This is a genomic window from Maribacter corallii (genome assembly GCF_047345415.1).
In the GTDB taxonomy this organism is placed as follows: domain Bacteria; phylum Bacteroidota; class Bacteroidia; order Flavobacteriales; family Flavobacteriaceae; genus Maribacter_C.
This window is the reverse complement of the sequence record NZ_JBLFEP010000003.1, coordinates 633,180-809,515: the sequence shown is the minus strand read 5'-3', so window position 1 is coordinate 809,515 and position 176,336 is coordinate 633,180. Positions and strand designations below refer to the sequence as shown.

General features: G+C 42.6%; 158 protein-coding genes (1 of these 158 only partly in view). 79 read left to right on the top strand and 79 right to left on the bottom strand.

The features are described from left to right. Nucleotides 1-607: T9SS type A sorting domain-containing protein (locus ACKWCA_RS13480; RefSeq protein WP_413978734.1), on the top strand; the 607-nt coding region annotated here is incomplete at its 5' end. Between the two features lie 197 nt (nt 608-804). Beyond that, the gene (locus tag ACKWCA_RS13475) at nt 805-2,709 is read left to right on the top strand and encodes a spondin domain-containing protein (RefSeq protein WP_413978733.1); all 1,905 of its coding nucleotides are present in this window, start codon (nt 805-807) and stop codon (nt 2,707-2,709) included. Nucleotides 2,710-2,788: 79 nt separating this feature from the next. Here the strand turns inward: ACKWCA_RS13475 and ACKWCA_RS13470 are convergent, their stop codons facing one another. Beyond that, a complete protein-coding gene (locus ACKWCA_RS13470; RefSeq protein WP_413978732.1) occupies nt 2,789-3,268 on the bottom strand; it encodes a hypothetical protein in 480 nt (159 codons plus the stop codon). A gap of 180 nt (nt 3,269-3,448) precedes the next feature. After that, the gene (locus tag ACKWCA_RS13465) at nt 3,449-3,886 is read right to left on the bottom strand and encodes a hypothetical protein (protein WP_413978731.1); all 438 of its coding nucleotides are present in this window, start codon (nt 3,884-3,886) and stop codon (nt 3,449-3,451) included. 133 nt (nt 3,887-4,019) lie between these two features. On the opposite strand from ACKWCA_RS13465, the gene ACKWCA_RS13460 reads away from it, so the two are divergent. The 4 genes from ACKWCA_RS13460 to ACKWCA_RS13445 all read left to right on the top strand — a co-directional run bounded on the left by ACKWCA_RS13460 (nt 4,020) and on the right by ACKWCA_RS13445 (nt 7,776). After that, nucleotides 4,020-4,808 carry a tRNA pseudouridine synthase A gene (locus ACKWCA_RS13460; protein ID WP_413978730.1) on the top strand — a complete coding sequence of 263 codons (789 nt, stop codon included), beginning with the start codon at nt 4,020-4,022 and terminating at the stop codon, nt 4,806-4,808. 41 nt (nt 4,809-4,849) lie between these two features. Then, nucleotides 4,850-5,935 (top strand): magnesium/cobalt transporter CorA, encoded by a 1,086-nt coding sequence (gene corA / locus ACKWCA_RS13455; protein WP_413978729.1) that lies wholly within the window; start codon nt 4,850-4,852, stop codon nt 5,933-5,935. Between the two features lie 178 nt (nt 5,936-6,113). After that, on the top strand, nt 6,114-6,989 hold the full coding sequence (locus ACKWCA_RS13450; RefSeq protein WP_413978728.1) for an alpha/beta hydrolase: 876 nt from the start codon (nt 6,114-6,116) through the stop codon (nt 6,987-6,989). Next, the gene (locus ACKWCA_RS13445) at nt 6,976-7,776 is read left to right on the top strand and encodes an alpha/beta hydrolase (protein WP_413978727.1); all 801 of its coding nucleotides are present in this window, start codon (nt 6,976-6,978) and stop codon (nt 7,774-7,776) included. The genes ACKWCA_RS13450 and ACKWCA_RS13445 overlap by 14 nt, the downstream gene beginning before the upstream one ends. A gap of 5 nt (nt 7,777-7,781) precedes the next feature. On the opposite strand, the gene cysM is transcribed toward ACKWCA_RS13445, so the two are convergent. Beyond that, on the bottom strand, nt 7,782-8,666 hold the full coding sequence (gene cysM, locus ACKWCA_RS13440; protein WP_413978726.1) for a cysteine synthase CysM: 885 nt from the start codon (nt 8,664-8,666) through the stop codon (nt 7,782-7,784). After that, entirely contained in the window at nt 8,656-9,450 is a 795-nt protein-coding gene (epsC, locus tag ACKWCA_RS13435; protein ID WP_413978725.1) for a serine O-acetyltransferase EpsC, read from the bottom strand. Before epsC ends, cysM begins: the two co-directional genes overlap by 11 nt. A gap of 137 nt (nt 9,451-9,587) precedes the next feature. On the opposite strand from epsC, the gene ACKWCA_RS13430 reads away from it, so the two are divergent. From ACKWCA_RS13430 to ACKWCA_RS13420, 3 genes are read left to right on the top strand one after another with little or no spacing between them, the layout of a single operon-like run. Beyond that, the gene (locus tag ACKWCA_RS13430; RefSeq protein WP_413978724.1) at nt 9,588-10,274 is read left to right on the top strand and encodes a DUF2461 domain-containing protein; all 687 of its coding nucleotides are present in this window, start codon (nt 9,588-9,590) and stop codon (nt 10,272-10,274) included. Between the two features lie 51 nt (nt 10,275-10,325). Beyond that, on the top strand, nt 10,326-11,465 hold the full coding sequence (locus ACKWCA_RS13425) for an ATP-grasp domain-containing protein (RefSeq protein WP_413978723.1): 1,140 nt from the start codon (nt 10,326-10,328) through the stop codon (nt 11,463-11,465). A 22-nt stretch (nt 11,466-11,487) separates the two neighbouring features. Continuing rightward, entirely contained in the window at nt 11,488-12,609 is a 1,122-nt protein-coding gene (locus tag ACKWCA_RS13420) for an ATP-grasp domain-containing protein (protein ID WP_413978722.1), read from the top strand. A gap of 33 nt (nt 12,610-12,642) precedes the next feature. Here the strand turns inward: ACKWCA_RS13420 and ACKWCA_RS13415 are convergent, their stop codons facing one another. From ACKWCA_RS13415 to ACKWCA_RS13405, 3 genes are read right to left on the bottom strand one after another with little or no spacing between them, the layout of a single operon-like run. Continuing rightward, nucleotides 12,643-13,734, bottom strand: coding sequence for a KamA family radical SAM protein (locus ACKWCA_RS13415; RefSeq protein ID WP_413978721.1), 1,092 nt, complete (start codon nt 13,732-13,734; stop codon nt 12,643-12,645). 54 nt (nt 13,735-13,788) lie between these two features. Then, entirely contained in the window at nt 13,789-14,541 is a 753-nt protein-coding gene (locus ACKWCA_RS13410; protein WP_413978720.1) for a TauD/TfdA family dioxygenase, read from the bottom strand. Nucleotides 14,542-14,568: 27 nt separating this feature from the next. Further along, nucleotides 14,569-14,976: a glyoxalase gene (locus tag ACKWCA_RS13405; RefSeq protein ID WP_413978719.1), complete on the bottom strand. Its 408-nt coding sequence runs from the start codon at nt 14,974-14,976 to the stop codon at nt 14,569-14,571. Nucleotides 14,977-15,196: 220 nt separating this feature from the next. On the opposite strand from ACKWCA_RS13405, the gene ACKWCA_RS13400 reads away from it, so the two are divergent. Both ACKWCA_RS13400 and ACKWCA_RS13395 read left to right on the top strand, forming a co-directional pair. Further along, nucleotides 15,197-16,093 (top strand): DUF72 domain-containing protein, encoded by an 897-nt coding sequence (locus ACKWCA_RS13400; protein WP_413978718.1) that lies wholly within the window; start codon nt 15,197-15,199, stop codon nt 16,091-16,093. A 40-nt stretch (nt 16,094-16,133) separates the two neighbouring features. Continuing rightward, nucleotides 16,134-16,529, top strand: coding sequence for an acyl-CoA thioesterase (locus ACKWCA_RS13395; protein ID WP_413978717.1), 396 nt, complete (start codon nt 16,134-16,136; stop codon nt 16,527-16,529). A gap of 1 nt (nt 16,530) precedes the next feature. Here ACKWCA_RS13395 and ACKWCA_RS13390 read toward each other — a convergent pair whose 3' ends face one another. Further along, nucleotides 16,531-17,811, bottom strand: a complete 1,281-nt coding sequence (locus ACKWCA_RS13390) for a dipeptidase (protein WP_413978716.1) — start codon at nt 17,809-17,811, stop codon at nt 16,531-16,533. A 206-nt stretch (nt 17,812-18,017) separates the two neighbouring features. Here ACKWCA_RS13390 and ACKWCA_RS13385 point away from each other — a divergent pair, with 206 nt between their 5' ends. Genes ACKWCA_RS13385 through ACKWCA_RS13360 form a run of 6 tightly spaced genes read left to right on the top strand, consistent with a single transcriptional unit; the run spans nt 18,018 to nt 28,321 of the window. Then, nucleotides 18,018-19,796: an ATP-binding protein gene (locus ACKWCA_RS13385; RefSeq protein ID WP_413978715.1), complete on the top strand. Its 1,779-nt coding sequence runs from the start codon at nt 18,018-18,020 to the stop codon at nt 19,794-19,796. After that, a complete protein-coding gene (locus ACKWCA_RS13380; RefSeq protein WP_413978714.1) occupies nt 19,797-20,168 on the top strand; it encodes a response regulator transcription factor in 372 nt (123 codons plus the stop codon). It begins immediately after the preceding gene. A 1-nt stretch (nt 20,169) separates the two neighbouring features. Further along, entirely contained in the window at nt 20,170-23,184 is a 3,015-nt protein-coding gene (locus ACKWCA_RS13375) for a HEAT repeat domain-containing protein (protein WP_413978713.1), read from the top strand. Further along, nucleotides 23,177-24,607 (top strand): glycosyltransferase family 2 protein, encoded by a 1,431-nt coding sequence (locus ACKWCA_RS13370; RefSeq protein ID WP_413978712.1) that lies wholly within the window; start codon nt 23,177-23,179, stop codon nt 24,605-24,607. The genes ACKWCA_RS13375 and ACKWCA_RS13370 overlap by 8 nt, the downstream gene beginning before the upstream one ends. A 10-nt stretch (nt 24,608-24,617) precedes the next feature. Beyond that, on the top strand, nt 24,618-26,966 hold the full coding sequence (locus ACKWCA_RS13365; RefSeq protein ID WP_413978711.1) for a sulfatase-like hydrolase/transferase: 2,349 nt from the start codon (nt 24,618-24,620) through the stop codon (nt 26,964-26,966). Continuing rightward, nucleotides 26,966-28,321, top strand: coding sequence for a YaiO family outer membrane beta-barrel protein (locus ACKWCA_RS13360; protein ID WP_413978710.1), 1,356 nt, complete (start codon nt 26,966-26,968; stop codon nt 28,319-28,321). Before ACKWCA_RS13365 ends, ACKWCA_RS13360 begins: the two co-directional genes overlap by 1 nt. Before the next feature lie 509 nt (nt 28,322-28,830). On the opposite strand, the gene ACKWCA_RS13355 is transcribed toward ACKWCA_RS13360, so the two are convergent. Continuing rightward, entirely contained in the window at nt 28,831-29,694 is an 864-nt protein-coding gene (locus ACKWCA_RS13355; protein WP_413978709.1) for a sigma-70 family RNA polymerase sigma factor, read from the bottom strand. Nucleotides 29,695-29,866: 172 nt separating this feature from the next. Here ACKWCA_RS13355 and ACKWCA_RS13350 point away from each other — a divergent pair, with 172 nt between their 5' ends. The 4 genes from ACKWCA_RS13350 (at nt 29,867) to ACKWCA_RS13335 (ending at nt 34,342) form a co-directional block, all read left to right on the top strand. Then, complete coding sequence (locus ACKWCA_RS13350) at nt 29,867-30,376, top strand: DUF6155 family protein (RefSeq protein WP_413978708.1); 510 nt, start codon at nt 29,867-29,869, stop codon at nt 30,374-30,376. A 38-nt stretch (nt 30,377-30,414) separates the two neighbouring features. Next, the gene (locus tag ACKWCA_RS13345) at nt 30,415-31,344 is read left to right on the top strand and encodes a 2-hydroxyacid dehydrogenase (RefSeq protein WP_413978707.1); all 930 of its coding nucleotides are present in this window, start codon (nt 30,415-30,417) and stop codon (nt 31,342-31,344) included. Between the two features lie 128 nt (nt 31,345-31,472). After that, nucleotides 31,473-32,984 (top strand): DEAD/DEAH box helicase, encoded by a 1,512-nt coding sequence (locus ACKWCA_RS13340; RefSeq protein WP_413978706.1) that lies wholly within the window; start codon nt 31,473-31,475, stop codon nt 32,982-32,984. 107 nt (nt 32,985-33,091) lie between these two features. Continuing rightward, nucleotides 33,092-34,342, top strand: coding sequence for a glycosyltransferase (locus ACKWCA_RS13335; protein ID WP_413978705.1), 1,251 nt, complete (start codon nt 33,092-33,094; stop codon nt 34,340-34,342). Here the strand turns inward: ACKWCA_RS13335 and ACKWCA_RS13330 are convergent. The 6 genes from ACKWCA_RS13330 to ACKWCA_RS13305 all read right to left on the bottom strand — a co-directional run bounded on the left by ACKWCA_RS13330 (nt 34,339) and on the right by ACKWCA_RS13305 (nt 38,974). Then, complete coding sequence (locus ACKWCA_RS13330; RefSeq protein ID WP_413978704.1) at nt 34,339-35,472, bottom strand: DmpA family aminopeptidase; 1,134 nt, start codon at nt 35,470-35,472, stop codon at nt 34,339-34,341. The two genes, ACKWCA_RS13335 and ACKWCA_RS13330, sit on opposite strands and share 4 nt — an antisense overlap. 9 nt (nt 35,473-35,481) lie before the next feature. Further along, nucleotides 35,482-36,780: a M24 family metallopeptidase gene (locus ACKWCA_RS13325; protein ID WP_413978703.1), complete on the bottom strand. Its 1,299-nt coding sequence runs from the start codon at nt 36,778-36,780 to the stop codon at nt 35,482-35,484. Between the two features lie 120 nt (nt 36,781-36,900). Beyond that, nucleotides 36,901-37,302 carry a hypothetical protein gene (locus ACKWCA_RS13320; protein WP_413978702.1) on the bottom strand — a complete coding sequence of 134 codons (402 nt, stop codon included), beginning with the start codon at nt 37,300-37,302 and terminating at the stop codon, nt 36,901-36,903. Nucleotides 37,303-37,391: 89 nt separating this feature from the next. Beyond that, nucleotides 37,392-37,742, bottom strand: coding sequence for a DUF1801 domain-containing protein (locus ACKWCA_RS13315; RefSeq protein WP_413978701.1), 351 nt, complete (start codon nt 37,740-37,742; stop codon nt 37,392-37,394). 5 nt (nt 37,743-37,747) lie between these two features. Next, nucleotides 37,748-38,206 (bottom strand): GyrI-like domain-containing protein, encoded by a 459-nt coding sequence (locus tag ACKWCA_RS13310; RefSeq protein ID WP_413978700.1) that lies wholly within the window; start codon nt 38,204-38,206, stop codon nt 37,748-37,750. A 60-nt stretch (nt 38,207-38,266) separates the two neighbouring features. Continuing rightward, nucleotides 38,267-38,974 (bottom strand): helix-turn-helix transcriptional regulator, encoded by a 708-nt coding sequence (locus ACKWCA_RS13305; RefSeq protein WP_413978699.1) that lies wholly within the window; start codon nt 38,972-38,974, stop codon nt 38,267-38,269. Between the two features lie 154 nt (nt 38,975-39,128). Between ACKWCA_RS13305 and ACKWCA_RS13300 the strand changes: the two genes are divergently transcribed. Next, a complete protein-coding gene (locus tag ACKWCA_RS13300; RefSeq protein ID WP_413978698.1) occupies nt 39,129-39,968 on the top strand; it encodes a hypothetical protein in 840 nt (279 codons plus the stop codon). Between the two features lie 241 nt (nt 39,969-40,209). After that, on the top strand, nt 40,210-41,052 hold the full coding sequence (locus ACKWCA_RS13295; RefSeq protein WP_413978697.1) for a 1,4-dihydroxy-2-naphthoyl-CoA synthase: 843 nt from the start codon (nt 40,210-40,212) through the stop codon (nt 41,050-41,052). 857 nt (nt 41,053-41,909) lie between these two features. Here the strand turns inward: ACKWCA_RS13295 and ACKWCA_RS13290 are convergent. Beyond that, nucleotides 41,910-43,238: a serine hydrolase domain-containing protein gene (locus ACKWCA_RS13290; protein WP_413978696.1), complete on the bottom strand. Its 1,329-nt coding sequence runs from the start codon at nt 43,236-43,238 to the stop codon at nt 41,910-41,912. Nucleotides 43,239-43,292: 54 nt separating this feature from the next. On the opposite strand from ACKWCA_RS13290, the gene ACKWCA_RS13285 reads away from it, so the two are divergent. Genes ACKWCA_RS13285 through ACKWCA_RS13265 form a run of 5 tightly spaced genes read left to right on the top strand, consistent with a single transcriptional unit; the run spans nt 43,293 to nt 48,245 of the window. Next, on the top strand, nt 43,293-44,168 hold the full coding sequence (locus ACKWCA_RS13285) for a pirin family protein (protein ID WP_413978695.1): 876 nt from the start codon (nt 43,293-43,295) through the stop codon (nt 44,166-44,168). A gap of 12 nt (nt 44,169-44,180) precedes the next feature. Further along, nucleotides 44,181-45,713, top strand: a complete 1,533-nt coding sequence (locus ACKWCA_RS13280; protein WP_413978694.1) for an FG-GAP repeat domain-containing protein — start codon at nt 44,181-44,183, stop codon at nt 45,711-45,713. Then, nucleotides 45,710-46,120 (top strand): 3D domain-containing protein, encoded by a 411-nt coding sequence (locus tag ACKWCA_RS13275; protein ID WP_413978693.1) that lies wholly within the window; start codon nt 45,710-45,712, stop codon nt 46,118-46,120. The genes ACKWCA_RS13280 and ACKWCA_RS13275 overlap by 4 nt, the downstream gene beginning before the upstream one ends. A gap of 29 nt (nt 46,121-46,149) precedes the next feature. Further along, entirely contained in the window at nt 46,150-46,782 is a 633-nt protein-coding gene (locus ACKWCA_RS13270; RefSeq protein ID WP_413978692.1) for an N-acetylmuramoyl-L-alanine amidase, read from the top strand. Further along, nucleotides 46,779-48,245 (top strand): M14 family zinc carboxypeptidase, encoded by a 1,467-nt coding sequence (locus tag ACKWCA_RS13265; RefSeq protein ID WP_413978691.1) that lies wholly within the window; start codon nt 46,779-46,781, stop codon nt 48,243-48,245. The genes ACKWCA_RS13270 and ACKWCA_RS13265 overlap by 4 nt, the downstream gene beginning before the upstream one ends. Before the next feature lie 83 nt (nt 48,246-48,328). Here ACKWCA_RS13265 and ACKWCA_RS13260 read toward each other — a convergent pair whose 3' ends face one another. Further along, entirely contained in the window at nt 48,329-48,496 is a 168-nt protein-coding gene (locus ACKWCA_RS13260) for a hypothetical protein (RefSeq protein WP_413978690.1), read from the bottom strand. 672 nt (nt 48,497-49,168) lie between these two features. Here ACKWCA_RS13260 and ACKWCA_RS13255 point away from each other — a divergent pair. After that, entirely contained in the window at nt 49,169-49,915 is a 747-nt protein-coding gene (locus ACKWCA_RS13255) for a PI-PLC domain-containing protein (RefSeq protein WP_413978689.1), read from the top strand. Between the two features lie 49 nt (nt 49,916-49,964). Here the strand turns inward: ACKWCA_RS13255 and ACKWCA_RS13250 are convergent, their stop codons facing one another. Further along, complete coding sequence (locus tag ACKWCA_RS13250; protein ID WP_413978688.1) at nt 49,965-51,053, bottom strand: vWA domain-containing protein; 1,089 nt, start codon at nt 51,051-51,053, stop codon at nt 49,965-49,967. Between the two features lie 133 nt (nt 51,054-51,186). On the opposite strand from ACKWCA_RS13250, the gene ACKWCA_RS13245 reads away from it, so the two are divergent. From ACKWCA_RS13245 to ACKWCA_RS13235, 3 genes are read left to right on the top strand one after another with little or no spacing between them, the layout of a single operon-like run. Further along, nucleotides 51,187-53,361, top strand: a complete 2,175-nt coding sequence (locus ACKWCA_RS13245) for a DUF5916 domain-containing protein (RefSeq protein ID WP_413978687.1) — start codon at nt 51,187-51,189, stop codon at nt 53,359-53,361. A gap of 12 nt (nt 53,362-53,373) precedes the next feature. After that, entirely contained in the window at nt 53,374-53,979 is a 606-nt protein-coding gene (locus ACKWCA_RS13240; protein ID WP_413978686.1) for a nucleotidyltransferase family protein, read from the top strand. Between the two features lie 25 nt (nt 53,980-54,004). Then, entirely contained in the window at nt 54,005-55,099 is a 1,095-nt protein-coding gene (locus tag ACKWCA_RS13235; protein WP_413978685.1) for an amidohydrolase family protein, read from the top strand. On the opposite strand, the gene ACKWCA_RS13230 is transcribed toward ACKWCA_RS13235, so the two are convergent. Further along, the gene (locus ACKWCA_RS13230) at nt 55,089-55,244 is read right to left on the bottom strand and encodes a hypothetical protein (protein WP_413978684.1); all 156 of its coding nucleotides are present in this window, start codon (nt 55,242-55,244) and stop codon (nt 55,089-55,091) included. The genes ACKWCA_RS13235 and ACKWCA_RS13230 overlap by 11 nt on opposite strands. A gap of 173 nt (nt 55,245-55,417) precedes the next feature. Here ACKWCA_RS13230 and ACKWCA_RS13225 point away from each other — a divergent pair, with 173 nt between their 5' ends. The 4 genes from ACKWCA_RS13225 to ACKWCA_RS13210 all read left to right on the top strand — a co-directional run bounded on the left by ACKWCA_RS13225 (nt 55,418) and on the right by ACKWCA_RS13210 (nt 59,393). Then, nucleotides 55,418-55,906, top strand: a complete 489-nt coding sequence (locus ACKWCA_RS13225; protein WP_413978683.1) for an RNA polymerase sigma factor — start codon at nt 55,418-55,420, stop codon at nt 55,904-55,906. 3 nt (nt 55,907-55,909) lie between these two features. Continuing rightward, a complete protein-coding gene (locus ACKWCA_RS13220; protein WP_413978682.1) occupies nt 55,910-56,509 on the top strand; it encodes a hypothetical protein in 600 nt (199 codons plus the stop codon). A 47-nt stretch (nt 56,510-56,556) separates the two neighbouring features. Beyond that, complete coding sequence (locus ACKWCA_RS13215; protein WP_413978681.1) at nt 56,557-56,970, top strand: DUF3052 domain-containing protein; 414 nt, start codon at nt 56,557-56,559, stop codon at nt 56,968-56,970. Nucleotides 56,971-57,035: 65 nt separating this feature from the next. Beyond that, nucleotides 57,036-59,393: a penicillin acylase family protein gene (locus ACKWCA_RS13210; RefSeq protein ID WP_413978680.1), complete on the top strand. Its 2,358-nt coding sequence runs from the start codon at nt 57,036-57,038 to the stop codon at nt 59,391-59,393. On the opposite strand, the gene ACKWCA_RS13205 is transcribed toward ACKWCA_RS13210, so the two are convergent. After that, nucleotides 59,390-60,025 carry a GntR family transcriptional regulator gene (locus ACKWCA_RS13205; RefSeq protein WP_413978679.1) on the bottom strand — a complete coding sequence of 212 codons (636 nt, stop codon included), beginning with the start codon at nt 60,023-60,025 and terminating at the stop codon, nt 59,390-59,392. The genes ACKWCA_RS13210 and ACKWCA_RS13205 overlap by 4 nt on opposite strands. Nucleotides 60,026-60,354: 329 nt before the next feature. Between ACKWCA_RS13205 and ACKWCA_RS13200 the strand changes: the two genes are divergently transcribed. The 3 genes from ACKWCA_RS13200 to ACKWCA_RS13190 all read left to right on the top strand — a co-directional run bounded on the left by ACKWCA_RS13200 (nt 60,355) and on the right by ACKWCA_RS13190 (nt 63,348). Next, nucleotides 60,355-60,807: a cold-shock protein gene (locus tag ACKWCA_RS13200; protein ID WP_413978678.1), complete on the top strand. Its 453-nt coding sequence runs from the start codon at nt 60,355-60,357 to the stop codon at nt 60,805-60,807. Between the two features lie 269 nt (nt 60,808-61,076). Continuing rightward, nucleotides 61,077-62,315, top strand: a complete 1,239-nt coding sequence (locus ACKWCA_RS13195; protein ID WP_413978677.1) for a T9SS type B sorting domain-containing protein — start codon at nt 61,077-61,079, stop codon at nt 62,313-62,315. A 226-nt stretch (nt 62,316-62,541) separates the two neighbouring features. Continuing rightward, nucleotides 62,542-63,348, top strand: coding sequence for a hypothetical protein (locus tag ACKWCA_RS13190; protein WP_413978676.1), 807 nt, complete (start codon nt 62,542-62,544; stop codon nt 63,346-63,348). Nucleotides 63,349-63,728: 380 nt separating this feature from the next. Here ACKWCA_RS13190 and ACKWCA_RS13185 read toward each other — a convergent pair whose 3' ends face one another. After that, nucleotides 63,729-63,851, bottom strand: coding sequence for a hypothetical protein (locus ACKWCA_RS13185; RefSeq protein ID WP_413978675.1), 123 nt, complete (start codon nt 63,849-63,851; stop codon nt 63,729-63,731). Between the two features lie 373 nt (nt 63,852-64,224). Here ACKWCA_RS13185 and ACKWCA_RS13180 point away from each other — a divergent pair, with 373 nt between their 5' ends. Beyond that, the gene (locus tag ACKWCA_RS13180) at nt 64,225-65,358 is read left to right on the top strand and encodes a hypothetical protein (RefSeq protein WP_413978674.1); all 1,134 of its coding nucleotides are present in this window, start codon (nt 64,225-64,227) and stop codon (nt 65,356-65,358) included. On the opposite strand, the gene ACKWCA_RS13175 is transcribed toward ACKWCA_RS13180, so the two are convergent. After that, nucleotides 65,359-65,955: a hypothetical protein gene (locus ACKWCA_RS13175; RefSeq protein ID WP_413978673.1), complete on the bottom strand. Its 597-nt coding sequence runs from the start codon at nt 65,953-65,955 to the stop codon at nt 65,359-65,361. Between the two features lie 160 nt (nt 65,956-66,115). On the opposite strand from ACKWCA_RS13175, the gene ACKWCA_RS13170 reads away from it, so the two are divergent. The 4 genes from ACKWCA_RS13170 (at nt 66,116) to ACKWCA_RS13155 (ending at nt 69,777) form a co-directional block, all read left to right on the top strand. Continuing rightward, nucleotides 66,116-66,769, top strand: a complete 654-nt coding sequence (locus tag ACKWCA_RS13170; RefSeq protein ID WP_413978672.1) for a class I SAM-dependent methyltransferase — start codon at nt 66,116-66,118, stop codon at nt 66,767-66,769. A gap of 46 nt (nt 66,770-66,815) precedes the next feature. After that, nucleotides 66,816-67,511, top strand: coding sequence for a 3-keto-disaccharide hydrolase (locus tag ACKWCA_RS13165; RefSeq protein ID WP_413978671.1), 696 nt, complete (start codon nt 66,816-66,818; stop codon nt 67,509-67,511). A gap of 88 nt (nt 67,512-67,599) precedes the next feature. Further along, entirely contained in the window at nt 67,600-68,826 is a 1,227-nt protein-coding gene (locus ACKWCA_RS13160; protein WP_413978670.1) for a M14 family metallopeptidase, read from the top strand. Nucleotides 68,827-68,832: 6 nt separating this feature from the next. Further along, complete coding sequence (locus ACKWCA_RS13155; RefSeq protein ID WP_413978669.1) at nt 68,833-69,777, top strand: EamA family transporter; 945 nt, start codon at nt 68,833-68,835, stop codon at nt 69,775-69,777. On the opposite strand, the gene ACKWCA_RS13150 is transcribed toward ACKWCA_RS13155, so the two are convergent. Genes ACKWCA_RS13150 through ACKWCA_RS13140 form a run of 3 tightly spaced genes read right to left on the bottom strand, consistent with a single transcriptional unit; the run spans nt 69,774 to nt 72,613 of the window. After that, complete coding sequence (locus ACKWCA_RS13150; RefSeq protein WP_413978668.1) at nt 69,774-70,145, bottom strand: DoxX family protein; 372 nt, start codon at nt 70,143-70,145, stop codon at nt 69,774-69,776. The genes ACKWCA_RS13155 and ACKWCA_RS13150 overlap by 4 nt on opposite strands. A 51-nt stretch (nt 70,146-70,196) precedes the next feature. Next, nucleotides 70,197-71,747, bottom strand: a complete 1,551-nt coding sequence (locus ACKWCA_RS13145; protein WP_413978667.1) for an ABC transporter permease — start codon at nt 71,745-71,747, stop codon at nt 70,197-70,199. Then, nucleotides 71,744-72,613 carry an ABC transporter ATP-binding protein gene (locus tag ACKWCA_RS13140; protein ID WP_413978666.1) on the bottom strand — a complete coding sequence of 290 codons (870 nt, stop codon included), beginning with the start codon at nt 72,611-72,613 and terminating at the stop codon, nt 71,744-71,746. The genes ACKWCA_RS13145 and ACKWCA_RS13140 overlap by 4 nt, the downstream gene beginning before the upstream one ends. A gap of 216 nt (nt 72,614-72,829) precedes the next feature. Between ACKWCA_RS13140 and ACKWCA_RS13135 the strand changes: the two genes are divergently transcribed. Both ACKWCA_RS13135 and ACKWCA_RS13130 read left to right on the top strand, forming a co-directional pair. Further along, the gene (locus ACKWCA_RS13135) at nt 72,830-73,807 is read left to right on the top strand and encodes a sensor histidine kinase (RefSeq protein WP_413978665.1); all 978 of its coding nucleotides are present in this window, start codon (nt 72,830-72,832) and stop codon (nt 73,805-73,807) included. Beyond that, the gene (locus tag ACKWCA_RS13130; RefSeq protein WP_413978664.1) at nt 73,808-74,515 is read left to right on the top strand and encodes a LytR/AlgR family response regulator transcription factor; all 708 of its coding nucleotides are present in this window, start codon (nt 73,808-73,810) and stop codon (nt 74,513-74,515) included. A 21-nt stretch (nt 74,516-74,536) separates the two neighbouring features. On the opposite strand, the gene ACKWCA_RS13125 is transcribed toward ACKWCA_RS13130, so the two are convergent. The 7 genes from ACKWCA_RS13125 to ACKWCA_RS13095 form a co-directional block, all read right to left on the bottom strand. After that, nucleotides 74,537-75,559: a Gfo/Idh/MocA family protein gene (locus ACKWCA_RS13125; protein WP_413978663.1), complete on the bottom strand. Its 1,023-nt coding sequence runs from the start codon at nt 75,557-75,559 to the stop codon at nt 74,537-74,539. Further along, nucleotides 75,552-76,580, bottom strand: coding sequence for a 3-dehydro-L-gulonate 2-dehydrogenase (yiaK, locus tag ACKWCA_RS13120; protein ID WP_413978662.1), 1,029 nt, complete (start codon nt 76,578-76,580; stop codon nt 75,552-75,554). The genes ACKWCA_RS13125 and yiaK overlap by 8 nt, the downstream gene beginning before the upstream one ends. A gap of 169 nt (nt 76,581-76,749) precedes the next feature. Next, nucleotides 76,750-77,643 carry a sugar phosphate isomerase/epimerase family protein gene (locus tag ACKWCA_RS13115; RefSeq protein ID WP_413978661.1) on the bottom strand — a complete coding sequence of 298 codons (894 nt, stop codon included), beginning with the start codon at nt 77,641-77,643 and terminating at the stop codon, nt 76,750-76,752. Nucleotides 77,644-77,656: 13 nt separating this feature from the next. Further along, nucleotides 77,657-78,430, bottom strand: a complete 774-nt coding sequence (locus ACKWCA_RS13110; protein WP_413978660.1) for an SDR family NAD(P)-dependent oxidoreductase — start codon at nt 78,428-78,430, stop codon at nt 77,657-77,659. 5 nt (nt 78,431-78,435) lie between these two features. Next, nucleotides 78,436-79,461, bottom strand: coding sequence for a zinc-binding dehydrogenase (locus tag ACKWCA_RS13105; RefSeq protein WP_413978659.1), 1,026 nt, complete (start codon nt 79,459-79,461; stop codon nt 78,436-78,438). A 15-nt stretch (nt 79,462-79,476) separates the two neighbouring features. After that, on the bottom strand, nt 79,477-80,172 hold the full coding sequence (locus tag ACKWCA_RS13100; RefSeq protein WP_413978658.1) for an orotidine 5'-phosphate decarboxylase / HUMPS family protein: 696 nt from the start codon (nt 80,170-80,172) through the stop codon (nt 79,477-79,479). A gap of 23 nt (nt 80,173-80,195) precedes the next feature. Further along, nucleotides 80,196-81,041 carry a phytanoyl-CoA dioxygenase family protein gene (locus ACKWCA_RS13095; RefSeq protein ID WP_413978657.1) on the bottom strand — a complete coding sequence of 282 codons (846 nt, stop codon included), beginning with the start codon at nt 81,039-81,041 and terminating at the stop codon, nt 80,196-80,198. On the opposite strand from ACKWCA_RS13095, the gene ACKWCA_RS13090 reads away from it, so the two are divergent. The 14 genes from ACKWCA_RS13090 (at nt 81,033) to ACKWCA_RS13025 (ending at nt 93,718) form a co-directional block, all read left to right on the top strand. Beyond that, on the top strand, nt 81,033-81,944 hold the full coding sequence (locus tag ACKWCA_RS13090; protein ID WP_413978656.1) for a sugar phosphate isomerase/epimerase family protein: 912 nt from the start codon (nt 81,033-81,035) through the stop codon (nt 81,942-81,944). The genes ACKWCA_RS13095 and ACKWCA_RS13090 overlap by 9 nt on opposite strands. 1 nt (nt 81,945) lies before the next feature. After that, nucleotides 81,946-82,818: a 3-keto-disaccharide hydrolase gene (locus ACKWCA_RS13085; RefSeq protein WP_413978655.1), complete on the top strand. Its 873-nt coding sequence runs from the start codon at nt 81,946-81,948 to the stop codon at nt 82,816-82,818. Between the two features lie 16 nt (nt 82,819-82,834). Beyond that, a complete protein-coding gene (locus tag ACKWCA_RS13080; protein WP_413978654.1) occupies nt 82,835-83,197 on the top strand; it encodes a cupin domain-containing protein in 363 nt (120 codons plus the stop codon). Between the two features lie 167 nt (nt 83,198-83,364). Continuing rightward, nucleotides 83,365-85,032 (top strand): tetratricopeptide repeat protein, encoded by a 1,668-nt coding sequence (locus ACKWCA_RS13075; protein WP_413978653.1) that lies wholly within the window; start codon nt 83,365-83,367, stop codon nt 85,030-85,032. Between the two features lie 41 nt (nt 85,033-85,073). Then, complete coding sequence (locus tag ACKWCA_RS13070; protein ID WP_413978652.1) at nt 85,074-85,835, top strand: SDR family NAD(P)-dependent oxidoreductase; 762 nt, start codon at nt 85,074-85,076, stop codon at nt 85,833-85,835. Nucleotides 85,836-85,921: 86 nt separating this feature from the next. Next, nucleotides 85,922-86,482, top strand: coding sequence for a DUF4251 domain-containing protein (locus ACKWCA_RS13065; RefSeq protein WP_413978651.1), 561 nt, complete (start codon nt 85,922-85,924; stop codon nt 86,480-86,482). Nucleotides 86,483-86,696: 214 nt separating this feature from the next. Beyond that, complete coding sequence (locus ACKWCA_RS13060) at nt 86,697-87,887, top strand: C45 family peptidase (protein ID WP_413978650.1); 1,191 nt, start codon at nt 86,697-86,699, stop codon at nt 87,885-87,887. Then, nucleotides 87,884-88,681: a helix-turn-helix domain-containing protein gene (locus ACKWCA_RS13055; protein ID WP_413978649.1), complete on the top strand. Its 798-nt coding sequence runs from the start codon at nt 87,884-87,886 to the stop codon at nt 88,679-88,681. The genes ACKWCA_RS13060 and ACKWCA_RS13055 overlap by 4 nt, the downstream gene beginning before the upstream one ends. A gap of 146 nt (nt 88,682-88,827) precedes the next feature. Further along, complete coding sequence (locus tag ACKWCA_RS13050; protein WP_413978648.1) at nt 88,828-89,409, top strand: GIN domain-containing protein; 582 nt, start codon at nt 88,828-88,830, stop codon at nt 89,407-89,409. Between the two features lie 58 nt (nt 89,410-89,467). Further along, on the top strand, nt 89,468-90,160 hold the full coding sequence (locus ACKWCA_RS13045) for a protein-L-isoaspartate(D-aspartate) O-methyltransferase (RefSeq protein WP_413978647.1): 693 nt from the start codon (nt 89,468-89,470) through the stop codon (nt 90,158-90,160). Between the two features lie 128 nt (nt 90,161-90,288). After that, nucleotides 90,289-91,410 (top strand): hypothetical protein, encoded by a 1,122-nt coding sequence (locus ACKWCA_RS13040; RefSeq protein WP_413978646.1) that lies wholly within the window; start codon nt 90,289-90,291, stop codon nt 91,408-91,410. Next, entirely contained in the window at nt 91,401-92,504 is a 1,104-nt protein-coding gene (locus ACKWCA_RS13035) for a hypothetical protein (RefSeq protein WP_413978645.1), read from the top strand. Before ACKWCA_RS13040 ends, ACKWCA_RS13035 begins: the two co-directional genes overlap by 10 nt. Before the next feature lie 61 nt (nt 92,505-92,565). Further along, entirely contained in the window at nt 92,566-93,363 is a 798-nt protein-coding gene (locus ACKWCA_RS13030; protein ID WP_413978644.1) for an MBL fold metallo-hydrolase, read from the top strand. A gap of 133 nt (nt 93,364-93,496) precedes the next feature. Beyond that, the gene (locus ACKWCA_RS13025) at nt 93,497-93,718 is read left to right on the top strand and encodes a hypothetical protein (RefSeq protein ID WP_413978643.1); all 222 of its coding nucleotides are present in this window, start codon (nt 93,497-93,499) and stop codon (nt 93,716-93,718) included. A gap of 481 nt (nt 93,719-94,199) precedes the next feature. On the opposite strand, the gene ACKWCA_RS13020 is transcribed toward ACKWCA_RS13025, so the two are convergent. The 3 genes from ACKWCA_RS13020 to ACKWCA_RS13010 form a co-directional block, all read right to left on the bottom strand. Then, nucleotides 94,200-96,266, bottom strand: coding sequence for a hypothetical protein (locus ACKWCA_RS13020; RefSeq protein ID WP_413978642.1), 2,067 nt, complete (start codon nt 96,264-96,266; stop codon nt 94,200-94,202). A gap of 456 nt (nt 96,267-96,722) precedes the next feature. Continuing rightward, entirely contained in the window at nt 96,723-98,312 is a 1,590-nt protein-coding gene (locus ACKWCA_RS13015) for an IPT/TIG domain-containing protein (protein ID WP_413978641.1), read from the bottom strand. 509 nt (nt 98,313-98,821) lie between these two features. After that, complete coding sequence (locus ACKWCA_RS13010; protein WP_413978640.1) at nt 98,822-100,075, bottom strand: hypothetical protein; 1,254 nt, start codon at nt 100,073-100,075, stop codon at nt 98,822-98,824. Nucleotides 100,076-100,199: 124 nt separating this feature from the next. On the opposite strand from ACKWCA_RS13010, the gene ACKWCA_RS13005 reads away from it, so the two are divergent. Next, complete coding sequence (locus tag ACKWCA_RS13005; protein ID WP_413978639.1) at nt 100,200-101,564, top strand: hypothetical protein; 1,365 nt, start codon at nt 100,200-100,202, stop codon at nt 101,562-101,564. A gap of 31 nt (nt 101,565-101,595) precedes the next feature. Beyond that, the gene (locus ACKWCA_RS13000) at nt 101,596-101,796 is read left to right on the top strand and encodes a hypothetical protein (RefSeq protein ID WP_413978638.1); all 201 of its coding nucleotides are present in this window, start codon (nt 101,596-101,598) and stop codon (nt 101,794-101,796) included. A 247-nt stretch (nt 101,797-102,043) separates the two neighbouring features. Here the strand turns inward: ACKWCA_RS13000 and ACKWCA_RS12995 are convergent, their stop codons facing one another. The 12 genes from ACKWCA_RS12995 to ACKWCA_RS12940 all read right to left on the bottom strand — a co-directional run bounded on the left by ACKWCA_RS12995 (nt 102,044) and on the right by ACKWCA_RS12940 (nt 117,575). Further along, nucleotides 102,044-102,838, bottom strand: a complete 795-nt coding sequence (locus tag ACKWCA_RS12995) for a hypothetical protein (protein WP_413978637.1) — start codon at nt 102,836-102,838, stop codon at nt 102,044-102,046. Between the two features lie 589 nt (nt 102,839-103,427). Beyond that, nucleotides 103,428-105,431, bottom strand: a complete 2,004-nt coding sequence (locus ACKWCA_RS12990) for a right-handed parallel beta-helix repeat-containing protein (protein ID WP_413978636.1) — start codon at nt 105,429-105,431, stop codon at nt 103,428-103,430. Between the two features lie 595 nt (nt 105,432-106,026). After that, nucleotides 106,027-107,028: a DUF4097 family beta strand repeat-containing protein gene (locus tag ACKWCA_RS12985; RefSeq protein WP_413978635.1), complete on the bottom strand. Its 1,002-nt coding sequence runs from the start codon at nt 107,026-107,028 to the stop codon at nt 106,027-106,029. A gap of 821 nt (nt 107,029-107,849) precedes the next feature. Beyond that, nucleotides 107,850-108,803: a 2OG-Fe(II) oxygenase gene (locus ACKWCA_RS12980; protein ID WP_413978634.1), complete on the bottom strand. Its 954-nt coding sequence runs from the start codon at nt 108,801-108,803 to the stop codon at nt 107,850-107,852. A gap of 92 nt (nt 108,804-108,895) precedes the next feature. Then, the gene (locus ACKWCA_RS12975; RefSeq protein ID WP_413978633.1) at nt 108,896-109,747 is read right to left on the bottom strand and encodes an enoyl-CoA hydratase/isomerase family protein; all 852 of its coding nucleotides are present in this window, start codon (nt 109,745-109,747) and stop codon (nt 108,896-108,898) included. Between the two features lie 25 nt (nt 109,748-109,772). After that, entirely contained in the window at nt 109,773-110,108 is a 336-nt protein-coding gene (locus tag ACKWCA_RS12970) for a nuclear transport factor 2 family protein (protein WP_413978632.1), read from the bottom strand. A gap of 101 nt (nt 110,109-110,209) precedes the next feature. Beyond that, a complete protein-coding gene (locus ACKWCA_RS12965) occupies nt 110,210-111,064 on the bottom strand; it encodes an AraC family transcriptional regulator (RefSeq protein WP_413978631.1) in 855 nt (284 codons plus the stop codon). A 5-nt stretch (nt 111,065-111,069) separates the two neighbouring features. After that, nucleotides 111,070-111,921: a DUF4437 domain-containing protein gene (locus ACKWCA_RS12960; protein WP_413978630.1), complete on the bottom strand. Its 852-nt coding sequence runs from the start codon at nt 111,919-111,921 to the stop codon at nt 111,070-111,072. Between the two features lie 11 nt (nt 111,922-111,932). Beyond that, on the bottom strand, nt 111,933-112,739 hold the full coding sequence (locus tag ACKWCA_RS12955; protein WP_413978629.1) for an SDR family NAD(P)-dependent oxidoreductase: 807 nt from the start codon (nt 112,737-112,739) through the stop codon (nt 111,933-111,935). A gap of 314 nt (nt 112,740-113,053) precedes the next feature. Continuing rightward, a complete protein-coding gene (locus ACKWCA_RS12950; RefSeq protein ID WP_413978628.1) occupies nt 113,054-115,051 on the bottom strand; it encodes a serine hydrolase in 1,998 nt (665 codons plus the stop codon). 56 nt (nt 115,052-115,107) lie between these two features. After that, nucleotides 115,108-116,358 carry a serine hydrolase domain-containing protein gene (locus ACKWCA_RS12945; protein WP_413978627.1) on the bottom strand — a complete coding sequence of 417 codons (1,251 nt, stop codon included), beginning with the start codon at nt 116,356-116,358 and terminating at the stop codon, nt 115,108-115,110. 26 nt (nt 116,359-116,384) lie between these two features. Further along, nucleotides 116,385-117,575 carry a serine hydrolase domain-containing protein gene (locus ACKWCA_RS12940; RefSeq protein ID WP_413978626.1) on the bottom strand — a complete coding sequence of 397 codons (1,191 nt, stop codon included), beginning with the start codon at nt 117,573-117,575 and terminating at the stop codon, nt 116,385-116,387. 215 nt (nt 117,576-117,790) lie between these two features. Here ACKWCA_RS12940 and ACKWCA_RS12935 point away from each other — a divergent pair, with 215 nt between their 5' ends. Next, nucleotides 117,791-118,795 carry a sensor histidine kinase gene (locus tag ACKWCA_RS12935; protein ID WP_413978625.1) on the top strand — a complete coding sequence of 335 codons (1,005 nt, stop codon included), beginning with the start codon at nt 117,791-117,793 and terminating at the stop codon, nt 118,793-118,795. Then, a complete protein-coding gene (locus ACKWCA_RS12930; protein ID WP_413978624.1) occupies nt 118,792-119,481 on the top strand; it encodes a LytR/AlgR family response regulator transcription factor in 690 nt (229 codons plus the stop codon). The genes ACKWCA_RS12935 and ACKWCA_RS12930 overlap by 4 nt, the downstream gene beginning before the upstream one ends. Nucleotides 119,482-119,766: 285 nt before the next feature. Here ACKWCA_RS12930 and ACKWCA_RS12925 read toward each other — a convergent pair whose 3' ends face one another. From ACKWCA_RS12925 to ACKWCA_RS12910, 4 genes are all read right to left on the bottom strand, one after another. After that, nucleotides 119,767-120,828, bottom strand: coding sequence for an alpha/beta fold hydrolase (locus ACKWCA_RS12925; protein WP_413978623.1), 1,062 nt, complete (start codon nt 120,826-120,828; stop codon nt 119,767-119,769). Nucleotides 120,829-120,830: 2 nt separating this feature from the next. Beyond that, on the bottom strand, nt 120,831-121,439 hold the full coding sequence (locus tag ACKWCA_RS12920; RefSeq protein WP_413978622.1) for a hypothetical protein: 609 nt from the start codon (nt 121,437-121,439) through the stop codon (nt 120,831-120,833). Between the two features lie 24 nt (nt 121,440-121,463). Beyond that, the gene (locus tag ACKWCA_RS12915) at nt 121,464-122,393 is read right to left on the bottom strand and encodes a hypothetical protein (protein WP_413978621.1); all 930 of its coding nucleotides are present in this window, start codon (nt 122,391-122,393) and stop codon (nt 121,464-121,466) included. A 101-nt stretch (nt 122,394-122,494) separates the two neighbouring features. Then, the gene (locus tag ACKWCA_RS12910) at nt 122,495-123,589 is read right to left on the bottom strand and encodes a helix-turn-helix domain-containing protein (protein WP_413978620.1); all 1,095 of its coding nucleotides are present in this window, start codon (nt 123,587-123,589) and stop codon (nt 122,495-122,497) included. A 466-nt stretch (nt 123,590-124,055) separates the two neighbouring features. Here ACKWCA_RS12910 and ACKWCA_RS12905 point away from each other — a divergent pair, with 466 nt between their 5' ends. Then, a complete protein-coding gene (locus ACKWCA_RS12905; RefSeq protein ID WP_413978619.1) occupies nt 124,056-124,661 on the top strand; it encodes a GIN domain-containing protein in 606 nt (201 codons plus the stop codon). Between the two features lie 56 nt (nt 124,662-124,717). Here the strand turns inward: ACKWCA_RS12905 and ACKWCA_RS12900 are convergent, their stop codons facing one another. Then, nucleotides 124,718-126,046, bottom strand: coding sequence for a hypothetical protein (locus ACKWCA_RS12900; protein WP_413978618.1), 1,329 nt, complete (start codon nt 126,044-126,046; stop codon nt 124,718-124,720). Between the two features lie 596 nt (nt 126,047-126,642). Here ACKWCA_RS12900 and ACKWCA_RS12895 point away from each other — a divergent pair. Then, entirely contained in the window at nt 126,643-126,981 is a 339-nt protein-coding gene (locus ACKWCA_RS12895; RefSeq protein ID WP_413978617.1) for a PadR family transcriptional regulator, read from the top strand. After that, nucleotides 126,975-129,557 (top strand): ABC transporter permease, encoded by a 2,583-nt coding sequence (locus ACKWCA_RS12890; protein WP_413978616.1) that lies wholly within the window; start codon nt 126,975-126,977, stop codon nt 129,555-129,557. The genes ACKWCA_RS12895 and ACKWCA_RS12890 overlap by 7 nt, the downstream gene beginning before the upstream one ends. Nucleotides 129,558-129,640: 83 nt before the next feature. Here the strand turns inward: ACKWCA_RS12890 and ACKWCA_RS12885 are convergent, their stop codons facing one another. Both ACKWCA_RS12885 and ACKWCA_RS12880 read right to left on the bottom strand, forming a co-directional pair. Continuing rightward, nucleotides 129,641-130,771, bottom strand: a complete 1,131-nt coding sequence (locus tag ACKWCA_RS12885) for a serine hydrolase domain-containing protein (RefSeq protein WP_413978615.1) — start codon at nt 130,769-130,771, stop codon at nt 129,641-129,643. A gap of 296 nt (nt 130,772-131,067) precedes the next feature. Next, entirely contained in the window at nt 131,068-131,988 is a 921-nt protein-coding gene (locus ACKWCA_RS12880; RefSeq protein WP_413978614.1) for a helix-turn-helix domain-containing protein, read from the bottom strand. A 576-nt stretch (nt 131,989-132,564) separates the two neighbouring features. Here ACKWCA_RS12880 and ACKWCA_RS12875 point away from each other — a divergent pair. Continuing rightward, nucleotides 132,565-133,173 (top strand): helix-turn-helix transcriptional regulator, encoded by a 609-nt coding sequence (locus ACKWCA_RS12875; protein ID WP_413978613.1) that lies wholly within the window; start codon nt 132,565-132,567, stop codon nt 133,171-133,173. Between the two features lie 72 nt (nt 133,174-133,245). Further along, complete coding sequence (locus ACKWCA_RS12870) at nt 133,246-134,745, top strand: S41 family peptidase (RefSeq protein WP_413978612.1); 1,500 nt, start codon at nt 133,246-133,248, stop codon at nt 134,743-134,745. A 55-nt stretch (nt 134,746-134,800) separates the two neighbouring features. Here ACKWCA_RS12870 and ACKWCA_RS12865 read toward each other — a convergent pair whose 3' ends face one another. From ACKWCA_RS12865 to ACKWCA_RS12815, 11 genes are all read right to left on the bottom strand, one after another. After that, a complete protein-coding gene (locus ACKWCA_RS12865; RefSeq protein WP_413978611.1) occupies nt 134,801-135,574 on the bottom strand; it encodes a 3-keto-disaccharide hydrolase in 774 nt (257 codons plus the stop codon). A gap of 326 nt (nt 135,575-135,900) precedes the next feature. Further along, nucleotides 135,901-136,575: a ZIP family metal transporter gene (locus tag ACKWCA_RS12860; protein ID WP_413978610.1), complete on the bottom strand. Its 675-nt coding sequence runs from the start codon at nt 136,573-136,575 to the stop codon at nt 135,901-135,903. Nucleotides 136,576-136,810: 235 nt separating this feature from the next. Next, entirely contained in the window at nt 136,811-137,890 is a 1,080-nt protein-coding gene (locus ACKWCA_RS12855) for a zinc-dependent alcohol dehydrogenase (RefSeq protein ID WP_413978609.1), read from the bottom strand. 188 nt (nt 137,891-138,078) lie between these two features. Further along, nucleotides 138,079-138,654, bottom strand: coding sequence for a Crp/Fnr family transcriptional regulator (locus ACKWCA_RS12850; protein WP_413978608.1), 576 nt, complete (start codon nt 138,652-138,654; stop codon nt 138,079-138,081). 111 nt (nt 138,655-138,765) lie between these two features. Then, a complete protein-coding gene (locus tag ACKWCA_RS12845; protein ID WP_413978607.1) occupies nt 138,766-140,088 on the bottom strand; it encodes an aminotransferase class I/II-fold pyridoxal phosphate-dependent enzyme in 1,323 nt (440 codons plus the stop codon). Between the two features lie 277 nt (nt 140,089-140,365). After that, a complete protein-coding gene (locus tag ACKWCA_RS12840; RefSeq protein WP_413978606.1) occupies nt 140,366-141,151 on the bottom strand; it encodes a hypothetical protein in 786 nt (261 codons plus the stop codon). A 45-nt stretch (nt 141,152-141,196) separates the two neighbouring features. Beyond that, complete coding sequence (locus ACKWCA_RS12835; protein WP_413978605.1) at nt 141,197-141,640, bottom strand: nuclear transport factor 2 family protein; 444 nt, start codon at nt 141,638-141,640, stop codon at nt 141,197-141,199. Between the two features lie 19 nt (nt 141,641-141,659). Next, on the bottom strand, nt 141,660-142,055 hold the full coding sequence (locus tag ACKWCA_RS12830) for a nuclear transport factor 2 family protein (RefSeq protein WP_413978604.1): 396 nt from the start codon (nt 142,053-142,055) through the stop codon (nt 141,660-141,662). Nucleotides 142,056-142,181: 126 nt separating this feature from the next. Then, nucleotides 142,182-143,186, bottom strand: a complete 1,005-nt coding sequence (gene ahr / locus ACKWCA_RS12825; RefSeq protein WP_413978603.1) for an NADPH-dependent aldehyde reductase Ahr — start codon at nt 143,184-143,186, stop codon at nt 142,182-142,184. A gap of 59 nt (nt 143,187-143,245) precedes the next feature. After that, nucleotides 143,246-143,824: a TetR/AcrR family transcriptional regulator gene (locus ACKWCA_RS12820; protein ID WP_413978602.1), complete on the bottom strand. Its 579-nt coding sequence runs from the start codon at nt 143,822-143,824 to the stop codon at nt 143,246-143,248. 161 nt (nt 143,825-143,985) lie between these two features. Next, the gene (locus tag ACKWCA_RS12815; RefSeq protein ID WP_413978601.1) at nt 143,986-144,846 is read right to left on the bottom strand and encodes a LamG-like jellyroll fold domain-containing protein; all 861 of its coding nucleotides are present in this window, start codon (nt 144,844-144,846) and stop codon (nt 143,986-143,988) included. Nucleotides 144,847-144,995: 149 nt separating this feature from the next. On the opposite strand from ACKWCA_RS12815, the gene ACKWCA_RS12810 reads away from it, so the two are divergent. Beyond that, entirely contained in the window at nt 144,996-145,886 is an 891-nt protein-coding gene (locus tag ACKWCA_RS12810; protein ID WP_413978600.1) for a LysR family transcriptional regulator, read from the top strand. Nucleotides 145,887-146,020: 134 nt separating this feature from the next. Here the strand turns inward: ACKWCA_RS12810 and ACKWCA_RS12805 are convergent, their stop codons facing one another. From ACKWCA_RS12805 to ACKWCA_RS12790, 4 genes are all read right to left on the bottom strand, one after another. Beyond that, nucleotides 146,021-147,703: a leucine-rich repeat domain-containing protein gene (locus ACKWCA_RS12805; protein ID WP_413978599.1), complete on the bottom strand. Its 1,683-nt coding sequence runs from the start codon at nt 147,701-147,703 to the stop codon at nt 146,021-146,023. 229 nt (nt 147,704-147,932) lie between these two features. Continuing rightward, nucleotides 147,933-149,072, bottom strand: a complete 1,140-nt coding sequence (locus ACKWCA_RS12800; RefSeq protein ID WP_413978598.1) for a hypothetical protein — start codon at nt 149,070-149,072, stop codon at nt 147,933-147,935. 116 nt (nt 149,073-149,188) lie between these two features. Beyond that, nucleotides 149,189-150,343, bottom strand: coding sequence for an NAD-dependent epimerase/dehydratase family protein (locus tag ACKWCA_RS12795; protein WP_413978597.1), 1,155 nt, complete (start codon nt 150,341-150,343; stop codon nt 149,189-149,191). A gap of 205 nt (nt 150,344-150,548) precedes the next feature. Then, nucleotides 150,549-151,598: a helix-turn-helix domain-containing protein gene (locus ACKWCA_RS12790; RefSeq protein ID WP_413978596.1), complete on the bottom strand. Its 1,050-nt coding sequence runs from the start codon at nt 151,596-151,598 to the stop codon at nt 150,549-150,551. Nucleotides 151,599-151,755: 157 nt separating this feature from the next. On the opposite strand from ACKWCA_RS12790, the gene ACKWCA_RS12785 reads away from it, so the two are divergent. The 8 genes from ACKWCA_RS12785 (at nt 151,756) to ACKWCA_RS12750 (ending at nt 162,483) form a co-directional block, all read left to right on the top strand. Beyond that, the gene (locus tag ACKWCA_RS12785) at nt 151,756-152,400 is read left to right on the top strand and encodes a hypothetical protein (RefSeq protein WP_413978595.1); all 645 of its coding nucleotides are present in this window, start codon (nt 151,756-151,758) and stop codon (nt 152,398-152,400) included. Beyond that, nucleotides 152,400-153,446, top strand: a complete 1,047-nt coding sequence (locus tag ACKWCA_RS12780) for an alpha/beta fold hydrolase (RefSeq protein ID WP_413978594.1) — start codon at nt 152,400-152,402, stop codon at nt 153,444-153,446. Before ACKWCA_RS12785 ends, ACKWCA_RS12780 begins: the two co-directional genes overlap by 1 nt. A gap of 120 nt (nt 153,447-153,566) precedes the next feature. Then, nucleotides 153,567-153,869, top strand: coding sequence for a hypothetical protein (locus tag ACKWCA_RS12775; RefSeq protein WP_413978593.1), 303 nt, complete (start codon nt 153,567-153,569; stop codon nt 153,867-153,869). A gap of 238 nt (nt 153,870-154,107) precedes the next feature. Then, nucleotides 154,108-154,797 carry an ABC transporter ATP-binding protein gene (locus ACKWCA_RS12770; RefSeq protein ID WP_413978592.1) on the top strand — a complete coding sequence of 230 codons (690 nt, stop codon included), beginning with the start codon at nt 154,108-154,110 and terminating at the stop codon, nt 154,795-154,797. A gap of 4 nt (nt 154,798-154,801) precedes the next feature. Beyond that, entirely contained in the window at nt 154,802-157,300 is a 2,499-nt protein-coding gene (locus ACKWCA_RS12765; protein WP_413978591.1) for a TonB-dependent siderophore receptor, read from the top strand. 2 nt (nt 157,301-157,302) lie between these two features. Further along, on the top strand, nt 157,303-158,742 hold the full coding sequence (locus ACKWCA_RS12760; protein WP_413978590.1) for an ABC transporter permease: 1,440 nt from the start codon (nt 157,303-157,305) through the stop codon (nt 158,740-158,742). Further along, nucleotides 158,743-160,083, top strand: coding sequence for a DUF3526 domain-containing protein (locus ACKWCA_RS12755; RefSeq protein ID WP_413978589.1), 1,341 nt, complete (start codon nt 158,743-158,745; stop codon nt 160,081-160,083). A gap of 189 nt (nt 160,084-160,272) precedes the next feature. After that, the gene (locus ACKWCA_RS12750; protein WP_413978588.1) at nt 160,273-162,483 is read left to right on the top strand and encodes a S9 family peptidase; all 2,211 of its coding nucleotides are present in this window, start codon (nt 160,273-160,275) and stop codon (nt 162,481-162,483) included. A gap of 123 nt (nt 162,484-162,606) precedes the next feature. Here ACKWCA_RS12750 and ACKWCA_RS12745 read toward each other — a convergent pair whose 3' ends face one another. From ACKWCA_RS12745 to ACKWCA_RS12735, 3 genes are all read right to left on the bottom strand, one after another. Further along, the gene (locus ACKWCA_RS12745) at nt 162,607-166,431 is read right to left on the bottom strand and encodes a M48 family metallopeptidase (protein ID WP_413978587.1); all 3,825 of its coding nucleotides are present in this window, start codon (nt 166,429-166,431) and stop codon (nt 162,607-162,609) included. Between the two features lie 331 nt (nt 166,432-166,762). Next, nucleotides 166,763-167,281: a GNAT family N-acetyltransferase gene (locus ACKWCA_RS12740; RefSeq protein ID WP_413978586.1), complete on the bottom strand. Its 519-nt coding sequence runs from the start codon at nt 167,279-167,281 to the stop codon at nt 166,763-166,765. Next, nucleotides 167,259-167,498, bottom strand: coding sequence for a hypothetical protein (locus ACKWCA_RS12735; protein ID WP_413978585.1), 240 nt, complete (start codon nt 167,496-167,498; stop codon nt 167,259-167,261). The genes ACKWCA_RS12740 and ACKWCA_RS12735 overlap by 23 nt, the downstream gene beginning before the upstream one ends. 102 nt (nt 167,499-167,600) lie before the next feature. On the opposite strand from ACKWCA_RS12735, the gene ACKWCA_RS12730 reads away from it, so the two are divergent. Then, nucleotides 167,601-167,975, top strand: a complete 375-nt coding sequence (locus ACKWCA_RS12730; protein WP_413978584.1) for a winged helix-turn-helix transcriptional regulator — start codon at nt 167,601-167,603, stop codon at nt 167,973-167,975. 161 nt (nt 167,976-168,136) lie between these two features. On the opposite strand, the gene ACKWCA_RS12725 is transcribed toward ACKWCA_RS12730, so the two are convergent. The 7 genes from ACKWCA_RS12725 to ACKWCA_RS12695 form a co-directional block, all read right to left on the bottom strand. Beyond that, entirely contained in the window at nt 168,137-169,747 is a 1,611-nt protein-coding gene (locus ACKWCA_RS12725) for a hypothetical protein (RefSeq protein WP_413978583.1), read from the bottom strand. A gap of 240 nt (nt 169,748-169,987) precedes the next feature. Further along, entirely contained in the window at nt 169,988-170,698 is a 711-nt protein-coding gene (locus ACKWCA_RS12720; protein ID WP_413978582.1) for a LytR/AlgR family response regulator transcription factor, read from the bottom strand. Further along, nucleotides 170,673-171,722, bottom strand: coding sequence for a sensor histidine kinase (locus ACKWCA_RS12715; protein ID WP_413978581.1), 1,050 nt, complete (start codon nt 171,720-171,722; stop codon nt 170,673-170,675). Before ACKWCA_RS12715 ends, ACKWCA_RS12720 begins: the two co-directional genes overlap by 26 nt. Before the next feature lie 34 nt (nt 171,723-171,756). Further along, entirely contained in the window at nt 171,757-173,028 is a 1,272-nt protein-coding gene (locus tag ACKWCA_RS12710) for an amidohydrolase family protein (protein WP_413978580.1), read from the bottom strand. Between the two features lie 125 nt (nt 173,029-173,153). Continuing rightward, nucleotides 173,154-174,206 carry a helix-turn-helix domain-containing protein gene (locus tag ACKWCA_RS12705; protein WP_413978579.1) on the bottom strand — a complete coding sequence of 351 codons (1,053 nt, stop codon included), beginning with the start codon at nt 174,204-174,206 and terminating at the stop codon, nt 173,154-173,156. Nucleotides 174,207-174,241: 35 nt separating this feature from the next. Beyond that, on the bottom strand, nt 174,242-175,333 hold the full coding sequence (locus ACKWCA_RS12700; RefSeq protein WP_413978578.1) for a type 1 glutamine amidotransferase domain-containing protein: 1,092 nt from the start codon (nt 175,331-175,333) through the stop codon (nt 174,242-174,244). Between the two features lie 225 nt (nt 175,334-175,558). Further along, nucleotides 175,559-176,336: the 3' portion of a TSUP family transporter gene (locus ACKWCA_RS12695; protein ID WP_413978577.1), read on the bottom strand. Its footprint extends 80 nt past the window's final position; 778 of the gene's 858 nt are visible here — the last part of the coding sequence; its start codon lies off the right edge, out of view — the gene reads right to left on this strand; it ends in the stop codon at nt 175,559-175,561.

Here is a 176,336-nt window from a genome sequence, read left to right as displayed (position 1 = left end):
CGTCACTGTGACGCGCAACCGTCCCGAGGCGGGCGAGCTTTTGGGCGGACCTTTCTCCTTCGATGTCGACGGTACCCCCGATATGGTATCCGGTCTTTCCCTTGAGGGCGAGCGCATGGGCAGTAACAGTACGTTCGTGATCACTGACGACCAGGGCAAGATATTGGGTCTTCCCCCGACGCTCGAAGCGGTCGAGGGCGTTGATTTCGACGGTGCCGGTGCGGGCACTTGCCTGATCTGGTACCTTCGTTACGAGGACGGCCTTGTGGGCGCTGAGATGGGCCTTAACGCGAACGACCTTATGGGCTGTTTCGACCTTTCCAACTATGTGGAGGTGGTGCGCAACGATCCAACAAGTGGTAAAACATCGGTTAGTTTGTTTCCCAATCCATCTACGGATAAACTGAATATATCAGTAGGATCCAAAGACGTGAAAAACGTGAGCGTTTCACTTTTTGACTTTGGCGGTACCGATATCACCGACAAAATGAGACGTAATAGTGAGGAAGGTCTATCGTTTGACGTAAATGGCATTCCCGCAGGTATCTACTTGGTAAGGGTCAATGACGGCCGAACCGTAACTACCAAAAAAGTCATTATTAGATAGGTTTTAATTCCATGTTGTTTAGTAAAAGTCCTCGGAATTCGTTCCGGGGATTTTTTTTGTTAAGAAAAACTTAGGGGATATAACAAGAATATCCCTAACCGTTTCCAAAAGTTTACTTTTTCGTGAAACCCGCACAACCTCCTAATTAGTTCTTTGCACAAGACAATTACAATAAGTTAAAAACTAAAAAAAAAGTAATGAAAAGAAGGAACAAGTTTGCCTATACCGTATTGGCATTTTTAACACTAACTATTATATCATCTTGTGATGATGATGAACAAGACCTTATTGTTCAAGAACAACAAGAGGAAGAACAAGAACCGGAACAACCTATGACCGATAATAGTCAATCGGTCGTAATCAATGAGATAAAGTATCTCGGGGAGGATACCATTGAAATTCTGAACAACGGAAATGATACAGTGGACCTTAACGACTACTGGTTGTGTCTCGGACCGGGACAGTATGTGCAGTTGAGCACCTTGACTCCTGTTAGTGGGTCTTTGGAATTGGCTTCAGGAGATTATGTAGTGGTCAATTCTACGCTTCCTGATGCCCAGGGAGGCCTAGGTCTTTACAATTCCGATGCATTTACCAATGCCGATGCTTTGGTGGATTTTGTGCAATGGGGCGCAGCCGGAAGTGCACGGGAAAACATAGCGGTTGCCGCAAATCAATGGAGTGCTGGGGATTTCATTCCCCTAGTGGCGAATGAAGAGAGTTCTATAGCTTATGACGGCGAGGGCAATGGGTCAACAGATTGGGCCGAGACGGCTACGGTAACATTTGGTGCCGTTAATGTGGTCACCGAACCGGAAACTATCTCGTTGGCTTCGTTCAACGTAACGATTACCAACGTAGTGAATTATTTGGATGCACAAATTTTCAATACCCCTGACGGCGCTTCAGAGCCCGGTCCGGTAACTGTAGCTGGTGGGGCATACTCCGTGGATTTTCAAGCTGTACCAGGAACAAAACTGAATTTTGCGACGATGCAGGTGGTTTCCAATGATTGGTTCTATGGGCCAACCGGAGCTGGAGTAGCTTTATTTGAAAATGGTATTCCGGTAACCGGAGATATCACGGATCAAATCTATCTGTGGGATTCTGGCACTGAAGAGGAAGATGAGGCCACCTTTACGTCAGAACCTGGTGGAGCCGAGGCTGGTGAGCCTGATGATGATATTACTGTTCGTATGGTCACTACGGATGTGACCGATATGGTCAAAGTCACTTTGGCTTATGATGAGCCTACAAGAACATTTACCTTGAACATTAAGAACATTCAAGGCGCCATGGCTACAGATCCTGTTATACTTTCTCCAGGTATCGTTGTACTTCATGCATTGGCCAATCCTTTGTTTGATGCGGGGCAGCCAGAAAGACAACTTGGATTGGCCAAGATCGCGGTACAAGGAAATCCGGCGGACTTATTCGAATGGTTCACTGAAAAGGGGTCGACAGGAGCACCTTTACGTTTGTCATCAAGCTATAGTGTTTTCTCACCCGGAATCGTTTATGCCTTTGGCGATGCCAGTGACCCTGTATTTACTCAAGGAGAGGCGGCCGTCGCTGGCAGTGGATTGGAAGAGCTTGCCGAGGATGGCAACAATGGGGTGATGTTCGATTATGTTACCAGTCAGCTCAATTTACCTGCTGCGAAGAGCAATGAAGCGGCTCCTATCGGTCCTGGTGAGAGCCTGACCTTTAGTTTGAATGACGTGCCAGAAGGGTATAAACTTGGTTTCAATACGATGTTCGTCTTTACCAATGATTGGTTCTTGGCCTATAATAATTCAGGATTCCCACTGTGGGATGAGAACGGTTCCCCTAAGAGCGGTACCGAGGCAACTTTGAAAACATATTTGTACGATTCAGGAACTGAAGTAGACCAAACGGTGGGCTTTGGTGCTGACCAAGCGCCATGGCAATCCGGTCCGAATACGGGTGCTGCAGATGGTAATACGGCTGTCCGTAGGGTATCAGAAATCGAGGATGTCCAATTTGGAAAAGGCCTTATTTCTTCACCGGCCGGTGTTGTTGGAATCGAAGATCCAAGAGGAGGCTATAATGTGGTCAAGGTAACCGTGACGCCCAACTAAAGAATTTTGTGTTTGTTTGTTTAAAAAGGCCCTGGAAAAGTTTCCAAGGCCTTTTTTTTGCCATAACATCAATATGTTGTTATTCCCATGAATCGATATGGTTCATATCGTCAAAATTATAATCTCCGACTCTATCTTTTCGATACTTGAAGGCTAATAATGTAAGACCAATAAGTAAGAAGTGTAAAAGGAGTATCAAAATGCCTACCGGTAAAAAGGCTCCCGGTAATAGATGAAACTCATAATCGCCATAGGTAGAGAGCACATGAAGACTTTCAAATGCCTTATAGATGTATACGATAAGTATGACATAAAGTGCGTACTCCAAATTTCGCATTTGGGGATCGGTCATTTCATCTTCCTTGATCTTAAACCAAAGTACATAAAGAAAAACCAGATGTATGAGGGTCAGAATGGGAAAAATATAATTATCTAGTTTGAAAAAATAGAATTTCCCTGTGTAAGGGCCATAAAAGTTAAAGATTACCAGCGTCAATAGTACGATCGCAGATAGAATATAACTCCTTTTTAATGTAAATAGTTGTAAAATGGGTTTCATAATAAGTAGGTTTCTGGCGTTTGGGCACCAGGTCTGCTATTTTAAAACGACCACCTACTTCGTTTATTTAAAATATTCGATGAAGCGCCAGTAATGTTGGGTAACCTTAAATAATAGTGGTGAGGTACGCCTTTGAACGACATGAAATGATACGCGCCGAAACAATGAAATCAACTGGGATTAGGTAATCCACCTGCGATCTGCCGCGATTTTCGAAAAGATATAGAGAAGCGCCCCTATGATAATTACCGCAATCGGTAAAATGGTACCCTGTACCATATCGAAAACCTCTGTAGCATTGGTCATGAAGAAGTAATAGCAGGTGCGTGCTATTAGAGCTACCAGCGAAAGTAGGAACAGGGGAGTGGCCCATTTTTTTCGCACGAGAAGACCGATACAACCCAAAGCCCCGCCGAAAACGGCCAAAGCATACGCAGCGGTCAACCAAACCGGTTGGGTTTCGAAAATGGCCCTTTGCGCATCGCTCAAGGTCGCCCTCATTTCATCTTTCATATAAGCCTCGATCAAATAGAAGTAGACGCCTATAAGATTCCACAAGAGGCCCAGAACAGCCAGTACCCAAAACCAAATGGTGGGTTTGATTCTTGATTGGTTCATTGTTTAGGTGGTTTATGGTTTACTGATGAAATTACAAAAAAAATGTTATGGTTGTTGAGATTTGACATTTTCTTGAGGTAAGGGTTTTCATATTCTGGTCGATGACCTACTTTTAAGTGCAAAGCAGTCAATTATGCAAAAAGAACGATTCTGTTACTTGATAAGGGTTCAATATTTGGGATTTCGTTATAGTGGATGGCAAAAACAGCCTAATCAAAAGACCATTGAACAAATGATATTGAAAACACTTCGGTTTGTCTTGCCCGATAACAAAACAAAGGTTTTGGCGGCAGGCCGTACCGATGCTAAAGTTTCGGCCCTGGAAGCCGCTTTTGAACTTTTTATTGACGGCCCCTTGGCGGACAACCGCCTGTTCTTGGAGGAATTCAATAAAAATCTACCTCCCGATATTCGGGCTTTACATATCAATGAGGTGTCGCAAGAATTTAATATCATTCAACATAGTAAGCGCAAAGAGTACGTGTACTTATTTTCTTTTGGTATAAAAAACCACCCGTTCTGCGCTCCTTTTTTGGCGAACATTATCGAATCTCTTGATATTCAGATCATGAAAGAGGGAGCCCGAGTGTTCGAAGGGGAACATGATTTTTCAGCATACACGTCTCGCATCCAGGAAAACTCCAAATTTCTAAGAAAGATAGAACGTTGTGTTATTCAAAATAATACCCTTTTGTCCGCAAACTTCTTTCCGGAAACGAGCTATGCGCTACACATCACCGCCACGGGATTTATGCGCTATCAAGTCCGTATGATTATGGGGGCACTAATTGAATTGGGGAAGGGAAAGCTAACAGTACAAGAAATCGAGGCATCCCTTAAGGGTTCGCACGTGACACCAATGACTTACGTCGCTCCGGGTTCCGGATTGTTGTTAAATAAATTGGAATTCAAAGAAAACTAAGCTGTGAAGTTCATTATCTTTAAATTACTTCCTAAACAACTATGAAAAGAAATCCAAAGAGACACGAAAAGCCAAAGGTATCACGTGCCAAAAGAAAGATAGGAAAGGCTCCAGGAACAATTACCTATCTAGGACGACGCGAGAAAACTGAAAGTAATGTCCATGTGTTTGATTATTCTTCTGAAGACGTCCGTGAAGAATATCCCAAGACCATAGGGGAAATTTTATCTTATAAAAATAGTAAATCTACCTCTTGGATCGATGTTGTGGGTATCAGTGATGAGGCGTTTATTGAGGAGTTGGGGAAGAAGTTCGGTCTGAATCCGTTGTTGCTTGAAGACGCTATTAATCCGCAGCAAAGGCCCAAGATAGATGAATATGAATCTTATATTTTTGGTGTTTTTAAGATGGTATACATCTCAGATACCAATGAGTTGGTCAATGAGCATGTTGCATTTGTTCTTTTTGAACACTGTGTTTTGGTCTTTCAGGAAGAAAAAGAAGATGTTTTTAACGGAGTAAGAAATCGATTGAACAGGGCATTGGGCCGAATTCGTGAAAGAAAAAGTGATTACTTGTTCTTTGCGCTGTTGGATGCCGTAATCGATAACTATTTTGTTGTATTGGAAAGTATAAGTGCCAGAATGGAGGCCCTGGAAGCAGAGGTCTATGACAACCCCGATGCAGAAATGGCACATAAGATCCAACAACTGAAGAAGGACATTCTGAAAATCAGGCGACATATTTTTCCGGTAAAGGAATTGGTGGGGCGATTGATCGATAGCGAGAGCCATTTGATTTCAAAGGATACCAAACCATTTCTTCGGGATGCATTGGACCATAGCGTTGAAATCAACGAGACTTTACAGGTATACCGCGAAATGTCAATGAGCTTAATGGAGATGTATATGAGCAATATGAGCAATAAAATGAATGAGGTCATGAAAGTGCTTACGATCATGGCATCGATTTTTATCCCGCTGACCTTTATTGCAGGGGTGTACGGAATGAATTTTAGAAACATGCCCGAGTTAGAGTCGGAGAACGGTTACTTTATTGTGTTGGGCGCCATGCTCCTCCTCTTTATTGCGATGTTGATGTACTTTAAAAAGAAGCGCTGGCTTTAGCTCTCATCATTTTAAAACTTCAGAAGTCAATTGAAGTCTTTTGAAACCTCTGACTACTGTCGGTTTGTTTTTGCCTAAAGGAAGTTGAAAAAGAGATCGATGATGCTCTAGATGACGATTAAGGTCCCAAAGTACTGGAGTGATGTAATTTTTGTACATTGTTTGAAAACCAAGCCATATGCCATATTGGGCGTACATTTGTTTACTGATTCTGGCGATTTATGTAGTCATTAGCGTTTTGCTTTTTTTTCTGCAGGACTATTTTATGTTCAAGCCTGAAAAACTACCGGAGAATTTTCATTTCCACTACGATAATCAAGAAATTGAAGAATATAATGTGGAAACAAGAGATGGAGCCGTCATCAATGGGTTGCGGTTTAAAACGCAAGAGCCCAAAGGCGTGGTCTTTTACCTAAAAGGAAATTCAAAAAGCATCAAAGGTTGGGGAAAATTCGCCGTGGACTTTACACGACATGGATACGATGTGGTCATGGTCGACTACAGGGGTTTTGGTAAAAGCACTGGAAAACGAACACAAAAAGCGGTCAAGCGCGACCTTCAGGTAATCTATAATAAAATCAAGGAAAATGTATCTGAAAAATATATCATCCTCTATGGGAGATCGTTGGGTTCAGGTTTCGCGACAAAACTTGCTTCGATGAACCACCCGAGAATGTTGATCCTCGATGCTCCTTATTATAGTCTAAGTAAAGTTGCCAAACGCTACTTGCCCTTTATGCCACTGTCAGTCTTGATCAAATTTCCAATGCCCACCTATAAGTGGTTGCAATACGTACAATGCCCCGTTCATATTATCCATGGCACAGACGATAAGTTGATTCCTTTTAAGACAAGCGTCAAACTCTCTAAAATACAGCCTAAACGCACCACTTTACATTCCATAATCGGTGGGGGGCATAAAAATTTGAACACCTTTGAATCATATCATAAGATATTGGAGGAAATCATGACGTCGAGGCCCAAAGAAGTCAATTTGAAGGGGTCGAGCATAGATGTACAACATGACTCAAAAAAAGCGAATGCGAAGGCTTAAGAAAATCGGTATCGTACTTGCGGTGCTTTATGTATTGGTAACACTCTCGGCTTACTACTTTCAAGAACACCTGATTTTCTTTCCGCAGAAAATGCCCTTGAACCATACCTATGATTTTTGTCAAAACTTCGAAGAGTTCAATTTAACGGCCAAAGATGGTGCCCAACTCAATGCGGTTCATATAAAGCGCGATAGTGCTAGGGGAGTAGTGCTTTATTTTCATGGGAATTCAGGTAACATCTCCCACTTGAACCATGTCGCCAATTTGCTGGATAGAAAAGGGTATGACGCTATTTTGGTAGATTACAGAACCTACGGGAAAAGTACCGGGGAGTTAAGTGAGCAAGGCATGAAAGAAGATGCCCAATTATTTTATGATTATGCGTTGACCCAATATAATGAAGAAGCGCTTATTCTTTATGGACGATCGTTCGGTACTGGAATCGCTTCAGGTTTGGCTGCGGACAATCGTCCCAAAAAGTTGGTACTTGAATCTCCTTTTTACAGCGCCGTTTCTTTAGGAAAACATAGATTTCCGATACTACCGGTAAGTTGGTTGTCCCAATTTAGGTTTCCGTCCAATGAATACTTGTTGAAAGTGAATTGTCCTATTTACATTTTCCATGGCACCGAAGATCGCGTGATTCCCTATGAATTTGCTGAGAAACTATATGCTGAAATTCCTGACTCCGCAGAGAAGCATTTCTATCGCATTGAGGGGGCAGGGCATAATTATCTACAAGACTTTGACGTCTTCAAAAAAGGAATGATCGAAGTTTTCGAATGAGGAATTTATTTAAATAGTCCTGAGGACAGGTAACGGTCCCCACGGTCGCAGACTATCGATACGATAGTGCCACTCTGTAAGGTGTTCGCAAGACGAAGTGCTGCTGTTGCTGCCCCTCCGCTGCTTACGCCGGAAAAAATCCCTTCTTCCTTAGCGAGCCTTCCGGCCATAAGTTCCGCTTCCTCTTGAGTGACCTCTAACACCTGATCTACTTTTGTAGCATCAAAGATCTTGGGTAGGTATTCTTCGGGCCATTTTCGAATTCCGGGTATTTTCGCTCCCTCCTTGGGTTGTACGCCCACAATTTGAATGTTCTTATCCTGTTCTTTTAGGTAAGTCGAGGTACCCATAATTGTTCCTGTTGTACCCATGGCCGATACAAAATGTGTGACCTGGCCTTCGGTATCCCTCCATATTTCAGGTCCTGTACTTTGGTAATGTGCCTGCCAGTTATCTTCATTGGCAAACTGGTTGATCATCACGAAGCCTTCGCTTTTCACTTTCTCCTCGGCATAATCGCGTGCACCTTCTATACCTCTGTCTGCTGGGGTAAGCGTAACTTTAGCTCCATAGGCCCTCATGGTCTGTACCCGTTCGACGGTCGAGTTTTCGGGCATGACCAATTCGATGTTTAACCCATAAATTCCGGCTATTAATGCCAAGGCGATTCCGGTATTTCCGCTGGTAGCCTCGATCAAATGTGAATCCTTGGTAAACGTACCGCGTTCCAAGCCACGCTTTATCATATTATAGGCCGCCCGATCTTTTACACTTCCACCAGGATTATGACCTTCCAGTTTAAAGAGCAGTCGTACATTGGGATTTGTATTTAAAACACGTGATTCTATGAGAGGTGTGTTGCCGATAAAATCTAGGATACTAGGAGACATGTGAAATGGGTTTGATTTTAATTTCGGGGGTGTGGAAAACGGTCGAATTCGGTGGTACGGATTTCGTCAACCATGCATTTCCGCCAATAATGGTATTTTCCCCGATTACGGTGTCACCGCCCAAAATGGTAGCATTGGCGTAAATAGTGACATTGTTTTCTATGGTGGGATGCCGTTTGGTCTTTTGAAGGTTTTTAGCAACAAAGAGACCTCCCAACGTGACCCCTTGATAAATTTTCACATGATTTTTAATGACGGCCGTTTCGCCAATCACTACACCTGTACCATGGTCAATATGAAATGAGTCTCTGATTTGTGCCCCAGGGTTGATATCGACCCCCGTTTGTCGGTGCGCGTATTCTGTCATCAATCGTGGTACCAAGGGAAATCCCTCTACATACAATTCATGTGCTAACCTATATATTGCGATGGCATAAAATCCGGGGTAGGCCATATACACTTCCTCTATGGAGAGGGAGGCCGGATCGCAATTGACAGTGGCTTCTGCATCACGGTTCAGTTTTTTCAAAATACCTGGAAGTTTGAGTACGTAGTTCTCCCAAAGTTTTTTACAAGGTTTTTCGGTATCCCAGCAGGCCAAGTCCACCAAGGTGTCAAACTCGGTTTCCAATTTGTTCAGATTGTCCTCCACTTCTGTTTCAATATCAAATAGGGTGTAGAAAAGCAGATTGGTAAAGACCTCTGTGCGTTCTTTCAACTGATATCTGAGATTGGGCTGCTTTTTGTGTTGGATGATTTGTTCGACAACGTTCTTTTTATCCATGAAAACCGTATTGAAACATCAAAAATACTTTTTTACCTAATAGTCTATAGATTTAAAAGGTTAAGTTTAGCTTAAAATGTAATCAGACCTCTAAAACCAAATTTTCAAGTATCTTAGGTGAACAAAAACTAGGTCGTATGTCAGCACCGGCAATTACAAAAGAAGTAATTCAATTTCTTGATCGCTTAAAGAAGAATAACAATAGGGAATGGTTTGCGGCCCATAAAAAGGAGTTTAAGTCAATTGAATCAGACGTTAAGCAGTTTTACGGTCAATTGATGGATGAACTCAATACGCATGATGAAATAGAGAAGCTAAAGATGTTTCGCATTTACCGTGATGTCCGATTTTCAAAGGATAAATCCCCCTACCAACATCATTTCGCCGGCTCTTTTTCCCGTTCGGGGGCTCGTCTTCGGGGCGGCTATTATTTGCGAATCAGACCTGGAGGGGAGAGTTTTATGGCCTGCGGTTTTTGGCAACCGGAAAAAGAGGACCTGTATCGTATTCGTAAAGAATTGGAATTGGATGCCGCGGAATTTAAGAGCGTGATCAACGAAAAAAAGTTCAAGAATGCCTGGGGTGAATTACAAGGAGAAGAACTGAAGACTGCCCCAAAAGGTTTTGACAGAGAACACGAAAACATTGATCTACTCCGTAAAAAAGGCTATATTTTTACACATGAGTTTTCGGATAAAGAGGTGGTATCTCCTAGTTTCTTTACTGAAGTAAGCGAGAGATTTCAAGTTATCCGGCCATTTTTTGATTTGATGAGCGACATTCTCACCACCAATTTAAACGGAGAATCACTGTTAGGGAAGTAAGGGTCGAAAATAGCCCGAAATGAAGCATGGATCACTTTCTGAGAAGGTTTAATGAAAAATGAAAACAACAGATGCGCCATCTTAATACCTGATGGTGAGTCACACTTCTTAAATTATGTAATCAATTGTTTGTCAACGATTCCTAGAGCGTTGGTTTACGTAATGACTTCAAAAAACGATGTGGCCATCAAGTTTTCCCGTTTTGTACACCACCTCACATTTTATGAAATAACATCTGATGAACATTGGATTTCATGTATTAATTCGGAAGTAGACCGGCACGATATCGACGTGATATTGCCCGTTTTTGAAACAGGTATACGAACACTTTCGGCATTAAGGCAAGACCTGACCCATCCAAATAAGTTGGGATTGTTACCGACAACACACTATTTTGACATTGCTATTAACAAGTGGTCACTGTCGAAGCATTTGACGCAACACCAAATACCACACCCATTGACTCTTCATGTCGTTTCTGGCACAGGTGACGAGATTCAAGGCGCTGAACAATTGACGTTTCCAGTGCTCCTAAAGCCACTTGAAGGTACTGGAGGAGGAGTGGGGATACGAAAATTCGGGGATTTAGGGTCTTTGAACTCCCATGTGAACAACTTGTCAGAGGAACGTGAATTCATTGTGCAAAACTGCTTTGACGGTATTGATTTTTGTAGCAATGTGCTATGCGAAAATGGAAGTATACTGGCTCATACGATTCAAAAACATATTGTGCACGGCACCAAGGATTTCGCGCCGCAGTTGGGGTTGCAATACATCGAGAACGAGGAAATCAATGCCATTACCGAACGTCTGATGAAGTCATTAAATTGGTCGGGAGTGGCCAACATCGATATGAGGTATGACAGCACTACCGGAATATACCACATCATTGAAGTGAACCCGAGGTTCTGGGGTTCGGTCGAGGGGTCTATGTTAGCAGGAATAAACTTCCCACAGCTCTATATCAATACTGTTTTAGGGCGTGAAATAGGACCTACGACCTATAGATACCAAGAATTCTTTAATTTAAAAGGAGTATTGGCCCGAATCAAAAAGCAACCGAGTTTCCTATTCCGATGGAGGTGGCTTTGGAATGAAACACCGGTAAAATTCGTTCTTTGGGATTTTAAATTCTATGCTGTTCGTATTTTTAGGAAGCTATTCTCAATACTGCGTAAAAAGTTTTTTTAATGGAACAGTCTAAAGCACATCATTGGTAAAAAAGAAAACCGCTATACTGATACCCGATGCCGAGAACTATCTTCTCATTCATGTCTTAAATTGTCTTGCGCAAATAGATACGGTCACTATTTATGCTATGACGGTAAAGCACAATTGGGCAACTTACTCACGTCATATCAAAAAAAACACTGTTTTTTCCGAGGCCAGTAATGGCCTTAAAAGAATTGAAAGTATCAATGCAGAACTCCTAAAACATGACATCGATATTATCATGCCCATTCATGATGCTTGTATCAAAGACTTGATCATATATCGAGAGCATCTTATAAATCATGAAAAAATCATTGTTTTGCCCTCTTACGATGTGTATAAAATCGTCACGAACAAAGGCAAGTTCAGTGCACATCTTGAGACGTATGGAATACCTGCTCCTAAAAGTGGGGTATTGAAAACGGAATCGTTACAAGAGTATAAAAGATTTGGGCTAAGTTTTCCATTCATTATCAAACCGGCATCAAATTCCCATGGGGGCCTCGGTGTGGTATTGATCGATTCTGAAATGGCCCTTCAAAGCTATAGGGACACCTATCGGGAATTTGACGAATTCGTAGTTCAAGAATATATTGAGGGAGATGATTGGGGTTGCAGTGTACTATGTGTAGCTGGTGAACTTAAAGCATACAGCTTACAGCGAACGACGATTCATGAAAAAAAACCATTTTCTCCGGCCATAGGGGTCGAGTTGGTCCATGATACGAGACCTCTTGAGATGGTAAAGCAATTACTTCGGTCACTCAGTTGGAATGGAGTCGCACATATTGATATGCGTTATAATCTTGCTACAAATAGTTTTGTTATCATTGAGATGAATGCTAGATATTGGGCTTCGATAGAGGCCAGTATGGTCGGGGGCATCAACTTTCCCTATTTGCACTTATTGGTTTCAATGGGTAAGGATTTTCCCTTACCGACCTACCGTTCAATTGAATATCTGAAACTGAAAGGAGTACTCTACAGATTGAAAAAGGACAGATGGTCAGTGTTCGATTTTAGGTTTTTGAGGTCGAATACGGAACTAGGAGCGGTATGTCGAGACGTTATGCCCAGTCTGTTCCGAATGTTTAGCTCGATAAAAAAACAATTAAAGGGCTAAACTACCAATTTTTAAATAGCGTTTTCAGAAGTGCTAAGACACCTCGGTCTTTGGCAAATAATCGTCGAACCAATAGGCCTTACTATTGGATGGGAAAACCAACAGTTCTTCATTTTCGGAACTATTGGCCCAATTGTGTTTCTTAAAGTAAATCTTGTTTCCGGTCTTGGCAATAACCTCTATTTTGCCGTCTGTATACGACATCACAAAACGGGCTGTTTTCGCCAAACCGGAATTTCTCGATCGCGCTTTTATAAAAATTGCATAGGCCTCTTCTACTGGTACGGCATAAGTAAAGTTTCCTGCGGTCGGCCTACAACTAAATACATAATAGGGCAATACCCCCGCAAACGATAAGTCTGAAAAAAGTTGGGTCATGGTTTCGACATTATCATTGACTCCCCTGATAATCGGCGTTTGATTCACTGTAATTACACCGCAAGTCTGGATCGCCTGAATGGCGTGTAAAGCCTCTGAGGTTATCTCCCTGGGATGATTGAAGTGCAACATAAAGTACACTTTTTTATGCAATGAGTAATCCGATAAATAGTCAAGGAGCACCTTATTTTCGGAAATCTTTAGAGGGTCAAAACCTATCATTTTTGTGCCGAACCGAATGATTTTGACGTGTTGAATGGTTTTTAATCTGTCAAGGATATCCATAATACGTCTATTGCTTAACATGAGTGGATCCCCGCCCGTCAGCAATACGTTGTCTATGCCCTTATGTTTCTGAATATAGGCTATGCCTGCGGATACATCTTTTTTGACTTCATCATTTTCATCTTTGAAAAGCCGCTTTCTAAAACAAAACCGGCAGTAGGCACCACACACTTCATTGCATAGGAGCAAGGCCGTGTTGGGATACTTGTGTTCTAGTCCCTCGACAGGTTGATACCGAATCTCGTCCGATGCATCAAGCGTACCCCAATTGATGAGTTCGTCGGCATCAGGAATGACCACTCGCCGTAGCGGATCATTGGGGTCTGTCCAATCGATTAGCGCATTGTAATAGCTATTGGTCCGAAATTTGAACTGCTCACTTACTTTTGAAAAGATCTGCTTTTCATTAGAATCCAGTTCCTTCATTTTATGAACATCGCTGATGTACTTGGTCTTTCCCATGCTAATGTAGCTTCATTGAATAGTTTTAGGAAACGATGGGGTCGTTCGATTCTCTTAGGTTAATAGAAATCGTAGCAATTTTCGAGTGCTATCATTATAACTTGCGCGAGCATGCACTACCTTGTGATTGTTCCATAGCAATAACCCTTTTTTTGGAATGCTCCATACCTGTTTGTTCTTCTCGAAGTAATCAAGAAACTTTTTAACGAACAATTGAAAATCCTGATTTTTTATACTTTTCAAGAAATCCCCTTTTTTTTCGGAATGGATATTCGCATTTACATCGCCATAGTAAAATAAATTATGACTAAATCGAAAGATATAGGATCCATTTGTACTTTGGGTCAATACCGGAAACGCCTTGTGTCGGATGGGTGCATGCTGTAAATCCGTATTTGCCTTGAAGTCAATTTGAATTGATGATAGCATTTCCAATTCACCCTGGCTAAGGTTCTTTATAAAACGTTCCGTGTGGCACGTATAAGTTTGTCCTCCCTCGCAATCTGATGGTTTTATGGCATAAAGCACTTGTATTTTTGGGGGAATATCGTAATACGGATACTCGGAATGCGGACCGATCTCGTTCATGCTTTTCGAATAACGAAACTCTTCATACCCCGCATTGTATTCCACAAGGTGTTCTTGCCCGGCTTCTTGAACGAACAGCTCGCCCAACTCTTTCAATAGTGGACGAACTTTTTCAAGATCGATGTTTTCGATCAGACAATGCCCCTTAGCCGCTAACTCCCTTAAAATGAAATCTTTTCCAAGCTTTCCGTTTTTTTTCAAATCCACTTCATGTTTCATTTCTGGTCAAACCGTTAGGTATCGCTTTTAAGCCACCACTGTTTTCTCAAAGTATTGTATCTGATCTTGAATTCTTTTGATGACCATAGCCATCATGCGCTTGTTCAAAGCAGATGAATGCGCAATGTACCGCTCATATTCCTCTACCGAGAAATGGCCGATTATCATTCCTTTGAGCGAATTCCTGAATTTCAAATCCTTTTGAATGGCATGTGTGATATATGCCATACGGTCTTCAAGGGGGAGTTCATAAAATCGATTTTTTCTTTTTACGATATAGTTTTGAAAAACATCGAGTAAAAGTTGGTTTTGAAGTTTGATGATGGGCCGGAGCGTTTGGTTTTGAAACCGTTCCTCAACACTCATCTCTTCAGTGACCTTCGCGGCAAGTAACTGGGGACGAATTTTCAAAAGACTGTGGGATCGTTCGTTCATAATCTTCTTTTTTATAAAGGTAGGAATTCCGTTTTGTGCGATTTTCGTCCTATTTTATAGTTTTTCACTAGTTTATGAACATAGAAATGGAAACTGCACTTACCATTCTGTAAGGCATCATGGTATTCGTTTTTGTGAGGTACTGGGTCAGGCTAAATTTCCCATGGACGCTTTAAGGGCATTTGAAGCTTTATCCGTATTTTTAGGCAAACATTGAGATATGAAATTCGGAAGAGTAGAACAACCCGAGAACATTGATTTTACGATCCCTAAAGACCATCCGGATACTCCAGTAGTACTTTCGAAAACAAAAAAGGATTCCCCTTTGAGCATCTATGTGGGCTGTGCTAAATGGAATCGTCAAGATTTGAAGAATTTCTATCCCAGAGGCACCAAAGACGAACTGGCGTATTATGCCACCCAGTTTAACTGTATTGAGCTCAACGCGACCTTTTATCGTATTTTTCCTGCGGAAACCTACCAAAAATGGTATGATAAGACCCCTGATGATTTCAAGTTCTTTCCGAAAATTGTTCAAAACGTAAGCCATCTCAGGCGACTGAATGATCAAGCCTATCCCGTTTTGGACGAATACCTCAATGTTACCTCAAATTTGAAGGATAAATTAGGGACTATTTTTCTTCAAATGCATAACAATTTCGGACCGAAGAACTGGGATAGGGTAGTGCGATTCGTGGAGTACTGGCCGAAGGAGTTTCAATTGGCCATGGAATTTCGTCATACGGATTGGTTCAATGACGAAAAGGTGGCTCAAGAACTATATCACTTATTACAAGAGAATAGTATTGCAAATACCCTTGTCGATACGGCAGGCAGACGTGATTTGATGCATATGAGGTTGACCAACAATGAAGCGTTTATTCGCTATGTGGGTGCAAACCATCCTACGGATTATGATCGTATCGAGGATTGGGTCTTGAAATTGGAAGATTGGATCGGAAAAGGCCTAAAAAACATTCATTTCTTCGTACATCAAAATATGGAATTGGAATCTCCTTTATTATCAGTCCGTTTTATTACCGAATTGAACAAAAAGCTTGGGTGTGATCTCAAAATTCCTAAAACGCTTCACGATTCTGGACCTTCCTTGTTTTAGTCTGTTTTTCTTCTCTAATTTTGTGGTTAAAACGTAGCGTATGAGATTCCACACACGAAAATGGGTCAAACCAGAAGATTTAAATGCGAACGAGACGCTATTCGGGGGCAAGGTGCTGGCCTGGGTCGATGAAGAAGCCGCATTGTACAGTATCATTCAATTGGAAAACAAACGGGTAGTGACCAAGTATATGTCGGAAATCAACTTTATGAGTACTGCCGTTCAGGGGGATATTGTTGAAATCGGTATTGAAGTCGTCAAGTTCGGGAAAACCTCATTGAACCTGAATTGTGAGGTTCGCAATAAAATGACCCATGAAACCATCGTCACGGTGGACAATATCATCATGGTCAATCTAGACGAAGACGGTAAACCCAGACCTCATGGCAAAACCAAAGTAGAATATGTAAAGGATCGGTTGGCGAAGGATAACTGATTTACATACTTGCTGCAACCGCCTGTACATCATCAAGGACACGTAAGAGATTGCCACCCCAAAGTTGTTCGATTTCCGCTTCGGTATAGCCTCGTTTGACCAATTCCAAGGTCACGTTAAATGTTTCCGAAGCGTCGGACCAACCTTCGATACCACCACCGCCATCAAAATCGGAGCTGATACCTACATGGTCTATTCCGATCAACTCGACCATATAATCAATGTGGTCTACAAAATCCGTAACAGCTACCGCTGGTGGTAGGTCGCTCATACGTTTGGTTTTTTCGCTGACAATACCTCTGACCTGCATGTATTGGGCGATATACGCATCCCGTTCTTCAGTAGGTAGCGCCATTACTTCTTTTCTCGAAATCGAAGCCATGCCCAAAGAGTCCATCACTAGTTTTTCAACTTCCTTAACTTTCTCATTACGAGCCTCGTACTTCTCTGTATTTAAATAAGATTTAAAAGCTACCGTTTGCACAACACCACCGTTTTCCTTGAGCATCTTCAGTTGCTCATCATCCAAATTTCTACTATGGTCACATAGTGCTCGGGCGGAAGAATGGGAAGCGATTATCGGAGCTTTAGAGAGGGCGATCATTTGATTAAAAGCTTCTTTAGAGGGATGAGAAACATCAATCATGATGCCAAGTCTATTCATCTCTTTTACAGCTTCTTTGCCCATCTCACTTAAACCATTATGTAACCATAAGCTATCGGCCTCGCCCGTGTTGGAATCGGAAAATTGACTGTGTCCGTTATGCGCTAAGGAGATGTATCGCGCTCCTAACTGGTGGTACTTTTCGAAATTGCTCATATCCTCGCCGATCGGATAGGCGTTTTCAACACCGATCATCGCGACCTTTTTGCCAGCGGCATCTATTCTTCGTACGTCATCTGAAGTCAAGGCAAGCTCGATTTTATCAGGGGCTATCTCTTCGCATAACTTGTGAATCGCATCGAATTTGGCCATTGCATTTGCCTCTGCCTTGGCATATCCATCCGCGGTCAAGGTGTCCTGACCCGTGTAAACGATCAACCAAGCCACGTCCAGACCTCCCTCTTCCATTTTCGGTAAATTGATTTGGGTATCCAGCCGCTGGGTGTAGTTGATGCTGTCAGTAAAATTCTTCACATTGATGTCATCATGGGTATCGATAGTGATGACTTTTTCATGAATTTTTCGTGCGCGTTCTTCGAGGCTCAACTCTGTTTTTTGCTGGGTCTCCCCACAACTTATGAACATTAAGGCACCCGCAAAAAGAGGAAGATATTTCATAGGACGATTTCTTTATACCTACAAATTAAGCCATTTGACAACACATATGGAAGCCTAGATAACATTTAATTGGTCACCCCATCATATTTGATGATTTTTACGCGTATCCATGTGCAGTTAAATGTGATGGGTAGAAGAAGCGAATAGAAAAAGAATTGTAGTCTTTATCCTTCGTTTTAATAATTAACCAAAAACGTCCTCCCAAATTGAAAGCGAAAGACCTACTTTCCCAACTATCCGCCATGGAGCAATCGCTCTCTGAATTTTCTTTCGAAGAATTGAACGCCAAAGAGGCGGCCCAACTCAAAAAAACCTTCGAAACGTTCAAAAAAAGGCTCGAATCCAGAATTTTTCATCCAACCGCCTTACCGGAAGATTCCGATGATCTTGCCGAAGAGATGCCCGTTGAGCAGAAGAAAGGCACGAAACCTCTTGATCCGACCATGTTGATAGCCCGGGTGAGTCATGAAATACGAACACCATTGAACGGTATTATCGGGTTCACCGATCTCTTGAAAGAAGATAGCGAATTGAATTCTGGGCAATTAGAACAAGTAAATGCCATTCAAAAAGCATCATTCTCCTTGATGGAAATCATTAACGAGCTATTGGAGTATTCAAAGCTCTCGTCGGGACTTGAAGCTGTTGAAATGGTTCATTTCAATTTCAGGAACCTTATCGGAGACGTTGCCTACCTATGTGAGACTTTGGTTTCCGTGAAGAACGTGAACATCAATGTGGCTATTGATGAAGCCATACCCTTGACACTTTTGGGAGATCCTTCTAAGCTCAGTCAAGTACTCTTAAATCTCATGGGTAACGCCATAAAGTTTGTAGAGAAAGGTAAAATAGATCTCAGTATTACAGCTGGTAGACCCCAGGAGGATAGGACGATTTTAACGTTCACCATTGCAGATACCGGAATCGGCATCTCCAAGGAAAATCTAGAACGAATTTTCGATTCCTTCCGACAGGCAGAGGTAAATACACACCTAAAATATGGCGGGTCAGGCTTGGGCCTGAGTATTGTAAAGCAAATCATAGAGCTCCTCGGGGGGCATATACAAGTGAGCAGCGAACTAGGCGTAGGAACCACCTTTGAATTCTCGATGCCCTTCAAATTAGGGGATGATGCGCAAATAACAGGCCCCAAAGAGGTTGACGCACAGGCCAATGATCAAAAGGATCTGGTAAAAGGCATGCCCATTCTTATATTCGAAGACAACCCATTAAATCAAAGGCTGATCGAGCAACGGCTCAATGCTTGGGGATGCAAGCCCTTTATCACTGATAATGCCCAATATGGACTTCATATACTGGCGAATCATAAAATAGATTTGGTCTTTATGGATCTAAAAATGCCGGGAATGAACGGTTTTGAGATAACCGAACTCATTCGAAGTTTCGAAAAGCCCGATGCCCGCCCCATTCCGATCGTGGCACTAAGTGCAGACTTCTCAAAACTTGATAAAGAAGCCTGCCTGAAAAGTGGTATGGATGGTTTCATTCTAAAACCGTATACACCCAATGAGCTGTTAGAGACACTTTTAACATATAAAAACGATGGGAATGTCACTTTTTCCATCGCATCACGATCGATAGCCCCAGAGGTTACCGAGCATGAAAACGGGAAGTTGGACCTCTCAGGACTTTGGGATGATTGTATGGGACAAAAAGAATTGATGCAAGAATTGGTACGCCTATACAAATCCAATGTATTGGAGTTTATCGGCAAGGTACGGATGCACCTGCATGAGGAAGATAGTGAATTGATTGCCTTTGCAGCCCATAAAATCAAGCCAGGTCTGAAAATGCTGAAGTCCAAGGGGCTGCTTGATATTGTCGAGCAGATTCAGAAATCCTGTGCTGCGGATGCTGATGTAAAGCACCTTAAATTCTTGTATGAAAGTTTTATCAATGCGTATCCTAAAGTGGAACATGCCATTGACGAGGCGCTGAATGAACTGATAAAATCTGAAGGATAGATGGAGAAGAAAAAATTATTGCTCGCGGAAGATGACGAACTTTTGGCCTCTCTATTAAATTTTAGGCTTCAAAAAGGAGGGTATGAGGTGATACTGAGTACTAACGGTCGTGAAGTAAAAGAATATTTGAATACGACTATTCCAGATATGATCATTAGCGATATCATGATGCCCTATTTCTCAGGAATAGAGCTCATCGATTACGTACGCAATGAAATGCAGTCCAAAGTACCCATCATCATCATATCATCCGCTGGTAATGAAGAAAATGTATTAACCGCCTTCGAATTGGGGGCAAATGATTTTTTGGCAAAACCTGTAAGCCCCTCCGAGCTAATGGTTCGGATTGAAAGGCAATTGAGGATAAGATAATTTGCATATACCGAGTCTGACATATAAAACCAATCTACTGATAACCGCCCCAAAAATCGATACCGATTTTTTGTGGGATTTGGCGACGCTATTCGTCATTCTGGCGGTCTTGTATTTGATCGGGGTGTTCTTTTATAACTACAAGATTTCGGCTACTGCAAAAAAGGTAGGTGACCGGAAACGTGAGTTGTCACCAATGGTCAGCGAGTTTCTGTTTTTGGAGGAAGATGCAACAAAGGACGAAAAGTCAAACTACATCGCATTGAAAATCGAGATTAGAGAGCTATTAAAGGACCCCTTCAATCGTCGCGTACTTTCGGAAATACTGCTCGACCTAAGGCGGGATGTTTCCGGAGAGGCACAGCAATCGCTTTTTGCGCTGTACCAGGATCTCGGACTTGACAAAGACGCCTTTTCCAAGCTGAAAAGTTGGCGCTGGCAGGTAATTTCCAAAGGAATTTTAGAACTGACACAAATGGAGGTTGCCGAATCATACAGCTTTGTGACCAAATTCATCAACGACAAGAGATCCACGATTCGAAAACAAGCTGAGATCGCTACCGTGACGTTACGCCACGAGGGCATCAATTACTTCTTAGATACTACACGTTACAAAATATCGGAATGGCAACAACTCAAACTGTTGGATGTACTGCGAAACCAAAAGGACTTTCGTCCGCCTAGATTTAAGTCATGGCTGACATCAAACAACAAATATGTGGTGCTATTTGCCTTGAGATTGATCAAGTTCTACAATCAAAATGATGCAGGAGACTCATTGATAGAGTTGGTCAAGCATAAGAACAACCAAATAAAGGAAGAGGCCATTGCCTGTATCAAGGAATTCAATATTACGGAGGCACTTGATACCTTAAAACTAGTGTTCTGGAATTGTTCGGTGGATATAAAGATTGCCATTCTTGGAGCGGTTGGTGAAATCGGGACTACCGGCGATTTGGAGTTTTTAGAGCTCATAGACAAAAAGGAACTGAACTTTTCGGTCAAGAGCAAAGCTATCAGCAGCATCAATGCCATAGCCCCTGAAACGATTATGCCTTCAAAAGGTATTCAAGATGCCTCACATTACGGTATTCCAAAAGACCTGAGCCAGAAGGCAGTGGAAAAATATGCGGAAAAGCATGAGGACATCTCCCATGACAAAGCGGATGTCTTGGAAAACAACCCGATCGAAGGTGAACTAGAGGAGGTTCAAGCAATTCACATTACACCTGAAGTCGATGTACCGCCAACGCCAGAAAGCGAAACGGAAGTAGCGCTAAAAGAGGAAAATAATGACGAAGAAATAGAAAATAAGATGGACTTATCGGATGAAATGGATGCAAAGACCGGGATGAACGTTCCCGATGTACTGCACATCGAAGTTAGGGCGGAAGAAGTGACGGGCTCTGGACAAAAAGAAACCCAACTAGAACCTACACCTATGGAATGGAGTGCAAACCATTTAGACTTCTTGCCTATTGTTACCGAAGAAACGGAAACAGCGTTACCTACTGCCTTTACAACAAGTAGCAATCAGACTTCGATTCCAACGAACGACTCGCTTTTCGAGATAAAGGTCGTTTACGAAGAGTGTTTGCCTGAGGCCCATACAGAATCTGAGGAAAGAGCTTCCTTTTATGATGAATTCGATATGGCCGAATTTGCGTTTTTGCCCATTGTAGTCGAAAATGAATTGGATCATCAAGAGGTACCTAGCGAGAAGATGGATACGGGTATGGAAAAAAACGAGATACGTTCCATTGAAGTACAGTATGATCATATAGTCTCCAATACGTCTGAAGAAATAACCGCTTTGGAAAGTGATAGTGAGGTCGTTAAAATACCATCAGCACCTATTAGGGTACCAGAAGATGGTACAGGGGTAAATCAAGAAATCGAGCTTCATGCTGATTACGGGCAGTATAGCAGTGACGAAATACGGAATATGGACATTGTCTTCGAACAGGTATCCGAAGTCTCCGGAAAAACGGACTTATGGGATATCGAAGTGGTCCATACCCATGAATTTTCGGAAAATAAGTCCAAACCGGTAGAAGAAGCTGATGACATTGAACTTCCTGTTGAGAACGAGCGGATGTTACAAGAAATCCTAGATGACTTATTTGTAACGAAAGACTTGTCTGTTGAGAACGAGACGGAGAACGAACACGAAAACGTGCAAGACGAAGAGCCCATGATGAATCCGGACTGGGATTTAGACGAGGACGAACTACATTTTATTCCGGTTTTCTTTGAAAAAAAGGAAAGTGAGGATCCATCCTTTATTCGAATAGAAACGAGCAATGAGACCCCAGCTGTAGAAGAAAGCAGTATTCCAAAGGCATCTATACCGAAGGCCATTTTCGGCGATATCGAGTTTGAGGCCAGTACGCGCCAATTATTGAATGACTTGGAAGAAATGGGTGACGAGCGCGAAATACCTTTTTTAAAGGAACTCTTGACCCATGAAAAGTATGACGCATTCAAGGATCGAATCAATGAATTGATCGATTTATTCAATCATAGTAAGGACAAGGCGGAAGAACAGGTAGACCATCCGCTACAACCTTTTAGTGTATTTCAAGATTTGTTCAGAACCTGTGATACCGAAGCAAAGCTAATTCTTCTCAATGAGGTGGTCGCAGTGGGCGATGAAAAGGAAATTCACTTTTTGGAAGCCTTGACTCAAGATGAATCCCCCGAAATCCGAAAAAAGGCACTTTCCGTATTGAAAAAGCTCAAAAAGAAATTGAATTGGAAAGATCAAAAGACCAGTCCAACGCGGCCAACGGATGAGGTGTCTGAAGGACATATGAATCTTTCCGAGATGCCGGAAGTTGAGGATAAAGCACAAGATAGCGACCCTAATGACATCTTCGATTTGAACTTCGATTTCCCTAAGCCCTCCACTGAGGATGATAGCGAAAAAAAAAAAGATGATGAAATCGAGCAAGGTTCCTTTCTGGGGCAGATATGCCAATTATCTACTAAAATCATGGAGAAGTTAAATGGATAGTACGGTTTGGAGTATCATACTGGAATACATAAACATGGTCTTTTTCATGTTTACGGTGGTGCTGTTCACCATGTTCAGCGTCATGGGGTACCTCTCCACCCGTAATTCCATCCATTATCGACATAAAAATAGTTTCAATGATCTTTCAAAGGTGATGGCATCACCCTTGGCACCTAGTATAACCATTATCGCCCCAGCTTATAATGAGGGGTTGACCATTGTCGACAACATTCGGTCCTTGCTATCATTACGCTACGTGAACTATGAAGTGATGGTGGTCAATGACGGCAGTAAAGATGATACTTTGCAGAAGATGATCGATGCCTATGACCTTAAGAAAATCGAACGGGAAATCGATCCCAATTGGAAGTCGAAACCCATTCGCGGTATTTACAAAAGTAAACACCGTTCTTTTTCCAAATTGACGGTTATCGACAAGGAGAACGGCGGAAAGTCGGATGCCCTGAACACGGGCATGTTTCTATCGGAGAATAGGTATGTGGGCTGTATCGATGTGGATTGTCTGTTACTGCCTGACGCACTATTGCATGTGGTCAAGTCATTCTATAGGCGCTCGGAGAAACGGGTCATTGCCGTTGGTGGAGTGATTCGGGTGGCCAATTCCTGTATTATCGAAGGAGGTAAACTAGAGGAAATACGCTTGCCTAAAAACTGGTTGGCCCGTTTTCAGCTTTTGGAATATACCCGTTCCTTTATTTTAGGAAGGATGGCATGGGGCCGTATCGATAGTTTGCTCATCATTTCAGGGGCTTTTGGTTTCTTTGACCGCGAGATTGCCCTTGCCGTAGGCGGCTATGATACCAATACGGTCGGTGAGGACATGGAAATCGTATTCCGAATGCGCCGGTACATGCATGACCGTCGTGAACCGTATACCATTGAATATATTCCTGATCCCTTATGTTGGACCGAAGTACCCGAAGACCTTAAAATACTTGTCAATCAACGTGACCGTTGGGCCCGTGGAAACCTGGAGACCCTGAACACCCATAAAGACATGTTCTTCAATTCCAAATACGGCCGTCTAGGACTATTGAGCTATCCCTATTGGTTTTTCTACGAATGGTTGGCACCGCTTTTGGAGTTTTTCGGCTTCTTTACCATCATCCTTTTCGGTTACTTGGGCATATTAAATTGGGAGTTTTTCGTCGCGATCACTGCGACGGTATACCTGTACTCGATCATGTTTTCGTTTTATGCCATTCTGTGGGATGTATACTCGTACAATGAATATAAAAAAGTCAAGGATATCCTGATATTGATGCTTTGTGCCATTATCGAGCCTTTCACTTTTCATCCGATAGTGGTATGGGCTGCCATCCGAGGCAACTATAAGAAACTATTTAAAATAAAATCTGGCTGGGGTTCCCAGGTCCGAAAAGGATTCGCGAAAGCCACCTAACCAAAGACACATGAATACGAGTAAACTCGATAGATATACCTTAAAGCAATATACCAGATTGATCATCTCCTTCTTTGGTTGTCTCATTGTGCTATCTACGTACCAGTATACAACACTCTATTTTAAGGGAGTGGTCGATATCATTTTCGGAGGCAGTTTCTTCATCGCCCTTTTTCATCAGTTGGGCTTCGCCTCCCTTGTCGGGGTCATCCTCGTTTTTCCTTTTAATTTTTGGGAAAAGTTCAGACCTACCTGGGGGTTCAACCTCATTTTTGGCGTGCTGATCCTTTTGTTGATCATCGAGGCCATGCTAATCAGTTACTATTGTACTGCCTTGGTTCCTTTGGGTTCCGATTTACTGGGGTATAGCTTTGCCGATATCAAAACTACCATATCGAATTCGGGTGGAATGTCGGTCTCGCTCGTCATCGGTGTTCTCGTCATTGCCGGAATGTTCTTCGGTCTCTACAAGGTCACTTCGAAGTACTATCACTTCATCAGTAAGATGTATCCCTTTACCATCATTCTTTTCAGTCTCTTTATTATGACCCTTTTTATCGATGGAAAGCCCATTAATCAGAACAAAAGCCAATATCTGGCCATCAACCTTTATAGCTCATCAACGGAAGATACGTCGTATAATTCCGATGTGGAATACCCTTTGATCAAACGTCCACAAATAGAAAATGTACTGGGCGATTATTTCGAGCTTCAGGAGGAGAAACCCAATATCGTATTTATTATGGTCGAAGGTCTGGGACGTGACTTTGTTGGAGAGGGTGCCGAGTTCGGTGGTTTTACCCCCTTCTTGGATGATCTGACCACCAAATCGCTCTACTGGGAAAACTGCCTTAGCAACACCGGAAGAACCTTCGGGGTAATCCCTTCCTTATTGGGATCCTTGCCCTTTGGAAAAAGTGGATTTATGGAACTTGAAAAATACCCGAACAAGTTGACCCTCTTCAGTATTCTAAAGAACAACGGGTACCACACCTCCTTCTATCAGGGTACGAACAGTTCATTCGACAATGTCGATCGCTTTTTGAAAAGTGAAAATGTTGATTTTGTACTGGACAAATCGGGTTTTGGGAATAAATATAAGATGCAGGCGGAAGATGCCGCCGGTTCCTCGTGGGGATATCCGGACAAGGAACTCTTTAAAAAGAGCATGAGTCTTCCTAGGGAAGAAGAACAGCCTCGCATGGAAGTGTATATGACGATCAGCACGCACGAACCCTTTATTCCGCCCCAACGGGAAGCCTATGAGAAAAAGGTAAAGCAAATTTTATCCAAGAGCGATCACCAAGGCAAGACGAAGAACGTCATTGAAAAGAACGACAATGTATTTGCGACCCTGTTGTATACCGATGATGCCTTAAAAGAGGTATTCGAGGCCTATAAAAAACAGCCCAACTATGACAATACCATATTCATCGTCACTGGAGATCACCGCTTGATACCGATTCCGCAACGAAACAGCATCAGCCGTTTTCATGTGCCATTGATCGTCTACAGCCCCATGCTCAAGAAAACGAAAAAGATCAGCGCAGTTTCTTCGCACTTTGACGTGGTACCCACATTATTGTCATTGCTAAATGCGAATTACGAACTGCAAATGCCCAAACGCGTGGCGTGGATGGGACGATCTCTGGACATGCAATCGGAGTTCAGATGCGTCAAGGATATTCCACTAATGCGGAATAAAAATGAACTTAAAGAATATATCAGCGGAGAAACCGTTTATTCCGATGGATCGGTCTATAGTTTAGATGAAGACATGAATTTAAGCGCCTCCTTTGGGGGGTCTAAAGCGGAGAAAAAGCTGACCTCATTTAAAGCCATGAATGCGTACGTCACAACAAACGACAAAATCATACCGGATAGTCTCGCCATCTTTTCCAAGCAGCAAGAGGAGGCCTTCAGTGAAGCTGATATCGTGTGGTTGAACAGTGTGTATAGTGTACAAAATTCCGACAAGGGCTATTTCATCGCTAGAGATCTGGCTTTTGACAAAGAATATGATCGGTCTTTATTGCTGTGCCGATACATTTTATCGGAGGTACCCAGTCATATCGATACCAAAATTTTAACCGGTCGTATCAATGTGTGGAGGGGTAACTATGCCAAATCAATTGAAATACTTAAGGAATGTATCAAGATGAACCCCAACTATATCGATTCCTATTCGGCTTTGTTCGATGTGTACTATTGGTCGGAACAAACGGAGGAAGCTTTGAAGTTGATACAGCAAGCGGAAGAGAACAGCTCAAGTGTACATGAGATCAAGGATAAAATAGAACGGGCCAAAGCGCAGCATCACAAAAAGCGGCAGACGGCATCAACCCATTTTCAAGATTAATGCATCATAAATACCTATATCGTATCATCATCGTTCTTTTATGGAGCGTCACTACTTGGGGGCAGGATCTGGCTTACAATGAAAAGCCCACGTCGTATGCCAGTGCGCATAACCTGGCGTATGAAGGCAAGTATGGTCAAGCGCGAAAAATGGCCTTACAAGTATTGGAAAAAGATCCGGCCGATGTGAAGGCGAGTGCCTTAGTGGCGCGGACCTATAGTTGGTCCGGTGATTACGAAAAGGCCCGTAGGGAGTTCAACCGACTCACGTCAGGTGAAAAGAACAATCGGGATCTTTGGATTTTGGCCATAAAGAACGAGCTCTATGCCAAGAACAATGCCACGGCGCTCGGTTTGACCCATAAGGCCTTACAGTATATTCAGAATGACCCCGAACTCATGCGCCTACGGGAAATGGCCCATAAGCGTCTTGAACAGACCGAATATCCTGAAAAGAGTTGGGTCGATAATGAAAGTACGGTGAAGCGAAAAAGTAATGCAAAGGCGTCCAAGAAGAAGAAAAAAGAGCAGGTAACCGCCAAACCATCAAAAGAGAAGGAAGAGACCCCCAAAAAGGAAAAAGAGGAATCTCCGGAAAAAGAAGAAAAAGCGGAGAAGAAGGTTTTGAATAATAGGATTGCCGTACGAAACTCCTTCACCGTCTTCGACCGGCGTAATGATCCCATGGTTTTCTCAACGATAGAGTTTAAAAGACAAACCTTGGCCGGTAGCCTTTTACCAAGAATCAACTATAGTAATAGAAATGGGGAGCACGGGGTGCAATACGATATCGATTTTTATCCGAAATTCTCCAAACGCTTTTATGCCTATCTGAATTACGGCTATTCCAACGCCTCCATTTACCCGAACCATAAGGTTGGGGGAGACCTGTATGTCAACCTTCCGGGCGCCATGGAGTTTTCCGCTGGCGGACGTTACATCAGCTTGGATACCCGTGATATTACTATGATCACCAATTCAATAGGGCACTACCGGGGCAATTATTACTTTTCCCTGCGATCGAATCTGGTGCCGCGCGAAGATCAACCTACACAATTCTCTGGGAACCTATTGGTCCGTAAGTATTTAAGGGATGCCTTCAACTTTTTTAGTCTGAATGTCGGTATGGGGTATTCCCCTGAAATACGTCAACTTCTATCCGGCGACGAACTATTGGCGGAAACCCTTTTGTATATCGAATCACAGCGGATGAGCTTTCAGTATCAGTTCACTTCCAAGAAGAGTCCGAATATTTATAGCGCTAGTTTAGGGGTCTCACGTCAAGAACTGTCGTTCGAATCAGGTAGCTTCATGTGGTCCGTATCGGCCGGATTGGCGTATCAAGTCAAATTTTAACTCCGTTAAAAGCATAGAAGATCGATGAACTGCATCGCTTCAAATTAAGGGGATGGACGATGGTATCGGACATTGCCGATTTCACAACAAAAAAAAGCCAATACACCACAATTAATTGTTTTCACCCAACGTTATAAATATGTTTACACTGTAAGAAAAACGAACCCAAATCAATATAAACCGTAAAACCCGAATCAAATGCTTTACGACACCTATGGAGAGGAATACCTAACCTTTCTACAAGAATTAAACGAAATCTTAAGTGTAAACGAATTGGCCGAGTTAGACTATATGTAGTCTAAAATGGTGTCTCATTTCTAAAACCTACTATTATGTCAAAACAAAACCCAGACAATGCAGCGTACATGAACTTCATCGAAAGTTTAAACGAAATTCTATCCGATGTAGAGATCAACCGATTGAGTTTTTCCTAAATCGAATAAAAGAAATGTAACAAAAACGCCATGATTCAAATCATGGCGTTTTTGCTTTAAGTGCTATCGTAACGATTATCCTAAATAGGTTTTCAAGAGTTTACTTCTTGAGTTATGACGCAGTTTGCGAATTGCTTTTTCGCGAATCTGACGCACCCGCTCTCGGGTCAAGTCGAATGTTTGTCCGATCTCGGCCAAGGTCATTGACTGTTGGTCACCGATACCATAATAAAGTTTCACTACATCGGCTTCCCTAGGGGATAAGGTTTCCAGTGCCCGATTGATTTCGGTATTGAGCGATTGTTGCATCAATATCTTGTCTGGTTTTGGCGATTCGCCCGCACGGAGTACATCGTAAAGATTTGAGTCTTCCCCCTCTCGTAAAGGCGCATCCATAGAGACGTGGCGTCCAGAATTTTTCATGGACTGCTTCACCTCACTTACGGTCATTTCCAATTCCTTGGCGATTTCTTCCGCAGAAGGTGGGCGTTCATGGGCCTGTTCCAAATAGGAAAAGGTCTTCTTGATTTTATTGATCGACCCGATTTTGTTCAAAGGAAGACGCACAACACGCGATTGCTCCGCTAATGCTTGGAGAATGGATTGTCTAATCCACCACACAGCGTATGAAATGAATTTGAAACCTCTTGTCTCATCAAATCGTTTGGCAGCCTTTACGAGGCCCAGATTGCCTTCATTGATTAAATCCGGTAATTTTAATCCTTGGTTTTGGTATTGTTTGGCGACTGAAACCACGAATCTCAGGTTAGCCGTGGTTAATTTTTCGAGAGCCCTTTGATCTCCTTCACGAATGCGCTGGGCTAGTTCTACTTCCTCACTCGCGGTAATCAAATCGATTTTGCTGATATCTTGCAAGTACTTATCCAGTGATTTCGATTCTCGGTTAGTTACTTGCTTGATAATCTTAAGTTGCCTCATATATGAATTTGGTTTTCGAAGTTGTACAAGTTCTTATGATACATTTTTATTGCGTCTTTTCCAAAGGTATTTTGATATTCTTATACAGAATTTATGAGGATGTTAACTATAAGTATACTTCCCGTGGGTATTTCCACTTTCAAACAGTATTTTTGCCATCCAAGGCATTACCATGAGCAAAAGAGCGCTTCAGAAGTACATCGGCGATTTGAAAAAAAGGGAATTAGAGGCCCAGATCGTGGATCTCTATCAACGTTTTCCCGTAGTGAAAGAGTATTACGATTTCGTGTTCAACCCGAAGGAAGACAAGTTGGTACAGCAGGCGAAAACCAAAATCAGTAATGAATATTTCCCGATCAAACGCAGAAGGCCCAAAGCAAGAAGGTCGGTCGCCCAGAAATTCATCAAGCATTTTATAAAATTAGGGGTCGAGCCACATTTGGTAGCCGACGTGATGTTATATAATTTGGAGATCGCCCAAGCTTTTGTCCTTGAACGTAACGTTCCCGATGCTTTTTATAAAAGCATGTTGAACTCTTTTAAAGAGGTGATACAGTTCTGTTCGGTCAACGGACTGGTATATGATTTCAGGGATCGAATCCTAAAAACCTATCAATTCACACAGGATAACGAATGGCTGCACAAAGAAGAGTTTTCCAGAGCACTGGATATTTTGGATTGAAACACGATAAGAAAGTATCTCGCAATTAACAAAACACGATGAGCATAGTAATCATTAGACAAGACGATAAAATAGAATTGTGGAAGGAAGCCCTCAGGGCACAAGACCCTAAAATTGAAGTATACGGTTATCTAGAACCTCATGACAAGTCTGCAGTCGAGGTCGCGTTGGTATGGAAACATCCGAAAGGAACACTGACCGATTACCCCAATTTGAAGTATATCGCATCGAGTGGGGCAGGAGTGGACTTTCTATTTGAAGACGAGTCCCTTCCCGAAGACCTGCCCATTACCAGAGTTGTCGATACGATGTTGGCCAGTGATATGTCCGAATACGTGATCGCGACTATTTTTAGTTATTTGAAGCATTTACAAACCTACAGAGTGGATCAGTTCCATAAGGTGTGGAGCCCGAAGCCTTATTATCGAATTACGGATTTTACCGTGGGTGTTATGGGCCTAGGTGCCTTGGGAAAAGTGCTGGCCGATGATCTGGTGCGAATAGGATTTAAAACGCAAGGGTGGGCCCGTTCTGAAAAGCAAATTGCTGGAGCGGTCACCTTTGCGGGAGAACATACATTCGATGAGTTTCTGGCCACAAGCCAAATCTTGGTATGCCTATTGCCCTTGACCGATGAAACCACTGGAATACTGAATACCGAACTATTTAACAGATTGCCCAAAGGGGCTTATGTGATCAATGCGGCGCGTGGCGGACATATGGTGGATGCCGATTTGATCGCGGCGGTGGATAACAATCACCTTTCCGGGGCGACCTTAGATGTTTTTCATCAAGAACCGTTGCCCGAGACCCACCCTTTTTGGGCTCATGAAAAAATCAATATTACACCACATTATGCAAGCGTTTCGGATACCACTTCGGTAGTGCCACAAATTTTGGAAAACTACTACCGAAGTCAAAAAGGCGCGCCTTTATTGCACTTGGTGTCTAAAACGAAAGGGTACTAAGTTCGTTTGCACAAAAATTTAAAATTCATTTTTCGAAGTATTGTTTCGCTCAAGTACAAAAATCAGTTAATTTTGCAAAATTAGCTTTTTAACAACTTTTAGGACGACCTATAAAATTTATCTACTGCTTGGAGCTACAAAAGAACACTAAGGAAAAGACACTCTACGATTACCAACTGGAAGATTTGACGACCATCTTCAAATACCTTGATGAATCCGATGATACCTCCAATATTCTTTACCAATTGCCTACGGGTGGTGGTAAAACCGTTGTTTTTTCGGAAATAGCGAAACGATATACCGAAAGAACCGGCAAAAAAGTAGTCGTGCTTACACATCGTATCGAATTGAGCGTTCAGACCTCAAGAATGCTCACCGGTTTTGGCGTGCACAACAAGATCATCAATAGTGAGGTCAAAGAATTGAAAGACCAAGATGAGTACAAGTGTTTCGTGGCGATGGTGGAGACCTTGAACAATCGTCTTCAAGAGGAGAAAGTCGAGATCAATAACATCGGCCTGGTCATCATTGACGAGGCGCACTACAATTCCTTTCGTAAACTCTTTAAGTATTTCGAAAAGTCGACTATTCTCGGTGTTACCGCTACTCCCTTGAGCTCAAACATCAAGCTTCCCATGAAGGATAATTATCAAAAGCTGATCGTGGGAGAGTCCATAGGCTCATTGATCAAGAAAAATTTTCTTGCAAAGGCCAATATGTATAATTACGATGTGAGCCTTCAAAGCTTGAAGTTGGGCATCAGTGGTGATTACACTGTAAAATCATCCGATGAGTTATATAGCAATCAGAGTATGCTCGGTAAGTTGACGACCGCATATACCGAAATTGCGAAGGGCAAAAAAACCTTGATCTTCAATAACGGGATCAATACCTCAAGATATGTATACGAAACCTTTAAAAAGGCAGGCTACAATATCAGACACTTGGATAATAAAAATACCGCTTCGGAACGGCGTGAAATATTGGAGTGGTTTTCCGAGACTCCCGATGCCATTCTGACCTCTGTCAGTATATTGACCACGGGTTTTGACGAACCCACTGTTGAGGTGATTATTTTGAACCGGGCTACGCGATCATTGACCCTTTATTTTCAAATGATCGGACGTGGTTCAAGGGTGTTACCGCACAAAAAGGAGTTTAGTGTGGTCGATTTAGGGAATAATATCGCTCGATTCGGTCTATGGGATGCTCCCGTAGATTGGCAGGAAATCTTTCATTTTCCCGATTTCTATTTGGAGAACATCAAGAATGACGAAGAAATCGAACGGGAGTTCGTCTATGAAATGCCAGCGGCCCTTCGTGAGCAATTCGCAAAATCAACGAATATCGAGTTCGATATCAAAGAGGAATATAAAAAGGTATTCGCCCAAGGACTCAAATCAAAGACGGTCTTGGAAAACAGTATCGAGCAGCATGCGGTGATTTGCGTTGAGAATGCCGAGGATGTATTCGATGCCCGTATCCTTGCCAAGCAATTGAAGGAAGAGATCGCCTTTCGTGTGCGGCAGTATTCGTATTGCATCATGAACAATACAAAGAACTATAAGGAGTGGTTAGAAGAGGATTACGAGCGCAAGCTCCGATCGGCCATTTCCAGAAAGTTCGCTGCGAAAATGTAACCGGGTATTTCAATACGGTACTAACGTCTTGCGATTTTGATCATCGAATTCGTTCTGTTGTCCGTAGGGAAGATCGCAAAGAACTTACCCCCTGTTTTTCATCTGTTATGCACTCAAAAAAACTGCTTGTAATCGGTTACACCTGGCCTGAGCCCAAGGCTACTGCTGCGGGGAAACGGATGGAGCAGCTGCTAAAGTTCTTTCTGCAATTCGAGTACCACATTACCTTTTCAAGTACGGCCTCTGCATCGGATTTATCGCTGGATTTAAAGGCACTCGGCATTGAGCGGGTTCCTATTCAACTCAACGATTCGCGTTTTGATGGTTTCATTTCGGAATTAAAGCCCCATATCGTTTTGTTCGATCGCTTTTTGACCGAGGAACAGTTTGGTTGGCGGGTGGCCGAATATGCCCCTGACGCCCTAAGGATATTGGATACAGAAGATCTGCATTCCTTGCGTTACGCTCGAGAGAAAGCGTTTAAAGCGAAGGTGCCGTGTACGAAGGATTTTTGGCTGCAAACCGAATATTGCAAACGCGAACTGGCTAGTATCTTCCGATCGGATCTGTCGTTGATCATTTCGACCTATGAGATGCAATTGCTGCTGGAGACCGAGGGGATGACCGATTCCCTATTGTTGTACCTACCATTTATGATTGCTCCATTGTCCCAGATGGAACTCCAAAATTGGAAGCCCTTTGAAGCCCGAACCGATTTCATCTGCATCGGTAACGGGAAACATGCACCCAACAGGGATGCTGTTATTTGGTTAAAAGAGACATTATGGCCGCTGATTCGAAAACAACTTCCAGACACCAGTTTGCATATCTATGGGGCCTATCTACCGGAGCATATCCAACAGTTTCACACTAAAAAAGAAGGGTTTTTGGTCCACGGCTGGGTCGAGGATTTGCAAACCGTAATGGGAATTGCCAAAGTAAACCTAGCGCCCCTTCGCTTTGGTGCGGGACTAAAAGGAAAGCTTTTGGATGCCATGCGCCATGGTACGCCCAGTGTCACCACAGCAGTTGGGGCAGAAGGGATATATGACCCCTTAGCCTTACCGGAAACCGTAATAGAAGATGCCGCTGCCTTTTCTAAAATGGCCGTTGGGCTGTATCGCCATCAGGAGTCATGGCACGAAGCGCAGGTATCGGGAATCCACACTCTGAAGACACGTTTTGATAGGGAAGTACATCGTGTATCCTTCCAGAATAGAATCCAAAACCTTCAATCGAATCTCCAATCGCATCGGACGCAAAATGTCATCGGGCAACTGTTGCTCCATCAGACCTTGGCCGCGACGAAATATATGGCAAAGTGGATCGAAGAAAAGAACAAACCGCGGCCGATCTAGTCCTTATCCGGCGTCAAGGCCTTGTATTTTTTCATTACGGCAAGCACTGTATCAATAGGTAAGGCCTTCACCTCATGCCCATCGCGACCTTTCATGTCTTTTGCAGCAAAAAGAGAATTTAAAATAGCCTCTTCCGTGGCTTCGATGGTCGCTAAAAACAGGGGAGACATGGCACCGTTTCTGAGTTCCTTGTGGGTTATGAGGCGGGAGTCTGACCGATAGGGAATCCGGTTTTCCGCAGCCGTGGATGCCGCTATGACATAATCCCCGCTGCCATTGGAGGCAATACCCCCGGTTTTGGCGAGTCCCATCATGGCACGCTTCGCCATGCGTTCTAGATTTCGTGCGCTTAAAGGGGCATCGGTTAGCACCACGATCATACAAGACCCATCCACATCGTAGGTATACTGTCGCGGATAATTGTCCAACTCCTTGGCAATAGGCACGCCATTCAGTTCAAAGATCCCTCCAAAATTGGTCTGCACCAAAACCCCGACGGTATAGCCGCCATGGGCTTCCGGTAGTACCCGTGAGGAAGTGCCGATTCCCCCTTTATAGTTAAAACAGATCGTACCGGTACCTGCGCCGACATTTCCTTCCGCCACTACACCTTTTGTCGCATTTTTGATGGCATCCAATACATGGGACTCCTTCACATGCCGCCCTCTGATATCGTTCAGCCAACCATCATTGGTCTCGCCTACTACCGAATTGACCGATCGCACATCTTTGTTGTCTTCTTGTGCAAGGGTGTAGGTAATCAGGGCATTTGAAGCCGCTGGCACATTTAAGGTATTGGTCAAGATGATGGGTGTCTCTATATTTCCCAGTTCCTTTACTTGACTATAGCCTGCCAGTTTTCCAAAACCATTGCCCAAATAAATGGCCGCGGGTACTTTCTGCTGAAATATATTCCCCGAATGAGGTAAGATGGCGGTTACGCCTGTTCTGACGTCATCGCCGGCAATGAGGGTGGCGTGCCCTACTTTCACGCCCTCAACGTCCGTAATGCTGTTTAAGGGGCCGGTTTTGAGTACACCGATTTCAATACCGTGGTCGCGTAGTCTCATGGTCTGTGCCGTTAGTTGTGTGGTCATACCTATGCAAATGAGTAGTGTGAGTTTATACATGCGTGAATCCTATTTGATGACCAATACCCTTGGGTTTATAGGATATAACCATTCGATTCCACGTTCCGTAATGATGGCATCGTCTTCCAAAGGCACCCGTAATTTTTTACCACCCCATTCGGGTATTTTCGTGTAGGCGAACAATTCAATGGAAATAAGGTTTGAAGGTTTGAGTTCATACCCCAATCGAACGGGATTGAAAAAGGCGATGGATGGCCCGATACCATGTCCCCAGTTGCCCACCGAATGGCACCCGATAATGACATCGGTTTTGTCCAGATCCGTGAATTTATTAAACCCCTTCATTTGGTTGAATCCCGCTTGGGTCAGGGCAGCATAGATGGCATCTTCCGCCTTTTGAGCCGTTACACCTGGTTTGATGGTCTTTTTGATGACATCACGCACTTTGACCCCTTGATCAAAGGCATTTTGAATTCCGGCCGGCACCTCGGTTTCTCCTTCCTTGAGTACATAGGCCACCCGTTTCATGTCGGTGAACATATTCATCAGGCCCACGCCCCAATCAAGCATCAACACATCACCGCGCTGAATGATCCGGTCGCTAGAAGTGGCTTCAACCCCATCAGGACCTGTAATATATACCGAAGGCATTCCGAAAGAGGAGCCCAGATTGTGTTTGAACTGTTGCTCTTTCATAAACCAAGCGACATCTTCTAGGGTCGTGACCCCAGGCGTGATGACTTGATTTGAAAACGCTTTTTCGGCAATGGTATAGGAGAAGTCGCCCGCCTCGGCATAGATGGCAATTTCACTGGCCACGCGTCGCGATCGAAAATCGGAGACCAATTTCTCGGCCGAAACAAAACGTTGGGCGTATTTCTCGCCTAAGGTCTCTGAAAGCTCCAGATAGGCGGAGTGGGTGAGTCCGTCGGCACCCCCAAAGTTTTTGGAGATGTTGAGGCCAATACTTTTAGGATCGCGTTCTTCCACATAGCTTTTCAACTCGTCAGCGGAACCAAAGTAGTCATAGGTACGGCCTTCCTTCAGCAAGTAGCCGCCAACACCAAGTGCGGCCCGCTCAATACGTTCCTCACCCGTATCCGTAAACACGTAGTAAGCGTTTTGGCCAACATAACCTTCGCCCATATCGGTGTAGAGGGGGTCGAGGTTGCCTTCGCGATTGGTCACGATCCACATCTCGATTTGATTTTCGCGCATGGCTTCCGGGAGCACCAGATCGAATTTGTCTTGACGGACCTGATTGAGTTTGCGCCAGCGACGCATGGCTTCTTGACTAAAAGTCTGTGCGCAAATGAGTAGTGCTATAAAACATATAGGGGTTTTCATAGGTGGTGTTTTCGATAGGACTAAAAATAGGAAATAAAAAAGAGATAAGGTCCTGATCTGTACTATGACTATGCAGTATGAAGATGATCGTTGACCAATGCAGCGCCGAGCATTGGCGTCTTATGCGGAGGGCATGTTTTTGGACTTCCCTCCGCTTAACACAAAACACGCGGCGGCGAGAAGGAGGAGCAGTCCTGGGATGCATCCACCCAGATAGAAGGCCAACACGGCATCGAGCGCAATGAGTGCCGCCAGTAACCAAGCAACTTTATAGGCCTCGTGCCGAAGCCATAAAGTCAATAGCCCTAAAGCGGATAGGCCCATCAAGTGAATGGAAGGGTGTGCGAACAAGGCCGGTACGATATCCTTTAGAAAATCCTCGGCATTCGAACTTGTAATGGCTTCACGCACATAGAAAAAGCCGCTCCCGTGAAAGGCGGCCATCACCAATAAGAGAATACTGCCGATAGTAGTAAATAGGGTTGTGGTTTTGAACGTTTTTTGGGTCTTTGAAGATTGCATTGAGCTGGTACTTTGTTAGAAGACGCCGTTAGTGACGAGTTTGTTGCCTGAAACCGGAACCTTGTAGTCCCACATCCGTAGGCTAAGGTCTAATCGGTATCATACAAAGTCATGGCCCGATCGAAGATGTTATGGATTTTTTCTATAGGAATATCTTTATTGGGATCAATGAACAACAACTTGGTAAATGTCCGATTGCCTTGAATAAGATCCGGATGGTCGAGTTGTACCCCTTTACCGATGGCGATATAGGGAAATTGGGTTTTGCGGTCGACCCACAGATAGCAGAAAATCTGGTTTTGATACATGAAACAGGGCAGCCGATAGTACCATCGGGCTTCCAGTTGCAGATGGTAATTCTCGATAATTCCCTTTAAAGCCCATAGACAACTCTTGAGCGGTTCTTGCTGATCGGCATAAAAATGGTCTATGGGCTTCATCTAGACTATTTTATCCCTACAAAAATATCGACTTCCGCATGGGTCGGATCTTGGGCCTTTTCGCCGTAGACCTCAAAGTCCGCCCTGAAGGTCCGGTCTAGGTCTTGGTTCCAAATGTCGACCCAGCTCTGATATACTATGCCTTGGGTCAGGTTTCCTTTGGCCATGGATTGGGCGTATTGACTGGGCTCGAATGTGCGTCCTACCATACCCACGGGAATGTTATCTAAGCTGGCCACTCGGCATCCCAATAGGGTGTCATAGGGCTTCGTATGATCCTCTTCGTAGTTAGTGTAAATGCATAGGACTTCCGAATCGACGGTGTTCGGTATTTGGGCCTTGGTATCTTCGGTCATAAACCGTTCCCAAAGTTTGGGAATATCTTGGGCCGATTGCCCATTTTCGTTGGTCGTTCGGATTAAGATTCCAATGACCTTGAATCCTTCTTGTGCTACTGTTTTCATAGAATACCGTGTTTTATGATTATGAAAGCAAACCTACGACCGGCTTATGACAAGGGTATGTCAGGGTTGTTTTTTTAATTGTTCGCGACACAATCGAAAATAGTCCTCTAGGCTCATTCCGTGCGCCTCGAAGGTCGCATGTTGCCGACGGATATTTTCGATGAAATCGACCCGGAAGGCCCGAAAACCGTTTCGCAATCGGCAGAAGGCGATCAACAACCAATTTCCCTGCGTACTGTACACGGCAAAGGGTTCTACAATGCGTTGCGTACGTTCCCCCTGTAAGGACAGATAATTGATTTCTAGGAGCTGAAAGTGAATGATGGCCGATTGCAAGGCCATCAAATAATCACTTGTTTTCTCAGCTTTGGGGTTTTCCCGATACTGGATCCGATCTGTGAGCAATTCCGTTTTTTCCTTTTGGGAATGGCGCAGGGTCGCCTTGATTTTGGTTACGGCACTGTGGTAATTTTCGGTAAGGGATTGGTCTTTGTTCTTGAGAACGATCTGTTCCGCGGTGATGAGGGCATTGGCTTCCTGTTCGGTAAACATCACTGGAGTGAGTTGGTAGCCTTCCATCAAAGAGTATCCTTTTGAAGGTTCCGTGATAATCGGTATCCCCGATTTTTCAAGGGTTCGAATATCCCGATAGATCGTTCGAATGCTTACCCCGTGTTTTTCGGCCAGATAGGTGGCGCTTACGATGCGTTTGGACTGTAATTGGGTGACAATGGCCGTTAAGCGGGAAAGTCTTGGTTTTTCTCTCATGGGGTGTTACTGGACTTCATGGCCCGGAGACTAAAAATAGCGAATAAAATCATGTGTAGCTAGTGGTTTTCTTAAGGGTATGTTGGGATTGGGTTGGCGTCTCCATAGGCAATAGATAGGTGGTATTTTCGTTTTATACTTCTAAATCAGATGTATGAAAAAGCTCCTATGGATACCCCTTTGTGCCGGAATACTACTCTCTTGTTCCACCGATAAAGTGGATGCGCTGGAAGACGCCCTTGTGGATCCTGTCGACGATACCGTAGAGGATGCCGTGGATGATTCCACCGATGATCCGGTGGTCGAAAGCAATAACGACTATTTTATCGATCGCTTTGATACCGAAGGTGCCTTGGTCGATTATGTGACCAATAACGCCTCGGCAGTACCAAATGTAGCCAGTGTTTCTGGTAGATACAAAGCGACCCTAAACGATAATGCCAATAATATCACCCTGCATTTTAATATGGACCAAGGTAGAATTGACGCCAAACTTGTCGAATTCCCCTTTGAATTTATTGCCCGGAATATCGGAATAGGAACGCTAGAAGATTCCCAAACGGCACCGGTACCGAATAACGGGCCGTATTTATTTAGCGGGGTGCAGGTACATGTCACCGATTTTAACTCCATCAACTCCTCCCATGTGGTGGTCGGCCACCGCGGAAATACGGGCTATACTATTGAAGGTAAAAACACCGTTGATGGCGATTCCAGTGTCAATGATATTGGCGCCAATACCGTACCGGAAGGGCGGGGGGATATCCGTATTGTAGGCAACACCGACAGAACACTTACCGTATACTGGCAAACCCCGAACCCGGACTTTGAAACTACCGATGACAATTGGATGTTGTACAACGACACAGGCAATCTACCGGGTGTAGCCCCAAGCTATGACAGCGAGGTCTATATTGGTCTGATTACCTATGCCTTTGGTCAAAATGGGGTGCCTTTTGTAGGTACCTGTGATGCGATTGAGATTTGGGATTGAAAATATGTAGCTAGAGCCACGCGTTACAGATGAGCGCTAGTGGAAAGCGCCTCCAGGACGTTTCGTTTATCGAAAAGCTAACAGGAGTTTTAATTCCTATTAGCGGTTGATAAACGAAGTTCAAAGATTAATCTTACAATTTCAAGTAGTCATCACATGTATCTATCAGACTTTATTAACAAATCAGTGTTTGATGGCATACGATGAATTTCTGTTACTTTTGTAATCGTAAAATACATCTATGAAAACACCCGCTTGGAAAACCGCCAAAACCTACGAAGACATTACCTATCAAAAAAGTGATGGGGTGGCCCGTATCGCCTTTAATCGTCCCAATGTGCGCAATGCCTTTCGCCCAAAGACCACCAGTGAGCTCTATGACGCTTTTTATGATGCGCAAGAAGATACCTCGATCGGGGTGGTTTTGCTCTCTGCGGAAGGGCCCTCGACCAAAGATGGGGTCTATGCCTTTTGTAGTGGGGGAGACCAAAAGGCTCGTGGTGACCAGGGCTATGTGGGCGAAGATGGCTACCATCGGTTGAATATATTGGAAGTACAGCGCTTGATCCGGTTTATGCCCAAAGTGGTCATTGCCGTCGTACCCGGTTGGGCCGTGGGGGGCGGACATAGCCTACATGTCGTTTGTGATATGACCTTGGCCAGTAAAGAACATGCGATTTTTAAACAGACCGATGCCGACGTCACCAGTTTTGATGGGGGATACGGATCGGCCTACCTCGCCAAAATGGTGGGGCAGAAAAAAGCCCGGGAGATCTTCTTTTTAGGACGTAATTATTCCGCGCAAGAGGCGTATGACATGGGTATGGTGAATGCCGTAGTCCCGCATGACGAATTGGAGGCGACCGCCTACCAGTGGGCACAGGAGGTACTAGAGAAATCGCCAACTTCCATCAAGATGCTCAAATTCGCGATGAACCTGACCGACGATGGTATGGTCGGGCAACAAGTGTTTGCTGGAGAAGCCACCCGTTTGGCCTATGGCACCGAAGAAGCCAAAGAAGGGCGCAATGCCTTTCTGGAAAAGCGCAAACCCAACTTCGGGAAAAACAACTGGATTCCGTAAACGACAACGACCTACCATTCAGGGAATGAATACGCTGTAAATACAAACGCAAACTTCAAATACAAGTACAAATTCAGGCGGAATGTCACGTTGAGCGCAGTCGAAACGCTTAAGGGGTATCATAGCTAGTCCCAAAGATGTATCCTAAATAGTATCATCGTTTTTCAGGTTTTTCCCATGTAGGGGAATGAACCTATCATAGCCAAGGATACTTAGTACATACAAACGCAAACTTCAAATACAAATACAAGTACAAATTCAGTCGAACTGTCACGTTGAGCGCAGTCGAAACGCTTAAGGGTATCGCATCTAGTTCCAGAGATGTATCCTAAATATCTTAGTCGTTTTTCAGGTTATTTTCCGATGTAGGGTAATGAACCTATCGGAGCAAAGAATACTTAGTAAATACAAACGCAAACTTCAATCCCAAATACAAATTCAGTCGGACTGCGCTCAATGTGACCTTGGGTAAGTAGTTGTCCTTTAATTTGTATTTGGAATTGGAGTTTGTAGTTGTATACGAACTTGTAGAAACCAAAAAGAGTCCGATTTTTACAACCGGACTCTTTTATCGAGAACACTATATGAAAATGAAAAAATTTACTTAATTATTACAGTGTAAACTTACTGCCCTACTGCCTTTTCTCTAAATTATTGTTGTGAAACGGGCAATAGTTGTGGTGACGAGGCTATTTTTTGATAGTTGGGCGTTCGCCCGACCCTTAAAAAAGACGTGTTTTGAAGCAATTATTTCCCTAAAAACCGGTGTATTCGACACTAGAACAGCCCTTAGAAGACGCTTTTTCCCTATCGATGGATACCATAGTGAGGTGGTGTCGGGAGGATTTCCGAAGTCGTTATTGGATTGCTGCAACGACCTCGCTTAAAAAGCCGTTGGCATCAAAATCGGGTTCTTCCCCCAATCCTGTGCGTACGATTACGAGATTTTTGGAGGGAATCACGAATACATATTGCCCCTGAAATCCGTTGGCCGAGTACAGATCACGGGGTACATCGGGATACTTCCCTTGCGCGTTCAACCACCAGTGGGCCCCGTAAGTGCCATTGGAATGCGCCGTGGGTCGGGTGATATAATCGATCCAGTTCGGGTCAAAGAGTTGTTCCCCGTTCCAATTGCCTTTATTGAGGTGCAGGATTCCGAATTTGGCCCAATCGCGGGTAGTGGCCCAGCCATAGGAAGAACCCACAAAATTGCCGCTCATATCGGTTTCGATCAACATGGAGTGCATTCCCGTTTTATCGATAAGAGCTGCATAGGGGAAATCGAGATAGTCTTGGGTCGTCTTGAACTGTTCTTTAAGAATACCCGATAGCCAATTGGAGGTGCCTGAGGAGTAGTTCCAGATTTCCGTGGGATCGGCAATCACTGGCTGCTGTGGTTGCTTCACAGTCATGTCCGCATCGAGAAACAACATCTCCGTGACATCCGAAATACTGGTGTAATCCTCATTCCAGGCCAACCCACTTTGCATACGGAGCAAATGGTTCAAGGTGATCTTCGACTTCGTGGCCTCGTCTTTTAGGGGGTGAAAATCCTGTACGTTGAGCTTGCCCTGATACTCCAAAATACCATATAAGGTTGCCAAAATGCTTTTGGTCATCGACCATCCCAGAATAGGGGTGTCCGCCGAAAAACCATCCCCATATCTTTCAGCAATAAGCTCTCCTTTGTAGGCGACTAAGACGGTACGGGTCTTTTGTAGGTCGTAATTTTCGAAAGCGCCATCGATGGCGTTCTTCAATTGATCGTAGTTCACATTTGGGAAAACCGTATCTAACATCCCATGATTTCCGTATGGGAAGGGCAATTCGTTTTGAAGCTTTGTACGTCTGGGTTTCAATGCGCTTTTCGAGGGATCGTAATCGTCATTGATCAGCACACAGCCCAATCCTTCCCGGCAAATGGTTTGACGTTCCATAAGTCCGAAGACCTTCGCAAAGGCGGTTTTTTGGTTGGGGTCATAGTGTTCATCGGCGAGTTTGACCAAGGGCACATTATTGTCATGGGTCGTTATCGATTGCGCCGTTCGTTCCGCCACAAACACACTGGAGGCGAGGTTTTTAGAGGCATAGCCCGAAATGATGTTCAATTTGGAATAGTTGTACCAGATGACCGCACCGACCACCACCAGCAGTACAAGCAGAATTCGTTTGATTGTCTTCAAGAGGAAAGGGGTTTTATATTTGTTGTAAATTTAAGCCAATTAACTTGTTATCGTATGTCGAATATCGGAATGATCATTGAAGAACGAAGTCGGGACATTGGCGACTTCTTGGTAGGGCGGTTGATTCCTTTCCGAAAAAAGCGGATGATCGGTCCGTTTATCTTTATCGACCATATGGGACCTACCACGGTTGGGCCGAAGCATTACATGGACGTCGATCAGCACCCCCATATCGGATTGTCGACCTTGACCTATCTGTTGGAAGGAGAGATCCTACATGAAGATAGTTTGGGTACGAAACAACGTATTCGGCCGGGTTCGGTCAACTGGATGGTCGCCGGAAAAGGAGTCTCCCATTCCGAACGAACACCCGAAGCGTTACGCAATGGTTCGGTATTTACAATGCACGGTTATCAAATATGGGTGGCGTTGCCCAAGACCTTGGAAGATAGTATGCCCGAATTTCATCACATTCCGGCCGAAGCACTACCGCGATGGACCGAAGGTACTGCGGATTTTACCTTGGTTGCAGGGCAGGGGTACGGTCATGAGTCCCCGGTACCGGTGCACTCCCCGTTATTTATGCTGGAAATCAAGAATACCGAGGAGTTTCAGCTGAACACCAAAGACCATTTGAAAGGCGAAATCGGTATTTGTATCGTTAAAGGTGCTATTGAAGCCTGCGGGGAAACCGTAACCGAGGGGAATATCGTAGTTTCCAAAGTAGAAGATACCTGTAACACGCTATTGCGACCCAATTCACATATTTTGCTCTTTGGAGGAGAACCTTTTGAGGAACAACGACATATCTATTGGAATTTTGTCTCTTCCGACAAGGAGAAAATAGAACAGGCCAAAACCGACTGGGAAGCGAAAACGTTTCCCATGATGTCAAACGATGTTTCCTATGTGCCTTTACCCGGAAAATAACCCTAACAGTCCATGTTCCAAACCACTCCGAAAATCTTTCTTTTAGGCATCACGATGCTCCTATTCTTGAACTCCTGTACGGAATCAGAGGAGCAGCGTCAGGTGCGGCTGTATACGAATTATTGTGCCAGTTGCCATCTGACTCCTGATCTGAACGCCCTACCCAAACACCTATGGAAAAGTAAGGTATTGCCCGAAATGGGTGCCAGACTGGGTATTCGTGATCCTGAAAACCATCCGTATAGAAACTTGCCCTTTGCCGAACAGGCTGCGGTGATCAAAACGGGAATTTATCCTGAACGGCCCATGATAACGCCAGAGGATTGGGAATTGCTGCAAGCGTATATTCTAACTACTGCACCGGAGACCATGCCCAAGGATACCGTTGTCAAGAGCAGTAACCCTTTGACACAATTTGCCGTGACACCCATGGTTTTGGATAGTAGCAAAGGAAGTTTGATTACGTATTTGAAGCTTGATACACTGAAGAACAGCATCATTACCGGAACGGTCCGTGGACGATTGACTGAATTTGGTCTGGAAAACCAAAAAAGTACCCCCATAGCTCGGTTCAATGGACCGATCAGCGATTTTACGGAAGTAAATGGCCTAAGCTATACGACAACAATGGGCCGTTTATTACCCTCTGAGGTGGCCTCGGGACAAATCCTAAAAAAAGAGGGCGAGCAAACCGCATCAATTGGTGGATTGCTCCATCGTCCTGTACATACCTTGGTCGTTGATCTCGATGGGGATGGAACCGATGAAGTCGTGGTAAGCGAATTTGGAGATCTGAAGGGAAAACTTTCCCTCTTGGTATCGGATGAACGAGGCAGTTTCAAAAAGCAACTCCTGTTGGATCAACCCGGTACTTTACGTGTAGTGCCTAAGGATATGGATGGGGATGGTAAGCTCGATTTGGTAGCCCTAACCTCTCAAGGGGATGAGAGCATTACGATTTTATACCAAAAAGAGGATTTGAAATTTAGGGCGGAGAAAGCGATTCGCTTTAGTTCCATTTACGGCAGTAGTTGGTTTGAATTGATTGATTATGAGGGCGACGGAGATATGGATATTGTGACGGTACATGGTGACAATGCCGACGAAACCTACATTCAAAAACCCTATCACGGCATGCGGGTGCATATCAATAATGGTGCAAATGTCTTTGAAGAAAAGTACTTCTACCCCATGAACGGGGTGACCCGGGTGATTTCAAGGGATTTTGATGCTGACGGGGATTTTGACATGGCGTTGTTATCGACCTTTCCCGATTATGAAGCGTATCCGGAGTACGTCTTTGTATATTTAGAGAATACAAATGCCGCGGCATTTGAATTTCAACCGTTTACCCTGGCCAACATCAATAGGGGAAAATGGTTTTTGATGGATTCGGGCGATATCGATAAAGATGGTGATGAAGATCTTATCTTAAGTGCCTTTACCTATGGATTTAGCACCGCACCGGAAGAACTGACCCAAAAATGGGAGGAGAGCACGGTCGATCTTCTCGTTCTTGAGAACCAATTAAACACTGACGAATGAACAGTTTAGGATACGTTTTACTTTTTCTGGTGTTGCTACAGGCGTGCAAGGCCGAAGAAGAATATGTATGGAAGTCGTTGGAGGTCAAGGCCTCCGCTTATAATTCCGTGCCAAGTCAAACGGATTCCGATCCCTTTATCGGGGCTTGGGGAGATACTTTGTCGACACGGGAGAAGAGTATTGCCGTTTCACGGGATTTGATCCCGCTTGGATTGACCCATAATACCAAGGTGATGATCGAGGGATTACCCGGAGTATATTTGGTAAAGGATAAAATGGCGGCCCGCTGGAAACGAAAAATCGACATCTATATGGGTGAAAAAGTGGAGAAGGCAAAAAAGTGGGGCGTTAAGAAACTAAGTATTGCCTATGCCGTTAAAAGGGATAGTACAACAATTGAAAAGTAGCAGTCGAGATGAAACATTGGATCAGTATCATGAGTAGTATCCTAGTATTGGTTTCTTGTGGACAAGTCCCTGATATTGTCGACAAGCCCATCATTTTTGATGCGATGCGAAAAGAATTGACCTTGGAATACCTTTCCGATCGGTACGGACTAGAGCAAGAGGAACCTACCATCACCCCTAAAATGATCGTGTTGCACTGGACGGTCATTCCGACCTTTGACGAATCCTTCGAGTTTTTTAAAGGACCGATTTTGGCCAGCTCCCGAGGGGATATCAATGACGCGGGGCAATTGAACGTCTCTTCGCAATTTATGGTCGACCGCGATGGTACCATTTATCGATTGCTACCGGAAACCGTGATGGCACGGCATGTCATCGGATTAAATCATTGTGCTATTGGAATCGAGAATATTGGAGGTACGGAAGATCTGCCCTTGACCGAAGCCCAAGTACAATCGAACATTGCGTTGGTAAAATACTTGTCCGAGACCTATGATATCGAGTACCTGATCGGTCATTATGAATATACGCGTTTTGAGAATCATCCACTTTGGTTGGAAAAAGATGACGGCTATCGTACCGAGAAGACGGATCCAGGACATGATTTTATGAAAAAAGTACGTGAAGCAACGCAAAACTTGAATTTTAAGCCCATTCCATGAAACTGAAAATTTTACCAGTACTGCTCCTATCCCTAGTTTATACAGGGTCGAGCCAAGCTCAAGACATTACATCGCAATTGTATGAAACCTATGATACCTATCGCGAAACTACCTTGGATAAGCGCCGTATCAAGCATCATCAGTTGCAGCCGTTGTTACGATCATTGAAAGCAACCCCGGGTTTTCAGGTCAATCAAGTGGGCAGCTCGATTGAAGGACGGCCCTTGTCTTTGATCAGTATTGGAACAGGTGAAACGGATGTTTTTCTCTGGTCGCAAATGCATGGTAACGAACCTACGGCCACACAGTCCATTTTCGATATCTGTAATTTTTTGAAGAGTACCGATTTCCAAATGGAGAAAAAAGCGATCCTTGATAATCTGACTGTACATTTTCTGCCCATGTTGAATCCCGATGGAGCGGAACGCTTTCAACGGAGAAACCTTTTAGGTGTAGACATCAACCGCGATGCGGTACGATTGCAGTCACCGGAAAGCCGTACCTTGAAACGGGTCAGAGACAGTCTGGATGCTGATTTTGGGTTCAATCTACATGATCAAAGCACCTATTATAACGCCGAGCGCACAGAAAAACCCGCTACTATTTCGTATTTGGCACCGGCTTACAATTATGAAAAGGACGTCAATGGGCAGCGCGGCGATGCCATGAAGATCATTGTTTTCATGAACAACATCATCCAAAAATACGCCCCGGGACAAGTGGGACGGTACAATGATGACTTTGAACCACGAGCTTTTGGCGATAACATCCAAAAATGGGGAACCAGTACCATTTTGATAGAATCGGGGGGATTCGCCGATGACGTGGAAAAACAAGAGATACGAAAGTTGAACTATGTTTCTATTCTATCTGCGATTTACACGATCGCAAAGGGGAATTACAAAGATATTCCACTTGCGGACTATGAGAAGATTCCCGAGAACGACCGAAAACTGTTCGACCTGAAAATCGTAAATGCGACCTATCCGTTATTGGGAAAAAACTACGTCCTTGATATTGGAATGAATCGTCTTGAAGTCGATAAAGAGGGAAACAATGACTTTTGGTACAGTAGCCGAATCATCGATCAAGGGGATCTTTCGACCTATTACGGTTATGAAACCTTTGATGCCTCAGCCTATACCATAAAGGCCGGACGAGCCGCCCCGACGCTGCTGTCCGACCCCGGTCAATTGACCGAAAAGAAAGTGATGGAATTGTTACGCCAAGGGTATACCTATGTGCGTTCTGAAGGCATTCCTTCTGACTGGCTTGATTTTCAACTGCCCATACATCTTATTTCGAAAAAATATGAACTTCCTGATTTTACTATCGAAGTAGGGGTCAACCCAACCTTTATCCTAGAGGAGAATGGGGTCAATCGCTACGCCGTGATCAATGGTTTCTTAATCGATTTGGAATCCGGAAGCGGAACCTTTCGGAATGCCATAATCTACAGATAAGTTCATCGTAGGAGCAAAACAGAATCCACAACTTCGAGATGATAGCTATTCGAATGCCCCGCCGATGAGGCAGGGCATTGCTATTAAAAGTTAAAAGTTGCGCTAACGTATGACATGTTCATTAGCATAAAGGTCAACAAGCTCAAGGCCGTAATGATGATACCTGAAAAAAGGAAGAGAATCGCATATTTATACGGATTCGTCAAATAGCCTATTGCACTTTCATTGATAATATTGTTGATTGCTTTCATAATTTCTAAAGTTTAATTTAGATTCGATTACAAGACCAAAATTACATTGGAAATCGAGTGGAAACTTCACTAGTAGAGGTGAAATGAGACTCCCTGAAAACAGGGGTAGGCTAGTAGAACTGAACATATAACTTTGAATCCGCCGTGCGAAATCAAATTATCGCGTTACGGATAAGTACGTAGTGTGCAGCATCAAAAAAACCGCCATGAAGGGAGTTAGGTGTTCTCGATTCCCTTCAAGGCGGTTTAGAATATAGTACTTTGTATTAATACCCGAACCGAATGTTCATCTCTGGCCCATAAATAAATAATAGGACCAACATCGTCATTAACAATGTAAATATGGTCGAGAATAAGAAAATTGACGTTGCCTTAAACCATTTAGGCATTCCGTTCAATGAAGAGTTCTGAATAACAGCGTTGAGTACATCCATAATTTGTGTTCTTTGGTACCTGTGTTCTGACAGATACGATTATACATTTTCATAGTCTAGGATGTAGGTCGTAATATGAATTGGGATTCCGTAAAGAAACAATGATTACCCTGAAAACCCTAATTCGAATTGTATTAATTGGATAAAGTGCCTGAAAAAACGATGATCAGATGTACGGTACACTTTCTAGGTTACTGCTATTCTAAAAAATGGTAATTTTCATGATAATTGGAACACTATGAGAATCTTGATAGTTATAGCTGCTTTGGTCTGCACCCATACGCTTGGGGCGCAAGCCATAAATCAGGTCAAGGTACATTCACATAATGATTACCAACAAGCACATCCCTTTAAGGAAGCCTACCAAAGCGGGGCGTATTCCATAGAGGTCGATATTTTTTTGAAGCGCGATACGCTTTTCGTCACACACGATGAGGCAGATATCGCAATGGGCGCCCCAGATTTGGAAACACGTTATCTTCGACCCATTCAATCAGAGTTTAAGAAGGGCACCCTACGGGAGATACAACTATTGATTGATATAAAGTCCGTAAGCAAGCCAACGCTTCTACGATTGACCGAAATACTCCAAAACTACCACGCATTGATACAGTCCAAAAAGGTAAAATGGGTTATTTCAGGAAATCGCCCTCCGCCAGCCGCGTACGTGACCTATCCGGATTACCTCTTTTTCGATTATCAAAGTTTGGACGATGTAGAAGACCCCAAATTCTGGGACAGGGTGGCTTTGATCAGCCTACCGTTTTACAACTATTCGAAATGGGACGGAAAAAGCGAACTGCCCGCGACCGAACGTCAAAAGATTTTCAAGATTATCAAAAAGGCACATGAATTCAAGAAGCCCTTTCGCTTTTGGGCAACTCCGGATACCATAATCGCTTGGGAAACCTTCGCGCAAATGGGCCTGGATTTTATCAATACCGACCAGCCTTCCGCTTGCATGATGACACTACATCCGAAATAAAAAGGGCGCCCGTTCAAGGCGCCCTGCAATTATCGTATCATTTGATTTTTTACTCGCAACCACCTGTGAAACCAGTGGCATCGAACTTCGTCTGCACGGCACCTTCCCGACTGCCGGTCTGCACACTGATGGCCAAGTTGTTTTCACCGCCTCGTTTCGGACTGCAATATTCGAACAGGTAAAAACTGTTGGCGCGTTCACGCACTTTGATGGAAATATCGTTGAAAGTCGTTTCCAACTCTTCTTTGTTGGTCGCAAAAACGCTGCCGGTCTTTCCGATATCGCTGAGCACCTGGGTGTCGATTTCACCACCAAGACCGATAGTGAAAAACGAAATGTTCTGGTTAGCGTCATCAACTTTCTGTTGGGCCGCTGCTTGGCTGAATCGAGCCGCTTGGTCTGTACCATCCGTAAAGATAACTACTGAGGCCGCTCCAATCTTATCCCCTTGAATGCTGGCCGTTAGTAGCTCATTGGCAATATCCGTAGATTTAATGACCGCACCGTATAAATCCGTTGAGGGGTCATTGCTGATATCCTCGGTAATTCCATTGATAGCCGCGGTCAATTCTTCTTTTGATGAAGTCAAGTCGTTTAATAGGTGTAGTTCATCTTCCCCATCGAACCAATAAATAGCCATTTTGAAAGATTCCTCTTGGGTTGTGGGCATCACATTATCCACAAAACTAAGACTCGCTTCCTTTAATTCAGTAAGACTACTGCTTAACACACTATTACTTAAATCTAGCACCAATAGCGCATTGTTATTGAACACTTGGGCGTTTGAGGAGATACGAGCTGCGGATTCGGACGTCGAAATCGTATTGAAACATTCGTCATTGATTCCCTGTTCGTATATGGTAAATTGATCCGCTTCGAGTCCGGCTACAGGTTGTCCATCGGTGTCGGATACTTTAAAAAGAATAGAGACCTTTCCGGGCAGGGTCGTGAATTGTTCTTGTATGGAAAGTACCAAGTCACCCTCGCCTAGGCCTAGGCACTCATCTACCTCTTTACCCTTGCCGAGTCCCTCGCCTCCGGTATTCAGTCCAAAAAAGACATCGTCGTCGGCATTACCGCAAGAAATGATAAAAGAAATCGCAAAAAAGAGTACAATACGTTTGGTGAAGGTTTTCATTTTCAAAATTATTGGGTTCAACCATCAGAACGGATAAATGACATTTAAATTATGATAGATTTGAAGTTTTTATGTTAAACATTGTTAAGGTTTTCGTAGTTTTCCGTTTCATTCAGGATTGCGATACCAGACCATGAAAAAACGTTTACTTGCCTTGATTCTGCTTCATGTATACTGTAGTGTCAAGGCCCAAAAAAAGAATGAAAATTTCCGCTTGAACATTCGCAAAAATACCGGGGTCATTACCATTGATGGAAAAGGAGACGATCCTGCCTGGAAAGACGCCGATGTGGCCAAAGACTTTTTTATGGTGCTTCCCATGGATGATGGCCCTGCACAAGAGCATTCCGAAATACGAATGGCCTACGATGAAAAGAACTTTTATCTGCTGGCCACGTTTTACCATAGTGGTGATGCCAAGTATACCGTTGAATCGCTGCGGAGGGACTTTTCCTTTGGAAAGAACGATAATTTTCTCCTCTTTCTGGATCCTTTTAACAATCAGACGACCGGATTCTCCTTTGGTGCCAATGCCTATGGGGCGCAGTGGGACGGAACCATGTTCAATGGTAGTAGCATCGATCTGAACTGGGATAGCAAGTGGATCTCCGACAGCTCACACGATGAAGAAAAATGGGTGTTCGAAATGGCGGTACCTTTTAAGTCTGTCAGATACGAGGAAGGCGTAAAGGAGTGGGGGGTGAATTTTAGCCGGTTGGACCTAAAATCAAGTGAAAAATCAAGTTGGACCCCTGTTCCCAGACAGTTTCCGACCTCTTCCATGGCCTATAACGGTACCCTGGTCTGGGAGGAAGCTCCCCCAAAGCCGCGAGTTAATTTTTCCGTGATTCCTTATGTGCTAGGGGAAGTATCTCAGAACAAGGCCAATGATGAAGAACCGGAATACGAGCCGAAAATTGGAGGTGATGTCAAATTTAGCTTGACGCCCTCACTGAATCTTGATGTGACCGTAAATCCTGATTTTTCACAAGTTGAAGTGGATCGGCAGATTACCAATTTAGACCGTTTTGAACTTTTTTTTCCCGAAAGAAGACAATTCTTTCTCGAGAACGGTGATTTGTTCGCCAACTTTGGGTATCCTACGATTCGCCCCTTCTTTTCAAGACGAATCGGCCTTGGAGTACCCATACAGGCCGGAGCACGGGTCAGTGGCAATATTACCGATTCTTGGCGTGTCGGGCTTATGGATATTCAAACCAGTAGTATTGCCGAAACTGGACTGCCCAGTCAAAATTTCGGAGTGCTTTCTTTACAGAAAAAAGTATTTAGCCGTTCAAGTATCGGGGTGATGTTGGTCAACAAGCAGTCTTTTAATTACCAGAATGAAAGTGATACGTTGCGCACTGAATTCCCTGAATACAATCGTAATCTCGGTGTTGAATATAATTTGGCCTCTTCCAATAATCTATGGACGGGAAAAGCTTTTGTATTGAAATCATTCTCTCCAAACGATGAAGGCAACGGTATCACTCAAGCCGCGAATCTGGAATATCAAAACCGAAAGTGGAGCTGGCGTATACAAGAAGAATGGGTCAGTGATGACTACAGGGCCGAGGTAGGTTTTGTGCCGCGAACCGGGTATGTAAACTTCAATGGATATCTAGGACATCTGTTCTTTCCAAAGGAGGGTAAGGTGGTTAGCCATGGACCGGTCTTGAATTCCTCCTTCTACTTTACAGAAAATTTGCGCCGCACCGATAATCTGAACTACATCTTGTACCAGGTGGACTTTAGAAATCGAAGTAGTTTGGATTTTTTCGTATCCGATGATTATGTGGAACTTTTGGCGCCCTTTGACCCGACGCGGCTGGGCAAGGAAGAATTGGCTACCGGTACCACTCATCAATGGAACGCATTCGGTTGGATGTTCGATTCAAAACCCCAAAACCTTTTCACCTACGGTCTCGATGCCCGTTTCGGAGGATATTATCAAGGAGGTAACCGCACAAGTTTGACGACCGAATTGGGGTATCGTTTTCAGCCCTATGTGAGCCTCAGTGCGAATTTGAACTATAACCATATCAAATTGCCCGCCCCATGGAATACGAACGAGTTCTGGCTTATTGGGAGTGAGGTGGATGTTACCTTTACCAACACGCTTTTTTTCGCCACACTTTTTCAATACAACGAACAATCACGTAACTTTAATCTGAATTCAAGATTTCAATGGCGCTACGCCCCAGCGTCGGACCTTTTTTTGGTCTACACGAACAATCAAATGATCGACCCCTTCATGCCGAAGGACTGGTCATTGACATTGAAGTTTACCTACTGGTTCAACAAATAATTCAAGTTTCATATGAAAAATGGAAAACCAAGTATCCCTATTCTGATTCTAGCTGCGGGGGAATCGAAACGGATGGGAGAACGCGTAAAACAGTTATTGCCCTGGAAGAATACGACCCTATTGGAAAATGCCCTGGCCCAAGCGCGTGCATCACAGGTAGAAGAGGTCTTCGTAGTATTGGGTGCCAATGATGAATTCATCAAAAAACAAACACAGTTGCCGGACGATATTTGTATCTATAATGAAAACTGGAGCAATGGAATGGGAAGCTCGATCGTTGCGGGTCTGAAACATTTACTTTCTTTGCCTGTGGAGTACGATGGAATGCTTGTGATGTTGGCCGATCAGCCTTTGATCGATGCGGCCTATATAGACCAGGTTATCGATACCTGGGGAAAGGCAAGGGCGACCATAACCGCCACCGGGTATGAGAACGGATTAGGGGTGCCTGCCATGTTCGATAAGTGCCATTTTACCGAACTATTGAAACTGACGAAAGACTACGGCGCCCGTCACATTATCAATGATAGCAACATCAAAATCATCAATCCGCAAGGAAAGGAAATGGATATCGATACCTGGCAAGACTATCAAAATATGATACAGCAACTCAATTGATCGGAAACCCCAAAAAATGCAACCTATGAAAATTACCACCGCACTTCCAATATTCGCTTTGACACTATGCTCCTGTAGCCTTTTTTATGCCCAAGAAATGGGCTTTGAAGAATACAATCCTAAATCTACCCTAGTGGTACCGGAGAATCCTGTGTCTGCCGCAAAATTTCCTTTTATAGATGTGCACAGTCACCAACGCGATATGTCACCCGATGCACTCGCACGGCTTGTCAAGGATATGGATGAATTGAACGAGGGGGTCATGGTCAACTTGAGTGGTGGCTCGGGCAACAGTCTCAATGAAAAAATCGAAAACATCAAAAACAACTACCCGAACCGTTTTGTGGTATTCGCCAATGTGGACTTCGACGGTGTCGGCAAAGCAGGTTGGTCCGAGAAGGCCGCGGCCCAATTGGAAACGGATATCAAAAATGGCGCTAGGGGATTGAAAATCTTCAAAAGCCTAGGATTGCGGTATAAAGACGCTGAGGGCAAGCGTTTGGCCATTGACGACCCACGATTGGATCCGATTTGGGCCAAATGTGGAGAGATGGGCGTTCCTGTTTTGATTCATGCCGCAGACCCTAAATCATTCTGGGATCCTATGGACAGCGATAATGAACGCTGGTTAGAACTCAAAACACGACCAAGACGAAAAAGATCGGCCACAGATCCAGCACCTTGGGAGCAGATCATAGCCGAACAGCATCGCATGTTCAAGAAACATCCGAAAACCCAATTTATCAACGCTCACATGGGCTGGTATGCCAATAATCTTGGAAAACTGGGAGCGCTTCTTGATGAAATTCCCAATATGAATGTGGGGATCGCAGCGGTTATCGCGGAACTAGGCCGGCAGCCTAAAAATGCAAAGGCGTTTTTTATTAAATACCAAGATCGAATTCTCTTTGGCAAGGACAGCTGGAAACCAGAGGAGTTCCCAACCTATTTTAGGGTACTGGAGAGCAGTGATGAATATTTCCCATACTATAAGAAATACCATGCGTTTTGGGCGATGTACGGCCTTGACTTACCCGATGAAGTATTGCGGAAAGTCTACTACAAAAATGCCTTGAACCTCATTCCGAGATTGGACAAGAGCCTCTTTCCTAAAGAGTAGCATCCTTGTTTTTCAGTGTTTTTTTTGGGATATCCTCACCGTAGTCCTGAAAAATACCACATGAATACTCCTTTTTGATTAGCGAAGATCCTTTCTTTGGCCGTTTCTTCGCCAAAGCTTCGATTTCCTTTGAAAGGTACTGCATTGTAATGATTTGTCTTACCAATACAACGGTTCTTCACCGGATTTGTTGCTTGTCATTTTCGCTTGTTTCCTTCATAAATTGACAAACCACCTTCGACCGCATTCGATTTTTTTAAAATTGTTGTGATAATTTCAGGATATGGTATACTAATACAATAAACCAACAAAGGCTGAATGCTAAAAGAGGAAGAATTTGTTCATGTGATCAAACGGAACGAGGGTGTGATTTTTAAAATTACGACCATGTATTCCGACAATCGTGCCGATCAGCAAGATTTGTATCAAGACGTGGTCTACCAACTGTGGAAATCCTTTGATTCCTTTCGCGCGGAATCAAAGATGAGTACGTGGATGTACCGGATTGCCTTGAACACGGCACTGACCAAGCTTAGAAAAACAAAACGAATGGGTCATTCGGTATCGATCGACCAGGTCATCATGCGTCAGACCGAAAATTATGATTCGGAATTCGAGGAAAAACTGAAAGTACTATATGCCCATATCAAGGAACTCAACGTGCTAGAGAAAGGGGTTGTGCTACTCCTTCTCGAAGGCAAAAAGTACGAGGAAATATCAGAGATTACAGGACTGAGCCCAGGAAATGTAGGTACTCGAGTCTCACGAATCAAGCAAAAACTGAGAAAACAAATCCTAAAAAACTAGCCCATGGAAATTGAAGAAATGCAGGTCCTATGGTCAGAGATGAGCCATCAATTGGAAGAGCAAAAAAAATTAACAAACGAAATCATTATGCAGATGACACAAGAACGCTATTCGAAAAAATTTAAGACCCTTTCAGCCTACGAAACGATAGGAGCACTCCTTTGCTTTGCCACGGCCCTGTACATTTTATTGAATTTTCAAGAGTTAGGTACTTGGTATTTAAAGGCTTGCGGTGCGTTCACATTGGGTTTTCTTACCGTATTTCCCATATTGATCCTTAGGGCGCTCCACCGTATTCAACGCTTGAATATTTTAGATAAGAACTATAAAGAGACCCTAATCGGTTATACCAAGGCGAAAACCTATTTGTTACGATTGCAGCAGGTCTCCATAGCTGCGAGCTTTTTTGTGATGTTCGCTGTGGCCGCCGTTTTTTCGAAACTATGGTCCAACAAGGATTTTTTCATGATAGACCGAGATCTATGGTCTTACGTGGTTATTGGCTTTGCCGTACTGTTTGTGGTATTCATTTCGCGATGGGGGTATCGCCATTACCGGCGGATCACCAACTCGGCAGAAGCCGTTTTAAGTGAATTGGAGTAGACAGAGCGCTCTGCTCTAAAATGAGTATTTTATCGTAAATTGTGGGTATGGGCACAATAGGTTATTCAGGCACACCCTTAGCAAAAAAACTCGGTATCAAAGCGGGGTATACCGTGGTCTTGTTCAATGAGCCCAAGCATTATTTGGGGCTCTTTGCCGATATGCCCGAGGTGATGTACGTCGCAGGAAATGAACCGGAGTCCGTTGATTTTATCCATTTGTTTTGTACGACCAAAGCGGATTTTGAGCGACAGTCGCTAGAAGTAAAGCCAGCTTTGAAAATGACCGGAATGTTATGGGTAAGCTGGCCTAAGGGCAGTTCAAAGATCGAAACCGATCTGGGGCGTGATTACATTCGGACGTACCTCTTGGACAATGGTTTGGTCGATGTTAAAGTCTGTGCTGTTGATAAAGATTGGAGCGGACTGAAATTCATGTACCGCATTAAGGATCGAAAATAGGGTGTTGCGATTCACCCTATTAGTAAATTTGTATTTTTAAACCGTAATCCTTCAACCGACCTTCGATGACACCAGCTGCTTTTTATCGCCTTTTCTTGCTTTTTCTTTTTATAGCCTCTTGTAAAACAACAGAGGATAAAGAGGGTTCGATCGAAATGGAGGGCCTCACTTCACCGGTGGAAATCCTGAGGGATAAGTGGGGCGTGAACCATATCTATGCAGGGAATCAACACGACCTATTCTTTACTCAGGGCTACGCTGCGGCCAAAGACCGCCTTTTTCAATTTGAGATTTGGCGAAGACAGGCTACGGGGACCGTGGCGGAAATTTTAGGCCCTGACGAACTCCAACGGGATATCGGAACCCGCTTATTTCAGTTTCGGGGCGATTTGGAAGAAGAATTGAATCACTACCATCCGCAAGGCTCGCAAATCATCCATGCCTACACGGAAGGGGTCAATGCCTACATCTCCGAGATTTTGAAGACACCCGAAAAACTTCCTTTGGAATTTAAGGTTTTGGACATCCAACCGGGAAAGTGGACTCCCGATGTCGTTATTTCAAGGCATCAGGGACTGAAAGGAAACGTCAATAGGGAGCTACAATACGGAATGGCCGTTGCAAGAATAGGAGAGGAGAAGGTCAAAGAACTCATGTGGTTTCATCCCAACGATCCCAATATTACCTTGGACCCCAAAATAGATGCGAATTTGCTTTCCGAGGATATTTTGGCCGTCCATAAGGCGTATGCCACCGGGGTCACTTTTGAAGAACGGGATATCGACAAGGATTATTTAGATGATGGCAGCAACAATTGGGTGCTCACTGGGTCTAAAACCGCCAGTGGGGCGCCTATGTTGGCCAATGATCCACACCGTCGCGTGGCCTTGCCCTCTTTACGATATAGTGTGCATTTAGTAGCCCCAGGATGGAATGTTATAGGTGGGGGCGAGCCGGAAATCCCAGGTGTGTCCATAGGTCATAACGAATATGGGGCATGGGGCCTCACCATATTCAGAACGGACGGCGAAGATCTTTATGTCTATGATTTGAACCCCGAAAATCTTGCTCAATACAACTACAAAGGGGAATGGGTATCCATGACTGAAATCGAAGATGAAATCAAGGTGAAGGGGCAAGTTCCGGTCAAGACCACCTTGCGCTATACGGTTCACGGACCTGTGACCTATATCGATTCGGTGAACCAGAAGGCCTATGCCGTCAAATGCGCTTGGCTTGAGCAAGGCGGGGCACCGTATTTGGCCTCGCTTCGGATGGATCAATCCAAGACCTGGGAAGAATTCAGGGAAGCATGCACATATAGTAATATTCCCGCTGAAAATATGATATGGGCCGATACGAACGGTAATATCGGTTGGCAGGCCGTTGGTATTACGCCCATACGAAAGACCCATAGTGGTCTGGTACCCGTGCCTGGTGATGGCAGTCATGATTGGAATGGCTATTTACCTATTGAAAAACGACCGAATAGCTACAACCCGGCAAAAGGTTTTTTGGCCACTGCTAATGAGGATGTGACACCAAAGGACTACGCGTATCAAGAAACGTTGAACTACATCTGGGCTGACTCTTATCGCGGGCAGCGCATTGCTGAAGTACTTTCCGAGGACAAACCGTTCACAATAGACGACATGGTTACGCTGCAATCCGATTATTTTTCGGTTCCGGCAAGGACCTTGGTACCGCTACTTAAGCAGGTCGAGACAAAAACAACGCTTGCCAAGGAAGCCAAGAACATGCTATTGGATTGGAACTATGTATTAAGCGAGGAAGCCATTGGTGCTGCCGTTTATGCAATGTGGGAACGCGTTGTGCGCGAAGAAGCGGAAGCGGCTTTTGTGCCCAAGGAAGTAGCGGGGTTGATATCGCTCCAGTTGGAAAAAATAAATATGTGGTTAGTGTCCAAGGGAACGGCGTTTGGACCTGATTTTAAAAAACTGGACAAAGCTGAATTCTTGCAAAGGACGTTTGATCGAACCATCGATAGGCTCGAAGAAAAACTAGGGCCGGATATCAAAAAATGGCAGTACGGACAGGCCAAGTTCAAACATACCACGATGAAAAATGCCTTGTCTCCATTTATAGGGGATAGCCTACGTGCCGTAGTTGATTTAGAGGTATTACCGCGTGGCGGGAATAGTTTTACACCCAATTCTACCGGAAACAATGATAATCAGATCAGTGGGGCCACCTTTAAGTTTATCACCGATCTCGGTGATTGGGATAAGGCCTTGATGATCAATTCGCCAGGTCAATCCGAAGATGTACAAAGCCCCTATTATGACAATCTCTTTGAACTATGGGCCCAGAATGACTATTTTCCGGCGTATTTTTCCAGAGAAAAAATAAACGGGGTCACCCAAGAAAAGACACTTCTTGTTCCTAAAAATGAAAAGGATTAAAGCACCTCTAGCAATTGTTTTTGAATATAGTCTAAAATCAACATCCAATTCATTTTTAGCACTAGGGCAGCGGTGGGCACATTGTCGTCCTCAATTGCCGATATGATCGCATCGTGTTGGTTGTCCGATTTAGAATACAAAAGATCATCCGCCATAAACTCACGTTCGTAAAAGAAGATCCGTATTTTCAGGTCCTCGAGAATACGTTGTGCCAGGGTATTTTTGTAATTCTTGGTTAAGAGGCGATGAAACTCCAATTTCGCACTTATGCGTGAAATCGTATCCTCTGCATTTTTGAAAACGCTTTGCTGATTTTTAAGGTTAAGGATAGCGGCCTCATCAAAAGTCGAATTTTCAATGGCAAGCACTTCAAGGTCGGCTACCAGATCGTAGAGATCCTGGGCTTCCTTCAAACTCAATTCTGAAATAATAAACCCGCGATTTGGTATGGCCGTGATAATACGGCTTTGCTGTAGCTGAGTCAATGCCTCACGTATGGGAGTGACACTGACATCCAATTGTCTGGCAAGGGCCGCTAAATTAATGGTCTGACCCTCTTGCAAATTCCCCATTCGCATTTCCTGTAACAGATGTTCACGCACTTGGTCCCTGAAAATGGTCTTTTTGATCATTGCCCCAATATAGTATATCGTATACGATTTATAACGTATGTTGAACCAAAAAATTACCATGAAACCCGTTATTTCTGTAGTACGAATCACTATCGAGTGGGTTACAGACCAAAAAATAGGGCGAAGAACTTGTGTGAACGGCGCTATCGACCTATATTTGAGTTAAGCATAATTGACACGAGACAGCATTGCTCTCAAGGTTATTGTCAAAACTGGATTCGCACTTAGGTAATTCGATTGTATAGTCTTTTCCCACTAGTCCTTTTCAAATTTCAATGACTTCCCTTATGTGGAAAGCAAATACAACTAAAAAAACAGATTGATTTTATATGGCTAGAGCTCAAGAAACCTATGGTAAAAAGGAACGTGAAAAGAAACGTTTAAAGAAAAGGGAAGAAAAAGCAAAAAAGAAAGCGGAACGTCAAGCAAACTCCAAAAGTGGCGCTTCCTTAGAGGATATGTTGGTGTACGTAGATGAAAATGGACATTTTACGGATGTCCCGCCTGACCCTACCAAAAAGGTTAAAGTAGACGCTGAAAGCATCGTATTGGGTATTCCCAAAAAAGAAGAGCAGGAAGAAGAAGATCCGATCCGAAATGGAAGGGTCGCTTTCTTTGATACTTCAAAAGGCTTTGGTTTTATTACCGATTCTGAGAACCAAGAGAAGTATTTTGTCCATGTAAGTGGTCTTATCGATGAAATTATGGAGAGCGATAAGGTGAGCTTTGAGCTTGAAAAAGGCATGAAGGGCATGAATGCCGTTCGCGTTAAAAAAATATAATCGCAATATCTAGTCCTATTTCATAAACCACTTCCCCTTTTTATGTACCCTAGCAGGTGTTTATCTTGTGGGCCTACTTAAGGTTCCACGAAACAGAGCGACCGACCCGCAGTAGCATTTTTTGGTTATATTTAAAAATTGCTATGAATATCCACAGTTTTATAACGCTTGCGAAATTTCATATATTTTGAGGTAGTTGCGGGTACAAACAGTTCAAAAAAGGCATTCATTGCAATTTTAGCTACTGGTCTACGACCAAAACTAAGACTATGAAAATGTCGATTACTTTTCAATCGTTGCGTCGGACGATTGTATGGATAGTTGTTCTGACCTGTATATCAAGTGTTGCTCAGACACCTGATTGTACCCTCTTGTCCTTACCTGCGGATGGAAGCACCGACATACCCGTCGATGTCGTTTTAGAATGGCCGGCGTCCGCGAATGCCACGGGTTATCGATTGACCATTGGACGATCACCGGGAGGAAACGATGTTTTAGACGATTTCGATGTCGGCAATGTTACCATGTATAGACCCGATGGCAACCTCCCTTCCCTAAGATTGCTTTATGTGACTATAGTGCCCTATAACGCTACGGACGAAAACACCTCCTGCGCCGAAACAAGTTTTACCACGAGAAGCTCCGGTTTGCCTCGGTGTACCGAAATCATAAATCCGTTCGATGGTACAGAACTTGTCCCTGTAAATCAAAACATCACCTGGATTCGTGATTTTAACGCCACGGGCTATTTAATGACCATTCGGATTAAAGATCCCAACGGCATTTTTTTACTTAATGAAGTCGAGGTTGGTAATGGTACCAACTTCAAGCCGCCTGATTTTGAGCCTAGAACGAAGTATTATGTAAAAGTCATTCCATTTAATGATGAAGGAAGGGCTGAAGATTGCGGATTCATCAGCTTTACCACAGGCGATGGTCCACCAGGACCAGAGTGCCCGGTACTCACCCTGCCCATGAACAATGCCATTGGAGTCAGCCCAAGTACCCGTATAGCGTGGGAAGAAGTGGATGATGTAGACGGGTATCAGGTAACTGTAGGAACCACCAGCGGTGGCGGTGATATCGTTAATAATCTAGATGTAGGAAATATAGATTTCATTACGTTGGAAGATGAACTTCCTAAAGGCGCGCGTATTTATGTCAAAATCAACTCCTATAGCGATGGATTGAGTTCTCAATCTTGCCCAATCAGTTCATTTGTAGTGGAGCTTATTTCCTCAGATGCACTGAAAAGATTGGTGCCCACATTTTTCACTCCCAATAACGATGGCTTCAACGATACGTGGGCCATAAATCAAATCGAGGATATCACGGTGCAAAAAGTATCTATTTTTAATCGATTTGGTATGCTGGTCAAGCAAATGGAAGGTCGGCAGGTGTGGGATGGCACCCTGAATGGAAAGACTTTACCCTCAGATTCCTATTGGTATGAATTAGACCTATTGAACGCACCAAAGGTCAAGGGATACTTTTTGTTGAAGCGATAACCCAAATGGTTGGCCATTTCATACGTTTAAAAAGGACTTTCTTCCAAAAGATCTCGCCACTAACCAGTAGCGGTTTCCGCCTAAAAACCTTAAAGTCACACCGAAAAGTGCCGTTCATCGGTTTTTTTGTTAAAATCTTGGTTTACAGTGTTGAATGCATGAAGATAAAGCACTAAAACTAACTTGTACGCGTTTTGGGAAGTAGTATAACCCAAAATTTTTTACAATGAACAAACCAATGCGTGCTACTGCAAAAGCACTACTTTTAAGTGGAGTGCTTGCTTTCACATTTAGCTGTGACAAGGATAATGAGGACAACCCAATTGACTTAAATCAGAAAGTGACTACTACTGAAGTACAGACTATTTTAGAAACAGATGAGTTTTCAAGTGCTGCTGATGGGGTGATTACCGATATCTTCGATCAAGGATCGGCAAAGTACTCGTCTAAAAACGAAGATTGCTACGCGACCACATTCACGGATACTGGCTTCACGGTGACTTTTGACAATTGTACCGTTGAAGAAGGAGAAGAGGAGTTGAATGGAGTTCTGACCGTTACCTATAAGGAAGGGGAGGAGTCTACTGCATTTATGGCCACATATACTGACCTTAGCGTAGGAGAATATGTAATTAACGGTACTCGTAGCTTCACCATGAACGGAAATGGAGAAAATGAGAATGTTTCGTTCACTATAGTAAGCGATATGAGCATCAAATTGGCGGATGGTTCGGTTATTGAAGAAGCAGGAACTAAAACCTTCGCAATTCTATTTGACTTTGAAAATTTTGCCAATAGTGCATTGACCATTGCCGGAGACTGGACCGTTAAAGCAGATGGTCAAACGTATACCGTACGGGTTTCGTCCGATTTAATCGCGAACTTCGGTTGTGAATATGTCGGTAAAGGGGTGATGGCCTTAGCTAAAAATGGACTTGAAGTGGTCATTGATTTTGGTGATGGTACCTGCGATGAGATGGCCGATATGACGTATCCTGATGGAACGAAAGAAGAGATTTCGCTAAAAGACTAAATAACGAAAGGCATCAGTTCTTTCGAATAAAAAGGCCCGACATTTTAATGCCGGGCCTTTTTTTGATGTAACTGGTATTCGAATACTATCGATAACGCCTTTTGGAATTCCAAATCCGTGTTTTAGATGATTCAAATACTTCTCTTGATTGATGATCGCTTTTAGTTTCCATGCTGTTCGTTTTTTGGGGACCTACGGGGGTAGGCAGATTGATGATGATTGATTTGATTGATGTTAAAGGGATACGATTTAGCTGTATCGTCTTCTGCTATTCCAGATATCGCTTTTAGAAATTTCCGATGTCCGTCTTACTTGGTACTTGTTCAAGGTTTCCATGATGCTTATTTTTTGAACCTGATGATCAGGTAGATTGATGATTGTTAAAAGGTTACTGTGGTTCTTTTAGTTTCGATTTTATGGTCATACCATCTATCGGTATTCCAACCAAAACCTATTCTATAATATAATTCGGGACGTAATTGATGTCTGTGTAATTTTTTCATGATGATTATTTTTTGATACAGCTACTGAGCGCTATATGAGATTGTTTCTAATTGACTTACAACTAAAAGACGACATAGTATTTATTTTGTTACAGTACTATGCATAAAAAGGTACTATATTTATTAAAATTTAACATTTGCAAAATCTATAATTTATTTAAAATATTGATTATGTGTTAGTTGCATAAAATGTGTATTTCTACGATTTAACATTTATTTCCGTAATATCTTTTCTGAAGAGCTCATATTTAGTACTAATGGCAATGAAATAGGGGAGAACCCAACCCCTAGATGACCATACATCGATTTCTGTAGTACTTTGAAAATAAGTTGTTCAAAATGGTGTTATACTGTTACCTATAATTAATGTCCTATGCACTATTTCACTGAATTGGATAAAAAGATCTTCTTGCGAGCAAGTTCGATGATGGCCGTTTTCGTTTTGTTGATTGCCTGTAGTACCGATGCAATTACTGAAATTGAAGACGTGGTCTCTGATGCTGTTGAAAATCCAGCAGAGGATCCGATGAGTACGCCAGAGAATCCGGAAAGTACAGAAGAACCGGCAACAGGTGGGATAAGCTTCGAATCAGGCTTTGTCCTCCATGAAGACAGGAGACTCGTCAATCTGGTTTTATCATCTTCCGATTATGATGCATTTATTGAAGGTGAGGGAGACCTTAAACTAGTCTCCAATAAAGTATACGAACATATGAACGATGACTTCGACTTTTTGATCATTCTCTCTGTTGAAGCCACGCAACCGCCCGATTTGTTCTATGGACGTTCCACCTCCGTTCAGAACAAAGTTCAGGGCCTTGGTAACAGCACTTATAATGGTGCTGCGGCTTACGGTGCAACGGACCGATTACAAAGTATTATTTACATGCCCCGCAGTGAGTATGTGAAATCGGGACCTTTCTTGCATGAAATTGCACATACCTGGGGAAATAAAGGCTTCATACCGACCACAGTAGGCGGACATTGGGGGTATGCCAGTACGGCCGGGCAGCTCGGAGGTTTTGATGCGCTGCAAGATTTGGGTAGCAATACCTACAGGGGCCAAATGAACGGAACCAATGGTTTTGGCAGCTTCGCCAATGGCGGCAACTCAGTGCCGTATGGTAACCTGGAATTGTATTTAATGGGATTGATTCCCTCTAACGAACTAGAATCCGTACAGGTAGCGGTGAATCCTCAACCCGGATCAAGTGCCGGTGAATTTACTGCAGAGGCTATCGATACCTATACGCCCGAAGCCCTGATCATGGAACATGGCGCGCGTATTCCTTCTTATGAAAATTCACAGAAAGCATTTAACGCCCTGGCCGTAATTATTTCTAAGGAAATGTTGTCCGATGAGCGGATCGATACCATCAATACCGACTTGGAGAATTTTTCAAGACCGGCCGCCCCCGATAATTGGGGCAGTTCAAACAACTTTTGGATGGCAACTCAGGGTAAAGCCTCCTTTGATTTTGCCGTACGCCAAGAAAGCATCAAGTAGTTAATCTTGCTTTAGCTTCTCAAGCAGTTGATCGTAGTCTTCGATACGGGTGTATAAGCGACCCCCAAGATTGAAGATTGGAGTACTTATGGAGTCTAAGGTCGTAGGAAACGAAGACCTCAATTGATCTTTAAGTTCAGGCCGTTCGTTCAATCGATGGGCATTGAATTTGTATTTTCCGCGCTCCATAGCTACAAGTATACTATCACAACCTTGGCATTCGTTCGTAATATAAAGGGTAATCGATTTTTTTGGCTTCACCTTAATAGGCTTCGCCTCTTTGCGTAGGGCCCTTCTTGAAAGACTATCGTTCACCTGCAGATCATAGGTGTAGTTGGGTTGTTTTCCACGTATCAGAATAATCGTCTTCAGGTGTACTTTTGATACGCCGGGTACGCGTACCAGTCTTGGTCGCCCCTTGCTCTGTCTAAAATTGGTGCCCGAAACCGTGAGCATCACATCTACATCTTCGTCGTTCTCATTAATGGCATAGAATGCCAAACGGTTGGGAATGTCTTCTGTGACCACTTGAATAGGGCGTTCTTGTGCGGTGGATCTAAGCGCTAAAAGTAGCAGTAAAGGTAAAAATAGTTTCATTCTTCATAGATTCTTATGACGGAAAGATATAAAATACTACAGAAAATTCCCTGCCTACCTTTTGAAACGACCGTTAAATCGGATAAACGACCAAAAACGACAAGACATTTGTTATGAATAATTTAAGTACCTTTTTCTGGGGAAATGATATCTTAGGAGAATGAAATCAAAACAACTGCTCGCATCCTTCGTCGTGATACTGGTCTTTTGTACTCCACTCGCTGCACAATACGCATCCGATGACTGGAAGGAAAGAGATACATGGATGAACGTATCGGAAATTTTCGAAATGGCACATATCGAAAAAGGAATGCACGTGGCGGATGTGGGGTGCCATGAAGGCTACCTGACGGTTCATTTATCAAAAAAGGTAACAGCGGATGGGCAGGTCTATGCGGTGGACGTTGAGGAGTACCGACTTGATGCACTAAAAGAACACCTTGACGATCGTAACATAGGCAATGTAGAAGTGATCTTGGGCGATTACGATGATCCGAAATTACCTTCAGGAATGTTAGATGTAGTTATCTTGATGGATACCTATCATGAAATAGAGGAATACCTTGAAGTATTGGGTCGTATCAAGGAAGCCTTAAAACCGACCGGACGTCTGCTCGTATTGGAAAAATTGAAGACCCACAAAAAAGGAAAAAGCAGGGAAGAGCAGGCGAGGGCCCATACCTTATCGGCGGCATATGTAAAGAAAGAATTAAAACAGGTGGGGTTTGAAATCATAAAAGAGGTCAAAGACTTTGGAAATTGGCAGAAAAACGAGGAGAAGCGTATGTGGATCTTAGTGGCTCAAGTCGAATGAAGTTTGTAGTAGACCAGTACAACCCAACTAAAACCAAACCATACTGATGAAAAACCAGCCGACCGTACTTTTATTCTTAGTGAGCCTCCTACTTTTTTCATGCGTATCGAAACCGGAATCGGTTAGTCTTTTCAATGGCCAGAACCTCGATGGCTGGCATATCGATGTGCCCGAAATGGATAGTGTACCTACTGCTAGAAACCCGTTTATCGTACGAAAAGGAATGCTCGTAAGTCTAGGTACGCCCCAAGGTCATATCATCACCGATAAAACCTACGAAAACTTCAGATTGGAGATAGAATACCGTTTTGCAGGTGAACCGGGAAACTGTGGGGTGCTTGTCTTTGCATCTACTCCGAGATCTCTTTATAAAATGTTTCCCAAATCCATAGAAGTACAGATGATGCATGAAAACGCCGGGGATTTCTGGTGTATTGTTGAGGACATCACTACCGAGGCTATGGAAAAACGTCGAGGTCCTAAGGCGGAATGGGGCATTACCGAGGGAAAAAAGCGAAGAATAAAGAACCTGACCGACGGTTCCGAAAAGCCCCTTGGGCAATGGAATTCAATGATGGTCGAATGCTTGGCGAACCAAATCAAGGTCTGGGTGAATGGAGATTTGGTCAATTACGGATATGATGCCACTGCAAGTACCGGGCAAATCGCTTTGCAGGCCGAGGGTGCCGAGGTGGAATTCAGAAAAGTGGTATTGACCCCAATTGATGCATTGACCGAATGAATGCGTTTCCCATATTATATTCCGATCGGATAGTATCTTAACCACCGCTTTTCTATCTTTGATATGGACAACATCACTATACCTGAACATGAAAAAAAACTACCTCATTTTACTCGTGCTCTGTTGCGCCTGTAAAGGCTCAAATCGGTTACTTGCGGATAAGCATTCCTATCCCAATCCGGTAGATACCACGACCCGGCCTATTCAACAGCAGCAAAAGAAAACCTATATGCTTGGCGGAGTAGGGGCCACTAACGATTTCCCTGCGGCCCGATTGAACGCTTTTCTTCAAGAAAACGATTCGACTTACGTCGCTAGCATATGGCCCGAAAACTTTCCGATCAATCCCAGTCCATGGTTTGCGTTCAAGTTATGGTCTGAACAGGAACGGGAAATCTATCTAAAGCTCGACTATTCCAACGGTGCAAAACATCGGTACGTACCAAAATTGAGTGCGAATGGGGAACAATGGACCCCATTGGATTCTACTCTTTTGCAACTGAATCAAGATAGTACCACGGCCATGCTGCGCCTTAAGGTCTCAAAAGATACCTTATGGGTATCCGCCCAAGAGATCCAAGACCACCGCCGAGTTGGGGAATGGGTTCGAAAGATGGCGCAAAACGAAGTGGTACATGAAGGAGTGGCCGGTAAGAGTGCCTTGGGCCGTGACTTGTATCACATGAACCTGTACAAAGGGGATAGCTATGACAAAAGACCAGCCGTACTCATCATTAGCAGGCAGCACCCGCCTGAGGTAACCGGTTTTCTTTGTATGAAGGCCTTTGTGGAAACCATCATTTCCGAAGGGACCTCTAATGGCTTTCTTGACAAATATCGGGTCATGGTATATCCCTTGATGAATCCTGATGGAGTTGATTTAGGCCATTACCGTCATAATACCGGCGGAGTAGACTTGAACCGTGACTGGGCCGAGTACCATCAACCCGAGGTACGTCAAGTTACAACGCATATGGTTCGCGAAACGACGCTTGCCAAGAACGATGTCGTCTTAGGTCTTGATTTTCATAGTACGTTCAATGATGTATACTATACACCCGATACCAGTGTCGAACGAAAGATTCCCACATTCACCAAGGCATGGCTCGAAAAAATACGAGTGGCTACCGGACTTGAGGATATCAATGAAAGCCCCGGAAAAATTAGCAGACCGACCTCCAGTGGGTGGTATAACCAACAATTTGGGGCCACCGGTATCACCTATGAGATCGGGGATAAAACACCTCGTGAGTTTATCAAGAAAAAGGGTGTAGAATCCGCACGGGCTATGATGGAGCTATTGCTGGAAGAATAGCGATTCATGGGGAAAACAAACAATACCACGCTTATAGTCCTTGCCTTTTTCTCGATTTATGTAATTTGGGGATCGACCTATTTGCTCAATAAAATTGCTGTTTCGGAATTACCCCCGTTTATGCTCGCCTCGATCCGATTTGTCGTTGCGGGTCTTCTCATCATCTTGCTTTGTAAATTCTTGCGGATACCGGTGATCATAAGTCCGCGACAACTAAAGAATACGGTCATTGCGGGATTTTTATTTTTGACGTTCGGAAATGGTGTGGTGGTATGGGCACTTAAATATGTTGACAGTGGTTTTGCCGCTTTGGAAATATCGGCCCAACCGCTACTGGTATTGATTTTAATGCGCGTACTTCAAGGAAAAAAAATTCAACCGATGTCCATTGTCGGGGTTATTCTAGGAATCATAGGTATTTACCTGTTGGTAAGTCAAAAGGAAGTGTTGGGCAGGGAGAATTCGGTTATCGGAATGGTGATGATCTTTGTCTGTATGGTGAGCTGGGGGTATGGCAGCTTATTTGTAGGTAAGGCCGATTTGCCTAAGAATTATTTTGTGAACACGGGCTATCAGATGTTGAGTGGAGGGACCATGTTGGCATTGGCCAGCCTATTGTTTGGCGAAAAATGGATAGCACCCATGCAATGGAGTGGCTCGGTACAGCTTACGATGGTACTGTTGATCGTTTTCGGCAGTATTGTTGCGTTTACCTCGTTTAACTACCTGCTCAAAGTCGTATCCCCTGAAAAGGTAGCGACTTCTACCTATGTCAATCCTATCATTGCCTTGATACTCGGCTGGTATTTTCTTGACGAGCGGATTACCGTTCAATCCATGGTGGCCGCGGCGATATTACTGACAGGGGTCTACTTTATCAATACCCGCAAGAAATTGGCCATTTTCTCGCGATTTTCAGGCAAGACCATCCCGAAATCCAAAGCACCCTAATGGCCACAGAATCTTCGAACGGCGTAGGCCCAAGCAATGAATAGAAATTGAAAAGGCAGACGTATCAGGGCCGCCTGATGGCTTCCAATGGAAGGGGTTTCCGAAAAAACATCCGCAATATGTATGGGCAAGAAGACCAACATGAGTATGATGACTCCTGTAGCGGCCATTTTGGTGTACTTCGGAATCAGAAGCAAGATGCCTAGCGCCAGTTCTACTAGTCCCGAGGCGTATACCATAACGGTCTTCGCAGGTAAAAACCCGGGGACGAAGGGCTCATAAAATTGCGGTTTTAAAAAATGCTGTACCCCTGCATATATCATGAACAATGCCAACAAGACCTGTAGAATTTTCCAAAAGATTTTCATGACCTAAAAATTTGATACTACGAGTATACGCATTAAAATGACAACTCTGTCTCATTGCTTTAATTGAATCTTCCGAAACCCTAAAGTCAGAACTGCCAAAAGCACGACCAACGCTACTAGCTCAAGCACGTAAGGGAGCGCAGTGTGGAGTGCTCCAAAGTAATCCATAAAGGGAATGCCATTGATATTGGCGTAGCTCACTAAAAAGAAAAGTACTTCAAACAGTTTTTTTCCTTTAGAGAGTTGCCCCAAGAGGGCTGCAAACAACACGATACCGATACTTCCCAAAACAATGGATGTCGTTGCAATATGATTGCCCTCCATACCGTACCTGAAAATCAATGGCAGGGCCAATGTGAACATCAATGCACTGGCGGCAAGCAATTGTGATAGCAACAAACGTCGTATGGGGCGGTCACTTGAAAACGTGAGGTAATGCACGCGATGTAAATGTTCTTTGCTGGTCAGGTCGGATAAGCGTCCCACCTGAAGAAACCATAGGATGGGTAAAACTATTTTATGGGCCATTTCAAAGGGTAAAAACGCCAAGAGGCCCATACCGATAAGGTTAAATAACCATAGCCATTTTTTTCCTTTCCGTAACAACAATAGAAACTCGGTCTTTACGAGTGGAAACAAGCTGTAATCGATTTTTGGGGGCGTTAAATTGGAGAGGAGGATATCCTTGGGGATAGTCTGCGCCACCACGCTTTTTTTTCGTTTTTTCAATTCAAAGGGCCTTCGGAAATCAAAACGATGAAATACCGTAGCACATCCCAAAACCATGAGGAGCCCGAAGACGACCCAAGCGATCCGACTCAGGAGAAACGGATACGGAAAATGGATGCCGTTGAATTCAAACTTTTTGGATGCTTCCACATCGCCTAGTATATATCCGATAGTTAGGTCGTTCTTTTTCGAAATTCCGGTGAGTTGGTGCACCTGTTCTTCCATTTGATGTGTTACGATTTTACTACCGAATACATCTAGGGTAAAATGGGAATCCCCTGGGGGTGAAAACATGGCCAAGGTGCAGAATACAAAGAAGAAAACCACATTTTGAAGTATGGTAAATCGACCGATTAGCACTTCGAAGCAGACCGCTAAGGCAGATATAAAGAAAAGAGCCGGGAGAGTTACAAAGAGATAGGGACGAATAAAATGACCGATTTCGAGTGAAAATCCGGTATCGTGATACAGTAAGAACAAAGCAATACCCATTAGAAATACAAGGGCCGTTATCGTCAATAAAACGAGAAAGTTGCTTAAGGTCTTTGCGAACAGATAAGTGCGGTTCTTGACCGGTGTGCCTGCCATAATCTGACCTACTCGGGTCTTGGTGTCGGCCTCGATACCTGAGTTTACCAAGTAGAAGCCCATCAAGGAAAGGAATATACTTGTCATAATAGCGGTAACATATCCGAACCAGGCGGCGTTGTAAGCTCCGAGGTATTTGCCAATACGAATAGTGGAGTAGTTGGCATTGGGTTCCGGTACAAAAGAGTAGGCGATAGCCAAACTGATGCATAACGTAATTAAAAAACCATAGCTTCGGGTACGTTGTAAATAGTCGAATGTTACGATGTTAAGAAAAGACTTCATGCTGTGATAGTTTTGGTTTGAAACAGATAGGCATCCTCTAGATTTGGAGTACGGCTGATCGAATCGGAAACAGGGGTGTCGGAAAGGTAACGCACCAAGAGATTGCCATTGCTGCGGGCGGTGCTTACGACCAAATGGTCCTGCTTGAAGGCGATGAGGTTTTCTTTGCGCATTGAGGTTTCGTACACTTTACCTTTGATTTGCGAAATGATTTCGTCCGGTTTTCCAGTGTGAAGAAGTTGGCCGTTTTTCATAATGGCGATCGTATCGGCTATAGTGTCGATGTCCGATACGATATGCGATGACAAGATGACGATACACTCATGGGCCAGATCGGATATCAGATTTCTAAAACGCACGCGCTCTTCGGGGTCAAGACCTACGGTCGGTTCATCAAAGATGACTATTTTGGGCTGGTTCAATAAGGCCTGGGCGATACCTACCCGTTGCTTCATACCCCCTGAATAGCTACCAATAGGTTTATTTGCGGCATCCGAGAGGTTGAGTCCGTCTAGTAATTGTAGTATCCTGGGTTTCAAGGTGGGTCCGCCGACCCCCTTCATGGCGGCGATATAGCTTAGAAATTCCACGGCACTCAAATTGGGATATACCCCAAAGTCTTGAGGAAGAAAACCCAATTGCTTGCGCATATAGTTGGGGTCTTTTACGATATTGTTCTTGTTGAGCAGAAGCAAACCCTCGGTTGGTCTGGTCACTGTAGCGATCATCTTCAGCAGCGTTGATTTACCAGCGCCATTGGGCCCTAGCAGGCCTAGTATTCCTTTTTCAAGTGTTATCGAGAAATTCCGTAAGCCGTAGTTGTTTTTGCCGTACCGTTTAGATACGTTTTGAATGTCTAATTTCATAAGAGTCATTTTAACATTGATTCTCCAAAACTGGGGCGAAGACGTTGTTTGTCAAAAAAAGAATGACCAAGGTCCTTGGGTTCATGATGACCGTAGGGTAGTACCGATATCAGTTCATGGGGGCGGTTCAGACTCAAATAGTACCTTTTCATCACTAAAACTGTGGATATCGTTTGTCGCGGCTTATTTTTGAAATCTTATCCGAAAAAAGCAGTCATGTCAAAATTGGATCGATTTGTAGATAACCGAATACTGCAGAATGGTGTGGTCTGGGCGTTTTTGGCACTAATTTTCAGTATGCTCATCCAAGCGGAAAATAGATTGTTTAGCGCCTTGGTATTTATAGCTTTTATCATTCCGCCCATTTACATCAACAACCTGATGATTCTCCCCTTGTACCTCAAAGGAAAAAGGGTCGTGGCTACGGCGCTGTTTTTATGTAATATCGGTTTCTTCACAGGCTTGGGGGTATTTTTACTGAGCCGTTTTATGGGAGGTTTTGAGTGGAAAATGGTCTATAATGTATGGGGCGGCATACTTTTGAGCATATTGTTCGGTACCGCCTTAAAGATCGCTCGGGATAGCTTTTTTCGAAGACAACAAGAAAAAGAGGCAGAGCTGAAATTGTTAAAGGCACAGCTGAATCCTCATTTTCTATTCAATACGCTAAACAACCTGTATGGGCTTTCGGTGGTGAAATCTGATCGTCTGCCCAGTCTCATGTTAAAGCTTTCGGACCTGCTGCGTTACAGTTTATATGAGACCAAGGATACTCTTGTTCCACTGGAAAAAGAACTGAAGTACCTGGAGAACTATATGTCACTGGAGAAAATACGTTTGGAGGATCAGGCTGAAATTTCGTTTTCAAAAACCGGTATGGTCGGGACGAAAAAAATCGCGCCTATGCTATTCATTGTTTTTGTTGAAAATGCCTTTAAGCATTTGGCCCAATCAAAAGACCATAAAAGTATGGTCGAGGTCGCCATTGCAACCGAAGGGGATAGGATATCCTTTCGGTGTACCAATACACTGGAACCCACCTATTCGAATGACAACGATATGGAAAAGGGACGCAGTGGCATCGGCCTTGAAAATGTCAAAAAACGTCTTATGCTGATGTATCCTGATACGCATCAACTTGAGATTCGAAAAACACCTTCCCGTTATACCGTTCAACTGAAACTAACACTATAAATGAAAACCATAGCCTGTATCATCGCGGATGACGAACCCATAGCACGTCAAATATTGGAAGGATATATCAAGGAAATTCCCTATTTAAAAATCACTGCTTCCTGTAAAAACGCTTTTGAAGTGATGGAGGTGCTGCAACGGGAAGAAATCGACCTACTTTTCTTGGATATCAACATGCCTAAACTATCCGGCTTGAGTTTGTTGAAAACACTTCGGCAAAAGCCCAATGTCATTATTACTACGGCTTACCCCGAATATGCGGTTGAAGGTTTTGAACTCGAGGTTGTTGATTATCTACTCAAGCCTTTTTCTTTGGAGCGTTTTCTTCAGGCAGTCATGAAGGTGCGAAAAAAAGATACAGCGCTGCTTCAAGCAACGGTTGCCCCAGCAGAACAAACCGACCCGGTCCTCTTTATCAAAAGCGATAAGAAAATCATTCGCTTACCCATGAATACGATACGGTATGTGGAGGCCTATGGTAATTACATTAAGATCTATGCGCCACAAATGCTGTTGACCGCCCAAACATTGACTGAATTTTTGGAAAAACTTCCGTCCCAATACCTTCGTGTCCACAAGTCGTTTGTGGTAAATTTTGACTATCTGAAGCTTATTGACGGCAATCAGATCGTACTACAAGACGACACCAAACTGAGTATCGGAAAATCGTATCGAAAGAAAGTATTAGAATATATTGAAAGTTACTAATAATCAGACAATTGATTTAAATTACTTCAAGTAATAGTTTTTTGTCATTTCTTCCATCACCCAATTGGTTCGAACAGCGCTTTTGCCGGTACTCGGGCAATTTCCTTTTCCTAAAATATCATCGACCACGGTTTGTATCAAGGGTTGCTGAATGTGATGGGGCAGCTCAAAGGTTAGGGTCTCCGCAGAGCGGTCACTCTTTTCGATATGGAGTTCTGGAGCTCCGAAAAAAGAAAGGCGTAATTGACCTTTGCAGCCGATAAAGACCAGCTCATCTTTTTCTGAAACGGAATCCACGGTAAAACACCAAGTCCCCGATCCTTGAACCCCGCTTTCGAATACAAAACTGGAAGAGATGATATCGGCGGCCTGGTATAACCCGGCTTGATTCGCGGCATGTCCAACGACCGTTTTTATAGGGCCCAATACATAGTCGAGGTAATCCAGTTGATGTGCGGCCAGATCAAAGAAATAACCTCCTCCGGCAACTTCTGGATCTGTACGCCAATTGACAGGCATATTGGAAGTGATATTCGCCACAATATCCGGGTCGATGGTCTTGTGTAGCGTTATCCGCACCATTCGCAAGTCCCCGATACTTCCCTCGTCCAAAAGGGATTTTAACTTTTCGAAGTTGGGCAGCCTGCGTCGGTAGTATGCCACATAGAGGGGGACTTTCGCCTTTTGACACGCAGCGATCATCTTTTCACATTCCGCTGTGGTACGGGCCATTGGCTTCTCCACATAAATGGGCTTACCGGCTTGTGCGGCTTTTAGGGTCAATTCACAATGGGCGTTCGGTGGGGTCGCGATATAAATGGCATTTACGTTCGGGTCGTTGATTAGGGCATCGGCATCATCGTACCAGGTATTGATGCCATGGCGTATTGCGTAGTCTTTGGCCTTTTCACCGTTCCGTCGCATGACGGCCGTCACTGTCGAGTGGGGTATTTTCTGCATGGCCGGGGCGCTCTTAACTTCACAGACATCACCAACTCCTAAAATTCCCCATTTCACCGTATCACCGCTTATTTTCTTATCCATCTGCTGTTTTTGATTCGTTTAATAAGGCATTGAGTTCGCTCCAAACACCTTCGTTAATTGGAATCCCTTCCTTGAGGTGCAATTCCCTTCGCTTTTTGGTTTGACTACCCGGATATTCGATGGAGCGGCCTTCTTTTTCAGGCGTAGCAGCCTGCACATAGTTGATGATTTCATCTACCAACTGCTGGTGTCTTTGATTTTCATTGAGTTGCTGTGCATCAAAACAAATGAACACCTGTGATAGCCCGTATTCGGCTTCCAGTTCCCCGATTTGGGCGGTTGACTTACCGGAGGAAAGCAGCGTAACCAGTAGGTCCACTAGAATCGACATGCCCGATCCCTTCCAATAGCCTGTGGGAAAGAGTCTTTTGGTTTCTAAAATGGCCTTGGGGTCCTTGGTCGGCTTTCCTTCCGAATCGAATCCCCCGTCAAACGGAAGGTCTTTGTCTTCCATGGCATATTTCTCCATTTTCCCGTACGAGAATTGGGATAAGGACATGTCCAAGACAATATGTCCATTCGCGCTGGGTACGGCCATAATTAGGGGGTTATTGCCTGTATTGGCATCCATAGCGCCCCACGAGGGCATATTGGGCATCGTATTCGTAAAACATAAGGCGATACAGCCCGCTTCGGCGGCCTGCCATCCATAGGAGCCACCACGCATCCAATGACTGCCATTTTGGAGGGCCACGCAGCCCATGCCACCCGCTTTGGCCATTTCGATCGCCCGGTTCATGCAGAAGTGGGCATTGAGCGGACCGGGGCCCAATTTTCCGTTCCAACGCTCAAGGCTTCCGAGCGCCAATTCAAGTTCGGGACGCTCGCCCAACTTCACGTAGCCATCGGTAATGGTTTTCAAGAAAACAGGAAATCGATTCACCCCGTGGGAGTGATACCCGTCTAAAGTGGAATCGGCGAAGATTTTAGCACACAAAACAGATTCTTGAGGCGTAAACCCTGTTTTTAATAATATGTGTTTTAAAAGTTGAAGTAAATCGTCATAAAATACTGTAATCATATTATTTATGATTTATTTATAAGTTTTAAAATGAAGCGGGAAAAATACTTTTACTGTCTATTTTCCATAAAAAATAGAAACCTCCCATACCTTGCGAAGATACTCAAAAGATACGGCTAACGAATAAAAACGGACAAGAACGTTATCGTTAACGGAAAAAGAGGGCGCCTTAGTGAAAATCGGGCCAATAGTCCGCGATTTTGCTACGTAGAAAGGTTACGCTACGACGCAATTGGTCCATACCATCAACCCCATCTTCGATGCTGATCCAACCGTCGAAACCGACCCGATGGAGTTCCTTGAAAATGGCATCATAGTCGTTCAACCCTTTGCCGATTTCGCCATGACGCAGTCTTTTGGCATAGCCTAATACCCCAGTTTCCTCCTTCCGTAAGTCCTCAATCGTACCTTCGATAAGATAACGATCACTGGCGTGCATGGTGACGACCCGACTTGAAATGCGATAGAGCAGTTCCAACGGGTCTTCCCCGGCCAGAAAGGCATTGCTCGGATCATAATTTACGCCGAAATTCGGATGGTCGATGGCGGCTACCAAACGACAGAAAACGTCCATTTTCTGCGCAAATTCCGGATAGGCCCAAAAATCATCCTTATAATGGTTTTCAAGAATCAACGTAATTCCTCTGTCTTGTGCATAAGGTAGGCATTGATGAATACATTCCGCGGCCAATGCGATTCCTTCGTCCATGGAAAGTTCTGGACGTCTTTGGCCCGAAAGCACTCTGCAGTAGGATCCGCCCAATACACTGGTCATATGGATCCAATGCTTCTGTTTTCGTATTTCCGCTGCTCGAAAAGCGGCATCGGGATGCGTAAAATCCGGCGAGCAGCAAAGCATGGGAATACATTTGCCGTGGGCTTCGACCAAGCTTCGGAATTCCGGCCATTTGGTTTCCTCAGTCATTTCAAGGAATCCGGCATACCACTCCAATCCGTGAACGGGTAGTTCCGTTGCCAGATCGATCCATTCCCGTACGGTCATGCGCCCTGTTTTGCAAAGGTCGTTCATATAGGCTTTGGGAAAAACGGCTAATTGAGGCATCGTAATAAAGAGATTATTTAGGGGGATTCCTCCCGATCATGGGGAATTGTTCGACTTCAAGGACTTGACCACTGATGGGGCCAGATTCATCCGATAACAAATAAATGGCCGCCATGGCGAGTTCTTCGGGTTTGAACAGTCTCTCGGCCGGAGCGAAGACATCGGGTAGGGTTTTGTGCCAATCGTCTGGTTTTCCCTGTTCACGTTGGTTCACGAATTCATGCTCGGTCAATATCCAACCCGGATTGATCTGATTGACCCGAATGCCCTTTTCTCGAAATAAGGTATCTCCCAAATTCCGGCTCAAGGTCATCAACGCGCCCTTGGATATGCTATATGCCAGTAGATTGGGTTCCCCGCTCCACGAATTGATCGATCCAATATTCACCACATTGCCTCTTGTCTGTTCCAAATAGGGTAGGGCGGCCTGAATGATGGCGAAAGGGGCAATCGTATTGACGGCCAACATCCGTTCCAAATAGGGTACGGTAGTGGTATCCATATTGGAGGAAGCCACGATAGCGGCATTATTGACCACGGCATCAAGCTTTCCAAAGGTGGTGATGGCCTTTTGAACCAGTTTTTCAGGAGCGTCCTGTGCTGTGATATCGATGGTGAGTCGGGTAGTGACCTCTTCATCGAATTCCTGCATTAATTCTTTACCCAATTCATCCCGCAAACCATTCAATACCACGCGCGCACCTTCACGTACACAAGTTCTGGCGATAGCGCGGCCGATACCGGTATAACTTCCAGTAATCAAGATGACTTTATCTTCTAATCGCATACTTCTTACTTCGGGGTTAATACACTTTTGACCACTTTTCCGGAATGCATCTGTTCAAAGGCCTCGTGCCAGTCACCGAGTGACCACACGCCACCGATGATGGGCTTCACATCTAATTTTCCAGTGGAGAGGAGTGCCAGTACCTTTTCCCAAATCGGCCAATTATGGCTGAAACTTCCTTGTAAGGTGACATTTTTTTGAATCAAAGGGTCTAAGGAATAGTTCATCGGTTGTGGTCCCCACCCGACCTTAGTGATATGTCCGTTGGGCCGTACATAATCCAGGGCCGATCGAAGGGTAGCACTGACCCCTGCGGCATCGATAACACAATCGACACCCATACCGTCATAGCGCATGGCCCATTCGGTGACGTCACCAATAATGGTCTCGCAGCCATATCCCTTCGCGATTTCCAATCGGCTGCGGTCGTTTTCCAATCCAACAATAGCCACTTCGGCTCCTGCCAAGGTTGCCATCGCGGCACATAGGATGCCTATAGTACCAGGACCCAACACCAGCACCCGATCTCCCGGCCGTATGGTCGAATTCACTAGTACTGCGTTGTACGCTACGGCACAAGGTTCTGTCAAACAAGCCTGTTCAAAGGGCAACTGATCCGGTACGCGATGCAAGCAGCGTGCAGGCACCCTCACAAAACGGGTCATGGCCCCGTTGACCCCATACCCAAAGCCTTTACGTGTGGGGTCTAGATTGTACAACCCCTGTCTAGAAAGCGGATTGGTGGCATCGATAACAGCAGCGGTCTCGCTCACTACACGATCCCCTTCTTTCCAGCCGTCAACGTTGGTGCCTAATTCCACGATATGGCCACCGAACTCATGTCCGAGTACAACGGGATAATTGACAGGCCAGCTGTGGTCGGCCGTCCATTGATGTAGGTCACTGCCGCAAACTCCCACATTGGCCACTTCCAATAAGACTTCATCGGTTCGAATACGAGGACGGTCAAGCTCTCGAAGTGCTACACTTCCCTTCTCTTCGGCATAATTAACGACGGCTATTGATTTCATATCGGTACGGTTCCTTTATTGGACATTCCCATAGGAATGAATTTTGTTACAGATGAGGCGAAGGGAGTGTTCCAAATCGCCATCGGCCGTTGTAAAAGCTTCTGCGTCTATGGTAAGAGGAGCGCCCAACACCACCATGGGTGCACCATAGGCCGGGCATTGAATCGCCTGCTCGAGTGAGAGTCCTCCCACCGCCTGAACAGGTACGGAAACCGCTTCGACAACTTCGCGCAGCTCATCTAAAGGGCTGGGCATACGCTGTCCCATAGCAGCGATTCCCCGTCGTTCATCATAGCCGATATGGTGAATGACATAATCGCATCCCAAATCCTCCAAAAGTTTTGCACCTGCGATCATATCGGGGCATCCGAGATTATCTCCCATCACTTGTATCCCAAAATCGGCTCCGGCCTTTACCACCATCTTGATCGTTTCCGCATGGGCCCGCGCCATGACGACCACATGGGTAGCACCGGCTTTTGCCATCATTTCAGCTTCCAAATACCCGCCGTCCATGGTCTTTAAATCGGCCACAATAGGGATTTCTGGAAAGGCCTTTCGCAAGCGGCGAACCCCGTGCAAGCCTTCCGCTAAGAGCAGGGGAGTGCCTGCTTCCAACCAATCGACCCCAGCACGAAGGGCCATAGCGGCCGTTTGCAATGCTTCATCGATATCGGTCAGATCTAAGGAAATTTGTACAACGGGCTTCATTGGTTAAATATATAGATTTCAGACTACAAAACGTCCAGTATTCGTTGCGCGTCCTGACCGATCCTTTTTTTGGTCGCTTCCGTAATATACCTGCGTTGATCCAACTGTTGCGGCTGATCGGTCGCACAGAAATAACTGTGGATACTTCTTCTTTGATTTTGGGTGTGGTTGATCGTACCACCATGCCATACATGCGAATTGAACACGAATACGGACCCTGCCGGCGCAAGGATCTTGATTTCTTTAGGATGCGCCTCAAGGGGATCTGGCATGACATCTTCAGGCAAAGCGCTTGATTTATGTGTGCCCGGAACAATACGCGTGGCTCCATTGTTTTCGACAAAATCATCGAGGAGCCAAATGGTATTGCAAACCTTATATCCGCCAATGGGAACCGTGTTGCCATAATCGACATGCAGTTTTTGCAACCCTTGTCCAGGTTTTGACGCACGGTAGTTCAGGGAAGATAACTTATAGGCTTCACCAAGTACCGCTTGTATGGCGGACAACACTTTGGGGTGGGTATAGAACCGATCGAAGATTGCGCCCTTATTGACCAGATCGGCCAGGCGATCGGCACCATTTTCCTTGGGGTGGCGTATGTATTTGGAATCGAACAATTCCGAACCGGCCTGCGCTCCCTCTTGTAGGATCAGTTCATCGATGCGTTGATTGACCTCGGCCACTTCCGAAGGAGATAATAAGGGACCAAGGCCCACATATCCGTCACGATCCAATTGTTCTATTTCCGTTGCAGAGAGCATAGCCATAAAATTTAAGTTCACGAACTTCATCCAGTTCCCTAACAAGATATGAAAATCGGTTATATTTGAAAGCACCAATACGGTAACACAGTACTTATGAAGCATGACAAATGCAATACCCGCAGGGATTTCATCAAAAAAACTGGGCTAGTAACCGCGGCTTCCATGATTTCGATACCCCACTTTTCGTTCACCGATTCGTTCAAGTTCAAAATGGGGTTGCAACTGTTTACCATCCGTGATGCGATGGAGAAGGATCCTGTCGCCACGTTAAAGACGGTGGCCCGCTTGGGATATCAAGATTTGGAAACCTATGGTTATGATGGCGAGAACGATAAATACTATGGCCAGAGCACGTCGGATTTTAAGAAGCTACTGGAAGACCTTCAATTGACCGCAACCAGCGGCCACTATAATTTTTCGGATTATTTCATGGCTTCGGAAGATGAACTCCGCCGTTTTGTGGACCAATGCATCGTCGGTGCAAAAGGCCTCGATAAAAGCTATATTACTTGGCCTTGGTTGGCACCGGAATATCGGACTATTGAAAATTTTAAAATCCTAGCCGATAAATTGAACCGCATCGGGGAACAGGTCACTCAAGCCGGATTGGGATTTGCATATCACAACCACGATTTCGAGTTTACCGACCACCATGGCGAAATGGGGTACGATAGCATTCTCTATAATACCGATCCCGAACTGGTGAAACTGCAAATGGATATGTATTGGGTAGTGCATTCGTCCAAATTTAGTCCCAAAGAGTTTATCACGAATCACCCCGGTCGTTTTGTGATGTGGCATATCAAGGATATGGATAAGGTTACCCGTGATTATTCAGAGCTAGGGAACGGATCTATTGATTATGTAAAGATGCTGTCGGAAATCGATACCGATGCCCTGGAATTCTACTATTTGGAACAAGGAGGCAATTTCGCGCAGAATTCCATGCAGAGCATTACAGATAGTGCCGCCTACTTCAAGAAACATTTGCAACGTTATTTGTGATATGAACGGGATACTAAAAAATGTAAGGCTGAATTGCCTAGTCGGACTTCTACTGATCGTATCTTGTCAGGAAGTCAAGCAGCAACATGACGATACGGAAACCTGGATCAGTCTGTTCGATGGGACCAATTATCAAGATTGGACCCCGAAGTTCAAAGGATCCGAATTAGGGGTGAACTATAAGGATCGATTTGTCTATAAGGATAGTTTGCTTAGTGTTCGGTATACGGAACAGGATACGTTTCACGGGAACTTCGGACACTTATACTACAAGCAGAAGTTTTCGCACTATAAACTGCGTGCTACCTATCGATTTCGGGGTGAGCAAATGACAAACGGACCCGCATGGGCCGTTCGCAATAATGGATTGATGTTGCATTGCCAAGAACCGTCCACGGTAGGACTAGATCAAGATTTTCCCATTTCGTTGGAACTGCAATTATTGGGCGGAAATGGTACCGATCTACGTACGACAGCTAATCTGTGTACCCCGGGCACCAATGTGGTCATGGGTGATACCTTATTTACGCCCCACTGTATCGGTTCCACTTCTAAAACGTATCATGGCGACCAATGGGTTACGGTAGAGGCCCTTGTTCTGGGAGACTCGCTAGTGCAACATATCATGGAAGACGAAGTCGTCTTGCAATTTTCGTCCCCGACCATTGGTGGTGGTGCCATAGCAGGGTATACTGAAAAAGCATACCAAGAAGGGAAACCGTTAAAAGAGGGGTATATTTCAATTCAGGCCGAGACACATCCTATCGATTTTAAATCCATTGAAGTACTGGATCTTTGTGGCTGTATGGATAAAGAAGCAAAGAACTACAAGTCTTATTATGTCAAGGCCGATACTACCAAATGTGACTATTAAAACATAACACGATACCATGGAAGTACATAAAATACATTGGGATGACGTGCCGGTAGAGCAGGTCACCCCGAAAATGCAGCGGAAACTAGTCTATGGGAAAAAGGTCATGGTCGCACGAATGAAGTTCAAAGATGGTTTTTTGGTTCCCCTGCACGAGCACGAGAACGAGCAGATCACCAGTGTCATTTCAGGAACCATTCGTTTTTGGTTCGGTGCGGAAAAGGAGCAGACCTTTGATCTGAATGCGGGAGAGGTGGTGGTCATTCCCCCACATATGCCCCATGAGGCCCTGATGATCGGAGATGTAGAGGAAATCGATACCTGGGCCCCGATTCGTGAGGATTGGCTGGATGGCACTGATCATTATCTTAGAAAATAACCTGGCCACGCTTCAGTAATTCTTCAGTACCCTATTATTTCAGACTGAATGGGTAGTTTGTAACATTCCAGCAGGCGGATACGACGATTGGGTACTTTTTATAGTTCATCTATGGTGTCAAATGCCATCTTTGTGATCATTATGAATCCACCGAAAAAATAACCATTATGAAATTCACTTCCGCTTACCTCAAAACACTTTTGATCGCTCTATTTTTTTTAGGGATGTCCTCCAAAACTTGGGCACAAGACACCTTATCGACCAGCGATTGGCAAGTAGACCTCCGGTTTCTTCAAAAAACCGTTCATACGTCATATCCCTTTTTGTTCAAAAAGGTAACCGCCAAGAAGTTTGATGCGGAGGTAGAAAAATTTTACGAGGAAATTCCCGATCTAGAAGCTCATGAAATCAAGGTGGGCATGGCCCGTATGGTGTCACTGTTTGCCTATGGGCATACCCAAATTCCGTTTAGTACGATTGCCAAAGAGGCCGTACTTCCCGTAAACCTGTACCATTTTAAAGAAGGTGTCTTTGTTGAGGGGGTACGTAAAGGCGACGAAAAAGCCTTGGGCGCCAAAGTACTTCAAGTCGCAGGAACTGCGGTCACAGAAGCCCTGAAAGCCGTTCGCCCTGTCGTACCAGTAGAAAACGATCAGTACTTCAAGGCCTATGGGCTGCGATTTCTGACCGTGCCTTCCGTCTTACATGCCCAAGGGGTCATTGCTGATATTTCCGACAGCATCACCCTGACCCTTGAAAAAGAAGGTGTCGTTTTCGACCACACCTTTACAGCGGTTCCCTTATCCGAACTATCCCGTGACTATTGCTTGACGATACCCAATGAAACGTGGATCAGCGTACGTCCGCAAGACGAAACTCCCTTATATCTCAAACAGTTAAACGAGAAATTCTATTTTTTCGAGTTCCTTCCCGAGTCAAAGACCTTATATGTTCGGCAAAGTTCCGTTTTCAATGATGACAAGGAATCGTTACAGGACTTCTACACCCGCCTATTCGAATTTATCGATACCAATGCAGTCGAAAAGTTGGTGTACGATGTACGGCTGAACGGTGGCGGTAATAATTTTAACAACAAGCCGTTCATCAAAGGGATTATGGCGCGACCGAAAATCAATACCCGAGGAAAATTCTTCTATATTATCGGCCGCAATACCTTTTCGGCCTGCCAAAACCTGACCAATGAAATCGAAAACTATACCGAAGCCATCATTGTTGGGGAACCCACGTCAGAGAACAAGAACTTTTATGGGGATGCGAGAAGAGTGACGCTTCCCAACTCAGGAATCAACGCCTATTTGTCACACGCATGGTGGCAAGATTTTGCGCCATGGGATACCAGTGACTGGACCTTGCCCCATATTGCCGTTGAAATGGGTTTTGCCGATTATATCGCTAATGAAGACCCGGTTTTGGAAGCCGCCCTGAACTATACCGAAACAGGATTCATTCTCGATCCCCTTGATCATTTGACCCAGTTGTTCGTCGCCGGGAAATTTGAGCAATTGCGGAGCGACGGAAAAAGAATCGCCCAAGATCCAGCCTATAAGTATTATGATTTCAAGGAAGAGTTCAGCACCGCCGGGTACCGGCTCTTGCAAGGCGGGAATGTCGAAGGCGGGTTGTTCGTTCTAGAACTGATTACCGAGTATTATCCTGATTCGGTAGGGGCCCTGTTCAATCTTGCTACCGCACAGGAACAGGCGAAACAAGTGGACAAGGCCAAAGAAAGTTACAAGAAGCTACTGGCTTTGGACTCCAATAGCCCTATGGTGCAAGCGGCACGTAACAATCTTGAAAATTTGGAGAAGCAATAGCGGGGTAGTGCTATAAATTCGTATTTTTCCAAGGCAGAAAGATGACCAAGATAGCACTTGCACATACCACGATTTTACTCACTGGGGCCTCAGATGGAATAGGAAAGGGGCTTGCCCACTACCTATTGAAAATGGGTGCGAAGGTGGCGGTGCATTACAATAGCAATAAGGCCTCGGCCGAAGCGTTGGTGGCCGAGTATCCCGATACGTCCATGGCCTTTCAGGCCGACCTTTCCGATACAGAAGCGGTATGTGCGCTATTTGCGGCGGTAGCGGACCATTTTGGAACGATCGATACCGTTATCCTCAATGCCGGGGTATTTCTAAAGCACTCTTCGGAAGGCAGTACGGAGGATTGGTTCACCATCTGGAAAAAAACCCTTTCGATCAATCTGGATGCTGTAGGACTTTTGACCAAACTGGGTCTGGACCATTTTCGAGAACGGGGAGGAGGCCGTTTTATTTATATTGGAAGCAGGGCCGTGTTTCGGGGTGAAACCGAAGAATACTTGGCCTATGCCGCTTCAAAGGGTGGCTTAACCTCCTTGGCCCGAAGCGTCGCACGTTCCTTTGGAAAACAAAATATTAAATCCTTTATCGTTTCCCCAGGGTTTACCCGCACCCAAATGGCGGAACAGTTTATCGCCACCTACGGGGAAGAACGGGTACTCAATGAAATCGCCTTAAACGAACTGACCCGTCCCGAAGATCTAGCGCCCCTAGTGGCGTTGATGTGTAGTGGCGGAATGGATCATGCCACAGGGGCAACAATTGATGTGAATGCCGGAAGTCACATCCGATAGGCTTTTTTTGTAACTTTAAGGAAATGATCAGGTCTTTTGGCATAAGTATTGCTGCCTATTTAGCGTTGATCTAAAGGGAAAAAATTATGCGAATCAGGGAAATTTCAATCGGACTACTACTATGTGTTTTTTTCATCGGATGTTCATCCTCCAAAAAGGCCGTTGTGGCCAACCCTGCTTTGGATGCCCTGATCAGCGAACAGTCTTTCAAATTCGAGGTGAAAACCGTGGAACCCCAAGTGACTACGGCCCTCCAGCAAATCGCCAATAGTGGTCTTATTCCGCCAGGAAACACCATTGGAAATATCAATGTCGCCGGAGCGGGATATTTTCTGAGTATGGAAGGAGACCAGGTCAAAGCCAATATGCCCTACTATGGGGAACGGCAAATGGGTGGCGGATATGATAGCGATTCCGGAATCGAATTTGAAGGCACGGCAAAGGATCTCAAGATCGAAAAGGATGAGCTCAAGCAACGGTATACCATTAGCTTCACGGTTAATGGTTCTGACGAAAACTATTTTGTAACGATTACTACCAGCGCCAATATGAATGCAGAGGTGTGGGTGCGCAGTTCGCATCGAAATCGCATCCGATATAATGGCGCAGTAGCCGAGCTATCTTCCGAAAAGTTGGCGTCTCGTTAAGACGTCGCACAAGAATTCTACTACGCTGCGAAACCCTTTCGCTTTCTGATTTTAGTCTTCCGTAATCAATTTCACTTCCTTAGATAGTTATAAAACTCTCTTAGCCCCTGCAAAAAGGGAAATGGCGGGTGAATGACGGGTGAAGTACGACCCAATTTCTTGGGTGCCTACATGGGATATGGGATATTGCGCTTGAATCTAAAATCTATATATCATGTCAAGCAAAACTTTTTACCCCGCAACCATTTTTCGTTATGCCCTATCTTTCTTGATCAGCCTACTCAGCGTCCCGAATTTTGTAGACGCTTGCACTACGGTCAGCGCCGTCGCAGCAAACGGACACGTTTGGACGGCCAATAATGAGGACGGTCCTTTCGGGGTAGCCAATTTTATCAACGTTTTCCCCCGTTCGGGAACGGATCGATACGGCTACTATACGCTATCTTATCTATCCCCTCGATACGGTCAAGGCGGGTCCATACAGGGCGGTATGAACGAGGCCGGGTTAAGCTTTGATTTCAATCAGATTCCCTTTGTCCAAGAATTTGACCCGGACAGCAGAGCGGCCTATCCCGGAGGTAACGCCGCTATTTTGCCCCATATTCTGGGCACCATGGCATCCGTGGAGGAGGTCATTGCCTTTTTCGATGCCTATTGGTTCGTGGATGGTTTTCGGGAAGCCCAAATGCACGTATCGGACAAAAGCGGCAGGTTCGCGATTATTAGCGCATCAGGTAGTCGATTGATGGAAAAGGGCCAGCCTTTGGTCTCCACTAATTTCGATATTGCGGGTAATGCCGATGGAACCTCTTGTTGGAGATATCCTATTGCCACTGAACAGCTCGCTACAAAGGTTATCGGTCTTTCCACCATGGAATTGATCTGTAGGGAAACGGCACAGAAGAACGGTGCAACCATGTACTCGAATATCCACAACCTAACAACGGGCGATATTTGGTTCTTTTCAAAGCATGACCCTGAAAAGCTGATACATACGAATCTTACCGAAATGCTGGCCAAGGGGAAAAAATCGTATACGTTCAACGACCTGGAATCACTCGTAACATATCGCCCAGAACACCGGTGGAAGACTCCGGCACCCATAGCGTTTTCCCAAAGTGAGGTACAGGATCATTTGGGGAGCTATTCGCATTCCTATTTGGGTCCTATTCAGATTGCGCCTACCGATGAGGGCATCGAAGTATCGTTTGTTGACGGAACCAATGAGGTGCTCTATCCAATCGCAAAAAATCGATTTTCCCATCGTGATTTTGACTTTTGTATTACATTTGAAACGGATGGGGTATCGGGCCGACCGAAGATAAGCCTCTATGAAAACGGGTATTGGTCCTTTTCCGTTGCGAAATCCGATGTTGCCCAACAACCAGACGATTCCAAAAAATGAAGCAGCCCGAACTCGGACAGAAAATATCAGCACTGCGAAAGTCCAAAGGACTTACACAAGAAGAATTGGTAGATCGCTGCAACATTAGTGTCCGTACCATACAGCGTATAGAAACGGGGGAGGTCAATCCAAGGAGCTATACCGTCAAGACCATTCTAGAAGCCCTCGAATCGGACTTTAATACCTTGCGGGAGGATTATGGTTTTTCAAAACGCCTTTTGCGCTCCTTGCAATGGGCATGGATCGCGGGAATACTCTATTTCATTCTAGGGTTTCCCGAGGGTATCATGGACTTTACAAGGTTTATTGAAAGTTCGGGAATACCGGAATCCGTAGTTTCCGACTTTCTGCCCGTGGTCGATAATGGTCCCTATGCCTACTTGACGGTCAAGGTACTGGCAGTGCTATCCTATCTGTTCTTTATGCAAGGGTTCGTATCGATTGGCGCTAACTTCAGTGATTCGTTTCTATCCGGTGTATCCAAGATACTAATGGCGCTGATGGGGGCTATTGCTCTGTATGATATCTTTTCGCTGTTCTATCCGACAATTGACAGTATTTTAATTCAGATTGCCGTTTCCATAGTCCTTGGAGCCCTGAGCGTACTTTTCGGAATTGCACTCCTAAAACTTCGGGCGAGAGCGGGTACGATTGGCCTCATTGCCGGAATTTTGGAAATCGTGACCGGTGTCCTGTTCCTTTTGTTGGTGCCCATAGCATTGGCTATTCGTATGTTGGCCGGCTTGTTGGAAATCATTATCGTCTATCAATTTTCAAAAACGATGTCGGAATAACTTGGTATCACTTCTGGCCATGTACGAGGGTCGTTGGCTTCAAGAAACTTTCAATTTTTGAAAAAAATCCACTTTTCCCGTAACATTTGCCGACCGCGTCGCGTCTACTACCTATACGACGTATTCATCATTCAAAAAAATCAATCATGAAAAAAGTTACACTTGTCTGCGCCCTAGTTCTTATGGCCGCCGTTTCCGCCTTTGCCCAACACCGCGAAACCCTTAATTTGGGGGATTTTGACCGCGTAAAACTAGATGGTAACATTCGCCTCTATATCGAAGAAGATCGAGAGGCAGAGGTCATCGTTGAAGCCCGAAAAAGCCGCTATTTTGACGATTACCGTATGGAAGTCCGCAATGGGGTACTCTATATCAAATATAGGTCCCATGACTTTGGCAGCACCCCAAAGCTCAAGGTGTACCTTACACACCCTGAATTGAAAGGGATCGATATGGATGGCTTTATCTACCTGAATTCAAACAACACCATCACCAGCGAAAGTTTGGCCATCAAAGGGGACGGATTTATTCGTGGTACCGTGGCCGTTGATGTACAATCGCTGAAAGTGGGCTTGGATGGCTTTTGTTTTATGAGTTTTGAGGGAAAAGCGACAAAATCGGACCTTCGTCTTGACGGAATGGGACGTATCAATGCTAAAGACCTCGACTCTCAGGTGCTACACAAATCGGCCGATGGATTAGCGGGAATCCCGACCCGCCACCATTAGGGATAGGGTCGGTTCAAGGCCCCTAAGAGGTTACCCGGTATTTTGTTACTTTTAAGGTATGAGGGTCCGCAACACACTACTAGTTTTGTTGATCTGCGGCACTGGCTTCGCCCAGGGGGAGTATACCGCCCAACGCCGGAGTATGGTCAAAACGCAGCTTCAGAATAGGGACATAGCAGATGAAGCGACACTACGCGCACTATTGAATGTGCCACGGCACGAATTCGTTCCGTTGGCCCAAAAACCCTACTCCTATTGGGATCGGCCTTTGCCAATAGGTGAGGGGCAGACCATCTCACAACCCTATATCGTGGCCTTTATGACCCAGGCCTTGAAATTGAAAACGTCCCATCGGGTCCTGGAGGTGGGCACAGGTTCGGGCTATCAGGCAGCGGTTTTGGCGAAGATCGTCGATTCTGTTTATACCGTTGAGATCGTGGAGGCATTGGCCCGTACCGCAACAAAACGTTTGCAACGGCTAGGGTATGACAATGTCATCGTCAAGTCTGGAGACGGATATCACGGCTGGACCGAAAAAGGCCCCTTCGATGCCATTATGGTCACCGCTGGTGCGGATAGCATTCCAGAACCGCTAGTGGCGCAGCTCAAAATCGGGGGACGGATGATCATTCCCGTAGGGCCACACAACGGGATACGCCAATTGGTACTGCTCATCAAAAAGAAAAACAAACTGATCAAAAAGAATCTGATGGCCGTTCGGTTCGTACCGTTTACACGCTCCGAAGACTAGGGGTGGTCACGCTATGTTATCTCCAATTCGTTTTTATAACACGTTAAAATTGAGTTAATTGGCGTAGGATCAAACAGGATTCATTCCAGAATTCAATATTTTCAAGGGTAACTAATGACACCTAGAAAATGAAAAAACTGATATTGGCGTGCTTCTTATGCGCCCTTGTAGCCGTGATGATGTCCAATAGGGACGCTACCCAACCGGAATCCGATTTAACTGCTGATTTTATAATCGGGAATCCTGAAATCGCTTCCATCGATCAAATGAGTTTTGGTCCCGATGGAATTCTGTTCTTGGGCGATTCAAAAAACGCAGCGGTCTATGCCGTTGACACAAAGGATATACAATCGAATACCGAAGGGGAGGAGCTGCGCATCGAAGGATTCGATACCAAAGTTGCGGCCGCGTTAGGCACCACGGCCGATCAGATCAGCATCAAGGAGATGGTGGTCAATCCTATTTCCAAAAAAATCTACTTTGGGGTGCAGACAGCCGATGGTAGTCCCGTTTTGCTTCGCATCAAAGGGGAGGGGTTCGAGCATGTTCCGCTGAAAGAGGTGAGCTATTCCAAAATCGACTTGGCAGATCCGATAGCCGTTGATGCCAAGGACAAAAGAGATCGCCCGTTACGGACATGGGCCATTTCAGAATTGAAGTATCACAAAGGCAAGGTATTGGTATCCGGATTGTCGAACAAAGAATTCGGTTCCACCTTTAGAAGTATTCCTTTTCCCTTTGTGGATAGTCAAGACTATGCCTCGCTTGAAATCTGGCATGCCGCGCATGGGGCCTATGAAACCCATGCCCCCATCAAGACCTTTGATATCATTCAACTCGATAAGGTAGATCATTTGATGGCGAGCTATACCTGTACGCCCTTGGTGCTCTTTCCCCTGGAGACCCTAAAAAATGGAGAACATACCAAAGGTCGCACCGTAGCCGAGCTCGGGGCCGGTAACTCCCCATTGGATATGATTTCCTATGAAAAAGAGGGGCAGACCTATTTCTTGATGTCCAATAGCAATCGGCCGGTGATGCGTATTAAATACGACGATATCGCCAGTTTCAAGGAGACCATGACCGAACCCGTACCCGTATTCGCGGAAACCGAGGGGGTTCCGTATGATAATTTGCCTTTTCCTTACGTGCTGCAAATGGATAAGCTGGATGCTACAAATGTGGTCTATCTGCAACGGGCTTCGGATGGAGATCTCGTATTGCGTACACGTACCACAAAATGGATGTAGGTTTTACAAACCCTATTCCCAAAAAGATCAAGTATGGCTTGGTCTTTTTTTGTGGCCTACTGTGTATCGGCTGTGGTAGGGAAGGGGTGGTCACCATCAAACAGGTCGACTATGAGCATGCGAAAGCCGTAGGGGTTACGTTCGATACGGCCATGGATGTCGAACAGCTACGGGTCTTTGTGGGGGCCGAATCCCAGACGTCGGTCATTGGGGTGATTGTCAGTGAGGGACACCGACATCGTTTTACACCCGTGGTTCCCTTTACATCGGGACAGACCTATACGCTACGCCAACAAGATACGGTGGTGCTGGCTTCCTTTTCGATTCTCGAAGTGCAAGGTATTCCCCCCGCAGAAGTATTGGCCATTTATCCACAGGTGGATACCGTACCCGAGAATTTGCTAAAGGTCTATTTGGAATTCAACCGGCCGATGCAGCGCTTGGAAAACGCTCTGGACCACATTACAGTGACCGATGCGACCGATGGAACCGTTGTGCAGCCCTTTTTGCGTCTGGAATCGGAACTCTGGAATGCAGAGGGCACGCTTTTGACCCTGTGGTTGGACCCAGGCCGTATCAAGACCGATCTGATTCCCAATCGTGAACTGGGGCTACCTTTAGTATCGGGGAAACGCTATCGATTGGAAATCGATTCCAGTTGGAAATCCCAAGACGGGATGGCCTTACAACAACGCTATTCCAAAATCTGGGTGGTAGGCCAACGGGATGATCAGCGACCCGCGCTTAGAAATTGGACCTTGGAATGGAAAGAAGCCACCGGGAAAGCGCCCCTGACTATTGATTTTGGCGAGCCCATGGATGCCTTTTTGGGGGTAGAGACCCTGCGGTTTTTTGATGATTTGGGGCGGGTCAACGGAAAGCTGGAATTCGTAGGACAACAGCAACAGCAGCTGCGTTTTACGCCCGAACGGGAGTGGCAAGGACCAGAAATCAAGATTCAGGTAGAAAACCGTCTGGAAGATTTGTCCGGTAATAATCTAGCGCGCCTTTTCGACCGCCCGATAGCCGAAGACTCGGAAGCGGAGCCCGATACGGGCAAGTCGCAAACCCTAAGGATCCGACGAAAGGAGTAGGGCCCGCTGTGCCAATATTCCCCTTGGTTCCGTATCTTGGAAACCAATTCGAAAAGTTACCATGAAAATAGAGAGCACACGGTTAAGGATGACCCTTTGGTGTTGGGTACTGTGTAGTAGCCTATCCGTTGTGAGGGCCCAAGAGGCCGAATCAAAGGTGGAGATCAGTTATATCGCCCATGCCAGTTTTACGATCGAGTATCAAGAGACGCGGATTCTACTGGATCCCTATGCAGACAAGATTTGGTTGGGCTATGATTTCCCAAAGGGGGTGACGGCCGATGCGATATTCAGCACACATCCGCATTATGATCATGACGGGGGACTTTTTCGTGGAAAGACACCTTATTGGAAAGACCATATTCCTTTTTACCAAGACCCGGGCACCTATACGATAGGGGATTTTAACATCACGGGCCTGACGGGCAAGCATTGTGATCCCTATGGCAAGGAATTCGATCAAAAGAACACGATTTGGAAGATCCAAGTCGAGGAGCTGACCATCGTGCATTTGGGCGATAATGGCCCCCTGACGGAACAACACTATCAGGAATTGGGACCCGTGGACATCCTTATGGTCGCGATTGATAGTCAATACCATATTCTCAAGAAGGAGGAATTGGCGGTGGTTTTGGAGCGTATCGCCCCAAAGGTGATCATTCCGATGCATTACCGTATTCCCGAATTGGAGGAGCATGCCGACAAACCCGAAGATTTGGGGGAAATCGGAGCGTGGCTGGAGGGGAAGCCCAATGTACTGCGCTTGCCCGATAACACCCATAGTTTTGGGCCAAAGCGGTCCAAAAAAGAACCCCAACAAATCGTGGTTTTTGCCCATGATCCGCGTATAACGCCTTAAATCACCCAACTTTTTAGCGTAAGCCCAGTAGAAATGTTAAAGTGCTCACAAACTTGAGGCTACAAGGGGCTTAGAACTTTTCTAAATAAACATTGTTTAATAAATTTATAGAAACTTTAAACGTTGTATAGAAATGGATTTGTTACTAAAAGCGAATGCTTTCGAGAAGATGAAAATGAGCCATATGAGCACGAGTGATCGGGTGATGGCATCACGGGAGGCCAAGGAGTTGGTATTGGCCATAAATGAAATCTACAAAAAAACCAAGGATTCGAAATTGATGGACGTCATGAAGCGAATCACGGAAAAGAAACGCAAGATCGACAAGCGTCTCAAAGGACGTTTGACGGCCTAAGAAACCGGGCACCAAGACCTCAGGGGCTTTCGGAAAGAAATTGCTATGAATTTCAACGAATAACTCAATTCTAAAATAGAATAACCTGAACTTGGTGCCTTAATAAATTTGGTGGTGCTTAGTAGTGGAGAAAAATGAAGGGAGAGAAGGCACCATGTCCATGGAGTAGTTGAAATATTCTATTTTACATAATATAAATTATAGTACACTTATAGCAAATTAGCGCATAGCGTATTTCCACGCTATTTTACATAGTTACGTTATAAGTCCTGAAAGAGAATTATAACTTAGACAATCACCATGAGGGGGATTTATTATCATTATCTAAGTGGCTTAACCGAGCTATTTATATGTTTCATTATCTGCCAACAGATACCTTTTCAGAATTAGAAAGACAAAATGTTAGTCATGTTTTGATTGAGTTAAAAGAGGCAGCTATGGAGATTTATTACATAAAGTCCGACCATTAAATAATTTATCCCTAAGAGCTATTAGCAGGTTTTTGTAATTTCTCATAATTAGTTTTAATATTTGGTTTATTACAGAATCTCATCAATTCATCAAGTGTATTTCCATCGTTGTGCAAGTAATCATCTTTCTGTCTCCCATTGCCTTGATCCATTAAAACTAAAGCGTTATACATGTTTGTTTCATTGTTAAACCGACTAGTTATTTTAGCTAAATTGTTGGTTATATAATCTTGAATGATTGAGTTTTCTATTAATCCCAAACTTGATGAAACAAAAATTAAGTCAACAAGATTAAAATTGTGTTGATCTAATTCAATGAAATTATTACGAATTGTATTAATCGGAGCATCACTAATATCATTCGGCAAGCCTTTTTGTAAAATCATTAAAAACTCAACACTCGCCCTTGCTACTGGCCAATATTCATTTCTTTCATATATATCGTAAGAGTCTTGACAAATGGATTTTATTTTTTCATAGTCGAACGGCCCTATCTTGTGATTGTTTCCTATTCTCCATAAAGCAGATATTATTGAAATATTTTCGATGGCTTTTTTTCTATCACCTTTTATATCATCTAAATAATTAGAAATCAATGATGTGAGAATTCCTGCATCTATTTTGGATCTATTAGAAAATTGTTTATTTAAAATATCCTCAAATTGCTGTCTAAGCTTTTTCCTATCCTTATAAACATCCATATAATTTTTATAATTATTGCCTTCTATTACTTCTGCGAAATTTCTCTTTAAGTTTTCAATTTCATTTTTACTTAATCGGATGTAATCATTTACCCAAACAGTTTCTACCTCCTTAGAATTAGGCGGAAAGTATTTCAAAGAATAATTTTCAATGTCTCCAGGAGCTTCAGAAAATATGCGTTCAACAGGAATTTTTTCATTAATAAGGTCATTATTCTCGATAAGCTTTAGATAAGTATCTTTTTTATTTAATCTTATACCCGCCTGTGTACCGTCTCCCACAAAAATCCCAATAGAATCCATCATCATACTAGGTTTGCCCCAAAACCCATCCTGAACAACTTTTCCAATCCAGAGATTGTTATCTTCCGAAGCTTCAATTTTGCTTATAATCTTAAATCGAGAACTATCCTTCAGATGCTTTCTATAAATTCTTTTATTTTCAGTCAAATCAATTATAGTACCTTTTTTATTATCATATATGTGGAAATCACTATTTACTAGGGTAATTTCATAAGACCAATTAGAGTAAATAATATAACCTGACAAAAGGGCTAACCCTATAAGCATAAAAGACCATTGTTTTGATGATAAGCCCCTAAATTGCTCCAGAGAAAGATGAAGTTCAGGGAATTTAAAAAAGGAAAAGGTTTTGGTAAATACAGCAAGAAAAGATTTTAGTTTTCTAAGAGATAATCCGAGAAACGTTGCCAATATGGCAATTGCGGTTGTGAAAAAATCATGAGAAAAGAATCCCGAGCTCTCCAGATATATACTCTTATTTAATCCATAGTTCCATACAGACAAAAGACCAATAAATACAAATAGGGAAATCAAGTTGATTTGAGTTAGAAAAATACTTCCTTTGCGATTTATATTTGGATTAGAAATCTTTCCCGCAGAGATATTGACTATTGTTCCTGAATAGGTCAAATCTAATCTTTGAGTATCTATAAAATCTATACTCAAATCTATTTTGAAATCTATTTGACCCTGATTCTGTTTTAACTTTTCAATAGAGTTTTCAGAATCGTCAAATAAAAATTTGATTACTAAAATTGCATTTTTGTTTTGTGCTTCATCGTCTTTTAAATCAAACGAATCTCCCATATTGTCTCCTGAAATATTTTTTTTCCCAAAAACCTTTTTATATGAATGAAAACTTGGATTGGAAACTGAAGCATAACTTTCTTTATCTATCAAAATGTTATTTATGGATACATTACTTATTGTTTTTGGCCCATTATCCACATCTGTAAAGGTTATAGGGATTTCTATGAAATATGGAACTTTAACATCTGTTGATAGAACATCATTGATTTTTCCTGCATCACTTTCTATATATATTAAACCTTCCTTTTGAGCAATAATATCCATAATTCAATTTCTTTGAGATAAATGACTTACAATACCCATTTATGGGTATTTTTTGGGGGAAGTAAATTGTAGGAATTCAATTCTTTGGAGTATTTAAATATAAAAAATGACCGTTAAAATCCATTATAGAAAAACCTTAGAATTTCTGAGGTTTTCATATCATTTCATACACTTTTTCTTACAATACTGCGTATTTTCAGAAAAAAAGTATTCCATTACCATATCAAAAGAAAATTTTAGAAAGAAAAAAATCAAAGAAGATTGTAACAACTTTTGCTTTTAACCAAAGCTCAAGTTACATAACGCAGAACATTATAGAACAAAACGATTCTATAATATGACGTTATGTCAAATAGCGATAAGTTATATCTAAAATTCCACAAGGATTCTGTAAGGTTATTCCACTACGAATACAGCATTTTTGAAAACGACTATTTAACTTTTACAGTGAGTAAATTATTCTTGAATAATTTTCCTAATGCAATTGTTGCCTTGATCTGCAACATAGATTATTCCATCGGCATCAATGACTATCCCTGATGGAAACTCGAATTCGGCTATATCGGCTGGACCGTCAGTATACCCCTGAGTAGTTCCGGCAAGCGTACTTACTACACCGTCAGGTGTAATTTTTCTGATTTTACGATTTCTACCATCGGAAACGTAAAATACCCCATTCTTATCCTTGGCCATGCAAATTGGCTGAAAGAATTGGGCTTCCTCAGAAGTTCCATCTAAATATCCCAAAATACTGCCCGCGAATGTTGTGACATCTGCGTTTTCAGATATTCTTCGAATTTTATGATTTCCATAATCAACAATGTATAGGTCATGATTTTCATCTTCCAAAATGCCTATGGGTGCGTTGAACATAGCGGCTGTTCCGTTACCATCCGCGGATCCTTCACTGCTTCCCGCAAATGTGCTTACAATACCGTCAAGTGTTACCTTTCTTATCTTATCATTCACACGGTCAGTTACCACCAGATTATTATCCGAATCGAGGACAATTTGATCAGGTAAATTAAACAGTGCTGTTTCACCAGGCCCATCATTATAGCCTTGGGAACTACCGGCTAAGGTACTCACCATACCATCGGGGGTTATTTTTCGGATTCTATGATTACCCGCGTCTGTAACATACATGTTTCCGTTTTCATCAAATACCATATCTGTAGGATTATCGAATTGAGCAACATCAATGGCGCCATCCAAGAATCCGGGAGTACTGCCAGCAATTGTTATAACCATACCTTCTGGAGTTACTTTCCTTATCAGACCGTTCGCAACATCGGCTACATATATAATACCATCAGAACCCAATGCCAGACCACCTGGGTTCTTAAATTGGGCATTTGCACCCATACCATCTGCCGTTCCCTGTATTTTACTACCTACAAATGTGGTTACGGTTACTTCAGAAATGGTGTAATTAAAAGAAGGCCCAATAAGTTCCATTCCATTTATAAGTACTTTAACTTCTCCTGTATATGCTCTGGAAGGTACAAGTGTAGTAATTTCACTATTTGTAACCGATTGAACTTCGGCCTCTACCTCATTAAAAAACACACTTACTTCGTTAAGGTCTAAACCAAAATTACTTCCGCTGATAGTAACTATTGTACCTTTTGGCCCTTCAGAAGGGTTAATACTTTCTAATATGGCTTCATTTGATTCCATGACGGCAATACTAGCAGTATAAATAACCTGTGAACCGTCTTCTGCATTTACTGTAAAATCTATGGGCGTACTAAAATTCTGAGCTCCGCTTGGTCCAAAATTAGCTTTTTCTGAAACTGTTATCTTTGGATTAAGTGCAGATACGTCAGTTCCATTTGGTACAGATGCATTTATAGATTTAGTAGTCTCATCAATTGTAGCAACGATATCCGTCATTAGGTTTGCATTTTCAGTACTTAAAAAGCTAAAACTGAGTATTTGTTTGCCACTACTCTTTGTCTCTTGCGGATCGGGGGTATCATCATTATTACAACTTAATACACTAAGAAACAATATTATAAGTTTGAGTTTTAAGGGTGTTTTCATTTTGTCTAATTCTAGATATATAAAAATAACGAATATCTTGGGAGATTATTAGACCATTCCACACACATTACACTCCCCTCCTATTGTCGGCTCGTATAAAAAGTGTTCCATTACCTTTTGAGAAGAAACTTTTTTGAATAAAAATTTAAAGAAAGTGTAGTAACAAAGACGCCAACGCACCTACCCGCTCAAAAAATATAAGGTCTCCCAGACCTCATATTTTTATGCCGTCCAAGCAAAGTTACATAACGCGGAACACTATAGTGCATTTATAGCAAATTAGCGCATAGCATATTTTCACGCTATTTTACATAGTTACGTTATAAGTCCTGAAAGAGAATTATAACAAAGTAATGATGTAAAAGCTAATTTGCGGCCACCATGTTCCATATGTGTATGGTTTTTTAAATCTAATTACCCTAACTGTCCGTAAAAACGGCCGATTAAAAGAGCCTAGATAGTATTCAAATCTTTTTGCTATTTAGCGAATTGAGTGTGATTTTAAGGTTTCAAAAACCGTAGGAATAAACCATTCCACGCTCATTTTTGAACTCCAAATTTTGGACCGTTCCAGCTCCCTCAAAATGAATACTACAGCCAAGAATTTTTTTGGGTTCGTCGGGAATATTAAAAGAAAATACGGGTTGGTTGTCAAGCAATATTTCGAGTTGTCCATTCTTTGAAACGCATTTCAATTCCACAAAGTCCTGAAAATCCACACCAAAGCCTGAAAGATCTGTCTTTTTTCCGTCAATCGTTTTGCCAAATGCGTGGAGCATGATATCGGAGATACATCCTTTGTTCGTGAGCATGATACTAATTGGGCCATTCTCATGAACGATTACCAACTGTGCTGATTGGCAGATACTTTTCCCGGACCTAAAATCATTTCGGACCAAGGCTGACATTTCAAAATTGGAAGTATAGAGCTCTCCAAAATCCTTTATCTGATAGAAACCGACAGGAGTGCGGGCCGCCCTTGGGTCAACTCCATATTTTTCCAATGAACCAGCTTTTATTGACAGACTTTTTTCAGATTGGTAATCTTCCATATCCAAATAAATAGGAATGGAATCCGTTTCGATGACTCCAACCCAATCCTTGGTCGAAATTAGGATGTCCTTTTCCTTAACGATATTTCCGTCCACCACCAATTTTGATTTGAAAAATCCAGGCCTATAATAGATACTAGTGGATACACTGTCGTTTTTGCTGACGATTACTCTCTTGCTTTCATCCCAGTCCTGTTGTATCTCGATTTTTGACTGATCATCTGCAGCCTTGGCATCATAATTAAAAACAACCGAGTTGGGAAGTCCGTTGGAGACCGATTCGCCATTGAAGACAAAATTGTGAGCATCATAAGTGGTGCCGCCAAGATTGATATATAGATACGCAGCCGATACGAACGCTAGTATGAGCAACAAAAGAAGAATGGCATACTTTGTGGGTATTTTCGTTTTGCCCCAATCCCATCTTTTCAAGACCTGTCCGGTTTCTGTATTGGTAAAGGAAACCCAGTTTGGATAACCGATATATCCCACCAAGGCATTCAAAGTGGCTTTGTTGGGCTGGGATGCATAACTGACCTTTCCACTAAGCCTTTTTAGCGTGGAAACGCTTAACAGCGTACCGGTCTCTTCTTGGATATGCCTACCGAGATCATTAAAATCATTGGTGTCCCACGCACTTGATGGCCCCCTGCCGAACTTTCGCTCCACTAGGGTAAAACAGGATTCAATATGTTCGGTAAACTTTTCCATTTATAGGCCTTTTTCAACCATGAACGAACTTGAACAAAGATGAATGACGTACCCGAATAAAATCTGGGTCGGTAACATTATATTGGCTTTTTAAACATCCATACCATAAAGTTAGTATTCTATTATGAAAATCAACATTTATAACTTTCTATTATGTATTATAGGTATCTCATTGGTATCCTGTAATCGCCAGAACAAAGAGAACAGTCCTGTCCAAGAATATGCCTTCAACGACAGTTACTGGAGGATTGAAAACCCTGATGGTTCAGTGGACTCCTTGGAAATTGTGGACCACCAAGGAAGACAGTCCATAGTGCTGGAGCCAGGTCAAAAGGCCTTTCTGAAAGAGTCAGAGTTCAAAGACTTTGCAGTGGAATTCCATTGCAATGGCCAGGTCCCGGGATTTGGCTTTAGGGTACAGGACCCAAAGAACTATGAATATCTTTACCTCCGGATGATGATGAGCGGAAATAGGGACGCGCTACAGTACACTCCCATTCATAACGGAAACCTGCCCTGGCAATTATACAATTATCCTCAGTACGAAGGAAATGCGACATATCCGAGAAAGGAAGTGGCGACAATACCACTTTCCCTGGAGGATCAACTGGTCAAGGGGAAGGCCAGTGATAGCCTTTTGACCGCCCTTCGAAATAAAGGTGTTGTGTTTTCAGAGGAATCCTTTGTGGATGTCCCTAATGCAAGTCCGGCCTATATCTACGACCCAAAGAGCAGCGAGGCACTGCTTTTTGAAATAAAAGAAGATGGTATTATCTTTTTGGATATCCGTACTTGGGTACATGTTAAGGCAGAGGTATTGGGAAACAAGATGTCTGTTTACGTAGACGATATGGATACGCCTACGTTTGTTGTCGACGACCTAAAGCACGGAACCCGAGCGGGTGGAATCAGTCTGTACAGTAATTTTGGTGAAGTCTATTTCAGTGACTTTTCCATTTCTGAAATGGAAAGTGGCGATACTCAAAGCTCCGATAATGATGTAGAACAAATTGCCCCAAACTATATTACGAAGTGGTACATATCCGAGATGTTTGCCAAGGACTCCGTCAATTTTCTGCAGCAAGCGGATTCATTGCTAAAGCACAGGGACAAATTCAAAGAAATTAATGCCGATAAAGATGGGCTTGTAAATATCAGTCGTTTCTACGATGACATGGATAACACAATTGTACTCACTAGTAAAATAACATCAGATTCAGAGAAAGAGGTCAAACTCAATTTTGATTACGCCGATCATTTGGTCATTTTATTGAACTCCGAAACGCTGTTCGATGGGGGAATGGACTTTCGCCCTCCCCCTGACAAGGGTACCGAAGGAAGGGTGTTCGTGCAAGATGAACAAACTACATTGAAATTGCGCAAAGGCGTAAATTGGTTGTCGTTCGTGCTCTCTGGGGACAATCGCCAGAAATACAATTGGGGGTGTATCGCTAAACTGGAGAACTTGGATGGAATTTCACTTGAATAAATTTTTACTTACAATGTTCTGCTGTTTTACAATGAGAAACTGTTTCCTCTTTCTATTCGGGCTTCTTGCATTCAGTTGCAAGAACGGAACGGAGAAAACCTCCCAGGACAATGAAGTGGAAAAGTCGCTCTCCACTGGACAGGTCAAATTGGTCTATGATAATATCAAGGCCTTTCCAAATAGTACAGAGTTCTCAATTGCCGTTATCAATGGAGACGGCACAAAATATTAAGGTGGAAGATGGAAAAAGGACACCATTGAGCACGTTGACAATAGCGAGCATCTTTTTGAGGTTGGTTCCATAACAAAGGAAAAGGTCTCCAAGACCTTTTCCTTTTTATGCCGTAATCAAAGCTCAAATTACATAACGCAGAACATTGTGTTTCAAAAAAGAAACCTAATTTGACATTATATCAAATAGCGATACGGTATCACAAATAGCCTAGAACTACTTAGTGCATCACTTTAGTAAACTAGAACTAGTCGATCTTTTGAACTTCATCAACAATTTTGCCGTTTTCTCTAACAATCATTTTCGAAACGACACCATCATTTGAGATGAACTCGAAAGTAAGTGGCGCTTCTTTTGCGAAAAACGTATTTTCCGATTCGGGAAGAATAATAAGTTGCATGTCTCCAGAGTCCATTAGAAGTGCACTTTCTTTTCTCGATATATTCGCTTTCACATTTTTACCGGAATAAGTTCCTACATAGGTATCTAGAACTTTATTGGCCAGCTTGATTTTGACCTTTTCGATTGATTTGTTCGGTACTTTATGATTATAACTTAAAACTCTTTTTAATTTCCAAGTATCACTATCTTTTATCCATAAATGAGTGAATTTGGCTGTACTGGTCAGATAGGGTTCTTTGTTGGTTTCTTTTATAAAAAACTCGTGCATACCGTTTTGAATTGCTCCATATAAAACCCCATTTTCATAAAGGGGAAATACTTCTAAGCTCTTTTCGACTAATTTTCGAATCGGTTTTTGTGCTGGTTTGGAGCAAATATTTTGTTCTATGCTCAAGAGAAATTTTTCTTTGGTAGTAGTCACTCCTCCCTGATCATGGTAAAATTCAAGATCCTTACTAATCAGAGGTGCCATATCCGAAATGAAACATTTATTGAACCCATTTTCGAAAAGAAGTTCATCCATCTCTTTAATAGTCTTGTAAAGTTCGGATGTGGTGTCTACCTGAGCAGTAGTTATTTGAAATGATAAAAGAAGAATGGTAAAGAAAAAAATAATTTTAGAAAAGTAGTTTGTAATCATAACTATGTTTGTGGATTGATTTGCCTAAAGAGGTGTTATTTTACTCTTTGTTACAGTCTATTCAGAAAGTTTCGGTACAAAATGGCATTCCACACATATTGCCTTCCCTCCCCCAATAGCTATCGGGGTCCGTCGGTTAATAAGTGTTCCATTACCTTTTCAGAGAAAGTTTTTAGAAAGAAAAAAATCAAGGAAGATCGTAACAACTTTGCCGGTGCATTAACTCGCTCAAAAAAGGAAAGGTCTCCCAGGCCTTTTCCTTTTTATGCCGTTTATCAAAGTAAAGAGTCATAATGCAAGACATTATAGCAAATTAGCGCATAGCGTATTTCCACGCTGATGGCCGTTGCGTCGTCTCATACGAAAAGGCAAAAGTCTACTAGACTTTTATTTTTTAGGTCGTATTTTAAACACAATTTGCCAACGCTTGGCCAGCGCCAAAACCTGCCTGACGGCAGGCAGTTGTAGGGCTCTGTCGCTATATTTTGGGATCCATAATCATTACGTTTTGTTCAATAACGGCGCTTCACATATCTGATAATGATAATTGGAGTATTTGCCTAACTATTCAATACTCGTGGAATTTAATTTACCAGTTTCCTTTTAAAACAAGTTTTAAGTCAGAGAAGACTCCTAAGAAGTAAGAGCCTTCAAAGTTACCCTGCCCGTTATTTTTAAATAAGTATACATCATTGCTATGTGTAATACCTACGATATCATCAATTCCATCATCTTTCCAATCGTAAGTGAAAAATTCTTTAAAATTGCTTAAACCCGATGCTACACCAGTGTAACCCGAATAGAATCCGGATCCATCAGGCTTGAATTTGTATAAATTTAACTGATTCTGAATATTATGATAAGCTATTAAATCATCAGTCCCATTATTTGTCCAATTTCCAACTAAGAAATGTGAATAGTTTGACCAACCATGGCTTACCGTTGTATAACCAGAATAGAAACCTGACCCATCAGGTTTGAACTTGTAAAGATTCATATTGTCTTGACCCACGTGATAGCCCATTAAATCATCGGTTCCATTATTGGTCCAATTACCAACTAAAAGATGGGAATAATTGGTCCATCCACTACTTACCGTAGTATAGCCATAATCAAAACCTGACCCATCAGATTTGAACGTATACAAGTTCATGTTGTTTTGGCCTACGTGGTATCCCATCAAATCGTCGGTACCATTATTAGTCCAATTTCCAACTAAAAGATGGGAATAGTTGGTCCACCCATGGCTTACCGTGGTATACCCATAATCAAAACCTGATCCGTCAGATTTGAACTTATACAAGTTCATGTTGTCTTGGCCTACGTGATAGCCCATTAAATCGTCAGTTCCGTTATTCGTCCATTTTCCAGGTAAAAATCTCGCATAATTACTCCAACCTTGGGAGATTGTTTCGGTCTGCGGAGCACAAGTATTACTAGCATATGTATTATCATATGTCGCTATTTTTTTATACTTCCCGAACGTATATTTTTCGATATTATCACTATTGTTTAAAACAAGAAAGTTCTCCTTAAGGTTGTCAATCGGTATATCTTGTCCCAGAATCGTTTGATGTATAGCCTCACACTCATTATCATGGGCAAAAACGTTTTGGTATATCACAGCCTTGTCCACGGGAATACCTCTTATCAATATTCCTGTTTGATGTTTGTTAGTGAAGTTATTGTGATGGATTGAAATGGCTCTTCCAGCGACTTCTTCCGTGTCAACACCTTTACCATGCATATCAAAACTATGACCATTTCCACCTAATCCTATAGTATTATATGATGCTACATAACTCTCATTCTCATGGCCATTACCAGCAATATCATGTCTATTATATTCAAAATAATTACAAGATATTCGGGCATTTGTGTCATAAGCATCATTACTAGTATGAATAGATACACCATATCCTAATCCATATCTTCTATTGTGATGGATATAATTATTTACAACTAAATTATTTGCCGAATTTTTTAGATAAACCCCAGCATGAGACCAACCGGAAATCTCACAGTTTTCAACCGTAAGATTATTATATCCACAAATGAATATTCCGTCTGTCGTTCCTGGAATATTTGGAACTTGTCCTATCACCGTATCATTACCTTTAAGTCTAATACCGCTAATGATTACGTTATCTGCTTCTATTTTGATCATTCCAGATCTTGCGCGTGTAGAGGAAATTATAGCGCCATTACTGCTGCCATTCCTACCGCTTACTAGTTTAATCGATTTTTTTATAATTAGAGAATAACAAGTTGGACTATTGGGTCGATCGTTGTGACAATCCGTATCGGTATAATTACATTCGCCCGATAAATCAAAAATTGTATTATCACTTAGATAGATTATTTCTCCATCTACAGCGTTAGCTACTGCGCTCTTCAATTCATTCATATTACTAACAACAATGTCAGCCTCACTTTGCGTATAAACGTTGATATTATCTGGACAATTGGTGACGGAATTTCCGAGTAGACTCGACGACTGAATTGGTTTATTTGCTGCTTCTATGATCGACTGATTTTCTTTATCACAAGCATATAGAATTAGTATTACTATTAGGTACTTAATATGTTTCATAACTAATGTTGTTAAGGTTTACAATTCATTGGAGTATAAAGCTAATCAATAAACATCTTAAATAGTAAGTTTTTACTTTCAATTATTGAATTTTTAACTTAAATTTTTTGTTCTGCTCATATTGCCCTCCCTCCCCCCCGATAGCGATCGGGGTCGGTCAGTAATTCATGTTTCATTACTTTTTGAGAAGAAATTTCTAGAAAGAAAAAATCAAGGAAGATGGCAACAACTTTGCCCGCGCACCATCTCCCCAAAAACGAAAGATGCTCATCTTTATTTTTATGCCGTAATCAAAGCTCAAGTGACACCCGATTGCACACCTTCACCATGAAAACCAGCGCGCACTATAGCACATTTTGTAGTATTGGTTTATCCATCGGTTGCAGAGCCTGTCGAAGTATGGCTAAAGCAATACTTAAGAAAGATGATGCGGCTGCCATAATACTGCAAAGGTTAAATGGAAAACGATAGTCATCATTCCATGTTGTAAAATATTCCTAAAGCAAATTACGTCTCCCTAGGCAACATTAGGAATCTTAGTTGCTCAAAAATTTCCGTAGCACAGATGATGCTAGTTCCCTTTTATGCTTCCTTTTTAATCCTCATAGCGCACTTTAACACTTCCTCCTGATGCACGCATGTACACCGGAATTCCGCCATCATTCATGGTGCCTTTTACGCGATTTTTTTTAGTTTGACCGGAGAAATTCTTTAGATCAATATGAACGCTGCTAGAACCCAAGTCGAGGTCTAGCCCCAATTGATCACCATTTTGTACGACAGCATCAACGCTACCTCCGCTGGATTCAAGGTGTAATTCCTTACTCAAGTTGCTAATATTAACATGCACTGATCCTCCGCTCGATTTGGCTTTTACAGAATTGCAATCTCCCAAAACAGTTACTCCACCACCACTACTAACGGCATCTACATCGCCCTGAATAGCCTTTAGGCGTACGCTACCTCCTGAACTGCGCGCATAGACACTGCCCCGAGCTTCATCTAGAGTAACACCACCACCGCTGGAAGTCAAACGAATATCGCCATTGTGATTCGTTGCTCCGGCTTTACCACCAGATGACTTTGCCGTGGTAGTTCCGGAAGTGTTTTCCAAAATTACGGAGCCTCCACTGCTTATTAATTTATGGTTGCCTTCCACCCCTGAAATTCGTAACCCACCACCACTTGATGTCACATTGCACGACATTTCACGTGGGACAATAATGGTAAAGTAAATGCCCACATTCCTCAATCGCGCGAAATTTGATTTACGCACGGCATTCGCATTGATCACCGTACCGTTTTTCTCGATCTCCAAATCAAACTTTTCTAGAATATCGGCCACCATGGGATCTGTCGGAGCTAAAACCCTTCCATTTTTACGAATAAATGCCCGGACTTCTACTGTAGGCTCAACGTGCGTTTTGACTCGTATGCTGCCGCCAGATGACTTGGAATTTAATGTGCCAGGTTGATTTAGTTCAAATGTTTTTGTTATGGTAGGGGTTTTGTGCTCCTGTGCAAAACCTTGGCACGAAAGGATGACCACCAACAGGGCCATCATGCTGTACATTTTTATTTTATTTTGAATTTTCATACTACTAATTGTTAGCGTTTGTATTGAATTAACTGTATCGAAGGATGTTTCTCTATGGTGTCATTCTGTTTTGTTGACAACGATAGTCTTCTTAGTTCATCTCGAATGTTGTGCCAACCTTATAAGCAATTGAATATGAGATTATTAAAAATAATATTCGATCAATGTGTTTTTTATTTGTAAAAAATATTTACAAAAGTGTCAAAAAATCATACAATACTACTAGGGCTTTTGACCCCATAACAATTTAAAATTAGTTGGTTGCACAAATCCTATCGTAGGATATGCTATACCTAGATTTATTTGTAGTGCTGCTCCATAGGTTCCTTATGGTTTCTTGGCTTTACGCGCTCATTGTATGTATCACTTCTGTAAACTTGAAATATGTCAGCTTTGCTATCTTCAAAGCATAGTTTTCATTTTCCTTCGTTAATTTCGTATTCTAGATTGAACTTAGAGTGACTGTTCATTGAATGGCCAAACTTTAGGGGCCGTAAATTTTCGAATTTCATAACAAATGCCAAGTGCCAATGAACAATCACAAGTACGTTGTACTTAGTACCGCTGGCAACTTGATCAACCACCACATTAAAGAGGGTGAATATGATAAAATTCTTCTTTTCTTCGGCTCACGGAATAAGTGTTTTAGTGCTTTTATAGAAGAAAGTTTTTAGAAAGAAAAAATCAATGAAGATTGTAAAAAATTTGCTCGCTTAGCGTCTTGCCCACAAAAATGGAAGGCCGCCTTGACTTTCCCTTTTTATGCCGTTTACCAAAGCAAAGTTACACCCGTCTACATATATGGTATAGCACTTGACTTTTTAGAATGGCGCAAAAGTATCTTTGGGTGTGTCCGGTATGCTCCAACGCTGGCGCGCTGTTATAGTTTCCGGTGCATCCAATTTAGGTGTGGAGTGACCTGAACTACCATAGCTGCTTGTACTACCGCGTGGGATTTGCATGCGGTCTCCGTAGAGCCATACCACCAAATTACTACGCTGTCCACTGATGATAGGATGTGTAGCGTGTGGAACGTTACCTCGGTGAATGATTGCTTTACCTGGTTCAAAAATGGTCTGTACCGTTTTTCCCGTGGTTTTATCATGGAAATCGACTTGTGAACCTGTAAATTCCTCATCAGGTAGGTTTATATTGATATTCAAAGTGGCCGCAGAAGCATCGGTGTGCGCATGCAAGTCTTTGTCTTTATCAGGATTGTATTGAATGGAAAAACCAAATGTTTGGGTATCATAGCCGTAAGTATCGAGTAACAAACGAGCAATCGGACGCATATAGCGGTTCATCATAGCGTTGTAAAATGCTTGAAAATGAGGCGCAGCCAGATGTCCTTCCGAGCGCGGATCAAGCATGATTCCGTAACGATTTAATTGAATGCCGTAGGGTGCACGTTTCGGAATTTGTGAATTGACCACTGCTTCCAAATAATCTCGAAACTCCGCTAGGCGCTTAAGGTCAAAAAACTGTGCGGAATAAACTCCGGGAATGATTTCTTCCCATAGATCGGCAACAGCAGTTTCTTTTTCTGGCTTTTTCCAGGCATCGTCAATAGCTTGTCGCAAGCGGGAATCAAGAAGCTTCTCATCGGGAACCAGTAAATTATCCTTGTTTTCCATTTCCCATTCTGCCCATGCCGCTTCGAGCAGTTTTTGGTTACTGTTCCAAAAATTGGAAACAGAGGCGTCACGTTTCAATGATGCTTCACGAGATGGTGGCGTGAGTGCACGGGCTTGTGCGAGGGCATTAGTTTTTTTCATTTTTTCTGTTTTTAGTACTGGAATTATTTTTTTCAATGGATGCCCACTTAATTATGAACATCCATTGTACCTAGTGAATCAAAAATCACTATTTAATCCCTTTGAATTTCTTGTAGATCTAGTAACATGCTTTCCCAGTTTTTCTGGTTATCATGGTCAAATTGTGCCCCATTTTCATCAGCGATCGTAAAACGCTTAATCGCTGGTGTTTTACTGGTCGCCTGAAATAATTGATAGGCTTCTTCTTTTAAGGCATCCGCAATTGGTAAGTCTATAGATGCGTACACAGCGCGCTTACAGGCTTCGATAGATTCGGCAGGGAATTTAGAAATACGGGCTGCTAAAGCCTCTACATAAGGTCCAATTTCATCTGTATCCAATGCTTTATTGATCGTTCCAAATTTTTCCGCTTCATCAGCATCCCAATCTCTAGCTCCTAAAATGATTTCTAAAGCTTTACCAAGTCCAGCTTGTCTTGCCATACGCGATGCTCCACCACCACAGGGTAAAATGCCCATTCCCACTTCCATTTGCATAAACTTGGCTTTGCCTCTTGCGGCAAAACGCATATCCAACGCCAAGGCCATTTCATGCCCGCCACCTCGGGCAAAACCTTCAATTTTCGCAATAGTTGCTTGCGGTACATTGCTTAATCGTTCTAAAACGGATTGTAAGTCCAATAACTCTACCTCATTTCTTGGCACCGCTTCTTCAGACATATCCCTTAGTAAGTTGGTATCATAGTGGCATACCCAGTACCCGGGATTCGATGATTGAAAAACAACCACTTTTACACTGCGGTCTCTTTCTAATCGTAAGCAAAGACTACTTAGGTCCGCTAACATTTCTTGTCCCTGTACATTTACAGGCCCAAAGTTGATGTCTACGGTTAAAATTCCACCCTTTTGTGCTGCCGTGAATGTTTGAAAATTTTTGTACTCCATTTTGTTCTCTTTTTAGTATTGTTATTTAATTGTTTACAGCGGCAAATGTGTGCTGTTGTATCTTTCCGTTTTCGATGATGTAAGTGTCCGTAGCCAGCTGTATATCAATGTGTTCGTTTTTTCCATTCCAGACAAAGTAAACCACCTTACCGTTGGTCTCCTGTTTGATGGTATGGAATTGGAAGCCTTCGAAACTTGGTAAGAACCCTGTATAGAATTCGAGTATCTCGGACTTACCCCTATAGGTTTTTTCCGGAGTACTGAACAGCGCATCGTCTGAATAATCTTCCGCTACATTGGAAGCATTTAAGGTGTCAACAGCCCTCATATGGCGTTCAAAAACATCCTGTGTTTTTTTCATTATAACTTTTGTTTTAAAATTATACCGCAAATTTACCCTAGGATCTAGGGCTTGCTTTGGTAAGAAAATATGAGGTTTTAGTAAAAAACGAGGGAAAGATACTATTGAGAGCCTTTTAGGTGGGCTTGGTAGCTTTTTGCAGTCATTCCTTTGTATACCACAAAAGTTTTATCCAGATGACTACTATCCGTAAACCCTAATTCGTGAGCAATTTCCGAGACTGTTGAATTGGTGTATTTCAAACGTGTTTCGGCCAACTTTAATTTGTAATGGAGGATGTATTTTTTTAACCCAATGCCCATTTTATCTTTAAAGTATTGACTAATATAGTTTTCTGAAATATGAAATTGGTTGGACAACTCTTTCTTTGAGAGTTTTTCAGAATCATGAACATGATAATGGATGTAATTAATAATGCCCTGTATTCTGGAATCCTCACTATCGGTTGAAACAAAGCCTACGTTTCTGGATATGATGTGAAGTATGGAATGTAATGCGGATTTTAAGATGGTTTCACTTTTTAAACTTTCATCATTATACTCGTTGCATAGCACCCTGAATAACGAAAGAATACTACTTTCATCAGTTTTGGAATGAAAATCCAAATGAGCGGTTCTATCTGCGCCGTGCAATATCGTTTCGATTTTTTTAAACCATTGCTTGCGTTCCGCCTTATTTTCATCGGATAACATATCACCAAAAAAACTATTGAGGAATTTGACAGCCGAGACCGTTGTCGGTGTTTCTATTTCAAAATTATACTGGTCGCCAGGTATTAAAATAAAAATTTGATTGTCATCATAGTTAACGCGATGATTATTTATAATTAGTGTACCAGAACCTTTTTCAATAAACAGTATTTCAAAAAACCGTATGGGTGTGTATTGACAAAAAGCTAGTGCTGTTACTTCTTCAAACTTTTTGATTACGATATTTTCGAATATGGTTCTAGGCACTTTTTTTATTCTGAAACAACCTTATAATCGTTATTTGTTCTGATATACAGAAGGCATTCCCTTTTAGGATCTACAGATAATTGATGCTTCGACTTTCCTTCTGAATAGAAATAACTTCCTGGGTCCAATTCTTTAGCATCTTTACTGTTTGGTTCTTGGTATGCTAGCTTATTTTGAATAACTATGGCATGAAAAATAGAACCAGTACTTGTAATCACCCCTTTGAAGCCTTTTGGCAATTTAATAAGATTGCCTCGTATTCCATTTTTCTCCCAAAGAAAAGTAACTTTTGCATCATTTTTAACATCTTTTGTTTTTTCAATAACCGAAGTTCTATCGGCACCTAGCCAAACTATATTGGACACATCAATGTTTACAGGTCTTTCGCCACTATCGAAAGCTTCCGTTATCGGTTTCACCAAATAAGGTCCGTTATCTATTTCTACATAAGCTATATTTTCAGCTCCTTTTGCAGAGGTGATATGTGGTGCTCCAGCTGGCTGAGTCCAGAAAGACCCGACAGGCATCCACATTTCATCGGCATTAGCGTCATCATTATGAATTTGTCCACTAATAACTAGCGCACGATATGATACGTTATGTATATGTGGTGGTGAAGAAAACCCATCTTTAAATTTTGCAAGAAAACCTGTAGGTACTTTTCCTTTTCGATTTCCCCAAATTGTAGCAGCTTTAGGACTATTATCTCCACGGGCAGGGTTTAAAGGCTCCCAATCAATTTCAGAACTTAAAACCACTTTATTTGTTGCTTGTTCCACTATTCGTGCATCATTATTAGGGGATTTGCATTGGACTAAAGTAACTAGTACCACTATGTACATGATTATTTTCTTCATTGATTTACTAGTCAAATGATTTCTTTCGTTTTTTTAATCAACTTCGAAATTAATCCTTCATCATAAGCATCTGGATGCGCCTTGGCAAAGTCGCCTTTTGGATTGCCTTTATCATTATCAAAATAGGTACCTGTGACACCTTCATATACGTCTGAAACCGCTAGATCATACAAAATATCGGCACCCTTCGATGCTGGCGACCAATGTTGCCCATAGGCTTCATTTGCCATTTTTGTATTTAATAAGGAGCCCGGGTTTACCGCAATCGTACTAATTCTCGGGTTTGCCTTAGCGAAAGCAAAACTCCACATCGTCAATGCTAGTTTACTTTGCGCATAGGCTTCACTAGTATTCGTATGCCCAACCCCAGCGAGCATCTCGTTCGTAACATGCGCTTGTGCCGCCGAACTTAAATTTATAATACGTGGCGCTTGCGATTTTTTTACTATTGGAAGTAAAGCATTGGTTAAAACATAAGGGGCAAAATAATTAACGACTAGTCGAATATCAAAGTCTCCAAATTCGCTAGTTGCTGCAGTTTTAAAAACTCCCGCATTATTAATTAACACATCTATTTGAGAAACCTTTTTTGCTATATTCTTGGTCATTTGTTTCACCTCATCTAGATTAGAAAAATCGGCAACAAACCCATCTATATTTTCATTTCCGGAAACTTTTTTTAGCTCTAAAATTACAGCTTGTACTTTTTCTTTAGTTCTTCCGTGAACATAAATTGCATGTCCATCCTCAGCCAGTTTTATCGCTGTTAATTTTCCAATTCCATCCGTACTTCCTGTTATTAATATGGTTTTACTCATCAATATCCCTTTAATTGCTTTACGAATGTTTATCGTATTTCTTCATTTTAAAGTACAAATATAGGTAGACGACAAGGGCTCTAATGGGTAAAAATCAATGTAGTTTTAGTAAAAAACAAGGATTTGACAATCACATGATTGTTATTAACCTAAGTTGAATATAGTTATAGCTCCCTCATAATTAATGAGGTGTATTTCTATAATTTCATTCCACACGCCTGCCTGCGGGGGTAGTCATTACCTTTCCCTACTCCTGATAGCTTTCCCGGTCCGCTCGCATCACAGCTGTGTAGTGGTCACTTGTTTTACAGGAATTATGATTTTACAAAGGCAGGGATTACGATTTCGGAAATTTGGGTCATGATTTTATCATCTTCCCCATCATGACCTGAAATTACAAGGGTTAAATCGAGGTCCTCTACCACGATGACCCGTTGTCCACCACCTCCCCAAGCAAAGGTTGCGTCATAACTTTTATCACCCACTTGTACTTGGGTTTGATACCAAAAATAACCATACCGATAGTCTTTGGGCATCCAATCTTGAGTAGGTTTTACTATACCGCTGGTGGCTTTGTCAAGATACGCTGCAGAAATAAGCTGCTCGCCATTTAGCTTCCCTCCGTTAAGCACCAAATTGCCTAATTTGAGCATGTCACGCGATAACATACTTACGCGCCACCCCGCTTCCGGTAAACCGCTGGTATGATTTGCCCACGTATAATCTGCAATACCGAGTTTATCCAATAGCTCGGTTTTAATAAAGTCCTCGGCCGTTCCTGGGACAACGGCATCAATAACCGTCATCACCAGCATGGGATTAAAATTCCCGTACAAATAGGTTTGAGACTCCGCGGTTATTGGTTCACTTTGCTCCAAAAGCGTTTGAACCAGCCCTTGGCCTCTTAATCGAGCGGTATCTTTCTCAATTTCTTTCCAACTATCCTCATCTATAGCCAGTCCTCCATGCATGGTCAAAGCCTTGTGAAGTGTGATTTTTTCGGCCCCATCGGTCATTTTTTTAGGATCGACCTCTTTTAGGAAACTGATCAAAGGTTTGTGCAAATCTTCCATGGATAGGTATCCCATTTGAATCGCTCTACCCAGAACCAAACTGGTATAGGCTTTTACGGCTGATGCTTGCCCATGAGGCAAGTTGATACGCCCTTTTTTATAATAGGATTCAAAAACCAATTTGTTTTGGTGTGAAATGAGCAGGGCATCATAGCTTCCATAGGCACCTTCAAAAATCTCTTGGGATACCTTCAGGATAGCCTTTTCGTCATTGTCCTGTACCGCTAGGGTATCTACCGATATTCCATCTTTTCTATCCTCCGGTGTAGTGCTGATATAGGCATTATTCAGATGCGGAATAGACCAAAATGAGACCTCTTTGCCATAGTTCGAAATAGGGGTCATCACGGAAGACAACCAAGTGGTGCTGCTAACTGCGGTCGATGGAAACGCCGTTTGATGACTCCCTTCGATTACTTTTTTTGTTACGGACAAACCGTCATCTCTTCGATCATTCAATAATTTAACAAAGGCTTCGATCGGTTCAACCACCCTTTCTTCGTCTTCTAAGGAGCCATACGCAATGAAAACATTGGCCTTCAGGCTCGAATCTCCATTTGACGCATCGAAAGGTCCAATTTTCGAATGAAGCTCAGCTAAATTCTCCATTTCACCTCGAACGGTGGGACTACCCATAATATAATTGTTAAAGGTATCCGGTTGCGCCAGTAGTATATAGGCACCAAATTCGCCACTCAACGAGTATCCAAAATACGTGCGACTGTTCGGGTCGGTACGATAGGTCGCATCCACATAGGTTAGGACATCCTTACGAATGAAATCCAGATGTTCTCTAGCTTGCCCAAATTGATACTTTGTTTGAATTTCCGGATTGCTGTGTTTGCTTATCGAGTAATCACGAAACCGACTCGCATGCGGTCCTACTTCTTTTTTTAGGTCGTCACTTATATCCAATTGCCAAGAAATTCCAACAAGGATAACCTCTTCAAGGAGGTACTCCTGGCGTGCGGATAGCATTTCACGATGCCACGTAGCATCGGTATAATAAAGGACCGGATACGTTTTGTTTTGGTTCTCCACATAGTCTTCAGGCAGCTCAATATACAATTCATAGTTTCTTTCGGTCTTCGAATCTTTAATGGGGACGACACGAATTTGCGGTGATTCCAAGGAGGATCCTTCCCTATTCGATGTCAATTCCGTTGTCCTATTTTCCTGCGCGAAAGCGATGGTTGTCAACATGGTGAAAGACAGTACTACTAGTTTAATTACGTTCATTTTTTCTTTTTGAATTGGTGATAAAAAGTGTATATGATTATTCTTTAGGTTCTAGGTCATTGTGATTCCAAATCAAACAGCCCGGATTTGGAAAGCTGTCGCGCTATGACATTCAGTTGATTGCTTTCACGATCTATATTGGACGTTCCGAAATAGGCGATAACCAAATCTTTGGAAGGAGCGATATAAAGGCCTTGCCCCCCATGTGCCCCTTTATAAAAGTCGCCATCTTCAAAGACCGCACCCCATTGATAACTGAGGTATACGGATTCTCCTGTATGCCGTGACTTGGTTTCGAGCTTTTTGTTGACGTCCCTAATTTTAACCAAATGGGCATCGGAAATCATCGGATTGGCGCTCTTTCGGCCACTAGGTGTAAATGCCAGCCCAAATCGGGCAAGGTCCCGCAACGTTGTTGACATGCCATCGAGATAGGCGAGCGATGTTCCATTGGTATTTTGCCCAATGAGGGCACTGTATTCGGCCCCTATCCTACTCCATATTTCCTGTTCCACAAAATCGCTGAAGGTAAGTCCACTAATTTTTTCGACAAGGAGGGTCAATAACATCGCATCCGCATTCGAAAACTGGTACTCCGTACCTGAAGGCTTGACAGCTTTCGCCGTAGCGAGGTCTTGAAGTGGGTCAAAACTTGCCTCATAGGTCTCCAAGGGCACACGGTCTATTCCTGAGCTCATGGAAAGAATATCGATGATGGGTACCCCTTCCCAACCTGACCCGGTAAGAGTATCAAAATAATAATCAATGGGTTTACTCGTATCGATTAAACCGCGATCCTCTAAAATAGCGACAGCGGTACTCACAAAAACTTGGGTGATTAAAAAATTAACATGTAGATCGGTCGGGAACATTCTGGGATAGCCTTCAAAGACAATTTTGCCTTGGTGAATGATAATCAATCCATTGACCTCTACTTGTTGTACATAGTCGTTTAAGGAGAGTCCGCCCCCTTTTTTAAGATCGGTCGACGTGATATAGTTTTTCACATCGTCCCTGGGATGTTCTTCAAGAATTCTTGTTGTGTCCGCCCTGCGTATACGGGCGTGTTTCTGAATTTGCGAGAAGTTGAGATAAAAATACCGTTCCAAATCGCCATATTCCGTCCAGTTGCCTCCTTCATAAATGCGTTGATGGAATCCGTAAATTTCCTCTTTGGTAAACCCGGTATAGTTATATGTTTCATATTTTGGACCTGAAGCACTTTCGGAATAAGTGTCCTTTTTTAGTTCATTTTTACAGGCAAGAAAAAGAAATAGGGCCAGGAGAGCCGTGATACTGTTTTTCATAGTTTGAATTTTCATAATGACTGCTATTACTTTATAAAAGCAGGTAGGACTCTTGTCGCTGTCACCGCTACTGAGTTCTCAACGGGACGATGTGTGGTGGTCACAACAACCAGGTCAAGCGCTTCGATGACATAAATATTTTGTCCGCTACCACCACGAGCGGATTTACTGAGGTAGGTTTTATCTCCAACGGAAAAATCGGCCTGCCACCAGAAATAACCATAAGCCGTGCCCGATACTCCCTTGGTGGTGTCGTCATATTCTTCACTTTGATCAACAATTTTACTAGTAGCTTTGGCTAAAAAGGCAGCAGACACTAGTTGCTCGCCATTCCATTTGCCTTTATTGATGGCCAAAGTCCCCCACTTGATCATATCGCGTGATGTCATGCTCGTGGTGCTTCCAGACCTAGGCAGGCCATTACTATCAGTTTCCCAGGCATAATTCGTTATGCCCAGTTTATCGAGAAGTTCATTTTTTATAAAGTCTTTCGCCGACCCCGGAACTACAGCTTCTATGACTTGCATAACCAACCTTGGGTCGTCTTTGTATGCAAAAACCTGAGATGCTTCGGTAATAGGCGTGGAATGCTCAAAAAAGGTCTGCACTTGTCCCTGACCATTTAGCTGATTTGGATTTTTCTCGAATTCCTCCCGCTGCTCGGTACTGATGTCGATACCTGAACGCATCGTTAGTGCCTTGTGTAGTGTGATTTTCTCTACACCTGCTACAAATTTTGTAGGGTCAAGATCTTTGAGAAAGTTCACCAGGGGCTTGTCTAAATCGGCCATGGTCAGATAACCCATCTGGATAGCGCGACCGAGCGCCAAGCTGGTATAGGATTTAGTGGCTGATGCCTGGGCATGGGGTAGATTTATGCGGCCCCGCTTATAGTAAGATTCAAAGATTAGCTTGCCTTTGTGCGCAATAAGAAAGCTGTCGAAATTACCATATTTGTTACCGGCTATCTCCTGGGCAAGCGTAAGAATCAAGGATTTATCGCCACCATCGACACCCAATTCGCCCACGGGGATACCATCTTTTCTATCGGCAGGTGCTGGGTCGATAATGGCTTCTCTAAGATATGGAATATCCCTAAATGAGCGTGTGGTTTCGGCGGCCGTAGCCTCCGGTGCAGAACCGTCACTCTGTTGAGCCGAGCAACTGTAGGTTATTATGAGAAGTGTTATAAGCAGCAATCCGGCCGTGTTTTTCATCGTTTTTTTCAAATTTTTGATACCCCCCTATGAATTAAAGGTTGCATGAAATTACTGAATGATTCATGTGCACTAGTTTAAACAGGATAAGTACCGGAATTAAATGACAAAACCATTTCGTCATTGATATACCCCTTTTGTAAGAAATCAAGACGATTTATAGTTAGGGATCGTATCTTTAGTAGCTAGTACATCATCTTATGTTTAAAAAGTCATTGAAAAATACCATCCTCATAAATGTAGGCGCCTTTTTATTGGTAGCTATGCTTGAGATTTTGGGTAGTTGGTTATTCAAGGACAATTACGATAACGACTATACTTTTATTCTATGGCAACTGGGGTATGCGGTAGCGATTATGGGGGTTATTTGGGTGAATCATTTTATTTTGATCCCCTTTTTTTATGATAGAAAAAGATATGAGGTATATGGGGTGCTGCTAATTGGAATTGTCTTTTTAAGCTCTTATTTAAAGGGGTATAATAGTATCACCGGGAGCTGGGTAGGTGTCTATAAAATGTTTTTCTTTTTAATTTATACGACTGGAACCGGTATGGCCGCCTTTTTTTTAAGAAGAAATTTAATCATCCAAAGGGAAAATGCCGAGAAAGAAAAATTACAAAGGGAGATAGAACTTACCTATTTAAAAGAACAGGTGAATCCTCATTTTTTGTTTAATTCGTTGAACAGTATTTATTCCCTTTCAAGGCAGCAATCGCCGGAAACCCCAGATCTTGTCATGCAGCTCTCTGAACTACTGCGTTATCAGTTAGAGAGTTCCAAGAAAAATACAGTGCTATTAAAAGAAGAGCTTGAGTTTATAGAGAATTATTTGTTACTTGAAGAAAAAAGATTGAGTGCCCGTTGTACGATTGAATTCTTAATTAAAGGTGATTTGTTGCAGCTAAGAATTGCTCCTATGTTGCTCATCCCTTTTGTCGAAAATGCAGTGAAGCATGGCGCTCGAAGCACCAATGAGCAGAGTAATATCGATATTACCGCCTCCTTGAAAAATGCGACGCTTCAATTTCTAATACACAATTCGAAACCTTCAGGCAGCTTAGCCTCAGAACGAAAAGGATTGGGGCTTGCCAATGTCAAGAGGCGCTTAAACCTATTATATCCTGATTCCCACCGATTGGAAATCAAGGAAACGGAAACCGCATATGACGTCAACTTATCCATTGATTTAAACGCGACAACAGTAAAAAAGAAGGAATGATTAAAGTTGGGATCGTAGATGATGAAATACTAGGGCGCAAGGTGCTAGAAGACTATTGTTCTAAAATCAACAACTTAGACATCGTACTGAGCACAGGAAATCCTCTTGAATTCATCAATTTCACGCAGCAAAATGATGTGGACCTTATCTTTCTGGATATCGAAATGCCCGAACTTAATGGCATGGAAATTTTGCGTTCCATGATAAAGCCACCCAAAGTAATCTTGACCACGGCCTATTCTGAGTATGCTTTGGAAAGCTATGATTATGGTGTTGTAGATTATTTATTGAAGCCTATTAAAATCGAACGTTTTCTAAAGGCTATTCATAAAGTTTCGGCGTCAAATATCATGGAGGTCAAAAAGGGAGCTGAACATGAAGCGCTACAAATAAAGCATGACGGCATGCCGGTGAATATCCCTTTTCGATCCATTCGGTACATTCAAAGTTTTGGTAATTATTTGAAGATCTTTACCGATTCAAGAATGTACCTGATCCCTGAAACGCTTATTAATATCACTACCCTACTGCCAAAACAATTTCAACGCACGCATAAATCCTATATCTCCAATTTGGATTGTGTTACCAAAGCCACCCGAACACATTTACTTATTGAAGATAAAAAGGTACCTGTGAGTGCCATGTATAAGATTGCTGTTTTTGAAAAATTGGAAGCTTTAAAATAGTCATACGAATTCCAGACCATTTCACATACCTACCTGTTAAAGGCAGGCTTTACAAGCCCAACTAGTGTCGGGTGGCATACGTGTTTATCATTAGTTGTACATTGTTTTTAGGCGAGTTGCAGTGGTCGCAATAAAAGTGGAGCGACCACTATGACCACGCGCCAACCCTCACAAAAAACAAGGATTCTCAACCTTTCTTTCCAGGCCTAACCAAAGCTCAAGTTGCACCTGTTTGAGGGTCTATAAGAAGGTTAAACCTCATAGAACGCTTCCTTTTAGGACTGTTTAAAAATCGCATACCCTACTGGTATTGATAAATTCAATGACCTTCTCTGCAAAAAGATCGGGCTCTGTATACATAGGACTGTGGGCCGATTTCTCAAAAATGAAGATTTCTTTATCGCAAGCACCTAGGTTATCAAAAGCTTCTTGGGCATATAGTGTAGGAACAACAACGTCATACGCTCCCCATAGTACTATGGATGGTATTCTAATTTCAGCTAATCTATCGGTATAGGAAATGTTTTCGTTGAGCCCTTTTTCATCCAATATCCGCCCTATTTTATTGGTGTTCCAGGTCACTATTGATGCGTTTTCGGATGGCGTATCATTGCCAAAATCAGCTTTAGGCTCGTTCACCACCTTGTCTGCAGCAAGTATTTTTGCAACTCCATTTGCAGTTCCATTCAGGGTATAGTAATTCTCTAAACTATATGGACCTGTGTTTTGTACTAAGTCAAGTACCCCCTGCCAATAGTCAACGCTATTCCCTAAGGCAATTTGTTCGTGAGCCATCTTCGGGAGCACTACTTTGTAGGTGTCATAGAGTCCTTTTGGATCATGCGAACCGTCAACATTGATCCATCCGGCGAAGACGGACTGGTTTTTAAGTAGGGTTGCGGGTCCTAACGCGCCTCCCCAACTATGTCCCATTAAAAATAGTTTGGCGTCGTCACCGTATTTGGTTTTTATCACTTGTGCTAGTGCCAATACATCTTCTGCCATGATATCAATACTTACATCTTTTTCAGCGTAATTTCCTTGTGAGCTCCCAGAACCCCTTTGGTCAAAATACACCACAGCATTATTTTTTTCAATTTCAGTACGAATGGCGTTTACTCTATATTGCAATCCACTTCCGCCAGGTCCACCGTGCAGTATGATCAAGAATACTTTTTCAGAGCCATTGCCATAGATACGGGCCGGCATATCGGCATTCTTATGCCTTACGAAAATGGTTTCATTAAGGGCATTTAGGTGTACTTCCTCTTTAGAACAGGCGGAGATGCCTAGCCATATGAATGTGATAGTTGCTATCTTCAATTTATGGTTGATTGTTTTTTTCATGATTACTTCTTTTTAAAATTAAAACGATGACCATATTGTACGGAGAAGGTATCTAGTGTACCGGCGTTGTAGGGTGTTCGCAAGACGTAATTGAGGTTGAGATACCAACCTGAACGCCTTTTCTCCTTTCGCATCCTTCCTATGCCAAAACCAATTGACGGAGCATAGTAGTTTCTTCCTGGAAAGCGAACTTTAGAAACGTTTTCTCCTCTTACCTCAAAGGTTTCGGGTAGAAAAGAACGATAATACCCCAATGGATTCAGTGCTACATGTACTTGCCATCTTTTTGGACTTGTTCTTCGCCAAATAAGTCCGGCATAGGTATACAATCCATTGTCCGTTTTGTTCCAGAAATTGGTCGAGTACCCGATACTACTATGGAGTAAGAATTGATGGGTAATCGTTTTTTGACCTTTCTTTTTTTCTTTGCTATTTTTCTTTTCCTTAAAGGCGTATTCAGCACCCAATTGCAGTCCATTATCAGAAAATAAATTTCCATAATATCCTACTTTAAATTCGGTCTTATTCAAAAAGGGAGAACGATCGGTCTGGCCTTGGGCTTGAAGGTTTAATGCATAAATCAGTAGGAAAACAATACTATAGCCTTTCATGTTTTTGAATTGTAGCATTCGTATTTAGGGAAGTAATTCTATTCCAAAAGCATCTTTAAGCCCCTGTTCAAAAAAACCGACAAAAGGCTCATCGTGGCCCCCATTTCCCGTAAGGATGTTCGCATTTTTAGACTTCAAAAACTGAACTTCATAGGCGGTAAGACTACCAACAGCATTATCTGTGGCTCCATAAATGTAGGTGAGGTTCGATAAGTCTTCAATAGTATTCAAAAGCTGTGTATATCTATTCCTTGCGAATCCCGCGGATATTCTAAGAAGATTTCTCTCTTTTATAACGGGGAGTGGATCTGGAAATAGTATGGGAGTAACACCGTTTTCAAATTCCGCTTCCTTTCCCTCGGAAGCTGCTTGCCATATGGCATCGTTCATATCTAACCTGCCTAACATCATCAGATATTTATCGGCAGTGTCCACTCCTTTTTTAGCAATAAGATCCTGTACTATAAAAGAACCAAATGAAAGTCCAAAAACATATACTGTTCTGTCCTGCTCTTTGAAATACGAAATCACTTTATCAAGCATTTCGATACTTTCTGAATTAAGACCAACTGCTTGCTCTAAAGTGAGATCATTTCCTTTTACCCTTGTAGAATCCAAGGTTTGTGCTTGGTGCACATTTATAGTTAAGAGATCTGTTGTAGTAAAGTTTTCGAAAATTAAGTTTACCAGAGACGTATCGAATTCCGTACTAGGGCCTCCTGGTATGCTGATGAGGACCGAAGAAGCATTTTCATTTCCTTTGAAAAATATCAACTCTTTAATTTCTTGCGATATTTCTTTTGTAGTCACTGGATGTTCTTCCTTCTGAATAGGGACATGGTTGTCATCATTGGAACAGGAACAGGCAAGGATGGAGAAAACTGTAATTACTACTACAGACTTAACGAAACGAAATGGATTAGAATCTGTCATTTTTAAGGATACTTTTTTCATTGATATATTTTTTAATTTATCGATGTAAAAGTATTCCCGTCAAAAAAAACAAGTGGTGTTTTTGGTGCTGAAGAAGTACTGAAACGGTGGGATTATACGAATCAGGACGTTCTAGGAAGTTTTCTATAGGCGCCCGGTGACATTGCTAAGCTGGACTTAAAAACAGTATAGAAAGCACTCTTGGATTTAAAGCCGGCTTCCAAACCAATAGCTTCTACGGCATATTTATCAAAGGCCGGCGTATGCAATAGTTTTTTGGCAGCTTCAATTCGGTAGTCATTCACAAATTGAATGACACTTTTGTTGATTTCCTGATTTATGATTTGGGATAAATAACTTTCACTGGTTCCCAATCGTGTTGCAAGATCCAATCTGCTTAAAAGAGGGTCTTTGTATAATTCCTCTTCTTCCATTACCCTGTATAATCGTGTGATCATTTCGGAAACAGCCGCGCCCTTTCGATGTGTTATATGATTCTTTGTCCGAGGAACAGCACTTTTTGAAACTAAATAGGCATGTAATTCCTTTTTTTGTACGATGGCTTGTAGTCGAAATATGCCATGGTACAACACCCACCACAAGAATAGAGAGAGTAGTATCCATAGCGTATAATAGGTATATAGTGAATCAAATAGGTAAAACTCTATCCGCGATAAGATCCAGAAGACGATAATACCAGTAATGAAAAGATTTAATCGCAGCAACCAACTTCTTTTGTCTTCAGAAATAGCCTTTGATTTTCTTATGAACCGTCTTCCCCAAAAAATTAAACATACATTGAAGACCATGGACGCAAAATCTTTAGCATACCAGACCAGAATATCAAAATAGGAACCATAAAGGTTGAAGAAATACATGGAAATTTCAATAAGAACAGAACCAAGGAAAGGCAGGTAAATCCATTTGTATTGACGACTTTTTGGAAGGGGATGTTTAATTTGGAATAGAAAATAGGTAAATAGCGTAGCGGCAATTAAAAAATCCAACTTGAAACTGTCTAAAATTTGAATGGCGATATGAGTTGTGCGAAGACCGTACCATTCTAAATAGGTCAGACAAGCGATAAGGAATAGTGATAAAGCGAGATAGTTGTTGGCACGACTCTTATAAAAGGAAGTGGTCAGGAGTGCGATGCTCAAAAAAAAGCCGATGAGCACACTTGCAATCATTGCAAAGTCTAGTATTTTTTCATCCATTTTTGGGGGATTAATGAAACCCAATGAGTATCCCTTACTATAGTGCTGGGGCTTTTTTGTACGTAGTGAATCGATCTTGATTTTTGAAAAACAAATTAGCTGTAGCTGTCCAAACCTTACTACTACAATCAAAAGACAAGTCGAATATTAAATAGTTGCAAGAAGAGAAGGAAAAAGCAAGAGGACAACGCATATATCTTGATGTGCAAGAATGCTCCAGGTGGATTAACTTCCAGAACTATCTTGTCAAACCTGTACTAGTATTGGACATAGCGTGTACAATTCTTTTACAGTAGAAAGGAATCTTGTTTTATGCAGATTATATAACTCACTGGTTAGCAGTCACTTGTATGTTTGGTATGGTCTTTATGGTATACTATTCAAGAAATGAACGTCAACGTATCGATAACTAGAAGCGTACGAAACACTTTGAAAACCCATTCATACATTCAAAAATGAACTTATCATGAAAAAAACAAGTGTACTCTTGGTAGCATTGCTATTACTGGTCTGCCATGTCAACGGGCAATATACCGAAACCCTAAACATCGAAGAAACCTTTGATCAGGTACAATTAGACGGAAACGTACGTCTGTATTTAAAAGAAGGTACTGAGACCAAGGTCAGTCTTGAAACAAGAAATGAGCAAAAAATGAAGGATTATAAGATCGCCATTCAAAACAATACTCTGTCTATAGGACTTCGTAAAAAGGAACGCAATGGCGGTACGAGAAAACGTCATTCTTCTCCTAAAATCACGGTATACTTAACGCATCCGGGACTAGAAGGGATTCATATGGATGGTTTGATTCATGTCTATTCGATTGATCCAGTTTCGAACGCTAGTCTTAGTATCACAGGCGATGGGCTTATCAGAGGGGAAATTGAAGTGGATGTTCAAAGACTGGCGGTCGATTTAGATGGGTTATGTTCCATGAAATTTTCGGGCAAAGCGAACGATGCCACGCTACGTTTGGATGGAATGGGGAAAATCAATGCTCGGGATTTAGAAACCTCTCAAGTATACAAATCCGCAGACGGACTTACGAGTATTAGCGTTGCCAAATTATAGTCATAGCGTTTTTGAAATGAACTTTTTTGGTGAGTTCCAATACGAAAGTTTCCGAATCAAAAGGGCAACAACTGCGGCCCCACGGATGATTTGAAAACACGCTCTCTTTTAGGAGCACTTAGATAGTAGGGCTTATCGAACAACAAGGTGTTGGAAATATAATCTGCATACGTTTCATAGCCCGCATAGTTTTCTGCCGCGCCCTGTTGTATTGAAAGAAGTGACACCTTTAGGCCTTCCATGACCAGTGGGTCGAATAAGTCCTCGGGTACTTCAGGAATTATGATTTCGGTGCGATTTCCATCCGCAACAATAACGGTTGTCACATGAATCGCACCACTACTGCGCAGTAAGAATCGTGAAGACTCATAATCGGGAATTCCTCTGAATGAAATAAGGCCCTCATTATATTCGTAGTCTACATCGAGCTCAGGAACTTCTAAGTCTTCCGGTGGAAGGCCTACTTGCTGTACTTCATAATTATCCAATTGAACGCTTGAAAGATATGCATGGAAAAAGTCGGCATAACTATATCGGGCACCTCCATAATCACTTAAGTAATTACTCGCGTGCACGGTATGACCGACATTTGCATTGAATCGGGGTTCGTCCTCAAAACCAATGATTCTAATGAGCGTCCTACTAAATGGCTTGTAAAAGTTTACATAGCGATACCTTGTCGCGTCATCTTCGAAGATAGAGGCGTCTAAACCATCCATTTCATTTAAGGTCTGCAAAGGAATGAATAGGTATTTATAGTCCGATATTCCGTCCTCTGCGAAATACTGAATGAAAATCTGCTCGGTTCCTAGACTATTTGCATAATCCGATGAAAAATGGCCGCTAAAATTCCCAGAATACCCATTCAAGGAATATCCTGTACCTTGCGCCCAGAAGCTATGTCCTTCTTCTATGGAAGTAATCGGTATAGCAAGGAGGTTGGTACGCCTATCCGTGGCATTATCCTGAAATTCGATTCCATTTTTAAGCTGTTCGCCCGTCAAATCCATATAAAGGCGAATATTGAAAACAGATTCTTGAAAATTGTTGATGTGCGATAGACTATATTTAGTATCATCCTGAAGTTCAAATTCCCCATAAAACCCAAGGCTTTCGGCTTGGCCGCTCGAATGTGTCCGATGTGCCAATACTTCATTGTTGGCATCATATAATACAAAATGTAGTTTGTCAATATCTTTTCGTATTGAATTGGCCGGTATCTTAATAGTGAAAAGTAGAGTGCCCGTTGGGGTTGGGGTTTCATCATCATTAGTGTCTTCCTTTTTGTTTTCCTCCGATATGGGTATCGGCAGTGCTCCTGGATTCTCGGATTTACTACATGAAGTTAGAATAAGGAATACTAGTAAGAACGGAATTTGCTTCATGGTAATTTTTTTGGCTACAGTACTACAAAGTTGGGGTATTATTTTCCAAAAGGCTTGTTATTGCTCTTTATTTCGTTCAAACGAAAAGAATTTCCCACAAGTTTCACTGCTGATCTTGGCCAGCACCATGACATTAGGTTTTAGAAATTCGGATTTGTTGTATTTCCCAATGATTGGTGTCCAAAGCTTTGGTAAGCCAATTCAATGGATTAATCAAACTTGTTCAGACCTTGAGGAAGGCTTGTTCGAATAGTGGCATGCCTTCGGTAAGTTGTATTATTTTCCTGAGCTACAGATTGTGGACTTGAATGGGTTTATTCTGTACAACCCAGCCAATCAATGACCGCACGACCTATGACATAGACCAGCGGTAAAAAAAAGGACGCAAGCTATTGCTACCAACCATTTTTACAGTTTGCTTTGTGGGGCATAGGGTTCGTTGTAGTTGGCCGTCTCTTTTTTTGACTCTATCACCTCGTTCTTCTCCCCTTTCATTTCTAAACTAGTTCAATAACCAAGTATTAAAACTACATTTAGGAAAAATAACTTGGCTACCTTTATAATAAAAACTACTTTTAGGAAATAAATAATTCAAAATGAAGAAATATCAGCTTGGAGAGTTTGAGGAAATTGTGCTTCTAACGGTTGGCGTACTCCACGGGGAGGCCTATGGGGTAGCCATTAAAGCGGAAATTGAAAAACAGTTACAGCGTAAAGCTTCTGTAGGTGCGCTTCAGTCTGCACTCAGGCGTATGGAGGGCAAAGGCTTTCTTATTTCCGAGCTTGGGGAAGCAACCAAGGTCAGAGGTGGTAAGCGAAAACGCTATTTTAAGATCACGGCATTAGGCAAGGAAGCCTTACAATTTACGATGCAAACCCGGTTAGACTTGTGGGGGCAAATTCCTGATATGGACTTTCAATTTAAGCCATGCTAAAAAAACTAGCCATACGACTATTGAAGCTCTATTGTCATACCGATTTTCAAGAGGATATTCTGGGTGACTTAGACGAATACTATCAAAATAATCTGAAAACGAAAGGGAGATCTTATGCCAATGCTACCTTTTTAATAGATGTGCTATTGCTGTTTCGACTCTCGCTCTTGCGTCGTAAATGGCTTGATCTCAACCTAATAAACGGAGCCATGTTTAAAACAATAGTTACAACAAGCTTTCGCGTGTTTTGGAAAGAACGCGGCTATGCCCTACTCAACGTATTAGGTCTTACAATCGGCCTGACGGCAAGTATTTTACTATTTCTCTATGTTCAATCGGAGCAATCCGTAAATGGGTTTCATACCAATATAGACCAACTATATCAGGTTATGGAAAATAGAACCTATTCAGGCGTAATCAGTACAAGTGACCAGACGCCCGGACCACTCAACACCACATTTAAGCTGGACTTCCCAGAGGTTGAAGCTATAGCTGCCTATACCTGGGTATATGAGCCCTACTTTATAAAAAAAGATCACCGACAACGGGAAAGTGGCATATGGGCCAGTCAAGACTTCTTTCAAATTTTTGATGTAGATTTTATTGAGGGGAATGCGCGGAATGCCCTCACTTCACCTTCACAAATCTATTTTTCAAGAAGTGCCAAAGAACGTTTGTTCGGCAAGGAACCAGCCCTAGCGCAAACTATTGAGATAGATGGTTGGGGCACCTTTGAGGTGGCCGGTGTTTTTGAGGATATACCTACTGAAAGTACGATCGATTTTGAGTTTGTTGCCCCTTTTCTGCGCTGGAAACAGACAAATAACTGGGTAGATGAATGGAGCAACAGTGGAATCAAGGGTATAGCCAAGCTGAAACCCTATACCGATATTAATGAATTTAATGCCAAGATTGAAGATTACGTACGACATAAAATAGGTCAAAAAGAGCCTGCCGGAACCATATTTCTACAACCATTTAAAGACCGCTACTTATTCTCGAACTATGAAAATGGCGAATTGAAGGGAGGACGAATTATCTATGTTCGCCTGTTTACAATGGTAGCCTTTTTTATTCTACTCATTGCGGCTATTAATTTTATTAACCTGGTAACAGCCCGTTCCACGAGAAGAGCAAAAGAAGTGGGTGTTAAAAAAGTAATAGGTTCTACCCGTGGGCATTTACTGTTGCAATTCATGACAGAGTCAGTGTTGCTGGCCATTTTCGCCACGCTGCTGGCCGGACTCCTGGTCATGTTGACTATAGATTACCTTAACGTCTTAGTCGGTAAGAACTTGGTCTTTTCCTTAATTAGCTTCAATCAATTTTTTGGGCTATTGGCCATAGGATTCGTAGTTGGCTTGGTCTCGGGCATCTATCCTTCTGTAGTGCTTTCAAATTTTAATGCGGTTCGCGTTTTGAAAGGTAGTTTAAAAGCTCCCAATGGGTCGAATAGCTTCAGAAAAGGTCTGGTTATTTTCCAATTCATGATTTCCACTACGCTGATCATAGCTACTTTGGTGGTTCAAAAACAGCTGGATTTTATGGAAAATAAGGAGTTGGGATTCTCGAAAGAAAATGTGGTAATGGTTCCATTAGAAGGCAAATTATTAGATCAAAATGTTCAAAATCAGCTGAAATCCAGGTTATCGGCTAACCCAAACTTCACCCATATGGCCTTTTCAGGAAGTTCAGCGCTTACCTATGGTACATCAACAGACAGCGGTTTTACTTGGCCGGGTAGGGCTAGTGAACTCAGAGCAAGTTTTCAAATTATTCAAACGGGCCATGATTTCCTGGAAACGTATCAAATGGAACTGGTGGACGGAAGATTTTTTGATCCTTCTTTGGCTACGGATTCGCTTCATGTGATTATCAATGAACAAGCCGCTAACCTTATGAACGTGGAGAAGCTTTTGAACCATCCCGTATCCTTTTGGGGCAGAACGGGTCGTATTATTGGTGTTGTCAAAGATTTTCACTTCCGTTCGTTACACTCCCCTATTGAGCCATTGATTATCAGTTTAAGACCGGAAAATAGTGTGATACTTAACCTTAGAATGAATGATCATGATATGCAAGCAAGCCTAGCTTTTCTAGAAAAAACACTGAAAGAAATAAACCCTGATTACCCATTTGAGTATACTTTTCTGAATGATAGTTACAAAGCACAATACCAAAGTGAGATGGTAGTAGGAACGTTAGGGAATTACTTTTCCGGGATTGCCATTTTTATCGCATTACTAGGATTATTTGGTTTGGCAAGTTTTGCTGCCGAACAGCGAATAAAGGAGATTGGGATCAGAAAGGTCTTAGGTGCCGGCGTTTTAAACATTATACTACAAATGTCCAAAGGTTTTCTCGTATTGGTGAGTGTTGGTTTTTTGGTTGCCGTACCGATCAGTTACTTTTTTATGACGGGCTGGTTAGAAGCTTTTACCTATCGTACTGAATTAGGTGTTTCGACCTTCCTTAGCACTGGTGCTGCTTCCCTCCTTATTACGCTGGTAACTATTAGTTATCATGCATTAAGGGCTGCCAATTCAAATCCGTTAAAGAGCTTGAGGTATGAGTAGTAAGGCAGGCGCGCGCTACATCCAGCTCACAAAATAAAATCCTCCACCGTAAAACTCCATTTGAGGCCTATTCTGCTTAAATCTCATAGGGCTTCCCAAATTCGGATGACTTGCTTCAATAGGTCATCCGAAGCATACGAACTGATATTTGTTAAGAGTATCTTACCAATTCCCGTTTCTTTATCAAAACCCATCAAACAGATTACGCCATAATTACCCCCATTATGTCCAACTTTAGTCCCTTTTAATTCCCAAAAAACGCCATTTCCTTCCGATAAATTCATCATTTTTTGAAATGATTCGGGTTGAAGAATATCACTATCCCCTTGAAAACCTTTAATCATATGGGATAAATACTCCGATAATTCCTGACATGAAAGCATCATACCGCCTGCTGGATACAAAATGGGGCGATAGGGCGGTATTTCTATTTTATTCTGAAAATAGCTTGTAGGAAGCTGTTCTGACGTATGTTTCCAAACCCCAACTGGAAAACCGAATTGGTTTGTGATCAATTCTTCGATGTATCGATCATATGAGATACCGGTCTTCACTTCTATGATATAAGCCGCTAAGGCTGCCCCGATATTACTATATACGTAGGTGTCCCCAGGTACCGTCTTGGCGAACCTTTTTTTTGTGTAATGGACTCCGTCCTTGCTTAAGGCTGCTTTTAAAAAATCCCTAAGGCTTGTTTTCGTATTATCTGCCCAACTGCTGAACGTTTTGAAACTATCCTTGCCCATTTCCTTTTTTGAAAGTGTTAAGGGGCCATCCAAATACCATGATTTTTTTTCGATATCCTCATCTAAAATAGCAGATGTATGGGTTGCCAAGTGCCTGATGGTAATTTCGGAGTCGTGGTATGGATGAACTACTTTGAATGGCAGCACCTCATTAACGGGAGTATCTAAAGTCAATTTTCCCTCTTCTATGAGTGTCATGATACCAAGACCGATAAATGTCTTTGATACAGAGGCAATATTAAATCGTTGCTTGCTTGAAAATTTTAAGTGTCGATCCAAATTTTCATAGCCATAACTTTTTAGAAATACTATGGAATCCGAAGTCACCTTAGCTACTGAAAAACCTGGGATTTCAGAGGATTCATATAGGTTTTCGATCTTGGAATCAAGCGTTTTATTTAGGTCTTGGCCAATGGAAATGGTTGCTCCAAATACAATTAAAAATAATGTGGTTATACGTGTATGCATAGATTTTGTCCGTATTCATTAAACAATTCGATCGTTGTTATCGGAATTCAATTGAAAATGAGATTCCTAAACAAGCTTTATAATATCTCCCGAAGGTTCTAGTCCCCAATGCGTGTGTCTTTCATCGCAAGTTCTAGGACGAGGTCGGTTTTCTGATTTTCCTTACTGATAAACAGGGTTAGTATTACTATCGCACTTTTAAGCGATACATGAGGTGGTTAGTTAAACTTCATCTTCTTTATTCGAAGACAAAATAAACGCATACCTAACAGAAAAAATTGGAGAATTGGGACATGCTAATCTGTTTTGAATGTCCAATAGGTGCCATTGTTGCTGATATTACGAATTGAAGAGAAGAATTTACTTGGATTTAGACCGGTAATTGACTTGAAATGATTTATAAAATCCGATTGGTCGTAGTATTCATTATCATAAGCAACGTGACTTAACTCCGGCTTGGTAATGGCTTCTTCATAAAACAATAGCGCCTTCCTAAATTTTACCACCGATTTAAATTCTTCCACGGAAAAACACAAATGCTTTTTAAACAATCGCAACAGTGTTTTTCTGCTTATCAATAGGTGGTCTGCCAATTCTTGGATTTTAGGCATTTTGGAAGAGTTAAAAATTAAATCAATAGCTTTTTGAACACGTTCGTCTTCAAATTCTTTGAAGTGATTTTTAAAAAAAGAGTCCAATAAATTTCTTTTGTCGGCCAAACTAGGCGCGTTAAATACCAAGCTTGAAGTGCTTAAAAAATCATTGCCGAAATAGTCGAAATGAGAAGCGCTTTTATTCTGCACCAATTTATGTAAGGGTTGATCAATGAAGTGGTTGATGCCTAACGGGTGAAAAACAACTCCTATTTTATTAAATACACCTCTTAATCTTACCTCTTTACTTGTTTTATTATTTATGGTTAGAATGACTTCTTTTGCATCGGATTGTATGGGCAAATACGTCTTTCCATTTTCATTCCACTGTATTTTCACCTGGCTATATACATTGAGCGCTACTAAATAATGGGGGTGGTATACAATGTCCTTACTGAAATGCGCGTCTTTCGATTCGTGGAAATAGTAATAAGCAATGTGTTTTGTTACGTCTTTATCCTGCGGCACTATTGTTTTAAATGTATCCATTACCCAATCGAAATACCTCAATAATACAATATATTTAAGACTATAGCTGTGGTCATGAAAAAATAGTACGGCCATTTAAGAAGTTGGGCTACAATACATTCAAGTAGCAAAAGCCCGCTATTCCCCATACCTGCCTTAGGTTTGTAAAGCACTCCCCTACCCTTCAGTCGGCTTTGAGACTATCTTAGGGTTTATATAGTGAATGATGATCTACCTCTATTTGCTTGTATATTGGTCGTAATGGAAAAAAACTCCACCGCAAGATTACCTCAATTTAGAAATTATCGGGCAACTTTTTAGAAAAACGATGCGTCTATGATTATAGCTACTGATTTTAGTAAACATCAGCAAATCTACTTTGTTCTATTGAGGGTCGAATGCTTAGGTTGCTCCATACCTTGACAGACACAATTTGAAAGATCAACATAAATTGAATTAAGAATACAACTTTTAAACATGGGAGGTAATGGAATTGTGCTTGCAGAAGGAAGGTATACTGGGAGGTTAAAGCATGTAATTGAAACCAATCATTTTATAGTTTCAATCACAAACTATTTATCCACTGGGTGCAATAATATATTGCATAGTCACAAAAATCCGCACCTATGTTTCTTGTACCAGGGTCTCGACATTGAATGCAAAAAAAATTTAGTGCCCTATCAAAGATCAGCTGGAGATTTGTATTATTATAGGGCAGGCGAAAATCATAAAACGATTCGTACATTAAAAGATTCCAAAAACATCAATGTCGAATTTAAAAGTAATGCATTAAAATACCTGACCCCCCCATTCGATATCGACTTGGAAAACAAAAACCCGACGCTCAAACTCAATGTTATAAAAATGCTTGGAGAGCTCTTAACGAATGATACGACATCGGCCGATTCCCTTGAGCTTATTGGTTTTGAATTATTAAAACCCGACAAGGGAGCACAACGTCATAAAAAACCCCAGTGGGTAACACAGTTGGATGACTATTTGAACGATCATTGGGCGAATGATTTTTCTTTGATTGAACTTGCCAAGGCGATAGGGGTTCATCCGATAACAATTTCCAAAAACTTTCGCAAACACTATTCCTGCACATATGGTGAGTACAGGCGCATGTTGAAAATCCAAAACAGTATCCCATTGGTGAAAAACCGTCACATCTCCCTTGCTCAAATCGCTTATGAATGTGGGTTTTCTGATCAAAGTCATTTTATAAGGAACTTTAAAAAATATTCAAGTTTTCTCCCAAAAGATTTTAGGCGTCTATAAATCTGGCTACTGGCTAAGTCTATTCTATTTTGGATGGATTTTCATCTTTAGTTTTGCTTCAAACGATTTGTCATGAAGTACGTATTAATTCCGATGATCCTCTTTTCTATTTTAAATTGTTCTACCCCAAAAAAGAACGATAGCATTAATGGCTATTGGATGCAAGAAGGATATGGGGTCTATCTTGAAATTTCAGATTCTATCTACAAAATGTATGATGTCACTGAAATGTCTTGTCAGCCTTCAGCTTCAGGATCCATAAACAATTGGTCCGACTCGCTAAGTACATTATTGGATTTATACAATATCTCAAGCGTAAATTCACAATCTATGGTTCTTGAATATGGAATAACTTCCTATAAATTCAATAAACTTAGCGCCCCCTTAAAGCGGTGTGATTCACCGATAATCGAATCTACGGACCCCAAGTTAAACTTTGATGTTTTTTGGCACACTTTTAAAGAAAACTATGCTTACTCGAAGATAAGAAAGGTTGATTGGGATATGCTCTACGAGGAAAACATTCCCTTAATTACCAAAGAAACTTCCCAAGTCGAGTTATTTGGCTATATCGCGGAAATACTTGATGCCATAAAAGACGAACATATTAGCCTTAGAGTGCCTGACAGCATTTCGAATGCCTACTTGGCCATTAGGGTACCTCCCGAACAACAAGAAAATCCCTCGGAAAATTTGCATAAAGGAAATATCCCGGAGAAGAACGTTACTTACAAAGACCCTCGATCTAAGGCCATGAAAAGGGTTATGGAGCTATTTCCTGAAACAAAATTTAAATCGTACCATAAAGATTTAATCAGATGGGGAAAGCTCAATAATAGTATTGGTTATATCCAAATCAATGGCTTTAATGGCTTCTCCAAAGAGGTCGTCATAAATGATACCCTTGACCATGATGATTATTGGGAAAAGCATTGGCAACTAGTCTTTAAGGCTGTTGAAGATGGTAAAACACTTGGGCAATATCTTAGGGATGAGGTTAGTGGAATGAAAAGGATAAAGGAATCGATTTTATCGGAATTTTCGAAGAGTTCCGGTTTGATAATTGATTTAAGGTTTAATCCTGGTGGAACGGACAAGGTTGCCTTAGACTTTCTGTCGAGTTTTACAAAAGGTGAGAAAAAAGCATTCACAAAAAGAGTTTGGAACAAAGGCGAAAGTAGCTTTGAGAGTTCGGTATTTATTCCTGAGTCTCCAAGAGAATATGACGGGCAGGTTGTGGTTTTAACGAGCCCCCAAACGGGTAGTTCTGCAGAGACTTTCGTCCTTGCCTCACAACAACTTCCCAATTTTACGTTAGTGGGTTCTAATACCATGGGTATTTTTTCTGATGTACTACAAAAAAGGCTTCCAAACGGCTGGAATTATGGTCTGTCCAATGAGATTTATCAAACGGATAGTGGAGAGAATTACGAGTATACGGGTATTCCACCTCACCATAAAATCGAGTATTCCAGAAACTGGTACCACTTTCATAAATCAATAATTGAGTTGACGGATAGTGATCCGGCTATTGATTTATCTTTGGCTATTCTCGGGAAGAGATTGAACTAAAAAACTACCCCCTTACATTCAAACGAGCAATGTGGTCGTCTAACGACCCTATTCTTTATAGTTCCCGGATTTTCATATTACGGAACCAAGACTCAAAGTACCAGTTCTGTAGCGCAATCCTCCCCTGGGTCGCCTTCCCGAAACCAGGAGCGTCCTTAAAACCGGAATTGGCAATTTTGGTTCGCCAAGCGGGTGATTTTAGATCTTCTTCAGCGGTCAGTTTGCCATTGAGGTAGAATTGAATTTTTCCTGCTTGTTGCACTATTCGAGTGGTATTCCATTGACCTGTAGGTTTGGCGGCTACCTGATTTACTTGTGGGGATAACCCCCAAAGACAGCCGGGCCGTTTCAAAGGGGTTTTCGTATCCATATGCTCGGGTTCCAAGAGTTGGTATTCCGGTCCTGTCTGATAGGTAGCCGTATATTCCGGGGACTCCTGAACATTGATGAAAACACCTCCGTTTCCTCTGAGCGCCATTTGCCAATCAAAGACTAGCTCGTAATTTTCAAATTCCTTATCGGTCACCAAATCCCCAAAAACCTTGGTTTCATCAGTAGCATTACAATAAAGGACGCCCTTGCGTACTTCCCAGGCCGAAAATCGGGTGGAGTCCGAGTTGTTGAAAAGATGCCAGCCGTTAAGCGTCTTACCATCAAAGAGCAGTTCCCAACCCTGTTTCTTTTCGATATCGAGTAATTGGTTATGTACCTTATTTTTTATGGCGAGTTCTTTGGAGCGTTCAATCTGGAATTTTTCTTTGGATTCCGTTCTACAGGAGATTCCAATGAGGAGGATGGTCAGCACTAGGATAAGGGAAGTTCGAATCATGTCACGCTATCTATGGCAATCGGTTACTAGTTAGGTTCTGGTTCCAAAATCTTTGGAGCTTCTAAAATAGCAATATAAGGCAACACCCCCTATTTTTTTCTCTATTCATGCAAGGAATCCCGCTGAGGTCTATTCTTATAAGATGTTCCAATGAATCTAGGGAATGGGTTTCAATCCCTTTTTCAGGAAAAAAATCTGAGGAAGACGAAGTGCCTATTTGACCTTCCCTTTTTTAGGAGTAGTGCAGTTATTGAATTGAGAATCAATTTTTAAAGCTGGTTTGAAATCCTTACCATAACTATCCGGATACTTTTTTTGAGTACATGTTAGATAAAATGGGCCATTGTAATACCCAAGCATATTACTGCTAGATTCGATAAATCGAACTTGTGCCCTTTACTCGTTTCAAATAGCGTAGTTGCCCCCATATGCAAAAAAATACCGGTCATAAGTGCGTTCACAATATCTAGATATTCAGTAGCTAAGATGGTGTTATTGGATATATAGGTGCCCAAGGGGGTCATTGCCGTAAATACTAGCAAGAAACCGATAATTTGAGCTTTACTGTAGTTAGATTGAAATAAAAATGTGGTTAATAATGCCGCTACAGGAATTTTATGAATCAGTACACCATAGACCATATTATTATGTTCGTGTATTGGAAAACCTTCTAAAAAGCTATGGACACAAAGGCTTGTGAACAGTACCCATGGAAAACCCATATCTTTTTGGTGTATGTGGTCATGGTCATGCTCAGCCCCTTTTGAGAAAAATTCCAGAACAAGCTGTAATAAGATGCCGCACATGATAAAAAGTACGGTGTGTGGAGTATCCAAATGATGATATACTTCCGGCAATAGATCAAAAAGTGCTAGTGCCAATAGAAACGCACCACTAAATGATAGTAATAGTTTAGTACCTATTGATTTTTGCTTTTTGGTGATAAAAGCAATACCAACACCAATACTAATGGCAATAATTGGAAGTAAATACGTATTCATGAAGACATTATTTAAACGATACTAAAACGTTCAGACGTGTTAGAAGACTATTTTTAGGCCCTTAGTTATTGACTTTATCGTTTTTTGGGATTGTTCCTTACGCGCGTTGTTAAAAGAAAGGATAGGGTTAAGAAGTAAGATTTTCTAAGGTGAATAGGTGTCGAAAAGGACTTGAAAAAAGTCTTTTTCGACACCTCAACTTTATTTTTGAGTTTAAACTTCTACTGCAAAAGTATTAAGGGCGTAAGGCAACTTTAAGTGTTCCTGATGTACGATCTCGCATTAAATCATATCCTTTTTCCGCCTGCGACAATGGTATAATGTCAGTAAAAATCTTGCTAGGGTCGATGACACCTCTTTCCACTATAGGAAGTAATTTTTCCATGTACGCGGCTACATTTACAACACCGGTATGAATCGTTATATTTCTAAACAAAGCGGAAGAATAAGGCTGTTCAACTGGTTCATACAGATGACCGAACCCAAGCACACTTATCGATGCGCCAGCCTGCGTCATTTCCATACCTTGGGCAATCGCTGTTTTATTACCTACGGAATCGATAACAGAATTTGCACCTCTTCCCTCCGTAAGTGATTTTACGAAAGCCACGGGGTCTTCGTTTTTGGAATTTACCACGTGCGTTGCTCCAATAGTTTTCGCCAATTCCAATCGACTATCGTGACGCCCTACCAAAATGATAGTAGAGGGACCGAATAAAGTAGCCGCCATTACGGCGCTTAGCCCTACCGCACCATCACCGATAACCACCACAGTTTCTCCAGTTTTGATATTCGCATTTAATGCTCCGTGGTAGCCTGTAGCGAAGTTATCTCCTAAAGGAAGCACTTTGGTATCAAATTCATCTCCGGTCAAACCTTCAGGAAGTTTAAACAATGTAGAATCACCATAAGGAACACGTATAAATTCAGCTTGACCTCCTTGGATATCATCACCTCCATGCTCTGCAAAAAGTGGTGTTCCAAATAAACCACCATGTTCGCATGCCGAAGGCAAATCACGTTTGCAATAATAACACCCTCCATCGACAAACATAGCGGAAGCTACAACTCGGTCTCCAACCTTTAAGGTGTGGATACCTTTACCTACTTGGTCTACTACCCCCACAAATTCATGCCCTATTCGCATGCCTTCAAATAGACCCATTTCAGGTCCGTTTTGGGTAAATTCCAAATCTGCTCCGCAAACACCTGCAAGTGTAATACGTACGATAACATCATCGTCTTTTGCTAATTGAGGTTTGGGTAGATCCACCACCTCTATCTTTGCTCTTTCCTTGTATACTACTGCCTTCATATTGTTTTAATTTTTGTGTTTAAAAATCGTATTACGTTTTAAAGAAATATGGTTCGAATAAAACTTGTAACCGATGCATCAACTAGTTACATGACAAAGTTGCGTCATATGCGACGAGTGAAATATGATGTGTGTTAAGAAAAAAGCTTGACGAAGGTCAAGCCCTAAAATTGATTTAAATCAATTTTTTAGGACTTCGAACGGATTCTACTGATAGATTCAGGAGAAATACCTAAATAGGAAGCTAAGACGTACTGTGGCACTCTATTGGCAATTTGAGGATATGTATTGACATAGTCCCAATAGCGCTCTTCCGAGGTTTTACTAATATTGGTAATGACTCTTTGGTTGGAATGGGACAGGGCTTTTTCTATGTACAGCCTAAAGTATTGACATAAGGAATGTATTCTTCCACAGAGCTCCTCTACATCGTCATATTTCATTTGTATAATAATAGAGTCCTCCAGCGCTTCGGCAAAATATTCGGCGGGAGTTCTATTGAGATAACTGTGAAAGTCCGTGAAAAACCAATCTTCTACTCCGATACTTACCGTATGTTCTTTTCCAAGGTCATCTAAATAAAAAACGCGTACCGCACCTTTTACGATATAGTTTCGATATTCCGATACGAAGCCAGGCTGAATGATAAACTGTCTTTTCTTTACCCTAGTGGTTTTCAATATTGAAGTAAACTCGGCTATTTCTCGCTCCGATAATTCAACATATCTGGCTATGTGATCCAATATCTCCTTGTACTTACCCATCGATTTTTTTAACGATTGATCTCGGTTTGGGTCAAAACCCATTGCTTCGGTCCATCCAAGAAACAATATAGTCGAACTTGAAGATAACCTTTTTCACCAATATGGAGCTGTTCAATTGGTGCGCCCCGATAAATAGGTGGTTATACGTTCCATTGCTACCTTGAGATGGGCAAAGGGTACGGCCGTAAAAACTATTCGAAACCATCCCTTTTTTTCATGTCCGAAGCCACCTCCCGGGGTCAGGAGCACTCCCGCATGGTGATAAATGTCCAACCAGAGCCGCTCTTGTCCGTAATCGCTATCCTCAACGAGGTATTTGGAAAAATCCGCCCAAACGAAAAAACTTCCCTCACTAGGTACATATGGAATTTCATTCTTTCTTAAATGTGCTACCATTAGTTTATAGCTTCCGGTAAGGCGTTTTTGATTCTCCAAAATATAGGTGTCGATAAAACGGGTGTCCTTTAACAACTCCCCAAGGACCCATTGGGTCATATTAGAGACGAGGTGTGGAACATTTGCATTTTCAAAGCCTTTCATAAAGTTTTTGTTCAAGGAATGTACGACACCTATCCGTAGGCCCGACATCGAAAAATCCTTGGAAAACCCATACCATAAATGCAGGAAGTCATTATCCATTTCGTGCATTATCTTGGCAAATGAGACGTAGCTCCTTCCAGCTGGGTAATCGGCTTTAAGATTCTGATCTCGGATGTCTATAAGTGAAAGCCCATAGATTTCATTAACAATCATGTGAACCTCGTGCTGAATACACCAATGTGCCAATGCCCTTAACTCCTTTTCGGTATACCTGCTCCCGGTCGGATTGTCGGGGGAAGTGACCAATAAAATTTTAAAAACCTTTCCCTGATTGTTGAGTTCATTCCAAGTACTATCCAATGAATCCGTTGTCACCGGTGCTTCGGAACCAAAGTTTTGGAGAGCATCATTGGTCTGAAGATCATAGCGCTCCATTCCGCTCTTAATGCCCATATCGTTGGTGTACATCGGATATGAAGGTGCTGGAATAACAACCACATCACCTGGATTGGCAATCAAAAAAGAACTCACTTCAATGATTGCGGAGGCTCCCGCGGAGAGGCCTATGGAATCCGGCATAATGGGAACCTTGCAAAGGTACCGCTCCATAAACTCCGCAACTACCTTTCTTACCTCGATGTTGCCCAATAGGGCGGTATATTTGAGCGTCCAATCCGGAATTTCGTTGTGCCTGATGATCGAACTCAACTGCCCCTTCATTTCCGAGGTCATCAATTGGTTTTCGGCAATGTTCAGAGGAAATGCCCCGTTGGGGTTTTCCTCTGGGTTATATAGGTTTTGGGCCGCCTCCATGAAAATTTCAAAATCAATCCGTGCTGGATTCGAAGCTAGTTTAGCTCCTCTATCCGCTAGATTTCCTAGGGTGCCGCTCATGCTATTATAATGTTCATTTTCATTGGATTAGAATTCTGTTCAATTTACCGAATTAGACCGGTAGATAAACGTTTAAAGGGTTTGTTTTTTAAAAAAAGAAAGCCCGAACACGATTAACTCTATTTCGGGCATATTCCTGTAGCTATACATTTTTACCCAAACCCGGCCGGAGTAATAAAACACCTATTGTGGAAGGCATTAAATCGATTTTACCTCAAGTCAGGTTTGAGTAGAACTTTTAATTTATGAGTGAATGGTAACAATAGAGTTACTATTATTAATTCTGAATGTTGTCTAAATTGTACCCATTATTAAATTTTATATTTTTAGAGAACTGTTCAGTCCAAGATTCCTTCGTTACATTTCCATCCCAATCGGAAGGTGCATATTTGCGGTATGTACTTAAATAGATACCATCTATTTCCTCATACTTCACTTTCACTAGATTGGGTTCGGTAAGGCCAAATCCGGTAGCATTATATAGAAACTGATCTACTCTATAGGTGTCAGGGTTGATATACAAAATATACCGATCCTTGCTTGATTCACCTATATTATGCCCAAAGCCCATCTCAACCACCTTATAAGCTATCCCATCTACATTTCTCGAGGGCAATAGTTTGTGATTCACACCTGGGTCCGACAACTTGAACATCATGGTGAACCAATAGTAGTTTGTTTTTCTGAAGATATGACCAAGAAAGGCCGGTTGTTCTGCGGTAATAGGTTTTCCATCCATTTTTGAAACAGAATTGTTGCCATCAAAGAACTGAGTATATTTTTTGCCAGGCATTTGGGGGAGGACATAAACCTGTCTCTTTGTATACTCGGCATAAGAGACTTCTCCCCTAAAGATGTACCGTTCTTTAGAAACATCTGCTAGATTGTTCTCCTTAACTTTAAATATATAATCATAGGACACGTCTTTTAATCTGTATAACGCCTTCTTACCACCATTGGCTTCCACTACTTTGGCAATCAATTCTTTGGCTTCCTGTGCTTGGGCTGTTCCTAAAGAAGTGATTAGCACAAATGAGACGATTTTAAAAATTATTTTCTTCATGATAAAGTGTTTTTTCAATTTTACGTTGTTTTATAAAGATTATGATTAATTATTCGAATGTGAATCGTAAACCTTGCCACTGATTTTCCATTTCCCATTCTCCTTGTAAAGGACAAAGAAGTCGGTAAAGCGGAATCCGCCCCAGTTATAAAATTCAACTTTGGCCGCTGCTGCTGGTCCTGAAATATCGATCCATGCAATATGATGCTTTACATCTTCGGAAGGGCCGCCTTCATCGACAATACCTTCAAATTGGTCCGCGGTGACATTGTATACTGTTCCATCCGCGGAACCAACAACATGGGCATGGCCGTAAAATGCCGAACGGCTTAGCTTGCCATCACCCGTCCTGGCACTTTCAATATAGGGCTGTAGCGCTTTTTCTACTTCTTTGTACTCATCAAAGCTCTGTTTTTCATGAACCGTTCCCTTTTGTGCTAGCGCGTTAAAAGTGATGAGGGAAAACAACAATATACTTATGGTCTTCATTTGACTCGATTTTTATGGGTTAATTATTTGCGTGTGAATCGTAGACCTTGCCACTGAGTTTCCATACCCCGTTCTCTTTGTAAAGGACAAAGAAATCGGTGAACCTAAGTCCGCCCCAATCAATAAACTCTACCTTGGCAGCTGCAGCTGGACCAGAGATATCTATCCATGCGATATGGCTTTTTACATTCGGCGATGCACCGCCTTCGGTTACCGCTCCCTCAAATTCGTCAGCTGTCATATTATATAGCCGCCCTCCTATAGAACCTAAGATATGGGCATGGTCATAGAATGCCGTACGACTAAATTTACCATCTCCTGACTTTGCGCTATCGATATAGATTTGTAGCGCCTTCTCGACTTCCTTGTATTCATTGAAGTTTTGAACTTCATCTGCTTTTGTTTCTTTTGTCATTTCTGTACTTGTTTTCATTTCTGATTTACTTATTTATTATTGTTTTGATATATATATTAGAACGTTCGTATATTACATCATAAGAATTGTACTATACAAGATTTATTGGTAACTATCCAATAGGTTTTAATTTTTAAGGACTATTCGAAAACGTGCCTTACCTGCCTTAAGATGCTCCATAGCCTCATTTACTTCTCTCATAGGAAATTCTTCCACAGTCGGATAGATATCGTGTCTTGCACAGAATTCGAGCATTGTTTTGGTCAGTTCAGGACTTCCGACGGTACTACCCCCAACCGTCTTATCTCCTGAAATCAAGCTAAAAGCGGGTATTTTCATAGGTTCCAATACGGCCCCCACCGTATGTAGTTTTCCTTTTTTTGTAAGTGCCGATAAATAGGCATCCCAATCCAAGTCAACATTTGTGGTATTCAAGATAAATTTTAGTTTTCCCCGCACCGTTTCCAATTCTTTTGGGTCTCTGGAGTTGATGACCTTGGTCGCTCCCATAGCCAATATTTCCTCTGTTTTATTCGGATTTGAAGAAAAGGCAACGATCTCACATCCCCAGGCCTTTAAAAACTTCAATGCCAAGTGTCCAAGTCCTCCAATCCCGATTACCCCCACGGAATCCGTAGGCTGAACACCAGCAATTACGATGGGGTTGAATACGGTAGCGCCGCCACAGAACAATGGACCTACTTTACTTGAATCCATTCCTTCAGGAATAGGAATGGCCCATGACCAATGTCCACGGACATGGTCGGCGAATCCACCATGCCTGCCAACAATCGTCTGTTCGGCGGTATCGCACATATTGTGGTCCCCGCTCATACAACTGGAGCAACTCATACAGGAGCCCGAAAACCAGCCCATACCCACGGTTTGGCCTACGCTTACATTTTTCACGGCGCTTCCGACAGCAATCACCTCCCCTACTATTTCGTGACCTGGAACCAAAGGGTATTCGGTCATGCCCCATTCGTTGTTGATCATACTCAAGTCTGAGTGGCAAATCCCACAATAGGTAACTTTTACATCAACCTCCTCTACTCCAATTTGGCCTAATTCATAAGTGTACGGTATCAGTTTGCCGTTTTGTTCTTGAACCGCATATGCATTTACTTTCATTGTGTTTCTGTTTATTGTATTGATATTAGAACGTTCGTATATTAATTATTAAAAAAATATCAACCCTTAAGTAACTTCATCATAAAGGACATGAACACTCGGTAGGATTCAACCTTACCGGAAGCCTTCATTCGGGTCATCACCCCCTGTCTGCTGGTCAAAAAGAATACTGCCATTTCGTTCGCTTCAAAACTTTTGGAAAAATCACCATTATCTTGCCCTGCTTTGAAAAACCGGCTAAATATTTCTTGCCACTTTTCATAATTACCGTCGACTACTTTTTGAATGACCTCATTCTGCCCAGCAATTTCGCTGGTCAGGCTTCCCATCATACAACCTTCCTTACATTCCGTTGCCTCCAACCGCTCCAATTCCTCATTGAAGACGATTTCTAAACGGGTTGTAAAGGGCATATCACTTTCCAGCAACCTTCCGGCAAAGTACGCCCCAACCTTCTCCCCATAATGTTCCAATACTTTGGCGGCAAAGTCTTCCTTGCTCCTGAAATAGTAGTAGAAGGAACCACTCGGAATCTCAGCGTTTTCCAAAAACTCCCTAAGACCAAGACTATGATACCCTTTCTGGCTCAAAATCTTTACCCCGGTCTCTAAAGCTCTATCAATATTCTCTTTTTTCATTTTACTATTCGAACAGTCGTATATTGTTTTAGGTACTTACAAATTATATTATTTTTTTTCATGGCATACTTCCCATTATGCGCTAAAGTAAAAGTCTGCGATTTCGATAGTCCGGAAAATACCGAATTCAACAAATTAGGTTGCCCTGTCCCTGCATTGTGTTAATTACTTATGAAACTTTTTAGTCCATTTTTTAATTCGAAAACAGTCTTTACCTCCTTAGAATTTAAGGGCTTGTCAAAAACAGCTAGTTCATCCATTAAGCCAATATAGCCCAAGCCCAGCATAATTTTCCCATTTTCGGCGTCCCAGGTAAAGGGATCATTAATGTCTTTTATTTCACCAATGAACGCGCCGTTTAAATATAATTTGAATTCGGATTTTGTTTTTGTATTAACCTCTGAAAAAACAATAACTACATGGGTCCATGTGTTAGACTGAAATGGAGATGGATCTACCGTAACCGTACGCTTTTCCCAATCCGTTTCATCGCTATCATTATTCGGATCCCAGACCGCAATATCCCCCATGGCACCCAGTCTAAACCTTCTTGGGCTATGATCGGTAAAATCTACCCATAAGCCGGCATCGCTCCATTTGGAATCCGTAATGCAAATGGGGTCACAATAGTGGGGTGCCAATTCTTTGTTGGGATCCAGTCGCAACCAAAAGGATATCGTACCACTCCAGGAGGTACTATTGTATCCCACATTTTTATAGGCCTTATAAAAAACAGCGGACGTTTTTGCTTCTTTAAAGTGAAGTGCATCACCTATTAGCCCCTCGTTTTTAGCTAAGATAACATTGGGGTCGGTTAAGCCGACCTGCGCGCTCGCTGCATTTTTATAGTTTTCAGCGGTATAGATCATTCCGTCACCAACGGATACATCTGCAGTAAGTTTTCCATCGAAAGAACTGTAAAAAAGGAGGTGATCCTGTAATGGTTCGTTTTGTGAAAAAGAAACACCCAGACCTAAAAAAAAGAGCACGCTAGCTGCAGACAACAGTATTTTTGTTTTCATAAGTTTCAATTCAAGTTTCGAACAGTAGTGTTTCTATAAAAATAACAAGAATCATATCATATCCACGGTTCTGAAAATGAAATACCTCAAATGCTAGTTGAAATAATTTCAATTACGACCTATAGGGTGAGTACCTTATCTTTGGATGTATGGAACTCAAGTATTTCAGGCTCATAAAAACAATCGCTGAAGAAGGTAGTATTGCCAATTCTACGGAACGTCTCTTTTTAACACAGTCCGCTTTGAGTCATCAATTACGTGAATTGGAGGAACGTTTAGGGTTCAAAGTATTCAAGAGAACAAGAAATAAATGGGAGTTGACGCAGGAAGGTACCGAACTATATAAACTAGCGAATAAACTATTCAGTTCTATTGATGAGGGTTTTAGTAACATTAAGCATATAACGGAAGGTTCGAAAGGGGGGATCAAGTTAAGTGCCGAATGTCAATCGTTTTTCCATTCCATTCCTTCATTTATCCAAAAAATGGGGATTCTATATCCTGAGATCGACATCGAAGTAAGTCTTGGGGCAACCCATCAGACGATATCACAAGTATTGTCCAATGACATTGATGTGGCCATCGTAACATCGGAACCTGAATCAGATGAACTCACAAGTGTACAAGTTTTTAAGGATGAGATTTTTGCTATTATGCATACGGAACATGTACTGAATAACTTGGATTATTTAGATGCAAGTCATTTTGGAAACGTTCATTTATTGATCAACTCTTTTCCTTTAGAAGGCGTGGCGGTCTACCAACAGTTTCTAAAACCGAACAGAATACATCCGACCAAGATATCCGCAATTCCTTTTACGGAAATTACATTGTCAATGATACAGGCGAATATGGGGATTATGTGTGCTCCAAAATGGCAATTAAGTGCGTTTAAAATATCAAGTGAGCTGGTATTTAAACGTATTGGCAAGAATGGTCTCAAACGAAACCACTACTTGGTCGTTAAAAAAGAACATCGAAATAGAAAGTACATACACGATTTCATATCGAGTTTTGAAGAGGATTTTTTAGAGGTATGATCTATCTCACGAAATAGCTATGACCTGAGATCAAGACACTCCACTGCCATGAGAGATAGGTCAATGCAATTACCGATGTAAGTATCAAAAGGTTCGCAACGTCTTCATTAGAGCAAGATAATCTCCACTCCTACTTAATTTCCGATAAAAGCCCAATCATAATCCAGAACCAATTCATTGAGCTTGGCAATGGTAGTATTCGCTAATTGCTCCGTTCCAGGGTTGCTCGTGTAGTTGATAAATCCATTAGAAATCGTATTCACAACGGCTTGGTCGTACACTTGTGAAATGATTTGATCTAGTGAAGTACCATCGAATTGATTGCCGTTGATTTGTAGATCAAATACTTCCGGGTTGTTGGTGGTATCCAGACTCGACAGATCATTATTCCCAATAATCAGACGCTCCAAAAGCGGATTTGTTGATAGATCGATTTCCGTTAGCATATTATTCTCAATATATAGATCGCGCAATTTTTGATTTGCGGATAGGTCAATGCTGGTGAGCAGGTTTGTATACAAATCGACTCGGACCAATTCAGCATTGTTGGAGAGGTCGATTGAAGTTAGGTTATTGGCTCCTACATTGATTTCCATTAAAGCCAGATTTGACGAAATATCGATGTTCGATAGTGTATTATCTGCAAGGTCGAACCGCTCTAATACCATATTACTGGAGAAATCAATGCTGCCAAGATTATTTTCCCGCGCTAGGACTACTTTTAGTTTTGTATTAGTTGACACATCTATTGTAGAGATCTGGTTGCCGTCGACCCAAAGGAATTCTAAATTCGGATTTTGCGATATGTTGATCTCGGTTAACGCATTGTATCGCAACCAAACGGATTTCAAATTAGGATTATCGGTAAAATCCAAGCTTGTGACTTGATTGTAACCCAGCCCTAAGAATTCTAGTGCTTTGTTTTCGGAGGTATTCAGACCGGTCAATTGTCCCAGATACAATTGACAAGATTTGAGCAATATCAACTTATCGATGTCTATTTCCGTAAGATGACTTTCGAAGTTGTTCTCTTGATTACTACCAAAATCCAAGAGTTCTATGGCTTCTATGGCTCCGCTCACGGTAATCGTAAAGACCCCGTTCTCCGTGTAGTCGTGCGAAATCGTATTTTCAATACCTGAATTGTTTATCGTTGAAACATATTCATCAATTGTACCATCGCCCCAATCTACAAGATAGGTGGACCCCGTAATTGACTTTAAATTTAAAACCTTTGTTGTAGCGGCCTCGGAATCATCAACAGTCATGCTAAAAAAATCGGTATTTTCGGGAAATGTCAACGTTAATCCCGTATACCCAAAATCAACGGAAGTATAGCCGGCGGCACCGATGTTTTCCGCAACAGTCACCTTCGTTTCGTCAGGCGAGATCGTAAAATCAAAAGGTAAGGGACTACTCGCAAATTGGGCCAAAACTGAATTTTCTTGGGGCGCCAGCGAAATGAGTACCTCATTTTCGTCGGTCACTATGAATTCGGTTAAGGCATATGTCCCCTCCGCTAAAGGTACTTCAGCCGTGATATAACTCTCATTTGATTTCGTCAGCGCCAACTTTTCCCTAACAAATATCGAGCTACCATCACTATCATTGATGCTGATCAAGGCAAATGCAGGTTCCAGATTCTTTTGGGTACCCTCTAAAACCGTTTTTGCGGAAAGGGCTTTTGTAGCTATGCGAAAAACGTGCTTCCCTTCCTTTACTACCACTTCATTGTCTATCGGCGGAATGGGATCGTTATCGGAAGAACAGGAAATGACGTAAAGAGACGCAAAAAGAATATAGAACAGTTTTTTCATCGAATAAGGCTACTTCTACTATTGGAATACAAAGGTATAACGTAAAAGGAATGAGCAAAGTATGACATTCAAAATAGTACTGGCAATTCTAGAGTCGAACTAATAGGTTTGGTCAAGATGAAGATGGGATGGACAATCGCATATCCACCCATAGGTAACACTCTCTCGTGTTCTTATCTAAGCCAAAGAATTAAAGAAAGTGAGGATAAGATCGAGACACGACCCATAGTTACCCCTTCATGTAGGCATAAAACCCATCGCCACTATAATTACCTCCTTCAACCAATACCAAGATTCTATTTTTCCCTTTTCGAAGTGCTATCGGAAGACCGTTTCCAGCATGTGCTTCTTCTTGAAAAGCATCAAACCAGGCGTGGCGTTGTTTTTCAATCACCCCAACATAGGTTGAATTGACCCAAACATGTAAGGTATTCAAAGAACTAAATTGAATTTCCGTTTGTGTTTGCTTTTCCGAATCGATTTCAGTTGAGAAATAAGCGAGTTTTTCATCCGTAGCGTATCTGCAGACCTTTCCCGCTACTAGACAACCTCGAGGATCTGTAGTAACATCAGACCAAGCATATTCTTGCCCGTCCATAACAATAGGAACATCTTCCTTGGATTTTTCTGCCTCAGCAATACGTGTACTGAACGGCCCTAAAGCGTTCCAATCATTGATCATCGTGTCGCGGTGATAGGTAATCGCGTCAGATGCTGTTGCATAACTAAAGCCTTCGATTTGCTTAACGGAAATATCGTCTAACCATACCTCGCCACCTACCAGTCGAGGCTTAAATCCTATTTTCCCTTTGGAATATTCAAAATACTTGAAAATGACCTTGGGCCGGTCCATATCCGCAACGTAAAAATGACATTCCGAGCCAATGATTTCCGCTTTGAAGGAAAACCATTGATTGACCTTTATTGCTGCGTTCTCGGCCAATGGTGTTTTGTATTCTTCGTACAAGGCCCTTGAAGCATTACCATCACGATGCGGGTTTACACGAATATAACTTCCTTTACCTTTGATATAGATGCACCCGAAATCAGTTCGATCGTTCTCCTGATAATTGTAAACAAGGCCTAAATAATCATGCTGATCTGTCGGAAAGAGGGCCTGCCCCTCAATGACCACATTTTTCCAGGTATCCGAACCTTTGATCAGAACACTTTCCGCGGATTTATTTGGGGTCAGCTGAAGTACCGATCGATGAGCGATATCAGCAGTTTCGATGATTTGGGCAATGCCCGGCTCTTGGTATTCCCATTGTCCGAGGTCGGCTTCAAAATCGTCGTGGAACAGTTCTTGGCCGTAGATTCCGCTACTTAACATCAGAAAGAGAATTCCGGTAATTGGGATGTTGTTCATTACTTGGTTATTTAATTAACGAGAATGACAATGATAGGACATCGTGCGGAAAACAGGAAATTACTTCCGATACGTCAACGCACTCCCTTCGCATTCCTGACTACAATGTACTCAAATCAAAGGTTATTTTTAAGTTTCCACTTTTGAATAATAGCTTTCTCTTGATCTGCAGAATAGCACTTTATCGTGCCGTCTATCTGTTTTCCAAACCGCACATCATCTTTCGGGTATCTATGGATATATCCATTGATTTGGTCTGTTATCATATCCACCAAAGGTCTATGCACAAAACCGGCTTCAATCGACTTCTGTACATTGAAATAATAGGAACCTTTTGGTTGTGGCTTCCAGAACGGTACTACCTTATAGGGAATAAGTCCGTTTTCGATTAAAAAATCCCCATCGATCCAATACACTTTTTCCGGTTTTTTGGTGGCATGTATCAAACTGGAAACATAATCCTTAAATGGTGTGGGTTGACAAGCAACGTTGTACTCCCCAAAAATATTATCCGCTGCGCAGTGTAGCATGAAATCGACCATACTCCGTACATCGGTCATTTGTATGTGATGGTTCTCCACCTGGGGCAATAGAATTTCACCTCCCCTAAAAAAACGAATAGGCCAAAACGGTTCATCTATAATGTCTTTAGGATTGGCACTTCTAAAATCCCTCATGCCGTGAGATCGAAAGATAGTGTACTTATCCGTCCGTGCTCTAATGGCTTCTTCCGCCAATGTTTTTCGAATCGCATACCGATATTCTTCCGCTATTGTTTTTGGAAAACTAGGAAGAGGGTTCAAGGGCGCTGTCTCCGCATTGAATTTTGTATCCCATGTATCATATACGGAGACACTTGAAGTATATTGATAGTGTCCGACCTGTTCTTTAAACTCGTCCAGAAAGTCAGCAACCGCCTTTGGTGATTTTTGCCAAGTATCCACTACTATATCCCAATAGGTGCCCCTATACTTCTGGTCAATTGATTTTAGGCCCGATTTACCTTCTTTTTCCCTGTCACATACAATCAAGGGCAAATCACTGAACAGATGTGTATTGGTCTTATTACGATTGAGCAGCGTGACTTCATATCCATGCGCTAAGAGCGATTGTACGATTGAAGGTCCGAGAAAACCTCTTCCACCCAAAACTAATGCTGTCTTTTTTGCAATGATAGGAGAAACGTTATTTTGGCTCAAAGCTTCGTGTGGATCAATAAGAAGCATTGTGGAAGCTGCCCCTAAGCTCTTGAGAAATTTTCTTTTTTTCATTTTTTACAGGTCCATTAAAATTAGTTTCCATTTGGTTATCGGTGTTATAAGAAGGGGTGAATCGGTAGAATTATTGGTTCCCAAGAACGGGTCCAGTTATTAGGTTCACGCTTTCTACTACTGTACCGAATGACTATTAGGGATATTCCCCTCGTTAATCCGTACCAAAGGAGCATCATTTTTTCGAGTATGGAATACCTCTTAATTAAGCCGTACTTATTTTTCTGATATATTGACCTGGGGTCAGACCCACGAATTTTTTGAAATTAGTGAAGAAAGATGATTTTGAACTGAAGCCACACTCGTAACCTATACCTTCCATGGTATACTCTAATGTGGTATGTTGCTTTATTTTTTCGAGAGCGTCCTCGATTCTTCTTTGATTGATCAAATTATAAAAATTCGTATGCATCTCGGCATTCAGTATCTGTGAGAGATGGTGCTTGGCAATACCCAACAAACTGGCCAGTTCTTCCAGAGAAAAATCAGGATTTAGATACGGTTTTTCAGTCTCGAAAATATGTTCGATGTCTATTTTTACCTTTTCAATATCATATGCTTTGAGCGGGCTCGTTCTGTACTTCTTCGCGTCTTTATGGGGTAATGTTATCGGTTGGTACAAGGTGCCATACCGAAGACCGAAAAAACCGATGATGATGATCAGTACCACATATCGTGCAGTATCCCAGAATCTGAAATACGGAATACCCATTGAAAGTTCCAATAGCATTCGGAGTATGCTGATTCCAGCACTCAGTAGGAACAGTATGGCGATAGCCCGAATCCATGGATTATGTTGAACATAGCCCAGTTTCGCGTTAGGTTTTGCGGGAACTACGATCAGTACATAAACCGGATATGCTATAAGCGATACGAGTTTTGGCCACAGAACAATGGTCACCCAGGCAGTCTGTAGTCTATCTAAAAAAAAACTACTCAATACCAAAAACAGTACGAAGGGCAAGAAGTGGATACAATCAAGTTTTGTGAAAACCTTCTTTTGTAAGCTTTTTACATAAAAGAAGAACAAGGGCCCATGTAAGAAACTCATATTTAATATAAGCGCTTCCTGTAATGCGAAATGAAGAACTCCTTTACTCAGTACAAGCAATAGATGTATGAAAAAAACCAAAAACCAAGCCGCCAATAGCCAATCATGTTCTTTGTGTTTCCGTTTGAAGAAGATCAGAATTGCGAACAATAGCGATTGAACGGCACCAATACCTGCGGCCAATAATGTGAAATAGTTATCCATGGAAATTTATACGGCTTCGCCTTTCAATAGGATAAAGATAAAATTCAAAATGTAATGATCTGAGTATATTTTATCTATTCCTTAAGTTTTAATTACATCCGCCTTAACAGTCAATCCTGTTTTAGAAAGATAGCTTTGCTTCCACTGAACCACCACTATGCGACTAAAGCTATCACTCCTCTTACTTTTCCTATGTCCATTTTTCAATACGGGTTACGGTCAAGAAACAACAAAAAAGGAAGCGACGAACACCCAACTCCCCCAACATTTTTTTGACAGAACCGAATTCAAGGTGGGGTACACCGGCACTATTTTTTGGGCCAATGGATTAAATTTGGGAGCAGAGTACCTCTTAAAGGAAAAGCGTAAAACCAAAGACAGAAAACGAGGCGAAAGAACAAATACGCATCAGTTTCTGTTAAACGGCAATCTAGCATTCACCACCAATTTTGCGAACAAAACAGATACTGGGCTCTTGACTAACGTTGGACTTATCTGGAGAAGGACCAATAAGAAAGGGAAACAATTCAGTATTGCGGTCAATCCACTGGGATATTATCGTTCCTTCTTACCGAAAACCTATGAAGTAAATGGAGATGCAGTAGGTAAAGTGTTTTTACCTGGAAGAGGGTATTACGCCCCTTCCCTATCCGTAGGTATCGGTAAACAACGAAAAGGCAAAAGGCTAACTGGCCGGTACTTAAATGTCAACTTCATGCTTCGTACCCCTTACAACGCCGGGGCATTGCCATCATTTTCCTTACAGTACGGGTTTCGGTTTCACTTAAAAAAGAAGAAGTAATGTGTAGTTATATATGGAATGCCTGGAAGGTCGTATTTGTTTTACTCGGAGGTATTGTTCTCTTTTCTTGTTCACAGGATAATGTAGATCTTGACCAGCTTGACGAGACTTTTTTTGTACGTCATAAGAATGCCGATATGCCGGCCTACGTCAAGGGAAATGGAACTGACAAAGTATTTCTAGTTACCTTACACGGTGGTCCTGGTGGCTTGGGATTGGGTTTTCAAGGGCCTGCATTTGATCAAATAGAAGAAGACTATGCTGTGGTGTACTTCGATCAACGGGGTTCCGGGATGTCACAGGGAAATTATGCCGAAGATGACGTTGACATTGATTTGATGGCCGAAGATGTTCTGGCATTGGTAAAAGTCCTAAAACAGCGTTATGGCAATGATACACGTTTCTTTTTATTAGGCCATAGCTGGGGCGGTGCTTTAGGTCCCGCGACCTTATTGAAAAATCAAAGCGACTTTTTGGGATGGATCGACGTCAATGGCAGCCATGATCCCAAAGGCCTCTACTTTGAATATATCCGTAATTTTGAACGTATTGCCGCGGAACAAATTGAATTGGAAAATAGTATCGCGTTCTGGGAGTCGGTTTATGGAGTATTGAGTGAGGTCGATCCAAATACGGTCAACCTTGATGATTTTAATCGATTGAATCGGACCGCTTTTGATGCGGAACTCCGGCTAAGAGACGATGCTATCATCAACGATCCAGGAAACGGAGGGGTTAAGGTTTCCGATTATAACCCGCTGACCTTTCTCTGGAACATACAGAAAATTCAATCCATCCTTGACGATGATACGATCGGAAAACTATCCTTCACGGACAGGCTTCCCGAAATTACCATTCCCTCTTTGATTCTTTGGGGACGGTATGATATGGTCGTGCCACCGTTTTACGCCCAAGAAGCGTATGAAAACCTGGGTTCTGAAGAAAAGACCTTAGTGATTTTTGAACGATCGGGGCATGCACCCATGTTTACTGAAGCCGATGGATTTGCAAAAGAGGTGCTGCGATTCATAGATCAACATAAATGATGTTTATGATCACCCCATACCAATGGGAAGGTTTCTATTAAGATTTAACAAGGACCAGATGACGTAAATCCGTTTAAAATGTCTCGATAATTCAAATTATTGCATATTTTTACGGTTGCGATGAAAATCAGTAAGCCGAATATTGCGCTTTTCTACATCGCCTTGATCGTTTTGTTCAAGGTGGCCGGCTTACATGTATTTGCCTCACATAATGACGACCTTGACGCACAACATTGTGAGGTCTGTCACATCACCACTGCGGTCAGTTTTACACCGCTTCTTGAAGCGGATACGGCGGTTGTATCGCATACGGAGTATTTTTTCTCAGAGCAAAAAATCAATGGTATAGCCCCTGATAGTGTTTTTAATAACACGTATCTACTGAGTTATCGCTTCACCCGACCTCCACCAACATTCTCATAGTCCATTTTGTATCGCATACCATCCCATATTGAGGGATCGGTGTATTCAATTCATACCATACTTGTTTTGGGGGTTCCTTTTGTATAAAGGTTCATCAAGGCGTATTGTATAGCATACATTTTGGACTATAGCCTTTTTCGGGCCCCGTCTTCAACACGTTTAATCTCCCACGCAGTGCTAACTATAGTAACAGTGGGTATTTGTGCGATTCATAGTCAATTTTAAATCATTACATGTTATGCTAAAAGCAACAAACATTGTTAAGTCCTACAATGGAAAGGTGGCCTTAAAAGATGTCTCTTTTGAGGTATCCAAAGGCGAAATATTTTGCCTCTTAGGTCAAAATGGCGCCGGAAAAACAACGACCATAAATATTTTTCTAGGTTTTATCAAAAAGGATAGTGGACAAGCCTTTATAGGTGATAAAGAGGTGGGTATCGATGACACCAATCAACTCACGGCCTACATTCCAGAAACGGTACAACTCTATGGTAACCTTAGTGGCATAGAGAACCTGGACTTCTTTAGCCGTCTGGCCGGATTCAAATACACGACCCCTGAGTTAGAGGCTTTTTTAGCTAAAACCGGCCTGCAATCAGATGCGCAACATCAAAGATTGGCTTCATATTCCAAAGGTATGCGACAGAAAGTCGGTATTGCCGTGGCATTGGCCAAAAACGCCGAAGTCATCTTTATGGACGAGCCTACTTCAGGTTTAGATCCAAAAGCCACTTCTGAATTCACAAAAATCTGCAAAGAATTGGCCGAAATGGGCAAGGTCATATTCATGGCAACCCATGATATCTTCAATGCCGTAGAGTTAGGCACTACTATCGGTATTATGAAAGAAGGCGTATTGGCACAGCGATTAAATGCCAATGAAATAGATGCAGGTCAACTAAATCAACTTTACCTAGAAACAATTTAAGATCATGAGAAACTATATTCCTATCATATTATTTTTAATTGCAATTCATACCTCATTTGGCCAAATAGCTGTCAAAGGGATGATTATTGACACGGATAGACAGCCTATTATGGGGGCGACCATTTCGTATACCAACCAAAACACCGGGGTTACCAATGGTACGGTATCCCAAGAGAATGGCAACTTTACTTTTGAACTTGCAGAAACCGGAAATTATCAGATTGAAGTAACCTATATCGGAATGCGGTCATTACGTCTACAAAACTCATTCGACCAAGCACGGCCCTATGATTTGGGCACATTGGTATTAGAAGAGAGCGTGGAGCGATTACAATCGGTGGAAGTCGTGGGCCGGGCCCGAACGGATTACAATAGTGACTACTCCTTCTCCGCTACCAAAGTGGCCATCAAGAACAAAGAATTGCCACAGGCGATTACTTCGGTAACCAAGGAATTAATTGCGGACCGTCTTGCCTTTCAATTACCGGATGCCGTTAAAACAGTCAGTAATGTTACGGTTACGGGCCTATACAATCATTATAACATTCGTGGTATCACACAGGGTGACGATGGTCAAGTCTTGAATGGTATGCGTACACGTCAATATTACTTTCTACAACCAATTACTTCGCATTTAGAGCGTGTTGAGGTAATAAAAGGCCCATCGTCGGTTACTTTTTCCAGTGCCGACCCAGGGGGAACTGTAAATATGGTTACGAAGAAACCCCTAAGAGAAAAACGAAGTGAGATTTCAGCAACAACAGGTAGTTTCGGAACCCTAAGGGCCACCGCCGATTTCACGGGACCACTAAACGAATCAAAAACACTGTTATATCGTTTTAATGCAGCGTTCCAAGAAGCAGATTCATTTCGGGATGTCGTAAACAATAATGCTATTTTGTTTTCTCCATCTTTAAGTTATATCCCAAATGAAAATACATCACTAAATGTAGAAATGATCTACAGCAACGCTGAAGGGAATTTAGATAGAGGTCAGCCTATTTTTGGTGCCATTAATGGTGAATTTGATTTGAACAGTACCCCAATTACAAGAAATGTGGGCGCGTCAAACGACCATTACAAAAACAAAGAGTTTATTTTCATGGCCAATTTTAGTAAAAAATTTACTGAGAACTTTGGTTTTAATGCCCAGTTCATGAAACAAACTTGGGATGAAGATCTAGCCGAACACAGGGTTGATGGTACGGCAGTTGATATTGATGGCAATGTGATTCCTACACTGGCAAGGCTGCGATATGATCAAAGACAACAATTTTGGGAAACCGATAATTTTAGCACCTATTTTACGTACGACATCAAAAAGGAAAAGTTTACCAACAAAATATTGGTTGGATATGATGGTACGCGTTGGGAAAGGAAAATTGGCGCGGGATTTCTACGTGCTAGAAGGTATTTAACAGTCAGCGGGGGGCAGTCTAATTTTGACCCAAGCAATCCGGACAATTTTCAACAAATGGTTGTAGATGGGGTAACGATGCCCGTACCCGCTGTTCCGCATTTTAATTTGGCAGACCCTTTTAACGGAGCGAGAAATACAACAAGTTACAACCTTGCTGAATTAACTATCCCAGCCAATTTAGCGACGTCAAGTGGTATCTATCTTCAAAACCAATTTAAGGTCGGAAAATTTTCGGCTTTAGTGAATTTACGATATGAATGGTTCACCGATATTTTTGATTATGAGGGCGATGAACAAGAGTTTAAGACCAATGCTTTTGTACCTAGACTAGGTCTAACATATGAAGTCACAAATAGTGTAAGTGCGTATGCAACTTATCTAGAAGGATTTCAACCACATACGAATACGGTTTCCTTGTCGCCAACGGCGGAAGGCTTCTTTTGGGCAGCCTCACCAAGTCGGTTTGACCCTTTGGAAAGTAGCTTGTTGGAAGTGGGTGCAAAAGGAGAGTTTTTAAACGGGAAAGTATTTGCCAACCTTGCTATTTTTAATATTACTCAAAAAAACATCCTATTGGGAGATACCTATGATTTGGATAACCTATCAACACGAGGTGAGCAAAGAAGTACAGGTTTTGAAATGGATATTTCCGGTTACATATCACCAAACTTTCAACTCACGGCGTCGTATGGTTTTGCAGATGCGGAAATCGTAGAAGATGCTATAGAAGATTTTATCGGAGAACCCATTGGAGGAGCTCCAAAGCATACTGCGAATTTTTGGGGACGTTATGATTTTAGGAATAAGACCTTAAAAGGCATTGGAATCGGTTTTGGTGCCCAATACGTAGATGAAAGATTTACCTGGTACAACCCTACTTATGACACCGACAGATTACTATTGCCAAGCTATACCGTATTTGATGCCGCGGTATACTACAGGCCAAATAATACAGGTATCCAATTGACACTTAAGTTGAACAATTTATTTGATGAGACGTATTGGTTAGGTGGTCTTAACCCATCTAGGTTAGGTCCAGGCGCCCCAAGAAATGTTCTGCTAAACGCCACTTATAAATTCTAATAATGAGAAAAAGGGTAATCTTTTTGTTGGCAGGTCAATTGTGGAAAGATGCTTTTAGGTCCAAAGTGCTGCTGGTAGCTTTGGGCCTAATGGGCTTTTTGTTGCTTTTTTCAGCTTTCAGCGGTTGGGAAAATTATCATGACCTCAATCATACACGCGATGCAATTCAGAACGAAGCGCAAGAAAGTTGGGAGAATAATCCGGATAAGCACCCGCATCGAATGGCGCATTATGGTTCTTTTGCTTTGCGATTAAAACATGTATTGAGTGTTTTTGATCTAGGAATGGAAAATTTTGTGGGTAACGCCATATTTCTGGAAGCCCATAAACAGAATACGGTCAATTTTTCAGAGGCTAGCATGTCTACGGGATTGTTACGATTCGGGGAAGTAAGCTTGGCAATGTTATTGAAGGTAATCGTACCGCTGTTGATTTTTTACTTGGGTTTTGCCACCATTGCCCGTGAAAGGGAGAACGGCACTTTAAAATTGTTGATCGGTCAGGGGATCAGCAGAATGGAAATCGTTTTCGGAAAGTGGTTGGGTTTATGGGGTCTTTCCCTGATTTTTCTACTTTCGGTCTTTCTAGTGGTCTTCTCCTTCGTGCTTTTGGAATCGAATGAGGGTACCTTCGGAGATAGTATATCGCGTTTTATGGTGCTGTTCGTTTCCTATGTACTCTTTTTTGCCATACTCAGCGCCATTACCATTTTGGTATCGGCATTTAGCAAAACGGCCAAGGGAGCTTTGGTCAAACTTTTGGGTATTTGGTTGCTATTTACGATTATCGTGCCCAAATCGCTGCAGGCATTGGGATACTACCTCTTCCCTACTCCTTCTAAAATAGAAATGGAAACCGCGGTGGAGCATGATTTGATTCAGCAAGGGGATAGTCACAATCCAGATGACCCTCATTTCAAGGCCTTAAAAGATTCTGTGCTTCAGGTGCACAAGGTCGCCAATGTAGACGACTTGCCTTTCAACTATAGCGGATTCATTATGGCTCAAGGTGAAAAATTGAGTACGGAGATTTATAAGGATCACCAAGCGCGCTTATTTCAGGTTTATCAAAAACAAAATGACCTGGAACGTTATTCTGCATTTGTCAATCCGTATACCGCTATCAAGAACTTATCGATGGCCTTCTCGGGAACCGATTTTAGATCGTTTCTACATTTCAAGGCAGAGGCGGAAGCCTATCGTTACCATTTGGCACAAGAAATGAACCAATTGCAGATGGATTTGATTCCCAATAAAGGGAAAGCCGGGCCAAATGTAATTTCCAATTCCTATTGGAAAGAATTTCCGCCATTTGAATACCGATTTCTAACGGTTTCCAAAGTCTTCCGAAACGAGCTTATTTCCATTTTAGCACTCTTGTTATGGGGAATTTTGGGGGTCTTTGGACTAACAAAAATAGCTACTAACCTCAAAGCCCTTTAGATGTATCGTTTATTGTTTCAATCGTTTTTTCGAACAAAAATATTCTTGATAAGTCTTTTCTTATTGGTTACCGTAGGGATCATCAGTATTTTGATAGGCAAACAGTACTTGGTCAAACAGGAAAACGCCATTGCGGCGTCACAAGAATTTCAAAAAGAGAGCATTGCAAGAAATCTTGAATACCATAAAGAAGATTTGGGCCTACTACTCTACTACCTTCGTTTTACTTTGATCAAACAACCCAGTACGATCAGTGCGATTTCAATTGGTCAGAGCGATGTCAATCCCCTTTTACAAGCAGTGACCATACGTGGGTTGGAAGGACAGAAGTACGATACGGATTTTGAAAATCCATCCCTATTGATGTCAGGGAATTTAGATTTGGGTTTTGTAATCATTTACCTTTTTCCATTGGTATTGATCGCAATGACCTTTAATCTGTATTCTGAAGAGAAAGAACAGGGTACTTGGCGAATTCTAGCGGCACAGACCTCGGCAAGAGCAAAATTCTTGCTTAAAAAACTGGGGATTAGGATGCTTTTTGTATTTGGTGTTTTGATTTTCCTGCTGCTTTTGGCAAGCGGGGTGTTGAACATTGCATTGGACCAAAATTTTTGGGCCATATTCCTTCAAAGTATCCTATACTTGTTTTTTTGGAGTGCATTGTGCCTGTTCATAGTGTCATTTCAAAAAAACTCCAGCTTTAACGCCCTAGCACTGATTTCCATTTGGGTTGTTTTGACGGTTCTGATTCCCGCGATGGTCAATAACTATGTGCTCAACACCTATCAAGTGCCCGAGGCTTTGGAGGCTATGGTCGAACAACGGGATGGCTATCATGAGAAATGGGATTTGGAGAAGGATGCTACTATGGTCGGTTTTTTTGAGGCTTATCCCCAGTATAAAAATTATACCGTACCTGAAGAGGAATTTAGTTGGATCTGGTACTATGGGATGCAACATATGGGAGACTTGGCGGCGGAAGGCACCAGTACCGAAATGAGCGAAAAAATCATGCTTCGCAATACCGTTAGCGAGAAAGTGGCCTTTTTTGTCCCAACAATGCACGCACAACTAAGTTTCAATAGTTTAGCAGGTACGGATATGTTGAGTCACTTGGATTTCTTACAAGGTCTTGAAAAATTCCACGAAGGTTTACGACTGAGTTTTTATCCGAAAATCTTTGAAAATGTTCCGGCCGACACCATTGATTGGGAAGCACATGATGTCAAGTTTTACAAAACTACCGCTCATTTGAATTGGCTTCGTCTATTGCTGCCAACGGTATTAGTGTTCCTGGTCATCGGGGTTTTGGCATTGTTGAACCTTCGAAGATTATAATAGCGGAGGGCTGGAAATGTATTTCTGGCCCTTTTAAAAATCTGGAGCTGAAGACCAATCTCCTATTCGATCTTGTGACTCGATTTGGGCGATGGAGACCACAAGGTCTTCTCTTAGTAGGATACTCTTATAAGAGTACTATGCTTTCACCTATTTTTTGGTTACTTTGGATACAACTAAAACACCAAGATGAAACACATACTTGTCCTGCTATTTCTATGGCTAACCGCTACGGTATACACACAGCAACCTTTAACGCTAGAAGACATCTACAAAAACGATGCATACTCGGCCAAGGGATACGGTCCCGTGCGATGGATGAAAGACAATAAGGGCTATTCTACCCTAGAGCGAAACACTGAAGTCGGAGGCAGCGACATCGTGCGCTACGAAGCGAAATCGGGGGCACGATCCGTATTGGTATACGCCCGACAACTCATCCCTATCGGGGCAACGGAACCCCTGTCCATTCGCAACTACGAGTGGTCCGATGACAATGCAAAACTATTGGTGTTTACCAATACACGAAAAGTATGGCGTTACCATACCAGAGGTGATTATTGGGTATTGGATATGGCATCAGGTGCCTTGCACCAATTGGGTAGTGCTATGGAACCTACGACGATGATGTTCGCCAAATTCTCCCCAGATGCCACTAAGGTCGGTTATGTGAGCCAAAACAACATCTACGTTGAGGACCTAAAATCAAATGAAATCACTCAACTGACCTTCGACGGTAACGAATCGATCATCAATGGAACCTTTGATTGGGTATATGAAGAAGAACTGTCATGTCGCGATGGTTTTAGATGGAGTCCCGATGGCCAACGAATCGCCTATTGGCGGTCAAACACGGAAAACATCGGAACGTTCTATATGATCAACAACGTAGATTCCATATATTCCAAACCCATTCCGCTGCCCTATCCCAAAGTCGGCACCAAAAATTCTGAAGTCAAGGTTGGGGTAGTCAATGCTGTCGGAGGTGATACGAAATGGTTCGATATCCCAGGTGACCCCACCAATAACTATTTGGCCCGAATGGATTTTATTCCGAATTCGAGCGAAGTGATGATCCAACAGTTGAATCGCAAACAGAATACAAATACGGTCTGGATAGGTAACACCGACAACATGGCTGTTGATACCCTGTTTACCGATAAAGATGCCGCTTGGTTGGATGTACATGACAACATCATGTGGTTAGAGAACGAGAACTATTTCACCTGGACGAGTGAAAAAGATGGTTGGTTACACCTTTACAAAGTATCTCGTGACGGCAAGGAATTCAGTACCATTACCAAAGGAAGCATCGATGTGGTCCGTATCAATTGTATCGACCCCAAAGGCGGCTATGTGTATTATATCGCCTCACCTGAAAACTTTACCCAACGCTATCTTTACCGAAGCAAACTTGATGGTAGTACCGCTCCTGAAAAGGTCAGTCCCGAAGACCAGCCTGGGCAACATGCCTATCAAATCTCGGCGGATGCCAAATATGCCATACATTCCTATCAAAATTCCAAAGCTCCCCAAGAGATAACCCTTATCAACCTACAAAAGCATAGACCGATCCGAGTGCTAGAAGACAACCAAGCACTTGTCACTAAATTCAACACCCTAGAACTGGCTCCAAAGGAATTCATCAAGATCGATATTGGCGAAGAGGTTTTTGATGCGTGGATGATCAAGCCTTCCGATTTTGATCCTGAAAAAAAATACCCCATCATCTTTTATGTTTACGGTGAACCTGCAGGGTCTACCGTACAAGATGCTTGGCAAGGCGGGGATCTTTGGCATCGGTATTTGGCCCAAGAAGGTTATGTTGTCGTGAGTATTGATAACAGAGGGACACGCACGCCAAGGGGCCGGGAGTGGCGAAAGTCAATTTACGGACAAATCGGTATTTTGGCAGCGAAGGATCAGGCCGCGGCGGCCCGGGAATTGTTCAAGAGCTACCCGTTTATCGACACCGATAAGGTGGGTATTTGGGGCTGGAGTGGCGGAGGTCAGATGACCATGAACTGTCTGTTCCGGTATCCGGAAATCTATGGTTCTGGATTGGCGGTGTCCTTTGTGGCCGACCAACGGCTCTATGACAATATCTATCAAGAACGGTACATGGGCCTGTTGGAAGACAACGAAACGAACTATATAGCGGGTTCACCGATCACGCATGCCAAAAAATTGGAAGGCAATCTAATGATCATTCATGGTACGGCGGATGACAATGTACACTACCAAAGTTTTGAGCAATTGGCGAACGAACTGATCAAACACAACAAACTATTCGATATGATGTCGTATCCCATGCGCTCCCACAGCATCAATGAGCGGGAAAACACTTCATTTCACCTTCGGCAGACCATGGCGCGGTATTGGAAACGTGTTTTTGAATAGGCAAAGTAAATTACCTCGGGGCAAGCCCGCGAGGCATTAGAAGGAAAATTAACATTGATTTCGAGGCAAGCCTGTCCGGCAGGCAGGCGTCGGAGCATTTTAAATCTCGATTATCGAGTAAAATCATGTTTCAATGAACTGTCGTTCATTGGCAAACAACAAAGTTTGCGTATAAACTTTCCAGGCTTGCGGGGCCTGTTTTCCTAAAATTGTGGTGCCAAGCGCATAGAAGTGGGATTTAAAGCGAAAGTCTAGATCTGCAATCAGCGCTTCCGCGGCCTGAGTGTTTCTTTGTTTTGTCAATTGGATGAACTCCGTGAGCATGTTACCATCAATCCCCATGATTTTCAAGGTGTTAAGATATTCCGAACTGTTTGCTCCTTCCCTGACCGCTACCCCCAATGCCAACCATACAGAATCAAAATCGATACCATCATCCGTGTTCATGGCCAAAGCCTCCTCCAAAATCTTTGGGGAGACACCTTCTGAGGCCGCAAGTACCCGCAGCACTCGTGAACGCGTTTCGGGGTACTTGTCGGTAAAGGTGAGTGCTTCTTCTAACTTCCCTTGGGAAATTAAATAATAGACATGGTTACTCGAACCAAATACACCGTCAAGTTGACCACTTTCCATGTCTTGGTAAGCTTCAATATCTTCATTGATAATACGTTGGTCTTGGGGAATCGTTATCTGGAGAAGTTTGGCCATAACCCGACGAACACGTTCGGCATCCAGACCTATAGTAGCTCTTAAAGAGGCGTTTTGTGTACTTGCAGTGGTGAAAGCCTGATAAGATTTTTGCCACTCCTCGATTTCTGCATAGCTATAAGCAGCTGCAAAGGCCAACCAAGCATGATCGGTAAATTTTTCATGTCCCTTCATAAAAGCACGGTTCTTTTCCAACTCATCTTCAATACAACGAATCGTAAGATAATGGTAGTTTGCATTATCTGGTTCTGAACTCGCTAGTCGTTGATGATCTTCGCAAACCGCAATACGTTGATTTTCATCCGCATTGTCTTGTAACGCCCGTAAGGTATAGATCTCATCCTTGTTATTTGCCAAACGCTGTCGAAGAATATGCATTTTATCCGGATTGGAGTCTAGGAAATTCATCCATGACATTAAGTACGGACTATCGGTCTCATCCCATTTCACATGCGCCTCCACAATTTGTTGGAATTGTACACTATCTTCGACAATACTCAATAAATTATAGGGATCGATACCACTATAGCCCATGACTACTTCCCGTTTCTGCCTATCGTTGCTCGACGAGGTTGAAATGGTCTGTGGAGCTTCTTCCAAAATGTAATCCGCATCTACATTTATCCATTTAGATGTTCCGAAATAATGGTCGTCCCCCGCCCCTTCATAGCCATAATATACAGGGTATTGCATAAAAGCTCCAGCATGTGCCACATTGTAAATGTATTTTTCGGACGGATCTTCGAAATCGGTTTCCAAGGTCTCTATCGACCTACCGTCAGCTGTTGTCGTTACAATGGTATAATCGGTATCGAAATTGATATCCAACTCTTCATGTTCATTGGCTTCAAGAGCATAAGTGCTCCCATCAATGGTGACCAAGATATCCGTTTGGAGCCCATTATAAATGTACATGTTCGATTTTTGACTGTAACTGCCCAAGAGCAAGGCAGCGACTAAAATAGTACCCGAAACACCGAACTTGGCAGCTGAAGCTACCAGACCGTCCCCTTGAAAGAAACGATCTCTAAAATTCAACTTCCGTTGTATCGACCGTTCCGTACCCGGTAAGAGGCGTTTGTATTTCTTGATGGGTTCAATACCTTGTGGTGCAGGGTGTTCCATAGGTGTATCTTTAAGAAAACTGTCCCTGATTTTGTCTTCGGTATCCAGTAATTGCTCTAACGCCACATTGCGCAATTTGTCCAAATTCTTGAGGGCCGCCGCTGCCCACCCATCAATGACCTGGATCCAATCATTGATCACATGTTTGTCAGGATTGGTCAATGTAAACTCCTCAAAAGCACTTTTATAGCTTTCCACGTCCATTTTTTTGAGCATTTGAGCGTCCAATTTCAGGGTTTCGCTATCGACGAAGCCTTTTCGAACGGCGTAGTAGTAATCATCAGAGGCCCGCAGTACTTCCTGTAGTTCTGAAGAACTCACCCGGCCATCAGCCAATACGACATTCAAGACATTGTGAAACTTACGGGCACTATCGTTCAAGTTTGAAATGGTATGCTCCGTATAATGCACCAGTTCTGAAAGCTTTTTAAGATAGATAGGCCAACCTAGGCCCGAACTTTGCGCTGCTTCGTAATGTGCGCGACGACATTTGATATCATGGTCTCTCAACTGTTCCAACACCCGTTGCTCTTCTTTTCTCAGCACGTCGATCACAGCGGGAATGTCCCGCCGCTTTATTTCCAATCCCCTGTGCCAGATCCGCCTTTTCTCGACGGTAACCACTTCGTTTTCGGAAATCACCAAGGCCTCGATCTCTTCATGGATTTCCTTGAGTTGATTCAATTGCACCTTCAGGTCTTTAGGGTACAAGGCCGAAAAAATCTGAGGTAGCCGACTTGTATCGATTTGACCGTTATAGAGGTCATCTATAGTATCGTAGTTGGTAAACGCATATCGATTCAAATAAGATGCCTGATACTTTGGATGTAAAAAGGACCAATCGAAATAGGTGCTGTTCTGCGCTTCGATGCCCTCAGCATCTGAAATGAGGTCCGTTTCGACTTTCGCAGTAGCTATTAGGGTAGCCGTCATCTCTTCCTCATAGCGCACGGCGTCGGAAAGCAGGTCCTTCGTACTTCTGGTGTCAATCTTGGCGGGGATATATCGTTTTTTCGTATTCTCTTCACGGTCTTTATCCGCCGGATGGGTCGCCCACATTTTAGGCGGGTTATAGGTTCTTGATACGAAAACGCGGTCATTTTGTGGATTGTTTTCTGCTATTTTTGGTGATTTACCATAGGATTCATCATCGAGCAACCAGGCCATTCGTTCAATATAGTTCGTCTGTAACCGATACAAATTCAATACCGCCCTCTTTTTGTTCAATTCGTTGTCTACGACCTGAATTGCATTTTCATAAGCTTCGTCAGCTACTTGTAACTTTGAAAGTGCATGGATCAAAGCATCACTTCCTGTCATCGATACGGCCACCAAGTCCGCCTGAAATTCCATTTCCCTCGAGAGTGCTCTTTCGGCAATGGACACCACACCAAAGCAGGTTTCGATCAAAGAGCGTATGGCCCAAACCAAAATCGATAGAATCCAACCAATCCATGCAATACGAATATCCACGCTAGAGAGTCCAGCTAAAAACTGGTCCAGAATATCGCGCTTTCCCACAATTCGGGCTGCAATTTGTTGCGCGGTATAGACATAGCGCCCCAAGAGCATGGAACGTTGGGCAAAATGACCATATTCATGAGCGAGTACCGCCTTGAATTCACCAAGGTTCAACACATTTACCAGTCCCAAGCCGATTTCAAGATTCTTCTTCGAAGGGAATAACAAATTCAGAAACGAAAGATCATAGGATACACTGGCATTTACCCGATCTGTCAAAAATACTTTATGGGGTCGTGGCGCTCCCGCTTCATCCGCCAATTTGTATAAATAATCAAAAAGAATGGGCTCCTCTTCTTCCGTTACATAACGCCGCATCGGATTTTCCTCTCGTTTCGTTAAAAAGAAAATGGATTTTATCATAAAGAAGGATAAAAAAGCGAAACCGGCGCCTAATCCATAACTCAAAAGTCCACCCGAGCCTCGAAAAAGGTTGTAGGCCAATCGGCCGAACCAAATGGTCAAGAAAAAGTATAGTGTAATAAAGGCAATCAATGCCACTACTGAAAGCCACACGTGCTTCTTAAAGGATGGGCTTGGTTTGGTCAGTTCTTGGGGTACGTTTCCGGGTCCTGTGGCGTAATAGCTGGTCATTGGGGAATGGGGTTTGGTGTAAAAAGTCGTTGTAGTTCTAACGAAACAATTGGGTACTTCTTGTTTTTACCTAAAATTATTCTAATGAATAGACCAATTTAGCCAGCAAAAATTACTCCCGTTTTGCCCTGTGAACTATCGCACGTACCTTGCAGTACGTGTTGCTTACCAGTCCGAATCGTGTTGCTACTACCTGACTCAAAAACCTTGATCGGTCGATATGGAAAGTGCTTGTCGAGCACTAGAAGTAGTCCTCACTAGTTGCCTACAACAAGATGCACATCCTGAATGGCTTTTGAAAAAGTATACCTCCGCGGGTTAACCCACTATTTTAAAAAAATTGTTTGGACATGACCGTAAAATCAAAACGTTCCCTCCCGATTCGGAATTGATGCGACCCAATGGCCCGAAAATCATTTTTTTCATAAAAACCTATGGCGCGCTGATTGCTGTTCAAGACTGATAACCAAATGGCCTTTGCTCCTGATTCCCTCGCCTTGGCCAACAGTATATCTTGCAGGCGTTTCCCAATTTTCATTGATAGGAAGTCGTTCAGAACGTAGATTTTCTGCAATTGGCTCACCTTGTCAGAGGTCAAAAATTCTGAAGATGAACGCAGTTTGAGCTTCGCATAGCCCACGGGACGTTCATCAGAAAAAGCGATCCAGTACAAGTTATCCGACTTTTGTAAGCTGTCGGTTATTTTTTCAGCGTTAAAGGTAGTATCGAGATACGTATTCAAATCGTTGGCATCCCTGAAAAGATGGCCAAAGGCCTCGGTAAAAGTGATTCGTCCCAAACGTGAGATATGTTGTGCATCTTCCGTGCTAGCTTGTCGTATGTGTTCCATAGGTTCTAGGTTTCATTCGATATAATCGGTACAAGTGTAAAAGAACAGCCACCGAACAGCCCACAATGATCGGTATGGCACTGATCATAAGACCATATGCGATATAGATAGCGTTCGCGAGCACTGAAAGGACACGTAGACGATGTTCACTCTTTGAGGACATCGAATAGAGATTGAGTCCCAAAGCTATATATCCGATACTATCTGCAAGGTTCATAACATGGGTTTTTTATACTATACTTTTTACAGTATAAAGATATTTTGAATATATTTACCGTGCAATACCTGTCATGCATGACAGGTTAAATCATGAGATACCATGCTCGTAAACGGAGAACAAAAAGCATACGATATCGAAGGGAAATTGTTTCATTGTGGCACCAATGTTACCCTACACTTTATTGGCGGAAAATGGAAAAGCGTCATCGTCTGGTACCTGCGTAAGGGTACCATGCGATTTTCTGAACTCAAACGTCTGATGCCCGATATCACCGAAAAAATGCTGAGCATACAATTAAAGGCCCTTGAAGGGGATGGATTGATTAAAAGAACGGTATTCGGGACCAAACCACCACTTCGAGTAGAGTATGCACTATCTGAATTCGGGGAGGGTTTTGTTCCCGTAATACGAAGTATTACCGAATGGGGCATCAGGTATGCCGAATCAAAAGGGAAATTAGTCGGGTTGGATTAATTCGCGTGTTCAGCGGAAATTGTATTCTGATGCATCTCGTACTCCCTAACGAAATGGAATAGAGTCTATGCCATGCCCGCGGTCTTTCCAAAGCACAACACTTGCCCTTATTTTAAAGTCTATTTACAAGCTATATTAAGGTATAGAGAGCCAAAATGCCCTTAATCACAATCGGGAATCTTTCCTTCAAGGGTCATCAGATTCCAAGCGGTTTCATAGCCCAGTTTGTGTGCTCTCCAAGAACGCCATTCCCCAGAAGAGGCATCTGCCGGCTCCGCACCTAAATCACATTTTCCTGTCAACAGTGTATAGATATAGGCCCCTGAGGCCCGATCTAGATCACGGCTCATATGCCAGTTGTCACGATAGGCGGAATCGGCAATATTTAAAGCCTTCATTTGCGCATATAATGCGCGTATAGGAACTGCCCGGGCTGTAGGCAATTCATTTTCACGTATCATATAGAACGCCACACCCAAATCCGTTCCATTCTCTGATTGAGAACCCCTTTTGTCAATTCCATATAACATCGAGGTATCTCCGGTCGTCGAACCGTCTTGCATCGGAAAACCTATGGAGTAGTCAAAAGAACTCGGATCTATTTTATAGCGTTTATTAGCTTCAAAATTGGTATTGGCCCTTCCTAAATTGAAGTGCACCGTTGGGGCACCGTCGCGCTCCAATTGGGTTCCATCGGTCTTCGATATGACCCAATTCAAACCACCGATAATACCGTTTTCAGAACTGGTGCCGGTATGGTTGTACCGTATGATCGATGCATCGACATTGCCTGTTTGAAAAGGGGAGTTATAGGTAAATATTCCGGAAAAATGTGTCGCATCCTTGGCTTGGTTTACATTTTGAAAGGCTACATCTGCCAGTGCATCGTTATAGGTATACTCTGATGTGGCGGCATTTTCCTTGAACAGCTGTGTATAAATTGAAGCAGCTGCCAGATAGGCCCCGTTGGGTGAAGGATGGGCTGTTTGTTCATCTTTTAAATCAGAAGAAAGGTCTTGCCAAGCGAGACCCGCCGGTACCACGTCTATGCCGACTTTGGCACCAACCGCAGTGCGATAGGTAAATTCCTCAAAATGGGTTAGGGGCCCTGTATTTTGTTCGTTCTTTGGCCATGGCATCAACAAAAGTGGTTGTGCATTGCCTTCGGCAACCTTGGCCGCAATGGTGTTAACACCAAGGGAATAAAACCCTGGTACTTTAGAAATGATGTACGGATCGGCGGCGATAACGACATAGTCCCAGTCCTTTTCCCCGGCACCTTTCAAATTGGCCATTCGCTCTTGCTGTCCCTCGGGCCAATAGTAATACTGAAGAAGAGAGTGTGCATAATGTGTATATTCATATTGATTGCCCGTATCGCTCCCCAAACCTACCATCATCGTTTTGTCCTTATAGGTATCTTCATATTCGATGTGTATCTCGGCGGTGACCTTGGCATCTTCCGTTAAAATCGTTCGTAACTCTTCTGCGACGGGGCCTAAAGAAAAGGTAGATACACCACTGCCAATAGATGAACTTGGACCTAGTAGCAAAATGTTGATCGCACCATCTTGGTTCATGTCCACATCGGCCGGTTCTTCAATAGGTGAATCCATCGAATCGGTATCATCGTCGGAAGCGCCTACTTCTTCCGTGTCAACGGTCGATGGTTCATCTTTGCTACAACCCATAACTACAAATAGTACTGCTAGGTAGAATAAGGAGATGTAGTGGGTATTCCTAGTTCGAAAATTGTGGGACTTGGTTATCATAGGACGATTTTAAAGGTGGTCGCATACAGAACGGAGCACTATCCTATAAAGTATGGTTGAATGGCTTATTTAGATGAAATGCACCTTCTGGTCCGAACCAGGAAAATATCAACACAATCCTATATGTCATCCGGAGTTAAGGACCCTTAGTAGCGATTCGGTACTATAGTACAGCTTGTGCTTCTATACCGGTTTGTTCTGGACTCTAATGGATAGTATAGTATTTGGAAAAGATACCGACTACGGGCGTTCAATTAATTTACTCCCGATAATCGCTTGATATACGTGTTCCCTTAGGGCCCTGCTCATGTTAATTTGATTTCCTGCAACGTATATTCGATTCCCTTCGAGTTTGTCAATATGCTTATAAGCGACCAAATAATAGCGATGTACCCTTATGAATTTCTCTTTTGGCAACTCCTTTTCAATCTGCTTTAAGGAAACCAGCGTCAGGTAGGTGTCATCCACCGTATGTATTTTTACATAGTCTTTGGCGGTTTCGATGAAGGTGATGGCATCAATGAACACCTTGACGATCATTCCGTCACATTTGATGAAAATATGATTTTCGCGTGCCTCGTTTTGCCTAGACAAATCAGAAATTATCCTGGTCTTCTGAATCCCTCTAAGGAATCTACTATAGGAAAAGGGCTTGAGCAAAAAGTCGACCACGTTCAGTTCGAATCCCTCTAGGGCGAACTCTCGATGTGCAGTTGTGAATAGTACCTGGGGAGGATTTGCAAGTGCCTTCATAAATTCAATCCCGGTCATATCAGGCATTTGAATATCTAAAAACAGGATGTCTATCGTATGTTGTTTTAAAAATTCCAATGCGCTAATAGCGGATGAAAAAGACCCTGTATGTTCTAAAAAAGGTGTTTGTTCGATAAACTCTTCCAGCCCTTTTCGAGCTAATGGCTCATCGTCAACTACTAAACACTTCGTCTTCATGGAGTTTGATTTTTAGGTCTACCGTGAATTTGTCATCATGACGTTGGATATTGAAGAGGTGGCGGTGTGGATAAATCAATTCCAAACGACGCTTTACATTCGAAAGTCCAATACCACCACTGCCTTTTTCATTGGATTTTTTACCGCTCTTTTGCGAAACTGTATTTTCGACCTCAAAATGAAGGAATTGACCGGATTCTATCCCTGCCCGAATCCGTACTTCGTAACCAGCACTACTCTGCCCGTGTTTAAACGCATTTTCAACCAGTGGTAACAATAACATGGGGGTTATGGTCAATTTTGATGGAGGAGTTGGAAATGTCTGTTTAACGGTGACCAGGTCTTCATGCCGAATCCGTTCAATGGCAATGTAATTCTTGAGGTTTTCAAATTCCAGGGCCACGGGAATCGATTTTTTACTGGACTCATACAATTGGTGGCTTAAAATTTCGGAAAACTGCAAGAGCATTTTTTTTCCACCTTCTAAATTCTTTCCGATCATAATGTAAATACTATTCAAGGAATTAAAAAGAAAATGTGGATTGATTTGATTCTTCAATAGGTTTAATTCGGTCTGTAACTGCTTTTGCTCTATTTCGCGCAACGAACGTTCTTTTCGAAACCATTCGTCCGTTAGAAATAGGGTCATTGATAAGCATAGGGCCAAAATCACTTCGGTAGTAATTGCAATTTTTCCTTGAACAGTAGCGAAGAACTGTGCGATAGGAAGGTATATATTGATATGTTCAAAGTAAAACTGAAGAAAATATGAGGAAAAGAATACGGTACCAACGGTACAGACGATCAGTGCGAGTATATAATCAACAATTCTTCTTTTCAACAACAATTTGGGCATTAGAACATAGAGGTTGAAGTATACCAAGCCTGCATAGGGCATGAAGGCGAACAGATTGGTTTCTATATTTTCCCATATGTCCTTATGGTAATTGAGGTCATGAACACTCCATAGCAATAGAAACAGCACCCAGAAAATAATATGTTTGTTTACGGTACCAAATCGCATAATCGGTTATTTAATACGAGCTAATGTAAGGTAGTTAATTTAGAACTACCCCTTGTTTGATCCGGAGGGTAATATTTTCAGTGATTGCATCAAGGTTGGCAAGCGGATTGGTCTTCAAGACCAGAAAACTAGCTTCGTACCCTTCCTGTAACCGCCCCACTTTCCGTCGCGGAAAAGTAGTGGCCGTAGCATTTTCCGTCCACATCTTCAATAACTCCAAATTACTGAAAACGTTTAAGTTCCGTAACATACGGAATTCTTCAGTGGAGTTGTCATTGTACATATCAGACCCTAGCGCTAAAGTGACCCCTGAGGCTTTGAGCAGTTTTAAATTAGTAGTTATGTTGTGTAACAGGTCTTGGTATTCCGGTCGTTTTTGTCTTTTGGTCACCAGAGATACCGTGGTCACCACTACCAGCCCCTTTTTCTGGGCTAAAAGAGCGTCCTCTTTAGCGATTGCCCTTCCATTTTTCAGTTCAGGTAAATGTGCGATTTCATCTACCCCAGCTGTCACGGCAACATGGAAATCATGGGCGGTTTCCACGTGCGCACTTACCCTTAGACCTTCGGCATGCGCTTTTTCCACGATAGGACGAATCAATTTCGGGTTCAGTCCCTTTTGCCCGAAGTAGGCTGTATCATTTTTTCGTTCCTCATAGGTTTCCGAATACAATAGGTTCAATTTGATGAAATCAGGCGCGAACGATAGGATACTATCCCACTTTTTATCTAAATCATTGGCATTGTCGATACGAACATAGCCATGGAATTCGATTTCTTCGATTGACGTGAATAGCCCTTGAAAATAGCCCTTTTCCAAGTATCTTTCGCGAAGAGCGATTGGGTGTCCCCCACTAGCGGTCAAGGGCGCATGGGCGAAGCTGACATCAATTCCATCAGGCTTATTGTAGTGTTTCAATAAAGGAGCCACGCGTTTCTTTATGGACGAAAGATGCTTGACATAAAAGATCCCGTTTTCCAAATAGGAAGCGATTCTTTTATCCAATTCATAACTACTTTCAAGGTTGTGATTGTGCGCCTCGGCAAAGGGTGGAATGACGAATTGGTCCGCTAAGTCTAGTATCGTATCCTCCGCTATACCAGGGTTTTTAAAACGAATCAACCCATCGCTAAGCCATACTGTCTTCTGTTCAAAAGTGGTTCCGTTAAACCAATGACCGTTAATCAATTTCATATGTTGACTGTCGGGATTCGGTCGGGCGTAAGTGGCCTTTTCGTCAAGGTTTTGGGAAAGTGCGGAACTACTGAAAAAAATGAACAGTACAATTGTATTAAAAGTTTTCATTTGTTGACACTATTTTGCAAGAAGAAAAGAAGTACATCCTCCATTACAAAATCTAATCGTCGGGTGGAGATCAGTAGTAGATAGAATGCAAGCTATGGTAGATGGGCAAAGTTAGCGCTCAAAATTCAGGAAGCATTCTTTTTAAAAGAAGAAGGGGTCGTGCCTTCGAATTTTTTAAAGGCACTATTGAATGACGACAAACTGCTGAAACCACAATCAAAAGCGATTGAAGATATGGTATATTTTTCGGTGTTTACGTCCAAGAGCTTTTCTTTTGCCTCTTGAATACGGTAGTAGTTTATAAAATCGTTGAAATTGCGCTTCGCATATTGATTGATAATCTCTGAGGTTTTTTGCGTGCTTTTTCCAATGCGGTCGCCTAAGACCGTAAGTGAAATTTCAGAATCAAGATACAGTTTTTCCTGTACGACAAGATGCGCTATTTGTTGAAACAGAACCGAGTTTGAATTCGATTCGAATACACTGCCATCACCATTCGTAGCCTTTAATTTAAATGCCACAAAACTTAAATAATAAATGACTACGGAATAAACGATAGGTCCAACGATATAGGGTACTGTATCCTCTATGATATTCAACACATAGGAAATCCAGATTATACCGAATCCGATAATCAAAATCCGGAGCCATTGTAGCACAGCAGCTTGCGCTTTTGTCTGTTGATCTTGTGGATGGTTTTTCCTCATTTTCCAAACCAGACTACCCGATCCAATAATATAGAAAGCCAAATGGAGGTAGGTGAATATAATGATACTTGCGAAGAGGGCAACGGCCTGACTATTATGTTCATTGAACCAATCATTTGATATGAAAAAGCTACTTAAGAATACCAAAACAAAGGGTGTAAACTCCAATAAGTTCACTTTCCGTGGTTTAAAATTTGGCTTGGTCATGGCCTGAACATACCACTGCAATAAAGGGCCGATGACGAGAAGAAAGGAGAGTCCTGCAAAAATAAAAAGAGGTTCCAAGTCTTTTCCGAAATACAGCATTACCGATTTACCGATGCGAAAGGCCATAAAAATCAAGAGCAGGCCCAACCAAAGGTTGGCGCCTGTTCGTTTCTTGGTAAAAAAGAAGAGGTATAGGGCAACTAATACGCCATGTAAGAGTCCCGAGCCGCTGATGAGTATAAGAAGTATATCTGAAAAACCCAATCGATTCTTTTCTCTAATGTAACGATATCTGATTACTAAACATCCATTTGCTTTATAAAAGAAACCAAACCTATAATTTCAAAAAAACTACTAACATCGCCTTGCATAGCTGCAATAATACCATGCTTGGCAACGAGCACCCGATTGATGGGAGTTTTCTGCACTTCGAGCATATGCACGATCATCTCCTTTGCCTTGGGTACACCAAGCTTATGATACGTGAGTAATACACTGACCGCATTTTCTTCATCCGTGACCTCCCGAAACTTGGGTCGATACCCTAATTCAGCAACCATGGTTTCGGCTACCGGCCAAACAGACCAAGGGTTTTGTCCGGTAATCAGTTTCTTGTCATGACTGATTTTTTCTAAATACATACCCCCTTCATTGAATCGTGCCCCTTGTTCGACTAATTTGTCTTGCAATAGAAATGGGAATATGGAGGCTGCATCAGGAATGAGCAATAATTCCTCGGCATTCGTAAAACTGCTAATCCGTTTGTTTTCTAGTATTGAACTACCATTTTCCAAGGTAACATTGACCAAAGCTGCGGGCCCATGGCATACTGCACCGATAACTTTATCATTTTGGTAATACTCACGAACAAGGTTCTGTATGGATTCGTTTTCCGGAAAATCGAACATGGCCCCTTTGCCGCCCACAAAGAAAACCGCCTCGTAATCCTCTTTAATCACTTCATTCAAGGGAATGGTATGCTTTGCTTTGCGTTGTGCGCTAGTGTCGTTCAAAAAAGCGAAATCATAGGCCCCCATATCTTCGTCATCAATGATCACCCGCGGGGTACCTCCTAAAGGACTCGCAATATCAACTTCAAAACCATTGGCTTGGAACACATAGTATGCACGGGCCAATTCGGTGAGTTCATAACCTGTGCTTTTTCCGCTCTCTCCCATCGTTTGGGCACTGGTGACCACAGTCAAGATCTTGCCGCGCATACTTGGAACGTTTTCGGTTAGGTATGGTAGATCTTTTAGTTGGGAGTTTACTATAGTATTGTTTTTAGGAGGAATCAACCCCTTAAACCAGAAGCCGAACGAAACAAGGATGACCACTAAACCGACAAGGGTGAGTAAGGTCCATTTCAATATTGGAAATTTTTTTAGCATGATGTATTTGTTTTTTGATTGGCTCGCAAATACGGGTTTCTAACCGGTAAAAGCATTGCAAATGATAATTCCGTCAGAATTTAAACGCATTATAGACGCCAATTTTTTAGGTTGAGGAATAGAAGTAGGCCTGATGCTTATTTAGACTGTGCGAACCGCTTTTACTTAAATGGGAAGGGGAACAGGTGTAGAACTTGGCACCGTACTCCCTGTCTTTAAATCCAGTTATGGCTTGGTAAAGCCAGCATAGAGCATGATACCGGAGGTATAGAGTATGACTACGATCACCACCCATCGCAATACATCCAAAGGCAATGATTTTACCATAAAGGCGGCAATGGCCACGGCGATGATTCCAGGCAGGGCCATTGCTACGGCAGCTTTTCTATTATAGGCCTTCTCTCGGATGAAGCGCACTGAGGCAGGAGGCATCAAAAAGGCACAGGATCCCATCATAATCGGAAAGGCTACTTGAGGAGACATGCCCAATGCAAAGACGAGGGCCATACAGGGGGCATATAAACCGATTCCCGCAGTCATCAAAGCACCTAATCCGAAATTTGCAATGACAGCAATAACCAATTTACCCTTGCTTAGTCCGATGGCTTCTCCTCCACCCTGAATCCATTCCATACTCCCGGCGAACATAAAAAATGCGGTCACTAAAAGGGCAAACCCCATGACGAGGCGAATCTTTTTCTCAGATAGTTTGGCAACCACTCCTGCCCCCAATACAGCCCCTAATGCCGCCGATGCGAACATGCAGATCAAGGTAATCGGTTCTACTTCTATGATGGTAATAAAAATCAAGGCCTGAAACAGCACCGGAAGTGTATTGGCGACATTGAGGGTACCTGGAATATGCTGGTCCTTTGTTTGCTTGGTAAACTTGAGCAGCGCAGTTTGGGGTGCGAAAGAACCAATGCCCAATACATCAAAAAAATTAACAACAAAACCGATAATCCCGGTTTTCAACCAACTGCTATTTTCCAAAGTATTTCTA

Bases quoted from the DNA above. Each gene is read 5' to 3' on its own strand.
- ACKWCA_RS13180 (WP_413978674.1), top strand. From the start codon at position 64,225: ATGCACTATTTCACTGAATTGGATAAAAAGATCTTCTTGCGAGCAAGT.
- ACKWCA_RS12985 (WP_413978635.1), bottom strand. From the start codon at position 107,028: ATGAAAATTCAAAATAAAATAAAAATGTACAGCATGATGGCCCTGTTG.
- ACKWCA_RS13215 (WP_413978681.1), top strand. From the start codon at position 56,557: ATGGGCACAATAGGTTATTCAGGCACACCCTTAGCAAAAAAACTCGGT.
- ACKWCA_RS13370 (WP_413978712.1), top strand. From the start codon at position 23,177: ATGGATAGTACGGTTTGGAGTATCATACTGGAATACATAAACATGGTC.
- ACKWCA_RS12820 (WP_413978602.1), bottom strand. From the start codon at position 143,824: ATGAAAAAAGAGAATATTGATAGAGCTTTAGAGACCGGGGTAAAGATT.
- ACKWCA_RS13190 (WP_413978676.1), top strand. From the start codon at position 62,542: ATGAACAAACCAATGCGTGCTACTGCAAAAGCACTACTTTTAAGTGGA.
- ACKWCA_RS12885 (WP_413978615.1), bottom strand. From the start codon at position 130,771: ATGCATACACGTATAACCACATTATTTTTAATTGTATTTGGAGCAACC.
- ACKWCA_RS13295 (WP_413978697.1), top strand. From the start codon at position 40,210: ATGAAAACACCCGCTTGGAAAACCGCCAAAACCTACGAAGACATTACC.
- ACKWCA_RS13155 (WP_413978669.1), top strand. From the start codon at position 68,833: ATGGGGAAAACAAACAATACCACGCTTATAGTCCTTGCCTTTTTCTCG.
- yiaK (WP_413978662.1), bottom strand. From the start codon at position 76,580: ATGATTACAGTATTTTATGACGATTTACTTCAACTTTTAAAACACATA.
- ACKWCA_RS12730 (WP_413978584.1), top strand. From the start codon at position 167,601: ATGCTCGTAAACGGAGAACAAAAAGCATACGATATCGAAGGGAAATTG.
- ACKWCA_RS13465 (WP_413978731.1), bottom strand. From the start codon at position 3,886: ATGAACCAATCAAGAATCAAACCCACCATTTGGTTTTGGGTACTGGCT.
- ACKWCA_RS13270 (WP_413978692.1), top strand. From the start codon at position 46,150: ATGAGTAGTATCCTAGTATTGGTTTCTTGTGGACAAGTCCCTGATATT.
- ACKWCA_RS12850 (WP_413978608.1), bottom strand. From the start codon at position 138,654: ATGGGTAAGTACAAGGAGATATTGGATCACATAGCCAGATATGTTGAA.
- ACKWCA_RS13135 (WP_413978665.1), top strand. From the start codon at position 72,830: ATGTCAAAATTGGATCGATTTGTAGATAACCGAATACTGCAGAATGGT.
- ACKWCA_RS12920 (WP_413978622.1), bottom strand. From the start codon at position 121,439: ATGAAAGGCTATAGTATTGTTTTCCTACTGATTTATGCATTAAACCTT.
- ACKWCA_RS13345 (WP_413978707.1), top strand. From the start codon at position 30,415: ATGAGCATAGTAATCATTAGACAAGACGATAAAATAGAATTGTGGAAG.
- ACKWCA_RS12960 (WP_413978630.1), bottom strand. From the start codon at position 111,921: ATGAAGAAAATAATCATGTACATAGTGGTACTAGTTACTTTAGTCCAA.
- ACKWCA_RS12890 (WP_413978616.1), top strand. From the start codon at position 126,975: ATGCTAAAAAAACTAGCCATACGACTATTGAAGCTCTATTGTCATACC.
- ACKWCA_RS13425 (WP_413978723.1), top strand. From the start codon at position 10,326: ATGAAAAATGAAAACAACAGATGCGCCATCTTAATACCTGATGGTGAG.
- ACKWCA_RS13010 (WP_413978640.1), bottom strand. From the start codon at position 100,075: ATGGAAAAGTTTACCGAACATATTGAATCCTGTTTTACCCTAGTGGAG.
- ACKWCA_RS12905 (WP_413978619.1), top strand. From the start codon at position 124,056: ATGAAAAAAACAAGTGTACTCTTGGTAGCATTGCTATTACTGGTCTGC.
- ACKWCA_RS12810 (WP_413978600.1), top strand. From the start codon at position 144,996: ATGGAACTCAAGTATTTCAGGCTCATAAAAACAATCGCTGAAGAAGGT.
- ACKWCA_RS13360 (WP_413978710.1), top strand. From the start codon at position 26,966: ATGCATCATAAATACCTATATCGTATCATCATCGTTCTTTTATGGAGC.
- ACKWCA_RS12940 (WP_413978626.1), bottom strand. From the start codon at position 117,575: ATGAAAAACACGGCCGGATTGCTGCTTATAACACTTCTCATAATAACC.
- ACKWCA_RS12745 (WP_413978587.1), bottom strand. From the start codon at position 166,431: ATGACCAGCTATTACGCCACAGGACCCGGAAACGTACCCCAAGAACTG.
- ACKWCA_RS12880 (WP_413978614.1), bottom strand. From the start codon at position 131,988: ATGGCCGTACTATTTTTTCATGACCACAGCTATAGTCTTAAATATATT.
- ACKWCA_RS13040 (WP_413978646.1), top strand. From the start codon at position 90,289: ATGAAAAAACTGATATTGGCGTGCTTCTTATGCGCCCTTGTAGCCGTG.
- ACKWCA_RS12855 (WP_413978609.1), bottom strand. From the start codon at position 137,890: ATGAAGGCAGTAGTATACAAGGAAAGAGCAAAGATAGAGGTGGTGGAT.
- ACKWCA_RS13330 (WP_413978704.1), bottom strand. From the start codon at position 35,472: ATGTATAAACTCACACTACTCATTTGCATAGGTATGACCACACAACTA.
- ACKWCA_RS13395 (WP_413978717.1), top strand. From the start codon at position 16,134: ATGAGATTCCACACACGAAAATGGGTCAAACCAGAAGATTTAAATGCG.
- ACKWCA_RS12980 (WP_413978634.1), bottom strand. From the start codon at position 108,803: ATGAAAAAAACTAATGCCCTCGCACAAGCCCGTGCACTCACGCCACCA.
- ahr (WP_413978603.1), bottom strand. From the start codon at position 143,186: ATGAAAGTAAATGCATATGCGGTTCAAGAACAAAACGGCAAACTGATA.
- ACKWCA_RS13230 (WP_413978684.1), bottom strand. From the start codon at position 55,244: ATGCAGTACCTTTCAAAGGAAATCGAAGCTTTGGCGAAGAAACGGCCA.
- ACKWCA_RS12845 (WP_413978607.1), bottom strand. From the start codon at position 140,088: ATGAGCGGCACCCTAGGAAATCTAGCGGATAGAGGAGCTAAACTAGCT.
- ACKWCA_RS13175 (WP_413978673.1), bottom strand. From the start codon at position 65,955: ATGAAACTATTTTTACCTTTACTGCTACTTTTAGCGCTTAGATCCACC.
- ACKWCA_RS12975 (WP_413978633.1), bottom strand. From the start codon at position 109,747: ATGGAGTACAAAAATTTTCAAACATTCACGGCAGCACAAAAGGGTGGA.
- ACKWCA_RS13415 (WP_413978721.1), bottom strand. From the start codon at position 13,734: ATGGGAAAGACCAAGTACATCAGCGATGTTCATAAAATGAAGGAACTG.
- ACKWCA_RS13460 (WP_413978730.1), top strand. From the start codon at position 4,020: ATGCAAAAAGAACGATTCTGTTACTTGATAAGGGTTCAATATTTGGGA.
- ACKWCA_RS13170 (WP_413978672.1), top strand. From the start codon at position 66,116: ATGAAATCAAAACAACTGCTCGCATCCTTCGTCGTGATACTGGTCTTT.
- ACKWCA_RS13115 (WP_413978661.1), bottom strand. From the start codon at position 77,643: ATGCCTCAATTAGCCGTTTTTCCCAAAGCCTATATGAACGACCTTTGC.
- ACKWCA_RS13225 (WP_413978683.1), top strand. From the start codon at position 55,418: ATGCTAAAAGAGGAAGAATTTGTTCATGTGATCAAACGGAACGAGGGT.
- ACKWCA_RS13070 (WP_413978652.1), top strand. From the start codon at position 85,074: ATGACCAAGATAGCACTTGCACATACCACGATTTTACTCACTGGGGCC.
- ACKWCA_RS13320 (WP_413978702.1), bottom strand. From the start codon at position 37,302: ATGCAATCTTCAAAGACCCAAAAAACGTTCAAAACCACAACCCTATTT.
- ACKWCA_RS12990 (WP_413978636.1), bottom strand. From the start codon at position 105,431: ATGAAACATATTAAGTACCTAATAGTAATACTAATTCTATATGCTTGT.
- ACKWCA_RS13125 (WP_413978663.1), bottom strand. From the start codon at position 75,559: ATGGATAAGAAAATAAGCGGTGATACGGTGAAATGGGGAATTTTAGGA.
- ACKWCA_RS13390 (WP_413978716.1), bottom strand. From the start codon at position 17,811: ATGAAATATCTTCCTCTTTTTGCGGGTGCCTTAATGTTCATAAGTTGT.
- ACKWCA_RS13205 (WP_413978679.1), bottom strand. From the start codon at position 60,025: ATGATCAAAAAGACCATTTTCAGGGACCAAGTGCGTGAACATCTGTTA.
- ACKWCA_RS13235 (WP_413978685.1), top strand. From the start codon at position 54,005: ATGAAAATTACCACCGCACTTCCAATATTCGCTTTGACACTATGCTCC.
- ACKWCA_RS13325 (WP_413978703.1), bottom strand. From the start codon at position 36,780: ATGAAAACCCCTATATGTTTTATAGCACTACTCATTTGCGCACAGACT.
- ACKWCA_RS13445 (WP_413978727.1), top strand. From the start codon at position 6,976: ATGCGAAGGCTTAAGAAAATCGGTATCGTACTTGCGGTGCTTTATGTA.
- ACKWCA_RS13315 (WP_413978701.1), bottom strand. From the start codon at position 37,742: ATGAAGCCCATAGACCATTTTTATGCCGATCAGCAAGAACCGCTCAAG.
- ACKWCA_RS12740 (WP_413978586.1), bottom strand. From the start codon at position 167,281: ATGGAACACATACGACAAGCTAGCACGGAAGATGCACAACATATCTCA.
- ACKWCA_RS13255 (WP_413978689.1), top strand. From the start codon at position 49,169: ATGAGAATCTTGATAGTTATAGCTGCTTTGGTCTGCACCCATACGCTT.
- ACKWCA_RS12755 (WP_413978589.1), top strand. From the start codon at position 158,743: ATGTATCGTTTATTGTTTCAATCGTTTTTTCGAACAAAAATATTCTTG.
- ACKWCA_RS12950 (WP_413978628.1), bottom strand. From the start codon at position 115,051: ATGAACGTAATTAAACTAGTAGTACTGTCTTTCACCATGTTGACAACC.
- ACKWCA_RS13000 (WP_413978638.1), top strand. From the start codon at position 101,596: ATGAGAAACTGTTTCCTCTTTCTATTCGGGCTTCTTGCATTCAGTTGC.
- ACKWCA_RS12720 (WP_413978582.1), bottom strand. From the start codon at position 170,698: ATGAAGACGAAGTGTTTAGTAGTTGACGATGAGCCATTAGCTCGAAAA.
- ACKWCA_RS13165 (WP_413978671.1), top strand. From the start codon at position 66,816: ATGAAAAACCAGCCGACCGTACTTTTATTCTTAGTGAGCCTCCTACTT.
- ACKWCA_RS13275 (WP_413978693.1), top strand. From the start codon at position 45,710: ATGAACAGTTTAGGATACGTTTTACTTTTTCTGGTGTTGCTACAGGCG.
- ACKWCA_RS12865 (WP_413978611.1), bottom strand. From the start codon at position 135,574: ATGATTCGAACTTCCCTTATCCTAGTGCTGACCATCCTCCTCATTGGA.
- ACKWCA_RS13260 (WP_413978690.1), bottom strand. From the start codon at position 48,496: ATGAAAGCAATCAACAATATTATCAATGAAAGTGCAATAGGCTATTTG.
- ACKWCA_RS13240 (WP_413978686.1), top strand. From the start codon at position 53,374: ATGAAAAATGGAAAACCAAGTATCCCTATTCTGATTCTAGCTGCGGGG.
- ACKWCA_RS12955 (WP_413978629.1), bottom strand. From the start codon at position 112,739: ATGAGTAAAACCATATTAATAACAGGAAGTACGGATGGAATTGGAAAA.
- ACKWCA_RS13220 (WP_413978682.1), top strand. From the start codon at position 55,910: ATGGAAATTGAAGAAATGCAGGTCCTATGGTCAGAGATGAGCCATCAA.
- ACKWCA_RS12735 (WP_413978585.1), bottom strand. From the start codon at position 167,498: ATGAACCTTGCAGATAGTATCGGATATATAGCTTTGGGACTCAATCTC.
- ACKWCA_RS13310 (WP_413978700.1), bottom strand. From the start codon at position 38,206: ATGAAAACAGTAGCACAAGAAGGATTCAAGGTCATTGGAATCTTAATC.
- ACKWCA_RS13195 (WP_413978677.1), top strand. From the start codon at position 61,077: ATGAAAATGTCGATTACTTTTCAATCGTTGCGTCGGACGATTGTATGG.
- ACKWCA_RS13045 (WP_413978647.1), top strand. From the start codon at position 89,468: ATGAGGGTCCGCAACACACTACTAGTTTTGTTGATCTGCGGCACTGGC.
- ACKWCA_RS12835 (WP_413978605.1), bottom strand. From the start codon at position 141,640: ATGAAGACCATAAGTATATTGTTGTTTTCCCTCATCACTTTTAACGCG.
- ACKWCA_RS12800 (WP_413978598.1), bottom strand. From the start codon at position 149,072: ATGAACAACATCCCAATTACCGGAATTCTCTTTCTGATGTTAAGTAGC.
- ACKWCA_RS13305 (WP_413978699.1), bottom strand. From the start codon at position 38,974: ATGAGAGAAAAACCAAGACTTTCCCGCTTAACGGCCATTGTCACCCAA.
- ACKWCA_RS12790 (WP_413978596.1), bottom strand. From the start codon at position 151,598: ATGGATAACTATTTCACATTATTGGCCGCAGGTATTGGTGCCGTTCAA.
- ACKWCA_RS12925 (WP_413978623.1), bottom strand. From the start codon at position 120,828: ATGAAAAAAACAATCAACCATAAATTGAAGATAGCAACTATCACATTC.
- ACKWCA_RS12750 (WP_413978588.1), top strand. From the start codon at position 160,273: ATGAAACACATACTTGTCCTGCTATTTCTATGGCTAACCGCTACGGTA.
- ACKWCA_RS13245 (WP_413978687.1), top strand. From the start codon at position 51,187: ATGAAAAAACGTTTACTTGCCTTGATTCTGCTTCATGTATACTGTAGT.
- ACKWCA_RS12930 (WP_413978624.1), top strand. From the start codon at position 118,792: ATGATTAAAGTTGGGATCGTAGATGATGAAATACTAGGGCGCAAGGTG.
- ACKWCA_RS12915 (WP_413978621.1), bottom strand. From the start codon at position 122,393: ATGAAAAAAGTATCCTTAAAAATGACAGATTCTAATCCATTTCGTTTC.
- ACKWCA_RS13250 (WP_413978688.1), bottom strand. From the start codon at position 51,053: ATGAAAACCTTCACCAAACGTATTGTACTCTTTTTTGCGATTTCTTTT.
- ACKWCA_RS12805 (WP_413978599.1), bottom strand. From the start codon at position 147,703: ATGAAAAAACTGTTCTATATTCTTTTTGCGTCTCTTTACGTCATTTCC.
- ACKWCA_RS13450 (WP_413978728.1), top strand. From the start codon at position 6,114: ATGCCATATTGGGCGTACATTTGTTTACTGATTCTGGCGATTTATGTA.
- ACKWCA_RS13035 (WP_413978645.1), top strand. From the start codon at position 91,401: ATGGATGTAGGTTTTACAAACCCTATTCCCAAAAAGATCAAGTATGGC.
- ACKWCA_RS12795 (WP_413978597.1), bottom strand. From the start codon at position 150,343: ATGAAAAAAAGAAAATTTCTCAAGAGCTTAGGGGCAGCTTCCACAATG.
- ACKWCA_RS13095 (WP_413978657.1), bottom strand. From the start codon at position 81,041: ATGCTTCATAAGTACTGTGTTACCGTATTGGTGCTTTCAAATATAACC.
- ACKWCA_RS13280 (WP_413978694.1), top strand. From the start codon at position 44,181: ATGTTCCAAACCACTCCGAAAATCTTTCTTTTAGGCATCACGATGCTC.
- ACKWCA_RS13055 (WP_413978649.1), top strand. From the start codon at position 87,884: ATGAAGCAGCCCGAACTCGGACAGAAAATATCAGCACTGCGAAAGTCC.
- ACKWCA_RS12785 (WP_413978595.1), top strand. From the start codon at position 151,756: ATGCGACTAAAGCTATCACTCCTCTTACTTTTCCTATGTCCATTTTTC.
- ACKWCA_RS13065 (WP_413978651.1), top strand. From the start codon at position 85,922: ATGCGAATCAGGGAAATTTCAATCGGACTACTACTATGTGTTTTTTTC.
- ACKWCA_RS13075 (WP_413978653.1), top strand. From the start codon at position 83,365: ATGAAATTCACTTCCGCTTACCTCAAAACACTTTTGATCGCTCTATTT.
- ACKWCA_RS12895 (WP_413978617.1), top strand. From the start codon at position 126,643: ATGAAGAAATATCAGCTTGGAGAGTTTGAGGAAATTGTGCTTCTAACG.
- ACKWCA_RS13140 (WP_413978666.1), bottom strand. From the start codon at position 72,613: ATGAAATTAGACATTCAAAACGTATCTAAACGGTACGGCAAAAACAAC.
- ACKWCA_RS12700 (WP_413978578.1), bottom strand. From the start codon at position 175,333: ATGCTAAAAAAATTTCCAATATTGAAATGGACCTTACTCACCCTTGTC.
- ACKWCA_RS13405 (WP_413978719.1), bottom strand. From the start codon at position 14,976: ATGAACGAACGATCCCACAGTCTTTTGAAAATTCGTCCCCAGTTACTT.
- cysM (WP_413978726.1), bottom strand. From the start codon at position 8,666: ATGTCTCCTAGTATCCTAGATTTTATCGGCAACACACCTCTCATAGAA.
- ACKWCA_RS13410 (WP_413978720.1), bottom strand. From the start codon at position 14,541: ATGAAACATGAAGTGGATTTGAAAAAAAACGGAAAGCTTGGAAAAGAT.
- ACKWCA_RS13005 (WP_413978639.1), top strand. From the start codon at position 100,200: ATGAAAATCAACATTTATAACTTTCTATTATGTATTATAGGTATCTCA.
- ACKWCA_RS12830 (WP_413978604.1), bottom strand. From the start codon at position 142,055: ATGACAAAAGAAACAAAAGCAGATGAAGTTCAAAACTTCAATGAATAC.
- ACKWCA_RS13020 (WP_413978642.1), bottom strand. From the start codon at position 96,266: ATGGATATTATTGCTCAAAAGGAAGGTTTAATATATATAGAAAGTGAT.
- ACKWCA_RS13060 (WP_413978650.1), top strand. From the start codon at position 86,697: ATGTCAAGCAAAACTTTTTACCCCGCAACCATTTTTCGTTATGCCCTA.
- ACKWCA_RS12815 (WP_413978601.1), bottom strand. From the start codon at position 144,846: ATGAAAACAAAAATACTGTTGTCTGCAGCTAGCGTGCTCTTTTTTTTA.
- ACKWCA_RS13365 (WP_413978711.1), top strand. From the start codon at position 24,618: ATGAATACGAGTAAACTCGATAGATATACCTTAAAGCAATATACCAGA.
- ACKWCA_RS13470 (WP_413978732.1), bottom strand. From the start codon at position 3,268: ATGAAACCCATTTTACAACTATTTACATTAAAAAGGAGTTATATTCTA.
- ACKWCA_RS13380 (WP_413978714.1), top strand. From the start codon at position 19,797: ATGGAGAAGAAAAAATTATTGCTCGCGGAAGATGACGAACTTTTGGCC.
- ACKWCA_RS13355 (WP_413978709.1), bottom strand. From the start codon at position 29,694: ATGAGGCAACTTAAGATTATCAAGCAAGTAACTAACCGAGAATCGAAA.
- ACKWCA_RS13130 (WP_413978664.1), top strand. From the start codon at position 73,808: ATGAAAACCATAGCCTGTATCATCGCGGATGACGAACCCATAGCACGT.
- ACKWCA_RS12910 (WP_413978620.1), bottom strand. From the start codon at position 123,589: ATGGATGAAAAAATACTAGACTTTGCAATGATTGCAAGTGTGCTCATC.
- ACKWCA_RS13300 (WP_413978698.1), top strand. From the start codon at position 39,129: ATGAAAAAGCTCCTATGGATACCCCTTTGTGCCGGAATACTACTCTCT.
- ACKWCA_RS12780 (WP_413978594.1), top strand. From the start codon at position 152,400: ATGTGTAGTTATATATGGAATGCCTGGAAGGTCGTATTTGTTTTACTC.
- ACKWCA_RS12900 (WP_413978618.1), bottom strand. From the start codon at position 126,046: ATGAAGCAAATTCCGTTCTTACTAGTATTCCTTATTCTAACTTCATGT.
- ACKWCA_RS13015 (WP_413978641.1), bottom strand. From the start codon at position 98,312: ATGAAAACACCCTTAAAACTCAAACTTATAATATTGTTTCTTAGTGTA.
- ACKWCA_RS12970 (WP_413978632.1), bottom strand. From the start codon at position 110,108: ATGAAAAAAACACAGGATGTTTTTGAACGCCATATGAGGGCTGTTGAC.
- ACKWCA_RS13150 (WP_413978668.1), bottom strand. From the start codon at position 70,145: ATGAAAATCTTTTGGAAAATTCTACAGGTCTTGTTGGCATTGTTCATG.
- ACKWCA_RS13430 (WP_413978724.1), top strand. From the start codon at position 9,588: ATGTCAGCACCGGCAATTACAAAAGAAGTAATTCAATTTCTTGATCGC.
- ACKWCA_RS13200 (WP_413978678.1), top strand. From the start codon at position 60,355: ATGGCTAGAGCTCAAGAAACCTATGGTAAAAAGGAACGTGAAAAGAAA.
- ACKWCA_RS13400 (WP_413978718.1), top strand. From the start codon at position 15,197: ATGAAATTCGGAAGAGTAGAACAACCCGAGAACATTGATTTTACGATC.
- ACKWCA_RS13335 (WP_413978705.1), top strand. From the start codon at position 33,092: ATGCACTCAAAAAAACTGCTTGTAATCGGTTACACCTGGCCTGAGCCC.
- ACKWCA_RS13185 (WP_413978675.1), bottom strand. From the start codon at position 63,851: ATGAAAAAATTACACAGACATCAATTACGTCCCGAATTATATTATAGA.
- ACKWCA_RS13475 (WP_413978733.1), top strand. From the start codon at position 805: ATGAAAAGAAGGAACAAGTTTGCCTATACCGTATTGGCATTTTTAACA.
- ACKWCA_RS13160 (WP_413978670.1), top strand. From the start codon at position 67,600: ATGAAAAAAAACTACCTCATTTTACTCGTGCTCTGTTGCGCCTGTAAA.
- epsC (WP_413978725.1), bottom strand. From the start codon at position 9,450: ATGGATAAAAAGAACGTTGTCGAACAAATCATCCAACACAAAAAGCAG.
- ACKWCA_RS12945 (WP_413978627.1), bottom strand. From the start codon at position 116,358: ATGAAAAACAGTATCACGGCTCTCCTGGCCCTATTTCTTTTTCTTGCC.
- ACKWCA_RS13050 (WP_413978648.1), top strand. From the start codon at position 88,828: ATGAAAAAAGTTACACTTGTCTGCGCCCTAGTTCTTATGGCCGCCGTT.
- ACKWCA_RS13210 (WP_413978680.1), top strand. From the start codon at position 57,036: ATGACACCAGCTGCTTTTTATCGCCTTTTCTTGCTTTTTCTTTTTATA.
- ACKWCA_RS12710 (WP_413978580.1), bottom strand. From the start codon at position 173,028: ATGAAAACTTTTAATACAATTGTACTGTTCATTTTTTTCAGTAGTTCC.
- ACKWCA_RS13080 (WP_413978654.1), top strand. From the start codon at position 82,835: ATGGAAGTACATAAAATACATTGGGATGACGTGCCGGTAGAGCAGGTC.
- ACKWCA_RS13085 (WP_413978655.1), top strand. From the start codon at position 81,946: ATGAACGGGATACTAAAAAATGTAAGGCTGAATTGCCTAGTCGGACTT.
- ACKWCA_RS13100 (WP_413978658.1), bottom strand. From the start codon at position 80,172: ATGAAGCCCGTTGTACAAATTTCCTTAGATCTGACCGATATCGATGAA.
- ACKWCA_RS12725 (WP_413978583.1), bottom strand. From the start codon at position 169,747: ATGATAACCAAGTCCCACAATTTTCGAACTAGGAATACCCACTACATC.
- ACKWCA_RS12995 (WP_413978637.1), bottom strand. From the start codon at position 102,838: ATGATTACAAACTACTTTTCTAAAATTATTTTTTTCTTTACCATTCTT.
- ACKWCA_RS12870 (WP_413978612.1), top strand. From the start codon at position 133,246: ATGAAGTACGTATTAATTCCGATGATCCTCTTTTCTATTTTAAATTGT.
- ACKWCA_RS13110 (WP_413978660.1), bottom strand. From the start codon at position 78,430: ATGCGATTAGAAGATAAAGTCATCTTGATTACTGGAAGTTATACCGGT.
- ACKWCA_RS13265 (WP_413978691.1), top strand. From the start codon at position 46,779: ATGAAACTGAAAATTTTACCAGTACTGCTCCTATCCCTAGTTTATACA.
- ACKWCA_RS13285 (WP_413978695.1), top strand. From the start codon at position 43,293: ATGTCGAATATCGGAATGATCATTGAAGAACGAAGTCGGGACATTGGC.
- ACKWCA_RS12840 (WP_413978606.1), bottom strand. From the start codon at position 141,151: ATGAAGAAAATAATTTTTAAAATCGTCTCATTTGTGCTAATCACTTCT.
- ACKWCA_RS12760 (WP_413978590.1), top strand. From the start codon at position 157,303: ATGAGAAAAAGGGTAATCTTTTTGTTGGCAGGTCAATTGTGGAAAGAT.
- ACKWCA_RS12765 (WP_413978591.1), top strand. From the start codon at position 154,802: ATGAGAAACTATATTCCTATCATATTATTTTTAATTGCAATTCATACC.
- ACKWCA_RS13350 (WP_413978708.1), top strand. From the start codon at position 29,867: ATGAGCAAAAGAGCGCTTCAGAAGTACATCGGCGATTTGAAAAAAAGG.
- corA (WP_413978729.1), top strand. From the start codon at position 4,850: ATGAAAAGAAATCCAAAGAGACACGAAAAGCCAAAGGTATCACGTGCC.
- ACKWCA_RS13025 (WP_413978643.1), top strand. From the start codon at position 93,497: ATGGATTTGTTACTAAAAGCGAATGCTTTCGAGAAGATGAAAATGAGC.
- ACKWCA_RS12715 (WP_413978581.1), bottom strand. From the start codon at position 171,722: ATGCGATTTGGTACCGTAAACAAACATATTATTTTCTGGGTGCTGTTT.
- ACKWCA_RS13105 (WP_413978659.1), bottom strand. From the start codon at position 79,461: ATGAAATCAATAGCCGTCGTTAATTATGCCGAAGAGAAGGGAAGTGTA.
- ACKWCA_RS12775 (WP_413978593.1), top strand. From the start codon at position 153,567: ATGAAAATCAGTAAGCCGAATATTGCGCTTTTCTACATCGCCTTGATC.
- ACKWCA_RS12770 (WP_413978592.1), top strand. From the start codon at position 154,108: ATGCTAAAAGCAACAAACATTGTTAAGTCCTACAATGGAAAGGTGGCC.
- ACKWCA_RS12860 (WP_413978610.1), bottom strand. From the start codon at position 136,575: ATGAATACGTATTTACTTCCAATTATTGCCATTAGTATTGGTGTTGGT.
- ACKWCA_RS13030 (WP_413978644.1), top strand. From the start codon at position 92,566: ATGAAAATAGAGAGCACACGGTTAAGGATGACCCTTTGGTGTTGGGTA.
- ACKWCA_RS13090 (WP_413978656.1), top strand. From the start codon at position 81,033: ATGAAGCATGACAAATGCAATACCCGCAGGGATTTCATCAAAAAAACT.
- ACKWCA_RS13145 (WP_413978667.1), bottom strand. From the start codon at position 71,747: ATGAAGTCTTTTCTTAACATCGTAACATTCGACTATTTACAACGTACC.